The sequence below is a fragment of the Aminobacter sp. AP02 genome (assembly GCF_003148805.1).
Lineage (GTDB): Bacteria > Pseudomonadota > Alphaproteobacteria > Rhizobiales > Rhizobiaceae > Aminobacter.
Genome location: NZ_QGGX01000003.1, coordinates 57,672 through 280,559, shown reverse-complemented (window position 1 = coordinate 280,559; position 222,888 = coordinate 57,672). Strand labels below are relative to the sequence as shown.

Genomic DNA, 222,888 nt, shown 5'->3' with positions numbered 1-222,888 from the left:
TTGCGGCAGCCGTGCCGCCGGGGTTCCTGCAGACGGCGCCGTGTCGCCCGCCTTCGTCACCACGCCGCCGGGTTCCACGAATTCCGTATAGCCGCCGCCGCCCTTGGCCATCAGGTCGCGGGCGAGCACGACGAACTCGTCGATGTAGAACTGGTAGTTGGTGAACAGGACGAAGTTCTGGAAATGGTGCGGCGTCGTCGCCGTGTAGTGCGCCAGCCGGTGCAGCGAATAGTCGATGCGCTGGGCCGTAAACACAGCCAATGGTCGGGATTCGCCGGGCATGATCTCGAACGTGCCGTTGGCGATATGATCGTCGGTGCCGTCGAGGTCCGGCACGTCGAACAGGTCGCGGATCGGCCGCTGGATGCGGTCGGCGGCGGCACCGTCGACATGGGTGCCTTCGAGGAAGGCGAAATGCAGCGGGATCGGGGTCGTCGATTCCGACACCGTCACCGGTCCGCCATGGTTGCGCATGATCAGCTTGAGCTGTTCGGTCAGGTAGCTCTGGAACAGGTCGGGCCGGGTGATCGTCGTCGAGAAATGGCCCGGCGTCGGCATGTGGCCATAGGCCTGGCGGGAATCGACCTGCGAGTAGGACGTCGTGGTGACGCCAACCTCGGGATAAAACGCGCGAAACCGCACATTGGTATCGGCGCCGGCCGCTAGCGATGCAAAGGCATCGCGCAGGAATGCGGTATTGCGCTCATAGAGCTTCTGCAAAGCCGCGACTGCTTCTGCAGCATCGGTGAAGCTCTGCCGCGGAAACGGCAGCGGCGAAGAAATGGATTCGATGGGCTGAGGATAGATTCGCTTTTCCATGACCTATTATAGAGACCAATCATGACGGCTGCGAGAGGGCCGTGTCGTCGTGTTGTTAATTCCCGTTAACCGCGCTTCAGGCTGACCAGCAGGACGAAGCCGACGCCGCCATTGCGTGCAGCAGGCGCTTCGATGGTGGAGCCCGAGTCACCGCGCAACTGGGGTACGGCGAGCACCGGAGCGGCGAGAACCATCAGGATCAACATCGCCCGCGGCAGAAGCCGGAGGGTCTTGATGATCGGGGTTGCGGTGCGGGTCATGGCGTTGGCTTTGCTTTTTGGGGCTCTAATGGAGGGTTTGGTCAGTCCGTCTTCGAAGATGTCATTTCCCAGGAGCGGGCGGGTCTGCTGGTCTCGGCGACCAGGGCGGCGAACATGATGCCGAACAGCGCGCTGAGCAGACAGACGATGGTGAACCGGCGAGCGAGCATTGGTGTCTTCCCCTTCAATTGATCGGACTATGCCTGCCAGCGACTGAACGGGTTCTGAGACCTCCGTTCATCTTCGGTTCAAATTTATTGACAGCCTGTAGCCCGTCCGCAGGGTTGTGTTTCGTCGGGCCGCGCATATCTGCTCAGCATCGCGCATCAACGGAGACTGCGGAATGACCAGCCAGACATTGCCGATCGAACTCTATTATTGGCCCACGCCGAACGGCTGGAAGATTTCGATCATGTTGGAGGAACTCGGCGTTCCCTACACGGTCAAATACGTAAATATCGGCAAGGGCGAGCAGTTCGAGCCGTCATTCCTCAAGATCGCCCCCAACAACCGCATGCCGGCCATCGTCGATCCTGAAGGCCCTGCCTCGGACGGCAAATGGGGTGGTGCGCCGATCTCGGTCTTCGAATCCGGAGCGATCCTGCAGTATCTTGGTCGCAAGTTCGGCAAGCTCTATCCCAGCGACGAGCGTGGCCGCGCCGAGGTCGACCAGTGGCTGTTTTGGCAAGTCGGCGGCCTGGGGCCGATGGCCGGCCAGGCCCATCACTTCCGCCAATATGCGCCGGAAAAGATCGCCTATGGCATCGACCGCTACACCAATGAGGTCAATCGCCTCTACGGTGTGATGAACAAACGCCTGGCCGATCGCGAGTTCCTGGCCGGCGACTATTCGATCGCTGACATCGCCTCGCTCGGCTGGATCAAGCCCTACAAGAACCAGGGACAGGATCTCGACGACTTCCCCCACCTCAAGCGCTGGTTCGAAACGCTCACCGCCCGCCCGGCGGTCATCCGCGGCATGGCCGTCGGCGAAGACCACAGGCGCAACCTCGCCGACGACAAGGAAGCCCAGAAGGTGCTGTTCGGCCAGAAGGCCAGGGCCTAAAGAGCGAATAGGAAGTAGCGAATAGCGAGTAGAGGGCTCTTGACCACAGAGGTCGTTGTGAGCCGGCCATTCGCTATTCGCTATTCGCTATTCGCTATTCGCTATTCGCTATTCGCTATTCGCTATTCGCTATTCACTCAGATTTTCGACCAGTTCTGGGTCTTGCAGATCAGACCGCCAAGCACGCAGCCCTTCATCTTGAGGTTGGAGCCGGCCAGGCTGGCCTTGCCGGCGTAAGTCTTGTCGTTTGCCGGGTCGGTGATCTCGCCCGAATAGGCGCTGCCGCCGTCGGCGTTGAAGGTGCCGATCTTCTTGCCGGCGTGCTTGCCGTCCTTCAGCGTGATGCAGAAGCTGCCGCCGCACGAGGCGATCGCCGCGGTCGAGCCGGCTTCCGTCTTCCAGTTGCCTTCGATCGGATCGGCATAGGCGGCACCTGCCATCATCAAGGTGGCAGCTACGGCCACGGTCATCTTGCTAAGCATTGAAATCCTCCCGGATGCAAAGGCGCTCTCCCGCGCCTGACGTTTACGCAAACGTAAGCGTAATGGAGCTTCCACGAAAGCGAAAGCGGTGCCCCAAGGGAAGCTTCTGGCATTTTTTGATGCGCGAATGCGCCTTCGAAGTCGGGAAGTTCACCGACTTGCCCAAGGTGAATGCGTCGCGTGGTTATCAAAGACTTAGCCGCCTACTGGCGAATTTTCATCGCATTTTCTGCAAATCCCAGTCGGCCCAAGGACTCCTATCCTTAACGAATTCCAAGCTTTACCCTTTGTTTTAGTTTTGTTTTCTTCGAGTTAAGCAAGCCATTTAACGGCGGATTCAAAGCTCCACGGCATTCTCGAAAGCATCGAAAGAGCAGCTCCCGGGACACCGCCGAGGCTGCTCCCAGGAGACAGGCAGGGGACAAGAAAATGGCACGTTTCGAAATCTTTGAAGCTGGCTTCGGCGCGATGGGTTCCACCGCTCAGGCCGACATCCTTCTCGAGTTGGGCATGATGTATGCGACCGGCCGCGATTGCGAAGTCGACGTTGTTGCCGCCCACAAATGGTTCAACATCGCCGCGATCAAGGGTTCCGCCCGCGCCGCCGAACTGCGCTCGGAACTGTCGGGTTCGATGTCCAAGCTCGACCTCGTCAAGGCGCTGCGCGAAGCGCGCGAATGGATGACGATGCACTAAGTGCATGACCCCGAAAATCGACCTAGATTTTCGGAAAGGATCATGCGCCAACGTAAAGTTCTGCTTCCGGGGGGAAGATCGGGGCCGCCCGCACGGCGGCTTCCAACAACAAGAGCGCGACGGTCTGAAGGACGGGCGAGGCGCGCCAGAAATGAACAGGGCAGGCGAACTCTCGAGAAGGCCAAAGACGCCTCACGGAGTTTCCATGAAAAAGGCCGCGACCGATCGAAACAAGATCGGCGCGGCTTTTTCGTTTTTCTATCGGTCTGGCGGAAAACGCTGGTTGCATCAGCGATTGCAGGCACAATATCCTGTCGCCCATGCGCCAAGACAAGGCCAGGGCGCGCTGACAGCTTTCGTCGATTGCACGTTTGGCGCGAATCCGGCATGTCCAATGCGTCCAAGGGAGAGGAAACAATGCATCTGAAACGTTCTATCGGCGCGCTGCTCGCGCTTTCGCTCAGCGCCGGCGTGGCATTCGCCCAAGACATCGGAATTGCCGTCGTCGGCCCGATGACCGGCCAGCTCGCCAACATTGGTGACCAGTTCAAACACGGCGCGGAAGCGGCGGTCAAGGCGATCAACGAAAAGGGCGGCGTCATGGGCCGCCAGCTCAAGCTTTCGGTTGAAGACGACGTCTGCGATCCCAAGCAGGCCGTTTCGGTCGCCAACCGCATCGTTGCCAACGGCATCAAGTTCATCGACGGTCATGCCTGCTCGGGCTCGAGCATCCCGGCATCGGCCGTCTATGCCGAGAGCGGTGCGCTGATGATGTCGCCGGCCTCGTCCAACCCGATCATGACCGACGATGCTGCCGCCAAGGGCTGGTCGACGATCATGCGCCTCTACACCCGCGACGACGCCCAGGGTGCTTTCATCGGGCCGTGGATCGCCGAGAAGTACAAGGGCAAGAACGTCGTCGTGCTGCACGACAAGAGCGCCTACGGCCAGGGCGTGGCGGATGCCGTCAGAAAGACGATGAACACCGGCGGCCTGACTGAAATCCTCTACGAAGGCATCAATGCCGGCGAAAAGGACTATTCGGCGCTCGTCACCAAGCTCAAGGAACTGAAGGCCGATGTGGTCTATTTCGGCGGTTATCACCCCGAGGCTGGCCTGATCCTGCGCCAGTCGGCCGAGCAGGGCTTCAAGTTCCAGCTGATCATGCCCGACTCGATCGCGTCGCCTGAGTTCTGGCAGATCGCCGGTCCTGCCGGTGAGGGCACCATGTTCGTGTTCCCCTCCGATCCGCAGGCCAAGCCCGAAGCCAAGGAAGCCGTCGAGAAGATCAAGGCCGGCGGTTTCGTGCCGGAAGGCTTCACCCTGTTCTCCTACGCCACGATCCAGGCTTTCGCGCAGGGCATCGAGCGTGCGGGTACCGACGATCCGATCAAGGTCGCCGAGGCGCTGAAGAACGGCCAGCCGATCCAGACTGTCGTCGGCGATGTCATCTTCGACGAGAAGGGCGACCTCAAGAACGCCAGCTACGACATCAACCAGTGGCATGACGGCAAGTACGCGCCGATCAAGCCGTAAGCCTGGCTTCTGATGTTTGCTTGCAATGGCCGGGCCTGTCCCGGCCATTGTCGTTTTCGCTGGCTTGGAGCAAGATGGTTGCATTCGCACACCGACACTGAACTCGGGTCGTTCTGGCCGTCGGGAAGTGCGCGTCGAATTCAGGAGGAAACTGCCATGAGCCTTCGTATCAATGACACCGCCCCGGACTTCAAAGCCGACACCACGGAAGGCCCGATCAACTTCCATGACTGGATTGGCGACGGCTATGCGGTCCTGTTTTCCCATCCCAAGGATTTCACCCCCGTCTGCACCACCGAGCTCGGCTACATGGCCGGGCTGAAGGCCGATTTCGCCAAGCGCAACGCCAAGATGATCGGCATTTCGGTCGATCCGGTCGAAAATCACCACAAATGGAAGGCCGACATCGAAAAACTGTCTGGCAACAAGGTCGATTATCCGATGATCGGCGATCCCACGCTCGCCGTCGCCAAGCTATACGACATGCTGCCGGCGAGTGCCGGCGACAGTTCGGAGGGGCGCACGCCCGCCGACAACGCCACCGTGCGGTCGGTGTTCGTCATCGGTCCTGACAAGAAGGTCAAGCTGACCCTGACCTATCCGATGTCGACCGGACGCAACTTCGACGAAATCCTGCGCGCGCTGGATTCGATCCAGCTGACCGCCAAGTATCAGGTAGCAACGCCTGTACAGTGGAAGCAGGGCGACGACGTCATCGTCACCGCAGCCGTGTCGGACGAGGACGCCATCAAACGTTTTGGCTCGTTCGAGCGCGTTCTGCCCTATCTCAGGAAGACCAAGCAGCCGACTTCGCACTGAAGCATCGATTGTCGCATCCGGAGCCGCGCCGCCAGGCGCGGCTTTGTCAGCTCATGCCGACATAGCGGCCGGGGCGATGGTTGATGGCGATGATCAGGTTGAGCACGGCCGCACCCACGACCGACAGGGCGACCTTGTCGAGATCGATGTAAAACAGCGATACGATCAGGATCGTAAGATCGACCCCGAGCTGGAAATAGCCGGCGCGGATGCCGTAATTGTCCTGCAGGTAGAGCGCCAATATGTTGAAGCCGCCCAGCCCGGCGCGATGGCGAAACAGCACCAGAAGCCCCATGCCCATCAGTCCGCCACCGGCAATCGCCGCATAGAGCGGGTTCAGCTGCCCGATGCCGATCCAGTCGGGCGTCAACTTCGACAGCACCGAAATCAGCGCCACCGCAGCAAAGGTGCGCAGCGCGAACGGCCAGCCCATGCGTTTCACCGCCAGATAATAGAACGGCAGGTTGATGACGAAGAACACGGCGCCGAAGCCGTAGCCGGTGACATACTGGATGAGCAGCGCCAGGCCGGCCGAGCTGCCTGTGATCAGCCCGGCTTGGGTGTAGAGGACCAGTCCCAGCGCCACCAGCATCGTGCCGGTGAGCAGCGCCAGCACGTCTTCGTAGAGACGGTGCGGTACGGCATCGCTGTTGGTATCGGTCACGGGGCTCGCCTGTCGATGATTGCTGCAATGCAGCACTAAAACATCAGCCCGAAAATCGAAACCGATTTTCGGGCTGATCTCGTATGCACAAATCGCAATGGTGCAGGCTATTCCTCGAAGCGCACCAGCACAGTTCCATCCGTGACTTGCGCGCCTTCGGTGGCGATTTCGCTGATCACGCCGTCATGGGTGGCCGTGATGGTGTGCTCCATCTTCATAGCTTCGAGCACCAGAAGCGGCTGGCCCTTGCTGACCTTGTCGCCCTTGGCGGCACGCACCAGCTTGACCAGGCCCGGCATCGGCGCGCGCATGCTCGATGTGCCTTCGCCGATTTCGGCCGCTCGGGCGAACGGGTCGCTGATGGCGAAGTCGAAGGAGCGGCCGTTTTCGAACACCGTAACGTGGCCGGGCCACGCGGCAACGGTATCGCCGACGGCGTCATCTGCGCCGGGCGACAGCACGAAGGCGTCGGAGCCTTCTGGCTGCACCGCGAAACGCCCGTCGGCCCGCGCCATGATATGGGCGGTGATCACCGCACCGCCAAACGACAGGCTTGCACGCCGTGCCACCGGGTTGAAGTGACTGTAGCCGTTCAGGCTCGACCAAGGATCTTCCGTGGTCGTCGCTGCCGTTGCCCCCGTGGCCGCCAGTGCCGCAAGCGCGACCGCCCGGCTGCTCGGCGCGGCAGTTGTCGTCAACTCTTCCTGCTTTCGCCCGATCAGGCCGGTGTCGACATCGCCGCAGGCAAAGTCGACGTCGCGCGCCAGCGCTGCCAGGAACGCTGCATTGGTGGTCGATCCGGCCACTTCGGTATGGGTGACCGCTTCGGCCAACGCGTCGAGTGCGCTCGCGCGGTCGGGGCCATGCGTCACCACCTTGGCGATCATCGGATCGTAAAAGGGCGAAATGGCATCGCCCTGGCGTACGCCTGTTTCAACGCGGATCTCGGTGCCCGCGGCCGTCTCGGTCGGGAAACGCAGATGATGCAGTGTGCCGATCGCCGGCAGAAACCCCTTCGCCGGGTCTTCGGCATAGAGCCTTGCTTCGAAGGCGTGGCCATCGAGCCCGATGCCGTCCTGCCCCAAAGGCAGTTCTTCGCCAGCAGCCACGCGCAATTGCCATTCCACCAGATCGACGCCGGTCACCATCTCGGTCACCGGATGCTCGACCTGCAGGCGCGTGTTCATCTCCATGAACCAGAAGCGGTCGGGTTTGAGCCCCTCTGACGCGTCGACGATGAACTCGATCGTGCCAGCACCGGAATATCCGATCGCCTTGGCGGCTTTCACCGCGGCTTCCGTCATCGCCGCGCGTAATTCCGGCGTCATGCCGGGGGCCGGGGCTTCCTCGATCACCTTCTGGTGGCGGCGCTGCGCCGAGCAGTCGCGCTCGAACAGATGCACGGCGTTGCGGAAATTGTCGCCGAACACCTGCACCTCGATATGGCGCGGCTTGTCGACATATTTTTCGACCAGAACGCGGTCGTCGCCGAAGGCAGCCTTGGCCTCGCGCCGTGCCCCCGACAGCGCGTCGACAAAATCATCTGGATGGTCGACGCGGCGCATGCCCTTGCCGCCGCCGCCGGCGCGCGCCTTGATCAGCACGGGATAGCCGATCTCGCGTGCCTTGCTGGCGAGGATGACGATTTCCTGCGCTTCGCCGTGATAGCCCGGCACCACCGGAACGCCGGCCTTTTCCATCAGCCGCTTGGCGGCATCCTTGAGCCCCATGGCGCGGATCGAGTCCGCCGAGGGTCCGATGAACACAAGCCCGGCTTGCGTCACCTGGTCGACGAAATCGGGGTTTTCGGAGAGAAAGCCGTAGCCGGGATGGATGGCTTCGGCGCCAGTCGCCTTGGCCGCCGCGATGATGACGTCGCCGCGCAGATAACTCTCGGCTACGGGTGAGCCGCCGATATGCACGGCCTCGTCGGCCATCGACACATGCAGTGCGCGCGCATCCGCATCCGAATAGACGGCCACCGTCTTCACGCCCATCTTGCGGGCGGTGCGGATGACGCGGCAGGCGATTTCGCCGCGATTGGCGATGAGGATTTTCGAGAACATTCCTTGATCCCCCATCACATCCTGAACACGCCGAACTTGGTGTCGGCAATGGGCGCATTGAGCGCGGCAGACAGGCTCAGCGCCAGCACCTCGCGCGTCTTTGCCGGGTCGATGATTCCGTCGTCCCAAAGGCGCGCCGACGAATAGAGCGGGTGCCCCTCGCGTTCGTACTTCTCAAGGATCGGCGCGCGGAACTCGCCCTCCTCCTCCTTCGACCAGCTTCCGCCCTTGCGCTCGATTCCCTCGCGCTTGACCATGGCGAGTACCGTTGCCGCCTGCTCGCCGCCCATCACCGAGATGCGGGCGTTCGGCCACATCCACAGGAAGCGGGGCGAGTAGGCCCGGCCGCACATGCCGTAATTGCCGGCGCCGAACGAGCCGCCGATGATGACAGTCACCTTCGGCACCTGGGCGGTTGCCACCGCCGTCACCAGCTTGGCGCCGTCCTTGGCGATGCCGCCGGCCTCATATTTCGCGCCGACCATGAAGCCGGTGATGTTCTGCAGGAACACCAGCGGGATCTTGCGTTGGCAGCACAGTTCGATGAAATGCGCGCCCTTGAGCGCACTCTCCGAAAACAATACGCCATTGTTGGCGATGATGCCGACCGGCATGCCGTGGATATGGGCAAAGCCCGTCACCAGCGTGGTGCCATAGTTCTGCTTGAACTCGTCGAATTCCGAACCGTCGACGACGCGGGCGATCACTTCACGCACGTCATAGGGCTGGCGCAGGTCGGCGGGGATCACGCCATAGACCTCTTCTGGCGCATGAACAGGCGGAATCGATTTCTGCAGGACCAGTCCGATGTCCTTCTTCCGATTCAGGTTTTTGACGATGCGCCGGACGATCGCCAGCGCATGCTCGTCGTCCACGGCATAGTGGTCGGCGACGCCGGAGACACGCGTGTGCAGGTCGGCACCGCCTAGCTCCTCGGCACTCACATCTTCGCCAGTTGCGGCCTTCACCAGTGGCGGCCCGGCGAGGAAGATCGTCGCCTGGTTGCGCACCATGACGGTCTCGTCCGACATTGCCGGAACATAGGCGCCACCGGCGGTGCACGACCCCATGACGCAGGCGATCTGCGGAATGCCCGCCGCCGACATGTTGGCCTGGTTGAAGAAGATGCGGCCGAAGTGATCGCGGTCGGGGAAAACCTCGTCCTGGTTGGGCAGGTTGGCGCCGCCTGAATCGACCAGGTAGATGCAGGGCAGGTTGTTCTGCAGCGCGATCTCTTGCGCGCGCAGGTGCTTTTTCACTGTCAGCGGATAATAGGTCCCGCCCTTCACTGTGGCGTCGTTGACCACCACCATGACCTCGGTGCCCTCGACACGGCCGATGCCGGCGATCACGCCTGCCGAGGCTATGTCGCCGCCATAGAGGCCCCAGGCGGCGAATTGCCCAACCTCGAGGAAGGGCGAACCGGCGTCGAGCAGTTGCGCCAGTCTCTCCCTCGGCAGCAGCTTTCCGCGCGAGGCGTGCCGCTTGCGTGCCTCATCCGAACCGCCGCGCTCCACCGTTGCAGCCTTGTCGCGTATGTCCGCCACCAGCGTTCGCAGGCGCGCGGCGTTGGCCTTGAAGCTTTCGGAGGAGGGGGAGAGCTGGGAGTGAAGCGTCGGCATTTTTCCTCTTGGAGTGATACCCATGCGATGCCGCGCGAGAAGCGCGAAGCAGTCATGGTGGGTGGCGAATCTAACGCACTAGCCTCGGAATTCCGGCGAAGTCCAGCATCGTGTGGCTCTTAACGTATGACCTCTATCTTGCAGCCGACGTCGAGATCGGCCCAGTTCCGGTCGGCGGTAACAGCAGTTCGTTCGGTCAGTATCGCCAGCGCCAGGCAGGCACGGTCGCCGAGTGAAAGGCCCTTGTGGCGCGTCGATGAACGAAGGTGCCCGGCGACGAGCGCCAGGTGATGGTCGAACGACACCACCTCAAGATGCATGTTCTCATACTGCTGCCTCACTGCAACTTCGTCGTAGCCCTTGTCGATAAGCTTCGAGATGACCTCCGTGGTGTTGACCGCACAGATCACGCTCTTGTCGACCAGCGCATGCACTCGGCCGGCTCCAGGCTCTTGCAGCATGGCGGCCAGCACTGCCGAGGCGTCGAGCACGATCACTCTTCACCCCACATCGCGCGGCGCTCGGCGAGAAATTCGTCGACAACGCTCTCGCCCGGCTTCTTGTACTTCGCCATTTCGTCCTGAACCCTGGTGAGGGCCATCTGGTGCGAGATCAGTCTCAGTTCTCCGTTCTCGACATGCGCGACCAGATCGTCGCCGGGCCTGATGCCCATTTCCTCGCGCATCGCCGCGGGGATGACGACACGGCCGCCGTCGCCGACGCGCAGGCGCTCGAACTTTGGCGGCTTGCGCAGCAATTCGTCCCTGATCCTGGAGCTGTATGGCTTCTGCGGTTCCTCGGCGAAGCCCTTGGGTGTCTCTGGCTCAGTCATGGCATGAACCTCGATCTGTGGCAGAAGGCGAAATTATGCCATGAATGACCAGTTGCGGCAAATTGCTACCACACGGCACCCCAGCGGGGTGGTCATCGGCTTTGACGCCAGAAACTGTTTTCTGCGCGATCCCGATCCAGTTGTTCGCTGGGCTCCTCATCGCGGCACGATCTGCCCGTTTCGGCACTGGTAGACTTTGTCGGACAGAAGGTTGAAGCCATCCTGGTACGTGAACTCGATCAATTTGAGGGCAATGTCGTCAGCTTGCGGGTTCGAACTGTCGCGTAAGTACAATTGGTCGTAGCTTGCCACGACGATAAGTGGCTCGTGCGCCATAGCGCGATCGACACTGCTCCAGAAATCGTCCAGCAGCACCAGGCTTGGCGTCAAGAACTCATTTCCCTTGACGGAATAGCCCTCCACGCCAGGGATCTGGTTGAACGTGATGACATTGGTGAGCCACTTTGAGACGTTGCGCTTCGCTTCGGTTACATCCTTGTGGTTCATTTCGTCATCGTGCAGAGGAGACATGGCTTCGGGCAGATCGGCCATGAGAACCATGTGCAGATCGCCTGCTAACGGCTCATGTCTCATGTTGGCTCCCTTTTGGGCCAGCAGGTCGACATAGGCCCGGGAGCGCAGGACCACTACCAAGTTGTCTTCGGAGAGAGTTCTTTTGGCATCAGGAGCCAATTGAGCCAATAAACGTTCGATCGTTGTTTCGACGTTTTCGCCGGGATAAGCGTCCAAGCGCTGAAAGGTGTTGGTCAGGTCCAGCGTCCAGGTCTTGTCCTTGTATGTCATTCGAAGAATTGCCGGATCCTTGTCGTCCGGCTTGACTTCGCTGACATCTTGTCGTGCCAGAAGACGTTCCATCACATGCTTGCGAAAGAGATCGATTCTGGAAAAGTATTTTTCTCCTGCCGATACGGCGCCGTAGTAAAAGAAGAAAGGAAGCATGCTGCTAAGCAGTACGTCTCTTCTCTTGATCAGCGGATGCATCTTTCTCCCCCGTATAGATTTGGCAGATAACCATATCTATACTGCTATCACGCGTCTTCCGCCATGATCTCGCGGCCGATCAGCCAGCGCCTGATTTCGCTGGTGCCCGCGCCAATTTCGTAGAGTTTTGAATCGCGCAGCAGCCGGCCGGTGGGATAGTCGTTGATGTAGCCGTTGCCACCGAGCAATTGCAGCGCATCGAGGGCGCACTGCGTCGCCTTCTCCGCGGCAAACAAGACGCAGCCAGCGGCATCCTTGCGGGTCGTCTGGCCCCGGTCGCAAGCGGCGGCCACGGCATAGACATAGGCACGAGCGGCATTCATCGTCGAATACATGTCGGCGAGCTTGCCCTGAACGAGCTGGAATTCGCCGATCGGCTGGCCGAACTGCTTGCGGTCGTGGACATAAGGCACCGCCACGTCCAGGCATGCCGCCATGATGCCGATCGGCCCCCCGGCCAGCACCACGCGCTCATAGTCGAGCCCCGACATCAACACTTCGACGCCAAGCCCTTCTTCATGCAGTACGTTTTCGAACGGCACCTCGACATTGTCGAACACCAGCTCGCCGGTGTTCGAGCCGCGCATGCCGAGCTTGTCGAGCTTTTGCGCGACCGAGAATCCCTTCATCGTCCTTTCGATGATGAAGGCGGTGATGCCGCGCGACTTCCTGTCCGGATCGGTCTTGGCATAGACCACCAGCGTGTCGGCGTCGGGACCGTTGGTGATCCACATCTTCGAGCCGTTGAGCACAAAACGGTCGTTGCGCTTCTCGGCCTTAAGCCGGAGCGACACGACATCCGAGCCCGAGCCGCTCTCCGACATGGCGAGCGCGCCGACATTCTCGCCCGAACACAGCTTGGGCAGGTATTTCGCTTTCTGCTCGGCCGTGCCCCAGCGCTTGATCTGGTTCACGCACAGGTTCGAATGCGCACCGTAAGACAGCCCGACCGAGGCCGAAGCGCGGGAAATCTCCTCGACCGCCACCACATGGGCGAGATAGCCCATGCCCGAGCCGCCATGTTCCGGATCGGCAGTGATGCCGAGCAGGCCAAGCGCGCCCAGCTCCTGCCAGAGATGCGCGGGAAACTCGTTGTCGCGGTCGATGTCGGCGGCAATCGGGGCAACGCGGTCCTGTGCGAAGCGCCGCACCATCTCGCGTAGGCTGTCGATATCTTCACCAAGCCCGAAGTTCAGCGTCTTGTCGTACATGCCTGTCCTCCGTGTTCGGCCTGGCGCCGGTCAGGCGCATCGTCATGGCCAGATAAGTCGCGGTCACTTCATCGACCGACAGTCTTTCATCGGGACGAAACCAGACGATGACGCCGGTGATCATCTGGATGATCGCCATGGCGGTCAGCCCGGTGTCGTCGACCTCCAGCACGCCGCTGTCCGCGCCGTCGCGCAGGATGGTCCTGAGCTCCTTCTCGTAGGCGGTGCGGAGCTTGAGGATGCTGGTCAGATTATCGCGCGAAAGGCTGCGCAACTCCATGTTCGAGACATGGGTGGCGTGGCGGCGCTCGACGTGGAAGCGGATGTGGTTGGCGGCAAAGGCGGTCAATCGGGCGACGGGATCGTCATTGTCGGGGCGTGCGTTGTCCCATGTGGCGGCCAGTTCCACCATGTGCTCGCGCATCAGCGTGTGGAGCAGGTCTTCCTTGGTCGGAAAGTAGCGGTAGAGCGCAGCTGCCTGAACGCCGACTTCGGCGGCCAGCTGGCGCATGGTCACGGCCTCGAACCCATGGCGCGCGATCAGCTGCACCGCCGCGTCGCGGATTGCCGCTTCGGTTCTTTCGCCGTCCGAGCCTGCCGTTCGCGCCATTCCAGCCATTCCTCCCGAATGGCGATATTAATAAAACGAACGTTTAATTAATTCAAGTGTTGATCATTACGGCTATTGGTGGCGGCGCGGACAACGCCGCGCCGGCCATTGGTTCATGTCTTGTGTGCCGTTCAGCCGCGCGCGGCGGCGATCGCGCCGGGCAATTCCTCGGCGAAAATGTCGATCTCGTGGTCGAGCCCGACGCTCACCCTGATGCAGCGGTCGAGCACCGGCGCCATCGGCTTGCGGATGAAGACATCGCGCGCCAGAAGGTTGCGCATGATGGCAAGCGCGAATGCCGCGTCGCCGCCGCAGTCGATGGTGACGAAGTTCGTCGCCGAGGGCAGGGGCTTGAGCCCATTGTCGCGAGCGATTGTTGCGATGCGCTCACGCCCCGCCGCTACCTTGGCGACTACATCGGCCAGATAGGCCTGGTCGGCGAGCGCTTCTTCGCCCGCGATCTGCGCCATGCGGCTCACGCCATAATGGTTGCGCACCTTTTCGAAACTGGCGATCACCTCGGCATCGCCCAAGGCATAGCCGCAGCGGATGCCGGCAAGTCCATAGGCCTTGGAGAAGGTGCGCATGCGCACGACGTTAGGGCGCGAAACATCGACAGGGGGCAGAGCCGAAGCTGGAGCGGTCTCGCCATAGGCTTCGTCGAGAATCAGCGTCGTCGTCTCTGGCAGTGCTTCGATGAAGGAAAGGATGTCGTCCGTTTCCCACCAGCTGCCCATCGGATTGTCCGGATTGGACAGGTAGACGACCGGCGCGTTTTCGCGTTTCACCGCGTCGAGCAGGCCCTGAAGATCTTCCCTGTCGTTTTGGAACGGCACCGGCACCAGCCGTGCACCGACGCTAGCGACGTGGAAATTGAAGGTTGGATATGCGCCGAGAGAGGTGACGACCGGGGTGCCTTCGGCGGCGTACATCCGCACCACCAGGTTGAGCAGTCCGTCTATGCCTTCGCCGACAACGACATTGTCGGCACCAAGCCCGAGATGGCGTGCCAGCGCGAGTTTGAGGTCATGATTGTCCGGATCGCAGTACTTCCACATGTCGGCTGCAACCTCCTGCATGCGCGCCATGACGCGCGGCGAAGGACCAAAACCGCTTTCGTTGGCGCCCATGCGGGCCCTGAACGGCCTGCCGCGCTCACGCTCCTGCGCCTCGGGCCCGACGAAGGGTACGGTGACGGGCAAGGCGCGGATGACGGGGGTCAGAAGCGGGCGTGTGGTCATGGCAGCATACTCATTGGCTCAACCCGCCCCAAACAAGGCGCGGAAATCTTGGAAGACTACGCCTATACGACAAAAGGGGCAGGGCTTGCATGCGCTTTGTGGCGGTGGCCGAGGTTTAGGGAGCCGGCGCGACGCTATCCGGCGATTCTTGGCGCAGTGTCGCCAGCGCCCCCACGGTTGCTCCCGTTTCGATTGGCCTCACGCGCCGTCTACCGGCGCGCGTCGCGCTCGATTGGCTTGTCAGTGCCGCTCCAGAACCACCACGCAGCGGTCGAGGTCGTTGGTTGCCAGGTGGGCGTAACGCATCGTCATCGTCAGCGTCTGGTGGCCGAGCCACATCTGCACGCGGCGAATGTCGATGCCGCCTTGCACCAGCCGCGACGCGCAGGTGTGGCGCAAGATGTGCGGGACCACCTGGTCGTCCGCGGCCAGGCCCACTTCGGCTTTGGCTTCGTTCCATATCGCGCGGAACTGGGGCTGCGTCAGCATGGCGAAGGGGCCCTTCGGGCGCGGCCCGCGTTCCGGTGGCCACTTTGCCGTTTCCCTTGCGCGAACGGTCAGCGGAATGGTGCGGCTGCGGCCGGATTTGGTGATCCAGAAGCTGACACGGGTGTCTTGAATATCGTTCCAGATCAGGCCGATGGCCTCGCCAAGGCGGCACCCGGTATCGACCAGGAATACCGACAGACGGTAGGCATCTTCACTGCGGGACTTGATGGCGGCAAAGAGCCTGTCCTCTTCCTCGGGCTCGAGAAAGCGGATTCGTCCCGCCCGCTCCTTTTGGCGGCGGAACTCTGGCAGGCTGTGGACGTCTCCCATCTTGTAGGCCTTGCGCAGTAGTTTGCTCAATGCGGCCATCTTTCGATTGATGGTCGCGTTGCTGTTACCGCGTTGGCGCAGGGAGCCTATCAGGCCGTCGAGCGCCTCCTGGGAAAAAGCGCTGAAGCGCTCGCCTAGAAGAATCTCGTCGATCTCGCCGATGAAAGAGCTGACGTTGTATTTGTGCTTTCCATCGTCCCATAGAATATCTTTGTAGGACGCAAAAAGCTCTAAAACCCTAAACGACTTTACTTCTTTAATAGTATTGAAATTGTAAGTTACCTTGCAATTCGTCATTAGGGCGGCAGAATGATGGCCGCTCAAAATATGATCCTTTGAAGTTGCTTTCTTCATAAATTTTCCGGCAACCCATCGACGAAATGCAGCCAACGCTACTCTACGTCGTGGTGGCCGGCAAGATGGCGGCAAATATCATATGGCTCGTGGCAATGCGGCAGGGGCAATTCTTTCCCGGCTTCGGACTGCACTCGCCTACAACGTCCTTCCAGCTCCTCCATTTGGTTCGACATCCCGACGCTGCCGTCGGTAGAAAAACGGCCCAGGTCTCTCGCGAAACCCGGGCCGCCTTTTTGTTTACGACGTCTGCTTATTAGAACGCAGCGTCGAGACGCAGGAAGCCAGCGAAGCCGCCGCCATTGCCGAAGTCGTCGAAGGTGTCGCCATCGTAGTAGTTGAGGGCGAGCTTGGCATCGAGGTTTTCGACGATGTTGTAGTCGATGACTGCGCCGAGCGAGTAGTCGTTGGCGTCGCCTGCCGGGAGACCGTTCAGGTTGTTGTCGTGCGCATCAGCGAAGTACTGACCGCCGAAGCCGACTGCCAGCTTCTCGTTGACCTGGTACTTCAGGTAACCAGCGATCGTCCAGGTGTAGCCGTGGTAAGGACCAGCAGCTGCCAGCGTTTCGGTGCCGCCGATGGCGTTGATGGACCAGAAGGTCGGGCCCGACTCGTAGCCTGCCAGAACCTGCAGGGTGAGGGCGTCGGTTGCCTTGAAGTTGCCGATCGCCTTGAGAGCGAACTCTTCGTAGGCATTGTCATAGCCAGCGTACAGGTTGAGCGAACCCCAGCCCTGCGTGATGGCAACCTTGCCGACGACCAGCGGAACGTAGTCGAAGTTGTCCGACTCTTCTTCCAGGCCGAGCGACACTGCGATGCCGTTGCCAGCGTCGAAGGTGTAGCGGATCTGGTTGATTCGGTCGCCGCCGCCCGAATCGAACTCGCCGTCGAGGTCGCCGTCGAACAGGGTGTCGGTGTGACCGACGAGCAGGCCGCCGAGCTCGAAGTAGGCATGACGCAGAGCCGTATTGCCCTCGGACTTGACGCCGGTCCAGACGTCAAACTCTTCGCCGGTCTCCGGGTCAGTGTCATGCACCCAGCCGCCGCCGCCGATGCTCGCCTGGAACTCGATGTAGCGGCGGAACGTGCCGTACTCGGTTTCCGAACGTGCGTCGAACTTCAGACGGGCGAGCGCCTGCTTGTTCCAGCCGTCGTCGCCAATGTGTTCGGCGAAGTCGATCTGGTAACGAACGAGGCCGCCAACCTTGAGGCAGGTCTCGGTGCCGGGGATGTAGTAGAAGCCCGCGCCGTAGACGTCGCAGATGCGGACGTATTCCATGGGCTCCGGCTCAGCGACGACGACAGCGTCGGCCGCACGAGCGCCGGAGACTGCGAGCAGAGCCGCAGCGGAGCCGAGAAGAAGGCTCTTAATGTTCATTTTCTGACCTCCAGTCAAAAGTTTCAAAAGAGGGTCTGGGTATTTTTTGCTGAAGGACAGCGTTCCCTGCCCCATCCCCGTTTGAAAAAGATGCGCACCGCGCTCCCTCTTCGATCCCGACATTACCCATGAGCCGGCGCGGTTCAACAGCCATCGCAATCTACAGGGGGCTCTGGGCGCGCTATCGGTATGCGATGTTGCACAAATGACACGATTTGATACCTCCCATAAAGAAGTCGTTAAGAAATGGGGCATGCAGACGCCGTTTTCCCGCGGCCCGAGCCGTCTCTTGTGTCCCATCTGAGTTGCATTGTTCTCGAATCTTGAAGCGCTGGCGAGCTCGTCAGGAAGGAATGAGCATCGACGATTCGCGCAGTGAGGTAGCCTGGCGACGCTTTTTATGTCGATTGTCGCAAAGGCTTATTGATTGTGCCGCCCCTTTTCTTTATCCAGCGGCGCAACGGAGAGGTGGCCGAGTGGTCGAAGGCGCTCCCCTGCTAAGGGAGTAGAGGTCAAAAGCTTCTCGTGGGTTCGAATCCCATCCTCTCCGCCAGCCTCTGGCCGTCACCTCCAGAGAAATCCAAAAACCAAAGATAGTTCAACCACTTGCGGGCTTGCACCTGCGAGGCTTTGCGTCTTCAGCGCGTCCGCAGGCGTGCTTCTTTCGGCTTTCAGTCACGATTCTGACTGGAGGTCAGAAAATGAACATTAAGAGCCTTCTTCTCGGCTCCGCTGCGGCTCTGCTCGCAGTCTCCGGCGCTCGTGCGGCCGACGCTGTCGTCGTCGCTGAGCCGGAGCCCATGGAATACGTCCGCATCTGCGACGTCTACGGCGCGGGCTTCTACTACATCCCCGGCACCGAGACCTGCCTCAAGATCGGCGGCCTCGTTCGTTACCAGATCAGCAGCGCTCAGCACATCGGCGACGAAGGCTGGAACAAGCAGGCACTCGCCCGTCTGAAGTTCGACGCACGTTCGGAAACCGAATACGGCACGTTCCGCCGTTACATCGAGTTCCAGGCGAGCGTTCAGGGCGGCGGCTGGAGCAACGAGGCAGGTGCTGGCCGGGTTCAGGGCCAGCCAGGTGAATACTGGCGTGGTGTCAAGGGCGAAAGCGGCACGGCTCTGCGTCATGCCTACTTCGAGCTCGGCGGCCTGCTCGTCGGTCACACCGACACCCTGTTCGACGGCGATCTTTCCGGCGAGTTCGATGCCGGCGGCGGCGACCGCGTCAACCAGATCCGCTACACCTTCGACGCCGGCAACGGCATCGCAGTGTCGCTCGGTCTGGAAGAAGAGTCGGACAACTTCGACTACGTTCCGCTGGTCGTCGGCAAGGTTGCCATCAACCAGGGTTGGGGTTCGCTCAACCTGTACGCTGGCTATGACAACGCCTACGAAGAGTTCGCTCTCAAGGCGATTGCCAACTTCAAGGCAACCGACGCCCTTACCCTGCAGGTTCTGGCAGGCTACGAGTCGGGCCCGACCTTCTGGTCCATCAACCAACTCGGGGCAGTCGACAACTTCCAGGGCGGCGTTTACAAAGGCTACGCTTGGACGGTTGCTGGTTACCTGAAGTACCAGGTCAACGAAAAGCTGGCAGTCGGCTTCGGCGGTCAGTACTTCGGCGACGCGCACGACAACAACCTCGGCGGTCGTCCGGTCGGCGGCGACAACGACTACTCGCTCGGCGCGGTCGTCGACTACAACATCGTCGAGAACCTCGATGCCAAGCTCGCCCTCAACTACTTCAACGGCGACACCCTCGAGCGCACTGCAAATGGCGGCGGTTTCGCTGGCTTCCTGCGCCTCGACGCATCGTTCTAATCGGCTCTACAGCTGATCTGAGGAAAACCCGGCGGGCAACCGCCGGGTTTTTTTGTTCGGCAAAGCAAGGTCGTGGCGGTGCCGAACGCCGTCGCAAAGCACCCGCGTGGCGGCGCTGCGAACAATCGTGCAAGGCGTTCTGGCGATAAGCAGTTCTAGGAGATGCCCGTGCGAGCGCCTGAGAACGCCTAAGCGTCTACACTGCTTATGAAATCCGCAATTTTCTCGGGTAATGCGCCTGTCTCCAGGAACGGTGCGTGTCCCTGGCCTTTGACCGTGATCGTTTCAAGCCCCGGATGGCGCATGCGCATTTCTTCTATGGTTGCAACCGACAGCAGCCGTGAGTTTGCGCCGCGGATGGCGAGCATCGGTATGGCGCATAGTGTGGCGAACTGCGGCCACAAATCAGACAACGGCTGGCTAAGATCCATTGCCAGCACGGTGTTGATCAAGGCGGGATCGAAGTCGACGACCGGCCTTCCATCTTCGTTGCGATAGATCGCGTGGACGAATCGCTGCCAGTCGACCTCGGTCAGTGCCGGAAACGCTTCGCCGTGGACGGCTTTTTGAATCCTGATCGCATCGACGAAATCCGTCGGGCTCGGTGAATTCTCCAGATACGAGCGAATAAGGGCAAGTCCGGCCGGTTCGATAACGGGGCCGATGTCGTTGAGCACGACCGCCTTGATGAGGGCAGGGCGCATCGCGGCCAGGAGGTGGATGATCAACCCGCCGCGCGACGTTCCGATGAAGCCGCCCTGATCGATGCCGAGTGCGTCGAGGCCCGCAAGGATATCGGCTGCTTCCATCCCGACATTGTAGTTCTGCCAGTTCGGGTCGTATTCCGAGCGGCCGCGCCCGCGATAGTCGAAGCATATGATTCGACGTGGTTTTTCTGGATCTGTGGCGAGATGAAGCGCGAGTTCGTGAAAGTCCCGGGCGTTGCGGGTGAGTCCAGGCAGGCACACGACTGGCAAGCCGGGATTGCCGGCGCCGTAGAGTCGCGCGTGAAGCCTCAGGCCGTCCTGCGATGCATAAAAGAAGTCCGAATAGCCGTCATGGCCAGCCATTGCCGCCTCTCCCCCCCGTATTAAGCGCCTGTCGTAACAACCTGAATTAGCTACGGGCTCCTTGCGAGAGTCAAACGAGGGCAAGGAGGCGTGTCAGCGACCCTTCACTAGGTCACCATCGATGTCATAGCTGCCCGACAGGCGCATTTTGTAGACCTGGTAGTTCTCCATGACGCGCTGGACGTAGCTGCGGGTTTCGGAGAATGGAATGCGTTCGATCCAGTCGACGACGGTGTCGATGTCCTTTCCGCGCGGGTCGCCATATCTAGCAATCCATTGGTCCGCACGACGCGGCCCGGCGTTGTAGCCGGCGAAGGTCAGAATGTAGGATCCATCGAAACGACTGAGCTGCTGGCCAAGGAAGGTCGCGCCCAATGTGGCATTGTAGGCGGCATCCGTGGTCAGGCGGTCCTTCGAATAGACCATGCCGGCCTTCTTTGCCAGGTCCTTGGCCGTGCCTGGCATGAGCTGCAAGAGCCCGCGCGCGCCGGCGCCCGAGATGGCTGACACCTTGAACTCGCTTTCCTGCCGCGCGATGGCGTAGGCCAGCGCCTTGCCCGACCCCGAAATATTGGCCGAGGCGGGGATGACGCCGATCGGATGTGACAAAGCACCGATGTCGAGCCCGCGCTGGGCAGCGATCTTGCCGACGCGCAGGGCCAGATAGTGATTGTCCTGTTTTTCGGCCATGGCAGCGAGTAGCGCCAGTTCGCCCGGGCTGTTCAACTGTGCGGCGAGGTCGCGGTAAAGCATCTCGGCATAGCGTGCGTAGCCGGATCCTTCCAATCTCGTGATCGCGCTGACGGCCTCGCGTTGCGAGAATGTCTGGCGGTCGGCCGCGGTCGGCGCGGGATAGGCGACATTGAGCGCCTTGCGGCCGATCCGTTCGGCGGCGAGCTGGCCGTAGAACGTCGTGCCGTAGCTGGCGGCGCGCGCGAAATAATCCTTCGCATCGCCCGGCCCGCCCGATTCGGCGGCGCGGCCGAGCCAGTAATATGCGCGCGACGACGAGATAGGGCTGCCAGCGATCTTGGCGATGTTGGCGAAATGGACCGAGGCGGTCTTGGCGTCGTTGAGGCCGCGCAGGGCGTACCAGCCGGCGTGGAACTCCGCGTCGGCGGCGTTGGTCGGGCTTTCCGCCGAGTGGGCGGCGGCGATCCGGTAGGCGCTCTTGATGTCGCCTTCATCGAGCAGTTCGCGCGACAATACGCGGCGTTCCATCCACCAGGCGTCCGGATCGATCAGTGCCGCACGCTCCTTTGGCGCCTTGAGCATCGCTGCTGCCGCGTCGGCGAATTTTTCCTGCTTGCGCAAGTACCGCGCCTTGGCGAAGAAATAACCCGCCGAACGCTGGTTTGCCGGCACGGCGTCGAGCAGCGCTCCCGCCTTCTTGTCGCCCCTGATCACAGCCGCCCATGCATCGGCCAGTGCCTTGGCGCCGGCGAGGTCGGCGACCCGAACCGCGGAATTCACCCGGTCGGCATAGAGCATGCGTTCCATGCGGATGCGGTGGTCGGCGGCGGGGATCAGGCTGCCGAAGTCATTGAGGATGGCGATTTCGTACTTGGCGTCCAGCTTCTCGTTGCGCCAGTAGGGCAGCAGCACGGCGAGTGCTGCCTTGGCGTTGCCGAGTTCCTTCTGCGCGCGGGCGAGCAGCAACGCGCCTTCGACGGTTTGCGGCTCGCTGCCGGCGAAGGCCGAAACGACGATGTTGGGGCCGGGATTTTCACGCGCCATGGCGCGCTCGCTGTTGCGGCGAAGCGTGGCGAGGCCCGGCCAGTTGGGCAGGGCCTGGGCAGCAGCGGCGATGTCGGCGCTGGGTACCTGGTCGCCGCCATTGATGGCGATCGCCCACATCAGGATGTGGCGGTCGAGCGCGGTCGCGGGCAAACTGTCGCGGATGGCGCGCGCCTGCGCCAGATCGCCGCTGGAAAGCGCATCGAGTCCGTTCTTCAGCCGGTCCAGCGTGCCAAAGGCGGCGCGCGCGGCATCGGCCTTGCCGATGCTGGCGAAGGGGAGGGCCGACGTTGCCTGCGGGTCGAGGCTGGAACTGCCGGCGGGCACGGGCGCGAGGGCGATAAGAGCGCCCAAAAGCGCTATATGATGCGGCCTGGCAGCCCGAATGATCCTGGCCATTCCTTATCCTTGCAGGTGACAGTCGGAGGCGTTTATCACGAGCCTAGGTTGATCTGGTGAAGAGCGGGTAAATGAAAGGTTAGCGTGGTCGTTCGAATTGAAGCCATATAGGCACCGGCCACACTTGCCGCAAATTGGTGTCGAGACTATGGTGCGCGGCCCCGCTTTCGGCTAGAAAGCCGGCGACATCAAAAAGGCTGCGAAACCGTAGGGTTCCTGGAGTTGGACGACATGCTGAGAGGCTCACTTACCGCGCTCGTGACACCATTCGACAAGAATGGCCGTCTCGACGAGAAAGCCTTTCGCGAACTCGTCGAATGGCAGATCGCCGAGGGCACGACTGGTCTTGTGCCCGTCGGCACCACCGGCGAGTCGCCGACGCTGAGCCACGACGAGCATCGCCATGTCGTGAAGATGTGCGTCGAAGTCGCGCGGGGCCGCGTGCCGGTGATTGCCGGCGCCGGTTCGAACAACACCGAAGAGGCCGTCGGTCTGGTGAAGTATGCCGAAAGCGTCGGCGCGGACGCCGTGCTGGTGGTCACGCCCTATTACAACAAGCCGACGCAGCGCGGCCTTTACGCGCATTTCGCGGCCGTTTCGCAGGCAACGACCCTGCCGGTCATCATCTACAACATCCCGCCACGCTCGATCATCGACATGACGCCGGAGACAATGGGCCGGCTGGCCCACGACTTCAAGAACATCGCGGGCGTCAAGGACGCGACCGGCAAGGTCGAGCGCGTCTCCGAGCAGCGCATCACCTGCGGCAAGGATTTCATCCAGCTCTCGGGCGAGGACGCATCCGCGCTCGGCTTCAACGCCCATGGCGGTGTCGGCGCCATTTCCGTGACGTCGAATGTCGCGCCCCGGCTTTGCGCGGAGTTCCAGAAGGCGAGCCTCGCCAACGACAAGGACAGCGCGCTCGAGCTGCAGGACCGCCTCATGCCGCTGCACAAGGCGATCTTCATCGAGCCCGGCGCTTCCGGCGCAAAATACGCGCTGTCGCGCCTCGGCAGGATCGAGAACGTGCTGCGCTCGCCGCTGATGACCGTCGAGGCATCGACCGCCGAAAAGATCGATGCGGCGATGAAGCACGCCGGCCTCATCAACTGAGCTGCGCGAAGTCCTTTCGGAACATCCGCTTTCGCGGTCATCTGAAGGCGTCTTCGCGCTGCCGCGACGCAGCGCTGCGTCGCGGCTCTCGGAAACACCAACATATGACTCGCTCAAGCGAGTTGCAGAACGGGCCCCAAGATCATGAGCCAGGGCAAGAAGTCCGACCCCAACAACAAGATCGCCGCGGAAAACCGCAAGGCGCGCTACAACTATGAGGTTCTCGACACGCTCGAGGCCGGCCTGGTGCTGAGCGGCACCGAGGTCAAGGCGCTGCGGCTCGGCCAGGCCAATATCCAGGATTCCTACGCCTCCTTCGAGGGCGGCGAACTCTGGCTGATCAACTCCTATGTACCGGAATATCTGCAGGCCAACCGCTTCAACCATGAGACGCGCCGTCGCCGCAAGCTGCTGGTCAGCAAGCGCGAGATGGCCAAGCTCGCCCAGAACATCGAGCGCGAGGGCATGACGCTGATCCCGCTCAAGATCTATTTCAATGATCGCGGCATGGCCAAGATGCTTCTCGCGATTGCCCGCGGCAAGAAACTGCACGACAAGCGCGAAAGCGAAAAGCAGCGCGACTGGAACCGCGAAAAGGGACGACTGCTCAAGGAGCGGGGGTAGAACTCTTTAGCGTTGCGCCGAGTCCTCTGCCGAGACCGTCTTCCCATCCTTCGACAGGCTCAGGATGAGGCCTTCGACAGGCTCAGGATGAGGGAGAGCAGAAGCCAACCTTATTCATCGCCACGCTCGCTCTCGCGCCTGGCTATTGTCAAAGAACACTCCCTCGATGGGAGTTCGGGAAGCGGGCGCGAGGCCGTGCCTTCCGATAGTAAGTAATGGCGCGAACCTCGCGCTCCGCCGGCGATTTTTGTTCCCGTCCGTTCCGCTTCTGCAAGCATGGGCATTTTCGCCCTTGCCCCACTAGCGCATCGTCCAGCGCACCCGGGCCGTAATACCCGGAGGGGAACCCTTGGACGGAACCTCCCCGGACCACGAGCCACGTTAGCCCATGATCGGAGGCGCCGGTTCCTCCCCACAGATCACCGTCGCGACCGGCGTTCCCGTGGGAGAAACTCGAGGAATCATACGACAGGTTTTTTGGGCGTGGACAAACGCGCGCGCCTATCCACGCCCCAGCCGACGGCTGATGACAGCAATATGGTCGTGCACCGTCATGGCCATTCAACGTCGCTCCATGATTCCTTTTGTTGCGCCTGGGTGCCGAGCTGTGCCCCAGTGGGCAGCAGCGTTGGCGCGGCTGTTCCAAACGTGGCCGAACGAAGAGCAAGCGTGGATAGATTTCCCAGCAGGTGCCGGGCAGCAATTGAGCGCTGCATTGGAACTATTGCGGCACGGGGTTCACGAAGGCAGCAGGCGCTTCATACCGGGCAAGCGGCTGAGCTTGAGTCTCACCAAATCCGCTGCCTGAGGGAGCAGGTGGTTGTCTGCACGCGCTAGATCCGCGTGCCTTTCGCCCCGTGTCCCGGCCAACTGTTCAGCTGGCGCTATAGCCAGCCGTTCCGTTTGCCAAAGCTCCCTTGCCCCGGTTGTCGCCTCACGCACCACCGGGCTTTTTTGCGTGATCCGGGGGCAACATCAGGCCTCGCGCCGCAGCGAACGATCTCGACGGCGCCTGTGGTTCGGGCCTGGGCTCGTCGATCAGGCCTTTGATGAGAGAGAAGCTCGCGCCCAAAAGGACGATGGCGAAAGGAAACCCTGTCGAAACGGCCATCGCCTGAAGCGCGGCGAGGCCGCCGCCCAGAAGCAGCGCGATGGCGACAAGGCCCTCTAACGTCGCCCAGAAGACACGCTGCGGCACCGGCGCGTTGACTTTGCCGCCGGCCGAGATCGTGTCGATGACCAGCGAGCCAGAATCCGACGAGGTGACAAAGAACACGATGACCAGGATGATGCCGATGAATGAGGTTATGCTGGTCAGCGGCAGCTGTGACAGCATCTGGAACAGCTGCAGCTCAAGCGATGCGTCGCGTGCCGCGGTGAAGCCGTCGAGCAGCTGGCCGATCGCCGTGCCGCCAAGAGCCGTCATCCACAGCACCGAGACCAGCGACGGCACCAGAAGCACGGCTATGAGCAGCTCGCGGACGGTTCTGCCGCGGCTGACGCGCGCGATGAACATGCCGACGAAGGGCGACCAGCTGATCCACCAGGCCCAATAGAAGGCCGTCCAGCCATGGCGGAAGTTGTCGTCGCTGCGGCCGAAGGGGTTCGAAAGCGCAGGCAGGTACTCGGCATAGGCGCCCAGGTTGCGGAAGAACCCGGTGACGATCTGGGTCGTTGGGCCAACGGCGACGATGAAGCCAAGCAGGGTGATGGCAAGCAGCATGTTGATTTCCGACAGCCGCTTCACGCCCTTGTCCATGCCGGCAACGACGGATGCCGTGGCGATGGCCGTGATCACCAGAATCAGGATGACCATGGTGCCGCTGGTGGAGGTCCAGCCGAACAGGAATTCGAGGCCGGCGCTGGCCTGTTGCGCGCCGATGCCCAGCGACGTCGACAGGCCGAAAAGGGTGGCGAAGACCGCCAGGATGTCGATTACGTGGCCCGGCCAGCCCCAGACGCGCTCGCCGAAGATGGGGTAGAACACCGAACGCAAGGTGAGCGGCAGCCCTTTGTTGTAAGAAAACAGTGCCAGCGACAAAGCGACGATGGCATAGATCGCCCACGGGTGCAGGCCCCAGTGGAAGATGGTGGCGGCCATGGCAAGCCGACGCGCCTCCGCCGCGTCGCCGACGGCGCCGCCCAGCGGCGCCCAGTCGGTGCGGATGCCGTTTTCAACCACAGGCCCGTCGAGGGCGGCGGTGAAATGCGACATCGGCTCGGAGACGCCATAAAACATGAGGCCGATGCCCATGCCGGCGGCGAACAGCATCGCGAACCAGCCGACATAACCATACTCTGCCACAGCCTCGGGACCGCCGAGGCGGATTCGGCCGACGGGCAGTACGATCAGCGCCAGGCACAGCAGGACGAAGACGTTGCCGGCCGAGAGGAAGAACCAGTCGAGGTTGTCGGTCAGGAAGCTGCGCAGGTCGGCAAAGAAAGGAGCGAGCGAGGTCTGGAACATCAGCGTCAGCAAGGTGAAGGCGACGACGCTCAATGCCGCGACGGAAAAGACGATGTTGTGGATGTCGAGCTCGAAGACGAAGCGTCGGCGGTACTGGATATTGTCCTGACCGATTTCATAGTCGGTCTCAATGATCTGGGTTGCTCCTTCGGGAGCGGGAATGGCCATATCGGCCAAATCTGGCTGCAATGTCGTTGTCGTCATCAGGATTGTCCCTCGTGTTCTTCAAGGGCGCAGCAAAAACGAGCGGGATGCCACGCGACGGGTGGGCGCTGAAGCCGTTCGTTCGAGGCCGGAAATGGAAGGCGCAAAAGGTCGAAAGGCAGCTTAGCTGTGAGTGTTCAGGCCTGTCAGCACTTGCAAGGCGGCTTGCGCGTTGCGGGCTTCGGCGACTGAATCTGGTGTCCGATTGCAGCTCGCTGACAATCGATGGGCTTCGGTAGCCCGATGTGTTCGAATTGACTCACGGAGGTGCTAATATCGAGAAGATTGAATTTTGTCAATCTTGCGTCGATTTCCCGGCAGTTGGCAGGATGAATCAAGGCTGATTGAAGGTAAGCTGATAGTGTAATTCGATGGAAGAATATTATTCCTGATTAATACTTCATAAGGTTGTCAGCTTGTTTGAAGGGGTCTGCCAGACACGTCCACGAACGCACCGTAATTGGTGCTGGAGCGCAGGCACAGGCAGTTCGAAAACACCGCGATGCCGCTGACGTCGTGGCGGCCGCCGCCATCAGGCCCTTTGGGAGCTGGCTGGGGCTGAAATCAGGGCTGTATTCTGTAGACGATCGGCTAACCACGTCGCCGCAACCTACCCCGGGGCGGCTTCTTTCCCGGCAAGACCTTTATCGGTGAAACCGCCCGGCCCATCGCGGGCCGAATGCCGGCGGGCGCTGGCGCGCCGCGCCGGGGTTTGTGCGGGACCGGAAGCTCGGTTGCTCGGCTACTTCCGCAGGAATTCGGCTACGTCACGGAAAACGTTGACGAACATCTCTTCCGTCAGGACGCCGGTATTGGTGTTGTAGCGCGAGCAGTGATAGCTCGAAAACACCGCTATTCCACCGACGTCGCAACGCGCGCCATGCTTGAACGGCACCGCCGCCACACGTGCACCGAGCGCACGCACCGTCGACTGATGGCCGATCGAGCCCAGCGTCAGGATGGCCTTCAGATTGGGAAAACGCGCGATGGTCGGCACCAGGAAGGTGCGGCAGGTGTTGATCTCGGCACCCACCGGCTTGTTGTCCGGCGGCACGCAGCGCACGGCGTTGGTGATTGCCGTGCCGATCAGTTCAAGGCTGTCGTCGGGCCGCGCCTCGAACTCGCCGCGCGCCATGCCGAAGCGCTTGAGCGTGGAATAGAGAAGCTCGCCGGCATAGTCGCCGGTGAAGGGGCGTCCTGTTCGGTTTGCCCCACGCACGCCGGGTGCCAGCCCGACGATCAGGAAACGCACGGCCTCTTCCCCCTCCGGCGGCAGGAAGGAACGCACGGGAGCGTTGTACCAGCTTGGCTCGCGCTCGCGCCAACTGGCGATGAAATCATGCAGGCGCGGGCAGAGCGGGCAATTCCGGTCGGGATCGACCGGCAGGGCGGGCAGGGGACTGTGCATCAAATGTCGTCGGGCGCGGGTTCGGTCGGGTCGGGCTTGCGGGCCGGACGTTCGGAGGGTTCGCGGCCGATCTCAGCCTTCAGGGTCATCAGGTCGATGAAGTGATCGGCCTGACGGCGCAGATCGTCCGAGATCATCGGCGGCTGCGAAGCCATTGTGGAAATCACCGAGACCTTGCGGCCACGGCGCTGCAGCGCTTCGACCAGGGTGCGGAAGTCACCGTCGCCGGAAAAGATGACATAGTGATCGACGACATCGGCGAGCTCCAGGGCATCGACAGTCAGCTCGATGTCCATGTTGCCCTTGATCTTGCGCCGGCCGGTGGCGTCGGTGAACTCCTTGGCCGGCTTGGTGACGACCTTGAAGCCGTTATAGTCAAGCCAGTCGATCAGCGGGCGGATCGAGGAGTACTCCTGATCCTCGACCAATGCCGTGTAGTAATAGGCCCGCAGCAGGTAGCCTCGCTTCTGGAAGCTGGCCAGCAGTTTGCGATAGTCGATGTCGAACCCGAGAGAGCGCGACGTGGCGTAGAGGTTGGCTCCGTCGATAAAAAGAGCGATTTTCTCGCGAGGATCAAACATAGGAAAATATCCTTGTTGAAATAGGCTGTGGCCAAATACGCTGAATCGAGCGTCCGTTCTCCCCCAAATCAATGCCTTGCCCCTATTCGGGAAATATCGCCGGGCGCGAGTCATTCCAAGAGGGGGAAGGTTGTCGAGCACTAAAATAAATAGTGAGTGGATACCGGCCGGGAATTCTGTTGGTTTCGCCCCGACGAGGCTTCATGCTTGAATTGCGCGCCCTTTCAGGTTAAGGCACGCGCCAGCTTTCCGTCAAATCCATGCATGAAAGGGGCACTTCATGGCCCGCGTAACCGTTGAAGACTGCATTGACAAGGTCGACAACCGCTTTGAGCTGGTGCTCCTCGCCGGCCATCGCGCCCGCCAGATCTCGCAGGGCGCCCAGATCACGCTGCCGCGCGACAACGACAAGAACCCGGTCGTGGCACTGCGCGAAATCGCCGACGAAATGCTGTCGCCGGACGATCTCAAGGAAGACCTGATCCATTCGCTGCAGAAGCACGTCGAAGTCGACGAGCCGGAGCCCGAGGCGCCCGAGCCCGCGGACCAGACCACCGCTGCTGCGATCGACAGCGACGAAGCCGAAGAAAACATCAACTTTGACCGCATGTCGGAAGAAGACCTGCTCGCCGGCATCGAGAGCCTGGTCGCGCCCGAAAAGAGCGACGACTACTAAGAGTTTGACGCTAACTCTACCCTGCCGGGCATCTGCTTCGGTTTTCTGCGCTTCCGGTGCTCACGGACCCCCAAGTCCGTTCCGCTCCGGTTCTCGAAAACCAAACCATCTCCCTCGGCAGGGCGAGTTACCGAACAAACTCCGGGCGGCGGCTGCAAAGTAACCAAAAAGGTCCCGCGCGGCGTGAAACTCACGTCATCGCCACTTCCGCGCCGCAACATCAGTGGTTATCTATGACATGCGTCGCAAGCCCTTGCGGCGCATGATTCATTTCGAGTTCCAGGAAGCCGCCCATGATGCGTCAGTATGAGCTTGTCGAGCGCGTCCAGCGCTACAAGCCTGACGTCAACGAGGCGCTGCTCAACAAGGCCTATGTCTATGCCATGCAAAAGCATGGCCATCAGCGCCGCGCCTCGGGCGATCCGTATTTTTCGCACCCGCTCGAAGTAGCGGCGATCCTCACCGACATGCATCTGGACGAGGCGACCATTGCGGTCGCGCTGCTGCACGACACCATCGAAGACACCAGTGCGACCCGTGCCGAGATCGACGAGCTGTTCGGCCCTGACATCGGCAAGCTGGTCGAGGGCCTGACCAAGCTCAAGAAGCTCGACCTCGTTTCCAAGAAGGCCGAGCAGGCGGAGAACCTGCGCAAGCTTTTGCTGGCGATCTCCGAGGACGTGCGCGTGCTTCTGGTCAAGCTCGCCGACCGTCTGCACAACATGCGCACGCTGCACCACGTGCCCGAAGGCAAGCGGCTGCGCATCGCCGAGGAGACGATGGACATCTATGCGCCGCTGGCCGGCCGCATGGGTATGCAGGGCATGCGCGAGGAGCTGGAAGAACTCGCCTTCCGCTACATCAATCCCGAGGCCTATCGTACGGTCACCGAGCGCCTTGCCGAAATGTCGGCGCGCAGCCAAGGTGTGCTCGTCGACATTGAAAAGGCGCTGTCGGCGCAGTTCGAGAAATATGCGATCAAGGCGGACGTGACGAGCCGGCAGAAGAAGCCGTGGTCGGTATTCCGCAAGATGGAGACCAAGGCGCTGTCGTTCGAGCAGCTGTCGGACATCTTCGGCTTTCGCGTCGTCGTCGACTCAGTCGCCGATTGCTACCGCGCGCTGGGTGCCATCCACACCACCTGGTCGATGGTGCCGGGGCGCTTCAAGGACTACATCTCGACGCCAAAGCAGAACGACTACCGCTCGATCCACACCACCATCGTCGGCCCGTCGCGCCAGCGCATCGAGCTGCAGATCCGCACGCGCGAGATGAACAAGGTCGCCGAATACGGCGTGGCCGCGCACTCGATCTACAAGGACAACTTGGCAAAGATCAACGGCGCCGGCCACACCATCTCCAAGGAAACCAACGCCTATGCCTGGCTGAGGCGTACGATCGAGCAGCTCGCCGACGGCGACAATCCCGAGGATTTTCTCGAAAACACCAAGCTCGAGCTGTTCCAGGACCAGGTCTTCTGCTTCACCCCCAAGGGCATGCTGATCGCCCTGCCCAGGGGTGCGACGCCGATCGACTTCGCCTATGCGGTGCATACCGATGTCGGCGATACCTGCGTCGGCGCAAAGGTCAACGGCCGGGTGATGCCGCTGATGACCGAGCTCAAGAACGGCGACGAGGTCGAGATCATCCGCTCCAAGGCGCAGGTGCCGCCGGCAGCGTGGGAATCGATCGTTGTCACTGGAAAGGCGCGCTCGGCGATCCGGCGGGCAACCAAGAACGCCATCCGCAAGCAATATTCCGGGCTCGGCAGCCGTATTCTCGAACGCGCCTTCGAGCGCGCCGGCAAGAAGTTCTCCAAGGACAGCCTGAAGCCGGTACTGCACAGGCTCGCGCGCAAGGACATCGAGGATGTGCTTGCGTCTGTCGGCCGTGGCGAGCTGTCGTCCAACGACGTCGTACGCGCCGTCTTCCCCGACTACAAGGAAGAGCGCGTGACGCAGACGGCGAAGCCGCGCGAGGAAGGCTGGTCGAAGATCCGCAACGCCGCCGGCATGCTGTTCCAGATTCCCGGCCGTTCGGCCGCGCCGACACGCAAGGAAAGCAAGCGCTGGGGCCCCGCCGTGCCGATTCGCGGTGTCAGCGGCGACCTGCCGGTACGTTTCGCACCCGAAGGAGCGGTGCCGGGCGACCGTATCGTCGGCATCATGCAGCCTGGCTCGGGCATCACCATCTATCCGATCCAGTCGCCGTCGCTGATGGCCTTCGACGACCAGCCGGAGCGCTGGATCGACGTGCGCTGGGATCTCGACGAGGGCTCGAAGGAGCGATTTCCGGCGCGGCTTTCGGTGACCGCGATCAACGCGCCGGGCTCGCTTGCCGACATCGCCCAGGTGGTCGCGGCCAACGACGCCAACATCCACACGCTGTCGATGATACGCACCGCGCCCGATTTCACCGAAATGCTGCTCGATCTCGAAGTCTGGGATCTGAAGCACCTGAACCGGCTGATCTCCCAGCTCAAGGACAACTCCAGCGTCAGCGATGCCCGCCGCGTCAACGGCTAAGGGCAGGCAAGCTGGGCGAAAAAGAAAGACGACACGACATGCAAACGAGCGAAGTTCTGGACATCTTCCGTTCGGCTGGTGCGGTGCTGGAAGGGCATTTCATCCTGACCTCAGGCCTGCGCAGCCCAGTGTTCCTGCAAAAGGCACGCGTGTTCATGCATGCCGACAAGACCGAGACACTGTGCAAGGCGCTTGCCGAAAAGATCCGCGCGGAGGTCAAGGGCGACATCGACTATGTCGTTGGCCCGGCGATCGGCGGACTTATCCCTGCCTATGAGACGTCGCGGCATCTGAAGGTGCCGGCGATCTGGGTCGAGCGCGAGCAGGGCACTTTCCGGTTGCGCCGCTTCGAGATCGAAAAGGGCGCGCGCGTCGTCATCGTCGAGGACATCGTCACGACCGGCCTGTCGATCCGCGAGACCATCGAGTGCTTGCGCGACCTCGGCGCCGAGGTCGTGGCCGCCGCCTGCATCATCGACCGCTCGGCCGGCAAGAGCGATGTCGGCGTGCCGTTGATCGCGCTCGCCGAATATGAGGTGCCGGCCTATCCGGCCGACCAGCTGCCACCGGAACTGGCGGCGATCCCGGCGGTCAAGCCGGGCAGCCGCAACATCTGAGGCACCGATGATCATCGGCATCGGCTCCGACCTGATCGACATAAGGCGGATCGAAAAATCGATCGCCCGCCACGGCGAGCGCTTCATCCAGCGCGTCTTCACCGAGGTCGAGCAGGAGAGGGCCGAGGGCCGTCGCGGGCGCATAGCCTCCTATGCCAAGCGCTTCGCCGCCAAGGAAGCGTGCTCGAAGGCGCTGGGCTGCGGCATCGCCGAAGGCGTGTTCTGGCGCGACATGGGCGTGGTCAACATGCCGGGCGGGCGCCCGACCATGGAACTGACCGGCGGGGCTGCGCGGCGCATCGCCGAAATGGTGCCGGCAGGCCATCGCGCGGTGGTTCACCTGACAATCACCGACGATTTTCCCCTGGCACAAGCCTTTGTGATCATCGAGGCGGTGCCCGTCGAACAACCGCCACTATCTTAGGGTTTTGGCGGCGGCCAAGACATTGCCCCGGGGCCAGCGAGCCCTTATACCATCGCGACCTACAATCGAGGACGACATGAGCGTGGCTGAAAAACAGAAGAAGTCCGGCGGGCTCGGCGAGACCGTAAGCGTCATCGTTCAGGCGCTGTTGCTCGCCCTGGTGATCAGGACGCTGCTTTTCCAGCCGTTTTCGATCCCGTCGGGCTCGATGCGGCCTACGCTGCTCGAAGGCGACTACCTGTTCGTCACCAAATGGGCTTACGGCTATTCGCGCTATTCGCTGCCGCTGTCGCCCAACCTGTTTTCGGGCCGTATCTTCGGCTCCGATCCGGAGCGTGGCGACGTCGTCGTCTTCAAGTTCCCGCCCAATCCTTCTCTCGACTACATCAAGCGCGTTGTCGGCCTGCCCGGTGACCGCATCCAGATGAAGGATGGCCAGCTCTACATCAACGGCACCGCCGTTACGCGCGAGAAGGTCGGCCAGATCGACAACCCCGACATCACCGAGGTCAACCGGCCGGTCGATGTCTATCGCGAGACGCTGCCGAACGGCGTTTCCTATGACACGCTCGACCTGACGCCAGACTCGATCGGCGACAACACGCGTGAATTCGTCGTGCCCGAAGGCCACTTCTTCATGATGGGCGACAATCGCGACAATTCCACCGACAGCCGCTTCAACGTCGGCTTCGTGCCCGCCGAGAACCTTGTCGGCCGCGCCAACATCATCTTCTTCTCGATCGCCGACGGCGCAAGCCCGCTGGAAATCTGGAAGTGGCCGACCGAGATGCGCGGCTCGCGCCTCTTCAACTTCGTCCGATAGGCATGGCTGGCAAACGGCTCACCGCCACGGAACTTGCCGATGCGCTGCAACTTCGCACCGGCCATATCTTCCGCGACCATCAGCGCCTGCTACGGGCGCTGACGCATGGCAGCGCGCGCAGCGCAAACGCAGGCGTGGACTACGAGCGCTTCGAGTTCCTGGGCGACCGCGTGCTGGGCCTGGCCGTCGCCGACATGCTGCTGGCCGATTTCCCGGAAGCGCCTGAAGGCGAGCTTTCGGTACGGCTCAACGCGCTGGTCAATGCCGAGGCCCTGGCGCAGATCGCCGACGAGATCGGGCTGGCCGAGTTGATCCGCGCCGGCTCCGAAGTGCGCAATCTCGCCGAGCGCAAGCGCGTCAATCTGCGCGCCGACGCGCTGGAATCACTGATCGCCGTCATCTATCTCGACGGCGGGCTGGATGCGGCCAAGCGCTTCATTCACAAGTACTGGAAGCCGCGCGCCGAGGCCGCGGGCGCGGCCCGCCGCGACCCCAAGACCGAATTGCAGGAATGGGCGCACCAGGCGTCGACAGCAGTGCCTGCCTACCAGATCGAAAGCCGCACCGGCCCTGATCACGACCCCGTATTTTCGGTGAGCGTGCGGGTCGGCAAATTTTTGCCCGCCACCGGCACCGGTCGCTCCAAGCGCGAGGCCGAGCAGAACGCAGCCGCCGCCCTTTTGGTGCGCGAGGGCGTTTGGAAGAATGAGGAGACCGCATCGTGACCGATGCCCCTGAAACCACTACGCCTGAAACGGGTGCCACCCACTCGGGCTTTGTCGCGCTGATCGGCGCGCCGAACGCCGGAAAATCGACGCTGGTCAACCAGCTTGTCGGCGCGAAAGTGTCGATCGTCACCCACAAGGTGCAGACCACGCGCGCGATCGTGCGCGGCATCGCCACCCACGATAACGCCCAGATCGTGTTTATCGACACGCCCGGCATTTTCAAGCCGAGGCGCCGCCTCGACACGGCAATGGTGACGACCGCCTGGGGTGGGGCAAAGGATGCCGACCTGATCCTGGTGCTCATCGATGCCGAGCGCGGCATCAAGGGCGATGCCGCGGCCATCCTCGAACGCCTCAAGGACGTGCGCCAGCCCAAGGTACTGATCCTCAACAAGGTCGACCGGGTCGATCCCGAAAAGCTGCTGAAGCTGACTGCGACCGCGAACGAGGCTGTCGATTTCGAACGCACCTTCATGGTTTCGGCACTGACCGGATCGGGCTGCAAGGACCTGCTCGACTTCCTGGCCAAGCGCCTGCCCGAAGGCCCTTGGTACTATCCCGAGGACCAGATTTCCGACCTGCCGATGCGCCAGCTGGCGGCCGAGATCACGCGCGAGAAATTGTATCTCAGGCTGCACCAGGAGCTGCCTTACTCGTCGCATATCGAGACCGAGAAATGGGAAGAGCTGCCCGACGGGTCCGTGCGCATCCAGCAGGTGATCTTTGTCGAGCGCGACAGCCAAAAGAAGATCGTGCTCGGCCACAAGGGCGAGACCATCCGCGCCATCGGCCAGGCCTCGCGCATGGAGATCGCGGGCATCCTGGAACAGAAAGTGCACCTGTTCCTGTTCGTGAAAGTGCGCGAGAACTGGGGCGACGACCCCGAGCGCTACCGCGAAATGGGTCTGGATTTCCCGCACTAGGGAAGGGCGATGGCTGATATGGAAACCGTCCTTCCAGTTACGATGTGCTATCGTACTCGCAACGGTCGAAAGGTTGCTTGAAGTGAAATCTGTTTTCACAATTGGCTACGAAGGGACAGATATCGACCGTTTCTTGCGTACCTTGCAGATTGTAGGCATCGAGACAGTCGCGGATGTTCGAGCAATCCCGCTGTCGCGCAAGAAGGGGTTCTCAAAAAACACTCTTAAAGCCAGACTCGAAGAGGTAGGCATAAAGTACCTCCCACTATCAGCCCTAGGCGATCCTAAGCCGGGTCGCGAAGCTGCCAAGGCAGGGGATCTTGCTAAATTTCGCCACATCTACTCGGCTCACGTGGACCGGCCAGATTCGGCGTTGGTCATCGCCGAACTTGCCAAGACTGCAGAGCGGACGAAGGTTTGTCTGCTTTGCTTCGAACGTGACCCGAAGACCTGTCACCGTTTGATCGTCGGTGAACGAATGGCTCCTTACGGCTACACAATGAGCCATCTGTATGCCGATGACCCGCAGCGCTATGTTCGAAACGGGGCGCGCTTGGTAACTTCTCCTCCAGCATTGGCCTGACACGTTCAGAACAGTTCGCCTTGTTGCCTTTGGTCAGATGTTCGTCGTGGCGGATAGATCAGGCTGACGATGAGCCACTGATCTGGAAACCGGTGAATATTTCCCATTAGGAACGTTAGGTCCTGGCCCGGGAGGCGCGTCTCCATCTGGAAACGAAACGCCCTTTCCCAATCGTTACCATGGGATCTGACGCAATTCCAATAAAGTGCCCCTGCCTCCCAATCGACGATCTTGTGCCTGTAGGCGACAGGTCCCGTAGGCGTGTGGCATTCATAGGAATAGTAGAAATCGAACGGAATCTTGCGAAGGGTCTTGATGATCTTAGCTTCGCGTTCGTCAAACAGGCCTGCCTGTTTTTGATCTTGTTCAAGCTTTGCAAGCTCCTCAGGAGTCCAGCCTTGCTTCAGAGCGGGGGCAATATCTAGGGAGAGTATCCTGGCCGGCTTCAACAAACCGAGTGATCGATTATTAGATATCCGGGCGTCATTCAGGCTCTTGAAGTCCGAAAAGAGGGCGAGCTTGTCCATCAGCCTGCGCCGCTCCGCCCAGCCGTCCTTGGTTGAAACCTCGACACCTCTATGAATGGTGTCAACAAGAATGGTGTGGCTTTCCGGACGATGATCTTTGGAGGACTTGCGGACCTTCGTTGTGATCCACTGCCATTTTTTGAATTGTTGTTCTTCGGTGATCAGTCTGAATGGAACTGGGAACAGACGGATGAGATCACCAGTCTCGTCCATGCCTGCCACACATGAAGTTTCCGCATATTTGCCGCTTGGTGAAGGATAGGTCTTGCACAGAATAAGGATACGAAGGTTCCGAATCTGCATGAAGTTCCTCGAAATTATCCAATCATTTTTGAAATTGCATCTAGAAGAAAGCTGAGTGAGCAAGATAGTCAATAAGAACGAACAAAATCCCGAAAGGGGTACGGGGATCAAGTCCTATTAATTTACAGCATCGGCCCGAAAGTCGGATTCGATGCTCGGAAAGTACCACGCGTAAGATGGACCATGCGAAGGGGCGGCACCTTGCAGCGCCGCCCCTTCATGTTGAGTTTCTTCAGTTTCCGGTTGGCATGGGAAGCTTGAACCCGTCCTTGGCGAGCTGATCGCGTACCCATTGGAACTGCTGGTATCGCGAGATCTCGATCGGACCGGAGTAAGACGCGCTCTGCAGCTTGCGCGGCGGATACTTCAGATAGGTCTTCATCAGTTCCTCGATGGCGGCACTGATCGTGACCATCGTCCAGGTGCGCTCGGTATAGTTGTTCATGAAGATGTCGTAGCGCTCCTGGGGATCCTGCCAGAGATCGAACACTTGCGGCACGGTTGCCACATACTTATCCGCGCCCTTCCATCCGAGATTGGAATCGACGGCCAATCCGCCGGTTGCCTCGCCATCGTCGCCGCGCAGATTGAACACGGCCTTGTAGTTGCCGAGGCGGGCAGCGCCGGGAGACAGTTCGTTCTCGGTAAAATAGAACCACGAGAACTTGATAGATCGGGTTCATCGGTCATGTCGATCTCTTCATCAGCTGTGGGGCTGCTGCAAAAGCTGACATGGGAGCCGGCTGCGCTGCGAGCTGCCAGGATGCGCGAAGGGTGCCGGCTTCTTTCGATCCGGTGGGCATGCGGCGTGTCTGGGCAAAGGCTAACTGCGGCTTGTTCCGACTTGCAGGTGGCCGTGTGCCTCCGGCGGAGTGTAGTTTCGCTCGTCCTTGGCGGCGAGCTGATAGGCAGTACCGGAAGCGGCAAGGCCAGTTTCAGGAGGCGGAACGTCCGTCCACCTCCCGATCATTCCACCGCTACTCAACGACACTGTTGGAGCGGATGCGGGCCATTGCCTACTGAGCTTCCTGGCAGGCGCGCAGGCTCTTGAAGGCGGCATCGGTGCCGGTAAGGGGCAACACGATCGGCTGGCGTCCCGCCGGGGAGATTGTCAGGTTCTTCTTCTTGGCGAGATCATAGATGAACTCGGGATTGTTGACCCAGACGAAGGCCCCTTTCATCCCGTCGATCTGCTGGCCGGTTGCCGCGCCGCTGAATTTCTCCCCGTCGACATCGAAAATCACCTCGAGCGAGTCCCCGGCGCTGACGTTGGCGTCGGCCTTGGTGTAGAGCGCCATGTAACCACGTTTCTCGGCGGTCGCGTCGATGCCCATCTGGAACTGCGCTTCGCTGTTCAGTTTCTTCGAGATCACGCAGCCCGGGCCCATGTCCGGCTTGATGAAGATGTCCCAGCCGGCCTCGGTCCCGAACTTTTTCAAATCCTGGGCGGAGGCTGGGGCGGCCCAAGCTGCGAGGGCCACTATCATTCCCACTACTGTCTTCGTGTACATGCGCTTATCCTTCGTTTTGCTTCGTAGAAAAACCACTTGCTGCACGTGCGGTTGCGCTGAGTTCAGTATTCTGGAGGCGTTGAGCCGAACAATTTGGCTCAGAAACTGCGTTGATTGTCTGGCGTGAATTTCCCCTCTTGGACTTGTTCTTCGCAATGTCGAGCCTGTCGAAGAAGTCGCCCAGGAGAGGCAATACGAGACTTGAATTGTCGAATGCTGGAATGTCCCCCGGGAATTGGAAGCGGGTAACGGTAACAATGCTCCGGGCGCGAGGCAAGTGCCTGCAACCTGTCCGAGCGCGATCAAGATCAGGGTTGCTACGCAAGATCGTATCGCGGCACGTGGTTCGGGTAAGACTGGTCGTCGATCTGGAAACGGGTTTCGCCGACCTTCGCAAAACCATACTTCAGGCAGAATTGGGTGGCGCGGTCATATTCGGTGTCGAGCGCCGCCTCGACCGCGCGAACGCCAGCGCCTTGAGCCTGCATGCTTGGCTGCAACGCAGACCAATACATCAATAGGAATAGACCGGACCATGGTGGTGGACCGCCCGGCGTTCGGGGAGTAGGTTGCGGTAGTCTACGCCTGAACCTGCATGCCCAGGTTGCATAGGCGAGGTTGAGGGAACGGCGATGCAGGCCGCGACATGGCGGACCCCGCCTGACCCGAAGTCGCATTCTAAGGAAAGCCCCAACGCAGACAACCAAAGCGAGGTTCTCCCATGTTCGAACAGCATGACCTCCTCAATCGGGCTCGCCAAACCGTGAGCGCCGCTAGAAAAAGCCTGCCAGTCATTGCGACGGCATCCGCCACGGCTCTGGTCTTGACGTTGGGCCTCGGAGCGCCAGCAAGGGCCGATGAAGCCGGAGCGAAATCCATGCTCAAGGCGATGTCGGACTACCTGGCCGCGCAGAAAAACATATCGTTCGAATACGACACCAATCTCGAGGTCGTGACCAAGGATCATCAGAAGCTGCTGCTGGCGAGTTCGGGTGAAGTCGATCTCAGCCGGCCCGACAAGTTCCGGGCGACGCGCAAGGGCGGGTTCGCCAATGTCGAAATGGTGTTCGACGGCAAGGTTCTGACCTTGCTGGGCAAGGACGCCAATGCCTACGCGCAGGTCGATGCTCCCGGCACTGTGGATCAACTCGTCGATGCGTTGCGCGACAAGTACCACAAGCCGGTTCCGGGCGCCGATCTGTTGCTGTCGAACGTCTACGACGAACTGATGCATGACGTGAAGAACGTCAAGGATCTCGGCAGCGGCGTGATCGGCGGCACTGAATGCGACCACCTGGCGTTCCGGGCCAAGGACGTTGATTGGCAGATCTGGATTGCGCAAGGCGAGCATCCCTATCCGTGCCGGTATGTCATAACCTCAATAGGGATTGCCCAAGGGCCGCAATACAGCATCCAGATCAGCGACTGGGAAGCCGGCACTGACGCAAAGGCCGATGACTTTGCCTTCAAGGCGCCAGCCGGCGCCAAGAAGATCGACGTCAAGGAATTGCGCGATATCGACGAACTGCCCAGCCATTTTGCGCCAGGAGGCGGCAAATGAACACGTCAAGGAAGTTCAGGATCTATCTTGTCGCCGCAACCGCGGCATTCCTAGGGCTCGGAGCCCTGGAGCGGCCGACAATGGCTGGCCTTCATGGGTTCAGTCTTGTCTCGAGCGCCGAGGCGAGGGTCGGCCGCCCGTTGACGCCGGTGAGCGTTGCAGGAGTGGCCAGGCGCACCGCGCGCCGCTGCGCGGTTGGCGTGTATTACTGCTAGGCGACCGTTCAGCTCTTTTGCAGGGCGACGTGAACCCCAAGGCCGACAAGCACCGCGCCGCCGGCGCGTTGCATCAGGCGCTGGGCACGGCTTGAGCGCCGCAGCCTTGTGATCATCGCACCGGCCAGGACCACGCCAATGATGTCGGCGCTCGAAAACATCATGTTGACGATCATGCCCAGCAGGAAGAACTGCAGCCAGACCGGAAATGCCGCCGACGCATCGATGAATTGCGGCAGGAACGCCATGAAGAAGATCGCCGTCTTGGGGTTGAGCACCTCGACGGTGACGCTTTCGAAGAAGGCGCGCCGGGCGGATTTGGGTTCGATGACGGGGAGGTCGCCATCGCCCTGGACCTTGGCGCGGAACAGCGCGATGCCGAGCCAAATGAGATAGGCCGCGCCGACTAGTTTGACGGTCATGTAGGCCACAGGCACGGCGTGAAAAAGAACCGAAAGGCCGGCCGCGGCGGCAATGACATGGACATAACCGCCGAGATGGATGCCGAGCGCTGCCATCAATCCCGACCACCTCCCGCGCGCCAGCGTCTGGGCGGCGGCGTAAAGCATGGCAGGGCCAGGCATGAAGGCGAAGATCGCGGTGGTGGCGAAAAAGGCGATCAACAGCTCGGTCGACGGCATGCCTGTACTCCCGTGGTGGCCGCTTGGGTCATATGCCCAATCACGCGAAACTACATGATCCTTGGCTGTGCGATAGCCGCAGTTCGATCATTCTGGCGCGCTGGTGCTGCCCAGGGATAGCGCCAGTTTGCGCAAAAGCCTTGTGAGCTGCTCCTGCTCTGTTTCGCTCAGGCTTTCGAGCATCACTGCCTCCACCGCCATGTCGGCCTCGAACGCCTCGCGGGCGCGGCGGATGCCTTCGTCGGTCAATTCGACAGGCAGGCTGCGGCCGTCACCTTCCGGACTGACCTGCCTGACCAGACCGGCCTTGGCGAGGCGGTTGATCCGGTTGGTGATGCCGCCGGACGAAATCATCATCGAGCGGTAGAGTTCCGTCGGGCGAAGACGGTAAGGCGGCCCGGAACGCAGCAGCGTGAACAGAACGTCGGCCTCGCCGCTGTCGAGCCCGTAGGCGGCGAAGATCGCCTCGATCTTCGGCCGGGCCGCCAGCGTGATCCAGCGCGCGCGGCCCAAGATGGCCATCCCTCGCGTATCGAGATCGGGAATCTCCTTGGCCCATTGCGCGCGCCGCGCATCGATACCGTCGCGAAATTCACTCTGTTCGTCGTTGAGATGTCTTGACACTAAGATAATTCCGTATTTATCTTAACGGTAAGATATATTGGGGTGAGAGATGACGCAACAGGATGTTTTGCGGTTTCCCGTTTCTGCTGCCGCGCGCTCGCCGCTTCTGCTGCTTGCGCTGTGCGGGCTGGTGTTTGCGGCGCGTATCATGATCTCCAAGGCGGCGCTGAATGCCGGCATGCAGCCGTTCCAGCTGGCGTTGGTGGCCAATGTGGGCGCAGGCATGATCCTGCTGCCGTGGCTCGCCGTTTCGAGGCAGAGCATTCCCCATGAGCTTCGTCACGTCGCCCTCTATCTTGTGCTTGGCATCATCAGCTTCACGATACCGACGGTGCTGTCCTACTTCATCGTCGAACGCGTCGGGCCGGCATACACGTCGACCGTCTATTCGCTGTCGCCGCTGGTGACGATGACCTTTGCCGCCGGTTTCGGCATCGAGCGCATGTATTTGCGCAGGTTTGCCGGGATCGTCGTCGGCCTCGCCGGCATGGTGGCTCTCGTCCAGCAGCAGCTCGCGCAGATCGATTTCTCGCAGACCGAATGGGTGGTGCTGGGCCTGGCGATCCCGGCCTGCGCGGCGCTCGGAAACATCATTCGATCGGCCTTCTGGCCAAAGGGCACCTCGGCATTGGCGTTCTCATGCGGCATCCTGATCAGCTCGAGCCTGCTTGTCGGATTGCTTGCCCCAGTCTTCGAGGCGCCGCTGGGGTGGACGTTTTCCGAGCCTGCGGTGCTGTTCTGGATGGCCTGCATGATCGGCACATCAGCGCTGTCTTACCTGCTGAACTTCAAGTTGCAGGAGATCGGCGGCCCGGTGTTTTTCAGCCAGCTTGGCTATTGGGGCACGGGCTTTGGCGTGCTGATGGCCGCGTTTCTTTTCAATGACGTGCTGACGGCGCTGTCGGTTGCGGGACTGGCGGCGATCATCCTCGGCGGTGTCTTGGCCAACCGCAGAAGAGCGGACTGAAGATTTCAAAGGAGAAGTTGCAATGTCTTTTCAAGCCTATCTCGACACCATCAAGCGAAAGACCGGAAAGGAGCCGGAAGAGCTTCTGAAACTGTCCGACGACAAGGGCTTTTCCGAACATGGAAAACTCAAGCCCGGCGTGAAGGCCGGGCAGGTCATCGCATGGCTCAGTGACGATTTCGGTCTCGGCCATGGGCATTCGATGGCGGTCTTTGCGCTGTTGAGCGGCAAGAAGAAGATCGGCGACCTCTAGCCGGCAACAGCGTTTGCGCTCACCCAGAGAGCAAGCCTGCACTTGACCGTATACCCTCCGGGGGGATAGCAATTGCGCATGACAGATCATGTGCACACCCATGCGTCCCACCCAGAAACGCTCAAGCGGCTGAAGCGGGCCGAAGGCCATCTGCGCGGCATCATCGCCATGATCGAGGCCGGCAGGCCGTGCCTCGATGTGGCGCAGCAACTGCACGCAGTGGAAAAAGCAGTCGGCCAAGCCAAGCGGACGTTGATCCAGGACCACCTCGATCATTGCCTGGAAGAGGCAGTCGGACCCTTGCCGCGCGAGCAGCGGCAGTCGATCGACGAGTTCAAGGAAATTACCAAGTACCTCTGAGCGTGCCGCACCAGGATGCGCCGGCGACGGTGCACCTGACGCCGAGCAATGCCGCTGGCCACCTGACACCGCCGAGCCTGACCGATGCTTCAGATCCTGTCCAACCGCACATATCGCCATCTGTTTGCTGCCCAGCTGATCGCGCTGATCGGCACCGGTCTTGCCACTGTCGCGCTCGGGCTCCTGGCCTTTGAGCTGGCAGGCCCGGACGCCGGTGTGGTGCTTGGCACCGCCCTTGCAATCAAGATGATCGCCTTTGTCGTCGTGGCACCTGTGGCGGCCGCCCTTGCCGAGCGGCTGCCGCGCCGGCCGATGCTGGTTTGCCTGGACCTTGTCCGCGCTGCAGTCGTGCTGCTTTTGCCTTTCGTCACCGAGGTCTGGCAGGTCTATGTGCTGATTTTCTTGCTGCAATCGGCATCCGCCGGATTTACCCCGGCTTTCCAGGCGACGATTCCCGATGTCCTGCCTGAGGAGAAGGACTATACGCGCGCGCTTTCGCTGTCGCGTCTTGCCTACGACCTCGAAAGCCTAGTCAGCCCCATCCTGGCGGCAGCCCTTCTGACGGTTGTCAGCTTCCATAGCCTGTTTGCCGGCACCGTGGTCGGCTTCCTCGCCTCTGCCGCCCTGGTCGTGTCGGTGACGCTGCCGAACCCGCAGGCATCTGCGCATCGCAGTATCTATGAGCGAACCACGCGTGGCTTGCGGATCTATCTTGCGACGCCGCGACTGCAAGGTTTGCTTGCCGTCAGCATGGCGGTTGCAGCCTCGGGCGCGATGGTGATCGTCAACACCGTGGTCATCGTGCAGGGCGAATTCGGCCTGACGCAAGAATCGACGGCGATGGCGCTGGCGGCTTATGGCGGCGGGTCGATGGTGGCGGCACTCGTGCTGCCCGGAATTCTCGACCGCATTCAGGATCGCTCGATCATGCTGGCGGGCATAGCCTTGCTGGCGGTGGGGCTTGTTTCGGGCACGATGGTGCAGGGTCTCGATTCACTGCTGCCACTATGGTTCGTGCTTGGCCTTGGCTATTCGGTTGCGCAAACCCCGGCAGGCAGGCTGCTCAGGCGCTCGTCGCGCCCTGAGGACCGGCCGGCCTTGTTTGCTGCCCAGTTCGCGCTTTCCCATGCCTGCTGGCTGATCACCTATCCGCTGGCCGGCTGGCTCGGCGTGACGGTAGGCCTGTCCCAGACCTTCGTCATCATGGCCGGTATCGCCACCATCGCACTGGCCGCCGCGCTTTCCATGTGGCCGACGTCCGATCCCGACGTCGTTGGCCATGACCATCACGGCCTGGCCGAGGACGATCCGCATTGGGATGAGGGCGGCCACCGCCAGGGCCGCCGGCACGCCCATCGATTTGTGATCGACAATCTCCACCTGGAATGGCCGCGCGAGCGCTGACCGATTGCCAGAGCCTTTTGGGGCGGGCATTGCGCTCGTACCGTAGTGACTTCGCGGCGAAATGGTGCCATGGCGCCATCATGAAGAGCATACGGCTCATTTTGCGGGACAGGCTTTCGACCGGCGCCATCGCCGGCATGATCGCGTTCCTGCTTCTGCTGCAGGGCCTTTTGGCCGGTACCGCCCAAGGGGCGATGGCGGCAGCGGCTGCCGATCCGCTCGGCATCATCTGCACCATGGACGGGATGGGACCCGCCATGGGCGAGACCCAGCCTGCGCGTAGCCCCGCCGATTGCCCTTGCGGCACGCTCTGCCAGCTGGCGGCGACGTCGGCACCGGGCCTTCCAGGCGAACAGCTTGCCTTCATCATCGCACCGTTGCCGGTGCATCGAGCCGACATTGCCGAGGCGGGAGAGTCCGTTCGGCAAGGCCTGCGCGGCCTGATCGCCGAGGCGAGGGCGCCGCCAGCTACCTCCATCTGACGTCGAACGATCAAGGTCGGTGCACATCGCGTCGGCCTGACATTTCACGCCTATGGAGACAACAATGTCCGAACTGAGCATCGGACGGGAGGGCGCCGGCACGTCCGCTCGCTCACCGTCCAATCTTTATCGTGCCGTCTGGCGCTGGCATTTCTACGCTGGCCTGCTCGTCTTGCCTTTCATGATCAGCCTTGCCGTCACAGGCGCGCTGTACCTGTTCAAGGACGAGATCGACGGTTTCGTCTATTCCGACCTGAAACGTGTCGCCGTCGAGCAGGCGAGAGTGGCGCCCGAAGCCATGGTCGAGGCGGCTCTGGCCAGCTTTCCCGGGACGGCGGTGAAATACACCGACCCGGCAACGCCTGCGAGTTCGGCCGAGATTACGGTCGCCACGCCCGATGTCGGCAAGCTGGCCGTCTATGTGAACCCCTACACGGGACAGGTGCTGGGGACGCTTCCCGACCGGGGCACGGTCATGTGGATGGTGCGCTATCTGCACAGCCTCAAATATTTTGGCGAGACAAGCCGCATGCTGATCGAACTCGCTGGCGGCTGGTCGATCTTGCTGGTGGCGACGGGGTTCTACCTCTGGTGGCCGCGCAACAGGTCGGGCGGTGTCGTTACCGTGCGCGGTAAGCCGAAAAGCCGCATGTTCTGGCGCGACACCCATGCGGTAACCGGCATTTTCGTCGGCTTCTTCATTGTCTTCCTGGCGATAACGGGCATGCCCTGGTCGGGGGTGTGGGGCGAAAAGGTCAACGAATGGGCCAACGGCAACAATTTCGGCTATCCCGCCGGCGTGCGCGTGGCGGTGCCGATGTCCGACGAACATCTGAACCATGTCGCCAAGACGTCGTGGTCGCTCGAGCAGGCGCAGATGCCGCAATCGGAGGCAGCCGCCGGGAAGCCCATCGGCCTGGACCAAGCGGTGGAGACTTTCGACAGGCTCGGCCTGCACCGCGGCTATGCGGTCGCGATCCCGAGCAAGCCGGAAGGCGTGTATACCGGCTCCGTCTATCCCGACGATGCGAGCCTGCAGCGCGTCGTCCATCTCGACCAATATAGTGGCAAGCCACTGATCGACATGGGCTTTGGCGACTACGGCCCGTTGGGTAAATGGCTGGAGTGGGGGATCTCCGTGCATATGGGCCAGGAGTTCGGGCTCGCCAATCAGCTGGTGCTGCTGGCCGCTTGCCTCGGCATCGTCCTGCTTGCCGTGTCGGCGGCCGTCATGTGGTGGAAGCGGCGCCCGTCGGGCTCGCTCGGCGTACCGCCGCTGCCCACAGACAAGCGCGTCTTTCGCGGGCTGATCGCGATTCTGGCCGTGGGCGGGATCCTGTTTCCGCTCGTCGGCATCTCGCTTGTGGTCATGCTTGCGCTCGACTGGCTCGGCACCAGCATGATGAAACCGAAGTTCGCCTGACCCAACCCGGCCGCCGTGGCAGCGCGGCGGCCGCCTTGCGCGCGGGGACAGCTGGGCTAAGCTCGGACGCCCGCGCTTTGGGCCGAGTCAGCAAGCGAGGACAAACATGACGAGAGCACTTCTGGCCGCGTTGCTCATCTTCACCATCGCCACGCCCGTGATGGCAACCTCCGGGCCGGGCTGTCTGGTCGTGGTCAATGTTGCCAGGAACGATGCGCTCAACATGCGCTCGCGGCCCTCGGCCAACGCCCGCATCGTCGACGTTTTGCCGCCTCAGACCCATGGCATCATCCATCTCGATGCCGCCTGCCGGCCCTCGAGCGCTCCCTGGGCGAGCCGCTGGTGCCCGGTTACCCACTACAATGGCGACCGCACGACGAAGGGCTGGGTGAAGGCCCGTTTCGTCCGCGACAGCGACTGCCCATAACGGCGCGCTGCGACGGCGCAGCAAACTGGACCAGCCGGCCTTGCTTGACCCTTGGCCGGCGATGGGGCACTGACGCCCTCCCGAAAACCCTCGATCGACAGACTGGCAGGACAATGACCACCGGCAAGCATGGCGGCCATCCAGGCATCGCCTTCGCTCTCATCGTGACCAGCACCGTGCTTGGCATCGCCGGCACAGACCTCGTGCTTCCGGCGGTCCCCAGCCTGCCGGACATCCTGGGCGGTACGCATGCCCGGGCGCAGTTCATTCTGGCGGCATTCGTTGTCGGTTCGGCGCTTGGCCTGCTCGTCTTCGGTTCGCTCGGCGCGCGCTTTGATCAGCGCCGACTTGTTGTCGGCTCGCTCGTCGCTTACGGCCTCGTCTCGGCAATGGCCGGCTTCAGCACGTCGCTCGACATGCTCATTGGCTTGCGCTTCGTGCAAGGGGCGGCCGGATCGGCGGCGGCCGTGTTCGCGCCGGGCATGATCCGCGCGCTCTATGGCGACGACCATGCCGTCGGCAAACTTGGACTTTTGGGAAGCATCGAGTCGCTGACGCCGGCGCTGGCGCCAGTGGCGGGCGTCTGGCTGCTCTCCATCGCCGGCTGGAACGCCTCCTTCAACGTGATCGCGGTCGCGGCTTTTGCCCTGGCGCTGGCTGTCGCCATGCTGGGCCGGCACCTGCCGCCGGTGGTGACGGCGCCCCGCGCCGGCGGATATGCCCATCTGCTCCGCGATGCCGTGTTTCTGCGCTATGCGGTGAGCCACGCTTTCACGCTGGGAGCCTTGCTGGTCATCGTCTTTGCGGCGCCGACGGTTTTCGTCACGGCGCTCGGGGCCACGCTCCGTGACTTCATCATCATGCAGATCACCGGTATCACCACCTTCATCATCGCAGCCAATGCCGCCGGCGGACTGACGAGGCGCTTCGGTGCCGAGCGCATGATCTGGTTCGGAACCGGCCTTTCCGTCCTTGGCGGCCTGTCGATGCTGGCTTACGCGCTTGCCGGCGGCGCCAACACGCTGGTGATCACTGCACTGTTCGTACCGTTCAATTGCGGCCTTGGTTTCCGCGGCCCGCCCGGCTTCCATCGTGCCGTCGTTGCCTCGCGCGGCGACGATGCGCGTGGCGCAGCGCTCGTTGTCGTTGCGATCCTCGGCACGACGGCGGCGGGAACAGCGGCGGTGGCGCCCTTCATCACGCTTGGGTTGTTGCCGCTGGCGATCGCGGCTGCGGCATTGGGATTGGGCGCCCTACTGTTGCTCGCCTTCATTCCGCCGCTGCCAGGCAGGTGAGCCGGGGTACGTAGTTCTTGATTTCGTCTTCTAGCCGGCTGATGGTCCGGTCATGGAATGGCGCGACGAAGGAATCATCCTCGGCACCCGCAAGCATGGCGAAACCTCCGCCGTGCTGGAGGTGATGACACGTGCGCATGGCCGGCATCTGGGACTTGTACGCGGCGGGCGCTCGCGCAAGCAGCAGCCAGTGCTGCAGGCGGGAAATCGCGTCGAGCTGACTTGGCGCGCGCGCCTCGACGAGCATATGGGCACCTTTCAGGCCGAGCCGATCGAACTCAATGCGGCACGTCTGATCGACAGCGCCATTGCCGTTTATGCCTTGCAGACCCTGGCCGCGCATCTCAGGCTTCTGCCCGAGCGCGATCCGCACGCAGCTCTTTACGAAACGCTGGCCATCCTGATCGATCACCTGAACGAGGCCGAGGCCGTGGGCGAACTTGTCGTGCGCTTCGAGCTTCTGGTGCTGGAAGAGCTTGGTTTCGGCCTTGACCTTTCCGAATGCGCAGCGACCGGTACGGTCGAGGAACTGACCTATGTTTCGCCGAAATCGGGCCGCGCGGTGTCGCGGTCTGCCGGCGAGCCCTGGCGCGACAAGCTATTTGCGCTGCCGCCGTTCTTGCAGCGCGGGGCCAGGCAAGGCGCCGACCTCAAGGCGATCGAGGATGCCTTCAGGCTATCCAGCTTCTTTTTTGCCCGCCACGTCTATGAGCCGCGTGGCATTGACGTGCCCGACGCGCGCGGCGGGCTTTTGATGGCATTGCGCAAATTCTATGCTGCCCAAGCCATCTCCCATGGAGACACTGCCGCATGAGCCAAGTACCCATTGCAGCCCTGTCCGAGGCGATGCCGAAGGACAAGGACGGCATGCTGCTCGCTTGCGGCACTGAAACATGCTTTCCCGCAGCCAACCCGGCGGCGCGGTGAGCAGGCCAATCTGAGGGGGAACGGCCATGCTTGAGAGCCTTTTGGGCGTCATCGCCATTGTCGCGCTGATCATCATCGTGTCGAAGCAGCAAAGCAGACTTGGACTGCTCGAACGCGAACTGGGTGCGCTGCGCTCGCTCGTGCTGTCAGGGACGGTGCCCACGCCGAGTGTGAAGGCGGCGGAGACGCAGGCTGAGACAGTCAGCGCACCGATCGCGCCCGAGGCGCTGGCTGCGGCGATGGCCGAGCAGTCGATAGCAGCAGAGCCGGTGGCAAGGACGGACGCGGCAACAACCGACGCTGCGGCAGTGGAAGAATTGCCCTTGGCGGCGACTGCCGGGGCCGATGCCGCCGAGCCCGGATCGTGGACGTTGCGCGACACGACGGCGCAAGCGCTACCGCCAGAGGCTCCGGCCCGCGCAGGGCCTGACATCGAAACCGCGCTCGGCACGCGCTGGGCGGTGTGGGTCGGTGGCCTGGCGCTGGCTTTCGGCGGCGTCTTCCTGATCCGCTATTCGATCGAATCCGGCTTCTTTGGCCCAGGCGCCCGGCTGACCATGGCCGCGCTGTTCGGCCTCATCCTGGTCGGCGGCGGCGAATTCATCCGCCGCACTGGCTTCCGCGTGCCGATTCAAAATGGCGACAGCGCTTACATTCCGGCGATCCTGACGGCGGCGGGCGCTTTCACCTTGTTCGGTACCATCTATGCCGCCCACGGCATATACGGCTTCATCGGTGCCGGCCCTGCCTTCGTTCTTTTGGGCATCGTCGGTGTGGCGACGATTGCCGCGGCCCTTGCGCATGGACAGGCGCTGGCCGGCCTGGGACTGCTCGGCTCGCTGGTGACACCTGTGCTGGTTTCGTCGACGGCACCGAACTACTGGGCGCTCTTCGGCTACCTCGCCATCGTTCTGGTTGCGACAGCAGCCGTCGCCCGCACCCGCCGATGGTCGCTGCTGATCGGGGCTGCCTTCATCGGCACCGGCCTGTGGACGCTGCTCTACCTAGCCGATGCGCCGCTGGTCAGCTTCGCCATCATCCTGTTCATGAGCGCCGTGACGCTTGCCGCCCTGACATGGCTGTGGCTCGGACGCAGCGAAGAGGCAGAACTCGACTGGCCGTCGATGGTGCCGGCGTTCTTCGTTGCCGTCACCGCGCTGGTGCTGTTCATCCACCCGACCTATGCCGCCCTTGGAGGCCCGCTGCGCGGCACGCTTCTGCTGCTCGGCATGCTGGCGGTCGCGCTTTATCGCCCGGCGGCCCTGTCCATGCTTTTTGCGGCCGGCTTTGCCGTGGTGCTCATCTATCTGCGCAATGCCATCGGCGGCACGTTCGACCTGGAATTGCCGATCGGCGGTTTGACGGTCGAGGGGCTGCCGATCGAGCTTTTCGGTTCGACGCTGACACGCATCGGCTGGGGGCTGGGACTGGTCTTCGCCGCCACCGGCTTCTCGAGTGCCAGGCGGCAAGCGGTGACAGCACCCTCGCGTGCGGCAAGCTGGGCCGGATGGGGCGTTGTCATACCTTTGGTGGTGCTGTTTTCGCTCTGGGTCGCCTATGGCAACCTTGATCGCGATGTTCCGCGCGCGCTCATTGCCGCGGCGCTCGTCGCTGCTTTTGTCGCAGGCGGTGAGTGGATCGCACGCGGCGAACAGCCGCCTCTGATCGGCGGTCCGGCCGTCTCCTTCGCCTTCGTTGGGGCAGGGGTGGCGCTGTTGCTGGCCCTGCATATGGGGTTCGGCTCCGGCTTGACCACAGTGCTGCTTGGACTGGCCGCTATCGTGCCGGCACTGGCGACCCGCGTGCGGACTTATCCGGTGCTCGGCTGGCTCTGCGTCGCCGTGGCGATCGCCGTGCTCGCGCGGGTAACCTTCGATCCCACCATCGTCGGAGCGGATGTCCTGGGCAGGACGCCGGTGTTCAACTGGTTGTTGCCGGGCTACGGCATCCCCGCACTCGCCTTCGGTTTCGCCGCCTGGCAGCTGGCGCGTACCACCAACGGCCGGCCGCGGCTGGTCATGGAAGCGGTGGCGGCGCTGTTTTCGCTGCTGACGGTGGCGATGCTGGTTCGCCACGCGATGAATGGCGGGGTCATCACCTCCAATGCCCCGACCTTGGCCGAGCAGGCGATCTACACGCTGATCTCGCTCGGCGGCGCGGCCATCATGGTGGCGCTCGACATGCGCTCGCCAAGTGCCGTGCTGCGCTACGGCTCGCTCGGCATGGGCGTGCTTTCGGTGCTGTTCATCCTTGCCCAGCACTTTTTGGTGCTCAACCCGTTGGTCACCGACGAAGGCACGGGCCAGATTATCTTCTTCAACCTGCTGTTCCTTGCCTATCTGCTGCCGGCCGCCGCGGCGGCGGCACTGGCGTTTTACGCCAGGGGCAAGCGGCCGAAATGGTATTCGGCGATGCTGGCGCTGGCAGCGGCACTGCTCGCCTTCGCCTATGCCACGCTATCGGTCAGGCGGCTGTTCCAGGGTGAACATATCGGCCTGTGGGCCGGCCTCGGTCAGGTCGAGACCTACACCTATTCGGCACTGTGGCTGGCCATGGGCGTCGGGTTGCTGGTCGCCGGCGTTATGTTGAAGTCGCAGGTCCTGCGCATTGCCTCGGCGGTGTTGATCTCGATCGCGGTGGCCAAGGTCTTCCTGTTCGACATGTCCGAACTCGAAGGCGTTCTGCGGGCATTGTCCTTCATCGGACTTGGCGCGGTGCTGATTGGGATCGGGCTGTTTTACCAGCGGCTGCTGACCCGCTCGGCCCGGTAGGGAACCATGCGCGATGCAAGGATGGCTTAATGAAGATTACTGAAAGATTACCGATAAATAATTGATTTTATTATATTCGATGCAATGTTGCTGCAATGCAGAAGGCGCAGGTTCCGCTCGCAACCAAGGATATGGTGCACGGGACTTCGCAGGCGGGTTACTCCCCCCGTTGCCGCCGCGTCGATGCCCCGTCAACGGGCTGCGGAGCACTTGCTTCGCAGCCCAACTAAGATGTCGGAGCAAGAATTATCATGTCCAAGCGAAATCTGTTTTTCGTTGTATTCGCTGGCCTAGCGCCTTTTGCCATGCCCGCGATGGCCGCGGATGTGGCCCAGAACTACGCACCGCAGCAGTTTTCCGATGCGCCCTATGACTGGTCGGGCATGTATGCCGGTATTCATCTCGGCAGCGCATCTTCCGGTTTTCCCAATCCGTTCGCTGACAAGAGCAGCACCCAGTTCGGCGGCCAGGTCGGCACCAACTTCCAGTCCGGCGTCATGGTCTACGGCGCCGAGCTCGAAGGCAGCTATTCTGGCGGGTCGAAATACGATCTCGGTCGCGGTGCCGAACTCCGGCGCACCTGGAATGGTGCGGCCAAGGCCCGCGCGGGCGTCAGCCTCGACCGCACGCTGGTCTACGGCACGGCCGGCTACTCCATGGCCAAGTTCAAGGCCAAGGGCAATGTCATTTCCGAAGACAAGTGGGAAGGCGGCTACCTGATCGGCGGCGGTGTCGAGCAGGCCTTCGCCGGCGGTATCTCGGCCCGTGCGGAATACAACTACGTCAATTACGGCGACGTCAACGCCGTGCTCAAGGGCGGCACCCGCACCAGCGTCGACGCCGCCAGCCACAGCGTCAAGCTCGGCCTGAACTACCGCTTCTAGGCCTACCTGCCGAAGATCCGCAGCGATTTTCGAACACTGGTCCCCGGTGCTGACGCGTCCTTTGCCTCCAGGGAGGACACACGGCACCATCCAACGCATCGAAGACAGATCCAACTCCCAATCGGCCTGTCTTCGATGATAGGGCGGTTCTTGGAAAGAGAGAGCGATGATGTTTGCAAAACCGCTTGCCGGCCTGCTGGCCGCGAGCCTGCTTGCCAGTTTTCCGGCGCAAGCCGGCAGCTCAAACGCCGGCGCGTCGATACAACTGGTCGGCGGCCACTATTACGACGATGATGACGATGACATCGACTGTGCCTGGCCGCGCGACCGCTATGAACGGCGGCAGTGCGAGCGGTGGCGCGAGCGTCAGGGTCGCCACGAACGGCGCAAGCGCGACAAGGACCGCGACGTCGAAGCCGCGATCGGCCTTGGCATTTTGGGCCTTGCCGTCGGCGCTATCATTGCCGGATCCGCGGCCGAGCAGAATGCCAAGGAACGTCGGCGCGAAAAGTGGAACACGCCATGCCACCAGCGCTATGGTTATGACCGGCGCAGCAACACCTTCATTGGTGACGGCGGCCGCCGCTTTTTCTGCAGCTGACTATTCCGCCGGCGCCAGCACTGCCCGCCGTGCGACGGGGCGTTCCTTGATCGGCCAGTGGACGGCGGCGGCGAACAGGCCAAGGATTACGCCGAGCCACCAGACCGGATCATAGGATCCGAAATGGTCGTAGAGGTAGCCGCCAAGCCAGACGCCGAGGAACGAGCCGATCTGGTGCGAGAAGAACACGATGCCGCCGAGCATGCCGAGATGGCGGGTGCCGAACATGATGGCCACCAGGCCGTTGGTCGGCGGCACGGTCGACAACCACAGCAGGCCCATGATGATGGCGAAGACCACGACGCTCGTGGGCGTCTGCGGCAACAGCAGGAAGGCCGTCACCAGCACCGAGCGGGCGATGTAGATCCAGGCCAGGAAGTGCGGCTTTGAGTATTTCTGGCCGATGATGCCCGAAGCGAGCGAGCCAATGACGTTGAAGAAGCCAATCAACGCGAGCGCGATGACGGCATAACGTGCGTCGATGCCGATGTCCCTGATATAGGCGGGGAAATGGGCGGTGATGAAGGCGACCTGGAAGCCGCAGACGAAAAATCCGGAGACGAGCAGAAGGTAGCTCTTGTGGCCGAAGGCTTCGGATAGCGCCTGGCCGAGCGTCTGTTCGATCTCGACTTGCGATACCTTGCCCGAACGCGCGTTGCCGACCAGGGGGATCGCCAGCACCGGGATGACGAGCATGGCGATCGACATGTAGACGAGGGTGTCGGACCAGCCATAGGCGTCGATCAGGCCCTGGCTGATCGGGGCGAAGATGAACATGCCGGCCGAGCCGGCTGCGGTGCCGATGCCGAACACCATGGAGCGGTTCTGCGGGTTGGTGTTGCGCGCAAAAGCCGCCAGAACGATGCTGAACGAGCCGGCGGCAACGCCGAGGCCGACCAGGACGCCGCCGCTCAGATGAAGCATCGCGGCACTGTCGGCATGGGCCATCAGATAAAGGCCGAGCGCATACAGGACAGCACCAAGCGTCAGTACGCGCCAGCTGCCAAACTTGTCGGCGATAGCGCCGAAGATCGGCTGGCCAAGGCCCCAGCACAGGTTCTGGATCGCCATGGCGAGGCCGAAGGTGGTGCGGTCCCATCCCTTTTCGGCAAGCATCGGAAGCTGGAAGAAGCCCATCGCCGAGCGCGGGCCGAAGGTCAGCGCAGCGATCAGGCAGCCGCAGATGATGATGAGCCAGGGAACGCTGGCGTTCGACCTGCTGGTTGCCGCTGCTGCCGTCATCGTCGCTTCTCCGGTGGAGGCGCTTTTCTATCCGATCCGGCGCAATGTTCAAAATCAATTGAACTAGCCCAATGCTTCAAGAAATCTGATGTGTCGGGAATAAACCCGCCGCCCCGGGCGTTGGTTTTGTGCTTGGGTGACTGGGGTGGCAAGGCGCCAACAGTCAGAATGCTTGCGCCGCGCTCACAAGGCGCGTTCAATCGGCATCTTCAGAGGGCGACTTGCGAACCTCGGTCATGGAAGAAAAGAAGGCAGCGATACTTCAGGAGATTCCGCGTCTGCGCCGGTATGCGCGCGCGCTTCTGCGCGACCGCGATGCCGCCGATGATCTCGTCCAGGACTGCCTAGAGCGCGCGCTGCTGCGCATGGACAACTGGCGAACCGGAGAGAACCCCAGGAGGTGGCTGTTTACGATCATGCATCATCTGTTCATCGACCAAATGCGCAAGGTGAACCGGCGTGGCGAGGCGACAATGCTGCCGCTTGACGCCGGCGAAGCGCTTGCGACACCTGCCATGCAGTCGGAAAGTGTTGCATCGCGCGAGATCATCGATGCGCTCCAGGCGATCAGTCCCGACCGGCGCGCAGCGCTGGTGATGGTCGCCATCGAGGGATTTTCCTATGCCGAGGCCGCAATGATGCTGGGCGTGCCGGCCGGTACGCTGATGTCGCGCATAGCGCGCGGACGTGAGGAACTGCGGGGGCTGCTTGACGATCAGGCACGCCGCCGGACGATAAGGATCGTCGAGAAATGAGCGCGCGCGCCTTTACCGATCGCGATATCCACCTGGCACTCGACGGCGAGCTGCCAGAGGACGAACGCGCCGCCTATCAGGCCTGGTTGGAGGCCAATCCCGACATGAAGGCGCGAAGCCAGCGTTATGCCGCCGACAATTCGGCATTGCGCGACGTCTTTGCCGGGGTGCTCGACGAAAATATTCCTTCACGGCTCGAAGCGGCTATCAATGGCGAAGCGCCCAAGCGCAAGGAGGCACCCCAGCGCTGGCGCATGGCCGCCGCTGCGGCACTGCTGGTCGCCGGTGGTCTTGGTGGTTACTTTGCCGGTGCAAGCGTTCATGGCTCTGATCCCGACGACGACGACCGCATGGCCCAGCTGGCGATCGCCGCGCACCAGACCTTCGCCGCCGACAAGAACAGGCCCGTCGAGGTCGATGGCAGCGACCAGGCTTATCTGACCGGGTGGCTGTCCAAGCGCACCGGGCTGAAGCTGGTGGCGCCCGACCTCAGCAACAACGGCTTCAAGCTTCTGGGCGGACGCCTCGTTCCAGCGAATGGCAGCACGGCCGCGCTGATGCTTTATGCCGACGCCGAGGGCAACCGGATTTCGGTCTATGTCACCACAGAAGGCACCGAGCGCTCGAAGGGCACGGTCACGCTCGCCAGCGGTGGTCCCGAGGCTGTCTACTGGCAGGACAAGGGTTATGGCTGCGTCATCGTCGGCACGCTGCCCGCGGAGCAGATGGGGGTGGTGGCCAAGGATGCCTACAAGCAGTTGATCGCCGGCGCGGGGATGGCGCGGTCATAGGCTGCAGGTTACGCCCGACGCACCGATTGCAGGCAGGGGACACTTTCACGGACTGATACGTTTTCCCGCAGGCCGCCCATTCGCTGGTCATCGCCAGATGTCGCGGGGGAATTGCAGCGAGGCAGGTTCTCTTGGGGAACAAACCAGCGCATGCCGCCGTTTGTTCGAAAAGGAGACTTGCCGTGCAGGATCCTGTCGCTATGCCAATCCGCTCCGGAAGCTGTCTTTGCCGTGGTGTGACGTTCCGCGTGAGCGGCGAGCCGCTGCGGGTGGGTATCTGCCATTGCACTGACTGCAGGAAAAGCAGCGGCGCGCCGTTTGCGGCCTATGCGGTGTGGCCAATCGAAGCCTTCGAGCAGGAGACCGGCTACACCAGCACCTATGCCAACCGAACCTTTTGTACGACCTGCGGCGGCCGCGTTGCATGGCTGAGCGATGGCGAGGCAGAAGTGACGATCGGCAGCCTGGACGAAGTTCCGACCGACCTGGTTCCTGACTACGAGCTCTGGGTCAAGCGGCGCGAGCATTGGCTCGGGCCACTGCCTGGAGCGGCCCAGTTCGATCAAGACCGCCATGAGACCGAACCTGCCGCCTACGCCGTTGCGCTGAAATAGCAATGCGACGTTGCTTGCGGCGTTGCGGCCGAGAGCATTTCCCTATCAGATTCATATGCCCAGCCACCTGTCGGCCATGTCACAATAAGGCCCGAATCGAGGCGTGACTGCGCTGGCACGGCGAGCGCATGAGTGCTTCGCAGGGGTGTTTCCTTAGGGCTCTCTTCTGCCCAGACGAGGTTCTCGGATCCGCATGGCTGCCGACGTTCGTACGGCCCGCGCAGATGATGTCGATGCGCTCTGCGCCATCGAAAACGCCGTCTTTGAAGGCGACAGGATCTCGCGCCGGTCATTCCGCCAGCTGGTCGACCATGAAACCGCTCAAGCCCTTGTCGCCGAAAGCGATGGCCGCGTCGCCGGCTACGCCATGGTGCTGTTTCGCAAGGGCAGCGGCGTCGCGCGGCTCTATTCCTTTGCCATTGCGCCGGATTTCGGCGGCAAGGGCATCGGCCGCGGCCTGCTCGATGCGGCCGAACAAGTTGCCTATGAGCACGGACGCATGATGCTGCGGCTTGAGGTGCGCGAGGACAATGCCCGCGCCATCCGGCTTTACGAGCAGAACGGCTATCACAAGATCGGCCAGGAGCCCGGCTACTACGAAGACGGCATGACCGCGCTGCGCTACGAAAAGACGCTGCGCGGCGACGTTCCAGTGGCGACGAAGGTGCCGTTTTACGCCCAGACCTGCGATTTCACCTGCGGTCCGTGCTGCCTGATGATGGCGATGGCCAATTTCGACCGCGCCTTCGTGCCCGATCCGGTGATGGAGATCAGGCTGTGGCGCGAGGCAACGACGATTTTCATGATGTCGGGGCCGGGCGGTTGCGAGCCCTTCGGGCTGGCGGTGGCGGCGCATGAGGCCGGGCTGGGAACCGAAATCTTTGTTTCCGCCGAAGGCGCGCTGTTCTTGCAGTCGGTGCGTAGCGCCGAAAAACGCCGGGTGATGGAATTGGCGCAGGCCGACTTCCGCAACCGCGCCGACAAATACGCCATTCCAGTGACTTACCGCCCGTTTTCCCTGGATGACATCAGGGGCAAGCTGGCTGAAGGCAAGCTCGTGCTGGTGCTGATCTCGGGCTTCCTGATGTTCGGCAAGAAAGTGCCGCACTGGGTGCTGGCCATCGGCGATGATGGTGGCCACATCCTGATCCATGACCCTTGGATCGAAGACGAGCAGCGCGAGACCGCGTCGGACGCCGCCAACATTCCCGTTCCCTACGACATCTTCATGCGCATGGCGCAGTTCGGCCGCGATGGCCTGCGCGCCGCAATCATTCTCGGAAAGCCTAGAAAACGATGACCTGGGTCATTCTTACCGGCCGCCAAAGCGATCTCGACCAGACCGCGACCCCGCACAAGATCATCACCAACCGCGATTATCTCGCCCATCCGGCGCTGTTTCGTGGCCAACGCCCGAAGATCATCAACCTGTCGAACCGTTATGCCTACCAGAGCCGGGGCTACTACGCCTCGCTGCTCGCCGGCTCGCGCGGACACAAGGTGATCCCGACCGTCGAGACGATGATCGACCTGTCCGAGCGCAAGCTCTACGAAAACGCATTGCCGGAACTGGAATTGGCGCTCAACAAGTGCCGCAAGGATCTGGGCGGGACGTTTCCGGCAAAGGTGACGATCTTCTTCGGTGTCGGCCCGTCGAAAGCCTGGGACCGTTTCGCCCGGCTGCTGTTTGACTGGTTCCGCTCGCCAGCCCTGGAAGTCGCGATCAAGGACGGCGAATGGGCGTCGATCCACAAGATCGGCTTTGCCGCCCTTGGGCGGCTCGACGATGCCGACAAGAAGCGCTTCGTGGCAGCGCTGGAGACCTATACCAGCCGGGAATGGCGCGACACCAAGGCGCGCACGCCCTCGCGCTACACCTTCGCCACGCTGATCGACCCCAACGAGCAGATGCCGCCGTCGGAGATATCGTCGCTGCGCTACTGGGCGCGCATCGCCGAGAAGATGGGCGTCGAGGTCGAGCCGATCACCAGGAAGGACCTCGCCAAGCTTGCCAATTACGACGCGCTGTTCATCCGCGAGACGACGTCGATCTCCAACCACACCTATCGCTTTGCCCGCCGCGCACAGCAGGAGGGCATGCCTGTCATCGACGACCCGCTGTCGATGATCAGATGCACCAACAAGGTCTATCTCAACGAGTTGATGGCCTACAACAACGTGCCGGTGCCACCGACCGTGATGATCGCGGGACCGTCGGATCTGCAGCTTGCGGCCGACACGCTCGGCTTTCCGCTGGTGCTGAAGATACCCGACAGCTCATTCTCGCGAGGCGTCAAGAAGGCCTCGAGCTTCGAAGAGCTGAAGACGCTGGCGACCTCCTGGCTCGAGGATTCCGACCTGTTGATCGCCCAGAAATTCATGCCGACCGAGTATGACTGGAGGGTAGGGGTGCTGGGCGGCCAGCCGCTGTTTGCCATCCATTACCTGATGGCCAAGAAGCACTGGCAGATCGTCAATCACGACCGAGCCGGCAAGCCCGACGAGGGCGGCATCAAGACGTTCACGCTGAAGCATGCGCCGGCGCATGTGATCGACACCGCCGTGCGTGCGGCCCGCTGCATCGGCGACGGGCTCTACGGCGTCGACCTCAAGGAGACCAAGGACGGCGTTTTCGTCATCGAGGTCAACGACAATCCCAATCTCGACCATGGCGTCGAGGATTCGGGCGAGAAGGACGAGGTCTGGGTGCGCTTGACGCAATGGTTCCTCGACCGGTTGGAGCGCAACGGCAAGCAGCCCTAAAGAAACATTTTACCGAATGGTTGACTATTCGGATTTGCGGCTCTATCTTCAACCTTATGGTTGAACAAAATACTGAACTGCTCGACGCGATCTTTCACGCGCTTTCCGACCCGACCCGCCGGGCGATGCTCACCGGTCTGGCCAGGGGGCCGCGCAATGTCGGCGACCTCGCCGCGCCCTTCGACATGTCGCTGGCCGCGGCGTCGAAGCACATCAAGGTGCTGGAAAAGGCGGGGCTGGTGAAACGCAGCGTGCAAGGTCGCACCCATGTCTGCAGCCTCGATGCGCTGCCGATGCATGCCGGCGTCGAGTGGATGCGCCACTACGAGAAATTCTGGAACCAGCAACTCGACACACTTGAGGCCATCCTGGAGGCGGAGGACTTGGCCGCTGCCGAGGACAAACGGAAAGGAACCAAGCCATGACCATTCAGGCTCTGCAAGCTTCCTACGGCGTCGTCACCGAACCCGGCACGTTGCGCATCGAGCGCCTGCTGCCTGGGCCGATCGAGCGGGTGTGGGATTACCTGACACAATCGGACAAGCGCCGGACCTGGCTCGCTGCCGGGCCAATGGAGCTTCGGCCGGGCGGACAGGTCGAAAACATCTTCCGCAATGGCGAATTGAGCCGCAACGACGATCCGCCTCCGGCTCACATGGCAGCCTTTGCCGAGCATCGGGTGCCTGGCGAGATCATCGCCTGCGAACCGCCTCATCTGCTTGCCTACAGCTGGGGTGGTGCGCCAGAGGCGGGCGAAAGCTCGGAGGTACGTTTCGAACTCGCGCCCCGCAACGACAAGGTGCTTTTGACCGTGATACACCGCCGCCTGGGCGACCATGGCGCGATGCTGAATGTCGCGGCCGGCTGGCACACGCATCTCGGCATACTGGCCGACAGGCTCGAGGGACGCGAACCCGAGGGCTTCTGGAGGACGCACACGAAGATGGTGGGCGAATACGCCCAGCGGATCGGCAGTGCGCAGACCTCAACCCCCTTGAAGGCTGGAGAGTGACATGTTGCTCAAGAACAAGACGGCCGTGGTCTATGGCGGTGGCGGTGCGATAGGTGGAGCCGCGGCCAAGGCATTCGCCCGTGACGGCGCCCGCGTGTTTCTTGGCGGGCGCACCCGCTCCAGGATGGAGGCTGTCGCGGCCGAAATCCGTGCAGAAGGCGGGTTCGCCGAAATTGCCATACTCGACGCGCTCGACGAGCTGGCGGTCGAGCGCCATGCCGATGCAGTCGCCCAAAAGGCAGGCGGCATAGATATCGCGCTGAATGCGGTCGGCATTGCCCATGTGCAGGGCACGCCGTTGGCGGAGCTTTCGCTTGCCGATTTCGAAACACCAGTCGCGGCCTATACCCGGAGCAACTTCCTGACCGCCAAAGCGGTGGCGCGGCACATGCAGGGCAGGGGCGTGATCCTGACCTTGTCCACGCCGGGCGCCAGGATGTCGGGCGTGGGCTTTCTCGGCAACGGCGTGGCAAGTGCGGCGGTCGAAGCCATGTCGCGTATCCTTGCCGGCGAACTTGGCGCGCGCGGGATCAGGGTGATCTGCCTGCGCCCCGACGCCATTCCCGAATCTCTTGAAATTTCGCACGCGCGCGCGGCTTTCGAGGGTTTTGCCAAGCGCGCAGGCATGCCGGTCGACGACATGCTCGCCGCACGCGCCGCTTCGGGGCCATTGCTCAGGCGGTTTCCTACCTTGGCCCAGATCGGCGACTTCGCCGCTTTCGTAGCCTCCGACCGTGCCGGTGCGATGACCGGTGCGATCGCCAATCTGAGCTGCGGCACGCTGGTCGACTAAGGTCAGCGCTGCCCCTCACCCTTACCCTCTCCCCGTCCTTACGGGGAGAAGGTTCCGGCCCTTCGATAAACTCAGGGCCGGATGAGGGGCAACTTATCCGTTGATCGTGCTGCTGGAATCCCGCAGCGCCGCTCGGCAACCACCCTCCCGGCCTTGACCGCCAAGGGCTTGCCGTCGAAGTTGCGCCGAGCAGCAACGGGGGCGGGAATGGCGATCAACGGGGCAATTCACAACTACCAGCGCAAGCGCACTGCAGGCGAGGCCGCGCGGGTGGACTTCGTCGAGCTGTTCTTCGACCTGGTCTTCGTTTTCGCCATTACCCAGCTTTCGCACTTCCTGCTGCGCGATCTCAGCACGCAAGGCGCGCTCGAAAGCCTGTTGATGCTGATCGCCGTGTGGTGGGTGTGGAACTATACCGCCTGGGTGACAAACTGGCTCGACCCGACCAAGGCGCCAGTGCGCGGCATGCTGTTCGTGCTGATGCTGGCGGGGCTGATGCTGTCGACATCGATCCCCGAAGCCTTCGAGGGGCGCGGCCTGCAATTCGCATTGGCCTATGTCGCCATGCAGATCGGGCGCACGCTGTTCATGATGTGGGCGTTGAGCAACCACAACCCGGACAATTACCGCAACTTCGTTCGCATCGGCCTTTGGCTTGCGCTGTCGGGCGTCTACTGGATCGCTGGTGGCATTGCCGCGCCCGAGGACCGCTTTGCGCTTTGGGGCATTGCGCTTGCCATCGAGCTCGTCTCGCCGGCCCTCGGCTTCTGGACACCGTGGCATGGCGCGTCATCCACCGCCGACTGGGACGTCGACGGCGGCCACATGGCCGAGCGCAGCGCGCTGTTCATCATCATAGCGCTCGGTGAATCGATCCTGGTTTCGGGCGCGACCTTCGCTGAACTCGAATGGAACTGGATCAACGTCGCCGCATTCCTGACGACGTTCTTTGCCTCGGTCGCGATGTGGCTGATCTATTTCAACGTCGGTCAGGAGGTGGCGCACCACAAGATCGCCGAGGCGGCCGACAGGGGACGCATCGCGCGCGTTGCCTATACCTACATTCCCGTCATGCTCGTTGCCGGCATCATCGTGGTGGCGGTGTCGGACGAGCTCGTGCTCGCCCATCCGCTCGGCCATGCGGAAGCCGCGGTGATCTGGACATCGGTCGGCGGATCGGCGCTCTATCTGGTCGGCAATCTTTTGTTCAAGCGCTATGTCACCGGCAGGACGCCGCTGTCGCATCTGATCGGCCTGGTCATCCTCGCGGCAATGGTGCCGTTCGCCAGCCACATGTCGCCGCTGCTTCTGGGGGCCGCGACGACGGCGGTGATGGTGCTGGTGACGGTGCTTGAGCTGCGCGGCCAGCCGGGGCGCCATTCCACGACTTGACTGCTGGCTGCCGTGACCGTCCATTCAAACCATCAGATTTTGGAGAACATCGCATGATCCTCATCGGCCAGTATGACTCACCCTTCGTTCGCCGTGTCGGCGTGGCGCTCAGGCTTTACGGTCTGCCGTTCAAGCACGAGCCGTGGTCGGCTTTTGGCGATGCCGACAAGATCCGCGCCTATAATCCGCTGACACGTGTGCCGACGCTGGTGCTCGACAATGGCGAGGTGCTGATCGAAAGCCACATCATCCTCGACTATCTCGACAGCCTGGCACCCGCAGGCAAGGCGATGTTTCCCGCTGCCGAGCCGGCGCGGCATCAGGCGCTCAAGATCGCCTCGCTGGCGATGGGGGTGGGCGAAAAGGCCGTCAGCCTGTTTTACGAAAAGCGGCTGCATACCCACGTTTCGGATGTCTGGATCGAGCGCTGCCGGACACAGATAGCGTCAGTTTTGGAGGTGCTGGAAGTCGAGCGTGGCAAAAGAGGCGGCGACTATTGGTTCGGCGATCGCATCGGCCATGCCGATATTGCCGTTGCCGTGGTGCTGCGCTTCATCACCGATGCCCATCAGGGGCTGCTCGATATGAACCATTTCCCTGCGCTGGCAATAGACGCGGCACGGCTCGAGGCCACGCCGGTGTTCACAGAGATCAGTCAGGAATTCATTCCGCCGGCCTGAGCTCGCGGCTCACGCGTTGCTTTTCGATCGCCGCGAAACGTTTGAGAAACGCGTCCTGCACGCGCTTCGCCGGCTGCGGCGCAAGGTCGAGCCCTTCGGCCGTGATGCCGCGCGGGCGACCGAAGAATTCGGTCGCCTCTGAAACCGAAAAACCGGCAAGCGCTGTTGCCTCGAAATAAGCCGCGATCTGGTCGGCGCGCTTGATGTCCTTCTTCAGGCCCTGGTTGATCTCCGCGGGCAGGCCGACGCGCAGGTGGATGGCATGCTGCAGCCGCTCCTCGCAGGACTTGTAGCCGCCGCCGACAACCGATTTGAACGGCGAGATCATGTCGCCGATGACATATTCGGGCGCGTCGTGCAGCAGCGCGGCGAGCAGCGCATCCGGTGCCGCTGCTGGCACGATCCGGCGGAAAACCTGCTCGACAAGCAACGAGTGCTGTGCCACCGAGAATGCGTGGTCGCCGGAGGTCTGGCCGTTCCAGCGGGCAACGCGGGCCAGGCCATGCGCGATATCGGAAATCTCGACGTCGAGCGGCGAGGGATCGAGCAGATCGAGCCTTCGGCCTGACAGCATGCGCTGCCAGGCACGTGGCGGGGCGCCGGGGCGGTCTGCCATGGTTCAGGCGTCTTCCGCGCTGGCGGCTTCGGGATAGGTGAAGCTGGCCCAGCTGGGGATCTGAAGCTCAACAGCGACGTCGCCGACGGTGATCTCGCTGCCTGAGTCGAGTGCCGCCTTGACCCGGTCGATGCGGGCGATGGCGAGGCCATGCGTGCCGGCGGCGGAACCAAGCGTGCCGATCACCTTGCCGCCGGCCATGAGCTCGCTGCCGGCGGTAGGCAGGTCCGAGCCAGCCGAGACCAGCAGGACACGGCGGCGGGCGGTGCCGCGATGCTGCATGCGCGAGACGACCTCCTGGCCGATGAAACAGCCTTTCTTGAAACCCACCCCGCCCATCTGGTCGAGCAGCACGTCGTGGGGGAAGGCGTCGCTGAGTGCATAGTCCGGCCCGCTTTCGGCGATGCCGTTGGCGATGCGGAAGGCGTGCCAGTCGGCCTCGGTGGCATCGGTGGCCGCCACGTCGCCGTAGTGGCGGAACACTGGCGACTGGAAACGGGTGTCGCGGACAGTTGATTCAGATGGCGAAGCGGCTGAATCAGATTGCCAGGAGACTGCCACAACAGTCTGATCCTGCTTGGAAATGTCGGCCTTGGCGCGCAGCCGGTAGAGCATCAGGCGGCGAACGAGATCGTCCGCTATCTCGGCCCGGCATTCCAGGCGCAAGGCGTTTTGCCCGCTGCGCGAGACCAGGAAATCGAACATGATCTTGCCTTGCGGGGCCAGCAGCGCGCCGGGTTTCGCCTCGCGTGGGCCCAGCGCATCGAGGTCGAGCGTCAGGATGTTCTGCAGGAAATGCTCGGCATCGGGGCCGGAAACATCTGTTATGGCGCGGTCTGCGAGGATGGCTGTCGGCATGGACCTGATCTTGCATTTCGGAGAGCCATTACGTAAGCCGCAGGCAATTCCCAGACAAGGGCACACGCGACATGGCTACGACCTTCGATCTCATCCTCAAGGGCGGCACCGTCGTCAATCATGACGGCACAGGCGTCCGCGACGTCGGCGTCACCAACGGCCGCATCGCGGCGATTGGCGATCTGGGCGGCGCATCGGCCGGCGAGACCATCGACTGCAAGGGCCTGCATATCCTGCCCGGTGTGGTCGACAGCCAAGTGCATTTTCGCGAGCCGGGCCTCGAGCAAAAGGAAGACCTGGAGAGCGGTTCGCGCGCGGCCGTGCTCGGCGGTGTGACCGCCGTCTTCGAGATGCCCAACACAAACCCGCTGACGACAAGCGAGGCAGCGCTCGCCGACAAGATGAGCCGCGCAACTGCGCGCATGCATTGCGACTTTGCCTTCTGGGTCGGCGGAACGCGTGAGAATGCAAGGGACGTCGCCGAGCTCGAGCGCCTGCCGGGTGCCGCCGGCATCAAGGTGTTCATGGGCTCGTCCACCGGCGACCTGCTGGTCGAAGACGACGAGGGCGTGGCCTCGATCCTGCGCAATACGCGTCGCCGTGCTGCCTTCCACTCCGAAGACGAGTTCCGCCTGCGCGAGCGCCAGGGCCTGCGCGTCGACAACGATCCGTCCTCGCACCCGGTCTGGCGCGACGAGATCGCCGCCCTCCAGTGCACCGAGCGGCTGGTCCGTATCGCCCGGCAGGAACGTGCACGCATTCACGTGCTGCACATCTCGACTGCCGAGGAGATCACCTTCCTCGAACACCACAAGGACGTCGCGACCTGCGAGGCGACGCCGCATCACCTGACGATGAGCGCGGACGATTATGCCCGTCTCGGCACGCTGTTGCAGATGAACCCGCCGGTGCGCGGCCCTCGCCACCGCGACGGCGTCTGGTACGGCATTTCGCAAGGGGTCGTCGACGTGCTTGGCTCCGACCACGCGCCGCACACGCTCGAAGAAAAGGCAAAGCCCTATCCCGCATCGCCCTCGGGCATGACCGGCGTGCAGACGCTGGTACCGATCATGCTCGACCATGTGAACGCCGGAAGGCTTACGCTCGAACGCTTCGTCGACCTGTCGAGCCACGGTCCGAACCGCATCTTCGGCATGGCGCGCAAGGGCCGTATCGCGGCCGGCTATGACGCCGATTTCACCGTCGTCGACATGAAGCGCAAGGAAACCATCACCAACGCCCAGGCTGGCTCGAAGGCCGGTTGGACGCCTTATGACGGCAAAGAGGTTACCGGCTGGCCTGTCGGAACCATCGTGCGCGGCATTCGCGTGATGTGGCAGGGCGAGATCACGACGCCGTCTCAGGGTAGGGCGGTGGAGTTCTCGGAAGCGGTGGTGCGGTAAGCGACCGCTTGGCGGCGACAATTAAGTAGCCCTCATGGTGAGCCTGTCGAACCACGAGGGCGCTGGGCCCATGGTCAGCCCGTCATCGTGCTGCCTGCCTGGAGTTCATGACGTGCGCTGAGCCCGCCATAGCAGAGGCTTGGGCGGTGCATGCCAAGCGCCCTCGTGGTTCGACAAGCTCACCATGAGGGCTGCTGGAGTGTCTCCACTAATCGCCACTTCAACGGCTTGGCTTAGCGCAGCTGCTGCGAGATTGGCGGAAGCGCCCAACAATACGTCATCGCCGACCTCGTGAGCGAGGAACGAGCGGAGAGTGTCGGGAATCCATGCCGTGACATTGCCGGGGAGGGGCATTGAGACAGCCGGTCCCCAAGACCGGCTAGTCTAGTTGCACGCAAGAGCGCAGCCGCAGAGAGCACCTCAGGTCGCGCCGCCCCTCATCCGGCCCTTCGGGCCGCCTTCTCCCCGTGAACGGGGCGAAGGAAAAAGATCAGTCGCCGGCGACGAAGAAGGCCCAGCGGCCCTCGGGGGTGATGCCGAGGCGGTAGAAGACGTAAGCGCCGTACTGCTTCATGTCCTCGTAATCGCCGGCAGTCACGATCTTGAACAGTTCGACCTTCTGGCGCGGGTCGAGCTTGTCGAGCGGGATGCCGAAGAAATAGGGCCAGACATAGAGGTCTTCGTCGGTGCCTTCGCCGAGATGGACGTAGCCCGCGTTCAAGACCTCTTCCATGATGGCGAGGATTTCCTGGCCCTCGCCGTCACCGGAAAGCGCCTTGATGAAGGCGATCGGGTCGCCGTCGATCTCGCCGAACGAAAGCTGCGGCATGGCATCGCCCTTGCCGATCAGCGGGCGGAGTTTTTCGATGTCGCCGGTCTTGGCAGCTTCGACGAGGAGGGAGCGCATGCGCGCCACGGGCTCGGGCAGGCGGCTGAGGTCGTAGACGATCTCGGGCAACGGGCCTTCGGTGTCGAGATGCGGCGCGGCTGGGCCGGTGGCGTCAGGCGTGGCAGGCTCGTCCTGGGGCTCGGACTGCTCGTCCTCGGGCGCCTGGTCGGTGGCTGGCGAATTGGCGGCCGGGGGCGTCTGGATCGGATCGGGCATAGGCACCGACTTTTCCGGCGTGCCAGTTTGGTCGTCAGCAGGCTGGGATGGGGTGACGGGGGCCGGAATTTCCTCGCGCTTGATCTCGCTCAAGGCGAAGGCCGATGAGGCGTAGAGCGGCAAAACAAGCGAGGCAGCAAGGCCGAGAGCAGCAAGTCTCAATGCGCCGCGGGGCGCCGTATCAGTCTGTGACCGCATTAATTCCAGGCTCCGGTATTAGTGTGCCGCGCATCCCGTTGGAGGCACGAAGGCCATCCCAACGCTTCCAATCTGCCCGGGCATGATGCCGAAACCGTGTCGGCTAGTCAAAGAACGGGGGGTGGGCTCAATGCCGCAGGCGCAGTGGCTCGAACTCGCCTGCCTCGACTTTGGCGCGCATGCGGTCGAGCATCGCAAGCGCCGCGCGCTCGCCATTGGCTGCTACGATCTCGGCAAAAGCGGTGGCAAGGGCTGCTTCGGCGATGATCTCGGGCTCTATGCCGGCGGAAAGACCCTCGGCCCACGCCTCGTTATGGCTTTCGACGGCGGTCAGTCGCTTTTCTTCCCGGACCAGGGCGTCGATGTCGGTTACGCTTTGTTCCATTTCGGTCTTTCACCCTGCCAAGCGACCCGGTGATTCGGATCAACTTGAGCTATCCCTTTAATGTCCCGTTAAGACAGCTAACACAATCGGCCGTCCGTGTACGGTCGGCAATGCCGGGAAAGTAAATAGCCTGTTAATTACCGTAGCGCGAGGCGATGTCGCGGCTGAGCGCCTCGCCTTCCTTCATGTAGCGGGCAATCGCCTCGGTGGCGGAGGCCGTGCACGCCGTGTATGCGCCGTCGAAAGAGCGGTAGCCGCGGTTGAAACTGGCGATGAATCGGGCACGGCGCTCGGGCGAGGGGTTCTCGGCCTGGAGCAGCTTTTCCATCTCGCCGCGCCATTGGGTGCCCTTTTCGCCGCAGAGATTGCGCAAAAAGTGCAACGAGCCCAGAACTTCGGCCAGTCTGACCAGACCGGGCTCGAACGGCGCGTCGACTGCCCGCGCGGGGGCTGCGAGCACCGTGCTCGCGGCAAGCGTCATGGCAATCAACAAGGTCGAAGCGCGGCTCATAAGCTTTTGTGGCGAAACAATTTGTCGCCCGCAAGGCCGCGAACGTGGCTATCCCAAGCCTAAGCAGGCAGGATGACCCGCCCGTCCAGAAGTTCGAGCACGATCTCAAGCGTCGAATCGGTCAGCGGCAGTCGCTCGATCGCTTCAAGGTCATGGAACGCGGCCTCGTCGGCGTCGTCGCCGCTGGCCGGCTCGCCGCCCACATGGCGCGCGCCGAAGACGGTGAGGCGATAGAGCGAGGCACCTTCGGCGCGGCTATCGATAAGGATTTCGCGTAGCGGCACCAGCATTCCCACAGCGATGCCGGTCTCTTCCATGAGTTCGCGGCGGGCGGCATCCTCCAGCGTTTCATAGGCTTCGACGCGGCCACCGGGAAAGGCGTAGAGGCCCTTGGAAGGCGCGCGGCCACGGCGAACAAGCATGATTGTACGCTCGCGCAACACGGCGACGGAAACGGCGGGGACTATCGTTGCTTCGTTCATTTCGTTTCGCCCGGCGATCATGTTCCATTGTGGAACATGCGACGGTCACTGCTTTAACCGTTGCGGCGGGCGCGATCCATCGCCACTTTCAGCTGACTAGTGAGAGAAGGCGTGAAACCATGTGCGGACGAATAGCGGTTCTGGCGTCGCCCGACGAGACGGCGGCCTTCCTCGGGCTTGGCGATCTCGAAAGCTTTCCGCCGCGCTACAACGTGGCGCCGACGCAGCCGATTCTCGTGGCACTGGCCGGGCCGCAGCGTCCGCCAGGCTCGAACCTGCCCGACCGCATGGCGCTGCTCGCGCGCTGGGGGCTGATTCCGGCGTGGACGAAGAACCCGGCCGACATGCCGCTTCTGATCAACGCTCGTTCCGAATCGGCAATCGAAAAGGCTTCGTTCAAGACTGCGATGCGCCACAGGCGCGCACTGATTCCGGTTTCCGGTTTCTACGAGTGGAAAAAGCTGCCGGGCAACCGCCGCCAGCCCTATTGGCTGAGGCCGCGCAATGGCGGCCTGGTGGCGCTGGCCGGGCTCATGGAGACCTGGAGCGAACCGGGCGGTTCGGAGATCGACACTGCCGCGATCCTGACCACCAGCGCGAGCGCCGACATCCTGCACATCCACGACCGCATGCCGGTGGTGATCCAGCCCGACGATTTCGCCCGCTGGCTCGACTGCCGCACCCAGGAACCGCGCGACGTCGCCGATCTCATGCGCCCGGCCCAGCCCGATTTCTTCGAGCAGATCCCGGTGTCGGACCTCGTCAACAAGGTCGCCAATGTCGGCCCTGAAATCCAGGACCGGGTCGAGCCCTTGCCGGAAGCTGCGCCAGCGAAGCCAAAGGTGGAAAAACGCAAGCCCGGCGACGACGACCAGATGAAACTGTTTTGACGCCACCAGAGCCTTGAGCGTCCGAACGGACGCTCAAGGACGCTCTGGCATCATGAATCCATGCATCGTGCTTTGGAAAACCGATTTCGATTTTCGGGGCGATGCACTAGAAGGGCGGCGTGTCCACGCCAATCGTTTCCGCCGCCATCTCCGGTTTCCTGCTTGGTGCCTCGCTGATCATCGCGATCGGCGCGCAGAACGCGTTCATCCTGCGCCAGGGGCTCTTGCGCCAGCACGTCTTCATCCTGAGCCTCATTTGCGCGCTTTCGGATGCTTTGCTGATCGCTGCCGGCGTCGCCGGGCTCGGCACGCTGATTTCGCAGTCGCCGAGCCTGATCATGGTGGTGACTGTGGGTGGCGCCCTGTTTCTGTTCACCTATGCGGTGATCGCCTTCCGCCGCGCCCTGAAGCCAGAAGTGCTGCAGGCAGCCAAAGCGGGCGAGGCGCGGCTATGGCCGGCTGTTGCCGCCTGTCTCGCCTTCACGTTCCTCAACCCCCATGTCTATCTCGACACGGTGGTGTTGCTGGGTAGCCTTTCGGCGGCATATGAAGGTCAGGCGCGCCTTGCCTATGGGCTGGGCGCTGCGTCGGCATCATTCGTCTGGTTCTTTGGGCTCGGCTATGGCGCCCGGCTTCTCGAGCCGGTCTTTGCCCGGCCTGCCGCGTGGCGCGTGCTCGATCTTCTGATCGGCGTTGTGATGACCGCTATCGGTCTCAGCCTGGTCAGCCGGGCCTAGGCCGCCTTGTTTACCTTGGGCTGTGCCTTGTCTTTCTTCGGCGCGCAGATCAGAGCGGCAAGAATTGCTGCAGGGCCGATGGCCCGGTAGTGCTTGGCGAGCTCGGCGTACTGGCTACGCGCTCGGTCTTGTTCGGATTGTTTTCGTTTCATTGGTCTCTTCCCTAAAGTCAGCTCTGTTGAGAGCGGCTGCATTTGCTTACGGATTCGGTCGAATTCGTGGCATGCGGCGCCTTTTATCCGGGCGATGTTTCATTACGGTGCCGGGATGTTTAATAAATTGTTTCAGTACTGGTTCCGTTCCGGTTCGGGCGGTAAAGTTTCGTTTCGATGCGTCTTGACGGCAACAGGTTTGGGAGGCGATAAAGCCCCCGATGAAAACGTCTTTCGCCATTTCCGGCACTTGCATTATTGGCTAGCGTTCGCGCTGGTCAGGACGTTTTCGCCTCATCTTCACACAAGACAGGTCAAACGCCCGGGCCAGCAGGCCAGGGGAGTTCTATGTCTGAAGCATCGATTAAGTCCGAGGCATTCAAGGGCTTGCGCCTCACCAACACGCTGACGCGCACGAAGGAGGACTTCGTGCCGATCGATCCGCAAAACGTGCGGATGTATGTCTGCGGGCCGACCGTTTACGACTTCGCCCATATTGGCAACGCGCGACCGGCGATCGTCTTCGACGTGCTGTTTCGGCTTCTGCGCCATGCCTATGGCGCTAGTCACGTCACCTATGTGCGCAACCTCACCGACCTCGACGACAAGATCAACGCGCGCGCCTTGCGAGACTTCCCCGACCTGCCGCTCAACGAGGCGATCAGGCGTGTCACCGAAAAGACGGCGAACCAGTACCAGGCCGACGTCAAGGCGCTCGGCTGCCTCGAGCCGACGGTCGAGCCACGGGCAACCGAGTTCGTGCAGCCGCGTGCCGACGGCCGCGCCGACATGATCACCTTGATTCTAAGTCTCATCGAACGCGGCCATGCCTATGAAGCTGAAGGCGAAGTGCTGTTCGACACCGGCTCGATGGCCGACTACGGGCAATTGTCGAAGCGCAATCTCGACGAGCAGCAGGCTGGCGCCCGTGTCGAGGTCGAGGCCCACAAGAAGAATGCAGGCGATTTCGTCTTGTGGAAGGCGTCGTCGCCAGAGGAGCCCGGCTGGGAAAGCCCCTGGGGTCGCGGCCGGCCTGGCTGGCACATCGAGTGCTCGGCCATGGCGTCGGCCTATCTCGGCGAGGTCTTCGATATCCATGGCGGCGGGTTGGACCTGATCTTCCCGCATCATGAAAACGAAATCGCCCAGTCGCGCTGCGCCCACGGCACCGAAGTCATGGCCAATTACTGGATGCACAACGGCTTCCTGCAGGTCGAGGGCCAAAAGATGTCCAAGAGCCTGGGCAACTTCTACTCGATCCACGAACTGCTCGAGACCGAGACCTTCGGCGGCCGCAAATGGCCCGGCGAGGTGCTGCGCCTGGCGATGCTGATGACGCACTACCGCGAGCCGATCGACTTTTCGGTGCGCAAGCTGGAAGAGGCCGAGAATACGCTGCGCAAGTGGAAGCGCGCGGCCGACAGCGCTGGACGTGCGGAAGGCCAGGTGCCCGAGGCCTTGGTTGCGGCGCTGAGCGACGATCTGGCAACGGCGACGGCATTCCACGGGCTTTCGCAGCTGGCGGGCGATGCGGGCGGGAACGTCGAAGCGGCTGCCAGCCTGAAGGCGGCACTGCTGTTTCTGGGCTTCACGCTCGAAGCCGCGGAGGTGGACGAGACCGAGGTCGCTGCGACGATCGCGCGCCGCCTGGAGCTGATCAACGCCAAGAACTGGGCCGAGGCGGATCGCATCCGCGACGAGCTACTTGCCCAGGGCGTGCAGCTCAAGGACGGCAAGGATCCGGTGACGGGCGAGCGCGTCACGACGTGGGAGGTCAAGCGGTGATGATGGTTGTGCCAGAGGTGGGCAGGCTTGCAGGACAGCGCCCCCCTCTGTCCTGCCGGACATCTCCCCCACAAGGGGGGAGATCAGCCGTCATCGCGACTTTCGCAAATCGCCGGCGTTTCAGAAGGGATGTCGTGGCGGAAACTGCCAATCTCCCCCCTCGTGGGGGAGATGTCCGGCAGGACAGAGGGGGGCAACGTAGGGCGGCGACATATCCGAAGGGGAGCAGATAACCTTGCCCACACGCCGGTCGCTCCAGCCAACCGCAAGAACGCGAAGTCAATGCGTCGCAAGATGACGGACGCCGAGCTGAAGCTGTGGAATGAGCTGCGCGCGCATCGGCTGATGGGGCTCGGATTTCGTCGCCAGTTTCCCGTTGCAGGCTACATCGTCGATTTCGCCTTCCCGAAACACAAGTTGATCGTGGAACTGGACGGCGCGCAGCATGCCGAACCAGCCAATGCGGAGGCCGATGCCGTCCGAACCCAGCGCCTGGAACAGGACGGCTGGACCATCGTCCGCTTCTGGAACGACGACGTCATTCGCGCTATCGACAATGTCTGCCAGCATATCGTGAGCGTGGCCGGTCGTGGCGGAGCGGCCGGCGCCATCAGCATGAAGGAGGAGTTCGTGCAATGATCGACCATACTGGAATTTCGGTTGCCGATTTCGACAAGGCGAAGGCCTTTTACGACAAGGCATTCGCGCCGCTAGGTGCTTCCCTTTTGATGATGGTGCCGGGCGAATATACCGGTGGCGTCAAGGTTGGCGGCTATGGCCGCGAGCGCCCGGTGTTCTGGCTGCATGAGGCGGAGGCAGGACCGGGGCGGCACTATGCCTTCACCGCGCGCAGCCGCGCCGAGGTCGACGCATTTCATGCGGCGGCCATCGCAGCCGGCGGGCGTGACAATGGTGGGCCGGGGCCGCGCCCACATTACCACCCCGACTATTATGCAGCCTTCGTCTACGACCCGGACGGCAACAACATCGAGGCGGTGTGTCATGCGCCGGCGTGAGGGGTGGCAGTCATGAGCCTTGACAACAAGCCGCATTACTCCGGTGGCTGCCAGTGTGGCGCCGTGCGCTTCCATGTCGATGGCAAGCTCGGCGGCGCCTCGGTCTGCCACTGCCGCATGTGCCAGAAGGCGTTCGGCAATTTTTACGCCCCGCTCGTTTCCGTGCATCGGGAATCGAAGCTGATCTGGACGCGCGGCGAGCCGAAGCGGTTCCGCTCGTCCAATTTCGGCCTGCGCGGCTTTTGCGGCGACTGCGGCACGCCGCTGACGTTCGAGGCGCCCGACGGGGTGGCGCTGGCGATCGCCGCCTTCGACGAACCGGAGGAGATCGCCCCGACCGTCCAGTGGGGGCTCGAGGGCAAGCTGCCTTACGTCGATCATGTTCACGAGCTGCCGGGTTACACGACGGAGGACGACCCGGAGGCTGCGGACTTCGTCAACGACATCGTCTCTTACCAGCATCCCGATCACGACACCGATCAATGGCCACCGCAGGAGCGCAAATGAACGCGCCCATGACAGGTGGCTGCCAATGCGGCGCCGTGCGCTACCGCATCGCCCAGGCGCTGGAGAACGCGCATATCTGCCATTGCCGCATGTGCCAGAAGGCGTCGGGCAACTATTTCCAGCCGCTCGCTCGCGCGCCCAAAGCGAAGTTCGCGGTGACCCGCGGCGAGGTTGGCTGGTTCCAGTCGTCGGACCTGGTGCGGCGGGGCTTCTGTCGTAACTGCGGCACGCCGCTGCTGTTTGACGTGGTAACGCGCGATACGGTCAATGTGGTGCTCGGTTCACTCGATGATCCAGCCTCGGTCACGCCGACGTTCCAGTGCGGTTCCGCCGCCAAGATGCCGTGGTTCGGCGAGCTCGACACAGTTGAGCTGTCGGCGGACGAAACGGCCTGGTACGCGGCGGTCGCCCCTTCTAACCATCAGCATCCAGACCAAGACACTGAACAATGGCCACCGGAGAACAGGTCATGACCGAGACAGTTAGAACCGGCGGCTGCCAGTGCGGCGCTGTGCGTTTTCGCATTCGCGGGGCACTCGGGCGCACGTCCATTTGCCATTGCCGCATGTGCCAGAAGCAGTTCGGCTCATTTTTTGGTGCCTTCGTCGCCGTGCCTGTTGACGGCGTCGAATGGATCCGCGAGGAGCCGAGCTACTTCCAGTCTTCGATCAACATCGCGCGTGGTTTCTGCCAGCGTTGCGGCACTCCGATGAGCTACAGGAATGCGGAGGGACTGGAGCTGTCGATCGGCTCGTTCGACGACCGCTCGGACCTCGCGCCGACAATCCAGATCAACCACGGCTTCCGCCTGCCGTGGGTCGAGGCGATCTTTGACCAGCCGATCCACGACAACCCCGACTATTATCAGCGGCAGGAGCAGATCATCTCCTTCCAGCATCCTGACGAAGAGACGGCCAACTGGCCGGAACATGGACTTAAACTATGACGAATGAACTACGCGGCCTCTATCCAGAGATCGAACCTTTCGACAGCGGCATGCTCGACGTCGGCGACGGCCATCAGGTCTATTGGGAACGCTCGGGCACCAAGGGCGGTAAGCCTGCGGTGTTTTTGCATGGCGGCCCAGGCGGCGCGACCTCGCCGAAGCATCGCCGCCTGTTCGACCCGAAGCTCTACGACATCATGCTGTTCGACCAGCGCGGTTGCGGTAAATCAGTGCCCAATGCTTCGCTCGACGCCAACACGACCTGGCATCTGGTGGCTGACATCGAGCGGCTGCGCGAGATGGCAGGCCACGACAAGTGGCTGGTGTTCGGCGGCTCCTGGGGCTCGACGCTGGCGCTGGCCTATGCCGAAACGCACCCCGAGCGCGTTAGCGAACTGGTGGTGCGCGGCATCTACACGCTGACCCGGGCCGAGCTCGAATGGTATTACCAGTTCGGCGTCTCCGAGATGTTTCCCGACAAATGGGAGCGTTTTATCGCCCCGATCCCGGAAGCCGAACGCGGCGACATGATGGGTGCATACCGCAAGCGCCTCGTCGGCAACGACCGCAAGGCGCAGGTCGAGGCCGCCCTCGCATGGAGCCTGTGGGAAGGCGAGACGATCACGCTGTTGCCTGACCCCGATACCAGCGGCAAGTTCGGCCAGGACGACTTTGCCGTTGCCTTCGCCCGCATCGAAAACCACTATTTCGTCCATGCCGGCTGGATGGACGAAGGCCAGCTGATCCGCGACGCCCACAAGCTGCGCGACATTCCCGGTGTCATCGTCCATGGGCGTTATGACATGCCGTGCCCGGCGAAATATGCTTGGGCGCTGCACAAGGCGTGGCCGGAAGCCGAGTTCCATCTCATCGAGGGAGCCGGCCACGCTTATTCGGAACCGGGTATATTGAACCAGCTGGTCAGGGCAACCGACAGGTTCGCAGGGAAATGACAATGGCACGCGAACGCATCTATCTATTCGACACGACACTGCGCGACGGCCAGCAGACGCCGGGCATCGACTTTTCGGTCGAGGACAAGATCGCGATCGCGGCCATGCTCGACGAATTCGGCATCGATTATGTCGAAGGTGGCTACCCCGGCGCCAATCCGACCGACACGGCGTTCTTCCAGGAAAAGCGGACCAAGCGGGCGAAGTTCGTCGCCTTCGGCATGACCAAGCGGGCAGGGGTGTCGGCTTCCAACGACCCCGGTCTGGCAACGCTGCTGCAGGCCAAGTCGGACGGCATCTGCTATGTCGCCAAGAGCTGGGATTATCATGTCCGTGTCGCCCTCGGCGTGACCAACGAGGAAAACCTCGAATCGATCAAGGCTTCGGTCGAAGCCGCCCGCACCGCCGGCAAGGAGCCGATGGTCGATTGCGAGCATTTCTTCGACGGCTTCAAGGCCAATCCTGACTACGCGCTGGCTTGCGCACGCACGGCCTATGATGCCGGCGCGCGCTGGGTGGTGTTGTGCGACACCAATGGCGGCACGCAGCCGGCCGAGGTGCGCGATATCGTTGCCAAGGTGATCGCTTCGGGCATTCCGGGCGCCAATCTCGGCATCCATGCCCATGACGACACCGGCCAGGCGGTGGCCAATTCGCTCGCCGCCATCGAGGCCGGCGTGCGCCAGGTGCAGGGCACGATCAACGGCATCGGCGAACGCTGCGGCAATGCCAATCTGGTTACCATCATCCCGACATTGGCGTTGAAGCCGCATTTTTCCGAGCGCTTCGAAACCGGTGTTTCGGCCGATGCCCTTGCCGGTATCTCCAGGCTTTCGCGCGCGTTCGACGAATTGCTCAACCGTGCGCCCGAGGCGCAGTCGCCCTATGTCGGGGCATCGGCCTTCGCGACCAAGGCAGGCATCCACGCCTCGGCCATCGTCAAGGAGCCCAAAACCTATGAGCACGTGCCGCCGGAAGCCGTCGGCAACCGTCGCAAGGTCATGGTGTCGGACCAGGGCGGCAAGGCGAATTTCATCGCCGAGCTCAAGCGGCGCGGCATCGACGTGCCGAAGGACGATCGCCGGCTCGATTCGCTGATTTCAGTGGTCAAGGAGCGTGAGGCCGAGGGCTACGCCTATGAAGGGGCCGATGCCAGCTTCGAGCTTCTGGCGCGGAGCATGCTGCATGAGGTGCCGGAGTTCTTCCGCGTGACCTCGTTCCGCTGTCTTGTCGAGCGTCGTTTCGACGCGAACGGCAACCTTAAGACCGTGTCGGAAGCGGTGGTGAAGGTTATGGTTGATGGCGAAGAGAAGATGTCGGTGGCCGAAGGCGACGGGCCGATAAACGCGCTCGACATCGCGTTGCGCAAGGATCTCGGCAAGTTCCAGAACGAGATCGGCGACCTCGAACTCGTCGACTACAAGGTGCGTATCCTCAATGGCGGCACCGAGGCGATAACCCGCGTGCTGATCGAATCGCATGACAGCACCGGCGCGCGCTGGTGGACGGTGGGCGTGTCGACCAACATCATCGACGCTTCGTTCCAGGCACTTATGGATTCGATCATCTACAAGCTGATGAAGAACCGCGAGATGGCCGGGCTGGTGGCGGCGGAATAGCAGTGTTCGGGCCAGCGGCAACGGCTGGCCCCATCGATTGATCCATCAACGAAAAGCGGGTGGACCATCACTATTTTGAAATGGCTTGGCCAGCAAAGCGGGCGCATAGGATCGCGCCATGAGCACACAAGCGCCCGCCATTTCCCGTGAAGACGCGACCCGCGGCTTTCTCTATGCCCTGACAGTCTACCTGATGTGGGGCGTGCTGCCGTTCTACATGAAGGCGGTGGCACATATCCCCGCGCCGGAAGTGGTCGCGCACCGCATCGTCTGGTCGATCCCGGTGGCCGGCCTGCTGCTGTTATGGATGGGCCGCACGGCCGACATCAAGGCAGCGCTGCGCAACAAGCGCACGCTCGCCAACGGCGCGCTGACGGCAGCGCTGATCACCATGAACTGGGGCATCTATGTCTGGGCGATCGGCAATGACCGCGCGCTCGAAACCGCGCTGGGCTATTATATCAACCCGCTGTTCACGGTTTTCCTCGGTGCGGTCGTACTGGGCGAAAAGCTCTCCAGGGGGCAACTTGTGGCGATTGCCCTGGCGTTGATCGCGGTTGCCCTTTTGACCTGGGAGACCGGCGGCCTGCCCTGGGTGTCCATTGCGCTGGCGCTGACCTGGGGTTTCTACGCCCTGTTCAAGAAGACCTTGCCGATCGGCCCGGCCCAGGGCTTCCTGCTGGAAGTCCTGATCCTCGGCATCCCGGCTCTCGGTTACATCGCCTATCTGCAGGCGACCGGTGTTGGCCACTTCGGCACGACTGGCGCTGTCGACGTGTGGCTGCTGATGGGCTGCGGCCTCGTCACCGCTATCCCGCTGATCCTGTTTGCCAATGGGGCCAAGCTGCTCAGGATGTCGACCATCGGCATCATGCAGTACATCGCGCCGACGATCATCTTCTTCATCGCCATCTTCATCTTCAAGGAGCCGTTCTCGAGTGAACGCGCGGTGGCGTTCGGCCTGATCTGGGCAGCGCTTGCCGTCTACACCTGGTCGATGTTCCACGACCGATCCAAGAACAGCTAAGGAGCAGACGCATGTATCAGCTCTACATTGCCAACAAGAACTACTCCTCCTGGTCGCTGCGCCCCTGGGTGCTGATGCGCGCGCAGGGCATTGCCTTCACCGAGCACCAGGTGCCGTTCGGCAATCTGCCCGGACAGCCCGATTTCGGTTCCTTCTCGCCGACGGCCAGCGTGCCCGTGCTCGTCGATGGCGAGCTCACGGTGTGGGATTCGATGTCGATCGTCGAATATCTCGCCGAGCGCCACCAGGGTGTCTGGCCTGCCGATCCGGCGGCGCGGGCCTGGGCGCGTTCGGCCGCGGCAGAGATGCATTCGAGCTTCCGCAACCTGCGCAACATCTGTGGCATGAGCTGCGGCGTGCGCGTTGGCCTCAACGAGGTGCCGGCAGGGCTGAAGGCGGACATCGCCCGCGTTGGCGAGCTCTGGAACCAGGGGCTCGACCGCTTTGGCGGGCCGTTCCTGGCGGGGGAGACGTTCACTGCCGTCGACGCGTTCTTTGCACCCGTCATCTTTCGGGCACAGACCTACGCGCTGGACTTCGGTGGCCGTTCGGGCGACTACGTGGCACTGATGCTCGAGCAGCCGGCCATGCGCGAATGGTATGATGCGGCACTTGCCGAGACGTGGCGCGACCAGCCGCACGAAGACGAGGTGCTGGCCGTAGGCACGATCACACTCGACATGCGAGCCCGGGCCTGAACGGCTGCTCTCACATCTTGTCGATGAGCGACTGAACACCTTCGGTGGGGGTGGAGTCGGACCCGGCCGCGACCATAAGGGCCGAGACCACGGCCTCGGCCTCGTCGACCACCAGCGGCTGGACCAGATGCGAGGTGTGCACGAAGCCCTCGGTCTTCATGTGATCGAGCAGCGCCAGCATCGGATCCCAGAAGCCTTTGACATTGGCGAAGACGATCGGCTTGCGGTGATGGCCGAGCTGCGCCCAGGTCATGATCTCGACGATCTCCTCGACCGTGCCGATGCCGCCCGGCAGCGCCACGAAGGCATCCGACTTCTCGAACATCATGTGCTTACGCTCATGCATGTTGTCGGTGATGACCAGCTCATCGAGCCGGGTGAGGGCGCTTTCGGTTGCTTCCTTGTTCATGAGGAATCGCGGTATGATGCCGGTGACCTTGCCGCCGGCACGCTGCGCGCCATCGGCGACCGCGCCCATGATGCCCTTGGTGCCGCCGCCATAGATGAGCCTGAGGCCTGCCTTGGCGATCGAGTGACCGAGCAGATGGCCGGCCTTGATGTACACCTCATCGCGGCCCGGCGAGGAGCCGCAATAGACGCAGATGGATCGAATCGTGTTCATGGTGTGATTGGGTATTGCCTCCACAGGCCGGGTCAAGCCCGGATCGGGCTTTTTCTTGTCGCTGCCGGCAAAACAAGGTAGACCCATCCAGCGGCTAGGGGCAGGGAAATATGGCAATTAATCCGTTGAAAATCTTCCTTCTCGCAGCAGGTGGCTCGGCCGCTGCTGCGACCATTGCATATGTGTCCGGTGCACTCGATCCCTATCTGGCGCCGCCAGCCGTGGTGGCGAGCCAGCCGGCACCTTCGACAGCCGCGCCTAAGGCGGATAAAGCCCCCGACCCGGCCAAGCCGGCAGCGCAAGGGCAGGCACCTGCTACGCCACCCACGACGGCGGAAGCCTCCGTCGTGGTGGCGCCGTCCTTTGATGTGGTGCGCGTCGAAGACAATGGCGCGCTGGTGGTTGCCGGCAAGGCTGCCGGCAACGCCAAGGTCGAGATCGTTACCGGATCGAAGGTCATCGGGGCTGCCGTCGCGGGTGCTGACGGCGATTTCGCCGTCGTGCTCGACCAGCCGCTCAAGCCGGGCGACTACCAGATCGTGCTGCGCGCGACAGCACCGGGCAATGTCGTGGCGACGTCGACTGAAACAGCCGTGGTTTCCGTGCCTTCGGAGCCGGGCGGCCAGGTGCTGGCGCTGGTCGAGGAGCCAGGCAAGCCGTCCGAGCTGATCACCATGCCCAAGCCTGCCGAAACGCCGACGAAGCTACCCGAACCAGTCCAGCCGGCCAATGCGCCGGCAGCGACCACTGAAGGGCAGACGGCAGCGCAACCGGCACCGGCACCGGCCCCGGCAAAGTCGGGGGCCATCGCCTCGCAGCTCAAGGTCGCGGTTGAAGCGGTCGAGATCGAAGGCAAGAAGATTTTCATCGCAGGCGCTGCCGACGCGGGCCGCAAGGTCCGCGCTTACGCCAACGAGATACTGATCGGGGAAACCCAGACTTCGCCGGAAGGCCGCTTCCTGATCGAAGCGGAGCGCGAATTGCCCGTTGGCGACTACATCATCCGTGTCGACGCGCTGGAGCCGGACGGCGTCAAGGTCGTTGCGCGTGCCGCCGTGCCGTTCCATCGTGAGCCAGGCGAAGCTGTCGCTGCGGTTGCACCGGCCCCGGCCGACGTTGCGGCAAAGCCCGAAGCGCCTGCTGCCAACATGCCGGCCGCGCCGGCGGCTCAGGCCCAGGCGACGTCGCCGGAAAAGCCAGCCGAAGTCGCCTCGGCAGCGCCAAGCCCTGATGCGACCGCCCCCGAACTCGAGCCGGTCAATGGGGCGGTTATCATCCGACGGGGCGATTCGTTGTGGCGTATCTCGCGTCGTGTCTATGGCCACGGCGTGCGCTATTCGAACATCTATCTCGCCAATCAGGACCAGATCAGCGATCCCGACCGCATCTGGCCGGGGCAGGTGTTCCGCGTGCCGGAAAAGTCCCATGAGGGCGAAGCGGCCAATATGGACGCCATGGGCGAACAGGCGATGCCGGCGCCCAAGCCTTAGCCTTCAAGGCAAGGCATTTCAGCCAGCATGGGTTGCGTGGACAGGTTTCATCGTTTATCGACGATGAACGATGAAGTCATTCTCACCAGCCTCACCTGCGTGCCTCGCCGCATCCAGCGAGGATGTGGCGCAAAAGCTTGCCGCACTCTCGCATCCCGCGCGGCTTGAAATCCTGCGGCGTCTCGGCGGCAGATCGTGTTGCTGCAAGGAAGTGGTCGCGCATCTCGACCTCGCCCAGTCGACAGTGTCGCAACATCTGAAGATCCTCGTCGAGGCCGGACTGGTCCGCTACGAACCGGAGCGGCAGCGCTCGCGCTACCAGATCGACCAGGCGGCGTTGGCCGCCGTTTCCGCATCCGTTTCGGCGCTCGTCGAATCCTGCTGCGCCGTCGAAGGCGCGGACGTCTAATCAAGGCAAGAACTGTGGCTAACAAGACCGTCTCCGCCGAACGCGGCTCGACCCTCAGCACGATCAGGAACCTGTGGCCCTATATGTGGCCGGAAGGCAGGCCCGACCTCAGGGCGCGGGTGGTGTGGGCAACAGTGTTCCTGTTCGTCGCCAAGCTGACGCTGGTGGCAGGGCCTTATTTCTTCAAATGGGCGACCGATGCGTTGGCCGGCGACCAGCGCACGCCGCTGGCGTTGCCGGCATTGCTGGCAGCCCCTGTCATGCTGGTGGTCGCCTATAATTTCGTGCGCATCGTCCAGCTCGGCTTCAACCAGCTGCGCGACGCGTTGTTTGCCAGCGTTGGCCAATACGCGGTCCGGCAGCTTGCCCATCGCACCTTCGTGCACATGCACCAGCTGTCGCTGCGCTTTCATCTGGAGCGGCGCACTGGCGGGCTGTCGCGCATCATCGAGCGCGGCACCAAGGGCATCGAAACGATTGTCCGCTTCACCATCCTCAACACCGCTCCCACGATCCTCGAATTCGCGCTGACGGCGGGCATCTTTGCCTTCGCCTATGGCTGGCAATATGTGGCCGTGGTGGCTGTCACCGTGTGGCTCTATGTCTGGTTCACGGTCAAGGCGAGCGACTGGCGCATCGCCATCCGCCGCGAGATGAACGATTCCGACACCGACGCGAACACCAAGGCGATCGATTCGCTGCTCAATTTCGAGACGGTGAAGTACTTCAACAACGAGCGCATGGAAGCCGAGCGCTTCGACCGCTCCATGGCGCGCTACGAATCGGCGGCGACCAAGACCTGGACGTCGCTTGGCTGGCTCAACTTCGGCCAGGGCGTCATCTTCGGTCTTGGCATGACCGTTGTGATGTGGATGTCGGCGCGGGAAGTGATGGCCGGCACCCAGACCGTGGGCGACTTCGTCTTCGTCAACGCCATGCTGATGCAGCTTTCGGTGCCGCTCAACTTCATCGGCATGATCTACCGCGAAATCCGCCAAGGCCTGACCGACATCGAAAAGATGTTCGAGCTGCTCGACGTGCCGCAGGAGGTGAACGACAGGCCGGGCGCCCAGCCGCTCGTCGTCGGCAGCGGCCGCGTCGAGTTCCGCGACGTGCATTTCGCCTATGACCCGAACCGCCAGATCCTCAAGGGCGTGAGCTTCGAGGTGCCGGCCGGCAAGACCGTGGCGATCGTTGGCCCCTCGGGTGCCGGCAAGTCGACAATCTCGCGGCTGCTGTTCCGCTTCTACGACATTCAGCAAGGCTCGATCCTGATCGACGGACAGGATATCCGCGACGTCACCCAGGAGAGCCTGCGCGGCGAGATCGGCATGGTGCCGCAGGACACCGTGCTGTTCAACGACACGATTGCCTACAACATCCGCTATGGCCGCCTGAACGCGGATGAAGAGGATGTACGCAGGGCGGCTGACCTTGCCCAGATTTCGAGCTTCATCGAACGCATGCCCGAGGGCTACAAGTCGATGGTCGGCGAGCGGGGCCTGAAGCTGTCGGGCGGTGAGAAGCAGCGCGTGGCGATTGCCCGCACCATCCTCAAAGCACCGCCGATCCTGATGCTGGACGAGGCGACTTCGGCACTCGACACCCAGACCGAACAGGAAATCCAGAGCGCCCTCGACCTGGTCAGCAAGGGTCGCACCACGATCGTCATCGCGCACAGGCTGTCGACGGTCATTTCAGCCGACGAGATCATCGTCTTGGCCGATGGCGGCATTGCCGAGCGCGGCACACACGCCCAATTGCTGGGGCAGGGCGGGCTCTATGCCTCGATGTGGGATCGCCAGCGCGAGGCGACCGAAGCCGAGGAGCGCTTGCGCCAGGCGCGCGAGGCCGACGAGTACGGTGTCGTGGTGCGTCGCCGGACCCCGGAGGTCGAAGCAAGCGAGGTCGAGTAAGGGGTGGCATGGCGGCGGCTCCGGCCGCCCCGTTGCAAGCGATAGCGGTGGGCGTCGCCAATGCCGCGTTGCGGCTTGGCGTCGTTTCCGGTAAGCACTCCCAGACTTCAACAGCAACGGCATCCCCTTCATGAGCATAGCCGACACGATCCGCAACGCCTTCGTTCCGGTCCATCGCGAGGGGTATCCCTTCATTGCCGGATTTGCGGCGGTCACCGTCCTGCTGGGTTTCTTTTCTACTTCGCTGTTCTGGATCGGGGCGATTTTGACCGCCTGGTGCGCCTATTTCTACCGTGATCCCGAGCGCGTTACGCCTGTCGACGACAAGTTGGTCATAAGTCCCGCCGATGGCGTGGTGTCGGCAGTCGGTCCCGCCGTGCCGCCGCGCGAGCTTGGCCTCGGCACCGCCGAGATGACCCGCATCTCGGTGTTCATGAACGTCTTTTCCGTGCATGTGAACCGCGCGCCGGTGCGCGGCAAGATCGTGCGCATCGAGCATCGTCCGGGCAAGTTCCTCAACGCCGAACTCGACAAGGCGAGCCAGGAAAACGAGCGCAACGGCATTGTCATCGACAGCCCGCATGGCCAGGTGGCAGCCGTGCAGATCGCTGGTCTCATCGCACGGCGCATCCTGTGCTGGGCCGATGTCGGCGGCAACATCGCCGTTGGCGAGCGTTTTGGCCTGATCCGCTTTGGCTCGCGCGTCGATGTCTTCCTGCCTAGTTCGGCGGTTGCGCGCGTCGCTGTCGGCCAGACCGCGGTTGCGGGCGAGACAATCCTCGCCGACTTCGGCGGCACAAGCCACGCACCTTTGGTGCGGGTTTCCTGAGGGCGACGGCGGTGTCATCGTTCCACCCCTTTGAACCGCATGGCCGAGGCGGTCCGCGCATTCGCGAGATCCCGCTGCGCATGGTCCTGCCCAACCTGATCACCGTGCTGGCGATCTGTGCCGGGCTGTCCGGCATTCGCCTGGCCTTCGAAGGCCGCTTCGAATCGGCTGTCGTGATGGTGCTGCTGGCGGCGTTCCTTGACGGCATCGACGGCCGGCTGGCACGGATGCTGAAGGCGACGTCGAAATTCGGCGCGCAGATGGACTCGCTTGCAGACATCGTCAATTTCGGCGTTGTGCCAGCGCTTGTGCTGTATGCCTACCTGCTCGACAAGGCCGGTTCGCTGGGCTGGATCGCGACCCTGCTGTTTGCCATCGCCTGCGGCCTGCGCCTGGCGCGCTTCAACGTGCTGGACGAGGATCTCGATCGCCCGGCCTGGCAGGCGGAATATTTCGTCGGCATTCCGGCGCCCGCCGGCGCCCTTGTGGTGATGCTGCCGATGTATCTCGGTTTCCTCGGCTTCGAAGGTACCCGCACCGCGGCCTATGTCGCCACCGGCTTCACTATTCTCATCGCATTCCTGCTGGTCAGCCGACTGCCGATCTATTCCGGCAAGACGTTGAAGATCCGGCGCGAATACCTGCTGCCGGTGATGCTGGCGGCGGTGTTCTACGTGCTGCTTGTCGCCGTCTATCCCTGGCAGACGCTGTCGGCTTCGGTTGGCGCTTACATGCTGTTCTTGCCGCTGAGCGCCAGCGCCTATGCCCGCCGCGCCAAGATCGAAGGTGCCGCTGCCGCAGCGGCGGCCGAAGCGGCGGCGGCCGAAGCCACACCAGACGAAACCAGACCGGAAGCCTAGCGCGCCAGCGTCCATCTGGGCGCTGCGCTACGCCGCCAATCCAAGCTGATCGAGCGCCATGCGGCGGGCGGTGACATAGTCTGTCTTGCCCGAGCCGAGCACCGGAATCTCGCTGACCTTGATGATGTCGTGAGGGACCATCAGCTCAGTGGCGCCGGCTTGCTTGCCGTAAAGGCGCAAGGTCTCGGGATCGGCGTTGCCGGCGGTGGTCACCAATACGATGCGCTCGCCACGGCGCTTGTCGGGTACGGCAACCGCAGCATGGCGTTCCTCAGGCCACAAGGCCTGCACCAGCATTTCGACTGCGCCCAAAGACACCATCTCGCCAGCGATCTTGGCGAAGCGCTTGGCCCGGCCTCGGATGGTGATGAAACCCTCCCGGTCCACCGAAACGATATCGCCGGTGTCGTGCCAGCCTTCCAGCGGTTGGAGTTCGCCCGGCCTGTCGGCGGTCATGTAGCCCATCATCAGGTTGGGGCCCAATAGCCAGAGCTGGCCACCTTCGGCCACGCCGTCGATTTCCTCGAGACGCATGCGCATGCCCGGCAGCAGGCGCCCGACGGTGCCGTCGCGGCCATGGGTCGCCGTGTTGACGGCTACGACCGGTGCAGCTTCTGTCAGCCCGAAGCCTTCGATGATTTCGGCGCCGAAGCGTTCGCGCCAGATGCGCCGCGTCTCGGCTCGAACCGGCTCGGCACCGGCAACGACGAAGCGCAGGCTGGAGAAGTCGCCATCTTCGGCGGTGCGCGCATAGGCGGCGAGGAAGGTATCGGTGCCGAACATGATTGTCGGGCGAATCTTGCGCGCGACATCGGGAATGAGCTTGTAGTGCAGCGGCGAGGGATAGAGGAACAGCCTCACGCCGGTGAGCAGCGGCAGGATGGTGCCGCCGGTGAGGCCGAAGGAATGGAACACCGGCAGCACGTTGAACAGCTTGTCCGCCGGCGAGATGGTGATGCGCGCTTCGGCCTGCATGGCGTTGGCGACGAGGTTGCGGTGAGACAGGACCACCGCCTTGGGTGTGCCCTCCGACCCCGAGGTGAACAGGATGACGGCGGGTTTGGACGCGTCCTGCTGATACAGCGCTCGCCGCCACTGCAGCGCGGCGGCAAGCTTTTCGAAGGCCGAGACGCTGTCGCGCAGTTCCTCCAGCCAGATCATCCGGGCTCCGGCCTGTTCGGCGGCGGCGACGACATCGCCGAGGTCGGCTTTGGCCACGAAGGCGCGCGAGGAGACGATGGTCTTGATAGCAGCGGTCTTCACCGCCGAGGCGACGTTGGCGGCGCCAGCGGTGTAGTTGATCATCGCGGCGACGCGCGACGCCGAGATCAGCCCGAGCATCGTCAGCACCACGCCATTGGCATTGGGCAAAAGGACGCCGACAGCTTCGCCTGGGCTGGACATGGCCTCGAAGCGCCGGCCAAGCACGCGCGCCCCGGTCAGGAGCTTGCGATAACTCAAGGAACCACTGAAGACGTCCTCGATGATGGGTCGGGAGGCTCCGAAGCGGCTTGCAGCATCGCACATTGAATAGAACACCCCCCGGTCGAGGTCGGTGCCGGCAAGACGTGCTTCGGCGCAGCGGTCGAACAGGGCATTGGCGGTGGTGGTTTGCGAATAGCCGGCGCGCTGAATGAGGTCGGCCATGGTCATAGGGGCAAGGGCGGCAATGCTGAGGCGCGGGAACCAGCGGCGTGGCGCGCGTTCTGCCGGTGTCAACGAAAAAGGCAGGTGCCGGGCGCCACTGACGAAGATAGGGACGATCCGGGCATCGGCCTGCATGGCGATGCGGGCGACGGCGCGGAACAGCCTGAACGACTTGACGTCAGGCTCGACGGTATCGGGCAGATAGACGGCGAGGCGACCCTTGCCGCGCAGCACGCGCACCAGGCGCCGGCTGACGAACACGTGCTCGGCGTTGAAGGCGATGGTACGGCCGAGTTCACGCCAGGGCTCGAGCCAATGCGCGCGGGCGGATGCCTCGTCGAGGATGTGCAGCGTGTCCTCGGGCAGCAGACACAGCATCAGCGCCGGCTCGATGCGCGATTGATGCGAGACTACGTAGATCACCGGCGCGTCGGCGGCGCGTGCCTGGCGCAAGGCCCCGTCGTCGACCCGGTAGATCAGCTTGAGCGGCAGATAAAGCAGGGCCTGGCGGAAGCGTATGCCGAGACCATGCATCAAAACACCGGCGGCAATCATCCATGCCGCGACGACGCCGAGCACAACAGCACTGGCCAGGAACATGCCGCACCTCCCGATGCACGCGTCGCCCACCGCGGGCATCGAAACTAGACCATGACGACGCAAGGTCAATGCGCATCGTCATCCACCATCCCCTGGCCTCGCGATAGGAAAAAGCCGGTCTTGCGACCGGCTTAAGGAAAAGGGACGGGTGGAGGGGATGGGGGGATGGGGCAACCCGTCCTGAGCGTATGAACGCGGAGTCTGCGGTTTGGTTCCGGCGCATTCAAAGTTTTTTTGTGGTTCATGTTTCAACGGTGACCGGCGAGCGCCGTGTGGTGGCCCAGTCGTACCAGGCGTGGGAAAACACCGCTGCCAGCACGATGGCGCTGCCGGCGAGGCTTGCAGCCGGTGGCAACTCGGCGAGGAACAGCCATGCAAAGAAGATGCCGAAAGGCACCTCGGTTGTGCCGAGAAGACCCGCTTCGGCCGCCGGGATGCGCCGCGCGCCTTCCGTCCACAAAATGACCGCGAGGGCGAAGGTGAAGCCAAACACTGCGAGCGGTGCTAGGTCGGCTCCGGAAATGGTGAGCGGATCGGTGAAGAACCAGGCTGGAATGATGCCGATAAAAGCCGAGACCGCAGCGGCCCACACCACCGATGCCTCGCGGAAGCGACGCACGAGCGCTGCGTAAAGGGCGAAGGTGAAGGTCATCAGCATGGCGAGCGCGTCGCCAAAGGCATGGCCGCCGCCAAGGCCGGACCAGACCATGACAGCGACACCGAGCAGGCACGCCGCGGCGGCAATCGCGGTCTGGCGCCGGAAGGCTTCGCCTGCGATCAGCCATGCGAGCAGAGCCACGACGAATGGCACGGTGGCGTAGATGACCACGACATTGGCGACATAGGTATTCTTGAAGGCGGCGATGAAGGCGATGCTGGAAAACGTACCGAGTATGGCGAGCATCCAGCCCTGCCAGCCGAGCACAAGGCTTTCGCCGCCCCCGTCGCGCCGCCGCCACATGACGTAGGCCGAGATCAGCAACCCGCCGACGAGCCCGCGCCAGCACGTGATCGTCAGCGGATCGGCGTCGATCGATTTGGTGAGGATACCGGCGAGGCCGAATACCGCCGCCGAACTGGCGATGAGCACGACGCCGAGCCTGTGCTGCGAAGTGGCCTTGCTCTCGTTGTCCATGCCGAGCCTCCGATGTAGGAACCTAGACTATGGCGAGGCAACTGCCAGCCTCCTGTCAGGAGCCGCTTCAGTTTGGGGGCATGATAGGATCGCAAGACGAGAAAACCGGGAGGACACGATGGATGCCGCACAACTGAAGGCATTGCAGGCGCCGATGAAGGACGCCTACCGCCAGGATGCCGGACGCGCCTTGATAACCCTCAAGGCAAAAGGGGCCGTCGATGACCAGTCGATCGCCTGCAAGGTCGATACCGGCAGGGCGATCGTGACCGCCGGTCTGCATCCGGCGACGGGCGGCAGCGGCATGGAGCTATGCTCTGGCGACATGCTGCTCGAAGCGCTCGTCGCCTGCGCCGGCGTGACCTTGAAGGCGGTGGCGACAGCGCTTGAATTCCGCCTCGGCGAGGCTGTGGTCTCGGCCGAAGGCGATCTCGACTTTCGAGGCACGCTGGGTCTGGCCAAGGATGCGCCGGTCGGCTTTCGGGCAATAAGGCTCGCGTTCAAGCTCGACACCGACGAGCCGCAACAGCGTATAGACGCGCTGATCAAACTGACAGAACGATACTGCGTGGTGTTCCAGACACTGAACGTTCGGCCGGAACTGTCGGTATCGGCCGAACGCTGATGGTGGCGTTGCCTCTGCGGGGTCAGTTCGCGGCGAAGCAGTAGAACAGGCCGTCGCCCCCGGTGCCCTTCAGCGCTTCCTGGCTGCAGCCGCCGCGCGAGGCGTGCGAGGAGTTCCACGATTTGGCCGCTGCCGAGTCGTCGAGCCCCATGCGGTCGTGGTGACCCATCATTGCGGCACCCTCGGTGCCGTCGAGCGTCCAGTCGCCGCAGGTCTGCTCGGCGATCCTGGTGCCGTCGGGCTTCGAGCCGGTCAGGATATCATGACGGTTGGGTGTGTCGCCGCGACCGTTGACGACGTTGCCCTTTTCGTCGAGCGCGGTCTCTTTGTTGATGTTGTTGGCGTCGCTGTGCAGCGAGGCGACATCGTCGGCAATCTTTTGGCCCTTGGCGTTGAACCACGGTCCATTGCCGATGCGGTCCTTGGCGTCGGCGTCTTTGGTGGAGAGGTAGGCGTGCCAGGTCTTGCCGGCCGAGCCCGCCGCTTCCGCGAGGCTTTGGCACAGTGCGTCGGCGCCTGCGAGGCCACCGAGATTGGCGCCCTTGCCAGAACCGGCACTTGTAACGAAGAAGCTAATCGAATTGTCCTGGGCACTTGCCGTCGAAAGGCCCGCCCACAGCGCTGCAGTCAGGATGAGGATGCGTTTCATCTTGGTCCTCCCACATTATTATTTGAGGGTGCCAAACTAGGACTGGCTGAAATCAACGGCCAATCACGCTTGCGTGTCGCCTACATTGGCCAGACGAGCATCAGCATCGGCACGGCGACGACGATGACCAGAAGCGACAGCGGCAGGCCGAGGCGTGGATAATCGGAGAATTTGTAACCGCCTGGGCCCATCACCAGCGTGTTGCACTGGTGGCCGATGGGGGTGAGGAAATCGCAGCCGGCGCCGATCGCAACCGCCATCAGGAAGGCTTCCGGGCGGAAGCCAAGCGTGGTGGCGAACCCTGCCGCGATGGGCGCGACCACGAGCACGGTTGCGGCATTGTTGAGGAACGGGGTGACTGCCATCGCCACGACCAAGATCAGCGTCAGCGCGCCGGCGGGGGGCAGCGTCGAGGCGAATTCGGCGAGCCAGGCCGAGATGATGTCGGTGGCGCCAGTCCTGCGCAGCGAATCGCTGACCGGGATCAGGGCGGCCAACATCACCAGAATCGGACCGTCGATGGCGGCATAGACCTCGCGTAGCGGGATGACGCGGAACAGCACCATGGCGACCGCGGCGGTGAAGAAGGCGAGCGGCACCGGCAGCAGGCCGAGCGCGGTGGCGCCCATCGCAGCGACCAGGATGGCGAGCGGGACGATGCCGCGGCGTACGCTGCCGAGAAGGATCGGGCGCTCGGCCAAAGGCAGGCAGCCGAGTTCGCGCAGGATGTCGGGCATGGTCTGAGGGTTGCCCTGCAGCACGACGACGTCGCCGAGGCGCAGAATGACGGCACCCAACCGCTCCTGGATGCGTTCGCCCTTTCGGCTGACGGCCAGCAGGTTGACGTTGAAGCGGTCGTAGAGCGCCAGACGCTGCGCCGAACCGCCGATCAGGGTGGAGTTTTCGCCGATGATCGCCTCGACGGACGCTGCCGCATGCTTGCCGCCGGCGGAATCGCGGCTGCCTGTGACGCTGAGCTTGGCCTGGGTGACGATACGGTCGAGTGCTTCCGGCGCGCCTTCGATCAAGAGTATGTCGCCTTCGCGCAGCACGACATCGGGGAACGGTGTCACGTGCAGCGCGCGCGAACGCAGGATCGAGGTGACCACCGCGCGGCTGCCGCCGAGCTTCAGGAGATCGGCCAGCGTCTTGCCGACGACGGTGGATTCCGCGACCAGCCGCGCCTCGGTGACGTAGTTGTTGACGTCGAGCGCCTCGTGGATCGAGGCCGAGGCGCGGGTGCGGACAGGCAGCAGCCAGTAGAACAGCACCAGGAAGACCAGGCCGGAGACCGCAAGTGCTGCGCCGACAGGGGTGAAGTCGAACATCGAGAAGGCATCGCCGGTCATTTCCTGGCGCACGCGCGACACCACGATGTTGGGTGAGGTGCCGACGAGCGTCATCAGGCCGCCGAGCAGCGATGCGAAGGCCATCGGCATCAGGAACACCGAGGGCGAGGTGTTGGAGCGGCGGGCGAACTGATAGGCGATGGGGATCATGATCGCCAGGGCGCCGATGTTCTTCACGAAGGCGGACAGGATGGTGACGATGACGACCAACAGTGCAAGCTGGGCCCTGACGCTGGATACGTCAGGGGCGAAGCGCTGGATGGCATATTCCATGATGCCCGACCGGGCGACGCCGGCACTGACGAGCAGGGCTGAGCCGACGATGATGACGATGTCGTCGCTGAAGCCGCTGAAGGCTTCCGCTTGGGGCACGATGCCGACCGCTACGGCTGAAATGAGCGCGCCGCAGGCGACAAGATCGTAGCGGAACCGGCCCCAGACAAATGCCGCCATCATCAGTGCAATGACGGCGAAGGACATCAGCTGGTCGGTGGTCATGCGGCAGATGTCCCCCACAATGCGGCACGACGCGCCCGCACGGGCGCTTGAACGACTTCCATTCCACGCATCGCAGCGATGCGCTCAAGCTGTGGTCAACGCGACAAAAGGCAACATCGTTGCCTGCATCGCGGCGTTGCCGCCGTTATGCGTCGCGCAGAAAAGTGGCGTCAGGCGGGTTTCTGGTGCGAAACCCAGCGCTGTTCGCGGATCTGGTAAATCTGGCCGGTGCGGGTGAGGGCAGGGTCGACCATCTGCAGGATATGGCTTGCCGTCTCCGACGGATGGGTGACGGTTGCCGGGTCCTCGCCGGGAACGGCCAGCGCGCGCATCGCCGTGCGGCTGGTGCCCGGGTCGAAGATGTTGACGCGCAGGGCGGTATTCCTGGTCTCGTCGGCCCATGAACGGGCGAGTGCCTCGACGGCTGCCTTGGAGGCGGCATAGGGCGCCCAGAAGGCGCGGGCCGAATGGGCCGAGCCGGAGCTTACGATGACGGCGCGGCCGGCATCCGACTTGCGCAGCAGCGGATCGACCGAGCGGATCAGTCGCCAGGTGCCGGTGACGTTGACGGCCATCACCTTGTCGAAAACCTTGGCCTCGACATGGCCAATGGGCGAGATGACGCCGAGCACGGCGGCGTTTGCCACCAGGATGTCGAGCTTGCCCCAGCGGTCGTTGATCGAGCTGCCGAGGCGGTCGATGCCGGCCATGTCGGTGAGGTCGAGCGGCACCAGGGTCGCCTGGCCGCCGGCTGCCTTGATCTCGTCGTCGAGCTCTTCCAGGCCGCCGACCGTGCGCGCCACCGCAATGACATGGGCACCTGCCGCGGCAAGCTGCTTGGCTGTGTTGTAGCCGATACCGCGCGATGCGCCGGTAACGAGCGCGAGGCGGCCGGAGAGGTCGGGAGTGGTTGTCATCATGGCATCCAGTTCGATCTTGTCGGTCCGCTGCCTGATAGGACGATTTCATCAGGAACAAAACCCCGCAACGCCGATTGAACCTCGACTCGGTGCTGCACCTGACGATTTTTACCCCCGATGTCGGCATCGCCCGATGTCATGCGTCCTCGGTACACGATGTCATCTTCGAGGAGAGACTTATGGGCAGAACCGTTGCAATCCTCATCGCCAGACTGATCTTCGCCGGCGTCTTTGCCATGGCCGCGACATTCAAGTTCGCCGGCATGGATCAAACGGCCGGCTACATCGCGGCGGCCGGGTTTCCGTTCCCGCTGTTCTGGCCTGGCTCGCGGCCTTCTTCGAGACCGCGCTGGTGCTGGCCTTCCTGACCGGGGCGTTCTTTTCAGAAGCTGCGTTGCTCGCCGGTATCTACGTGATCTTCCTGGCTTTCGCCTTCCACGGCCCGTCGCATTGGCAGGACAGCCAGGCCGAGTTCGGATTCTTCGTAGATCACTTCACCTTCCTGGCCGGACTGCTCTACGCAGCCGTCCACGGACCGGGCAAACGGCTCGCGTTAACGCATGGCTTTGTCTGGAAAGATCAAACGGCTTCCGCGCAGAAAGCCGCTTGATGAAGCGGTGATTACAGCCCGCCGGTGGCGAGCAGCGACAGCGAACGCACGTTGTCGGTGCCTTCGAGGTCTGCCAGTCGGGTCGGGTACTGGCCGGAGAAGCAGGCGTCGCAATATTGCGGCTGCTCGTCGTTGCGGCTCGCCTCGCCGACCGCGCGGTAGAGGCCGTCCATCGACAGGAAACCGAGCGAATCGACGCGGATGAACTCGGCCATCTCCTCGATGGTCATGCGCGAGGCCAGGAGCTTCGATTTTTCCGGCGTGTCGACACCATAAAAACAGGAGGCGCGGGTCGGCGGCGAGGCGATGCGCATGTGCACCTCCTTGGCGCCGGCGTCGCGCACCATCTGCACGATCTTCTGGCTGGTGGTGCCGCGCACGATCGAATCGTCGACCAGCACGATGCGCTTGCCCTCGATCATGCGGCGGTTGGCATTGTGCTTCAGCTTGACGCCCATGTGGCGAATGGAATCGCCCGGCGAGATGAAGGTACGGCCGACATAGTGATTGCGGATGATGCCGAGTTCGAAGGGAAGGCCCGCCTGCTGCGAGAAGCCGATCGCGGCCGGAGTGCCGGAATCGGGAACCGGCACGACGATGTCGGCGTCGACTGGGCTTTCCAAGGCGAGTTCGGCGCCGATGCGCTTGCGCACGTCATAGACGTTGCGGCCCTCGACCGAGGAATCTGGTCGGGCGAAATAGACATACTCGAAGATGCAGAAGCGTGGCTTCTGCGGCTCGAACGGGAAGATGCTCTCGATACCCTTGGAGGTGACGATGACCATTTCGCCGGGCTTGAGGTCGCGAACGAAGCGCGCGCCGATGATGTCGAGCGCGCAGGTCTCGGAGGCGAGGATCCAGGCGCCGTCGAGATCGCCGAGCACCAGGGGGCGAATGCCGAGCGGATCGCGGCAGCCGATCATCTTCTTGGACGACAAGGCGACCAGGGAGAACGCGCCTTCGACCTGGCGCACCGCATCGATGAAGCGCGCATTGAGGTCGCGTTCCTTGGACGTGGCGACCAGATGCAGGATCGTCTCAGTGTCGGAGGTCGACGAGAAGATCGAGCCCTGCTTCTGCAACGCGCGCTGCACGGTCATGGCATTGGTCAGGTTGCCATTGTGAGCGACGGCGAAACCGCCATCGGCGAGCTCGGCGAAGAAAGGCTGGATGTTGCGCACGCCCGCGCCACCTGTCGTGGCGTAGCGGGTATGGCCGATGGCGCGGTTGCCCTTGAGGCTGTCGATGACGCGCTGCTTGGTGAAGGTGTCGCCGATAAGGCCGACATGGCGCTCGACGTGGAACTGGCTGCCGTCATAGCTGACGATGCCGGCTGCCTCCTGGCCGCGATGCTGGAGTGCATGAAGCCCCAGTGTGACGATTGCCGCAGCGTCCTGCCGGCCGAAGATGCCGAAGACACCGCATTCGTCGTGGAAATGGTCGTCTGCTTCCGCTGAAAGGGCGGTCGATGCGTCTGCCATGGGGCGAGGCCTCTCGTCGCAAAAACGCTATATAGTGCCAAGAGGCGGGAAGGGCAACGGAACTTCCCCGCCTCTCACATGATCGTCAGTTGTTGGTCGGCGCCGGTTCGGCCGGCGTGTCGGCCTCGCCTTCGGCCGGAGCGTCGGCGGGCGGCGTCGCCGTGCCTGCTTCCGGCTCTGCGCCTTGCGGCTTGAGCTTCTTGAGGATCGAGTTTTCGGGATCCTCTGGCAGCATGTTTTCGATCGTGGTGCCGATGCTTTCGAGCAGGGGCCGCGACTTGGCTTCGCTGACCCACGTCGGCGCATTGGTGCCGACCAGCCAGTTAAAGAACAGCAGGCCGACGGCGACGACCAGGATGCCGCGCGCTGCACCGTAGAGGAAGCCGAGCGTGCGATCGAGCGCGCCGATGCGGCTGTCGATGATGAAGTCGGCGATCTTCATGGTGATGATGGTAACGACGATCAGCGCGATGATGAAGACGATGCCGGCGGCAGCGGCCATCGCGACCTTTTCATTGTCGATATAGGGCTGAACGTAGGGAATGACCGGCTTGTAGAAGAGGAACGCCGCGGCAGCCGCTGCCGCCCAGGAGGCAATCGAAAGCACCTCGCGGGAAAAGCCTCGAACCATGGCGAGCATCGCCGAGACCAGGGTGAAGCCGACTAGAATTCCGTCAAGCAGTGTAATCGGCATCGTGTCCACTCACTCCATGGCGACGGCTTCAATCCGTCTCTTCCGCGCGGCTTCGCCTTGAGCCGGCTATTCGCGCCACCAGATCCGCGAGTGCGGTCGGCTGGAACGATCCGGCTCCGATTCCACCTGCGAGTTCCCCACTGCCGGAGGGCAGCACGGCCCTTCCGAAGCCCAACTTTTCGGCCTCTTTAAGGCGCTGCTGCGCATGCGCAACCGGCCTTACGGCGCCTGAAAGGCTGATTTCGCCGAAATAGACGCAATCAGCGGGGAGGGCAAGACCGGTGAGCGATGAAACCAGTGCGGAAGCTACCGCCAGGTCGGCAGCAGGCTCCGAGATGCGGTAGCCGCCGGCGACGTTGAGATAGACGTCGTGCTGGCCAAAACGCACCCCGCAATGGGCCTCGAGAACCGCGAGGATCATCGACAGGCGCGAGGAATCCCAGCCGACGACGGCACGTCGCGGCGTACCCAGCGTCGAAGCCGCGACGAGCGCCTGGATCTCGACCAGCACCGGTCGCGTGCCCTCGATCGCCGCAAAGACGGCAGCCCCCGGCGCCTTGGCGTGGCGTTCGCCCAGAAACAGTTCGGAGGGGTTTGCGACCTCGCGCAGGCCCTTGTCGGACATTTCGAAGACGCCGATCTCGTCGGTCGGGCCGAAACGGTTCTTGACCGTGCGCAGGATGCGGAAATGGTGGCCGCCTTCGCCCTCGAAATAGAGAACGCCGTCGACCATGTGCTCGACCACGCGGGGGCCGGCGATCTGGCCTTCCTTGGTGACGTGGCCGACAAGCACGACGGCGGCACCCGTCGACTTGGCGTAGCGGATCATCGCCTGCGACGACGCGCGTACCTGGGTGACGGTGCCAGGTGCCGAATCGGCGAGGTCGGTCCACAGCGTCTGGATCGAATCGATGATGACGAGGTCAGGCCGCTTGCCGTCGGCGATGGTGGCCAAGATGTCTTCGACATTGGTCTCGGCGGCGAGTTCGACGGGTGTCGAGGCGACGCCGAGGCGCTGGGCGCGCAGCCTGATCTGCGCAACGGCTTCTTCGCCCGAGACATAGACGACTCGGTGGCCGCGCGCCGCAAGTGCCGCTGCTGCCTGGGTAAGCAAGGTGGATTTGCCGATGCCCGGATCGCCACCGATCAGCAGTGCGGAGCCGCGCACGAAACCGCCGCCGGTAGCGCGGTCGAGTTCGCCGATACCAGAGACGATGCGCGGTGCATCCTCGATCTCGCCGTCGAGCGAGGTCAGCGTGACGGCACGGCCCTTGCGCGCGCTCTTGAGCGCGCCGGGCCCGGATCCGATGCCGCCGGAGGTGCCCTCCTCGACGAGCGTGTTCCACTCGCCGCAGGAATCGCACTTGCCGGCCCAGCGCTGATGCGCGGCGCCGCAGTTCTGGCAGATGAATTGGACGCGGGCTTTAGCCATGGGCGGGTTGCTGCAATGCTGGTTGGGAAAGGCCGCGGAATACGCTGTCTGCCAAAGGCCTACTCTTCGCCAAACCTGTCGGGCAAATGATGCTCGGGGGCGAGGTCGAAGAAGCGGGTGAACTCGCCCTGGAAGCCCAGGCTGACGGTGCCGGTGGGGCCGTGACGCTGCTTGGCGACGATGACTTCGGCCTTGCCGCGCACTTCGGCCATGTCGCCTTCCCACTTCAGATACTCGTCGGTGCCGGGCTTCGGCTCCTTGTTCTTGAGGTAGTATTCCTCGCGGTAGACGAAGATCACGACGTCGGCGTCCTGCTCGATCGAGCCCGATTCACGCAAGTCGGAGAGCTGCGGGCGCTTGTCGTCGCGGCTTTCGACCTGACGCGACAGCTGGGAAAGCGCGATGATGGGAACGTTGAGTTCCTTGGCCAGCGCCTTGAGGCCGGTCGTGATTTCGGTGATTTCCTGCACGCGGTTCTGCGACGACTTGGCCGACGAGCCCTGCATCAGCTGGATATAGTCGATGATGATCAAATCGAGGCCGCGCTGGCGCTTGAGGCGACGGGCACGGGCCGACAACTGGGCGATGGAGATACCGCCGGTCGAGTCGATGAACAACGGGATCTTCTGCAGCGTCTGGGTGCAGCTGACCAGCTTTTCGAAATCCGCTTCTGTGAGATCGCCGCGGCGGATCTTGGAGGAGGGCACCTCGGCCTGTTCGGAAATGATACGTGTGGCCAGCTGCTCGGACGACATTTCGAGCGAGAAAAAGCCGACGACGCCGCCGTTTTCGGCCTTGAACGAGCCGTCGGCCTGCTGCGCCGGCACATAGGCGTGGGCGACATTGAAGGCGATGTTGGTGACGAGCGAGGTCTTGCCCATGCCGGGGCGACCGGCGAGCACGATCAAGTCGGAGGACTGCAAGCCGCCCATACGGGCGTCGAGGTCCTGCAGGCCGGAGGCGACGCCAGACAGATGGCCGTCGCGCATGTAGGCGGCACTGGCCATGTCGATGGCGGTCTTGACCGCGTCGGAGAAGCTTTCGAAGCCACCGTCATAGCGGCCGGTTTCGGCAAGTTCGAACAGGCGGCGCTCGGCATCCTCGATCTGCTCGGCGGGAGACATGTCGACGGGCGCGTCATAGGCGATGTTGACCATGTCCTCGCCGACCGCGATCAGCGCGCGGCGGGTGGCGAGGTCGTAGACCGCACGGCCATAGTCGGAGGCGTTGATGACGGTGACGGCGTTGGCAGCAAGCGCCACGAGATACTGCATGACCGTCATGTCGCCGATCTTCTCGTCGGTTGGCAGGAAGGTCTTCAGGGTCACCGGGTTCGCCATCTTACCCATGCGAATGAGTTCGGACGCGACCTCGAAGATCTTGCGGTGCAACGGCTCGTAGAAATGGGTCGCCTTGAGGAAGTCCGAGACGCGGTAGAAGGCGTCGTTGTTGACCAGCATCGCGCCCAACAGTGCCTGCTCGGCCTCGATGTTGTTCGGGGCCTCCCGGTAGAGCGGGGTTTCCGCCACTTCGAATTTGCGCGCTGCCTCAGCCAATGTCGTCCCCAATCTATTACCGCGCATCTCCAGTATCAGAGCCGAGACACAATCCGCATCGCCAATTACACTGGCCACCACTATTCACACTCGTCCACAGGCATGGGTCCATGGAGGCAGAATCACGTTGACGCGAATCGATGCGATTCTAGCGGCGGTTCGATGAGAACAAAACAGGAAAATCTGGAAAGGCACTGAAATTGCCAAGGTCCAATCGCGCCGACCCCGTTTCGGTCGGGCGTGTCACGCGCTTCGCGGCGCGAGCAGGATGATCGAGGCGCCGACAACGCAGATGACGGCGCCGATCATGTCCCAGCGGTCAGGCCGGATGCCCTCGGCGAACCAGAGCCAGCCGAGCGAAGCAGCGATGTAGATGCCGCCATAGGCTGCGTAAGCGCGTCCGGCGGCATCAGTCTCGACCAACGCCAAAAGCCAGGCGAAGGCGATGAGCGAAAGCAGGCCCGGCACGAGCCAGAGCGGCGACTTCTCCAGCCGCCACCATGCCCAGAAGGCGAAACACCCGGCGATCTCGGCGAGGGCCGCAGCGGCGTAGATGGCGTAGGTCATCGGTAAGGTCCGTGTTGTCGGAGCGCCGCACAAAGAAAACGCTCTACCACTTCGCATTTGCCCTTACCGGAAATCAAATCCGATCCTCGGGCCGATGCGCCAGCATCAGGCCCATTTCTTATGTTCGATAAGGTCGATGCAAGGCTACCCCTTGTCCGCCACCTTCTTGCGGCGACTGTTCTTGGGTGACGGTTCGCTCTTGCGGTGGGCCATCTCATGCATGGCGAGCGCCTTCTCGCACTTGCCGATATAATCGCGGGTCAGCGGTAGCGTGTCGTTGCGGTGGGTAAGCTGGATCTGGAAGACCATCAGGTCTTGCCAGCGGAAGGCAGCCTCGGAGGCAGCGAGATAGAACTCCCACATGCGGCAGAAGCGCTCGTCGTAGATCGCTTTGGCCTTGTCGCGATTGGCTGCAAAACGCACGCTCCAATGCTTTAGCGTGTCGGCATAGTGTAGCCGCAGTATCTCCACATCGGTGACCATCAGCCCGGCCTTTTCGATGGCCGGCAGCACCTCGGACAAGGCCGGAATGTAGCCGCCGGGGAAAATGTGCTTGCGGATGAAGGCGCTGGTCGAAGCCGGTGGGCCGGCGCGGCCGATCGAATGCAGGACCATGACGCCATCGGGCTTGAGCCGCTTGGCGACATTGTCGAAGAAGGTGCGGTAGTGGTTGACGCCGACATGCTCGAACATGCCGACCGAAACGATGCGGTCGAAGCGCTCGACCAGGTCGCGATAGTCCTTGATCTCGAAATGGACGTGGTTATCCAGCCCTTCTTCATGCGCGCGCTCGGTCGCGACCGCGTGCTGTTCGCCAGATAGCGTGACGCCGAGCACCTGCACCTCGAAACTGCGGGCGAGATAGAGACCGAGACCGCCCCAGCCTGAGCCGATGTCGAGAACTGACTGGCCCGGCTTCAGTCGCATCTTGGCGGCGATATGAGCCTTCTTGGCGATCTGGGCTTCTTCCAGCGTCATGTCGGGGTCGGCGAAATAGGCGCAGGAATACTGCATGTCGCTGTCGAGGAAGAGCCTATAGAGATCGCCTGACAGGTCGTAGTGCCGCGCGACATTGCGCTTGGCGCGCGTGGCGGTGTTGACCTGCTGAAAACGCCGGAATGCGAGCCTCAGATTGTCGATCGCTTTCGTCCAGGCGGTGTCGATGCTGCCATTGCCGAGATTCTGGAAGACGACCCGCATCAGTCCGAGCACGTCGCCGCCGACGATGTCGACGTCGCCGTCCATGTAGGCTTCAGGCAGGGCCAGCATGGGGTCGAGCGTAATGGCGCTTTCGGCGCGCCTTGTCTTGATCAGCAAATGTACCGGTTCGCCGGTAGCGTCGCCGAAACGATGCGATCGCCCGTTTGGGCCGGTGACTGTCAGATTGCCGGTTCGCACAAGTTTACCGACGATGCGCTGCAACAACATGTTCATGGCGTGCTCGCGATAAAGGTCAGTCTTGTAGTCTGATCTTGGAAGATAGTGACGGGGCTGACAAGTTCCACTGCTGGCACAAAAAAAGCCCGGATGTTGCCATCCGGGCTTGGTCCAGAAAACTGGATTGGAAGGGCTTGGGCTAGGTCAGCCTTCGTCGCCTTCTTCTTCGTTCGGATCAAAGAAGCTGTCCGGACGGGCGTTTTCGTTGATGTCGTCGCCGTAGATGGCTTCAGCGGTGGTCAGCGTCTCGCCCTTCGACTGACGCTCGGCTTCGTCGGCCGTGCGCGCGATGTTCAGCGTGATGGTGACTTCGACTTCGGCGTGCAGGGCAATCGCGACGTTGGTCAGACCGATGGTCTTGATCGGCTGGTTGAGCTCGACCTGGTTGCGGGCAACCGTGAAGCCTTCGGCGATCAGCAGATCGGCGATGTCGCGGGTCGAGACCGAACCGTAGAGCTGGCCGGTTTCACCAGCCGAACGCACGATGATGAAGGACTTGCCGTCGAGCATGTCGGCGACCTGCTGTGCTTCGGCCTTGCGCTCAAGGTTGCGGGCTTCGAGCTGAGCGCGCTGGCCTTCGAACTTCTTCTTGTTGGCTTCGTTTGCACGGAGAGCCTTGCCCTTGGGCAGCAGGAAGTTACGGGCAAAGCCGTCCTTGACCTTGACGGTGTCGCCCATCTGGCCGAGGCGGGAAATGCGTTCGAGGAGAATGACGTCCATTTTCCTTGTCCTTTCGTTGGCTGCAAAGGCAGCGAATTGATTTCAACGGGCAAGGAAGCAAGAAGGGCGTTGCCGCCGGTTTCGCTGTCCTGCCTGTCGCGGCAGTTAGGATTTCCGCGGAAATCCAACCCGGGATTTGAGGTTCACCCGACCGCGCCCGTCGCAGAGGGAAGTATTCCGGCCCGAGGCAGATGCCGCCGGGCCGGAACGAATATCACTTCACCACGTAAGGCAGCAGGCCGAGGAAGCGGGCGCGCTTGATCGCCTGGGCGAGCTCACGCTGCTTCTTCTGGCTGACGGCGGTGATGCGCGAAGGAACGATCTTGCCGCGCTCGGAAATGTAGCGCTGCAGCAGACGCACGTCCTTGTAGTCGATCTTCGGAGCGTTGGCGCCGGAGAACGGGCAGGTCTTGCGGCGGCGATGGAAGGGACGACGGGTCGGGATCTGGTTGATGTCGACCATTATTCTGCACCCCCTTCAAAGCCTTCGCGCGGACGGCGCGGGCCACGGTCACCACGGTCGCCACGGTCACGGTCGCCGAAGCTGCGCTGCGGACGGTCGCCGAAGCCACCGCGTTCGCCACGCTCGGAGCGCTCTTCGCGCTTCTGCATCATGGCGGAGACGCCTTCTTCATGCGCCTCGACCTTGATGGTCATGAAGCGCAGGACGTCTTCGGACAGGCCCTGCTGGCGCTCGACTTCCTTAACGGCAGCCGACGGTGCAGTGATGTCCATGAGCGTGTAGTACGCCTTGCGGTTCTTGTTGATGCGGTAGGTGAGGGACTTCAGTCCCCAGTTCTCGACCCGGCCAACCGATCCGCCAGCTGCAGTGATGATGCCCTTGTAGTGTTCGACAAGTGCATCGACCTGCTGCTGCGAGAGGTCCTGGCGGGCAAGAAACACATGTTCATAAAGAGCCATAGTTTTTGCCTTTCTTCGTTTCCATCTTCCGGTCCCGGCGGCTAGAGCCTCTGCGACTTCCCTGATCCTTCGAGAGCCAATTGGCCACCTTAGGAGAAGAAAGGTGCACGACGAGACGGTCGAGAGCGGAGACACGGGAGGCGGAAGCGTTTTCGCTTCACACGGCGGCCTTCTAGAAAGCCTCCGGCCCTCCGTTCAGCCCCCAGCTGGGACCGGCAGATGGCGGGCGTCTACATGCTAAGTGCCGCCAAGGCAAGGGGCCGAGCCAAGAATCCGGCAGAAACTGGCCATTTGCCGGCGTTTTTCGCAGATCAGCCGAGCGCCTCGGGCTGCAGGAACAGCGGCGAGCGCGTGCGGTCGGCGACGACCTTGTCGACGGTCTCGGGGAAGAAGCCCTTGGCGCCACGGCGCTTGCCGAACATCATGTCGTATTGCAGCCAGCGGAAATCGCGGATCGCCGGGTCGAGCTCTTTCTGACGCGACCAGTCGAACACCGACTCGCCTTCGCGCGGCAGCAACACGTTGCGGTCGACGACGCGGAAGCGGTCATGCACATCCCCGAGGAAGCCGGTGTAGTAGGGGTGGCTGATGCCGGCGGTCTCGAGCACGTGCAGCGGCAGGAAGGCCGGGCTGATCGAGCCGATGTTGCGCGCAGCGCCGGTGCGGTTCGACCACACGACAAGCGGTGTTTCGTGCTGCACCAGCATCTCGCCGATCGCGGCCTTGCGCTTGGCGACGGGCTCTTTCATGAAACCGGTCTCGACATAGACGGGGCCAAGCGGCGGCAGGTGGTCGCCGAAGAAGGCGATCACGGTCGGACGCTCGCGCTTGCTGGCCCAGTCCATCAGGCGCTTGAGCCCGCGGTCGGCGTCGGATGCACCTTCGGCATAGGTCAGGATCGAATCGCGCGCCCATGGCGTCGTTGCCGCCTCGACCTTGTGGGTCGTGTCGCTGTAGCGGTTCGGCTCATAGGGGCCGTGGCTTTGGAGCGAGACCGCAAAGAAGAAGAACGGATGCTCGGTCGCGTCGGCCTCGCGGATGATCTCTTCCATCAGGGCGGCGTCGGATGCCAGCGGTCCGCGCTTTTCGAGCGGCGGCATGTTTTCTTCCGACATGAATTCGTCGAAGCCAAAGGCCTTGTAGACGGGGGCGCGGTTCCAGAACCAGCCGCCGAACGGATGGATGGCGCGGGTTTCGTAGCCTTCGCTCTTGAAGAAGGTTGCAAGCGAGGGCACCGGCGCGCGGACATATTGCTGATAGGGAATCGAGCCGGCCGGCAGGAAGGCGTTGGAGAAGCCGGTCAGGGCCTCGAACTCGACATTGGCCGTCATGCCGCCGAATTCGGGCGAAAAGACATGGCCGGACTGCGAGGCCCGCACGTTCTGGATCGGGTCCGGCGTGATCGATACGCCGGGCAGCCGGGTCGGATCCCAGAAGGATTCGCTCATCACGATGATGACGTCAGGCTTTTCCTCCGGCAGCGTTGCAACTGCCTTCTCGGGCCGCGCAATGGCGTCGATGGCCTTTTCGGAATAATCCTGCGGCGCCTTGACCTTGGCCATCGGCACATTGAGCGCAAAGGCGATGGCAAAGCCGTTGGAGGCGTAGTTTTCCTTCTGGTCCCACATCATCGGGATGATCTGGAGTCGGTCGCGTGTCCACGAGAAGGTCGCGTAGTCCATGATCGACACGAAGAAGGCCAGCGTCGGGATGGCGATGGCAAGGCGCGAAATGCGCGCCCAAAACGTCAGCGCCGGCATGCGGCGGCGCCAGTAGCGCCAGGCAAGGACAAGCAGCGATACGCCGGCGATCAGGCCGACGACGATGCCGACGCCGGCCATTGGCCGCTCGCGCACCAGCAGTGGCATCAGTTCTACGATCTGGCGGGCATAGAGGAAATCGGTCGGGTAGAGCGGGTCGCCGAGGTAGAGCGACTTCTGGTGGCCGACGAAGGCGAGTACAAGTGCGACGGGCGCGACGATCAATAGGCCGTTGTAGGGGCGGCCGAGCACGGCATCGAAGCCGATGATCAAAAGGGCAAACAGGGCGACCGTCGTCCAGCTTGGCTTGAATGGCTGCTGGAAGAAGTTGAGGGTGTCGATGAAGGAGCCGCGCGCGACCAGTTCGATGGCAAAGACCAGCACCGCCGAAACGGCGAGCGTAACCATGACCGAGCGCAGCACGCCCAGCGCATAGTCACGCCGGCCAAGCGCGTCTTCGGCCTCGTGTTCGTCATTTGTGACGACGGCTTTGCCGTCCGTCCTTAGCTTTGCCAACTCAACTTCCCCGGCATTCGGCAGCCGCGTCACGCAGCTGTCACAAAACGGTCATCGAAAACCTAGCGCATATGGCAAAATTGAGAAGGATGGGCCAAACAAAACGTGTTTCGTATTAATCATCTGTGATTATTTGCCCCACACCGGTCCAAAGTCGCACAACACTTGACTTGGCGGTGTTCATTGCGCCAGAGGCACCATGATATGGCGTTCTGCGCGTCCCCCGGACACGTAGTGCGCTTCAAGTGACAAGACCGCGTCATGGTTCAAGGTTGGACCGGTGCGCTGGTAGCCAGGAGAACAACATGGCCGTTGCATTTACTTTCCCCGGACAGGGCAGCCAGGCCGTCGGCATGGGCAAGGAACTCGCCGATGCTTTCCCCGAGGCGCGCCGCGTATTCGAAGAAGTAGATGATGCACTCGGTGAAAAGCTGTCGAAGCTGATCTGGGAAGGGCCAGAGGAGACGCTGACGCTAACAGCAAACGCCCAGCCGGCGCTCATGGCAGTTTCGATGGCGGCCTTCAGGGCACTGGAATCGCGCGGCCTGTCGCTGAAAGACAAGGTGTCCTATGTCGCGGGCCATTCGCTGGGCGAATATTCGGCGCTTGCCGCCGCAGGCTTTGTTTCGATCGCCGACGCGGCGCGCCTGCTGCGCATCCGCGGCGACGCCATGCAGGCTGCGGTGCCGGCCGGGCAGGGCGCCATGGCTGCCATCATCGGACTGGAGCAGCCCGACGTCGAAGCTGCCTGTGCCGAGGCCGCCCAGGGTTCGGTCTGCCAGATCGCCAACGACAATGGCGGCGGCCAGCTGGTGATCTCGGGCGAGAAGGCAGCGGTTGAGCGCGCGGCAAAGCTGTGCACGGAAAAGGGCGCCAAGCGGGCCTTGATGCTGCAGGTGTCCGCACCTTTCCATTCGGCGCTGATGGCGCCGGCGGCCGAACGGATGCGCGAAGCGCTTGCGGGCGTGAAGAAGCATGCGCCGATCGTTCCTGTCGTCGCCAACGTCTCGGTTCAGCCGATCACCGACCCCGAAGAGATCGCTGCGCGTCTCGTCGAGCAGGTCACCGGCCGCGTGCGCTGGCGCGAGACCGTCGAGTGGTTCGGCACCAATGGCGTGACCACGCTCTATGAAGTGGGTGCCGGCAAGGTGCTGTCGGGTCTCGCCCGCCGCATCAACAAGGACATCGCGACAGCCGCGGTCAATAACCCGGCCGACGTCGACGCGGCGATCGCCGCGCTCGTCTGAAATTCAAACGACCCCACCCGTGTGAAGGGTGTTCTCTCAGAGGGATTGAAAAAATGCTCGATCTGACCGGCCGCAAGGCACTCGTCACCGGCGCATCCGGGGGCATCGGCGAAGAAATCGCCCGTATCCTGCACAAGCAGGGCGCCATCGTTGGCCTGCACGGCACGCGGATTGAAAAGCTGGAGGCTCTGGCCAGCGAACTGGGCGACCGCGTGAAGCTGTTTCCGGCCAATCTCGCCGACCGCGACGAGGTCAAGGCGCTGGGCCAGAAGGCCGAGGCCGACCTCGAAGGCGTCGACATCCTGGTCAACAATGCCGGCATCACCAAGGACGGCCTGTTCGTTCGCATGTCGGATGCCGACTGGGACAGCGTCATCGAGATCAACCTGACGGCGATGTTCCGCCTGACGCGCGAACTGACGCACCCGATGATGCGCCGCCGCCATGGCCGTATCATCAACATCACCTCGGTCGTCGGCGTCACCGGCAATCCCGGCCAGACCAACTACTGCGCCTCCAAGGCAGGCATGATCGGCTTTTCCAAGTCGCTCGCCCAGGAGATCGCCACACGCAACATCACCGTCAACTGCGTGGCGCCCGGCTTCATCGAATCGGCAATGACCGAGAAGCTCAACGACAAGCAGAAAGAAGCGATCATGGCCGCGATCCCGGCCAAGCGCATGGGCACGGGCAAGGAAGTTGCTTCGGCGGTCGCCTATCTTGCTTCTGACGAAGCAGCCTATGTCACCGGCCAGACAATCCATGTAAATGGCGGCATGGCGATGATCTGATTGGGCCGATAGGCTGGGATAACCGGCCCTTTTGCCTTGGACGCGGTGAATTTTTCGTGTATTGCCGCGCTCCATCAGGTGGCCGGGCCGAGACCGGACCGCCATCCGAGCGCTTGGGAAAGCGTAGATTACAGCTTGATTAGCGGCATCCCGCCCGCTAACGAAGACCTAACAAACACCAGACTGAGGATGCCCACATGAGTGACACCGCAGAGCGCGTCAAGAAGATCGTCATCGAACATCTTGGCGTTGACGCCGACAAGGTGACTGAAGCTGCAAGCTTCATCGACGACCTGGGCGCGGACAGCCTCGACACGGTCGAGCTCGTCATGGCGTTCGAAGAAGAATTCGGCGTCGAGATTCCTGACGACGCGGCCGAGACCATCCTCACTGTTGGCGACGCCGTGAAGTACATCGATAAGGCTTCGGCCTGAGCGATCGCGAATTGTCAGGGATGCCTGCGATGAGGCGTGTGGTCGTCACGGGCCTTGGCCTGCTTTCACCGTTCGGCATGGGCTACGAGCACGGCTGGAAAGAACTTCTTTCCGGCCGTAGCGCCGCAAGGCGTATCTCGGAGTTCGAGGTCGAAGATCTCCCCTGCAAGATCGCCAACGTCATCCCCAGGGGTGACGGCAGCGACAATACCTTCAATCCCGAAGCGGTCCTTGAGCCCAAGGAACTGCGCAAGATAGGCGACTTCATCCTTTACGGGATCGCGGCCGCCGACGAGGCATTGAAGGATTCGGGCTGGCAACCCAAGACGCCGGAAGAGCAAAACGCGACCGGCGTCATGATCGGCTCGGGTATCGGCGGCATCGACGGCATTGCCGAAAACGCGCTGATCCTGAAAGAGCGCGGTCCCCGCCGCATCAGCCCCTTCTTCATTCCAGGCCAGATCATCAATCTGGTCTCGGGCCAGGTTTCGATCCGGCACGGCCTCAAGGGCCCCAATCACGCCGTGGTCACGGCCTGCTCGACCGGTGCGCACGCCATTGGCGACGCTGCCCGCCTGATCATGTTCGGCGATGCCGACGTGATGCTGGCCGGCGGTGCCGAAGCACCTGTCACGCGCCTTTCGCTTGCCGGCTTCGCTGCCTGCAAGGCGCTATCGACCGACCGCAACGACGATCCTGAAAAGGCCTCGCGCCCCTACGACCGCGACCGCGACGGTTTCGTCATGGGCGAGGGTGCCGGCGTTGTCGTTCTCGAAGAACTCGAGCACGCCAAGGCGCGCGGTGCGAAGATCTATGCAGAAGTGGTCGGCTATGGCCTGACCGGTGACGCCCATCACATCACCGCTCCCGCCGAAGACGGCGATGGCGCCTTCCGCTGCATGACGGCCGCACTCAAGCGGGCCAACCTGTCGCCGGCGGATATCGACTACATCAACGCCCATGGCACCTCGACCATGGCCGACACGATCGAACTCGGAGCCGTCGAGCGCCTCGTTGGCAACGCCGCCTCCAAGGTGTCGATGTCGTCGACCAAGTCGTCAATCGGCCACCTTCTTGGTGCGGCCGGTGCCGCCGAAGCGATCTTCTCCATCCTCGCCATTCGCGACAATATCGCACCGGCGACGATCAATCTCGACAATCCCGAGCGCGAAACCGCGATCGATCTGGTGCCCCACAAGCCGCGCGCCCGGCAGATCGATGTCGCCCTGTCGAACTCGTTCGGCTTCGGCGGAACCAACGCATCGCTGGTCTTTCAGCGCTACAACGGCTGATCGCCTGTGGGCAGGGGCCCCTTTAGGGGCCCTTTGCCGTGATTTTTGCCACATTCGGGCCTAGTCTCCCGGCGGGGATTCGACGCAAGAGGAAGTGGCGAGGCAAGATGAGCATCAATACGCCAGATCAGGGGCAAGGCGCGCCGCGCGCTACAAATCCAATCGTTCCTAAGACCGCGCAGGAAGCGCTGCGGCCCGAGATCGGCACGCCGCCGCCCAAACGTTCGCGCGCCTCGCGCAACCAGATTGTCGTGTTCATGAATTTCATGATGTCGACGGCGGTTCTGGTGATGCTGGCTGGCGGTGCCGCCCTCTATTTTGGCAAGCGGGAATTCAACGGCGAGGGCCCGTCGACGGCCCCCACCACCTTCCTCGTCAAGGAAAAATCCGGTGTTCAGGATATCGCCGACCAACTCGAGAGGCGCGGCCTGATCAGCGATGCCCGCATCTTCCGCATGGGGGTGCGCGCCTACGACAATGACGGTTCGCTCAAGGCCGGCGAATATGAAATCCAGGCCGGCGCTTCGATGCACGAGATCATGGAACTGTTGAAAAGCGGCAAGTCGGTGCAGTATTCGCTGACGATCCCTGAGGGGCTGACCGTTGAACAGGCCTGGAAGCGCATTGCCGAGCAGGAAGCTCTCAGCGGCGAAATGCCGGCTGAAATGCCGGCGGAAGGCACGCTTGCGGCCGACACCCAGCGCTTTACGCGCGGGCTGACGCGCCAGCAGATCATCAACAAAATGCTGGCCGACCAGAAGCAACTGGTGGAGAGCATCTGGGCGCGGCGTTCCCCGGATCTGCCGATCGCCGACGTCAATGAATTCGTCACCCTTGCATCCATCGTGGAGAAGGAAACCGCGCGTGGCGACGAGCGCTCGCGCGTGGCGGCCGTCTTCATAAACCGCCTCAACAAGGGCATGCGGCTGCAGTCGGACCCGACGATCATCTATGGTATCTTCGGCGGCAAGGGAAAGCCAAGCGACAGGCCGATCTATCGCTCCGACATCGACAAGCCGACACCCTACAATACCTATGTCATCAAGGGCTTGCCGCCGACGCCGATCGCCAATCCGGGTAAGGCCTCGCTGGAGGCTGTGGCCAATCCGTCCAAGACCAAGGACCTCTATTTCGTTGCCGACGGTACCGGCGGGCATGTCTTTGCCCAGACCCTTGATGAACACAACGACAACGTTGCGCGCTGGCGTGCTTTCCAGCGCAAGGTCGTCGAGGACGAGAAGGCGGCTGACGAGGCCGACCCGGCCAAGAAAGACGCTACGACCACCAACTCCGTAAAGAAGTAAGCGTCACTTGCGCGGCCATCCGGGCGCGCGACGCTGGAAGAACAGGAACTCGCTGCCAGATGAACCTGCAAAGCATGACAGGCTTCGCCCGCGTAGCGGCTGAGCATGAGGGGACGGCGGTCGCCTGGGAGGTGAAGTCGGTCAACGGCAAGAGCGTGGAAGTGCGCTTGCGCCTGCCGCAAGGGTTCGAGCGGCTTGAGCCATCGGTCAGGCAAATCATCCAGAAGCGCTTTTCGCGCGGCAATGTGCAAGCGACGCTGACCGTCAGCCGTACCGGCGGATCGATGGTGCAGCCTGTCATCAACGAGGTTTTCCTGCGCGACGTTGCCGAGCTCGCCAACCGTCTCGTCAAGCAATATGGCGCAGCCCCTGCCAGCGCCGATGGCCTGCTTTCCTTGCGCGGCGTGTTTGACGTGCCGGAAGCGGTCGAGACCGAGGAACAACGCACGGCGCTCGATGCGGTAATCATGAATTGCGTGGAGTCCGGGCTTGCCGGTCTCGTTGAGGCGCGCATGTCCGAAGGCGAGGCTCTGCGGAGCCTGCTGTCGGGCCATATCTCGACCATCGAGACCTTGACGCTGCGGGCCGAGGCCGATCCGTCGCGCGAGCCGGCGCAGATCCGCCAGCGCCTGGCCGAACAGGTTCGCCTGCTCCTTGAGGCATCGCCGGCTCTCGACGAGACGCGGCTCAACATGGAAGCAGCATTCTTGGCCACAAAGGCCGATATCCGCGAGGAGATCGACCGGCTGAAGACGCATGTTGCCTCTGGACGGGCGCTGATAGCGGGCGGCGGTGCGATTGGCCGCAAGCTCGATTTTCTGGCACAGGAATTCAATCGCGAATCGAATACCCTGTGCTCCAAGTCGAACGCCGCCACAGTGACCGCCATAGGGCTGGAACTGAAGGCCGTGGTCGACCAGTTTCGCGAACAAGTTCAGAATCTGGAGTAGCGCATGAGCGCCGAGACCCCATCCATCGTCATCAAGCGGCGCGGCTTGATGCTGGTATTGTCGTCGCCTTCGGGCGCAGGCAAGTCGACCATCTCGCGCAACCTGATCGAAACCGATCCCGAATTGCGGCTGTCGGTCAGCGTGACGACCCGGGCGCGCCGCGGCAGCGAGATCGACGGCGCGCATTATCACTTCACCACCAAGCGCGAATTCGAGATCCTGCGCGACAACGACGCGCTGCTCGAATGGGCCGAGGTCCACGGCAATTACTACGCGACGCCGCGCGAGCCCGTCGAGTTCGCCATGTCGCAGGGCCGCGACATGCTGTTCGACATCGACTGGCAGGGCGCCAAGCAGCTCAAGGAAAAGATGCGCGGCGACATCGTCTCGATCTTCATCCTGCCGCCTTCCATGGGCGAACTTAAGGCACGTCTCAAGCGCCGCGCCGAGGACCAGGACGCGGTCATCGAGACGCGGCTGAAGAATGCCCGCGACGAGATCGAGCATTGGGGCGAATACGACTATGTCGTGATCAACGAAGACCTCAACCGCGCCTTCGCCGAAGTGCGCGCGATCGTGGCCGCCGAACGCCTCCGCCGCGACCGCAGGCCGGGCCTGTTCGATTTCGTTTCGAAATTGCTCGACGAGAAGGTTTGAAAAAGGCGGCCCTTACCCATCAAGGCGGGTGAGGGCATGCCAGGTCTTCAGACAGCCTTCGCCAGCGCCACGAATTCCTCGACGCTGAGCGTTTCGGCACGGCGGGTAGGGTCGATACCGACGGTTTCCAGCAGCTTTTCGCCGCCCATGCTTTTCAAGCTCTGGCGCAGCATCTTGCGGCGTTGGCCGAAGGCCGCCTCGGTGACACGGCCAAGCACCTTCACGTCGGCCGTAAGCGGCTCCTTGCGCGGTTCCAGATGAACCACTGAAGACGTCACCTTGGGCGGCGGCGTAAAGGCCTGCGGCGGCACGTCGAAGGCGATGCGGGCGTCCGTGCGCCATCCCGCGAGAACGCCGAGACGGCCAAAGGCCGAACTCGCCGGCCGCGCCACGATGCGCTCGGCGACCTCGCGCTGGAACATCAACGTCAGGGACTGATAAAACGGCGGCCAGGCCTCGACGGTGAGCCAGCGCACGAGCAACTCCGTGCCGATATTGTAGGGCAGGTTGGCGACGATCTTTGTCGGTTCGCCGTTCGCAAGCGCTGCGAAATCGGTCTTCAGCGCATCGCCTGAGACAACTTCAAGCCGGCCCGGATAGTGGTCGGAAACCTCGGCGAGCGCTGCCAGGCAACGCTCGTCGCGCTCAATGGCGACAACACGCTTGGCGCCGTGCATGAGCAGTGCACGGGTCAGCCCGCCAGGGCCGGGCCCCACTTCGATGACGGTCACGCCGGTAAGATCGCCCGCTGCGCGCGCAACCTTGCCGGTAAGATTGAGGTCCAGCAGGAAGTTCTGGCCAAGTGCCTTCTTGGCCTGGAGGCCGTGGCGCTCGATGACGTCTCGCAGCGGTGGCAGGCCATCGAGGCTGGTGACAGCTGAACTCATGATGTCTTGGCTTCCACGTCGGCGAGCTGGCGCGCCAGCTTCAGCGCGGCGATCAGGCTGTCAGGCCGGGCGATGCCTTGGCCGGCAATGTCGAAAGCTGTGCCGTGATCGGGCGAGGTGCGGATGAAGGGCAGGCCGAGCGTAACGTTGACGGTCTCGTCGAAGGCCAACGCCTTGGCCGGGATCAGCGCCTGGTCGTGATACATGCAGATGGCGGCATCATAGCTGGCACGTGCGCGCGCATGGAACATGGTGTCGGCGGGCAGGGGACCAAAAGCAACGATGCCTTCAGACTTGAGCGCTTCCACCGCCGGTCGGATGATGCGTTCGTCTTCGTGACCCATGGCCCCGCCTTCGCCAGCATGCGGATTGAGCCCCGATACAGCGATGCGCGGGCTTGCGATGCCGAAGCGGGTGCGCAGGTCATGCGCGGTGATGCGAACGGTCTCGATGATGGCGTCAGCGGTCAGTGCCTTCGGCACTTCCGACAGTGAAATGTGAATGGTTACAGGTACGGCGCGCAAGTCTGGTCCAGCGAGCATCATGACCGGGGTTATTTCGGTGCCGGTCTTCACGGAGGCCAGATGCGCGAGGTACTCGGTGTGGCCCGGAAAGCGGAAGCCGGCGTCATAAAGCGGCTTCTTGGCGATAGGGCAGGTGACGACAGCTGCGGCGCGGCCTTCGAACGTGTCGGCGACGGCGCGGTCGATAGCCTCGATGATGCTGCTTGCATTGCCTTTGTCCGGCTGTCCGGGCGTATCGACCGTCGATGCCGCTAGCGGCACGACGGGCAGCGCATTGGCGAAGAGTTGCTTGGCGCCAGCAGGATCGGTCTCGACAATGGCGACTTCGAGCCCCATGGCGCGGGCCCGCGCGGCAACAAGGCTAGGGTCGGCGAGAAGATAAAAGGCCGGCACCTGAGCTTCGTTGCGCAGCCGCCAGGCGGCGACCGCGATTTCAGGACCAATGCCGGAGGGATCGCCCGATGTCAGCGCGAGCGGAGTGCCATGGGAAGCCACGGCCTAGCGCGTTACGATACGAGCGACTTTCCGCAGCTCGGCGACGTACTTCTTGTTGAGTTCGTCGGCCTGTTCGTTGCCGCCCTTGCCTGCGCCTTCCGCCTGGAAGACCATTTGTGCGACCTTGTCGTCGGAGACTTCGCGGGCACTGCAAATACCGATGAATTCGACGCCGCGCTCGGTCTCGCGAACCGGTGTCGCACCGCCTGCCTTGAGCTTCTTGATGTCTTCGGCCCACTCTGGCGGCAGTTGTGGCGCGAGCACGCGCCCAAGATCGCGCACGGTCACGTCAAGCAGGCCTTTGGCGAACTCGCGGGTCTTTTCGCAGCCGTTGAAGCGGCCGCGCATGGCGTCGGCTTCACGCTTGCGCTTGCCAATAGAGCCGCGCTCGGACGCCGGCACGACGAAAATCACCTGCTGCAGCATGTATTCGGTCGCACTGGGCTTGGCACCGCCTTGCTGGAGCATGCGACGCACGGCGTCCTGCTCGCTGGTGCCGCCGCCGCCGCCCTGCTCTGCACGGAACCGTGCGCTGAGCGCCTGGTTCCAGCCCATCTGCGCGCGTATGTAGTCCTTGAAGTGGTTGCTGGTCACGCCAGCCTGCGCCAGGATCTGGTCCATCTGGGCGGGCTTGAGCTTGTTGGAGCCGGCGAAACGCGCATAGGCATCCTCGACCTGCTTGTCGGAGATGCGGATGTTGAGACGCTTCATCTCCGTCAGGCGCAGCGTCTGCTCGATCATTTCCTCGCCGGCATCGCCCTTGCGCTTCTGCAGCTTGAGAAAGGCGGCCCGACGCTGGATGTCGTAGGTGGTGATCGGCACATCATTGACGACGTACTTGATTTCGCTGGCCTGAGCCTGCGGCGCATAGGCGGTCATTGAAACCGACGTCGCCGCCACGAGCAGTGCAAAGCCTGCCGAAAAGAGGTACTTCCGCATGGAAAAAGTCCCGTTCAAACCCCAATCCGGGCTGTGCCCGGACGTTATTGCCCCGTAATTGGCCGCTTTATGCGGCAAAACGATGTCGGGCCGCCCCCGGCACCGCTCCCATGCCTGCCACCCTAGAAGGCGCTTGTTTCCGTGCCGAAATCGCCGAGCGTGCGGAACGAGATGTTGAAGCCGACGGTGCGTGTTACGTCGTCGGGCTCGTTGTGATCGCGGCTTTCCGCATAGGTCATCATGTAGGTGAAGCACTCGTCGTCATAGGCAAAGCCAAGGCCGTTCTTGACGAGCAGATCGTTCTGGATGTCGTAGGTACCAGAGCCGAAGGCGCGCCAATTGTCGTTGAAACGGGCCGTGGCGCCGAGTGTGACTTCATGGCGGTCGGTGGCAAATCCGTAGAGCGGCTGCGCATCGATGAATGCGTATCGCGCCGAGACCGCAAGCGGACGGGCGTCCAGGCCAACCTTGAACTCCGCGCGCCGCACCTCGAGCGACTGCTCGTCGAAGCGACCGCTGACCGATGCGGAGAAGCCGTTCGGGCTGGCGATGCCGGCAAGGGCAACGTAGTCCGACGTATCGGTCTCTAGGCCTGAATAGGCGCCGGCGTTGACGAGGTCAGGGGCAGCAAACGAGTTTTCGCCAGCAAGCTGATAGGACTGGCCAGCGAGCGCGTTTGTGGTCCAGCCATTGTCGAAGCTGCCGGAGTAACGCAATCCGAGGTTGGCGCGCGTGCCGCCTTCCATGCGGTCGTAGCCTGAGAATTTGTCGCGCTCAAACAGCGATGCCGCATCGAAGACGAAGCTCTGCGCGTCTTCGTTTGGAATTCCCAGCCCGGCAATATCGCCTTCGTTCGGGCGAGCGAATAGCTGCGCCATCGGCTCAAGCACATGAGTCGAACTTGTCGACGAAAACAGCACTGGCCAGCGCAATTCGAGACCGAGTGTTGCCATGTAGCGGAACAGCGACGAACGGACATCGTCGGCGACGTTGATCTGCGGGCTTGTCGCCATCGTGTTGATGGCATTGAGCGAGTCCGCCGACGCATTGAGATAGCTGCCGTCGCCGCGGAAAGCGAGCAGCGGCGTGACCAGCAGGCCGCCATCCGTAGTGATCGTTCGCTTCCATTCCGCCTCGGCGGTCAGGCGACCGGACGAGCCGGCGAGACCGTGAATGGTCGGCCCGTTCGCGGCAGCCAGCGCTGCATCGAGCTCAGAGCGCTGGAGGACGCGTGCATTGACGTCGAACGAGAGCTCGCCGCCAGCCACCGGCATGTCCGGGATATAGGCGTAGTCGAGCGTCGGCAGCACCCAAGGCTGCTTGTCAGCTCGAGCCGTGGGGTCGCTGTCGAGCACCTCTTCCTGGACGTCGAAGTGCATGGCACGCAGGTCGAAATAGTTCCGGTCGTTCAGGCCGGTGAGATAGACTTCCGAACGATGCGTGCTGTCGGAGAAGCCATCGATGTTGTAGGTGCGCGAGAAATTCTTGTCGGACTGGGCAAGAATATCCCAACCGAACGCCCAACGCGGATTGAGGTCGAAACGGCCCTTGGAGCCGACCATGCCACGCAGCTTGTTTTCGTCACCAGGAGGGCCGCTGTCGACGGTGTTGGCGTCGAACTTGTCCGGATTCATCTGGTGAATACCGGCCATCTTGAGGGTGTATTCGCCGTTGTTGAAACGCTGGCGCCATTCCGCCTCACCGAGGAAACCCTGCTTGGTGAAACCGGTGCCCGTGACCGTGAGGTCATAGGTAGGGGAAAGGGCGAAGTAGTATGGAATCGAAAGGCCCGCGCCGAGATCGCTCTTGTAGAGAATGCTCGGCATCAGGAAGCCGCTCTTGCGCTTCACCGTCGGGTCAGCGATTTCGAAGGCAGGCAGGAAGGCAATCGGGAAGCCGAAGAACTCGAAATTCGAATTCTCGAAGCGCACGGTCTTCTTCTGGCCGTCCCAAATGATCTTCTGCGCCTTCACGCGCCAGATCGGGGCCTTGTCAGGCGTCTTTTCGCAAGGTGCGCAGGCGGTGTAGACGCCGTTGTTGAACGTCGTCAGCACTCCGCCTTCACGCTTGGCGCTCTCGGCGGCGAAATAGGTCTTGTCGACGGTCTCGACGCGCAGCGCGTTGACGAAGCCGTCAGCAAAGTCGTCGGTGATGTCGATCTCTTGCGAGAAGATCTTGGTACCGTCGGAATTGACGATCGCGACATTACCGCTGGCAATCAGCCGGGAGGTCTTGCGGTCATAGGTGACGCGCTGGGCAACCAGCCGGTTGCCGGCATAGTCGATCTGCACCCCGCCGACGGCAGTCACCGTCTGGACGTCGTTGTCATAGACGAGCGTGTCTGCCTCGAGCAGCATCTGCGAACCCTCGGGCACCGTAGGCGCGAGGTCTGCAACGGTTTGAGCGAACGCTGGAGCGGTCGGAAGCGCGCATGCAAACAGGCATGCGAGCGCGGTCGCACCGAAAAGGCGTGCCCTATGGGCCGTCCTGCGGCTGGCCATTACGCCCCTCAACTAACCGTCCTCCTTATAGAGCAGGAACGTCACCCCGAAGAACATTGCTACGACAACTGGAAGCCACGCCGCAATATAAGTCGGCACGAATCCCGCATTGCCAAATGCTTTGACCAGAACCGAAACGACATAAAGCAGAAAGCCCGCGAGTACGCCACCCAGAATCATCGTTGCTGACTGCCCCATCCGCGCAAATCGCATCGATACTGTTGCAGCAATGAGCGTCATCGCAACCAGAAGGAAGGGAAGGGCGACAAGTGAATGAAATTGCATGGCGAATGCGTTTGCCCTGAGGCCGAACGAACGCGCGATTTCAATCTTTGCGGGTAGCTCGAAGAAGGGAATCGTTTCAGGTCGAGCCAGCCTCTCCTGCACGAACTCCGGCTTCAGATTCGTTGGCACCTGGTCGGTCTGTTCGGCAGTGAAATTCTCACCGCCCTTCATGCTGCGAACGTTGACAAGTTCCCAGTGACCTTCGCGCAGATAGGCCCTGGTGGCATCCTTGCGCTCGACCATGTTGCCATTGGCGTCGAAGATGAAGAACACCGCATCCGCCAGTTCCAGGCCCTGGTTGAGTACGGCGCGGGCGCCGATGATGACTTCTACGCCTTCCGCTCGCTGGCGCAGCCAGGGTGCCGAAAATGCCGAGACCGAATTCGACTGCCGCGAGCGCAGCTCTGATTCGATGTTTTCGGCGCGCGAAAAGCCGTGCGCTGCGATGGGGTTGAGGATGCCGATGGTGATCAGGCCGAATATCAGGGCGCCGACACAGCAAGGCAGCAGGAATTGCCAGGCCGAAATGCCGGCAGCGCGCGCGATCACCAGTTCGTAGCGCCGGTTGAGCGACACGAGCGTCGCCATGGCGCTGAAGAGCGCGACGAATGGCACCGTCTGCTGCATGATCATCGGCACACGCAGTGCTGAAACGGTGAGGGCGAGGCTGAATTTGAAGCCCGGCAGGCTACCGACATTGCTGGAGAATTCGGTGACGTCGATGATGAAGATCAGCGCGAAAATGCCGATGAAGAACCATGTCGTGATGACGGCATAGCGAAACAGGAAGTAGCGCCCGAGTGTCCAGCCCATCATGCCGCTCCGTGGCCGGAAGCACCGCCGCCGAGCCGCATGCGCCATGCCGCAAGCCTTTCGCGGATTTGCGCGGTCATCGCCGCAAGACGGTCGGCCACCGAGACTGGCAGTTCCATGGGACGGTTGTTGCTGATGAACCAGATGGCGAGCAACGAGGCACCGACGGGAATGCTATAAATGACATAACTGACCCAAGGCACGGTCTCTGCCTTGCTGCCGGCGAAAAAGCCGAGCCAGCGGAAAAACAGCGCGATGGTGACGGTGGTGATGAGCGGATGGATGCGTGCTTCGCGATGCGACCGCGCATCACCCGCCACGGCAAGTGCTATGAACGCGAAGGCGATCGAATAGAGCCATTCGGTGAAGCGGCGGTCGAGTTCGACGGTGAACAGCCGCGGATTGCGCTGATAGAACTTGTCGCTGTGCGACGGGTTCATCAGATAGGCCGTCGATCGATCCTTCGGCGCCATGGTGACTTCCTGCGCCGCGGATGAGAATTCGCTGAGGTCGAAGGCGTAGGAATCGAAGCTGATCACCGACACTTCGCCGGCAGGCGCCTTGCGGTGGATCACGCCCTCATTCATCACCAGCATCTGCTTGTTATTGCGCTCGATAAAGGAGCCGTCCTTGGCGTAATAGACGAGGTCGACATTCGGTTCGCGCGAATCGGCAACGAAAATACGGCCGAGCCCGCCATTGGGCAGCCGTTCGCCAACCTGGACGAACAGGCCTTCGTCGACCTTGCGGAACGTTCCCTCCTGGATGATCAGCGACAACAGGTCGGCGCGCGAGGTGGCGATCAGTTCCCGGTTGCGCTGGCGCGCCATCGGCTCGGCGACGTTGTCGACGACGAAGGAAAACAGGCTGGCGCCGATCGCAAGGATGAGAATCGGCCGGATGACCGTCATTCGCGAGGCGCCGGCGGCATTGAGGATCACAAGCTCCGAGTCGCTGTTCATCGTGCTCAGCGTCAACGCCACGGCGATGACCACCGCAAAGGGCACTACGATGGGAATGACCGTCGGCAAGATGAGTGCTGCGACCTCGAAGAAGGTTAGCGCCGATTGGCCACTATCCGTGACCAGGTCGATTCGGCCGAGCACCTGGGTGGTCCAGACGATGGCCAATGTCCAAGTCAGCGCCGCGATGAAAACCGCGAACGCACGACGCAGGATGTAGCGCTCAACAACCTTCATCGATGACCAGGATTCCGTGTTTCCGACTTGGCCGGCCGACAGGATGTCGCTTGGCCGGTGGAGGCTAAGGTATAGTCCAAGGCAAGCCGGCACAACCGGCCCCTTCAAGCCGGCACTGTTCCAACACCGTCTCCCGCCGGGGGAGAGTCTCGGCACGATTGGCTAAGAAAAGCCGAACAAAGGTGGTTAACGCAAGTTTTCCGACGATATTTAGACTTTAGCGATACCTCCCCAAGATGACGGGAGGCTTGCCAAATCGCAGAAAACGACGAAATGTCGCGCACCATCAGAACCGGATCCGAAAGCAGGATATCATGACTTCTAAGCCGTCGATCAGCTTCGCCAAGCCAAGCGTGCCAAAAAAAGGCACGGTTTTCGTCTTCTCGGCCGAAGATGGGGGCCTGGGTGAAGCCGCGCGCGCCTGCGATCCCGCCAAGACGCTCGATCGCGCTTTCCCAGTCGCGGATTTCACCGGCAAGTCAGGTAGCGTCGTGGAAGTTCTTGCTCCCGAGGGTACGGCAGCTGATCGCCTTGTCGCAATCGGCATCGGCAAGACCACGGCGCTTGACGAATATTCCTGGCTGAAGCTCGGCGGCGTACTCGCCGGACAGTTGCGCAAGGCCACCGAGGTGGCGGTGGTTCTCGACATCCCGGGAGTGACAGTCGATGGCGCCGCAGCAGCTGGCGTCGCGGCCGGCATCCTGCTCAGGGCCTACACCTTCGACAAATACAAGACCAAGAAGGACAATGGCGACGGCAAGGCCGATGACAAGAAGCCGGCCAAGGTGACCATTCACTGCGCGGATCCGACCGCGGCCAAGAAGGCCTTCGCCGATGCCGAGGCGATCGTCGGTGGCGTGGTGCTTGCCCGCGATCTCGTCAACGAGCCGGCCAATGTGCTCGGCCCGGTGGAATTCGCCGCACAAGCCAAGGAACTCGAAAAGCTCGGCGTCAAGGTCGAGATCCTGACCGAGAAGGAAATGAAGAAGCTCGGCATGGGCGCGCTGCTCGGCGTCGCCCAAGGTTCGGTGCGGCCCCCGCGCCTTGCGGTAATGCAGTGGAACGGCGGCAAGGCCAAGGACAAGCCGGTTGCCTTCGTTGGCAAGGGCGTGGTCTTCGATTCGGGTGGCGTGTCGATCAAGCCGGCCGCCGGCATGGAAGACATGAAGGGCGACATGGGCGGTGCTGCCGCCGTCACCGGCCTGATGCACGCGCTTGCCGCCCGCAAGGCAAAGGCCAACGTGGTCGGCATTATCGGCCTGGTTGAAAACATGGTCGACGGCAATGCCCAGAGACCGGGCGACATCGTCACCTCGATGTCGGGCCAGACCATCGAAGTGCTGAACACCGACGCGGAAGGGCGCCTCGTGCTCGCGGATGCGCTTTGGTACTGCAACCAGCGCTTCGAGCCGAAGTTCATGATCAATCTGGCGACGCTCACCGGTGCGATCATGGTGGCGCTGGGGCAGCAGCATGCAGGCCTGTTCTCAAACAATGACGAACTGGCTACCCGCCTGACCGACTCGGGCACGGTGACGCAGGAGAAGCTGTGGCGCATGCCGCTCGGCTCCGACTATGACAAGCTGATCGATTCCAAGAATGCCGACATGAAAAACATCGGCGGCCGTTACGGCGGCTCGATCACTGCGGCGCAGTTCCTGCAGCGTTTCGTCAAGGAAACGCCATGGGCGCATCTCGACATCGCCGGTACCGCGATGGGCTCGCCGACCAACGAGATCAACCAGTCCTGGGGTTCGGGCTACGGCGTGCGGTTGCTCGACAGGCTGGTGCGCGACCACTACGAGGGGTAAGGCCAGTCAGATCCGCCGTGCTGGACTTATCCGGCACGGCGGAAGCCTGAGAGCTTCACCGCCGAATGGAATTGGGGCATAGCATTGCCCAATGGCCGAAGTCCTATTCTACCACCTGACCGAATCGACGCTCGAGGATGCGCTGCCGGGCTTGCTCGAACGCAGCCTGCAGCGCGGCTGGAAGGCTGTGGTGCAGACTGGCAGCGAAGAGCGACGCGATGCGCTCGACGCGCATTTGTGGACCTTTCGCGATGATTCGTTCTTGGCCCATGGCAGCGACCACGAGGCGCACGCTGCCGACCAGCCGGTGGTGCTGACCGTGGGCGAGGGCAATCCGAATGCGGCCGAAATCCGTTTCCTTGTCGACGGCGCCTCGCCGCCCGACATCGCGCCTTATCAGCGCGCCGTCTTCCTGTTTGACGGACATGATGCGGCGCAACTCGAAGGGGCGCGCGAGCACTGGAAGACGATGAAGGCGGCTGGCCACACTGTGACCTACTGGCAGCAGACAGCGGATCGACGCTGGGAGCGCAAGGCGTAAAGGCGCAGCTCTGCGAACCGCGCCTCAACGGCCCCTATTTGGTGGCACTCATTTCGCCGCCGAGTTCCTTCTTGAAGGTCTCGAAGTCGACCTGCAAGCCGTTGAAGATCGTACTCCAGTGGCGTGTTAGCGCCGCCATCGCTACCGCCTCTTGAATTTCATCTTGCGTGGCGCCGAGCTTCTTGGCGTCCTCGGTGTCCACCCAGATGCAATAGCTGCATGGAATCTGCGCTGCGACGGCGAGGGAGATCAGTGCCTTGGTCTTTGGCGGCAGCGCAGTCTTGTCGCTCAATTCGATGTTTTTCAGTTCCGCCCAGGCACCGGGAAGGCCTGCCTTGGGGAACTGCTTGACGAAGCTGGGAACTCCACCCATCGACTTTTGAATGTCGTTCAAGGTTGCATCGTAATCGTCGGCGTGAACGGGCAACGGCATGAATACGAGGGTGGCAGAACAGGCTGCGGCGCCGGCCAGGACCGTCATCGTGCGGCGGAACGAGGCGAGGGCGGACGTGTCGTATGCTGACATGACTTCCTCCTCTGGAACAATTTTACCTTACGGTGTAAGGTAGGGGAATTGTTGAGCCTTACAGTGTAAGTTGTCAAGCGAGGCCATGGACAAGCCAATCAACAAAAAGCGAGCGCGGCTTTCGCGCGACATGATCGAGGCAGCGGCATTCGAGGTCATCGAGCGCGAAGGGCTGGCAGGTTTTTCGATGCGCAAGCTGGCGCAGGTGCTCGGCTGCGAGGCGATGAGCATCTATCACCACTACCCTTCGGCGGCGCATATATTCGAAGCGTTGGTCGAAAGGCTGATCTGCCAACTTGAGATACCTTCGCACGACCTGCCGTGGCGCGACCGCGTGACGGCCGTCGTAAGCGGCTATCGAACCATGGCGCGCGCGCATCCGGCGTTCGCACCTTTCCTGGTCACCTATCGAATGAACTCGCCGAAATGCCTGAAATGGCTTGATGCCGTGATCGGCCTGTTCGAGGACGGCGGCTTCGGACGCGAACGCTCCGCACGCATGTTTCGCGCGATCGGCTACTATGTGATGGGGGCGATCCTCGATGAAACGGCTGGCTACGCGAAAGGGCCGTCGGCAGTGACGACTGTCGACGACGAGCAGTTACGTCGCGATTTTCCCAATGTCGCGGCGGCCGGTCCATTTTTCGCCGTGGCCGAATTCGACGCCACATTCGAGATGGGCCTCGAAATGATGCTGGACGAGATGGAGCGCGAAGTTGCGGGGAACGCCCACGCCGGACTTTCCGGCGCCGGTCAAAAGCCTTAGTAGGGGAGACCTTTTCCGTCCGCCGCCCGCTTTGCCTTGGGCGGCCACAGAGTTTCGAGCGCCATGCGGTTCCTGTTTCTTGTCATCCTGCTTGCAGGCACCGGCCTGGGCATCATCTACCCTTGGGCGACCACCAATTTCAGCGGTCATGAGATCGGTACCTATCGCGCCTATGATCGCGCCGGCGGCTTTCGTCCCGTAGAGGTGGCGCTGGCGACCGCAGACGCGCCGGTGCGCGTGCTCGTCGATCTGACGACGCTGGCGCCTCCCGTGGTCAAGCCCGCGCGAGCAATCCTTACGATCACCGCTTCGACAAGCGGTGAAACCGTGTTGGCCCAAGCGTTGAACTTCATCGACACCACGCCGCGGGAACGCAGCCCGCAGCTTCCCGATCCGATCTTCCGCGACGACGCCGGCCTGATCCGCGACGTGCAGCCCGGGACCTATCGCTTCGTCGTCGGGCAGGGCGATGCCGACAATGTCCAGATCCAGCGCGTCGACATCATCTTGCGTTCGGGCGGCGGCGAGGCCGACGCGCGCGCGCAGCCTGTTGGATTTTCACTAATGGCGATCGGTTTCATCGGCCTGGTGCTGTCGCTGCGGCGCGGCGGCGGCCGCCCGGAGAACCCGAATTCGCAGCCGCCGGCGCCACGCTGGGGCAGGGGCGCGGACAAGTCATGAACTATCGTCATGTCTATCACGCCGGAAATTTCGCCGACGTCATCAAGCACGCCGTGCTCGCCCGGCTGGTCGAATATCTCAAGCGCAAGGACAAGGCGTTTCGGGTCATCGACACCCATGCCGGCATCGGCCTTTACGATCTGTCGTCCGACGAAGCGCGCAAGACAGGCGAATGGCATGACGGCATTGGCCGGCTGATGGACGCGGTTTTGCCGAGCGACGCTGCTGAGCTGCTTGCGCCTTATCTTGATGCCGTTCGCTCGGTGAACGCGGGGGGCGGCGGCGTCGAAAAATACCCCGGCTCGCCGCTGATCGCCCGGCATCTGCTGCGCAAGCAGGATCGGCTGTCGGCAATCGAACTGCATCCCGAGGATGCCAAAACGCTGGCAGGGCTCTTCGAAGGCGATTTCCAGACCCGGGTCACCGAACTCGACGGCTGGCTTGCGCTGGGAGCGCATCTGCCGCCGAAGGAGAAGCGCGGGCTGGTGCTGGTTGACCCGCCTTTCGAGATCGGCGGAGAGTTCGATCGTCTGGTCGAGGGCCTCAAGAAGGCACATCGGCGTTGGCCGGGCGGCATCTTCGCGCTGTGGTACCCGGTCAAGGACCGCAAGGCGGTGGCTGCGTTCCGCCAAGCATTGGCTGACGCCGGCATCCTCAAGATTATGGACATCGAGTTCTATATCCGCCCGCCTTCGTCCGAGCCGTGTCTTGACGGCACCGGCATGGTGGTGGTGAACCCGCCTTACCAGTTGGAAAGCGAGCTGCGTACGATGCTGCCAGCGCTGAGCGGGATTCTTGCAGAAGACGCAGGCGCCCGCTGGTCGGTCGAGTGGCTCGCCGGTGAAACCGCGGCTTCTTGACCGAAACGCGGCGAAGCCGCAAACTGGGTTGCACCAGCCTTGGAGTGGGAACCATGAGTCGCATCGCCAGCACCATCTTTGCCGCAATCATCGGACTTGGTACGGCCGGACTCGGCACAGCCTCGGTGCAAGCGGCAGATCTTGCGGTCTATACCGATAATTCCGGCTATTCCGGAATGTGCGCCAACGCCTGGGTGCTGAATCGCATTACCAGCCGTTTCAATCATCAGGTTCGCAACGTTCCGCACCTGCCTCAGGTCGGCATCAGCAATTTCCAGCGCATCTATGCGACCCGCTATGAGCCAGCCAACGAAGATCACCCCATCGGCCGCACCTATTGCGGGGCCACGGTGACGCTGTCGGACGGACATGACCGCAGCATCTGGTACCTCATAGAGGAAGGCATGGGCTTTGCCTCGATAGGTGACAATGTCGAGTTTTGCGTCGCTGGCTTCGACCGCTGGTACGTCTACAATGGCGGCTTCAACGGTGATCAGGCTGGTTGCCGCGTACTGCGCTGAGACTGGCTGGACTTAGACATGAGACTGTTGGCTTGCGGGTGGGCAATCGCGTTTGCCGCGTTGCTCACACTTGCCGCTTGCAAGCCCGCCGAGGAAAGTTCCAGCGAAAGCAAGTCGGCCACGCCGGCTGAAGCGACCGTGCCCAGGGGGCAGGGCTTCGACTTCTACGTGCTGGCGCTGTCGTGGTCGCCAAGCTATTGCGAGGCGGAGGGCGAGCAGGCCAATGGCCAGCAATGCCGTGCCGGCAGGCCCTATGCCTTCGTGGTTCATGGCCTATGGCCGCAATATGAGCGCGGCTATCCGCTGGACTGCAAGACCAACAACAGTGATGTCTCAAGCGAGAAGCTGCGCGGCCTCTACGACCTGATGCCGTCTGCGGGCCTGATCCGCCATGAATGGCGGAAGCACGGCACGTGCTCGGGCCTCAGCCAGGACGACTATTTCAAGGTGTTGCGCGCGGCACGGCAAAAGGTCGAGATTCCCTCAGAGTTCAAGCGGCTCGACGCCTACCGCACTTTGGCGCCGGGGCAAGCCGAGCGCGCCTTCCTGCAATCGAACCCGCAGATGAAGGCGGATGGCATCGCGGTTGTCTGCGACAGGCGCTATCTGCAGGAGGTCCGCATCTGCATGACCAAGGATCTCGAGTTCCGCGGCTGCCCGGAGATCGAGCGCCGCGCCTGCCGCCTCGACAAGGTGGTGATGCCGCCTGTGCGTGGCCGCTGATTTCGCCTTGCGCCGCGTTGCCGACGAAAATCCCGCAGCATAAGGTCCTCGCCAAAAGGGACCCATATCATGCCGAAGCTTCTTTATTCCGCCACTTCGCCTTACAGCGCCAAGGTGCGTTTGGCCGCCACTTATGCCGGCATCGCCTTTGAGGCTGTGGTCGTCGATACGGCGGCCCAGCCGGCGCTGCTGACCGATGCCAATCCATTGGGCAAGATTCCGGTCTGGATCACAGACGAGGGCGAGGGCATCTACGACAGCCGGGTAATCACTCAGTATCTGAACCGGCTTTCGGGCAACAAGCTGTTTCCCCGCAACGCCGAAAAGCGGCTGGACGCAGAACGCCTGGAAGCTATCGCCGACGGCATCTGCGACTGCCTGCTGGCAATCGTCTACGAACGCCGCTCAAGGCCTGAGGAACTCGTGCATCAGCCTTGGCTCGACAAGCAGTGGACAAAGACTGCGCGCGCGCTCGACCTGCTCAATTCCAATCCGCCGAAACTGCCGAAGTCGATCAGCGTCGGCCAGATCGCGCTGCGCACTGCCATCGCCTACATGGAGCTTCGCTTCGCCGGCAAGTGGGACAAGGGCCGCCCGCGGCTGAAGCGCTGGGCTGCCCGTTTCGACGAGAAATTCCCGGAACTGAAAGAGATCATTCCCCAGGCTTGACTGGGTCAACCAACAAAAAAAGCCGGGCGTGAGCCCGGCTTTTTCGTTTGTACTGATCGCGAGGATCAGAACTTCATACCGACGCCGAACGTGACGCGGTGATCCTTGTACGACACGTCGTGGTTGGTGCCGCCGAGGTTGTAGCTGTCGGTGCCGAGGTCGGTGTAGCGGTACTCGACACGGCCGAAGACCGACTCGGTCAGCTTGATGTCGGTGCCGACGCCGGCCGTCCAGCCGAGGGCGGTGTTCGACTCGCTGTTGCCAACAGCGTCCGTGACCTTGACCTGCGAGCCAGCGCCACCGGCCGTACCGTAGACCAGGATGTCAGGCGTGACGACATAACCGAGACGGGCGCGCAGCGAGCCTTCGAGGCCACCCTTGACGCTCGTTCCAGCGTTGTCGCCTTCCACGCCGTTGTAGCCGAGGTCGGCTTCACCACCGATGACGAAGTTGTCCATCTGGTAGTTGTAGCCGCCGAACGCACCGCCAACGAAGCCGCTCGTGCCGATCTCGTTGTTGAAGGTCTTGTCCTTCGCTTCACCGCTGAAGCCGTAGCCGAGCGAGACACCGGCGTAGGGGCCGGACCACGTGTTGACCGGGGGCTGCTCCATCGGGGCGGCAGGTGCCGGCGGCTCTTCCATGACGACGTCGGCAGCGAATGCCGGCATTGCAGCCAAGGCGACCAGGCCGAACGCCGCCGCGAGCGGGCGGGCGTGCTTGAGAATGGCAGTCATTATATTACTCCTTAAAGCCAACTAAACACTGGCTCTTTTTCGAAATGGCACCCTTCAAAGCCCGTCCGGGGGGAGAAACGGTAGGGGCGCCGAACGGTTGCGAATGTCGTGCCGAAATGCGGCTGAACCGAACCTGAAGTGAGGTGATTGGCTGGCGCAAATGAGGCTGAAGCGTGGCGTTGCGCTATTGCAACAACCTCTGTCAGGAGCCTTGCCGGCCATTTGCCGCAACCCGCTTGGTGCAAGGGGTTGGGCGTTCTATATCTCGGTTGCCGGCGTGCTTCGCGGGTGGTGTTTCGGGCGGCGAAGGAGGCTTTCGCCACATTGCCGCCAGATCCGTGAACGGCTTTTTACACAGGTTACCAAAATGGTGGCCGTACCTGCCTCTACGTAAGCTGGCGAACAGCATGAAGGGACGACTGCATGGCGAAAATGACGGGCAATGTGCTGGTGACGGGCGGGGCCAAGCGTATCGGCCGCGCGATCGTGGAAGACCTTGCCGCGCATGGCTTTGGCGTCGCCATCCACTGCAATCGTGCCCGCACGGCGGCCGACGATCTGGCAACGACGATCAAAGCAAGCGGTGGACGAGCCGTGGTCGTGCAGGCTGACCTTGGCGACATGGTTGCGGTCGACACGCTGCTGGCCCACGCCGCGTCCGAGTTGGGCCCGATCTCGCTGATGGTCAACAATGCGTCCGTCTTCGAAAGCGATTCGGTGACCGATTTCGGCTGGGAAACCTGGGATCGGCATTTCGCCTTGCATGTGAAGGCGCCAGCGCTGCTGGCGAAGAATTTCGCCGCCGCACTCCCCGAGGGATCCGAGGGGCTGATCGTCAACATCATCGACCAGCGCGTGCTCAAGCCGACGCCGCTGTATTTCTCCTACTCGCTGTCAAAGGCCGCGCTTTGGGCCGCGACCAGGACCATGGCGCAAGCACTGGCGCCGCGTATCCGCGTCAATGCCATCGGCCCTGGTCCGACGCTGCCGAGCTCGCGCCAGGATGACGCGGCGTTTGGCGCGCAACTCGATGGGCTGATCCTGAAGCGGGGGCCAGAACTCGGTGAGTTCGGCGCGACGATCCGCTATCTCTGGCAGGCGCGTTCGGTCACCGGCCAGATGATTGCCCTCGATGGTGGCCAGCATCTTGCCTGGCAGACGCCCGATGTGACAGGCATGGTGGAATGAGTCCTCACCAATCCGACACCAAGCCGAGCCCCGGAAAAGGCGGCAAGGCTGCCGAAGACATGCCCGACACCGAACTCGATGACGACGAGGCGGTGGACGAGATCATTGCGCCCAGCGGCCCGGACCTGCCTTTCACCGCCATAGACTGGACCGCCCATGCCGGCGACGCGGACGGCATGGTGGGCGCGGAGGTGATCCAGACGCTGGTCAAGCGCCTGCCCAACGCGCCGGGCGTCTATCGCATGATGAATGCCGCCGGCGACGTGCTCTATGTCGGCAAGGCGCGCAGCCTCAAGAAGCGCGTCACCAACTACGCCCAGGGGCGCTTCCACACCAATCGCATCGGCAAGATGGTGCGCGAGACGGCGACGATGGAGTTCGTCGTCACACGCACCGAGATCGAGGCGCTGCTGCTCGAGGCAAACCTCATCAAGCGTCTGCGCCCGCGCTTCAACGTGCTGATGCGCGACGACAAGTCGTTCCCCTATATCATGCTGACCAGCGATCATGCCGCGCCCGGCATCTACAAACATCGCGGCGCGCGTTCGCGCAAGGGCGGCGACTATTTCGGGCCGTTCGCATCGGCGCAGGCGGTCGGACGCACCATCAATTCGCTGCAGCGCGCTTTCCTTTTGCGCAGTTGCACGGATTCGTTCTTCGAAAATCGCACGCGCCCGTGCCTGTTGTTCCAGATCAAGCGCTGTGCGGCACCTTGCACCGGCGAGATTTCGCCCGAGGGCTATGCCGAACTGGTAAGCGAGGCGAAGGACTTCCTGTCGGGCCGCAGCCAGAAAGTGAAGACCGAGATTTCCGGGCAGATGCAGCAGGCGGCAGAAGAGCTCGATTTCGAGCGCGCGGCCGTCTATCGCGACAGGCTCGCAGCACTTTCGCATGTGCAGAGCCACCAGGGCATCAACCCGCAGACCATCGACGAGGCTGATGTCTTCGCCATCCATCAGGAAGGCGGGCAGACCGGCATCCAGGTGTTCTTCTTCCGCACCGGCCAGAACTGGGGCAACCGCGCCTACTTCCCCAAGGCTGATTCCTCGCTCGAGGCGGCCGAAGTGCTGGGCTCGTTCCTGGCGCAGTTCTACGACGACAAACCGTCTCCGCGCGCGATCCTGCTGTCGCATTCGGTCGAGGAACAGGAATTGCTGGCCGAAGCGCTTTCCACCCGCGCGGGCCACAAGGTGACGATCTCGGTTCCGCAGCGCGGCGAAAAGAAAGACATTGTCGACCACGCAGTGCAGAACGCCCGCGAGGCGCTGGGACGCAGGCTGGCCGAGACGTCGACGCAGTCGCGGCTGCTGGAAGGTTTCGCCCAGACCTTCGGGCTGGAGAAACCGCCGGTGCGCATCGAGATCTACGACAACTCCCATATCATGGGCACCAACGCCGTGGGCGGCATGGTGGTCGCGGGACCCGAAGGTTTCGTCAAGAACCAGTACCGCAAGTTCAACATCCGCTCGACCGACATCACTCCGGGTGACGATTTCGGCATGATGCGCGAAGTGATGACGCGCCGGTTTTCACGCCTGCTCAAGGAGCATGGCGACGAACAGCCCGATACGGAAGAAGCCGAGGACGCCGGCGCGTTCCCGGCCTGGCCCGACGTCATCCTGATCGACGGCGGACAAGGTCAGATGACCGCGGTGCGCGCCATGCTGGCAGAGTTGGGCATAGAGGACCGCGTCGTAGCCATCGGTGTCGCCAAGGGACAGGATAGAGAGGCCGGGCGCGAACGCTTCTTCGTCAAGGGCAAGGAATCGTTTTCACTGCCGGTGCGAGACCCCGTACTCTATTTCGTCCAGCGCATGCGCGACGAAGCACACCGCTTTGCCATCGGTTCGCACCGGGCGCGGCGCAAGAAGGAGATGGTCAAGAACCCGCTCGACGAGATCGGCGGCATCGGGCCGAGCCGCAAGCGCGCGCTGCTGCTGGCTTTCGGAACGGCCAAGGCGGTAAGCCGGGCGGCGGTAGACGATCTGATGGCCGTCGAGGGCATCTCGGAATCCATTGCACGCCTTGTTTACAACCATTTTCACGATAATGGGTGATCAACGATAATTGTCGTCCGGCTTCCGCCTGGGCTATCGATAGACAGTTGACCCCCCGTACCCCCTTCTGATTTCACTACGGCAGACGAAAGAGCATAAGAGACCATGGCCCAGCGCGCATTCAACCTGCCCAACATGCTTACCTACGCGCGTATCCTGGCTGTGCCGCTTGTGGTGTTGTGCTTCTTCCTCGAAGGCACCTTGAAGTCGAGCGACTTTGCGCGCTGGAGCGCGCTTGCGATCTTTGTGTTGGCAAGTCTCACCGACTATCTCGATGGCTATCTGGCGCGTGCCTGGAAGCAGACCTCGAACATCGGCAGGATGCTCGATCCGATTGCCGACAAGCTCCTGGTGGCCACCTGCTTGCTCTTGCTCGCAGCCGACACTGACCATCGAGGCGGCATCGCCGGCTGGTCGCTGTGGGCGGCGATCATCATCCTGTGCCGTGAGATCCTAGTCTCGGGCCTGCGCGAGTATCTCGCGGCGCTGAAGGTGAGTGTGCCGGTCACCCAGCTTGCCAAGTGGAAGACCACCATCCAGATGGTGGCGATCGCCTTCCTGCTGGCCGGTCCGGCGGGCGACAAGATCTTCCCGTTCACCACTGACGTTGGCCTCGTGCTGCTGTGGATCGCAGCCCTTGTGACGCTGTATACTGGCTATGACTATTTCCGTGCCGGCCTGAAGCACATCATGGACGAGTGAGGGCATGACCAAGCTTATCTATTTTGCCTGGGTGCGCGAGCGGATCGGAAAGTCCGAAGAAGACGTCGACCTGCCCAGCGACGTGAAGACGGTGCACGACCTGTTGGTTTGGCTGAAATCGCGCGGCGAAGAATTCGAAAGCGCATTGCAGCACCCTGAAGTGATCCGTGTCGCGATCAACCAGGAGCATGTGGATCACCGCGAGCTCATCGGAACAGCGCGTGAGATTGCACTGTTTCCGCCAATGACGGGCGGCTGAGACGATGACGGTTGCCGTCGTGCCGACGGTGCGCATCCAGGCGGCCGACTTCGATGTTGCCGCCGAGATTTCACTGTTGACGCGAGGCAGGCCGGATATCGGCGCGGTAGTGACCTTCACCGGCTTGTGCCGCGACGAGGCCGGAAGTCTTGCGGCGCTTGAACTCGAGCATTATCCCGGAATGGCCGAGGCCGAGATCATGCGCATCGCCGGCGAGGCGATCGAGCGTTGGCCACTGGCTGGCATCACCGCCATCCATCGCTTCGGCAAGGTCAGGCCTGGAGAAAACATCGTCCTGGTGGTCGCCGCTTCAAAACACCGGCAGGCGGCTTTCGAAGCGGCCAATTTCCTGATGGACTATCTCAAGTCGCGCGCGCCTTTCTGGAAGAAGGAGCACCGTGTCGACGGCAGCGAAGGCGGCTGGGTCGACGCAAAGGAAAGCGATAGCGCCGCTGCCCAGCGCTGGGCGAAATCCTGACCGACGGCCACGGAACCACCGCATTCATTCGTACTTCTGTCTTTTGACGGAAGGCGAAGTGTCACGCGACGTCCTGGCAACCACTGAAAGAGGGAGGCTATTTTGCTCGGCAAACTCGCGGAATTTCTACTTTTCGGCTTTGCGCCGCTGGTCATCGGGATGCTGGCCGTGCCCGCGCTGGCTACGGCAGACGAGACACTGGTCACCGGCGAAGTACTATACCGCGAGCGCATCGCCTTGCCGGCGAATGCTGTGCTTTCGGTGCAGCTTGCCGACGTTTCTCTGGCCGATGCACCCGCCAGGATACTCGGGGAACAGAAAGTGGACCCGGCGGGGCAGGTGCCGATCAAGTTTGCGATTCCATTCGATCCCACCGCGATCAACACCAAGATGACTTATGCCTTGCAGGCCCGCATCAATGTTGATGGCAAGCTCTGGTTCATCAATGACGAGCGCCATGCGCTCGATCCGCTGACGGCCGGCCCGCAAATAATCCTCGTCAAGATGGTGCGCCAGTCGAGCGCGCCCGAAGAGGTCGCCCTGTTCGATCGTGACTGGGTGGCATCCGACATTGAAGGTCGCGGAGTCATCGAAAAGGCGAAGCCAACCTTGCTCATCGGTACCGACGGCAAGGTGTCCGGTCGGGGTGGCTGCAACAATTTCTTCGGCAGTGCCAAGATCGACGGCGACAAGATCGAGTTTGGCCAAGTGGGCTCGACCCAGATGGCTTGCGAGCAGGCGGCGATGAACCAGGAACACGAGTTTCACCAGGCGCTGAGCCGCGCTGCTTCGTTCCATGTCGACGGAGACAAGCTTGTTTTGGCCGACAAGAACGGCAAGGACATTCTTCGCTTCATCGCCCGGAGTTGATCCAAACGTGCAAGCCACTTGGCCGCGAGCTTAGGACAAAAGAAAAAGCCGAGGCGCGAGCCCCGGCTTTTTCGATTCTGGATCAGTGGCTTGAAGGCCGCTGCTCGCTGGCTGGATTAGCCGACGACTTCAGTGTCGGAGAACCAGTAGCGGATCTCCTGGGCAGCAGTCTCGGGGGCGTCCGAGCCGTGCACCGAGTTTTCGCCGATCGACAGCGCGTGGACCTTGCGGATGGTGCCTTCCTCGGCGTTGGCCGGGTTGGTGGCGCCCATCACTTCGCGGTTCTTGGCAATGGCGTTCTCGCCTTCGAGAACCTGGACGATCGTCGGAGCCGACGACATGAACTCGACCAGTTCGCCGAAGAAGGGGCGATCCTTGTGGACGGCGTAGAAGCCCTCTGCCTCGCGGCGGCTCATCCACACGCGGCGGGACGCCACGACGCGCAGGCCGGCATCCTCGAGCATCTTGGTGATGGCGCCGGTCAGGTTGCGCCTGGTAGCGTCCGGCTTGATCATCGAAAATGTGCGTTCGATCGCCATGATAGGTCCTTGTGATCTGGGGATTTGCAGTGTGGCGGGCTCTATACAGGCCGCCCGCCGCATTGCCAAGGGGGCAAGGGCGAAGCCTATGCCGCTGCCGACACACGTTGCCCCAGGCTGGCATGCAGGTCGAGGCAACGTGCGAGCCATTCGGCGATCGGGTCCGCGTCGTCCAGCAGCCTGTAGGGCGTGGCGATGCGGGCCCACTGGAAGGCACCGAACACGATGTAGTCGGCGAATAGTGGCCCGCTGCCGCCGATCCACGGCTGGTAGGCCAGCATGCTGCGCAAAGGCTCGAGCGAGGCCCTGAAGGCTGCGAGCCCGACGTCGCGCCCCGCACCCACCTCTTCCAGCGTCTTGCCGTACCGCACCTCGCGGCTCTGGCGGAAATAGGCCGCGTTGGCTTCATCCTGCATGCCGTGGAGGGCGGTGAGGGCAGTCATCCCGAGATAGGGATGCACCGTCAATTGTGACCAGCGTTCGATGAAGCGGGCATGCGTCTCGCCACCCGAGCCGCCAAACAGCGTCGGCCGGTCCGGATAGGCTTCTTCGAGATAAAGCGCGATGGCAAAGGAATCCGCGATCACCTTTTCGCCGTCACGGATGACGGGGATCGTCGTCGACGCGCCATCTTCGATGCCGGGCACGTCGAGGAAGCGTGTCGGCACCGCCTTGTAGTCGAGCCCCTTGTGGGCAAGCGCCATCGCAATTTTCCAGCAATGCGGGCTGAAAGGACGCGCTGCATCTCGTCCAACAAGGTCGTAGAAAAGAATGGTCATTGGCGGCGGTTCCCGATGGGCTGTAGTAAGTGGCTAGTGATTTGCGAAGCACCGAAGGATAGCAGATGAAGCAGCATTTCATGATGTTGGCCGCCTACAATCAATGGGCCAACGAACGGATTTACGAGGCTGCCGCCGATCTGGACTTGGCGGAGTATGAAGCTGACACCGGTGCGTTCTTCAAGTCGATGAAAGGCACGCTCAACCATCTTCTGGTCGCTGATCGGGTCTGGCTGAAACGGTTTACCGGCGAGGGCGATGCGCCGTCATCGCTGGACACCATCATCCACGCTGATTTCGCCAAACTGCGCGCAGCGCGGCAGGCCGAGGACAAGCGCATCGTGCAGTGGGTGGGCTCGCTCAGCGACAAGGCATTTGCCGGCCGTTTCACCTACATGACCGTGACCGACATGCGCACGATCTCGCAACGGCTCGCGCCAGCGCTCATCCATCTCTTCAATCACCAGACGCATCATCGTGGGCAGGCTCACATGATCCTGACCGTGCTTGGCCGAGAATCCGTCGGGCTCGACCTGATTTACTTCCAGCGGACGGAAGATGGCAGGGCATTTGCCTGAAGACGAGCTTGGTTCTTTTGTAAGTACCAAGAGCGCGTTCTGTCATGAGCTGTCTGGATCATAAGATCAGCGGCTGGTTTGCCTTGCCTTTGGCTGGTATCTCGGCAAGACGGCATGGCGAACGCCACGGCCGTAGCGCTGGAGTGCGAGGCACTCTCGAAATGCGGAGAACTCATGCGCGCCTATGGCGAAAAGACCGGCCAGGCCATCGTGCTGCTGCTGATTGCAGGCTCCGGCATGATAGCTATCGCCCGAGGCATGAGCCTGACCTTTCTGGCAATCCGGTTGCAGCAGGATTTCGGGCTGAGCCCGGCGCTAATCGGTGTGTTGATTGGTGGGGGGCCGCTGCTGGGGGCGGCCGTAAGTCCGTTCGCCGGAACGATATCCGACCGCATTGGCCGCCGCGTGGTGCTGGTTACGGCGCTGCTGTTTGCCGGACTTGGCCTTGTCGGCCTGGGTCTGGCGCAGTCTGTCGCAGCCTTTGCCTTGGCTCATATCGTCTCGTCGGTAGCCGCTGCCGTATATGAGCCGGTGTCGCGTGCGCTGATGAGCGACGCGGCCCCTGAAAAGCTTCGGCTGAAGATGTTCTCCTGGCGCTATCTGGTGATCAACGCCGGCTGGGCTGTCGGCCCGATGATCGGCCTTGCCATCGGCGCCAATTCTCCGTTGCCCTTCGTCATTGCGGGCATTGTCCATTTCGCCTTTGCCGCGGCCATCTTCATCGTCGTGCCTGCGGTGCTGGCCTATAGCACCGGGCGCACCGCATTTGCCAAGGCTCCAGGAATTCGCAGACTGGGCACGGCACTGCGCGACCGCAGGCTGCTGTTCTATGTAGGCGGCGGTGTATTGCTGATGGCGGTCTACGGCCAGTGGTCGGTGACGCTCTCCCAATACCTGACCACCAATCTAGCCGACGGCATGAAGATATTCGCCTGGCTGGTAACCACCAATGCGGCGGTGGTGGTGCTTGCCAGCGCGCCCGCCCGCATGGTCATCGAAAAGATCGGACCGATGAAGGCGATGGTCTTGGGCTGCCTGCTGTTTCTCGGCGGCGAAGTCGGTTTTGCCTTCGCCACCAACGCGACGATGCTGATCGGCTTCATGGTACTGTTCACCATTGGCGAGGTGTTGGTCGTGCCGGCGGAGTATGTGCTGGTCGACAAGATCGCCAACGACGACAACCGTGGCGCCTATTTCGGCGCGCACTCGCTCAGTTCTGTCGGCAATTTTCTCGGGCCCTTGCTCGGCGGGCTGGCGCTCGGAGCATTGGGCGGGCAGGGCATGTTCATGCTGTTTGCCATCTTTGCAGCGGGCAGTGCCGCGCTGTTTGCGCTCGGTCATGCGTCGCCGCCACCGGCGTCGCTCGACGGTCCTGCTGTTGATGGTGCAGGCGAAATGGCAGGCGAGGCGCTGCACCGCACGATCAGGCCAGCCTTCGCCTGATCGGGGCCACTGATCCGGGCATGGGCGCCCATTCGACTATGCGTTGTAGCTAATGGGTAGCGCGCACCCTTGCCATTGTCGCAACTCTCCTCCAAAACCGCCACGTCATGCTCATTATCAACGATCTCTCCCTCCGCATCGCCGGACGTCTTCTCCTTGACCATGCGTCGCTGACGCTGCCTGCCGGCACCAAGGCAGGACTGGTCGGGCGCAATGGCACCGGCAAGACCACGCTGTTCAAGGCGATCACCGGCGACTTCAGTTCTGAAAGCGGCAGCGTCAGCCTGCCCAAGAACACGCGCATCGGCCAGGTGGCGCAGGAAGCGCCGGGCACCGAGGAGCCGCTGATCGAGATCGTGCTCAAGGCCGATGTCGAGCGCGCAGCACTTCTCGCCGAAGAGCTGACGACGACCGATCCGCACCGTATCGCCGAGATTCATGTTCGCCTTGCCGACATCGACGCGCATTCGGCCGAGTCCCGAGCCGCCACCATCCTCGCCGGCCTCGGTTTCGACGATGAAGCGCAGCGGCGGCCCGCTTCGTCCTTCTCGGGCGGCTGGCGCATGCGCGTCGCGTTGGCGGCGGTGCTGTTCGCCGAACCGGACCTTCTGCTGCTCGACGAGCCGACCAACTATCTCGACCTCGAAGGCACGCTGTGGCTCGAGAATTACGTCTCGAAATATCCGCACACCGTCTTGCTGATTAGCCACGATCGCGACCTGCTCAACCGGGCCGTCAATTCGATCGTCCATCTCGACCAGAAGAAACTGACCTTCTGGCGCGGCGGCTACGACCAGTTCGAGCGCCAGATCAGCGAGCAGCGCGAGTTGCAGGAAAAGGGCCGTGTCAAGCAGGAGGCGGCGCGCAAGCACCTGCAGTCCTTCGTCGATCGCTTCCGCGCCAAGGCGTCCAAGGCTCGCCAGGCTCAGTCGCGCATCAAGGCGCTGGAAAAGATGAAGCCGATCTCCGCCCTCGTCGAAGACAATGTGCGGCCGTTCAGCTTTCCAGAGCCGGTGAAGACGGTTGCTTCGCCGATCGTCGCCCTCAACGCCGTCAATGTCGGCTACCAGCCGGGCAGCCCGATCCTCAAGAAGATGACGCTGCGCATCGATGCCGACGACCGCATCGCGCTGCTCGGCGCCAACGGCAATGGCAAGTCGACCTTCGCCAAGCTTCTGGCCGGGCGGCTGAAGGCCGAGAGCGGGTCGGTGACCATCGCTCCAGGTCTAAAGGTTGCGATTTTCGCCCAACACCAGCTCGACGATCTGAGGCCCGAGGAAAACGCCTACGAGCATGTGCGGCGGCTCATGCCGGACGCGCCGGAATCGAAGGTGCGCGCCCGGGTCGCCCAGTTCGGTCTTGCCACCGACAAGATGAACACTGCGGCCAAGGACCTGTCCGGTGGGGAAAAGGCGCGTCTGCTGATGGGCCTTGCCGCCTTCGACGGGCCGAACCTGTTCATCCTCGACGAACCTACCAACCATCTCGACATCGACAGTCGCGAGGCGCTTATCCTTGCACTCAACGAGTTTCCGGGCGCGGTGATCCTGGTCTCGCACGACCGTCACCTTCTGGAGGCGACGGCCGACCGGCTGTGGCTGGTCAAGGACGGCTCGGTCAATCCGTATGACGGCGACCTTGAGGACTACAAGACGCTGGTGACCGGTGTGTCTGGCGACCGGCGCGAAAGGCGTGAGGCCGACAAGGCCTCCAAGGCGGACAAGCGCCGCGAGGCTGCCGCCCGCCGTGCCGCAATGGAGCCGCTCGCCAAGGAAATCCGGGCTACCGAGGCGCTGATGGATCGCATCCGCAAGCGCATTGACAGCATCGAGGACCAGCTTGCCGACCCGAAGCTGTACGAGAAGGATCCGACGACGGCGACGCAACTTGCCAAGGAGCGTTCGCAGCTTGGAGCCCAGCTCAATGGCCATGAGGAAAAGTGGCTCACAATGTCGGCGGAATATGAGGAAGGCGTCGCGGAGTAGGGCTGCTCCGCGAGCTTGTGTCAGCAGCGATGCGGCAAGCAAGGTTCGCAGGCTCGTTGCGACGGGGCATGCGCGCCACGATCAATCGTCGAAGATCACCTGCTCCCGGATCTCGCGCGCGTTGCGGGCAAGTCCGGCGACCATGGCTTCTCCCGGACTTTCCGGGGAGTCCAGAACCGTCTCCCGAAACTTGTCCCACGGAAAATGGGCACCAGGATCCGTGCGCCGGGTCGGGTCCAGCTTGGCGTGGGAAACGATGTACTTCAGGTTTGGGTACTTCTCCCAGCAGTACCTGACGATCTGTGCCGTGGCGGCGACCTGCCAATCAGAGTAGCGGTCGCTCGAAGCGACCATGTTCACGATCTCTATCCCGAGCGAGTAGTCGTTGACCCCTTGCTCGCCGAAATAGACGTCCGGATGCGAAGCTGTGTTGCGGACGTGCCAGGCGCGACGTGCCTCATGGCAGGTGGCCCAGACGTTCTTGGCGTGTGCGGCTTCGTTTTCGTCTGGGACCAGCCAATGGAAGCTTGCGCTTCTCGACTTTATGACCGAGACGGCGCCTTCGGATGAAGCGCCGGCGGTCGCGTGAATGACGATCGCCCTGATGCCGGTAATGGCATCGACAGTGCGCCTGGTCGAGGCCGAAATTGCGTAAGGAATGATGCCTGGGTACCACTCCTCGTCAAGTTTGACGTTGGTCGGTGCCGAATTGCTGGGAAGATTGAATTGATATGTCCTTGGATCGGGCATGCTAACCTCCCTAACGAGCGCTTGAGCATCTTCACCTTTCCATTATGTCGGAGACTGTCCGCAATAATAGATTTATCGCTGGCCATGTCTACAACCGTGAATTGCTTCACGGAAAGCGCGCAATGACTGGACATTTGGCGGGCGAACATTCTTATGTCGGCTCCAGTCAAATCCCGATACGATCGACCCATGAACACCCATACGAAAATCCGCATCGGCCATTCGGCCTGTCCGCATGATTGCCCCTCGACCTGCGCGCTCGATGTCGAACTGCTCGATGACAAGCGTATCGGGCGCGTGCATGGCGCCAAGGACAACAGCTATACGGCGGGTGTCGTCTGCGCCAAGGTTGCCCGCTATGCCGACCGCGTCCACCATCCCGACCGTCTGCTGAAGCCACTGATCCGTGCCGGCGCCAAGGGCGACGGCAATTGGAAGGAAGCGAGCTGGGAAGCGGCTCTCGATCTGATCGCCGAAAAATTCATCGCCGCCGAGGAAAAGCTGGGTTCCGAAACCGTGTGGCCCTATTTCTACGCCGGCACGATGGGGCTGGTGCAGCGCGACGGCATCGAGCGGCTGCGTCACGCCAAGAAGTATTCGGGTTTCTTCGGGTCGATCTGCACCAACCTCGCCTGGACCGGCTATGTGATGGGCACGGGTTCGCTGCGCGGGTCCGATCCGCGCGAGATGGCCAAGTCCGACTGTGTCGTCATCTGGGGCACCAATGCAGTAGTCACCCAGGTCAATGTGATGACCCACGCGATCAAGGCGCGCAAGGAACGTGGCGCCAAGATCGTCGTCATCGACATCTACGAAACCGCAACCATGAAACAGGCCGATTTGGGCCTGGTGCTGAAGCCCGGCACGGACGCGGCGCTTGCCTGCGCTGCCATGCACGTGCTGTTCAGGGAAGGTTTGGCCGACCGTGCCTATCTCGAAAGATACACCGACGACCCAATAGGGCTGGAAGCGCATCTCAGAGACAAGACGCCGGAATGGGCGGCTGCGATCACTGGTCTGGCAGTCGAGGAGATCGAGGCTTTCGCCCGGCTGATTGGAACCACGAAAAAGACCTTCTTCCGCCTCGGCTACGGTTTTTCGCGCCAGCGCAACGGCTCGGTCAACATGCACGCTGCATTGTCGATACCGGCGGTGACAGGCGCCTGGCAATATGAGGGCGGCGGTGCCTTCCATTCAAATTCGGGCGTACTGAAGTTCAACGGCGAACTGTTGGAGGGCACCAAGTTGCGTGACCCCAGCATCCGCTACCTCGATCATTCGCGCATTGGCCCGGTGCTGATGAACCATGAAGACGCCCTTTACGGCGGCCCGCCGGTGACAGCCCTGCTGATCCAGAACACCAACCCGGCGAATGTCGCGCCCGAACAGCGGCTGGTGGTGAAGGGCTTCCTGCGCGACGACCTGTTCACCTGCGTGCACGAACAGTTCATGACCGACACGGCCAAGCTCGCCGACGTCGTTTTGCCCGCGACCATGTTTCTGGAGCATGACGACATCTACAAGGGTGGCGGCAACCAGCACGTCACGCTCGGCCCGAAGTTGATCGATCCGCCGGAGGGGCCGCGTACCAACCACTACGTCATCGAGCAACTGGGCAAGCGGCTGGGCGTGTCGCACTTGCCCGGCTTCGGCATGACCGAACGCCAGCACATCAACATCATGCTGGAGAAAAAGGGCTTGGGCGATTTCGATTCGTTCAAGGACCAGCGCTGGGCCGACCTGCAGCCGGCGTTCGAGGACGCGCACTTCCTCAAGGGGTTTGGCCATCCCGACGGCAAGTTCCGCTTCAAGCCGCAGTGGAACGGCGGAACAGCGCCCAACAAGCCGCCGAAAAGCATGGGCATTTTCGGCCCCGTCGCGCAGCTCCCGGAATTCCCCGACCATGTCGACCTGATCGAAGTGGCCGATGCCGAGCATCCGTTTCGGCTGGCGACCTCTCCGGCGCGCAACTTCCTCAACTCGACATTCGCCGAAACGCCGGTGTCGCGCGACAAGGAAGGGCGCCCCGAACTTCTGATCCACTCGCAGGACGCAGCCGAACTCGGCCTGTCGTCGGGCGACCGTGTCGAGATCGGCAACAAGCGCGGCGAGGTCGTGCTGCATGTCAGGCTGTTCGACAAGATCAAGCGCGGCGTCGTCATCGCCGAGGGCATCTGGCCGAACTCGGACCACGAGCGCGGCGAGGGGATCAATGTCCTGACCGGTGCGGATGCGCCTGCGCCTTATGGTGGTGCTGCCGTGCACGACAACAAGGTATGGATCAGGCCAGCCGCCTGAGGGGCATCATGAGCGGCGACCATGCGCACGGCGACATCGAAAATACCCCGGCGTCGCGGCTATGGATGGCGTTCGGCCTGACCTGCGCTTTTACTGTGGCGGAGGCCATAGGCGGTTTCGTCACCGGTAGCCTGGCGCTGATTTCCGATGCCACGCACATGCTGACGGATTCCATGGCGTTGGCGATCGCGCTTGTGGCGATCAATGTCGGCCGACGCCCGGCCGATCTGCTGCGCACCTACGGTTATGCCCGTTTCGAGATCCTGGCTGCGGCGTTCAACGCGCTGCTGCTGCTCGCCGTCGCCTTCTACATTCTCTATGAAGCCTACATCAGGCTCTCGGTGCCGCAGGACATCCAGTCTATCGGCATGCTCGGCATCGCCGTCGTCGGCCTGCTGGTCAATCTGACTTCGATGCGCCTGCTGTCCGGCCACAAGGACGGCAGCCTCAATGTAAAAGGTGCCTATCTCGAAGTCTGGGCCGACATGCTCGGTTCGATCGGTGTGATTGCGGGTGCGGCGGTCATCTGGCTCACCGGTTGGCAATGGGTCGACTCGCTGCTTGCCGTCGGCATCGGCTTCATGGTCTTCCCGCGCACCTGGGTCCTGCTCAAGGAGTGCATCAATATCTTGCTCGAAGGCGTTCCGCCGGGCATGGACCTCGCCGAGGTCGAAAACGCCATCGCGACCGTTCCCGGGGTGGCGTCCGTCCACGATCTGCATCTGTGGGCGATCACCCAGAGCAAGGCGTCGCTGACAGCGCACGCGGTTCTCGACGAAGGTGCGGATGCCGAGGCGGTGCGACGGGCGATCGAACAACGGCTGCAGGACAAGTTCGACCTGCATCACACCACGCTTCAGTTGGAGCGCGAGAACTGCGCGCCTTCGGAACGGATTCATTGACGCAAGCCTGCGTCACGCTGTCCTTTCAGCAGATTGCCCTATTATCTCTAACATTCAGAGTTCCTATCTCTGCCCGGCCGATGATTCGTCGGCGCTGACGAATTCGGAGACGGTCGATGGGCGACTTCAACAACAACTATAAGGGACGCGGAAAAGGCCATGGTGGCCAGCTCGGCGAGGTCCTTGAGGCCCTCAACGCTCGGCTGGGTAAGGCGGCGAGCGGTCGCCGTGGTGACGCAGAGAAACGGAGTTCCGGCGAACAGGCAAGCCAGGCGTTCGGGCGCGACGGTCCGGCGAAAGTCGAGCGTCGTTCGCGCATGCCGAGGTTCGGTACGGCGGTGGCGCTCACGTTGCTTGTATTGTGGTCGCTGTTTGCCTGGGTCGGCTATGGCCTCGTCGATAGTATCCTTGCCTGGGCTTCCGCCAATGTCGGCGCGATTGTCGAGACCGGCAAGGACGCCGCAGCCGCGACCGGCATCGGCACGGAGGTCGTCGGCGCCTTCGACAGTTCGCAAACCACCGGCTTTCTCGGCGGATTGGTCGGTCTGGTTGGCGTCGTCCTACGTCCGCTGATCGTCGTCGTATGGCTGGGTGGCGCCGTACTCATTCTCGCAGCGCCCTGGCTGGTATCGCTGCTGCGCCGCAAGTTCCGAACCTAGGGCCTCAGGCCCGGCACGCCGAGCGGTCAGGAATGATGGTAGCGGAACTCCTGAGTCTTGCCGCCATAACCATAGGCCGCAGCCTTGACGTCGTGCACGTGGATGTAGCTTTCCTCGTGAATGGCGCCGAGGATATTCGCAAAGCCGTCGAAGACCGCCTGGATGTAGCGCTTCTTCTCATCCTTGGTGTTGGTTTCGTCCGTGACCTTAATCTCCAGCGCAAAACTCGACTTGCCGTGCTGTTGAAGGGTCCTTCCGGCAACGATCCAGTCGCGCGGGTCGACATAGGTGATGGCGATTGCCGTCACCTCAGGCTTCTTGCCGAGGATGTTGCTGGTGTGCTCGGCCAGCATCGCGGCGACGTCTCCCGTGAGGGTGTCGCTGCGCTGGGCGGCGATCTTGACGCTGAGGATAGGCATGGTTTCTCTCCATTAGTTAGATATGCAACTATTCGGTCGGATCATTCCAGTTTTGAAGCGATGTCTCTCGCCTGCTCGACAAAGCCGGCGAAAACGGTTTCACCGAAAAGTGTGGCCAGCTTCTCCGTGGTCGCTCCGCTTGCGGCGTTCAGCGCATCCATGATGGCCAGCGCCTCAGCTGTTGGAGTGATCGCGGATTCGCGTTTGTCACGCGTGGACTTGTTGCGGACGATAAGGGCCTTGGCCTCCAGCCCGTCGAGGCCACGCGTGGCCGTCGCCCGCGCGATCTTCAATTCGTCGGCGAGCTCGCTTTGCAGCAGGCCTGGGCGCGCCAGAATCGCCCGCAACATGAAGCCTTGTGGCGGGGTCAGGTCAAAAGGGGCGAAGGCTTTCGACCAGATCCGGTCGAGCTGGCGCGCCAGTGCGGTGGTGTTGAAGTAGATACAGCGATCGAACATGACGTGACGATAGCGGCAATTGATTGCATATGCAATTATTATTTTGCAGCGCCAGGTCACCGGAACGCGGAGGAAGGAAAAGATGGCTCGGTACGCTGAAATCGCTGAGATCCGCTGATGCCTAACAGAGCGGCATTGCCGGCACCACTGCCTCGCCGCCGGTGGTGACGCTGCTCAGCCAAGGTCCCTCGGCCTCAGGCAATGAGTCAGGCGCGCGAAGCCGGGGCGCAGTTCATCCCAGCCACCTTCGAACTCGAAACGGGCGAGTGCCCCACTCGGGAACTTCTCCTGAAGGGACTGGACAGCATTGCCGTTCGAGCCGGGGCCGGAAAGTTGTGCAGCGAATGTCTCGAGCCCCGGATTGTGGCCGATGATCAGCAATGTGCCGACGTCCTTGGGCGTCGTCTTCGCGGCATTGAAGACGTCATTGGCTGAAGCGCCGTAGAGGCTTTCTGGGAAAACAGCCTCGGGCAGAGGTCTGGGCCAGTTCGTGGAGGCCAGCTTCCAGGTTTCACGCGTGCGCGCCGCCGGCGAAACCAAGGCCAGGTCAGGCAGCCAGGCTCGTTTTGCGATCTCTGTGCCCATGCGCGGCGCGGCCCTGTGACCGCGCGGGGCGAGTGGCCGATCGAAATCGGCGAGTGTCGGATCGTCCCAGCTCGATTTGGCGTGGCGCAGAAGCAGCAATTGCCTTGTCTTCGCCATACGCGCCTCCCGGTCAGGGTGTGATGCGTGCCAATTGTTCGAGATCGATCTCGTCGCGCACCGGGTTGGGCGCGGCAATCTCATCGTGGCCGATCGCGTCGCCAAAGCCTGAATAGGTCGTCCGACCGCCTTCCATCAGTACCTTGCCTTCGGCAAACAGCTTGAGGGCGAGGGGATAGAGCCGGTGTTCGGCCTTGAGCACGCGCGCCGACAGCGTCGGCTCGTCGTCGTCGATCAGGACGGGCACGGCGGCCTGGGCGATGATCGGGCCGTCGTCCATCTCAGGTGTGACGAAATGCACGGTGCAGCCATGGACGCGGATGCCCGCTTCGAGCGCGCGGCTATGGGTGTCGAGACCCTTGAAGGATGGCAGCAAAGCGGGATGGATGTTGATCATCCGGCCTTGCCACTTCTCGACGAAGCCGTTGGTCAACAGCCGCATGTAGCCGGCAAGTGCGACGATCTCGGCGCCAAAGGCGGTCAGGGCCGCGTCGATAGCAGCGTCATGGGCGTCCTTGCTGGCGTGATCGCCGCGCGCCACCACCTTGGTGGCAATGCCGCGGCTGGCGGCGATGCCAAGGCCCGGTGCGTTGGGCTTGTCGGAGATGACGCCGACGATTTCGGCGGGGAAGGCCGGATCTGCGGCAACATCGATCAGCGCGGCCATGTTGGAGCCGCGGCCCGAGATCAGGATGACGGTACGCTTGCGCGGCGTGCTCATAGCGACAGCGAACCGCGGTAGATGACGCCGGTGTCGCGGCGCGGCACGATGCGCCCGATGGGGGTGACCGTCTCGCCGGCTTCCTGCAGCACGGCGGCAACCTGTGCTGCCTGGCCGGCGCCGACAACCGCGATCATGCCGATGCCGCAGTTGAAGGTGCGCATCATTTCCTCTGGTGCGACCCCGCCGGTCGCAGAGAGCCAGGAGAAGACGCGAGGCACTTCGATGGCGGACAGATCGAGCTCGGCCGAGAACTCCTTGGGCAGCACCCTTGGGATGTTTTCGGGGAATCCGCCGCCGGTGATATGGGCCAGTGCCTTGATGCCGTGGGTCTCACGGATCGCCCTGAGTAGCGACTTGACGTAGATGCGGGTAGGTTCGAGCAGCGCTTCCGCCAGCGTCGGCCCATCGGCGAAGGGCGCGCGGTCGCTCCATTTGAGGCCGGATTTCTCGACGACGCGGCGCACCAGCGAATAGCCGTTGGAATGCACACCCGAGGAGGCGAGGCCAAGCAGTACGTCGCCTTCGACAACATCATCGGTGGGCAGAAGCTGGCCGCGCTCGGCGGCACCGACGGCGAAGCCGGCGAGGTCGTAGTCGTTGCCGTGATACATGCCCGGCATTTCGGCGGTCTCGCCGCCGATCAGCGCACAGCCGGCCTGGCGGCAGCCCTCGGCGATACCGGACACGATGTCTGCGCCCTGGTTGGGGTCGAGCTTGCCGGTGGCGAAATAGTCGAGAAACAGAAGCGGCTCCGCGCCCTGCACGACAATGTCGTTGACGCACATGGCAACGAGATCGATGCCGATGGTGTCGTGCTTGCCTGCGTCGATGGCGATCTTGAGCTTGGTGCCGACGCCGTCATTGGCCGCGACCAGGATCGGATCGGTAAAGCCGGCGGCCTTGAGGTCGAACAATCCGCCGAAGCCGCCGATCTCGCCATCCGCGCCTGGCCGGCGCGTCGAGCGCACCAGCGGCTTGATCTTCTCGACCATCAGGTTTCCGGCGTCGATATCGACACCTGCCTGCGCGTAGGTGAGACCCTTGCTGCTTTCGCTCATCGTCAAATCCTGATGCCGTGCGCTTTTGGGGCGCTATTCGCATGAACGGCCCGTTCCCGCAAGCGAGACAGGCCGGATGCGGCACAATCAACTCGCCAAAGCGGTGGACAGGCCCCACATTGCGGCCTGTCACTTGCGGTGGCGTGAAGTCTCGCCCATGTATCGGGAAAAGACAAAGAGTATCGGCGAAAGACAAAGGCGGGACGCAGGTTGTGACTATTCCCAACATGATCACGATCATGCGCCTGGTGCTCGTACCATGCGTGATCTACGCCATGTTGTCGGGGCAGTGGGACTGGGCGTTCGCCGGTTTCGTCATTGCTGGTGTTTCGGACGGCGTCGACGGCTTCATCGCGCGCCATTTCAACCAGCGATCCGAGCTCGGCGCTTACCTTGATCCGATGGCCGACAAGCTGCTGCTGGTCAGCGTCTTCGTCGTGCTCGGCATCATGGGCCACTTGCCGCTGTGGCTGGTGATCCTTGCCGTGTCGCGTGATGCGCTGATCGTCTGCGCGGTGCTGCTGTCGACCATCATGGGGCACCCGGTGGTGGTGAAGCCGCTTATGGTCTCCAAGGTCAATACCGCCATGCAGATCATCCTGGCGGCGATCGTTCTGGCCGAACTGGCTTTCACGCTCGACCTGGGGCCGGTTCGCCCGGCGTTGATAATGCTGTCCGGCCTCTTGACCGTCGCTTCCGCGGCAGCCTATCTCGTCGCCTGGCTGAGGCACATGAGCGGTTATGGCGAAGGCGAAACTCCCAACCGATAACGAGGCGGCCGAAGAAGCCGCCGCTGCGGCGTTCCGCAAACAGATCCGCTTCTGGCTGATCACGGCGATGCTGTTCGTCGCGTTCCTTTATCTGTTCAGCAATATCTTGCTGCCCTTCGTGGCTGGCATGGCACTGGCCTACTTCCTCGACCCGGTGGCGGATCGACTGCAGCGGCTGGGCCTGTCTCGGGTCATGGCGACGGTGGTAATCCTCATCTGCTTCATCGTGCTTTTGACATTGGCGCTGGTGGTGCTGATCCCGGTGCTGGCGTCTCAGATGGCCGACTTCGCGGCCAAGGTGCCCGGCTATGTCGAAAAGCTGCAGCAACTGGTCACCAATTACAATCCGCAATGGCTGGAGCAACGCTTTGGCGTCGATGCGGCAGGCTTGCGCGAAGGGCTCAATTCACTGCTCAGCGCCGGCTTCGGCTTCCTGACCACCGTGTTCCAGTCGATCTGGAGCTCGGGCGTGGCACTGTTTTCCATCGCCAGCCTCTTCGTCATCACGCCTGTGGTCGCCTTCTACATGCTGCTCGACTGGGATCGCATGGTCGCGGTCGTCGACAGCTGGGTGCCGCGCGACCATGTCGAGACCGTGCGCCAGCTTGCCACCGACATCAACGCGGCGACCGCTGGCTTCGTCCGTGGCCAGGGCACGCTCTGTCTGGTGCTGGGCGTGATGTATGCGATTGGCCTGACGCTGACAGGGCTCAATTTCGGCGTGCTCATCGGCCTCTTCGCCGGGCTGATCAGCTTCATCCCCTATGTCGGCTCGATGGTCGGGCTGGTGCTGTCGGTCGGCGTCGCTTTCGTGCAGTTCTGGCCTGACTGGACAATGGTGGTGGCGGTGGCTGGCGTGTTCTTCGTCGGCCAGTTCATCGAGGGCAACATCCTGCAGCCACGCCTTGTCGGCAAGAGCGTCGGCCTGCATCCGGTATGGCTGATGTTCGCGCTCTTTGCCTTCGGCGCGCTGTTCGGTTTTGTCGGCCTGCTGGTGGCTGTGCCAGCAGCAGCAGCCGTCGCGGTGCTGGTACGCTTTGCGATCGCGCGTTATCTCGATTCGCCGCTCTATCACGGCCATGCGGTGCCGCCGCCTGCCGTAAATCGCGAGACCGGCGGCGCAAGTTCGGAAAAATGACGGTGACGCGCGAGCCCTCCAAACCGCGCCAGTTGCCTCTGGACCTCGGCCATTCGCCGGGGTTGACGCGCGACGACCTGGTTGTGTCGCAGGCCAATGCGCAGGCTGCCGCACTCATCGACCGCTGGCCGGAATGGCCAGCACCCGTGGTGCTGCTCGCAGGCCCCGCAGGATCGGGTAAGTCGCACCTTGCCGCGATCTGGCGCGAGCATGCCGGTGCGATCGAGCTCAGCCCGTCCGATATTTCCGCGCATCTGGGCGAAGTCGGCGCTGTCCCCGTGCTGATTGACGATGCCGATCAGGGCAGGCTCGATCAGGAAGGTTTGTTCCATCTGATCAACACTGTTCGTGGGGCGGGCTCGCATCTGTTGCTCACCACGCGCAGCTTTCCCGCGTCCTGGGGCGTGTCGCTGCCGGATCTCGCCTCACGCCTGAAGGCTGCGGCGACTGTGGAGATCGAGGAACCCGACGACATGCTGCTGGCGGGGGTCATCACCAAGCTCTTCGCCGACCGTCAGGTCGAGGTCGAACCGCATGTCGTGCAGTTTCTGGTTCGGCGCATCGAGCGCTCGCTGTCGACCGCCATACGCGTGGTCGACCGGCTCGACCGTGCTGCACTCGAGCAAAAGACCCGAATTACCCGCGCGCTCGCCGCCGAAACGATCGGCGCGCTCGACGCAGGGCAGGGCGAGCTGGAGCTCTGAGCTTCAGGCGAGGCGCGAATACAGCGCCTTTGCCGCAAGCAGAACCGCGAGGATGGTGGCGTTGGAGGCAAGGCCGACGACCACCGCCGTGGTCGTGGACTGCCCATCCGCCGACCCGAGGCTGAACGGGATAAGCACCGCGACGAAGATGATGCCCAGCACAATCGGAATCCAGCGGTTGAGCGCTTGCGCGGTGTTGGCTGCCGTCAGTATCAGCGCAACAAGCAGGCCGATGCGGAACGGGTCGATAAGCTGAGCGAGATAGATGTCGAGATAGGGCACTGATATTCCTCCACAAACCAGATGCGCAGGTCACATACGAACTGTCGATTAGCCGATGGTCTAGTGGCCATTCAGCAGACCGCGCGGAAGCGTGACCCCGAGAAGAAGCCGCACAAGCGACGATTGCTTGGAGACACCCGATTTGGCGAATATCGACCTCAGATGCGAGCGCACGGTTTCCCTGGCGATGCCGAAATCGGCGCTGATGGCGTCGATCGTGCTGCCGTCGGCCAGTGCCGAGGCAATCCGCGCTTCGCTCGGTGTCAAATCGAACAGCGCCTGAAGCACTTTGGCCGGCGGCGCACCCGGACCGGGCAGGGGCATGACGACGAGGATGCTGTGCATGCGGCTGAAGAGGTCATGTGCTGAACCGCGCACCGGCAGGAGATGCGCCACACTGGTCGGCTTGCCGTCCTCTCCGGTGATCGGAAACGACTGTACGACGCCGCGCCTGGTGCCGCCGGCAAGCGCCGTCAGCGCGTTCTCGAGCAGGGCATCGGCCTTCTTGTCTACGATCTGCGCGCGACTGGAACCGTCCTTTACGACTGCCGGTATCAGCGTGTCCATCAGCCCGTTGCAGGCCAGCAATTGGCCACGCGCACCCAGCACCGCCGCTGGCATGCCGAGTGCATCCAGCGCGTCGGCGCCAGCACGGGCCTTTTCGAGACCGATTCGGGCGCTCACCATTGCGGCGCGGGCGAGATGCGGACGCATGCGGTCGAGCGCGTCGACATAACCCCGCTCGAAGGGACCGCGAGCTGTCGTCCGTTCGAGATTGAACGACAGCACGTCTCCGGTGGGGATCGGGATATGCGTGCCGGCAGCCCAGCCGATTCCTCGGGGATGAAGGAAATCGCGGTAGATCGGCTCCGTTTCGAGCTCTCGCTCGGTAAAGGCATCGAGATCGGTGATGAAGCCCGGATATGCCAGGGCCTCTGCTCGAGCGGCGCGTGCATTGACTGTCATCCAGCCCTCGCGCATGAACGCCTCCACATGCGGTGCGACTGCGTCCGAAGCGAGATAGGCCGAAGCGCCCCGGCTGATGGTGAAGAGATAGCCGCCCATGCCCTCGACGGCCTGCGCGAGCCCGCCAAGTAATATGGGCCACTTCTCTGGTATGAAGGAGGCCTCGTAGATCTGATCGATGAATTGTTCGGATAGCTCCGCCAATCGTTTGCCTCCCCCACCCAGGCCCGCGACCCGTTTACCAAAGTCATTCGCCCTTAGCGAACGGCCTGTGAACGGATTCACTAGGCTCAAGCCAGATCGAATGCAAAGGCGGATTCGGATATTGCTGATTCAGCTTCAATAGAACGATAGCACTAGACTTTGTTTCATCAAGCGCCGGGCGCGGCGGAGTATACGTACCTCAGCGGCAATTGCGGTGGCAGCGAAGTGCGCATGCCATGCCAGCGCGTACACAGTATCACCGCGCTTGGCTTGAGCGCATGAAAGGTGGCTTAGTGACGGCACCTGTCGATTCGAGCCACATGGCTTTTCGGGAACCGCGATGTCTGAATTGAAAGCTGCTCTGGACCAAATCGTTGCCGAGATGGCGAACGCGCCCGAGCGCGGCGAGGTCGCGTCCTACATCCCGGAGCTTGGAAAGGTCGATCCGGCGAAATTCGGGATCGCCGTCATCATGAATGATGGTGGGGTCGCTACTGCCGGCGATGCCGACGAGCCCTTTTCAATCCAAAGCATATCCAAGGTGTTCACGCTGGCATTGGCCTTGGGGCGTGTCGGCGACACCTTGTGGAAACGTGTGGGCCGCGAGCCTTCGGGCACGCCTTTCAATTCCATCGTCCAACTGGAGCGGGAAGAGGGGATACCTCGAAACCCGTTCATCAATGCCGGCGCGATCGTGGTCTCGGACGTACTTCTGGCCGGCCATCAACCGCGCGAGGCGATTGGCGAGATCCTGAGTTTCGTCCGTTCCGTTGCCGATGACGAAACAATCGTGATCGACCGCGACGTCGCCAGTTCCGAACGCGCCACCGGTTACCGCAACTTCGCGCTCGCAAATTACCTCAAGGGCTTCGGCAACCTGAACCATGCGCCGGAACTGACGCTTGGCGTCTATTTCCACCACTGCGCCATTGCGATGAGCTGTAAACAACTGGCGAATGCCGGGCGCTTCTTGGCGAATTCCGGCCGAATTCCTTCGTTGAATCACACGGTCATCTCGGGAGAGCGTGCCCGGCGTATCAATGCCTTGATGCTCACTTGTGGCCACTATGACGGTTCGGGTGAGTTCGCCTTCCGCGTCGGCATACCCGGCAAGAGCGGCGTCGGCGGTGGAATATTGGCGATCGTGCCGGGGGTCGCATCTATTGCGGTCTGGTCGCCCGGGCTCAACGATCGCGGCAATTCGATGCTCGGCTCGATCGCGCTTGAGCAACTGGCCAAAAGAATGAACTGGTCAATCTTTTCGTCCTGAACGCCAATTCGCACCATTCCGAACTGGGGCCCGTCAGACGGTTGCCGATCCCGATCCCCACTGGCGCAGCCAGGACGAGAACTGCTGGCTGAGAGCCGTTGAGGCGTCTATCGTCGCTTCATACGCGCCAACGATCGCCGATATCCCGGAGCACAACGGCACCAGCATGCCGCTCCTGAGCTCGTTTTCGATGAAAGCGGGATTGGCTTGTCCGACCCCGAGGCCGGAAATGCAGGCGTCGATCGCCGCCTCGTCGGTATCGAAGGTTATGGCGCCGGCTTTGGGCGCAAACTCCACCCCGGCAGAGGCCGACCATTGCAGCCATGACCACGCATCCGCCGTGTCGAGCAGGACCGGCAGGTCGAATAGAGCTTCAGGTGAAAGCGGCTCCGCGAGCCCCCGCAACAATTGGGGCGTACAGACGCTGACTGTCCTGTCCAGAAGGAACGCGTTCGACAATGCGGTCGGCTCCGTGCCTCTGACATAGTCGATCGTAAGATCCGCCGCATCGTTGCCTGGTCTTTGCGAACGAAACGACAGATCGGCCCCCGGGCAACTGCTCCTGAACGATCCGATGCGCGGGATCAGCCAGCGCTGTGTCAGCGTGATGGGAGCCTGCACGGTAAGCCGCGCCCGGTTGGGCGAAATTTCCCGTGCGCCGGTTTCGACAAGAGCAAGAGCACCCTTGGCGTGGGCGAGGAAGCGCCGCCCGGATTCCGTCAGCACGACAGCGTTGTGGCTGCGCTGGAAAAGAGCGGTGTCAAGACTCTCCTCAAGCGTCTTGATTTGCCTGCTGATTGCGCCCGGCGTCAGGCGCAGTTCCTCGGCCGCCAGCGTCAGGCTACCGGTACGCGCCACCGCAACGAATGCGGGCAGCGTGTTCAGAGACGGGAACCGGGGCGGTCCTGCTTGAGAGATTTGCATGCCGGATTGAGAAGTTTTCGATTGCACATTGGGTGGTGGTGGGCAATTTGCCATAAAACTTGAGAACTGTCCTCATCAATAAGCATGGCCCGCAATGCGAACGATGTTCCTTCACCAGAAGACCGGCGCGGCGCCATGACGTTGCTGATCGGTAGCACATCTTCTGACGGTGAGGCCGCCAAACCGGGCCGCAAAGGCTGTTTTGGCATTCTCGGCTTGATGGCCCTAGGCCTGGTTGTGCTCGCCGGCATTGGCTTCGCCGGGCTGTTCGTCGGCGGAGTAACCACGCCATTTCAGGTTGTCATCGATGCGCTGCTGGGGCGAAGCGCGGGACCTGAAGCGGCGATCCTTTGGAAGCTGCGCATTCCACGCGAACTTCTGGCCATCCTGGCTGGAGCAGCACTCGCCTGTTCGGGCGTGGTCATGCAGGGCGTGGCACGCAATGCGCTTGCGTCCCCCGACCTGACCGGTGTTCTGACCGGCGCAAGCTTTGCCATCGTTGTTTTCTACGTTTTCGTGCCCTCGGTCCCGGCCGTCATTCATCCTATCATCGGTCTTGCCGGCGGGCTGCTCGCCGGAGGTACAAGCCTGCTGATCGCCTCGGCCGGTGGATTGTCGCCGGTAAGGCTGGCTCTGGCAGGCTCCGCGGTCGCCTCCTTCTGCGCCGCCGGCATTACCACGGCGCTGGTCCACGCCGGGCCGACGGTTGCCTCCGCGTTCTTCTGGCTCACCGGCGGGCTTGCCGGTCGGGGCTGGCAACATCTTGGCGTCATGCTGCCCTGGGCTGTCGCGGGCCTGGGTGCCTGCGTCGTCCTGGCGCGTCCTCTTGACCTGCTTGCGCTGGGTGACGAGGCAGCTGAAACGCTGGGGCTCAATATACGTTTCTGGCGCGTGGCCGGCGCGCTGACGGCGATCGTCCTGTCGGTCGGCGTCGTGGCCGTCGCCGGCCCCATCGGTTTCCTCGGCCTGTGCATTCCCTATATCGCCCGCAGCATCGTCGGTGTCAGGCACCAGGTGCTGCTGCCTGTATCGGCGATGCTCGGGGCCATCGCACTGCTGAGTGCCGACACGCTTGCCCGCACCATGGCCGCCCCGCGTGAACTGCCGATCGGGGTGCTGACGGCAATCGTCGGCGGCCCCTTCCTCGTCCACCTGGTCTGGAGGAAGACGGCGTGAGCAGGCTCCCGTTCTGGCCGACGGCGGCTTGCAGCTTGTGCGCACTCGTGGCCCTTGCACTTCTTGCCGCGCTCAACGGCGCTGCCGATCTCGGCCTGCATCGCGGGCTTGAGGCCCTGTTCTTTCGCACGGGAGACGACGCCGGCATCTTGTGGGACATCAGGCTGCCCCGTGTCGTGATCGGTATCATCGTTGGCATTCATCTCGCCGTCTCGGGCCACCTGCTGCAGGCGGCGACACGCAATCCGCTGACCGACCCCAACGTGCTCGGCATTTCAGGCGGCGCGATGCTTGCCGTGATGGTCTTCCTGCTCGTCACCGTCTACTGGGGCCAGACCGACGGCAGCAAGCTGACCTCATATCCGGTCGCACCCTTGCCCTTCGTCGCGCTGATCGGCGGCTTGGTTGCCGCGACATTGACCTATCTCGTCGCCTGGCGCGCCGGGGCCACCCCGCTGCGGCTGGTGCTGGCGGGTATTTCCATTGGCATCACATTCCAGGCGCTGGGCCTCGGGATTTTCGCCGCCTGGGGTTCGACGCGCATGGAGACCGTATTGCTATGGCTGTCGGGCAGCCTTTATGCCCGTGGCTGGGAGCACGCGCTGCATCTGCTGCCCTGGACCGTTGCCGGGCTGCTGGCGCTGCCGGTGATGGTGGCCAAGCTCGATCTGCTTTCGATCGGTGACGATGCGGCGGCAACACTTGGCGTCAATGTCGGCGCGATCAGGTTCGCTGCCATCGCCCTTGCCACCGTGCTGGCGTCGAGCGCGGTCGCGATCGTCGGGCCATTGGGCTTTGTCGGCCTCATAACGCCTCATGCCGCGCGCCGGCTGGTCGGCACGTCGCTGGCCAGGTCGCTACCGATTTCGGCACTTCTGGGCGCTCTGCTGGTGACGCTCGGCGACCTCGTCGGCCGCGTCATCACCCCGCCGGCCGAAATCCCTGTTGGCGCCGTCACAGCGCTGATCGGCGTGCCGATTTTCCTCGTGCTTCTGGGACGACGCGTATGAACGGCCTGACCTGCCAGGATATCTCACTCGGTTATGGCGCGCGTCAGGTGCTGCGCGGCGTTAGTGTCGCGGTTCCCGCAGGCAAAATCACCGCGCTCATCGGCGCCAATGGCTGCGGCAAGAGCACCTTGCTGCGCGCCATGGCCGGCCTGTTGCGCCCGATGTCTGGCGAGGTCGCACTCGACGGCCAAAAGCTCTCGGCATGGCCGCGCAAGCAACTGGCGCGTCGGCTTTCTTTCCTCCCCCAGGAAATGGTCGATCCGCCGGAAATCACCGTCGCCGATCTCATCGCCTATGGCCGCCATCCGCATCGCGGCCTGTTGGGGCGCACCTCGCCCGGTGACGCCGAAGCAGTGGCGCGCGCCATTGCCGCCACCGACATGACCGGCCTTGCCGGCCGCATGGTCTCGACGCTTTCCGGTGGCGAGCGTCGCCGCGCCTGGATCGCCATGGCGCTAGCTGTCGAAGCCGAGATCCTCTTGCTCGACGAACCCACAACCTTCCTCGATATCGGCCATCAGTTCGAGGTGCTCGAATTGTTGCAGCACATCAACCGCACCCAGGGCATCACGGTGGTGCTTTCGTTGCACGATCTCAATCAGGCAGTCCGTTTCGCCGACCATCTCGTTGCGGTCGATCGCGGCACCATCATCGATCAGGGCGCACCCGCCGACGTCATGACCGAGCGTCTGTTGACGGAGACTTTCCGCGTCAGCGCAACCGTCACCCACAATCAGGATCACCCGCCGGTGTTCATTCCCACCGGCTCGATCAAGGCTCCCTCACGTCTTATTCATTGAAAGGACTATGTCATGAATCGCAGAGATTTCCTGATCCGTTCCACCGCAGTCGGCATGGTGGCGATGTTCGCGACCGCAGCCAAGGCAGCACCGCACACCATCACCGACGACCGCGGCGTGGCCATCAAGCTGCCCGACGATGCCAAGCGAGTGGCGGCCATCTCCTATTTCGGTGCCGATGTCGCCTTGGCGCTCGGCATCACGCCTGTTGCCTCCACCTACATGGTCGAAGGCCGCAACCCCGACCACTTGCTCGACAGGCTTGTCGACGTGCCCAAGATCGGGCAGCGGGCCAATCCTAACCTCGAACTCCTGGCGCAGGCAAAGCCCGACCTGATCGTTGCCATAAAGCGCTACACCGAAGCCAATGCCGGCAAGCTTGAAGAGATCGCGCCCTATCTCGCGGTTCGCCTTGAAACGCCCGAGGATTCCGAACGCGACCTGCTGCTGGTCGCCGAGGCGCTCGGCAAGAAGGCGGAAGGCGAAAAGCTCGTCTCAGATTTCCATGCCGAGTTCGATGCCCTCAAGGCCAAGGCGCCGAAGGACCGGGGCATCAAGTATCTTTATTTCTACGGTTCGGGCGAAGCGCCATGGACCTTCTACGAGGACGATGTCACGGCCTCCATTCTGACCGCTCTCGGCGGGGTCAATGTCGCAGGCAAGAACCCGACGCCCGAAGTACCCGACAACACCGCCTTCGAAATGAATCTCGAGGCCATGCTGGTTGCCGATCCCGACGTCATCATCGTCTATGACTACGGCCCGGACCGTCCGTTCGAAACCAATCCGATCTGGTCGTCGCTGCGTGCGGTGCAGGAAGGCAAGGTCCATTTCGTTGGCGACCACTGGATCGAATCGCACGGCCCCATCGCCCGGCGCGTGGTCATCAACGAGGCCGCCGCGATCCTCTATCCCGACGTCTTCAAGGCCGATTCTCCACGTACCATCGCGGCCCGAATTCTCGCCTGACATTATAGGGACTTTCTGAAGCGCGACATGGCGAATTCACACAACTTGTCGCGCTTCATCGACGACGCGCGCCACATACTGGAGCTGGCGGTGCCCCTGGCATTGACCCAGCTTGCCCAGGTAGCGATCTCGACCACCTCGATCATCGTGCTTGGCCTGCTCGGATCAGTGGAACTGGCTGCCGGAGGGCTGGCGATCGGGCTGTTCAACCTGCTGCGCACGATGGGCGTCGGCCTTGCAGTCGGGACGGCCAACCTCGTTGCCGAAGAGGCGAGAAGCGCTGGCGATGCCGGAAAGATCGCGCGCTACGCTGCCGCGAGCCTGCAGATATCTACATTGGCCGGCCTCGCTGCCATGGCGTTCATGACCCAGGTTGAACCACTGCTGCTGATCCTGGGCCAGGATGCCGAGGTGGCGCGGCTTGCAGGCATCTACCTGATGGCAACGTCCTGGGGCATTCTGCCATGCCTGTGGTTCAACGCGCTGCGCAGCTTCACCGTCGGCCTGAGAAAGCCGGGACCGGTCTTGGCGATCACCTTGGCGTCCATCGCCATCAACGCAGCACTTGCCTCCGGCCTTGCCACCGGCCGTTTCGGCTTGCCGCAGATCGGCGCGTCAGGGGTGGCCATTGCCGCCGCCTTGGTTCACCTGGCAAGCTTTGCCGCGCTTTCGGCCCATGTCCTGCGATCCCCTCGCTATCGAGCGTACAGGCTCGCGCCAGCCTTTCTGCAGTTGGATGCGGGAGCCTGGAAACGCACGCTGGCTCTCGGCGTACCGACCTCGGCAACTTACGGTTCGGAAGCCGCTTTTACTGTCGCCATTGCGCTTTTGATGGGGACGTTTGGCCAAGCTGCCCTGGCCGCCCACAACATCGTCAACCAGATCATCTACATTGCCTTCATGCTGGCAGTCGGCCTGTCGCATGGCACGTCAGTTGCCATCAGCGAGGCGCAGGGCCAGGGGCAGGGCGCGATGAAACGCCGGTACGGCGCGACCGGTATCGGCATCGGCATTGCCGTCATGTCAGCCGTCGGTGCGGGCTATGTCCTGCTGCCCGGTGTGGTGCTCGCCCCCTTCGCTTCCGGATCGGGATCGAACGCCGCGGACGTGATGCAGCTCGTCGCCCATTTGCTTGCCATTGCAGCCGTCCTCCAACTCTTCGACTGCTCGCAGAACATCGGCGTGGGCCTGATGCGCGGCATCGGCCGTGCCAGGCTGACGCTTGGCCTCACCCTCGTCGGCTATTGGCTGATCGGCCTTCCCGTGGCTGTGGCCCTGTCTTATGCGATCGGCCCGACGGGGGTGTGGTGGGGGCTTTGCGCCGGGTTGGCAGCGACCGCGATGCTGATCTTATCAAGCTTCGAGCGTCTGACGCGGCTGCGTTGATTCGAACCGGCCGATTTCGCCAAGAGGGCAGCCAAGCCTGTCTTTCGGGAGTGCGATTCGTCACAAGCCCGGTCGCCGTGTCCAGCATGTGCACACAAAGACAGGCCTGCCCGACAAGCCGGTCAATCGATGCTCGGGAGCCAGGCATTTGAAGGTGGGAAGTAAAATGGTCGGAGTGGAGAGATTCGAACTCCCGACCCTCTGGTCCCAAACCAGATGCGCTACCAGACTGCGCTACACTCCGAAACATTTCGAAGCCGTGCCTAGTGGCTTCTGCACGACAAGGCAAGGGCAAAAACACCGAAACCGGCTTTCGTCTTGCAGCAATGGCGATTGCACAGTAATGACGGGCTCATCTGGATGTCCGCGCGGTTGTGCGGACTCACGAGTGAGGTAAGTATGTCCGCGCGAATTTTCAGCCCCGCCAAGACCGCCATGCAGTCGGGCAAAGCCAAAACCGGGCACTGGGTGCTCGAATTCGACGCCGAGAAGCCGAAAAAGATCGACCCGCTGATGGGCTACACCAGCTCGGGCGACATGAAGAGCCAGATCCGTCTCACCTTCGAGACCCGCGAAGAAGCGGTCGCTTATGCCGAAAAGGAAGGTATCGCCTTCCGCGTGCAGGAGCCGAAGGAAGCCAAGCGCCGGCAGATTTCGTACTCCGACAATTTCCGTTATGACCGCAGGACGCCCTGGACGCACTGACGTTCCAAGGCAAGATCATCCGCCCCGAAAGGGCGGCCAGCGGTCCCGTAGCTCAGCTGGATAGAGCACCGGCCTTCTAAGCCGATGGTCACAGGTTCGAATCCTGTCGGGATCGCCATCTTTTCGTCGCGAAGCGATCGCTGCCAATTCAGCCTTTCAGGCTTCACTTGGCTCCAGCTTGCCTCCGAAGTCGCAAGCCGCTTAAATCTGTTCTGCGGGCAGGTCCCGATCCATAGCCTCATCGCCTATGAGCGGAACCAGATGACGCATTCATTGCCCGACTTCCTGTCGATTGCGCCCAGGCTTGTCATTGCAGTCTTTCTGGGCGTGCTGATCGGCGTGGAACGCCAGTGGCGACAGCGCCATTCGGGATTGACCACGCATGCGCTGGTGGCGCTCGGCGCGGCCGCCTACAGCGCGTTGCCGACGTTGGTCGGTGTGACCAGCGAAGTGCGCATGGGCAGTCAGGTCGTGACGGGCATTGGCTTCCTGGGGGCGGGACTGATCATGCGGGATGGCCTCAGTGTGCGAGGCCTGAGCACGGCGGCGACCGTATGGGCCACGGGTGCGGTTGGCGTTCTGGCGGGCTACGGCAATCCCGTCGAGGCAGCCGAACTGGCGGTTCTGATCGTCTTGATCAACCTGATACTTCCGCGCCTCAGCTGGCTGATCGATGAAATGGCCCCCGAAAGCAAGGAGGTCCCGCGCTTTTACGTCATCGAGCTGAAATGCAAGGCACGCGACGAGGCGATGGTGCGAACCATGCTTCTCCAGGCGCTCAGCGTCAGAAAGCTAAGGCTTCAATCGCTGGAAAGCCATGCGCTGCCAGATACGAACTCGGTTGAAGTGGAGGCCCTGGTATTCTCCGCGCGCGAGGAAGACAGCCTGGTGGAGCACCTGGTAGGCGAACTGAGCGTCACGCCGCAGATCGTCGCAACGAGTTGGACATCAACCACGCCGCCCGAATAGGACGCAGGAATAGTTGAAAAATGCCGGCGCTAGCCGCGCCCTTGTTCCTGCTTCGCGCGAAGCCTGTCGGGCAGTCCGTCATGTTCGCCCAGCACGCGTTCCGGCGCGTCCTCCCACCAGTCGTCGCGCATCGGTTTTCTCTCGGGATTGCGCGGATAGACGATTCGGTTTTCGGCCTTGTCGGTTTCGCCGATGACCAGCAGGCGTACTTCGGTTTCGGTGTTGTTGAGAAAGCTGTGGGCCAATCCCGTGCCTGCGGGAAAGCCGACGGAATCGCCTGGCTTCAACCGGTGCAGATTGCCGTCCAGCCAGACGTCGGGCTCGCCGTCCAGCACATAGACGAATTCCTCTTCGGCACTTTCGGCATGCGGAAACGACGTCCGCCGACCGGGCGGCAGTCGGACATGGTGGATGCCGATTCGCTCGAGGCCGAAATGCGCGGCGAGGGGCGCGCCAATGCCCCTCAATTCGCTGGTGCCAACAAATGTCTCGCCATCAGGCCGCTCTATCTCGGTCCAGTGGGCGATTTCTGAAGGACGGTCGGACGCGGCCATTTCGATCCTCGCCAAAGTTGCCAAGGCACCACTGTTGCGCTCGCCGACTACGCCGTCAATGTGGGCAGTGTGACCCCAAAGGTTCGAATCGGTCCGAACGGCTCGACCTCACTCCGCGCTGTTTGCCGCAGCCAGGCCGGCAGCAATGTCTTCCTTGAGGTCGGCTACGTCTTCCAGCCCGATCTGCAGGCGGATGATCGGTCCCTCGTAGGGCTCGTTGGCGATCTTGCGGTCGCCGAGGAACACCGGCACGGCAAGGCTCTCGTAACCGCCCCAGGAATAGCCGAGGCCGAAGATCTCAAGCGCGTCGAGGAAGGCATGCGCTTTCTTGGTGCTGCCGCCGGCGAGAACGATCGAAAAGATACCGCTGGAGCCGGAGAAGTCGCGCTTCCACATGGCGTGGTCGGGATGGCTTTCAAGTGCCGGGTGCAGCACCCGTGCGACCCCTGGCTGGCCTTCGAGCCAGCGCGCTATTTCCAGCGCGCTCTTTTCGTGATGCGCGAGCCGAACGCCCATCGTGCGCAAGCCGCGCAGCACCTGGTAGACGTCGTCGGGGCCAGCACAGCAGCCGAGCGTGTCGAAAGCTTCCCTGAGGCGCGGCCAGCAGGCGGCATTGGCCGAAACCGTGCCGCTCAGGATGTCCGAGTGGCCGGCCGGATATTTGGTGGCGGCATGAATTGTGACGTCGATGCCAAAGTCGAGCGCTTTGAACAGCAGCGGCGTCGCCCAGGTGTTGTCCATCATGACGATCGCACCCGCGGCGTGCGCGGCTTTAACGATCGCGGGGATGTCCTGCACCTCGTAGGTGTTGGATGCCGGCGATTCAGTGAACACGACCTTGGTGTTGGGCTTGATCAATGCGGCGATGCCCGCGCCCACATGCGGATGGTAATAGTCGACCTCGACCCCGAGGCGCTTCAGCATGGTGTCGGCGAAATGGCGGGTCGGATGATAGACGGAATCAGTGATCAGCACGTGATCGCCGGCCGACAGGAACCCGAGCAGCGGCACGGTGACGGCGGCCAGGCCCGAGGGAACCGCGATTGTTCCGGCCGAACCCTCGAGTTCGTCGATCGCATCGCACAAGGCGTCGGTCGTTGGCGTTCCACGAGTGCCATATGTGTATTTTTGAGCACGTCCAGCCATCGTTGCGGCGTTGGGATAGAGAACCGTCGAGGCGCGCACGACCGGCGGATTGACAAAGCCATGAAAGCCGTGTGGATCGTGCCCGGAATGCGCGAGCCGCGTGTTGACGCCTTTGATCCTACCGTTGTCTCGAGTCATGAAACCGCACCCTTTCAGCGAAGACGCCAGCCATAATGCGACGGCTCAACCCGCGCAACCGCCGCGCACGCGCGTTCGGCTGGGCCAGGCATGGCCGGCGGGCTTGACAAAGCGACTGGTCGAGACAGTCGGCTTTACCTGGCGCCGCATGTGGCGCGCTCCTATCGGCAGCCCTTCGCCGGTGTGGACGCGCCAGCTGACACTTTTGGTGCTTGGCGGCGCATGTGCCGTCGGATTGCTGTTTTTCATTGATTCGGCGGCGATGGATTTCGTGCTCTCCAACCGCAACAGGCTGACGAACTGGCTTGCGTGGCTGAGCGATGTCGGCAAGTCGGAGTGGTATCTCTTTCCCGCCTTTCTGGTCTATGTTGCAACTGCGACCGCCGATTGGCGTGGCGTCGGCTATGGCTTCAAGGCGCGTCTGGTGACGCTGTTTGGCCAGGCGGCTTTTGTTTTCGGCTGCGTTGCGGTGACTGGCATTGCGGTCAATATCGTCAAGATATTCGTCGGCCGCGCCCGACCTGCATTTTACGGCGAATACGGCGCATACTACTTCGATCCGTTCGTCGTGACGCGTTATTCGTCGAGTTTTCCCTCCGGCCACGCGACCACGCTTGGCACGGTAGCGGCAATCCTGATGATCTGGTTCCCGCGTCATTGGCTGCTCATCGCCATTGTCGGATTGATGCTGTCGGCACTGCGCATTCCAGCCGCCGCGCATTATCCATCCGACGTGAACGCAGGTTATCTGTTCGGCCTGATCGTAACGATTGTAATCGCGCGGTTCTTTGCTGCGCGCCGTGTCGGCTTCCGCCCTGTGCCGGGCAAGCTCCTGCCTGCGGCGACCGGCTTGGGCAGGTGGAAGTGGCAGTCGGCTAAGCCGCGAGAACCACGTTAGTCACGTTCAGCACAGATAGTGCCCGTACGTTTCTAATACTAAAGACCGAGGCGTGGATCGCGGGTCTTTATTGCTTGACCTAACAAGAATTATCGCCTTCGATGGCATTTGTGGACCGGACTGCAGCAAAGCGCGCCGGCAAGGTGCGCGATCCGGATATGGGCCGGATAGGGGACGCTGAGTTCACACTTTAAAAAGACGGGCAACGCAGCCTGGAAAAAACAGAAAAGGGTTCGTGGGTCATGAAATACATCATTTCGGGCATTCTCGGGGCTGCTACGCTCGGCCTCATGGCGACCGCCGCTTCGGCCGGCACGCTCGAGGACGTCAAGGCAAAGGGCTTCCTGCAATGCGGCGTCAGCACAGGCTTGGCTGGCTTTTCGGCGCCGAACGACAAGGGTGACTGGCAGGGGCTCGATGCCGATTTCTGCCGCGCGGTCGCAGCTGCCATCTTTGGTGATGGCACCAAGGTCAAGTTCACGCCGCTGTCCGCCAAGGAACGCTTTACCGCACTTCAGTCGGGCGAAATCGACCTTCTGTCGCGTAACACCACCTGGACCATCAACCGCGATACGGCACTTGGCCTGAACTTCGTCGGCGTCACCTATTTCGACGGCCAGGGCTTCATGATCAATGCCAAGAAGCTGCCTGGCGTGAATTCCGCGCTCCAGCTTTCTGGGGCCGCGGTCTGCGTGCAGACCGGCACCACGACCGAGCTCAATCTCGCCGACTACTTCAAGGCGAACAAGATGGAGTATAACCCGGTCGTCTTCGAGAAGCTCGAAGAGGTCAATGCCGCTTATGACGCCGGCCGTTGTGACGTCTACACGACCGACCAGTCGGGTCTCTACGGCATCCGCCTGACGCTTAGCTCGCCGGACGATCACGTCGTTCTACCTGAGATCATCTCCAAGGAACCGCTCGGACCTGCCGTGCGCCAGGGTGACGACAAGTGGTACCACATCGTCAAGTGGACCTATTTCGCGCTGCTGACTGCCGAGGAACTCGGCATTACCCAGGCCAATGTCGAGGAAATGAAGGGCTCGGGTAATCCCGAGGTCAAGCGCGTGCTTGGCACCGAGGCTGAGACCAAGATCGGTACCGACCTTGGCCTCGGCAATGACTGGGTCGTCAATATCGTCAAGGCCGTGGGCAACTACGGCGAAGTCTTTGAACGCAATGTCGGCCAGGGCAGCCCGCTGAAGATCGCCCGCGGCATCAATGCGCTCTGGACCAAGGGTGGACTGCAGTACGCGCCGCCCATCCGCTGATCCGAAGTCTCGTCCGGGGGGCGGCGATGCCGCCTCCCGGTAACTCTTTCAGAGGGACTTCCGATGGCTACGCAGGACATACCCCGTGACGTAGGGGGCGGCCGCGCGTCGCTGCTTTACGATCCGAAGGTGCGCGGCATCTTCTTCCAGATCCTCGTGGTCGTGGCGCTAACGGCGTTCGTCTACTGGATCATTGGCAATACGATCGAAAACCTGAAGCGCGCCAACATCGCCTCGGGTTTTGCCTTTCTCAATGGGCGGGCCGGCTTCGACGTCAGCGACACGCTGATCGCTTTCGATTCTGATTCGACCTACAAGCGCGCACTGCTGGTCGGCCTCATCAATACGGTGGTGGTGGCAGCGGCCGGCATTGTCACCGCTTCAATTCTCGGCTTTCTGATCGGCATTGGCCGACTGTCGCAGAACTGGCTGATCCGCAAGATCTGTACAGTCTATGTCGAGGTCTTCCGCAACATCCCGCCGTTGCTCGTCATATTCTTTTGGTATTTCGGCGTGCTCTCGGTGCTGCCGCTGCCCAAGGAGAGCATAGAGCTGCCTTTCGGTTCTTTCCTCAACAGCCGGGGTTTCTATTTCCCCAAGGTGGTCTGGGGCGAAGGCTCGATGCTGGTCCCAGTGGCATTCCTGCTCGGCATAGCCATGTCGTGGTTCGTTGCACGGCGGGCAAAGCAACGGCAGATGGCCACCGGCGCGACATTTCCCGTGTTCTGGACCTCGCTTGCCCTGATCGTCGGCCTGCCGCTCCTGGCGCTCGCCGCGACGGGGTTTCCCCTGAGCTTCGATTTTCCGAAGAAATCAACCTTCAACCTGACCGGAGGTTTGCAGATCAAGCCGGAGTTCCTGTCGCTGTATCTGGCCTTGTCATTCTATACGGCCGCATTCATCGCAGAGATCGTGCGCGCCGGCATCAAGGGCGTCAGCAGCGGGCAGAGCGAGGCTTCCGCCGCGCTTGGCCTGCGTTCGGGGCAGGCGCTACGGCTGGTGGTGGTGCCGCAGGCGCTGCGCATCGTCATCCCGCCTCTGACCAGCCAGTATCTGAACCTGACAAAGAACTCGTCGCTGGCGATTGCAATTGGCTATCCGGATCTGGTCGCCGTCGGCGGTACGGTGCTCAACCAGACCGGACAGGCGATCGAAATCGTGGTCATCTGGATTGTCGTCTATCTTGGCCTAAGCCTGATCACGTCAGCCTTCATGAACTGGTTCAACGCCAAGATGGCGCTGGTGGAGAGGTAGGAGGCGGACATGTCGCAAAGCGATCTTCACTACGTCCGCACCGAAATGGCGCTGCCGCAACCAGCGCCACTTCGCGAGCGCGGCCCCGTTGCCTGGATGCGCAAGAACCTGTTTGCCAATCCATTTGACTCGGTGCTGACGATCATCGGTCTTTTGATCGTGGCGATAGTCGTGCCGCCGCTGTTCAACTGGGCATTCGTCAATGCCCAGTGGACCGGCACCGACCGCACGTTCTGCGCCACCGTGGCTCAGGGTGGCATCCAGCCTGACGGCTGGTCCGGCGCCTGCTGGGCATTCGTCAACGCCAAGTTCGGCCAGTTCATGTTCGGCCGCTATCCTATCGAGGAGCGTTGGCGGGTCATGCTTGTGGCGATCATGTTCGTGGCATTGCTGGTGCCACTGCTGATCCCGCGTGTACCGCGCAAGGGGCTGAACGCCTTGCTGTTCTTTGTTGTGTTCCCCATCGTCGCCTTTGTCTTGCTGGTAGGCGGCATGTTTGGCCTGTCGCATGTCGAAACCCCGCTTTGGGGCGGACTATTGGTGACGCTCACGCTGTCCTTCGTCGGTATCGTCGTGTCGTTGCCGCTCGGCATCATCCTGGCACTTGGCCGGCGTTCCAAGATGCCGGTGGTGAAGATGCTCTCGGTCATCTTCATCGAGACGATACGCGGTGTGCCTTTGATCACCGTGCTGTTCATGGCCAGCGTGATGCTGCCGCTGTTTTTGCCGGCTGGCGTCAGCTTCGACAAGTTCCTGCGCGCGCTGATCGGCGTGTCGCTGTTCGCCTCGGCCTATATGGCCGAAGTGGTGCGCGGCGGCCTGCAGGCCATTCCCAAGGGACAGTACGAGGGGGCTGATTCGCTCGGCCTGAGCTACTGGCAGAAGACCGGTCTGATCATCCTTCCACAGGCGCTGAAGCTGGTCATTCCCGGCATCGTCAACACCTTCATCGGCATGTTCAAGGACACCAGTCTCGTCTACATCATCTCGATGTTCGACCTGCTTGGCGTGGTGCGCCAGAATTTTTCGGATCCCGCCTGGGCCTCGCCCCAGACGCCGGCCTCGGGGCTCGTTTTTGCGGCGCTCGTGTTTTGGATGTTCTGTTTTGGCATGTCGCGCTACTCTATCTATATGGAACACCGGCTCGACACCGGTCATAAACGATAACGAACAACAAAAGGGAACGGCCCATGGCCATCGAAAACGCAGTCAGCGCCGACGAGATCAAGGTTGATCGGGCCAAGATGCACATCTCCGACACTGATGTGGCGATCGACATTGTCGGCATGCACAAGTGGTATGGCGAGTTCAATGTGCTCAAGGACATCAACCTCAGGGTCATGCGCGGCGAGCGCATCGTCATCTGCGGCCCGTCTGGCTCGGGCAAGTCGACGATGATCCGCTGCATCAACCGGCTGGAAGAGCACCAGAAGGGCAAGATCATTGTCGACGGCAAGGAACTGACCAACGATCTCAAGAAGATCGACGAGGTCCGCCGCGAAGTCGGCATGGTGTTCCAGCACTTCAACCTGTTCCCGCATCTGACGATTTTGGAGAACTGCACGCTGGCGCCGATCTGGGTGCGCAAGACTCCGAAGAAGCAGGCTGAGGAGCAGGCCATGCACTTCCTGCGCCGGGTCAAGATCCCCGAGCAGGCCAACAAGTACCCCGGCCAGCTCTCGGGCGGCCAGCAGCAGCGCGTCGCGATCGCGCGCTCGCTATGCATGAACCCGCGCATCATGCTGTTCGATGAGCCGACCTCGGCGCTCGATCCCGAAATGATCAAGGAAGTGCTCGAGACCATGGTAGGCCTCGCCGAAGAGGGCATGACCATGCTGTGCGTGACCCACGAGATGGGCTTTGCCCGCAAGGTCGCCAACCGCGTCATCTTCATGGATCAGGGCCAGATCGTCGAGGAGAACACGCCAGCCGAGTTCTTCGACCATCCCCGCCACGAACGTACCAAGCTGTTCCTCAGCCAGATCCTGCACTAGGATCCGCGCTCAACGATCTGAAAGCCCGGTCGCATTTCGGCCGGGCTTTTTTGTTGGACGTCGAATCGCGTCGACATGGGGATAGCCTGCCGGTGAGAAGGACTTTCCGTATTCTGGGCTTTCTTGTCCTGTTTGTCTTTGTTGCTATTGCTCTCGGCACACTCGTGCCCAGGCCGCTTTTTGGCGGTCCGCCGGCTGAAGCAATGCCACGTCACATCCTTGTGTTCACCAACCCGATCCATACCGACATTGCCGTCCCGCTTGATGCGTCGGTGCTGGAAAAGTTCGGCTTCTTGCTCGATGCCGGCATAGAGGCAGACCTGCCGGCGGCGCGCTATCTGGTGTTTGGCTGGGGCAGCAAGGCATTTTACATCGGAACGCCGACATGGGCCGAGCTCAAGCCAGGCCCGGTGCTTGCGGCGCTCACGCTCGACAATTCGGTGATGCATGTCGATCTGGCCGGCGACGTTGCGCTGCCGCACGCGACTGTCAACCGCTTCGATATCGGGGAGGCGGGGTTTGCCGCCCTGCTCGATTTCATCGAGCGCAGCTTTCAGAAGGGGCCGGATGGCGTGCAGCGCATCGCGGGCGTGAATTACGGCGCGTATGATGGGTTCTTCGAGGCCAATGGGAAGTTCAACGCCTTGGCTGGCTGCAACACTTGGACGGCGGCCGCCCTGCGTGAGGCCGGCTTGACGACCGGCTGGTGGAACCCGCTCCCGGCGACGCTGAATTGGTCGCTCGGCCTCTACAACCGGCCCTGATCTGACCAGCCGGGCGGGGTCCAGCCATAGAGCCAGTCCATGTCGGCGGCGAGGCTTTGCGGCGATTTGAGTTTGAGGAACAGGTTGCGCGCGATGGCCACCGGTCCGCTGGCATGCCAGGCGAAGTGGTTGAGCGCGCCGCGCCGCGCCACCTTGTGCACGCGTGACTTGCGCTCCGTTTCCCACCGGAGCAGTGCTTCATCGGTCTGCGGGCCTGCCACGACCGCATCTGCCAGCGTATAGGCATCCTCGATCGCCATTGCCGCTCCCTGGGCGGCGAAGGGCGTCATGGCGTGCGCTGCGTCACCAATCAACGCGATGCCGCCTGGAGTTGTCCATGGGCGCGTTTGGTCGACTGTGTGCAGCGGCCAGACCGTCCACGGTCCAGCCTCGTCGACGAGCTTGGACAGAGCAGGGGCGGTGCCGCGCATAGCGCGTTTCAACGCGTCGGTGTCGGTATCGCCCGACCACTGTTCGGCGATCGAATTGCCCGGGGTGAAGGCTGCAAGATTGATCGCAGTGCCGGCACGGATTGGGTAGGCAACGAGATGAAAGCCCGCATGAAGAAAGGTCGTCACCATCGTCGACGAGCCCAACGCGGCAAAGTGCCGGCCGACGTCGCCATCGGCTGAGATCGTCGTGCGCCAGGCCAGTTCGCCGGAAAAGCGGCTTTTTTCGTTCGGGCCGACCAGCCGCCGACAGGACGACCAGACGCCGTCTGCTGCGACAAACAGACCAGATTCGAGATGGGACGTGATGCCGCCTTGCGCGAGTGACACCCTGATCCCGTCCGCCTGCGTCTCGACGTCGGTGACCTCGGAGCCGGTGGCAAGGTCGATCAGCGGGCTTTCGGCCACACGCGCGAGCAACGCACTTTGAAGGTCGGCGCGATGGGCGACGAGGTAAGGGGCCTTCCAGCGCCGCTCAGCTACCGCACCCAGCGGCACACGTGCGCGCTCGGCCAAGGTTACCGCATCACGCAGCACCACCGCTTCGGGCCGCACTGTCGAGGCGCTGACCAGATCGAGTACACCAAGACGGTCGAGGATGCGGGTGGCGTTGGGGGAGAGCTGGAGCCCGGCACCGACTTCGTCCAGCACCGGCGCGCGTTCGTGGATGCGAACACCAAAGCCATGTCTTGCAAAGGCGAGTGCTGCAGTGAGGCCGGCGACACCGGCTCCTGCAATCACGACCTGCCGCGATTTCATGATCGCGGCTTTGTCGTCAGGCCGCGCGGTCAACGACGTAGAGGCAGCCCGCCGGCTGCGTCTCAGTCGCCTTCAGCTTCGAGGAATAACGGTAGAGCGTCGAGCAATAGGGGCACACCTTCTCGGCGTCCGCGCCCATGTCGAGGAACACATGCGGGTGGTCGAAGGGCGGATTGGCGCCCACGCACATGAATTCCTTGACGCCGATCTCGATCACGGCATGTCCAGCATCGTTCTGGAAGTGGGGAATGGAGCCGCCGGCCATGGTGTTTTTCCCTTCTGAGGAACTTCGCGCATGAATGCCACGGCGCGTTTGCGTGTCCAATGGAACGCGCGACGCCGTTATCGGAAGCGTTTGTATCATAAGCGGCAGGTTTGCAAGATGGTGAAATGAAACTGTCGCAATTGCCTGTCAGAGGATAAGTTGAGCCGGATAAGCGGCGGAACGCGGCGAGGGGAAGGATTGCATATGAATCAGTTGAGGCCGGTACTTACCGATTTCGTCAACGACAAGTCGCCGACCGACGCGGCAGACGGCAATCCCGATCGTTTCGTCAATCGTGAGTTCTCCTGGCTGCAGTTCAACAGGCGTGTGCTCGAGCAGTCGCAGAACCCGAGCCACCCCTTGCTCGAACGCGTGCGCTTCCTGTCGATTTCGGCTGGCAATCTCGACGAGTTCTTCATGGTCCGCGTTGCTGGCCTTGCCGGGCAGGTGCGCGAGGGAATCACCATTCGCAGCCCCGATGGCCGCACACCGCAGCAGCAGCTCGAACAGCTTTTGCTCGAGGTCGAGCGGCTCCAGGAAGATCAGCAGAAAAGCCTCGCCAGCCTGTTGGAACTGCTGAAGCTGGAAGGTATCGAGACAATTGCGGCGACCGACCTGACCAAGGATGAGAAGAAGTGGCTCGAGGACCACTTCATGGAACAGATATTCCCGGTCCTGACGCCGCTCTCGATCGATCCGGCGCATCCTTTCCCGTTCATCCCCAATCTCGGGTTTTCGATCGCGCTGCAGCTGCGCCATCGCAAGAACGGCGAGGAAATGACGGCCTTGCTGCGCCTGCCGGTGGCCCTGCGCCGCTATATCAGGCTGCCCGACCGCAAGCGCTCGGTGCGTTTTATCCCGATCGAAGAGACGGTCAGCCTGTTTATCGGCAAGCTCTTCCCCGGCTACGAAGTCAAGGGGTCAGGCACGTTCCAGATCATCCGCGACAGCGACATCGAGGTCGAAGAAGAATCCGAGGACCTGGTGCGTCTGTTCGAGACCGCGCTCAAGCGCCGCCGGCGCGGGTCGGTGATCCGCATCGAGTTCGACAGCCAGATGCCGGCGGAACTGCGCGACTTCGTTGCTGGCGAGCTCGGTGTGTCGGCGAATCGCGTCAGCGTGCTGAGCGGCCCGCTGGCCATCAACCAGATCTCCGAGATCGTGGCCGTGCCGCGCGACGACCTGAAATTCCCGCCCTTCAATCCGCGTTTCCCCGAGCGGATCCGCGACCATCGCGGCGATTGCTTCGCGGCAATCCGCGAGAAGGATTTCGTTGTCCACCACCCCTATGAATCCTTCGACGTCGTCGTGCAGTTCCTGCGCCAGGCGGCGATGGATCCCGAAGTGGTTGCGATCAAGCAGACGCTCTACCGCACGTCCAACGACAGCCCGATCGTGCGCGCGCTGGTTGACGCTGCCGAAGCCGGCAAGTCGGTGACGGCACTCGTCGAACTCAAGGCGCGCTTCGACGAGGAGGCCAATATCCGTTGGGCGCGCGATCTCGAGCGTGCGGGCGTGCAGGTGGTGTTCGGCTTCCTCGAACTCAAGACGCACGCCAAGATGTCGCTCGTGGTTCGCCGCGAGGATGGGCGTCTGCGCAATTACGTCCATCTTGGCACCGGCAACTACCACCCGATTACCGCGCGCATCTATACCGACCTGTCTTTCTTCACCACCGATTCGGCGATTGCCCGCGACGTGGCGCAGATCTTCAACTTCATCACCGGCTACGCCGAGCCGGCTGAGGAGATGTGCATAGCGCTGTCGCCCTACACGCTGCGCAGCCGCATCCTCAAGCATATCGCCGACGAGGTCGAACATGCACGTGCCGGCAAACCGGCGCAGATTTGGATGAAGATGAATTCGCTCGTCGACCCCATCATCATCGACGCGCTCTACGACGCGAGCCGAAGCGGGGTCGAGATCGATCTGGTGGTGCGCGGTATCTGCTGCCTGAGGCCGCAGGTTCCGGGTTTGTCGGAGAACATCCGGGTCAAGTCGATCGTCGGCCGTTTCCTCGAGCACAGCCGTATCTACTGCTTCGGCAACGGCCACGGCCTGCCGTCGGACGAGGCCGTCGTCTACATCAGTTCGGCTGATTTGATGCCGCGTAATCTCGACCGCCGTGTCGAATGCATGGTGCCGATTGCCATGCACTCGACTGTGCACGAGCAGGTGCTTGGCCAGGTCATGCTGGGAAACATCATGGACAACCAGCAAAGTTTCGAAGTATTGGCGGATGGAACCTCGCGGCGGATCACGCTGGACGAGGGCGAAGAGCCGTTCAATGCGCAGGAATATTTCATGACCAATCCGAGTCTGTCCGGACGGGGTGACGCGCTGAAGTCTCACGCGCCCAAACGCATCGCCCAGTTCAAACGGCGCAAGAAAGCAGAGGCGGCGGCCACCTGATGGCGCAGCTTTCGCAGGGCCGGCTCAAGGACCGCCGACCGCTGTCGATCATCGATATCGGCTCGAACTCCATACGTCTCGTGGTGTACGAAGGGTTGGCGCGATCGCCGACCCTCCTGTTCAACGAAAAGATGCTGGCGGGCCTTGGCCGCGGCATCGTTTCGACGGGAAAGCTCGACCCTGAGGGCGTGACGCGCTCGATGGAAGAGTTCAGGCGGTTTCGCGGACTGTCCGAACAGGCAGGCGCGGACAAGATGTACGTGCTGGCGACCGCGGCCGCACGAGAGGCCGTCAACGGTCCCGATTTCATCCAGCGCGCCGAAGATGTGCTCGGCACCAAGATTAAGGTGCTGACTGGCCGCGAAGAGGCTCATTATTCGGCTCTTGGGGTGATCTCCGGCTTTCATCCCGCCGACGGTATCGCGGGCGATCTGGGCGGTGGCAGCCTCGAACTCGTCGACGTCAGGGGCGAAAACATCGGCGACGGCATCACCTTGCCGCTCGGCGGTCTCAGGCTCCAGGACATGGCGAAAGGCTCGCCCGTGGCGGCGGCCAAGATCGCTCGCACCGAACTGATGCGCGCCAAGCTGCTCAAGGCCGGGCAGGGCAGGACCTTCTATGCGGTCGGTGGCACGTGGCGAAACCTCGCCCGCCTGCATATGGGCATCACCAACTATCCGCTCGAGGTGATGCACCACTATGAGCTTGATCCGACAAGCCTGATCCCCTTCCTCAAGCAGGTCGCGCGTGGCGACGTCGAGAAGGTCAAGGGCATCGAAGGCGTGTCGAAGAACCGCCGCACGCTCTTGCCGTATGGCGCGGTGGTGCTGCAGGAAATCATCGCGGCGATGGAGCCGTCGAAGATCGTTGTTTCTGCGCTAGGCGTGCGTGAGGGCTTTTTGTTTTCGCTGCTCGACGAGCAGGAGCAGCGTTCCGATCCGCTCATCTCTGCCGCCGAGGAACTGGCCTTGCTGCGCGCGCGTTCGGTGCTGCATGCTCATGAATTGACGGAGTGGACGAAGCAGTCATTTGCCGCCTTTGGCATTGACGAGACCGAGGAGGAGGCGCGCTATCGCCATGCCGCCTGCCTGCTGGCCGATATCGGTTGGCGCGCCCATCCCGAATATCGCGGCCGCCAATCGCTCAACATCATCGCGCACGCATCCTTCATCGGCGTCGACCATCCCGGCCGCGCATTCCTGGCACTGGCCAATCTGTTTCGCCATGACGGCGTCTTCAACGACAGCTTCGCCCCGGAACTGAAGGAACTGGCGACCCCGCGCTACCTCGAACGCGCGCGCATCCTGGGTGCCATGATGCGTGTTGTCTACCTGCTCACGGCCTCGATGCCTGGCGTGATGCCAAAACTGCGCTGGGTAGACCGGGGCAACGGCGTGCTGGCGCTGGTCATTCCGAGCGAATTCGGGCAGCTCTACGGTGAGCGACCGGCGGGACGTCTCGCCCAGCTTGCCAAGGTCACCGGCCGCAAGCTGGTTCTGGCCGTCGATGACGGCCCGAGCATCTCGGTCAAATAGCTCGGCGAAACAGCATCCGGTCGAGCGAGATCGCACCTGCGCCGGCCACAGATAGCGCGATCAGGCCTCCTGATGTGGCAATGTCTTTCATCAGGGCCTGCTGGTGCATGAAGGCCATCGCCGGATCGCCGCCGCCCTGGCCGTAGTGGCCAATGAAGCCCGCCGCCAGCGCAAAGGCGGCGAGCAACAGCGACGCCGCGCGGGTCTGGAAGCCAAGCAGCACCAGCGCCCCACCGCCAAGTTCGAGCAATCCGACGCCGAGTGCCACAAATGTCGGCAAGGGGAAGCCGAGCCCGGCGAAGTAGCTGGCGGAGCCTGAGATATTCGAAAGGGTACTGATGCCAGCGGGCACAAACAGTGCTGCGATCAGGATTCGGGCGACAAGCAGCAACAGATTGTTGAGCATCGGCGTGTCCTCACAGCCGCAGGATGCACCCGCTCCCGCTAGATGTCATCACCATGTCGAACTGTCAGGCGCACAAAAAAGCCCGGGTCGAGCCCGGGCCAATTTGGGGGAGGAGTTCTTTGTCGTTTAGCGGCGGCGAGCGTCGATTGACAGCGCGCCGGCTCCAAAGGCTGCGAGCACGAACAGGCCACCGGCGATTGCCAGGTTCTTCTGCAGGAACATCACCTGTGTCGGATCGGCGAAGTTGAGGTGGGCAATTGCGGTCGCAGCGAGGGTGAAGAGGCCGAGCACGATCGCGGCGACGCGGGTCTGGAAGCCAACCAGGATTGCGATGCCGCCGACTAGTTCTACCAGTCCGACGACGACGGTCGTCACGGTGGGAAGCGGCAGTCCGATGCTGGCGAACCAGCCGGCGGTGCCGGAAATGGCGGTCAGCTTGGCGAAGCCGGCGAGGATGAAGATGATCGACAGCAGGACGCGGCCGGCGAGAATGAGGGCCGAAGCGTTACCGCTGATGGCCTTTTCGGAAGCGATGGAAGCGTTGGACATTGGGTGAGGCTCCGTTGAAATTCGATGCCCCACACCTAGTGGATTCCGACTGTTCACTAAAGATGCGAATGTGTCGACAGATCGTTCACAGTTGGAATGGTTTTGCATTCTGGCGCCGCGGCATCCATTCGGATCCGCGGCGCCCTCCAGGTTCAGACAAAGGGCAATCAACCCGGATGGGTCATGTCTTCCGGGCGCACGATCCGGTCGTAGTCTTCGGCCGAGACCAGTCCGGTCGCCAAGGCTTCCTCGCGCAGTGTCGTGCCATTCTTGTGCGCGGTCTTGGCGATCTTGGCCGCGTTATCATAGCCGATGGTCGGCGCAAGCGCGGTGACCAGCATCAGCGAGCGGTCGAGGGCTGCCTTGATGTTGTCTTCGCGCGCCTCGATGCCGACGACGCAATTGTCGGTGAACGAGACAACCGCATCGGCCATCAACTGCACCGACTGCAGGAAGTTGTAGGCCATGACAGGGTTATAGACGTTGAGTTCGAAGTGGCCCTGGCTGCCGGCGAAGGTGAGTGCCGCGTTGTTGCCGAACACTTGTACGCAGACCTGGGTCAGCGCTTCGCACTGGGTCGGATTGACCTTGCCCGGCATGATCGACGAACCCGGCTCGTTTTCCGGCAGCGACAGCTCGCCAAGACCCGAGCGCGGGCCCGAACCAAGGAAACGGATGTCGTTGGCAATCTTGAACAGTGCTGCGGCCGTAGCGTTGATGGCGCCATGACTGAACACCATTGAATCGTGAGCGGCGAGCGCTTCGAACTTGTTGGGCGCGGTGACGAAGGCAAGACCGGTGATGGCGGCGATCTGTTCGGCCACCTTCTCGGCGAAGCCGATAGGCGCGTTGAGCCCGGTGCCGACGGCCGTGCCGCCCTGGGCGAGTTCCTGGAGGCCGGGCAGGGTCAGTTCGATGCGCTTGATCGAAGATGCGACCTGGGCGGCGTATCCGCCGAACTCCTGGCCCAGCGTCAGCGGCGTCGCATCCTGGGTGTGGGTGCGGCCGATCTTGATGATGTGGTCGAATTCTCGCGCCTTCTTGTCGAGTGCCGCATGCAGGTGCCTCAGCGCCGGCAGCAGGTCATGGACGATACGCTCGGCGCAGGCGATATGCATGGCCGTCGGATAAGTGTCGTTCGACGACTGGCTCATGTTGACGTGGTCGTTGGGATGAACTGGCTTCTTGGAGCCCATCTCGCCGCCCAGCATCTCGATGGCGCGGTTGGAGATCACTTCGTTGGCGTTCATGTTCGACTGCGTACCTGAACCGGTCTGCCAGACGACCAGCGGGAAGTGGTCGTTGAGCTTGCCGTCGATGACTTCCTGCGCGGCAGCCACAACCGTATTGCCGATCTTGGGGTCGAGGCGGCCGAGCGCCATGTTGGCTTCGGCACAGGCGCGCTTGACGATGCCGAGTGCGCGGACGACCGACAAAGGCTGCTTTTCCCAGCCGATCTTGAAGTTGCCGAGCGAGCGTTGCGCCTGCGCGCCCCAATAGCGGTCGGAAGCGACCTCGATTGGTCCGAAGGTGTCGGTCTCGGTTCTGGTCTTCTGGGCTGTCACGATCAGGTCTCCGGAAAATCTCGTTGCGGGCATCGGCCTATCGCGTTGCACACAAGGCTTCAAGGGGAGATTGGGAAGCGCGGGAAACCTAATCGGTTCAAGGAGGATATCGACGCCAAGGACACGGAAAAAGGCGGCCGGAGCCGCCTTTGTTTGCGCTGTGCGCGAAGTCAAAGTGCCTTCTTGATCTTCTCTTTGGTGTCGCCGTAAGCTTTCTGAACCTTGCCGGCGATCCTTTCTGCGGTGCCTTTTGCCTGGGTCTGTCTGTCGCCGGTGGCCTTGCCGGCTGCCTCCTTGACCGAGCCGGAAACCTGCTTGGCAACACCCTTGACCTGGTCCCTGTTCACCATTTCGCATCTCCTGTGACGTATGGCAGAACAACGTGCGGGATGCCGAGGGGTTCCGCTGTTTCGAAGTTCAGATCCGGCCAGGCAGGCTGATCGAACCAGAAGTCGGGGGAATGGATGCGGTGGGCAGTTTGTGCGGCGTTGTCTGCGGCTCTTTCATTGGCCGGCTGCGTGGCCGGTGATGTCGGTCCGATCAACACCCTTACAACCCAGGTCGGCGAATCCTCACCGGAATTCATCCCGGAGCCAGGCGACGACGGCTCGACGGTGGTGGGACTAGCCTTTTCTGGCGGTGGCATGCGCGCGGCGGCCTTCGCTTATGGCGTGTTGCGCGAACTCGACGCCACCATCATCGACGAGCAACCGGTTACGCGCAGCCTCGTTGACAACATTCGCATGATTTCGGGCGCGTCTGGCGGGGCGGTTACCGCCTCGTACTTTGGCTACCGGGGGAGGGACGACTACCACGACTTTCGCGAGCGGTTTCTCATCCGCGACGCCGAGGCCTATCTCAGGAAATCGACCATATCGCCGCTCAATCTGGCGCGTGCGTTCAATGGCGGCGTCAATGACCGCAACAGCTTCGCCAGATGGCTCGAGGACAACCTGTTCAATGGCGCGACCTATGCCAATTTTCGACGCCCTGATGCCCCCATCGTTTGGATAAACGCTTCCGATATCTACAATCGCACGCCCTTCCTGTTCACCTATGACACGTTCGCCGCCTTGTGCAGCGATCTCGACAAGGTTCGGCTGGCGGATGCCGTTGCCGCGTCGGCCGCGGTTCCCGTCATCTTTGCGCCCGTCGTCATCTCGGCCACCAGCCCGAACTGCGGCTACCGCAAGCCTGAGTGGCTGAGCCGTGCGCTTGCCGACACTGACGCGTCGACCAGGCTCAAGGCCTATGCTGGCGCCTTGAAGGCTTACCAGGAGACCGATCGCCTCGAATATGTGAAGCTGCTCGACGGCGGCCTGACCGACAATCTGGGCATCACGGGCTTTACCATCGAGCGCTCGTCGGCCGGCACGCCTTACGGTCCGCTATCGCCGGCGGCAGCGGTCAAGCTGCGGACGCTGCTGTTCATCGTTGCCGATGCGGGCCGCGACGACGAGGTGGATTGGGGTGAGCGGATAAACGGCCCCAAGCTGCCCAACCTTTTGGAAGCCGTGACCAACACCTCCTTTTCAGCCTCGGTTCGCGATCAGTTGGACGCGCTGAAATTTGCCGTCGGCGAGTGGCGCGGCGAACTCATCCGCTATCGCTGCAGCCTCTCGGCCGAGGCGGTCAGGCGCCTGCGGGGTTCACTTTCTGGATGGGACTGCCGCGACGTGCGCCTTGTCGTCGAGCACCTGTCATTTGCCGATCTCGATACGTCGGCGCAGGCAAAGCTCAACCGCGTTCCAACCAGACTGAAGCTGCCGATCGAGCAGGTTGACCTCACCATCGCGGCTGGACGCGAGGCAATTCGGGTCAATGATACGCTCAAGGAGGCTGTCGCCGACATACGCCACCATGCCGGTGTCCTTGATGCGCTGCAGATTGCGTCAGGCAACGCGAATTGACCGGGCACGGAAAGGCTGGACGGCATGAATCAGAACGCCTCCGGCACCCGTTTATGGTGCTGGAGGCGTCCTATTTGTCCTTTGGAATTCCTTTTGGATTGCTCCATCCAGACGTACCTCGGACCTGCTCAAAACGAACGTCGCCGGAAAAGGTTCCACCTTGCTGCGATTTTTTTTGAGAATTTTTCAGACAAGGTGAAGGCCTGTCCTCACGCCACCTCTGGCACTTCGTGCTCCGCAGAAACGGCGGTTCTTGCGACAAGCGACAAGCTAGCGCCGTATCACCATACCAGATTGGCGGGCCCGGCGACATTACGACGCTGATTGTCGAGGGCAGCGTCGCTGACGAGCGCATCGCCGCCCTTGCCGGCAGTGGCGTTTCGATCATGCGTGGGCCAGGAACCGACATCACTCAGGCTGAGAAGTGGCGCGGGTGACTAACGAAAAAGGGCGCCCGAAGGCGCCCTTTCCGTAGTTGAGCCGGTTGGCTGGATTAGAAGTCCATGCCGCCCATGCCTCCCATGCCACCGCCAGGCATACCGCCCGGCATGCCGCCGGCGGAGTCCTTCTTCGGAGCTTCGGCGATCATGGCTTCGGTGGTGACCAGCAGGCCAGCAACCGAGGCAGCGTCCTGGAGAGCCGTGCGAACGACCTTGACCGGATCGACGATACCAAAAGCGATCATGTCGCCGTATTCGCCGGTCTGGGCGTTGTAGCCGAAGGTCGCGGTCTTGTTCTCGAGGATCTTGCCGGCAACGATCGAAGCTTCAGCACCTGCGTTCGCAGCGATCTGGCGGGCCGGAGCCTGCAGAGCGCGACGGACGATGTTGATGCCGGCGACCTGGTCGGAGTTCTCGCCGACCGCCTTGATCGCGAGCGACGAACGCAGCAGAGCGACGCCACCGCCGGGAACGATGCCTTCTTCAACGGCAGCGCGGGTCGCGTTCAGAGCGTCATCGACGCGGTCCTTGCGCTCCTTGACCTCGATCTCGGTCGCACCGCCGACGCGGATGACGGCAACGCCGCCTGCCAGCTTGGCGAGACGTTCCTGCAGCTTCTCCTTGTCGTAGTCCGACGTGGTCTCTTCGATCTGCTGCTTGATCTGGGCAACGCGGCCCTGGATCTCGGCCTTCTTGCCGGCGCCGTCGACGATGGTGGTGTTCTCCTTGGAGATCGACACCTTCTTGGCGCGGCCGAGCATGTTCAGTCCGACGTTCTCGAGCTTGATGCCGAGGTCTTCGGAGATGACCTGGCCACCGGTCAGGATGGCGATGTCTTCCAGCATGGCCTTGCGGCGATCGCCGAAGCCCGGAGCCTTGACGGCAGCAATCTTCAGGCCGCCACGCAGCTTGTTGACGACGAGCGTGGCCAGTGCCTCGCCTTCGACGTCTTCAGAGATGATGAGGAGCGGCTTGGAGGTCTGCACGACGGCTTCGAGAACCGGCAGCATGGCCTGGAGGTTCGACAGCTTCTTCTCGTGGAGAAGGATGTAGGCGTCTTCCAGCTCGGCAACCATCTTGTCCGGGTTGGTGACGAAGTAAGGCGAGAGGTAGCCGCGGTCGAACTGCATGCCTTCGACGACTTCCAGTTCGGTCTCGGCGGTCTTGGCTTCTTCAACCGTGATGACGCCTTCGTTGCCGACCTTCTGCATCGCTTCCGCGATCATCGAGCCGATTTCCTTCTCGCCGTTCGCCGAGATGGTGCCGACCTGAGCGACTTCTTCCGAGGTCTTGATCTTCTTCGACGACTTTACGAGGTGGGTGACGACTTCGCTGACAGCGAGGTCGATGCCGCGCTTCAGGTCCATCGGGTTCATGCCGGCGGCAACGGCCTTGTGGCCTTCCTGGACGATGGCCTGGGCCAGAACGGTAGCGGTCGTGGTGCCGTCGCCGGCGATGTCGTTAGTCTTCGAAGCAACTTCGCGGACCATCTGGGCGCCCATGTTCTCGAACTTGTCTTCAAGCTCGATTTCCTTGGCGACGGTGACGCCGTCCTTGGTGATGCGCGGGGCGCCGAACGACTTGTCGATGACGACGTTGCGGCCCTTCGGGCCAAGCGTAACCTTCACCGCGTCGGCGAGGATGTTGACGCCGCGCAGCATGCGCTCGCGGGCGTCACGGGAGAACTTTACGTCTTTAGCAGCCATTTTAAGCTCCTCGATGGGCCTTGGGTTATCGCGGCCCGAATTTCAGATTGGATGGTGCGGATGGGTGGCGATTAGCCGATGATGCCCATGATGTCGGATTCCTTCATGATCAGAAGGTCTTCGCCATTGAGCTTAACTTCGGTGCCCGACCACTTGCCGAACAGCACGCGGTCACCAGCCTTGACGTCCAGCGGGACGAGCTTGCCGGCTTCATCGCGAGCGCCAGAGCCGACGGCGACGATTTCGCCTTCCTGCGGCTTTTCCTTGGCCGTATCGGGGATGATGATCCCGCCGGCGGTCTTGGATTCGGATTCGACCCGGCGAACGACCACGCGGTCATGAAGCGGGCGGAACTTCGACTTTGCCATTTGAACTTCCTCGGTGAACTGTTGAGAACCCTCGGTCCGGGCTGGCCGGACTTGGTTAGCACTCACTTCGAGCGAGTGCTAACGTGCCGCTGAGATAGTCCGTCGCCCTTTTACTGTCAAGGGAACGACAGCTTCGTGACAGCGAGATTCCTTGGTTTACGAGCGTGCCAGTGCGATGGCTTCGCGGAAGTCGTCAGCCGACATGCCACGCTTATACAGGGACTTGCCAATCAGAAAGCCGGGCGTGCCCCTGAGCTGGAAAGCCGTGGCCTGGGCATGGCTGCGCGCAAGCAGGTTTACGAAGGTGTCGCGGCGTGTGTCGATTTCGCTGCGAGCTTGCGGGACGCTGACGCCGATATCGCTCAGAAGGTCGGCCGTGCTGCTGAACGTCAGGCGTTCGCGAGTGGTCATCAGGGTGCGGACCGCGTCGGCGTAGCGCCCCTGGCTGTTTGAGGCCAGGGTCAGCAGCGCGGCGTTGCGTGACACCTCGCCAAAGATTGGCCAATCGCGCAGGAGCACGCGAATGTTGCCGTCCTCGGCCATGACCTTCGAGAGCTCTATGAAACTCAGCTTGCAGTAAGGGCACTGGTAGTCGGTGAATTCGACCACAGTCACGTCGCCCTTTGGATTGCCAAGAACCGGAATATCCGGATCGAAGGCAACATCTTCGACTGAAGGCATTGGGGCGGCCCAAAGCGGCAGGGGCGCCATGACGCCCAGGCCGGCAATGGCCTTGAGAATATGACGCCGGTTCGGCGGCCTGTCCTGCATGCAATTGATCCCGTTGTGTCTGGCGCTTTCCTAAGCGATGCGTGGCCATGAATGATAGCGGCGCATTCGCCATGTGAGCGCACAAGAGTGTGAACACAATACGATGGTGCCATGCAAAATAGCCGCTTGAATGATAAGCATGCTTATAATATATGCCGCTCATGAAAAACGAAGGCATCGAAAGGCTCGGCTTCCTCATCCACGACGCGGCGCGGCTCATGCGTCGCAATTTTGAGCAGCGCGGAAGCGAATTTGGGCTGTCGGCTGCGCAGTGGCGACTACTTGTCAGGCTGGTCAAGGAAGAGGGTGTGGCGCAGGCGCGTCTTGCCGAACTTCTCGAAATCGAGCCGATCAGCGTCTCACGGCTGCTGGACAGGATGGAGGAGGGCGGCTGGATCGAGCGCCGTCAAGGCAATGCCGATAGGCGGGTGCGCATGATCTTCCCGACCGACAAGGCCCGTGAGGCCTTTACCAAGGTCAAGGCTGTTGCCGGCGAGGTCTATGAGCGGGCGCTTTCCGGGCTTTCACCTGAAGAGCGGCTCGCCACGGTCCACGGCCTGCGCGCCATAGTCGACAACCTTTCTGCGGGCGAACCCGCTGATGCGAATTGTTTGAGAGAGACGACAAAATGAACGCGGTCGCGAAAGTGAACGAAAACAGCGCCAAGGTCGAACTCGCAGCCCCGGTGGTCACTCAGCTTGAGCAGCCGGTCGCTGCACCTGCGCCGGCACCGAAGAAGCGTGGGCGCTTTGTATTGATGGCGGCTCTGCCGCTGGCCCTGGTGGTCGGTGGCGGTTATTTCTGGGTAACCGGCGGCCGCTACCAGGAAACCGAAAACGCCAATCTGCGCCAGGCCAGGATGATCATCGCCTCGGAGGAAGCAGGGCGGATCATCAAGGTCGATGTCGCCGACAACACCATGGTCAAGGCCGGTGACGTCCTGTTCGAGGTCGATCCGGAGCCCTACAGGATCGCTTTGGCGCAGGCCGACGCCGCGCTCGCCGGCGCACGCCTCAATGTCGAGCAGCTTCGCGCCGCCTACAGTCAGGCGGTCGCGCAGGAGCGCGTCGCGGCCAGTGGGCTCGACTATGCCCAGGCCCAGTTCGACCGCAGCAACGATCTGGTCACCAAGGGTGTGAACACCAAATCGTCCCTGGATGAAGCGCGCATGGAACTCGACAAGTCCCAGCAGCAGCACAGCGCTGCCGCGCAGGGCATCGTAAGCGCCAAGGCAGCACTCGGTGGCAATCCCGATATCGAGACTGACAAGCATCCCACCGTGCTGGCGGCACAGGCCGCGCGTGACAACGCAGCCTTCAATCTGGCGCAGACGACAGTTCGCGCACCTGCCGATGGTGTGGTCTCGCAGGCAGCTTCGTTCAAGGTCGGGCAGTTCGTAGGTGCGGGCACCGCGCTGTTCAGCTTGGTCGAGACCGGCGACACGTGGGTCGAGGCAAACTTCAAGGAAACGCAGCTCACCCACATCAAGCCGGGCCAGGAAGCCGAGATCGTGCTCGACACCTATCCCGACCGAACCTTCCGCGGCACGGTTGAGGCAATCGGCGCTGGCACCGGTGCGGAGTTCTCGCTGCTGCCCGCCCAGAACGCCACCGGCAACTGGGTCAAGGTCACGCAGCGCATCCCCGTGCGGGTCAAGGTCGATACCGCCGATGGCGGGCTGGCCTTGCGCACCGGCATGAGTGCCACGGTGTCGATCGACACCGGCGTATCCCGCGGCTTCGGCAGCATCTTCGGCCACGCCGTGGCCGCGGAATAAGCAGCGCCGCAGCGCGCACAAAAGTTCCGGGTTGAACCGGCCGCCAATGGCGGCCGGCCCTCCGGTTTTCGGGCCGCCGCTTGACGGCCGCAAGGTCCCAGGGTTGGTCGAATGAGCCAGTCAGCCACAAAGTCCCTCACCGAGGTGCCGCATCGCGGCCTGATCACCATCGCCATCATGCTGGCGACGGTGATGCAGGTGCTCGATACCACCATCGCCAACGTTGCGTTGCCGTCGATGGTCGGCGACCTTGGCGCTTCCCAGGACACGATCAACTGGGTGCTGACGTCCTACATCGTCGCGGCTGCCATCATGACGCCGCTGACCGGCTGGCTGTCGGACCGCTTCGGCCGCAAGGAACTGTTTCTGGTTTCCGTTGTCGGCTTCACCATCATGTCGATGCTCTGCGGTGTTGCCTGGAGCCTGGAGTCGATGGTGCTGTTCCGCCTGCTGCAGGGCGTGTTCGGCGCGGCGATCGTGCCGCTGAGCCAGACCTTCCTGCTCGACATCAATCCCAAGGAGCGCCACGGCCAGGCCATGGCCATGTGGGGTGCCGGCATCATGGTCGGCCCGATCATCGGCCCGACGCTCGGCGGCTGGCTGACCGAGAGCTTCAACTGGCGCTGGGTGTTCTTCATCAACCTGCCGGTGGGCATCGTCGCTTTCCTGGGCTCGGCCGCCTACCTGCCGACCATCGTCAAGCGTCTGCGCGGGTTCGACTTTTTCGGTTTTGCGATGCTGTCGCTGGGCGTCGGCGCGCTCCAGCTCATGCTCGACCGCGGCGGCGAGGTCGATTGGTTCTCCGCGGCCGAGATATGGATCGAGCTCGGGCTTGCCGTCACCGGGTTCTGGGTCTTCGCCGTGCACATGGCGACGTCCAAGAATACGTTCCTCGATCCGAAGATATTCACCGACCGCAATTTCGTGACCGGGCTGGTGTTCATCTTCGTCATCGGCGTCATCCTGCTGGCGAGCCTTGCGCTTCTGCCGCCGATGCTGACGCGCATCTACGGCTATCCGACCATCACCACCGGTCTGGTCATGGCGCCGCGTGGCGTCGGCACCATGGTCTCGATGCTGCTTGTCGGGCGATTGGTGCGCCTGGTCGACAACCGTTATCTGGTTGTCGCCGGCCTGCTGCTGACGGCGCTCTCGCTCTATTACATGACAGGCTTCACGCCGCAGATGGATGCTTTCCTGATCATCTCGACAGGAGTGATCCAGGGACTCGGGCTCGGTCTGGTGTTCGTGCCGCTATCGACGGTGGCGTTCGCGACGCTTGCGCCGCGTCACCGCACCGATGCGGCGAGCCTGTTCAGTCTCGTCCGCAACATCGGATCGTCGATCGGCATTTCGATCGTCTCGGTGCTGTTGACCCGCAACATCCAGATCAACCATGCGGAGCTGTCGACGAACATCACGGCGTTCAACCCCAACCTGATGGCCATATCGCCCGGTGCTGCGGCCGGCGACCCGTTGGCGCTGACGCAGATAGATGGAATGGTCAACATCCAGTCGCTGATGATCTCCTACATCGACGACTTCAAGCTGATGATGATCGTGTCGCTCTGCGCGATCCCGCTGGCGCTGCTGTTGCGCAAGCCAACCAGCCAGCCCGTTGGCGGCGCACCTGCGGCACATATGGACTGAAATGGTAGTAACCGACACGAAAAGGCGCCCGTCCGCGAGGAGGGCGCCTTTTCGCTGGATCGGTGGCGCTGCGGTCAGCTGACGATGCGCAGGTTGGAAAGCTCGTCGGCGATTTCCTGGAAGACCTGCATCAGATTGGCGCCGGTGGCGTTCCAAAACAGCTTCTTGCCGGCAGTGGTGCGCGAGTAGGATGCGCAGTTGGTCATTGCGTCGATCGCCTTTTTCTCGCTCGATTTGGACGCGCTGAGATCCAACGAAACGGTCATCACAATGACGTTGTCGGAACCAGATCCGTCAGCCTTGCGTGCGTTCGTGCCCTTTGCGTTGGCGCAGACCTTCTGTAGGTTTTCATCCATCGCGGCCTGGAAATTGTTCTGAGTATACGTGGTCTTGCTGACTGCGCTTGACGTATCCTTGAATATGCGGGTGACTCCGCTCGATGCATAGGTTCGACCAGCATAGCCGTAAGCGGCATAGGTCGACTTGTTGCTGGCTCCGTCGTTGCCGCTAGCAGGGCTGTAAGTGTTGGCGCCGTCTGTCAGCACGATGATGACCTTGTCGTTGCCGCGCTGGCCGTCCGGCCGCCCTTCGGTGAAGGGGGCTCCGCTTGATACTACGCGCCAGCCCCAGGCTGTGCCCTCGGGAACGTTGGTGTTGCCACCGGGCTGCATCGCATTGATGGCGTTCTCGACGAGTTCTCTTCCAGCAGCAGTAGTGACGTCCGTCAGTGGCGTGACAGGGGTCGTTGTGCAGGAGAAATTCGGTCCATAGCCGTCACCTGCCGCGCTCGCTTTGAAAGGCTTGGTACGGAAGTATTTCCGCATGTCCGCCTGGCGGGTAGCTACGGTCTTGTCGTCGTTCCAGTCCGCCCACCATGAGTTCTTATAACCATAGTTGGTCGTGTCCTTAAGTTCGTTGATATTGTCGTCGTTGAGATCGCGCCAAAGGTGCCCAGCCTCATCGGGCGCGAACATAGGAACGAACAAGGTGGCGGGAATTGTTTTTGTAGCAGGCGTGTCGTCGTTATTGTAGGGAGTGGGGCGGGCCTCCACGCACCCTTGCCAGCTTGTGTATTGTTCCACCGTGTACTGATACTCCTTGTCGGTGGTGTATGAATTGCAAGTTCCGGATGTCGGATTCTTGCAAACGCGTCGCGAGCTATTGGGGATCGCTTCGCGGTCCGTTTGTGCGAGGATGTCCTGATAAAGGCTGAACCGGGTCAGATAGCCGCCCTCAGTCGGGCCCCAGCCAGTCCCGTCCTTGACCCAAGCGCCACCCGAATATCTCGCGAAACGTTCACCGATCTGAGCAATGTCCGCGGTCGTCATGTTTGCACGCGTCATTTTTGACCAATCGAAATTCTCATGATGGATCGGAGACAGCCCATCAGTGTCCAGCCACGGCTTCGAGTCTGTGTCGGGTGCGATGTTGACCGACGCGGCAAACGGCACCACACCGAAGCGGACAGGTTCGTTTATCTGCCGCATCGCACTGGCCTGTTCAGCCATCCTGGCGACGAGCTGTGTTGAGGCGGCCCTCAGGAGATCAATACGCCTTTGACCCGTGCCGGATCCCAAATTTTCCATCGATTTTGAGTTATCAAGTACAAGTGCCACTTCTATTGTGTTCTGGAGCCGGATTCCTGACTTGACGACAAAACTGAGGTTGACGTTGTCGCTGGTTTTGCCCAGCAGCGCGGCAGCGACTGGCAGGAAGTATGGCTTGTATGTGAGCGTGGCTTCCATCTCCAACATGCCGCCACCAAAGTTGTTGTTAGGCAGCGTCACTTTCAGGGGCGCGTTGGCAGGCTTGACGGAACCGAGATTGTTGTTGAAGAAATCGGCGGCGTAGCTCTTCAGTTGGGCGTCGGTCAGCGGTTCGCCGTTCGACCCGTCGAGAATGCGTCGTGCGACAGCCATGCCCGCAGCATCGAGTGAATTTCGCACCACTTCGCGTTGACGCGAGATCTCGGCGTAATCGATGGCGAGCGCCAACGCGCCCATGATCGGTACCATCGCGGCGGCGGTCAAGATCGCGTAGTTGCCGCGTTCGTCCTTCAGGAATTTGCGGATCATGGAATTGGCCCCCAAGCTCAATCAGGGGACGATCTCACAAAATCCTTAAATTAGCGGTTTTCGGATCATCGAGAAAATGCAGTTCCGAATTTGCCTGTCGTTTACCATGCGGATGCCTTTGGCGGCGACAGTTTTAGTTGCCGCAATGGATGTCCGAGGTGAAAGCTGGTGACAGGACGGGCCGGTTCAGATAATTCCGGGCTGCTTGGCCGACCGGCCAAATTCTCCCGATGGGACCGATCGAAGGACAGACAATGGCCGGCTTGCCTCAATCAATCGCGTCGCTTGAAACGCTGACTGGCCGCTACTCGGCCCTGCTGTGCGACGTCTGGGGCGTAATTCACAACGGCGTGGAAGCTTTTGCCGAAGCGGCAGCGGCCCTGCACGCGGCACGCGAGAAGGGGGTGGCGGTGGTCCTGATCACCAATGCGCCGCGTCCGCGCGAAGGCGTCATCGCCCAGCTGGCCAATCTGGGTGTGCCCACGTCCGCCTGGGACCGGGTCGTCACGTCCGGCGATGTCACGCGTGACCTGATCCGCTCAGGGCCTCGCCGCGTCTTCCATATCGGCCCCGATCGCGACTACCCGCTCTATAATGGCCTCGACATCGAACTGGTCGAAGAATTTGAGGCCGCTACAGTGGTCTGCACCGGGCTTTTTGACGACGAGACCGAAACGCCCGACGATTATTCCGAGATGCTTCGCCGGCTGCGTGCGCGCAATCTTCCCTTCATCTGCGCCAACCCCGATATCGTCGTCGAGCGCGGCCACGAATTGATCTGGTGCGCCGGCGCCCTTGCCCGCGACTACGGGCAACTTGGTGGACGCACGCTGGTTTCCGGCAAGCCGCACCGCCCTATCTATGAGGCAGCACTCGCCGCTGCCGGCGAAGTGCTCGGCCGCGAGGTTGACAGATCCGAGGCGCTCGCCGTCGGCGACGGCATGTTCACCGACGTCAAGGGTGCTGCGGATAATGGCATTGATGTGCTCTATGTCTCAGGCGGCATCCACGCCCGCGACTATGGGGAGCATGCTCACATGCCGGATACGGCCAAGCTTGCCGCCTTTCTCGACAAGCACGGTTATGCACCGGTCGCCACCATTCCGAAGCTTCGGTAGGCAAGGCGATGGAACAGGGCTTTATCCGCGTTTCAGGCGAGGAAGCCGTGCCGGCGCGGCTGCGCGGCGGTGTCGTTGCCATCGGCAATTTCGATGGCATCCATCGGGGCCACCTGGCGGTATTGGAACGCGCTCTGGAAGAGGCGCGTCGGCACAATGTGCCGGCACTCGTGCTGACCTTTGAGCCGCACCCGCGCAAAGTGTTCCGTCCCGACATTCCGCTGTTTGTGCTGACGCCGCCCCATGTCAAGGCGCGGCTTCTTGAGGCGCTCGGCTTCGCAGCCGTGATAGAGCGGCCCTTCACCGGCGAATTCTCCAGTCTCTCGGCCGAGGACTTCGTCACCGCCATTTTGGAGCAGCAGCTCGGCATCAGCCATGTGGTGACCGGTTTCGATTTCCATTTCGGCAAGAACCGGCAAGGCGGCCCAGCCTTCCTGATGGCTGCGGGCGAACGTCACGGATTTGGCGTGACCCTGGTCGACGCGTTTCGCGACGAGGGTGCCGAGATCATCTCGTCGAGCCGCATCCGCGAGCTGCTTGCTGCCGGAGAAGCGGCCGAAGCAGCGGGCCTACTTGGCTATCGCTACACGGTCGAGGCCGAGGTGGTGGGCGGTGCGAAGCTTGGCCGTACGCTGGGGTTTCCGACAGCCAACATGCGGCTCTCACCCGAAACAGGGCTGAAGGAGGGCATCTATGCCGTCCGCTTTCGCCGTGCCGACGGCACTTTGTTTGACGGCGTGGCAAGTTTCGGCCGGCGCCCGACCGTGAACGACAATGGCGCGCCGTTGCTCGAAACTTTCGTCTTCGATTTTTCCGGCGATCTCTATGGCGAGGTCGCGTCGGTTTCGCTGTTCGGCTATCTCAGGGGCGAAGTGAAGTTCGACGGCCTTGACCCGCTGGTTGCCCAGATGAAGCAAGACGAAGCCGAGGCGAGGGCGCTGCTCTCTGGCGTGCGCCCTCTCTCGGAACTTGACCAGGCTATCGCCTTTTAAGCAACCTTCCTGAGGCCCAGGCCAAAGGCGATGTAGGTGATGCCCTGGACGATAAGGTCAACGGCGAGAAAGATGCCGAGGATAAACAGGCTGTTTACCGGCCAGCCGGCCGCAATGACCAGGCCGGCGAGCACGGTGATGACCCCGGAGAACACGACCCAGCCCCAGCCTTCGAGCCCCTTGCTCGTGAAGCCGATCCAGATGCGCATGACACCCGACGCAATCAGGCTGATTGCCAGAAACAGTGTCAGGATTGCTGTCGTCAGCAGCGGGTTGGTGAAGGCCAGGTAGCCGGCGACGACATAGAGGATGCCGCTCAGCAGCCACCAGAAGAACGTGCCCCAGCTTTTCACACCGAAGGCATGCACGATCTCGATCACGCCGGCCACGATCATCAGCGTCCCGACGAAAAGCACCGATGCGGCGGTCGCGACCATAAGATTGCCCGCAGCGATGATACCCAAGGCAAGTACAAGTACACCAAGCGCTACGAACCAACCCCATTTCGAACGCACTTGCGGCAGTTGTTCTGAAATAGCCATCGAACCCGTCTCCTTGAAATGATCGGTCCTCAATTAAGGGTGGCACTATGCCCGTCTCGGAGGCTAGCCTCGCCAACCGAGTCGGTCCAGTGGCGGCCTGTCTGAGGAGAGAAATAAACCTTTGTGTCGGCAGCAAAATTTAATTCAAATTTTACGCTGTTGGCATCAAAGCCAGTTCTTCCTGGCGATTGGGTTTGTGGTGTACGCGGGGTTGTGATGGCGTCTATCGGTTGTATTTCGGCAGCGGTTTCGGTTCTGGTTCTGGCAAGCGGTGCGGCAACGGCGGACGAGGGCGCTTTCGGCTGGTTCTCGGGCGACTGGTATCTGACACTTGGCGCGACCGGCATGGTTCGTCCAAGCTTCGAAGGCTCGAAGTCTTACATGCTGAGCGCTCTGCCGATCGTGTCGCTCGGCAAGGCTGGCCCCGAACTCCGCTATTCCTCACGAAACGACAACATATCGCTTGCGCTGATCGACGACGGCGTCGTTCGCGCCGGCGTTGCCGGAAAGATCAATTTTGGTCGCGATGCCGACGATGAGTTGCAGGGATTGGCCGACATCCCCTGGGGCGGCGAGCTCGGCGGCTTCTTCGAGTTCTATCCGACGGACTGGATGCGCGCGCGCGCCGAGCTGCGCCATGGCATCAGGTCGCATAACGGCTTCGTTGCCGACATAGCGGTGGATGCGTTCCACGATGTCGCGCCGAACGTTCGCGTTTCGGGCGGGCCACGCGTCTCGTTTGCGTCGGCCGACTATTTTGAAACCTATTACGGCGTGAACGCACAGCAATCGGCCGCTTCCGGACTTGGCCAGTACGACCCTGGCAGTGGCATCAATTCGGTTGGCGTCGGTGGCGCGATCGGCTGGAAGGCTACCGATAATGTCGTCGCGAGCCTGTTCACCGAGTACTCCAGGCTGATGGGACCGGCAGGGGATTCCACCATCGTCAAGGAACGTGGCTCGCGCAATCAGGTGACGGTCGGGGTCTCGACAAGCTACCGGTTCGACTTCAACCTTTGATCTCAAGCGAATTAGACGCTTTATTCCGCGCTGGACCTCCGCTAAAAGCGCGGCCATGAGATTTTTTGCGCCCGTCTTCGCGACCGCGATACGAATTACAGGCCCGGCCTTCCGGGTGGCCTGAGGCTGTCCGCAAGTCCGGGACTTTTTGCCTGCGCGCCGCACGGCGCCTTTTTCACATCATGACAGTTGAACGCCCGTGGCAGCTTTGCCGGGCAAGATGGCAAGACAAATGACCGATACGTCCGTAAAGATCGACTATTCCAAGACCCTTTACCTGCCGCAGACGGAGTTTCCGATGCGCGCCGGCCTGCCTGAGAAGGAGCCCGTGACGGTTGCCCGCTGGCAGAAGATGGATCTCTACAAGCGCCTGCGCGAGAGTGCCGCCGGCCGCGAGAAGTATGTGCTGCATGACGGCCCGCCCTACGCCAATGGCAACATCCACATCGGCCATGCGCTGAACAAGATCCTAAAGGACGTCATCACCCGCTCGTTCCAGATGCGCGGCTACGACTCCAATTACGTGCCGGGCTGGGACTGCCACGGCCTGCCGATCGAGTGGAAGATCGAGGAAAAGTACCGCGCCGCCGGCAAGAACAAGGACGAGGTCGAGATCAACGAGTTCCGTAGGGAATGTCGTGAGTTCGCCGCCGGCTGGATCGGTATCCAGGCCGAGGAATTCCAGCGTCTCGGCGTCGTCGGCGATTTCAAGAATCCCTACACAACCATGAACTTCCACGCCGAAGCGCGTATCGCTGGCGAGCTGTTGAAGTTCGCCATGTCGGGCCAGCTCTACCGTGGCTCCAAGCCGGTGATGTGGTCGGTTGTCGAGCGTACCGCCCTTGCCGAAGCTGAGGTTGAGTACCAGGACTACGAGAGCGACACGATCTGGGTGAAATTCCCCGTGGCGACCGGGTCTGACACACTGGCCGGCGCGCATGTCGTCATCTGGACGACGACGCCCTGGACCATCCCCGGCAACCGCGCGGTCAACTATTCGCCGCGCGTAGGCTACAGCCTTTACGAAGTCACGGCAGCCGAAAATGACTTCGGTCCACAACCGGGCGAAAAGCTGATCTTTGCCGATGCCTTGGCCGAAGAGTCCGAAGCGAAAGCCAAGATCAAGTTGAATCGTCTTCGCAGCGTATCGGCCGATGAGCTTGGAAACCTTACGCTTTCCCACCCGTTCGAAGGGCTCGCGGGTGGCTATGCGTTTCCCGTCCCAATGCTCGCAGGCGACCATGTCACCGACGACGCCGGTACCGGTTTCGTCCACACGTCGCCAAGCCACGGCCGCGAGGACTTCGACGCCTGGATGGATGCTGTCGCCGAACTGGAAAAGCGCGGCATCGATACGCGCCTGCCTTTCCCCGTCGATGATGCCGGCTACTACACCAAGGACGCGCCGGGCTTCGGTCCGGATCGCGATGGCGGAGCGGCACGCGTCATCGACGATCACGGCAAGAAGGGCGATGCCAACAAGGCCGTCATCGACGAGTTGATCAAGCGCGGCGCGCTGTTTGCGCGCGGACGCCTCAAGCACAGCTACCCCCACAGCTGGCGCTCGAAGAAGCCGGTCATCTTCCGCAATACGCCGCAGTGGTTTATCTACATGGACAAGCAACTCGGCGACGGCACGACGCTGCGCAGCCGTGCGCTGCAGGCCATCGACGACACTCGCTTCGTGCCGGCGGCCGGCCAGACGCGCCTGCGATCGATGATCGCGGAAAAGCCCGACTGGGTACTGTCACGTCAGCGCGCCTGGGGCGTACCGATCGCCATCTTCGCCGATGCCGACGGCAATGTGCTGAAGGACGAGGCGGTCAACGCCCGTATCGTCGAAGCTTTCGAAAAGGAAGGCGCCGATGCCTGGTTCGCCCAGGGTGCTCGCGAGCGCTTCCTGGGTTCGCGCGCCAATGAGCCGTGGAAGCAGGTAATGGACATCCTGGATGTCTGGTTCGACTCGGGCTCGACGCATGCGTTTACTCTGGAGGACCGGCCGGATCTCAAGTGGCCGGCTGACGTCTATCTCGAAGGCTCCGACCAGCATCGCGGCTGGTTTCATTCTTCCTTGATCGAAGCATGCGGCACGCGTGGCCGTGCGCCCTACAAGGCCGTCGTCACCCATGGTTTCACCATGGACGAAGAAGGCCGCAAGATGTCGAAATCGCTCGGCAACACGGTCGTCCCCCAGGACGTCATGAAGCAGTCTGGTGCCGATATCCTGCGCCTGTGGGTGATGACGACCGACTACTGGGAAGACCAGCGCCTCGGCAAGAACGTGCTGCAGACCAACATCGACGCCTACCGCAAGCTGCGCAACACCATCCGCTGGATGCTCGGCACGCTTGCACATGACGAAGGCGAACAGGTGGCACTTGCCGAGATGCCCGAGCTTGAAAGGCTGATGCTGCACCGGCTCGCCGAACTCGATGCGCTTGTGCGCAAGGGCTATGACGAGTTCGAGTTCAAGCGCATCACCCGTGCGCTGATCGACTTCATGGTCGTCGAGCTGTCGGCCTTCTACTTCGACATCCGCAAGGACGTGCTCTATTGCGACGCGCCGTCGAGCATCCGCCGCAAGGCCGCCGTGCAGGTCGTGCGCGAGCTGTTCAACTGCCTGGTGAAGTGGCTGGCGCCGATGCTGCCCTTTACCACCGAAGAAGCATGGCTGGAGCGCAACCCGCAGGCCGAGTCGGTTCATCTCGAACAGTTCCCCGAAGTGCCGACCGAATGGCGCGACGATGCGCTGGCCGAGAAGTGGCGCAAGATCCGCCAGGTTCGCGGCGTCGTCACCGGCGCCCTGGAGCTGGAGCGCGCCAAAAAGACCATCGGCTCGTCGCTCGAGGCGGTTCCCGTGGTCTACATGACCGACGCGGTGCTCGAAGAGGCGCTTGACGGCATCGACCTGGCCGAAATCTGCATCACCAGCGATCTGGTCATCTCGCATGAGGATGCCTCGGCTGATTCTTTTGTCTTGCGCGAAGTTCCGGGCGTGGCGGTTGTCGTGGAGAAGGCCGAGGGCCGGGGGCTGACCAAGTGCGCGCGCTCCTGGCGCTACACAAGCGACGTCGGCTCGGACGCGGTGTTTGCCGATGTCTCGGCCCGCGATGCCGCGGCATTGCGTGAACTGCAGGCGCTGGGTCGGCTGTAGGATTATCGAATTGCAACGACCGGCATGACGCTGTCAGCCGGTCGTTGCCCTTGACGGCTCGTTAAGGTAAAAGCGCGAAACTTCGGCAGACAAATTGTCGCCGGAATTCCGTCGGATGAGCATACGGACCGGGACACGGCTCAAGGCCGGCATCTAGCGAGAGGCGTTCGAGTGAAAATTACTGGCATGACGGACCGCATCAGCGCGCGCGGAGCTTTGCTTGCGTCGCTCGCCGTTTCCGGCCTGGCGCTTACGGGCTGCATGAGCGCGCCCACCTACGGTACCGACAAGTCGGCGACCACGCAGCTTGCCAGCGACTTGACGAACATCGTGTCGTTGAAGCCGAAGACCAACAGCATCGACTATAAGCCTCGTCCGGAACTGGTGAAGCCGAAGACCGGGGCACAGGCCGCTTTGCCGACCCCGCAGGACAACATCGTCCAGACCGCGAGCGCTGATTGGCCCGAATCGCCCGAGGCGCGCCGTGCGCGAATCCGCGATGACGCGACCAAGAATCGCGACAATCCGAACTTCGAGCCCCAGGTCATCAACGACATGTCGGCGTTGAACGGGCCCGACATGAGCACGTGGACGCCTGAACAGCGCAAGCTCGAGATCGAGCGCCGCCTGCGCGAGAGCAAGCAGGGCAGCGCAACTACACGCAAGTATCTGAGCGAGCCGCCTCTGGCTTACCGCCAGGCCGCTGCCACGGCTGCCCAGGATGAACTCGGCGAAGACGAGGTCAAGAAGGAGCGCCGCAAGAAGCAGCTTGCCAAGAAGAGCAGCAGCTGGTGGCCGTTCTGATCCAGCGTTGACGACGTCGCGACTTTTTAGAGGTCGCGACGGTCCTTGAAGAAGCCTTTGAGTATTTCGGCCGCGCGCGTTTCGCCTATCCCGGGATAGACGTCGGGCGCGTGGTGGCAGGTCGGCGAAGCGAAGAAGCGCACGCCACTGACAACAGCACCGCCCTTGTCGTCCGATGCGCCGAAATAAAGCCGTCTCAGTCGAGCGAATGAAATGGCTGCGGCGCACATCGTGCAGGGTTCCAGCGTGACATAAAGATCGTGGCCAGTGAGCCGCTCGGAGCCAAATTTCTCCGACGCCTCGCGGATGGCCAGCACTTCGGCATGGGCCGTGACGTCGTTGAGTTCGCGGGTGCGGTTACCGGCGCGCGCGACGATTTCGCTGCCACGGACGATGACCGCTCCTATCGGCACTTCGCCGCGTTCGGCCGCAGCTTCCGCCTCCGCGAAGGCCAAGGCCATGTAATCGGGCCGTTTCACGCCACAACCATCCTGTTACCCCTCGCTAACCCCCGAGCTTCCTGTTATCTAGCCGCCGAAAAGGGCAAAGGCCACCATGGACGACGATCGAAAAAAATTCCCGCGCAAGGGCGGTTCCAAACCAGCTGGCGCAGGTGCCCGTGACGGTGCTCCGAAGAAATTCGGCAAGCCGCGCGCTGAAGGGGGCGCCAAGCCGTTTGCGAAGAAGCCGTTTGTGAAGCGCTCCGAAGGCGCCGAAGGTGGCGAACGCCCAAAGCGTGATTACGCTCCGCGCGACGGTGCTGCCCGTCCAGAACGCTCGGCAGCCCCGTTCCGCAAGGGACCGCGCCCCGAGGGCAAACCCTACGAGAAGCGCGAAGGCGACCGCTCCTTTGGCGACAAGCCCTTCGCCAAGAAGCCATACGTGAAGCGCGCTGAAGGCGGCGAACGCCCTAAGCGCGATTACGCTCCGCGCGACGGTTCAGCGCGTCCCGAACGCTCGGCAGCGCCGTTCCGAAAGGGGCCACGCCCCGAGGGCAAGTCCTACGAAGGCCGCGAAGGCGGTCGCTCTTTTGGCGACAAGCCCTATCGTCCGCGTCACGCCGAAGGTGCCGAGGGCAGCGAGCGTCCGCGCCGCGAATACCATGGCGATCGTCCGCGTGACGGCGAAGCACGGCCCGAGCGCTCCGAGCGTCCGTTTCACAAGGGGCCTCGCCCGGAAGGCAGGCCTTTCGAAAAGCGCGAGGGGTATCAGGGCAAGTCTTACGAAAAGCGTGAAGGCGGTGCTGCGCGCCCCGGCCGGTTCGACCGTGATCAGCCGCGCGGCGAAGGCGAGGCAAGGACGTTCCGCCCGAGGCCTGACGGCGACCGCCGCCCGAAGACCGAGGGCTTCAAGCCGCGTTCGCGCGCTCCCGAGGACGCGCCTGAGCCGGGCGAGCGCATCGCCAAGCGCCTGGCGCGTGCGGGCCTTGCCTCGCGTCGCGATGCCGAGGAGCTGATCGCCGCCGGCCGGGTCAAGGTCAATAACAAGGTGCTGGAGTCGCCGGCGGTCAATGTCATGCCGGACGACATCATCCATCTCGATGGCATGGAAATCCCGCCGATCGAGCGCACGCGGCTGTTCCTGTTCCACAAGCCGGCAGGTGTTGTCACAACTAACCGCGATCCCGAAGGCCGCAAGACGGTCTTTGACGTGCTGCCGCAGGAACTGCCGCGCCTGATGACCATCGGCCGGCTCGACATCAACACCGAAGGCCTTTTGCTGCTCACCAATGACGGCGGGCTGTCGCGCGTGCTCGAGCTGCCGGCGACGGGCTGGCTGCGCCGCTACCGCGTGCGCGTCCATGGCAAGGTCGAGCAGAAGACCCTGGACGGGCTCAAGGACGGCATCGCCGTGGATGGCGTGTTCTACGGCTCGATCGAAGCGACGCTTGATCGCGAGCAGGGCAGCAATGCCTGGATCACCATCGGCCTGCGCGAAGGCAAGAACCGCGAGGTCAAGAACATCCTCGGCGCGCTCGGCCTGGAAGTGAATCGCCTGATCCGCATCTCCTACGGTCCGTTCCAGCTCGGCGAACTGCCTGAGGGCCATGTTCAGGAGATCAAGGGCAAGATGCTGCGCGACCAGCTCGGCGAGCGGCTGATCGAGGAGTCGGGTGCCAATTTCGACGCCGACATCGTCAAGCCGTTCTCCAACAAGCCGACGTTCCGCCGCGAGGCGCCACGCGTTGAAGAGCCGGAGCGTCCCAAGTTCCAGCGCGACGGCGAGCGCGGTCGCATCGGCGAGGGCGGTCTGATCAAGAACCGCAAGCGTTCCAACGAGCGTCACCGCGAGGACGTGCTTGGCCGACTGTCGACCGAGCGCCCCAGCTTTGGCGACAGGCCCAAATTTGGCGACAAACCCAAGTTCGGTGACAAGCCAAAATTCGGTGACAAGCCGAAGTTCGGCGACAGGCCCAAGTTTGGCGGCAAGAAGGGCGACGAACGCGAAAAGAAGCCGTTCGAAACCCCTGGCGCACGCAAGGCCAATGTCTGGATGGCACCGGGCGCCCGTCCGCAGAGCGAAAAGGCCAAGGCCGACGCTGCAGCGAGGCCGCCGCGCGGCAAGCCTGACTTCGACAAGCCTCGTTCCGACAAGCCTCGCTTTGACAAGCCACGTTCCGACAAGCCAAGGGGCGATGGCCCGCGTGGCGGACGGCCCGGCGGTCCACGCCGGGATCGCGGCTGATGCGGGTTGTTGGTGGCGAACTGCGCGGCAGGCCGTTGGCCACGCCGCGTGACAACGCCATTCGCCCCACCACCGACCGCACCCGCGAGGCGGTGTTCAACATGCTTGCCCACCGCTTCGGTGACAGTCTCGAAAGCGCGCGCGTGCTCGATCTTTTCGCGGGCACCGGCGCGCTCGGCATCGAGGCGCTGTCGCGTGGCGCGTCCTACTGCGTGTTCATAGAGGAATCGGCGGAGGGCCGCGGGCTCATCCGCACCAATGTCGAAAGTTTCGGCTTGACCGGCCGAACCAAGATCTTCCGCCGCGATGCCACCGGTCTTGGCGACGCGGGAACACTCGGGCCCTTTGGCCTGGTCTTCGCCGATCCGCCCTATGGCAAGGGGCTCGGCGAAAAGGCGTTGCGCTCGGCGCGTGCCGGCGGCTGGCTTGCTCCCGGTGCGCTCTGCGTGGTCGAGGAGGTGGCGACTGCTCCTTTCGAGCCCGGCCCCGGCTTTGCCATCGTGGACGAGCGCTCCTACGGCGAGACGGTGATCCGCTTCATTCAGGCCGAATAGCTGGCGGCGCCTGACTTCGGCCTCTTTCCGGTCCGAAGATTACGAACAATTCACTTCCCGCCGCTTCATGCCAAAGCCTATAAGGCAGGCACGTCTACAACCAGAGGCAGTCGATGATATTGGGTTTTTTGCGAGCCAAAGGTTCGCTGCCGGCCGCACTCGCCTTGGGCCTGGCCTGGGCAGCGCCGGCTCTGGCCGAAGTACCGCCGAGCGACTGGACGGTCACCAGTTTCACGCTCGACAATGGCATGCAGGTCGTGGTCATCCCAGACCACCGCGCGCCGATCGTCACCCACATGGTCTGGTACAAGGTCGGCAGCGCCGACGAAATGCCAGGCAAGTCGGGTATCGCGCACTTCTTCGAGCATCTGATGTTCAAAGGCACCGCCAACCATAAGGCGGGCGAGTTCGGACAGAAGGTCGCTGAAATCGGCGGCAGCGAGAACGCCTTCACCACTTATGACTATACCGCCTATCACCAGACGGTCACGCCGGCTGCACTTGAAACGATGATGAGTTTCGAGGCCGACCGGATGCGCAATCTGGTGCTGACCGACGCGGTGATCGGGCCTGAGCGCGACGTTATCCTCGAAGAGCGCCGTGCGCGAGTCGAGACCAATCCCGGGGCGCTGCTCAACGAGGAAGTGGACGCGACGCTTTTCCAGAACGAGCCTTACCGGATACCGGTGATCGGCTGGATGCATGAGATTGAAAAGCTCAACCGGGTCGACGCAACCGCCTTCTACAACCAGTACTACGCGCCCAACAACGCTATCCTGATCGTAGCCGGCGATGTCGAGCCCGATACCGTCAAGGCGCTGGCCGAAAAGACCTATGGCAAGGTCGCGCGTGGGCCGGACCTTCCGCCGCGCATTCGCCCGAAGGAGCCTGAGCACAACACCAAGCGCACAGTCGAGCTGACCGACGAGCGCGTCAGCATTCCGAGTTTCTCCAAGGCCTGGGTCGTGCCTTCCTATCAGACCGCCAAGGCTGGCGAGGCCGAGGCGCTTGACCTGCTTTCGGAGATACTTGGTGGCGGAAACCGGAGCCGGCTTTATCAAGGGTTGGTCGTCAAGGACGGGATCGCCTCGTCCGCAGGCGCCATGTTCGAAGGCACGATGGTCGATGACACCAGCTTCACCGTCTATGGCGCGCCGCGCGGCGAAGCCGGACTGGAGCAGGTTGAAGCGGCGGTCGATGTCGAGATCCGCCGCATCATCAACGATGGCGTGACCGCCGACGAACTTGACAAGGCCAAGGACCGTTTCGTGCGCGCCATGATCTTTGCACGTGACAACCAGTCGAGCATGGCCAACATCTACGGCAGCACGCTGGCAACCGGCGGAACGGTCGAAGACATCGAGAAGTGGCCCGAGAGGGTTCAGGCGGTGACTGTTGACCAGATCAAGGCGGTTGCCGCCAAGTACCTCAATCCTGACCACTCGGTCGCCGGTTACCTGCTGCCGTCGAAAACTGTCGAGAAATGATCTGATGACCACGCTCACGGCAATGCGTTTCAGGGTGCTTGTATCGGCGATGACGCTGACGCTGGCGCTGATGTTTCTGGTGCTGCCGGCTGTTGTCGCCGCGCGCGCCGAGGTGAGGATCCAGGAGGTCAAGTCCGACAAGGGCATCACGGCCTGGCTGGTCGAGGACTATTCGGTGCCGATCATCGCAATCAAATTCCGGTTTGATGGCGGTAGCACCCAGGACCCGCTCGGCAAGGAAGGACTTGGCAATCTGATGACCGGGCTTTTCGACGAAGGTGCCGGTGATCTCGACAGCGAAGCTTTCCAGACCAAGCTCGACGAAGCCGGCGCCGAAATGGGTTTCAGCGAAAGCAAGGACGCCGTCGGCGGCGGCATGCGCATGCTGGCCGACAGACAAGATGAGGCCTTCGATCTTTTGGAGCTTGCGGTCGAAAAGCCGCGCTTCGACCAGGCGCCGATCGACCGGATGCGTTCGCAGATCATTTCCGGCATCGTCGCCAATGCGCGCGACCCCGAAACCCAGGCCTCGCGCAAATGGGCGGAGGCGATCTACAGCTCGCATCCCTACGCGCGCCCGGACACCGGCACGGAGGCATCGCTGGCAACCGTCACCGCGGAAGATCTGCGCGCCTTCCACAAGGCCAATTTCACGCGTGAAAACCTGCATGTTGCGGTCGTTGGCGCAATTGACGCTGAAACGCTGAAGAAGCGGCTCGACGAGGTCTTCGGCGACCTGCCGGAGAAGGCGCAGCTGCGCCCGGTCGAACGCGCTGAACCGAAGCTTGGCCAGACAATGCATATCGAGTACCCGCTGCCGCAGACTTCGTTGCAACTGGTCTATCCTGGCGTGTCGCGCGAGGCGCCCGATTTCCTCGCCGCTGCTCTCATGGATCATATTCTTGGCGGTGGGACGTTCTCGTCGCGCCTGTTCGACGAAGTGCGTGAAAAGCGCGGCCTGGCCTATAGCGTCAGCTCGGCGCTCATCGATCAGGCGCATTCGGCATCGCTGGTCATTGGCACGGCAACCCGTTCGGACCGGTCGGCCGAAACACTTGGCGTCATTCGCGACGTCGTGCGCAAGATGGCGGAAGAGGGGCCAACCGAGGCCGAACTCGATGCGGCCAAGAAGTACATGATCGGTGCCTACGCAATTAACAACCTGGATTCTTCGGGCGCGATTGCAGGCACTCTGGTCGATCTGCAGACCGACAAGCTCGGCATCGATTACATCCAGCGGCGCGTCGATCTCATCAACGCCGTCAAGCTCGATGACGTGAAGGCGGCAGCACGCAAGCTGCTGTCGGTCGAACCGGCAATCATGATCCTCGGCCCCAAGCTGGCCGAGGCAACAAAGGGATGAGCGCGACCTTCGCGCTGGCACTGGGTGGCGGCGGCGCACGCGGCCTCGCCCATATCCATGTCATCGAAGCGCTGGACGAACTGGGGATCAAGCCGGTGGCCATCGCCGGTTCGTCCATCGGTGCCGTCATGGGAGCTGGCATGGCCGCAGGCCTGACAGGCCGCGAGATACATGAGCATGCGCGTGCGGTACTTGGCCGGCCAGCTGAAGTAGCCAGCCGCATGTGGCGTGCCAGGCCCGGCACACTTTCGGAAATGGTCGAAGCCGGCATCAGGGTTACTCAGTTCAATGTCGAGCGGATACTCAAGGCATTCCTGCCCGAGGGTGTTCCGGCAACCTTTGAAGAGCTCAAGCTGCCGCTGAAGGTGACGGCGACCGATTATTATGGCCATTGCCAGTCGGTGTTCGAGCAAGGCGAGCTGTTTTCTGCTCTGGCGGCCTCGGCCGCCATTCCGGCGGTGTTCAAGCCGGTCACGCGCGGCAACACGCTCTACATCGACGGCGGCATCTACAATCCGGTGCCGTTCGACCTGCTTGAGGGCCTTGCCGATTTTACCATTGCCATCGACGTCGTTGGCGCGCCGTTCGAAAATGGACGCAAGCAGCCCAATTCCATTGATCTGATGTTCGGGGCCAGTCAGCTGATGATGCAGTCGATCATCGCCAACAAGATCGGTCAGAATCCGCCCGACATCTTTCTCAGGCCGCCGGTGTCCCGGTTCCGTGCCCTTGACTTTCTCAAGATCGACCAGGTGATGGCCGAAACTGCTGCCATCAAGGACGAGCTAAAGCGCGCCGTGGACGAAATCCTTCAGTAGCCGGCGTTGCACTACTGCAGTGTCGATGCCTTGCCGGTCGAAAACGGCGACTGTGCCGCCGGTGGCAACGGTGGAACCGGCTCCTCCGTATGCTGGGGCTCGCTTGCGATGGCGTTGACGACGCGGAAGCAGACAAGCATCGACACCACGCCGAACACGACAGCGCCAAGGCCCCAACCGGCTATGACGCCGATCGCGCCCCAGTAATGTGCGCCGACCCAGACGAATGGGATTACGCCCAGCGTCGAGCGGCCCCAGTTGAACACCGTTGAATATGTCGGATAGCCGAGATTGTTGAACGCTGCGCTTGAGACGAAGATCGCGCCGTTGAACAGGAAGCTGCCGGCGGCGAAGTGGCAGAAGAAGACGATCAGTTCGCGGGCTACGCCTTCGGCGCCGAAAGCGCTGGCGATGGGATTGGCGAAGATCGCCAGCAGCGCCCAGACCACAAGCACATAGGCGATTGTGAACAGCAGGCTGTCACGCATCGTCGTGGTCAGGCGGTCGAATTTATGGGCGCCGTAGTTCTGGCCGAGGATCGGCCCGACTGCACCTGAAAGCGCGAAGATGACGCCAAAGGCGACAGGCACCAGGCGTCCGATGATCGCCCAGCCGGCCACGGCCTGGTCGCCGAAAGAGGCCATCTCGATCGTGACATAGGCGTTGCCGACAGGCGTCGCCACCTGGGTCAGCATGGCGGGGACGCCGATGGCGAAGAACGGTCGGACCGCTGCCCGCAGGCCACCCAGATCGGGAAGCTTGATCAGCTTGTGCACCACATGTGCACCGTGCAGCCCGATAGCCAGCATCACGAAGCGCGTCAGCACGGTAGAGATCGCAGCACCGTCGAGGCCAAGATGAAAGCCGAAGATGAGGATCGGATCGAGAATCGCGGCAGCGATGCCACTGCCGAGCGTCACGTACATTGCCCGCCGTGCGTCGCCGACGCCGCGCAGGATGCCGGTGGTGCACATGCCGAGCGCCATGATCGGGAACGATGGCAACACGATTTGGAGGAAGCGTGTCGAAAGATCGAGCGTGGGCCCGGTTGCGCCCAGCATCGACAGCATCGGACGCAGGAACGGCATCGCGGCGATGGTCAACAGCAAGGTCGCCAGCCCCATGAAAACCATCGATGCGCCACCCATGCGGGCGGCTTCCTCGCGCTGGCCACGGCCGAGGCAGCGGGCAACGAGCGCGCCGCATGCGATGGTGAAGCCGATCGAGATCGACAAGGTGAAGAACAAAAGCGTGGACGCAAACCCTATGGCGGCCGCCAGTTCTTCGACGCCGAGCCGCGAAATGTAGAAAAGATTGAGCGCATCGACGATGAAAATGGAAATCAGGCCAATCGAGCCGGTGCCAGTCATGACCACGACATGGCGCATCGTCGAGCCGGTGGTGAATTTTGCCGGAGCTGCCGCCGGGGCCTGTCTGGACATGCGATTTCCCAAGGATTTCGGCACCGAAGCGCCGCCGTCAGGTCGTTTGACCATGCACCCGCCCATTGCACAAGCGGGTTCGGGACAATAGATGGGTGATACGGGCCGCGACCAACGGGCGGCGATCAATCGGAACACGCCAATGAACGATACCAACGACGCCGCGAAACTGGCCGACCGGGTGGCGAGCCTCGTCGAGGCGGCAAAAAGAGCCGGCGCCGACGCCGCCGATGCGGTTGCCGTGCGTGGCCGCTCGACCAGCGTTTCGGTCCGTCTTGGCAAGGTCGAGGGCACGGAAGCCTCGGAGAGCGAGGATATGTCGCTCAGGGTTTTCGTCGGACAGCGCGTGGCCAGCGTGTCGGCGACCGCCGCGTCTGATCCCAAGACCCTTGCGGAACGCGCCGTCGCGATGGCGAAAGTTTCGCCCGAAGACCCGTATCAAGGCCTCGCAGATGCGTCCTTGCTGACCCACGCACCGCGCGATCTCGACCTCTTCGACAACACTGTGGTTTCGGCCGAGCGCCTGAAGGAAGACGCGCTCGCGGCCGAAGAGGCTGCTCTTGCCGTCAAGGGCGTGACCAATTCAGCCGGCGCCGGTGCCGCCGCAGGCCTGGGCGGTCTGGTACTTGCGACCTCTCACGGTTTCGTCGGCCACTATGTTGGCTCGCGCTTTTCGCGTTCCGCCAGCGTCATTGCCGGCGAGGGCACGTCGATGGAGCGCGACTATGAGTATTCCTCGCGCCTGCATTTCGCTGACCTGGACGCTGCCGACGAGATCGGCCGCAAGGCTGGCGAACGCGCGGTCAAGCGGCTCAATGCGCGCAAGGCGGCCACCGGCCCGGTCGACGTCGTCTTCGATCCGCGCGTCGCGCGCGGAATTGCCGGACATCTGGCAGGGGCGATCAACGGTGCTTCGGTCGCTCGCAAGACGAGCTTTCTGCGCGACATGATGGGCAAGCAGGTGGCCTCGGCGGCCATCACCGCGATCGACGAGCCGCTCAAGCGGCGTGGCCAGGCATCGCGGCCATTCGACGGCGAAGGCATCGAGGGTGCAACGCTCAAGATGGTCGAAAATGGCGTGCTCAACCATTGGTTCTTGTCGACCTCGGCCGCTCGCGAGCTTGGCCTGGTGACCAATGGGCGCGGCGCGCGCGGCGGGTCTTCGGTGTCACCGTCCTCGACCAATTTTGCCATCGAGCCCGGAGAAAAGTCGCCCGAAGACATCATTCGCTCGTTGAAGCGTGGTTTCTACGTCACCGAAGTGTTCGGCCAGGGTGTCGACATGGTAACGGGCGAATACAGCCGCGGCGCGTCGGGCTTCTGGATCGAGAATGGCGAGCTTGCCTGGGCGGTGTCAGAGGTTACGATCGCCTCCAACCTCAAGGACATGTTCCTGCGCATGGTGCCGGCAAGCGATCTCGACCGCAATTTTGGCACCGCGGCACCCACACTTTTGATCGAAGGCATGACCCTTGCCGGAGACTGAGATTATCGACAAAGCCGAGCTTCAGGCCGAACTTGAACTGCTGCGAGCGGCAGCTGCCGAGGCCGGGCGCATCGCCATGAGCTATTTTCGGCAGAGCCCTGAAGTCTGGTTCAAGGGCGGCAACTCGCCTGTCAGCGAAGCCGACTACGCTGCCGATCACTATCTGCGTGAAACCTTGATGGCGGCGCGGCCCGACTATGGCTGGCTGTCGGAAGAAACGTCCGACAATCTCGATAGGCTCGGCGCGCGCCGGACCTTCGTCGTCGATCCCATCGACGGCACGCGTGGTTTCGTCGAGGGTCGGACGGCCTGGTGCGTGAGTGTTGCCGTGGTCGAAAACGGTCGTTCGCTGGCCGGTGTGCTTGAGTGCCCCGCACGCGATGAGACTTATTGGGCTGTTGCCGGCGGAGGTGCGTTCCTCAACGGAGCTCCGCTCAAGGTTCGCGAAGCGGGCGAACGTGCGCGCATCGCTGGCCCAAAGCCGATGATCGACAAGATGCCGCAAGAATGGCAAGAGCGGCTCGACCGTGAAGCCTACATACCCTCGCTTGCGTATCGCGTGGCCATGATCGCTAGCGGTGTCCTCGATGCAACCTTCGTCAAGCCAAACGCGCATGACTGGGATATCGCAGCTGCCGAGCTTATATTGACCGAAGCGGGCGGCAAGCTGCTTGATAAAGCGGGCCGTCAGCCGGCCTTTGCCGGCCGCGACATCGTTCACGGCGCATTGATTGCGGGCAGTGGGACATTGCTCGATGTCATGGCTAGTGTGATTGCCAGTCACGACGGCTGAAGAATCTACGAAGTGTTCCAAAACGGCTCGCTTTGGTCTAGATCAGGCGGGCACTGAGAAGATGAATCAAGGAAGCAGATGTCCGAAGAAGACGGAAAAAAGCAGCTGTTGCATCTGGTGTTCGGCGGCGAGCTGACGAAGTTGGGTGGTACCGAGTTCCGCGATCTCGATGCGCTCGATATCGTTGGCATCTACCCCGACTACAAGTCGGCTGAACTGGCCTGGAAGGCGAAGGCGCAGGCGAGCGTCGACAATGCCCACATGCGCTACTTCGTGGTCCACTTGCATCGGTTGCTTGAGCCGGACGCGAAGGTCGCCGGTCAGAACTGATGGAGCAACCCCGCATGGCGTCGCCGGCTGCCAGGCCAGCGGCGAAGAAGAAGCGCGTCAAGCAGCCGGCGTCGAAGACGCTCTGGCGGCGCATTCGCGAGCCGCTTGCCAAGTCGCGCTTCGCCAAGGGGGCGGTTGCGAGCCTGTTGGCTGGTGCGATGCGCTTCGTCAAACTGACCAATCCGATGGCGAAAGGCTCGTTCAAGCTCGCGGGCGGCAGCTACTCTGACCGTGAACCGCTGATCATTGGCCTCTGGCACGGCCAGCATTTGCTTGCACCAGCGCTTTATCCGAGCGAGCGCGGCCTGGTGGCGATGGTGTCGCGCAGTGCCGATGCCGAGCTCAATGCGCTGGTCATCAACAAGTTTGGCATCGAGGCAGTACGCGGATCGGGTGGCCGCGAAACCAAGAGCAGGGTCGAAAAGGGCGGGGCGACAGCGCTCATTGCCCTGAAAAAGGCCATTGATGCGGGCAAGAACGTTTCCATGATCGCCGACATTCCGCATGGCACACCCCGCGACGCGGGCATGGGCATCATTCTTCTCGCGCGCATTTCAGGCAGGCCGATCGCCCCGACCGCCATCGCGACAAGCCGCCGCAAGGTGCTGGAAGCGACCTGGGACAAGACGACGATCAATCTGCCCTTTGGTCGCTGCGCGATCTTTGTCGCACCTCCGATCGAGGTGGCCGCAGACGCCGATGACGCCGAAATGGAGCGCAAGCGGCAGGAATTGACCGCTGCCATCGATTACGCCACCGAGCAGGCCTATCGCCTGGTGGACGGCACCCAATGAGCGAACGATGGGCCCGCGCTTTCCTGAAAGCCTACCGTTATGCCGGCGCCGCGGCCTATCCGATGGTCGGTGGCTATGTTGCCTGGCGCGCTTCCAAGGGCAAGGAAGACCACAATCGCCGCCGCGAACGCTATGGCGTGCCGAGCCGCGAACGGCCTGACGGGCCGCTGATCTGGTTTCATGCGGCAAGCGTCGGCGAAACAATCGCCGTGGTCCCGCTGATCGAGGCTATTCTCGGCTATGGTATCAATGTCGTTCTGACGACGGGAACCGTTACCTCCGCCCAGGTTGCCGAAGAGCGGCTGGGCAACCGCATCATCCATCAATATGTGCCGCTTGATCTCAAGCCCGCCGTCAGCCGCTTCCTCGATCATTGGCACCCAGATCTCGCCATCATCGCCGAGTCGGAAATCTGGCCGATGACCATCCTCGAACTCGGCGCGCGGCGTGTACCGCAGATCCTGGTCAATGGGCGGCTGTCGGACCGCTCGTTCAAGTCGTGGAAGAAGCGCAACTACATCGCGGAGGCGCTGTTCGAGAACATGGCCCATGTGGTGGCGCAGTCGGAGGTCGACGGCGAACGCTTCCGCGCACTCGGCGCTCGTCCCGTCACGGTGTCAGGCAATCTCAAGGTCGATACCTCGCCGCCACCGGTCGATGAACGCGCGCTATATCAGGTTCAACGCCAGATCGGCCGGCGTCCGACCTGGGCTGCAGTCTCGACCCATGATGGCGAGGAGGTCATGGCGGCAGAAGTGCACGCCATGCTGCGCAACCGTCATCGCAATCTGTTGACCATCATCGTGCCACGCCATCCCGATCGCGCGGAAGCGTTGATGACGGAGCTGACCGGGATGGGCCTGAATGTTGCCCGTCGAAGCACCGGCGACCAGATCATGGCCGACACCGATATCCTGCTTGGCGATACGATCGGCGAGATGGGCCTTTACTTGCGTCTCACCGAGATTGCCTTCGTCGGGCGTTCGATGACCTCCCAAGGCGGCCAGAACCCGCTCGAACCGGCAATGCTGGAAACCGCCGTCCTCGCAGGACGCAACGTCCAGAACTTCCGCGATACGTATCAGCGGCTGATCGATCGCGGCGGTGCCAAGATTGTCCGCGACCGCGACATGCTGGCCGGTGCGGTCAATTTCCTGCTCGGCAACGAGATTGCCCGCCACGACATGATGGCGGCAGGTGCTTCGACGGTCGAGGAAATGCGTGGCGCGCTTGCGCTGACGCTTAAAGCGCTTGAACCCTACATCCACCCATTGATCGTTCAGTCGCGCCTCAAGAGCGCGGGCGGGAGGTAGAGCTGGCCAGCGAAGCGCCTCCTTTCTGGTGGGAAAAGCCGGACTGGCGCGCTTTTGCGCTTTCCCCGGTCTCCTCGCTTTACGCCTTTGTCGCTGGCCGGCGGATGAAAGCCGCCCGGCGCGAGAAAGTGAACGCACCGGTGTTGTGCGTCGGCAACTTTACCGTGGGCGGCACCGGCAAGACGCCTGTCGCGATCGCACTTGCCAAGCAGGCGAAGCGGATGCACCTCGTGCCCGGTATCCTGTCGCGCGGCCATGGCGGCAACTTCGCCGAGCCCCATGTCGTCGATACTCATCATGACAGTGCCAAGCATGTTGGCGACGAGCCGCTGCTGCTGGCTGAACACGCGCTTGTCGCCGTCTCCGCCAACCGTGCTGCCGGCGCGCGGCTGCTCATCGAGCGCGGCTGCAATTTCCTCATCATGGACGACGGCTTCCAGAGCGCGCGCATCCACATCGACTATGCTTTGGTCGTGGTCGATGCGCGCTTCGGACTTGGAAATGGCCATGTCATCCCTGGAGGTCCGCTGCGCGCGCGGCTGATTGACCAACTGAGATTTGCCGATGCCATCCTCAAGATGGGAGAGGGTGACAAGGCCGATGCGGTGGTGCGTCAGGCGGCGCGTGCCGGCAAGCCCATCTTTGCAGCGACCGCCCGGCCTCGCAACACCAAGGCATATGCCGGCCGGCGCTTCCTGGCATTCGCCGGCATCGGTCATCCCGAGAAGTTCTTCGCCACGCTGAACAAGGCCGGAGGGACGGTGGTGCTCGAGCGCGCCTTCGCCGACCACCACTTCTATCTGCCCGACGATCTGGATGATCTGGTCGCCGCAGCCCAGGCTGGCGAGTTGGAATTGGTGACGACATCGAAGGACGCCGCACGGCTGCGCCACGGTGCTGCTTCGCCGGAGTTCCTTGAGCGCCTGAACGTGATGGAAATCGATGCCGTCTTTGACATCGAGCATACGGCCGAGCGCATCGTCGGCGAAACGCTTGAAGCCTGGCGGCGGCGAAAAGTCGCCGGCTGACTAGCCGCGCTTGCGCAGATCCGGGTTCATTTCGATCTCGCGCGCCAGAGAAATCTCGGCGTCGCGATAGGGCTCCTGGCGGGCGACGCTCCAGTATTTGAGCTCGTCGAGCGGGATCGACTCCGCAGTCACCGCACAGCGCACGAATGAACCAGGGCTCGTAACCTGGAAATCGCCGTCGAGATAGCGAATGCGGGCTTCGCGTGCGCCGGGGCCTTCGAAACGGTTCATCATCGCTTTTTGCTCAACATCCTGGTGCAGGCGCCCCAAAATCGGGATCGGTCAACGGCAAGTATCGTGCACAGGTTCAAATCTCGTCCGCAGTCTCTCCAGACGGAGTGACTGCAATTGGGCTTTTACGGCCACCAAATGCCTGAGGTCAAGTTACCTGTCCTCGCCGAGAAACCGTTCTATCCGTTCGGGCGAAAGACCTGCTTGTGCACCGATGCGGTGCGCGAGTTCCGCTGCAGCAGGCCGGGGACGTCCGACAGGGCGGTCGAGCCAATAAGACACCGGGTTGAGTGCACTCCGCTCATCCACAACAGCGACGCGGCCGGATTGCATCTGCTGTTCGGTCAATGGCGGTCGAGCCAAGGCTATGCCGAGGCCATGAGCGGCGGCGTCCAGTACCAGATTGTAGTCCTCGAAACGGCGATCTTGCGGCCGGGGACGGTAGTCCAGCCCATGGGCGCTGAACCAGGAGCGCCAACTGGAAGCATCCGAGTCGTGGATGAGCGGGTAGTTCAACAATCGTTCGGCCTTGCCTGACCCGATCTGGGTGGCTAGCGCTGGCGCGGCGATCGGGAAGCAGTACTCTTCGAAAAGCTGCATCGACACCCTGCCGGGAATCTTGCCGCGTCCGCAACGCACCGACAGATCAATGCCTTCGTCGGCAAGGTCGGCCTGGCGGATGTCGATGTCGAGCACGATCCGCAGCGGGGTGGCGCCTGCTTCAAGTGCTGAAAGGCGCGGCATCAACCACAGCCCGGCTACCGACGGGATGGAAGTCAGCCGCACCACCGCGGCCCCACGCTGCTCGACCCAGCGGTCGGTCGTGTTGGCGATCAGCGAAAAAGCCTCGCTGGTCCTGCGATGAAGGCGCTGGCCTTCGAGCGTCAGCGAAACGCCGCGTGCCTTGCGCTCGAACAGTTTCAGGCCGAGCCAACTTTCCAGCTTGGCGACCTGCCGGCTGACGGCACCATGCGTCATGTTGAGCTTTTCGGCAGCCGCCGAGAAGCTGCCTGTGCGCGCCGCTGCCTGGAAGGCGCGCAGGGTTTCAAGCGGCAGCATCGGTTCCAAGCTGTGATCCATGTTCACAGCTGATCGTTGATTTATTCGTTTGTCAATCAGCTCGGCCGCGCGCATCTACGTCGCAAGTGAAATACGCGGGGGGCCATTGCCATGACGATCGAGACCAGCACGTTGAATTCGACACAGGCTGCATCAGCCGTGACCGTCCTCGCGGTGGTGATCACCATAGTCGGATGGGCCTCGTCCTTTCCGGCTATTCGCGCCGGGCTGAGCGCCATCGACCCGATCGAACTCGGCGCGTTGCGCTTTGCCATCGCAGCGGTCCCGTCGGCGATCTACCTGATGGTCATGCGTCCGGCCTTGCCGGCGCTGAACGAACTCTGGCGCTTTGCCTTTGGCGGCGCGGTCTTTGTCGCGCTTTACACGGTCCTGCTGAACTATGGCGAGATGACCGTCTCGGCAGGCGCCGCGAGCTTCATCATCAACGTCAATCCGATCATCACGGCGGTATTGGCAATGATCCTTCTGGGCGAGCGCTTTCCGGTTCTCGCCTGGATGGGAACCTTCTTGTCGTTCACCGGCATCGGCATCATCGCACTTGGCGAAGGCCAGGGCCTCACCTTCAACACCGGTGCCTCGCTGATCCTCGGATCGGCGCTGTGCACTTCCATCAACAGCATCGTCCAGAAGCGCCTGTACAGCCGCCACCGGCCACTGACCGTTTCGGCGTGGAACATGATCCTGGGCGCGATCTGCCTGGCCCCCGCGCTGCCCAACGGCGTTGCGCAGATGGCTGCCGCCGGCGCCGAGCCATTCTGGTCGGTCATCTATCTCGGCATCGTGCCGAGCTTGATCGCCTATGCCAGTTGGTCGGTCGCCCTGTCGCGCCTGCCGGCGTCGCGCGCTTCCAACTTCATGTACTGTGTGCCGCCGGTGGCTGTGCTGATCGGCTTCGCTTGGCTCGGCGAGACGCCTGGCCTGTCCGGCATCCTCGGCGGCGCGCTGGCGCTGGCAGGCGTGGTGCTGGTCAATCTGAAGCGCTGAATGGCTACCTGCGGCCGAACAGCTTTTCGATGTCGGCAAGCTTGAGTTCGATATAGGTCGGGCGCCCGTGATTGCAGGTACCCGACCCCGGCGTCGCCTCCATCTGGCGCAGCAACGCGTTCATCTCTTCGGGCCTGAGACGGCGGCCAGAGCGCACCGAGCCGTGGCAGGCCATGGTCGCGGCGATGGCGTCGAGACGTTCCTTCAGCGTATCTGAGGTGTCGCTGTCGGCGATCTCGTCGGCGAGGTCGCGGACCAGCTGGGTAACGTCGGTCTCGCCAAGCATCGCGGGCGTTTCGCGCACGGCGACAGCTCCCGGGCCGAAGCGCTCGATGCCGAGGCCGAAGCGGGCAAGCGTCTCGGAATGCAGCGCCAGCCGCTCGGCATCTTCTTCCGGCAGGTCGACGATCTCCGGCATCAGAAGCATTTGCGCTGGCACAGGGCGCGCATGCAGCGCGTTCTTGAGCGCCTCATAGACCAGGCGCTCATGGGCGGCGTGCTGGTCGACGATAATGAGCGAATCCCTGGTCTGGGCGACGATGTAGTTCTCGTGGACTTGCGCGCGCGCGGCTCCCAATTCGCTCTGCAGCAAGGTCTCGGCGACCTCGCTCAACCCAGCGCGCGCGTCGGCGCTATGCAGTGGCCCGGTGTCGAAGCTCGCCTGCCTCTGTTCGGCAAAACCGGTGTCGAGTGGCCGGTGCGGCGAGCGCAGTGGGTCGAAGCCCGCCGAGGTGGAGGCGCGAAAATCGGGGTTGTAGGCGCGATGGCCACTGGCCGGGCCAGGATGTCCGTAGCTAGCCGCACCGGGGCGGAACGCACCCATCATGGCTTGCGTGCCCGTGGTGGCCGGGCGGATGCCCGCACCTGCCAACGCCTGGCGCACCGCTCCGACGATCAGTCCACGCACAAGGCCGGGGTCGCGGAAACGAACATCTGCCTTGGCCGGATGAACGTTGACGTCGACAAAGGCGGGGTCGAGCGTGAGGAAAAGCACCGTCACCGCATGCCGGTCGCGCGGCAGTACGTCGGCGTAGGCGCCGCGTATGGCCGAGGCGATCAGCTTGTCGCGCACCGGACGGCCGTTGACATAGGCATATTGCTGCAGCGCGTTGCCCCGGGTGTAGGACGGGATCGAGACATGGCCCTCAAGGCGCACGCTTTCGCGCGCGGCCTCTATCGCGATCGAATTGTCGGGGAAATCCTTGCCCATCACCTGGGCGATGCGGGTTAGCCTGCCTTCAATATCGTCCGACGTGGCGGAGAGTTCCAGCGTTGAGCGGTCGGTTCCCGAAAGCGTGAAGCGCACGGCGGGGAAGGAAATCGCGATACGCTTGACCACGTCGGCGATGGCGGTGGCCTCGGCGCGCTCGGTCTTCATGAATTTGAGCCGGGCAGGGGTGGCATAAAACAGGTCGCGCACTTCCACGGAGGTGCCGCGGTTGGTCGGTGCCGGGCGCACCGCCGAGACGCGGCCGCCTTCGACGGTGATTTCGGCACCACTGTCGGCAGCCTTGGTTCGCGAGCGGATGGCGAGTTTTGATACAGAGCCGATCGACGGCAACGCCTCGCCACGGAAGCCGAGCGAGCGGATGTCGAGGATGTCGTCGCCGAGCTTGGAGGTGCAGTGGCGCGAGATCGCCAGCGAAAGCTCTGCTTCGGGCATGCCCGAACCGTCGTCGACGACGCGGATCAGGTTGAGCCCTCCGCCGGCGGTGGCCACCTCGATGCGCGACGCGCCGGCATCCAGCGCGTTCTCGACCAGTTCCTTGACCACGCTGGCAGGTCGTTCAACGACCTCGCCGGCAGCGATCTGGTTGATCATCGTTTCGGAAAGCTGGCGAATGGACATCCAGGCACTATAGCGGGATTCGCCTCGGCGCGGACAGGCTATTGCCTACGACAGCTGCCGGAATTTCCCCGGGAAAGCGGCTACTTACGGGTAAAATCATCCTCCCAGGTTTGATCTCGATCCGGGCTTGAGGGGCACCGCGTCCCACCGTGCGCGTTGTTTTACCTGCGTGCGGCAACGATAAGTTGCGTTATGATGCCGGGGCAAATGCGATCTTATCCAAGGCTGTCCGAAGCGACCTGCCTTGGACCTGTGGAGGTGCCGATGGAAAACGTCTGGGCTCTGGACAGGATCAACCGTCAGAAGGACGCCAAGCTGCTGCTGGCATTTCTTCTCGAAAAGAATCGTAAGGCGGTCCTCAAGGGTGAGCGCGGTGTATCGGTGAACATCAGCGCTCCTTGGGGGGCGGGAAAGACGTTCTTTCTGTCTCGTTTTGCAAAGCAGCTCAGGCAGGAGAACTACTGCGTCGCGCAGCTCGACGCGTGGCGAGACGATCACACCGACGATCCCGTCGTGGCGGTCATGCATGCCGTGCTGCAAGGCATCGGCAAGAAGCAGAAAACGGCATTGAAAGTCGTCTCTGCCTTCAAAAAGAACTTTGGCAGGATTGGCTGGCGGCTGGTCAAGGGCGGCTTCAAGCGTGCCGCAACCGTGCTTGTCGACAAGGACGAGGTCGAGGGCATACGAGACGACATGGCCAACACGATCGCGAGTGTCGGCGACGAGACCATATCCGCATTCGCTGATGCAGCCCTGGCAAACTATGATGCCGCAAAACAGGCAGTGGAGGATTTTCGCAAGTCACTGGTCGAAATCGTGACCAAGATCGACAAGAAGCCGCTTTTCATTGTCGTCGATGAGCTCGACCGTTGCCGTCCAACCTACGCCATCCTGCTATTGGAGCGGCTCAAGCACCTGTTCGACGTTCCCAACGTGGTGTTCCTGGTCGCGACCAATCTGCCTCAACTCGCCCACACAATCCGCGCTGTCTACGGGCAAGGCTTCGATGCGGAACGTTATCTGTTTCGCTTTTTCGACCGAACCTACGCCTTGTCACCACCGCCACTCGCTGAATTTGTCGCGGTGCAATGGGAGCACTACGAACTAAGTTCCGATCGGTTCATTTCGTTTCATGGCATCGAACATCAGCAGGTCGTCGCCTCGATTGCCGAGGTTTTGGGTATGTCGATGCGCGACGTTATCCAGGCCATGGATTTGCTTACCCATGTCAGCGAGCAGTTCTATCCGACCGTAAAGCTGCCGCTGCCTTACGTGTTCTGCCTGTGTTGCGTGTTTCAGCAGGCAAATCTCGAATTGTTCGACTATCTCACAGTCAACGAACGCTATCCTGAAAAGGAACACCTCAAGGATTTTTTGTCGATGCTGCCCGCGGACAAGATCTTCGGCCGTCCGGCACCAGGCCAAGTCATGTGGGCCGCAGGCTCGGAAATGGTTTCGTTGCGCGACATAGCCAAGGCATTCCGCAGTTTCGTCGCCGGCGGTCTGGCCGACGGGGAGAAGGATCCCAATCTCCTGGGCCTCTACGTCGAAAAGTATAGGGTTGAAGAACTGGGTAAGCTCAACGGCGATGGCGGCGCACTCGGTTCTGGCGGTCGTTCCATCCTGCGCGAGCTGCCCGGCATAATTGCGAGTGTGGGCGGAACATTGGCCGCGCCAAAGGAAGCGTAGGGGTCAAGCCTGCGTTGCCAGCCAGTCGCGCACCTTTTCCGCGCTTTCGCTGAGCGGACGGTTCTTAGGCCAGGCGACATGGAAGCCCTTGCCGGTGGTCATGACGTGATCGGTCAGGCGCACAAGCAGCCCGGCGGCGATCAGCCGGTCGGTGAGATGGCGCCAGCCGAGTGCGATGCCCTGGCCCTCCATCACGGCCTGGATGACGAGGACGTAGTCGTTGATGACAAGTCCGCGCTTGGCCACGGCTCCGTTGAGACCCGCAGACTGGAACCATTCGTTCCAGGTTGCGGCCGGGCGGAAAGGCTCTTCGAGATGGATCAGGTGGTGCAGCGTCATCTCTGCCGGGGTCTGTGGTGTGCCCGCGCGCGCGACATAGGCCGGGCCGGCCACGGGGTAAATCTCCTCGCCCGATATAGGCAGCAACTCGTAGTCGGGCCAATCCTCGGCGTCGCCGCCGCGAATGCCCAAGGGAATACCTTCGGCGACCAGATCGAGATCGCGGTCGGCGGTCTGGATGCGGAGGTCGATGCCGGGCAGGTCATCGCGGAATTTCTGGAGCCTGGGCATCATCCAGAATGAGGCAAAGGCGGTGGATGCCGACAGCGTGACATGCATCCCGCCCGTGCGCGCCCTCAATTCCTCTGCGGATTTTCGGATGTGGGAGAGCCCCAGCGTGACGTCGGCATGAAAGCGCTCTCCGGCCTCGGTAAGCAAAACCTGGCGGTGGCGGCGCTGGAACAGCTGTGCGCCAAGCTGCTCTTCAAGCCTCCGGATCGCGTAGGAAACGGCGGCCTGGGTCATGCCGAGTTCGCGACCTGCGGCGGTGAAGCTCGTCAGGCGGCCGGCGGCTTCGAAGACAATCAGGTTGCCGGCGGAAGGCAGGAGATGGCGCAGGCTCTGCATAAATGTAGCTTATGCAAATGATGAGGATTTTCAAGCGTCACAGCAACCGATCCAAAGGCTAGCTTCATGCTGGAATGTTGTGGAGCCTTGCATGAACGTCGCCGCCCCTGATATCAAGACCGAGCCTGCAAAACGCCGCGAGCGCGGCGGCCGCAATGCCCGCCGCGAGCAGCGCTCGCATGGGCCCGAGGCGCATGGCCGGCCATACATTGTGCGCAACATCCCGACCTACGACATATTGTCGGAGGAAAACCTCGTCCGCATAGAAGAGACGGCCGATCGCATTCTTGCCGAAATCGGCATCGAGTTTCGCGACGATCCGGCATCGCTCGACCACTGGAGGCGGGCGGGGGCCAAGGTCCACGGCGTACTGGTCAAATTCGAGCCGGGGCTTCTGCGCGAATTGCTGAAGACCGCGCCTGCCCAGTTCACCCAGCACGCGCGCAATCCCGAACGTTCGGTCGAGATCGGCGGCAAGAGCGTGGTGTTTTCGCCGGCCTATGGCTCGCCTTTCGTCATGGATCTCGACAAGGGCCGGCGCTACGGCACCATTGAGGACTTCCGCAATTTCGTGAAGCTGGCGCAGTCATCGCCATGGCTTCATCATTCGGGCGGCACGATCTGCGAGCCGGTCGACGTGCCGGTCAACAAGCGCCATCTCGACATGGTCTACAGCCATATCCGCTATTCCGACCGCGGCTTCATGGGCTCGGTGACCTCGGAGGGCCGGGCGGAAGACTCAATAGATATGGCCCGCCTTGTCTTTGGAGACAGCTTCGTCGACCGGAATTGCGTCATCTTGGGTAACGTCAACGTCAACTCGCCGCTGGTCTGGGACGCCACCATGACCACGGCATTGCGGGCCTATGCCCGTGCCAATCAAGCGGCGGTGATCGTGCCCTTCATCCTCGGCGGCGCCATGGGTCCGGTGACCAATGCCGGTGCCATCGCCCAGTCGCTGGCAGAGACCATGGCAGGCTGCGCGCTGACGCAGCTCGAACGCCCCGGCGCGCCCGTCATCTTCGGCAACTTCCTGTCGTCGATGTCGCTGCGCTCGGGCTCGCCGACCTTTGGTACGCCTGAACCGGCCATCGGTTCGATGGTCATCGGTCAACTTGCAAGAAGGCTGAACCTGCCGCTGCGCTGCTCCGGCAACTTCACCACCTCGAAGCTGCCCGACGCGCACGCCATGAACGAAGGCACGATGTCGATGCTGGCGGCCGTGCATTGCGGCGCCAACTTCATCCTGCACTCTGCAGGCTTCCTCGACGGGCTGTTGTCGATGTCGTACGAGAAGTTCGTCATGGACGCCGATTTCTGCGGCTCGTTGCACACCTATCTCGACGGCGTGAAGATCGACGACAACCAACTGGCGCTTGACGCTTTCAAGGAAGTCGGGCCTGGCAACCACTTCTTCGGCTGCGCCCACACCATGGCCAATTACGAAACGGCGTTTTGGGATTCAGCCATCGCCGACAACGAACCCTATGAGAAGTGGGAAGCGGCGGGTTCCGTCGACGCTGCCACGCGCGCCAACAAACGCTGGAAGACGATGCTCGCCGAATACGAAGCGCCGCCGCTGGACGTTGCTATCGACGAGGCGCTCAACGACTTCATGGCGCGCAAGAAGGCGTCGATGGACGATGCGTGGTATTGACGAGGACCGGTCAGAGCGGAATATCTTTGTCTGCACATAGGCGAGGCTGAGACATGACCAAGTTGCTCGAACAGGCATTGGAGGCCGCCCGAAAGCTCTCCCGGGATGACCAGGACGAGATTGCTCGCGCGATCTTCGAATTGGTAGGTGCTGGGTCGGCTGGACCTGTTCCGCTGACCGCCGACGAGCGCTTGGCCATCGAACAATCCCGCGCTGCCGCTGTGCGTGGCGAGTTTGCATCCGATGAGCAAATCCGGGCGGTCTGGGCGAAGCACGGCGGATGAGGTTGCGCTACACCCTTCCGGCTCTCGCCGACCTTGAAGGGATACTCGACCATATCGCCAATCAATCGCCGTCTGGCGGCCGGAAAGTCGCCAAGCGCATAAAGATGATCACCGAATTGCTGTGCCGCCACCCCGAGGTGGGCCGGCTGACTGAAGTGGAGGGTATCCGGCGGATCAATACGAGGCCCTATCCCTATCTGATCTTCTACGAGCTTGCGGACAACGAGATTATTGTTCACGCGGTGCGGCATGGCGCGCGCGATCCGGCCGACATGCCGGGATCGGACGGTTCGTAATGTGGTATGGAACGCCAGCTGTTGTATTTGCGTGCTTGCCGCTTTGGGTCACCCCCGCCTTGGCCGGAACGCCGCTGGAGGCGGTCAGGCCGTTCTACGATCATGTCGGGCTGGAACTCGATCCTGCCGAGCGCGGCCGCTTCGTTGATCCGGCGAAGGCCGTGCTCGATGCCCGCCACCAACTCGTAAAGTCTGGCCAGGGCGATTGTCTTGATACGAACATGCCGCTCGACAGTGCCGCCTACGACAAGGCCGAGCTCGACAAGAGCCTGAAGCTGAACGAAGCGGAGAGTGGTGAAAGCGCGATCGTGGTTGCAACGTTCATGGCATTAGGCGAGCCCCACCGCATGCAGTGGAAGCTGAAGAAGGTCGACGGCGAATGGAAGATCGCCGACTTCTTGTCGGTGACCAACGAATGGGCGTTCAGCCTGTACCAATGCGAATAAACGCACCTGACATGCCTCGCCGCAGCTCAGCCGCGCCCGCGATAGGGCGCGACCCCGGTGTCGGGCAGCCACGATCCCTCCGGCGGAGCGCCGGTCTGCCAGAACACGTCGATGGGGATGCCGCCGCGCGGATACCAGTAACCGGCGATGCGCAGCCACAACGGCTTGGTTGCTTCGACGATACGGCGGCCGATCATGACGGTGCAGTCCTCGTGGAAGGCGCCGTGGTTGCGAAACGAGACCATGAACAGCTTCAGCGACTTGGATTCAACCAGAAGTCTGTCCGGCGCATAGTCGATGACGATGTGGGCGAAATCGGGCTGACCTGTCACCGGGCACAGCGAGGTGAACTCGGGGCAGGCGAAACGCACGATTGCCGGCGGGCCGCCGACGCGTTCGTAGGGCACGGTCTCGAGCACGGCGGTTTCCGGCGAGGTCGGCGTTTCGACCCGGGTGCCGAGTTGGGTGAGGGTGTCGGTGACAGTCATTGGGTGGCTCTTCAGAATTGCCATGGCCCATTGCTCGCGCTTGGGCGGACGCCAAACTGCACGGGCCAGATTTTCAAGTGGCGTGTATTAGCGCCGGATAATGCAGGAATGCAATGACCAGCAACGACCCGCTTCTCCAGCCTTACCAGCTCAAGCACCTGACGTTGAAAAACCGCGTCATGTCGACCAGCCACGAGCCTGCCTATTCCGAAGACGGCATGCCCAAGGAGCGCTACCGGCTCTATCATGCCGAAAAGGCAAAGGGTGGGATGGCGCTGACGATGACGGCGGGTTCGGCAATCATCTCCCGCGATAGCCCGGCCGCATTCGGCAATCTGCACGCCTTTGACGACGCCATCGTGCCGTGGCTCAGCGAACTCGCAGACGACTGTCACGAGCACGACTGCAAGGTGATGATCCAGATCACCCATCTCGGCCGTCGCACCAACTGGAACAAGGCCGACTGGTTGCCGGTGCTCAGCGCTTCGCCTGTGCGCGAGGCTGCTCATCGTACCTTCCCGAAGACCATCGAGGACTGGGACATCGAGCGTATCGTCGCTGACTATGCCTCCGCCGCCCAGCGCATGCAGGCGGCAGGGCTCGATGGCATCGAGTTCGAGGCCTATGGCCATCTGATGGATGGCTTTTGGTCGCCTGCCACCAATCATCGCGACGATGATTATGGCGGCTCGCTCGACAACCGCCTGCGTTTCACCTGGCGGGTGATCGATGCGGTTCGTGCCGCGGTCGGCAAGGAATTTGTCGTCGGCATTCGCATGGTCGCCGACGAGGATTTCGACAAGGGCCTGTCGAAGGAAGACGGCATCGAGATCGCCCGGCGGCTGGCTTCGGCGGGAAAATTCGACTTTCTCAACATCATTCGCGGCCATATCGACACCGACGCAGCACTTACCGGCCTCATTCCACTGCACGGCATGGCCTCGTCGCCGCATCTCGACTTTGCCGGCGAAGTCAGGGCGGCAACCAAGTTTCCGGTCTTCCATGCCGCGCGCATTTCCGATGTCGCCACTGCCCGCCACGCGGTAGCCACCGGCAAGCTCGACATGGTCGGCATGACGCGTGCCCATATCGCCGAGCCGCATATCGTCAAGAAGGTGATGGAGGGCCGCGAGCACCAGATCCGTCCGTGCGTCGGCGCCACTTATTGCCTCGACCGCATCTATGAAGGCGGCGGCGCATTGTGCATCCACAACGCCGCCACGGGACGCGAAGCAACAATCCCGCATCTGATTTCACGCACCGAGGGCCCGCTGCGCAGGGTCGTCGTTGTCGGCGCAGGTGCCGCCGGTCTTGAGGCCGCAAGGGTGTTGGCCGAACGCGGTCACAAGGTGACAGTGCTGGAAGCGTCGAGCCAGGCTGGCGGGCAGGTGCGGCTTGCAGCCCAGAACCCGCGACGGCGTGAACTGATCGGCATCGTCGATTGGCGCCTGGCCGAGATGGAACGTCTCGGGGTCGATATCCGCTACGATATCTGGGCCGGCAGCGGCGACGTTTTGGCGCTCGATCCCGATGCTGTGGTGATCGCCACTGGCGGCCTGCCGCAGAACCCGCCGCTCGACGCCGGCGACGAGCTTGTGACGTCGAGTTGGGACATCATCGCCGGCAGCGTCAAGCCGGCGCAAGACGTGCTGCTTTATGACGACAATGGCGGCCATCAGGGCATGACGGCTGCCGAGTTGATCGGCAAGGCCGGCTCGAAGCTGGAGTTGGTCACACCCGAGCGGTTGTTTGCACCTGAAATGGGTGGCATGAACCATGTGCCTTACATGGAGGCATTTCATCGTGCCAGCGTGAAGATCACCATCAATACGCGGCTGAAATCGGTCAGGCGCGAGGGCAACCAACTGGTCGCCACCCTGTCCTCCGACTACGCCAAAGGCTGGAGCGAGGAGCGTAGCGTCGACCAGGTGGTGGTCGAGCATGGCACCTTGCCGCTGGATGACCTCTATCTGGAGCTCAAGCCGCTGGCGAAGAATGGTGGTGCCATCGACTATGAACGCCTGATCCACGGCGGAGAGATTTTCCCGGACAAGAACCCGGACGGCCGCTTCCTGCTCCTGCGCATTGGTGACGCCGTGCAGGCGCGCAACATCCATGCCGCCATCTATGACGGCATCCGCTTCGGCCTCAGGATCTGACGACCTCCGCCGTCAGCCAGCGGACGAATTCGCGCAGCCCCGGCCGATCTTCGCTGCCGGGGCGGAAGGCGAGCCGGTAGGGCACTTCGCCAGCGATGCGGTTGGGCGAAGCCATGACCAGCTTGCCGGCGGCGAGTTCGCGCTCGGCCAGCACCTCCGGCACGAGCGCGACGCCGAGGCCGGCGATGGCCGCCTCGACGACCATCGAGAACTGCTCGAAGCGGTGGCCGCGCAGGGTGGTGCGCGGGTCGATGCCTGCGGCCTGGAACCATTGCAACCACAGGGTCGGGCGCGTCGACTGCTGCAGCAGTGGCAGCGCGGCAAGTTCAGCGTCGTCGAGCGCGGCGCGACCGTCGAGCAAGGCCGGCGAGGCGACCACCACCAATTCCTCGTCGAACAGTCTGAAAATGCCTGGCTGTCCGGGCTCGGCCGGGCCGCGCTGGATCGCGGCGTCGAAGGTCTCCGTCTCGAAGTCGACGGTCTCCAGCCGCACGGCTAGGTCGATGGCAACATGCGGGTGGGCGGCGTGGAAGCCGGCGAGCCTGGGGATGAGCCAGCGGTCGGCGAGCGTCGGCAACACCGCGATGCTCAGCACGTCCGACTGGCCGCCAAAGGCCATGGTGCGCACCGCGGCCTCATGCAGGCTGTCGAGGATAGCCTCGGCGTCGCGGGCAAAGCGTCGGCCGGCATCCGACAGCGCAAGCCTCTGCCTGACTCGATGGAACAGCGCCACGCCCAGCCGGTCCTCGAGCTGGCCGATGGAGCGGCTGACCGAGCTCTGCGTCAGGCCGAGCTGATCGGCGGCGCGAATTGTCGTGCCGAGGCTGGCGCAGGCGCGGAACGCCTCAAGCTCTGCAATCGTCGGGACATAGGTGCGGCGCATCGCCTGGCCTCAGGTCGAGTTGATCGAATTTACGCATAAACTTCGCGAGATTACTTGTTAGCGAAAAGTGCCGAAGCGGTCTAGGATGGCAACAAATCACCTGTTTTCCGGAGGAACCATGAGCGCATCCACACCGGCCGGCGGCGGCAGCTTTGTCTGGGCCGATCCGTTCCTGCTTGAAGACCAGCTGACCGAGGACGAGCGCATGGTGCGCGATGGCGCCGCCGCCTTCGCCGCCGACAAGCTCGCCCCTCGCATCGAGGAAGCCTATCTCGACGAGAAGACCGATCCGGCGATCTTCCGCGAAATGGGCGAGGCCGGCCTGCTTGGCATCACCGTTCCCGAAGAATATGGCGGCCTTGGCGCCAGCTACGTGACTTACGGCCTGGTGGCGCGCGAGGTCGAGCGCATCGATTCGGGCTATCGCTCTATGATGAGCGTGCAGTCGTCGCTGGTCATGTATCCGATCTATGCCTACGGCTCCGAGGAACAGCGCAAGAAGTACCTGCCCAAGCTCGCTTCTGGCGAATGGATCGGCTGCTTCGGCCTGACCGAGCCGGATGCGGGTTCCGACCCGGGCGGCATGAAGACCCGAGCCGAAAAGACCGCCAGCGGCTACAAGATCTCCGGCTCGAAGATGTGGATCTCCAATGCGCCGATCGCCGACGTCTTCGTCGTCTGGGCGAAGTCGGCAGCGCATGACAACCAGATCCGTGGTTTCGTGCTCGAAAAAGGCATGAAGGGCCTTTCTGCGCCGAAGATTGGCGGCAAGCTCTCGCTGCGCGCCTCGATTACAGGCGAGATCGTCATGGAAGGCGTCGAGGTCGGCGAAGACGCCCTGCTGCCCAACGTCTCAGGCCTGAAGGGTCCGTTCGGCTGCCTCAACCGCGCCCGTTACGGCATTTCCTGGGGCGTCATGGGTGCTGCCGAGGATTGCTGGCACCGTGCCCGCCAGTATGGCCTCGACCGCAAGCAGTTCAACAAGCCTCTGGCCGGAACTCAACTTTACCAGAAGAAGCTCGCCGACATGCAGACCGAGATCGCGCTCGGCCTGCAGGGTTCGTTGCGTGTCGGCCGTCTCATGGACGAACACAAGTTCGCCCCCGAGATGATTTCGCTGGTCAAGCGCAACAATTGTGGCAAGGCGCTCGACATCGCCCGCCAGGCCCGCGACATGCACGGCGGCAACGGCATCCAGATCGGCTATCACGTCATGCGCCACGCGCAGAACCTGGAAACGGTCAATACCTATGAGGGCACGCATGACGTGCACGCGCTGATCCTTGGCCGGGCACAAACCGGTCTGCAGGCGTTCTTCTAGACCTGCCATATCGAGATACTGCATTGGCGGCCGTGGGAGCGATCCTGCGGCCGCTCTTCCTTTCAGGCATAATTGTTGAATGGAGTTGCGCGTAGCTTTCGTATTATAGTGCTCTTGGCGCGAACATGCTTCGGCTATGGCGCGGGTTGTTTCATCGATTTGAAACAATGGTGACAGCTGCCAACCTCAAACGGTTACATCACCTCGATAATCCCCGACTTGCCCGGCAGTTTTCGCCGGTTGCAGGAGAGGGGATTTTGCAAGTGACCGCCCAGGCCAAGGTTGAGATTGCCAGCCAGATTTTGTGGTTTGGCGACAATCTCATGACGATCCGTGTTCCCGCGAGTGCGGGAAATGACCAGATCAGCATCATCGAATGCCGCATGCCGCAAGGTGAAACGACGCCGCTGCACGTCAATCTCTGTGAAGACGAGATCATCCATATTCTGGAAGGGACGATGTGCTTTCGCGTTGATGGCAGGATCTTCCTTGCTCATGCCGGCCAGACCGTGATGGCGCCCAAAGGCATTCCGCATACGTTCCGCGTCGACTCGGCCGATGGCGCCACGTGCCTGATCGTCACCCAGGGAGGCGATTTCGAGCAAATGATCCGTCAGATGAGCGTGCCGGCGCCGTCGGCAACCTTGCCGCCCAAGGCCGAGCGGACACCGGAAACTGCCAAGCGGTTCTTCGAAATCTGCGCGAAAAACAACATCCAGGTCATCGGCGCGCCGCTACCATAGCGCCGATGCCGGGCTGGACGGGTGCGGGGGCGTGTCCGTCCAGCCATCTATTGTGATTTGCTGGCGAATATTGGGTCGCCGAATAGGGATGGGTCAGCATCGAGACCCAACCCTCTCCCGGCGGGCAGGCTCATCATGCCGTCCGCGATGAAGAATTCGCCGCGCGCGTTCGACACCGTCACCCAGTTGTGGAAGTCGACGGTATGCTGCCTGAGCCCTTCCGGCGTCGACAAAAGCAGGTTGGAATAGGCGGCCGTGCCGATCTGCGCGCCGCCCGTATCCTCGATGGTCACCTTGAGGTTCTTGGCAATCGCGATGTCGCGGAGAAGCTTGGCCTTGGTCAGGCCGCCGACACGCGCGAGCTTGATGGTGATGCCATCGACCAGGCCGTCCGATATGGCGCGCAACAGCACGTCCGCTCCGTCGATGGTTTCATCGAGAACCAGCGGCCGGTCAGTGGCGCGGCGGATGGCCAGGTTTTCCTCGTAACTCGCGCAGGGCTGCTCGAGCGTATAGTCGAGCAACCGCGTAGCCATCAGGAAGCGGCGGGTTTCGGCTGTGCCCCAACTCGCATTGGCGTCGCAGAAGAGCACGGTGTCTGCGGGAACGGCTGTCCGGACGGCTTCCAGCCGGGCGATATCCTCGTTGACGTCGAGCCCGACTTTGAC

At 62.4% G+C, this 222,888-nt stretch carries 224 protein-coding genes, 3 tRNA genes and 2 pseudogenes (2 of these 229 running past the window's edge); 137 read left to right on the top strand and 92 right to left on the bottom strand.

Going from position 1 to position 222,888, the window contains the following annotated elements:
- The 3 genes from C8K44_RS05260 to C8K44_RS28155 all read right to left on the bottom strand — a co-directional run.
- Positions 1-819, bottom strand: partial view of an AMP nucleosidase gene (locus C8K44_RS05260; protein WP_109574701.1) — the 5' portion only. 684 nt of this gene lie to the left of the window's left edge; only the first 819 of its 1,503 coding nucleotides appear in the window; the start codon lies at positions 817-819; its stop codon lies off the left edge, out of view.
- A gap of 65 nt (positions 820-884) precedes the next feature.
- Complete coding sequence (locus C8K44_RS05255; protein WP_109574700.1) at positions 885-1,079, bottom strand: hypothetical protein; 195 nt, start codon at positions 1,077-1,079, stop codon at positions 885-887.
- Positions 1,080-1,120: 41 nt separating this feature from the next.
- Positions 1,121-1,249 carry a hypothetical protein gene (locus C8K44_RS28155; protein ID WP_281062980.1) on the bottom strand — a complete coding sequence of 43 codons (129 nt, stop codon included), beginning with the start codon at positions 1,247-1,249 and terminating at the stop codon, positions 1,121-1,123.
- Positions 1,250-1,422: 173 nt separating this feature from the next.
- Between C8K44_RS28155 and C8K44_RS05250 the strand changes: the two genes are divergently transcribed.
- Positions 1,423-2,145, top strand: a complete 723-nt coding sequence (locus tag C8K44_RS05250; RefSeq protein WP_109574699.1) for a glutathione S-transferase family protein — start codon at positions 1,423-1,425, stop codon at positions 2,143-2,145.
- Between the two features lie 137 nt (positions 2,146-2,282).
- Here C8K44_RS05250 and C8K44_RS05245 read toward each other — a convergent pair whose 3' ends face one another.
- Positions 2,283-2,627 (bottom strand): DUF2147 domain-containing protein, encoded by a 345-nt coding sequence (locus tag C8K44_RS05245; RefSeq protein WP_109574698.1) that lies wholly within the window; start codon positions 2,625-2,627, stop codon positions 2,283-2,285.
- Between the two features lie 429 nt (positions 2,628-3,056).
- Here C8K44_RS05245 and C8K44_RS05240 point away from each other — a divergent pair, with 429 nt between their 5' ends.
- From C8K44_RS05240 to C8K44_RS05230, 4 genes are all read left to right on the top strand, one after another.
- A complete protein-coding gene (locus tag C8K44_RS05240; RefSeq protein ID WP_109574697.1) occupies positions 3,057-3,323 on the top strand; it encodes a sel1 repeat family protein in 267 nt (88 codons plus the stop codon).
- A 205-nt stretch (positions 3,324-3,528) separates the two neighbouring features.
- Entirely contained in the window at positions 3,529-3,750 is a 222-nt protein-coding gene (locus tag C8K44_RS27255) for a hypothetical protein (protein WP_146203907.1), read from the top strand.
- The gene (locus tag C8K44_RS05235) at positions 3,741-4,859 is read left to right on the top strand and encodes an ABC transporter substrate-binding protein (protein ID WP_109574815.1); all 1,119 of its coding nucleotides are present in this window, start codon (positions 3,741-3,743) and stop codon (positions 4,857-4,859) included. The genes C8K44_RS27255 and C8K44_RS05235 overlap by 10 nt, the downstream gene beginning before the upstream one ends.
- Positions 4,860-5,015: 156 nt before the next feature.
- On the top strand, positions 5,016-5,678 hold the full coding sequence (locus C8K44_RS05230; RefSeq protein WP_109574696.1) for a peroxiredoxin: 663 nt from the start codon (positions 5,016-5,018) through the stop codon (positions 5,676-5,678).
- A gap of 46 nt (positions 5,679-5,724) precedes the next feature.
- Here C8K44_RS05230 and C8K44_RS05225 read toward each other — a convergent pair whose 3' ends face one another.
- The 11 genes from C8K44_RS05225 to C8K44_RS05170 all read right to left on the bottom strand — a co-directional run bounded on the left by C8K44_RS05225 (position 5,725) and on the right by C8K44_RS05170 (position 17,477).
- Positions 5,725-6,342: a YitT family protein gene (locus tag C8K44_RS05225; protein WP_109574695.1), complete on the bottom strand. Its 618-nt coding sequence runs from the start codon at positions 6,340-6,342 to the stop codon at positions 5,725-5,727.
- A 107-nt stretch (positions 6,343-6,449) separates the two neighbouring features.
- Positions 6,450-8,408: an acetyl/propionyl/methylcrotonyl-CoA carboxylase subunit alpha gene (locus C8K44_RS05220; protein ID WP_109574694.1), complete on the bottom strand. Its 1,959-nt coding sequence runs from the start codon at positions 8,406-8,408 to the stop codon at positions 6,450-6,452.
- A gap of 14 nt (positions 8,409-8,422) precedes the next feature.
- Positions 8,423-10,030, bottom strand: a complete 1,608-nt coding sequence (locus C8K44_RS05215) for a carboxyl transferase domain-containing protein (RefSeq protein WP_109574693.1) — start codon at positions 10,028-10,030, stop codon at positions 8,423-8,425.
- A gap of 119 nt (positions 10,031-10,149) precedes the next feature.
- Positions 10,150-10,527, bottom strand: a complete 378-nt coding sequence (locus tag C8K44_RS05210) for a type II toxin-antitoxin system VapC family toxin (RefSeq protein WP_245417366.1) — start codon at positions 10,525-10,527, stop codon at positions 10,150-10,152.
- Complete coding sequence (locus C8K44_RS05205; protein WP_109574692.1) at positions 10,524-10,862, bottom strand: AbrB/MazE/SpoVT family DNA-binding domain-containing protein; 339 nt, start codon at positions 10,860-10,862, stop codon at positions 10,524-10,526. Before C8K44_RS05205 ends, C8K44_RS05210 begins: the two co-directional genes overlap by 4 nt.
- 156 nt (positions 10,863-11,018) lie before the next feature.
- The gene (locus C8K44_RS05200; RefSeq protein ID WP_109574691.1) at positions 11,019-11,864 is read right to left on the bottom strand and encodes a hypothetical protein; all 846 of its coding nucleotides are present in this window, start codon (positions 11,862-11,864) and stop codon (positions 11,019-11,021) included.
- Positions 11,865-11,911: 47 nt separating this feature from the next.
- Positions 11,912-13,075 carry an isovaleryl-CoA dehydrogenase gene (locus C8K44_RS05195; RefSeq protein ID WP_109574690.1) on the bottom strand — a complete coding sequence of 388 codons (1,164 nt, stop codon included), beginning with the start codon at positions 13,073-13,075 and terminating at the stop codon, positions 11,912-11,914.
- A complete protein-coding gene (locus C8K44_RS05190) occupies positions 13,041-13,685 on the bottom strand; it encodes a TetR/AcrR family transcriptional regulator (RefSeq protein ID WP_109574689.1) in 645 nt (214 codons plus the stop codon). Before C8K44_RS05190 ends, C8K44_RS05195 begins: the two co-directional genes overlap by 35 nt.
- Before the next feature lie 131 nt (positions 13,686-13,816).
- On the bottom strand, positions 13,817-14,926 hold the full coding sequence (locus C8K44_RS05185) for a pyridoxal phosphate-dependent aminotransferase (protein ID WP_109574688.1): 1,110 nt from the start codon (positions 14,924-14,926) through the stop codon (positions 13,817-13,819).
- A gap of 240 nt (positions 14,927-15,166) precedes the next feature.
- Complete coding sequence (locus C8K44_RS05180; RefSeq protein ID WP_245417375.1) at positions 15,167-16,042, bottom strand: site-specific integrase; 876 nt, start codon at positions 16,040-16,042, stop codon at positions 15,167-15,169.
- 313 nt (positions 16,043-16,355) lie between these two features.
- Positions 16,356-17,477, bottom strand: coding sequence for a porin (locus tag C8K44_RS05170; RefSeq protein WP_109574686.1), 1,122 nt, complete (start codon positions 17,475-17,477; stop codon positions 16,356-16,358).
- Positions 17,478-17,939: 462 nt separating this feature from the next.
- On the opposite strand from C8K44_RS05170, the gene C8K44_RS05165 reads away from it, so the two are divergent.
- Positions 17,940-18,030 (top strand) — tRNA-Ser (locus C8K44_RS05165).
- A 148-nt stretch (positions 18,031-18,178) separates the two neighbouring features.
- Entirely contained in the window at positions 18,179-19,303 is a 1,125-nt protein-coding gene (locus C8K44_RS05160; RefSeq protein ID WP_109574685.1) for a porin, read from the top strand.
- Positions 19,304-19,491: 188 nt separating this feature from the next.
- Here C8K44_RS05160 and C8K44_RS05155 read toward each other — a convergent pair whose 3' ends face one another.
- Positions 19,492-20,373 carry an alpha/beta hydrolase gene (locus C8K44_RS05155; RefSeq protein ID WP_109574684.1) on the bottom strand — a complete coding sequence of 294 codons (882 nt, stop codon included), beginning with the start codon at positions 20,371-20,373 and terminating at the stop codon, positions 19,492-19,494.
- 93 nt (positions 20,374-20,466) lie between these two features.
- Positions 20,467-22,509, bottom strand: a complete 2,043-nt coding sequence (locus tag C8K44_RS05150; protein ID WP_109574683.1) for a lytic transglycosylase domain-containing protein — start codon at positions 22,507-22,509, stop codon at positions 20,467-20,469.
- A 231-nt stretch (positions 22,510-22,740) separates the two neighbouring features.
- Here C8K44_RS05150 and dapA point away from each other — a divergent pair, with 231 nt between their 5' ends.
- Positions 22,741-23,622 (top strand): 4-hydroxy-tetrahydrodipicolinate synthase, encoded by an 882-nt coding sequence (dapA, locus tag C8K44_RS05145; RefSeq protein ID WP_109574812.1) that lies wholly within the window; start codon positions 22,741-22,743, stop codon positions 23,620-23,622.
- A gap of 144 nt (positions 23,623-23,766) precedes the next feature.
- Positions 23,767-24,246, top strand: coding sequence for an SsrA-binding protein SmpB (gene smpB / locus C8K44_RS05140; RefSeq protein ID WP_109574682.1), 480 nt, complete (start codon positions 23,767-23,769; stop codon positions 24,244-24,246).
- Positions 24,247-25,180: 934 nt separating this feature from the next.
- Here smpB and C8K44_RS05135 read toward each other — a convergent pair.
- The 3 genes from C8K44_RS05135 to C8K44_RS05125 all read right to left on the bottom strand — a co-directional run bounded on the left by C8K44_RS05135 (position 25,181) and on the right by C8K44_RS05125 (position 28,906).
- On the bottom strand, positions 25,181-26,917 hold the full coding sequence (locus C8K44_RS05135; protein ID WP_109574681.1) for a BCCT family transporter: 1,737 nt from the start codon (positions 26,915-26,917) through the stop codon (positions 25,181-25,183).
- A 742-nt stretch (positions 26,918-27,659) separates the two neighbouring features.
- Entirely contained in the window at positions 27,660-28,325 is a 666-nt protein-coding gene (locus tag C8K44_RS05130) for a uracil-DNA glycosylase (RefSeq protein ID WP_109574680.1), read from the bottom strand.
- Positions 28,325-28,906, bottom strand: coding sequence for an NYN domain-containing protein (locus tag C8K44_RS05125; RefSeq protein WP_109574679.1), 582 nt, complete (start codon positions 28,904-28,906; stop codon positions 28,325-28,327). Before C8K44_RS05125 ends, C8K44_RS05130 begins: the two co-directional genes overlap by 1 nt.
- A gap of 280 nt (positions 28,907-29,186) precedes the next feature.
- Between C8K44_RS05125 and rpoZ the strand changes: the two genes are divergently transcribed.
- From rpoZ to C8K44_RS05080, 8 genes are all read left to right on the top strand, one after another.
- Positions 29,187-29,582, top strand: coding sequence for a DNA-directed RNA polymerase subunit omega (rpoZ, locus tag C8K44_RS05120; RefSeq protein WP_109574678.1), 396 nt, complete (start codon positions 29,187-29,189; stop codon positions 29,580-29,582).
- A 293-nt stretch (positions 29,583-29,875) separates the two neighbouring features.
- Positions 29,876-32,107, top strand: coding sequence for a bifunctional (p)ppGpp synthetase/guanosine-3',5'-bis(diphosphate) 3'-pyrophosphohydrolase (locus tag C8K44_RS05110; RefSeq protein ID WP_109574676.1), 2,232 nt, complete (start codon positions 29,876-29,878; stop codon positions 32,105-32,107).
- A 38-nt stretch (positions 32,108-32,145) separates the two neighbouring features.
- Positions 32,146-32,724 (top strand): orotate phosphoribosyltransferase, encoded by a 579-nt coding sequence (gene pyrE, locus C8K44_RS05105; protein ID WP_109574675.1) that lies wholly within the window; start codon positions 32,146-32,148, stop codon positions 32,722-32,724.
- A gap of 7 nt (positions 32,725-32,731) precedes the next feature.
- Positions 32,732-33,148 carry a holo-ACP synthase gene (gene acpS / locus C8K44_RS05100; RefSeq protein ID WP_109574674.1) on the top strand — a complete coding sequence of 139 codons (417 nt, stop codon included), beginning with the start codon at positions 32,732-32,734 and terminating at the stop codon, positions 33,146-33,148.
- A gap of 76 nt (positions 33,149-33,224) precedes the next feature.
- The gene (gene lepB, locus C8K44_RS05095) at positions 33,225-33,971 is read left to right on the top strand and encodes a signal peptidase I (protein WP_109574673.1); all 747 of its coding nucleotides are present in this window, start codon (positions 33,225-33,227) and stop codon (positions 33,969-33,971) included.
- A gap of 2 nt (positions 33,972-33,973) precedes the next feature.
- Positions 33,974-34,696, top strand: coding sequence for a ribonuclease III (gene rnc / locus C8K44_RS05090; RefSeq protein ID WP_109574672.1), 723 nt, complete (start codon positions 33,974-33,976; stop codon positions 34,694-34,696).
- Entirely contained in the window at positions 34,693-35,622 is a 930-nt protein-coding gene (era, locus tag C8K44_RS05085) for a GTPase Era (RefSeq protein WP_109574671.1), read from the top strand. The genes rnc and era overlap by 4 nt, the downstream gene beginning before the upstream one ends.
- 82 nt (positions 35,623-35,704) lie before the next feature.
- On the top strand, positions 35,705-36,205 hold the full coding sequence (locus tag C8K44_RS05080; protein WP_109574811.1) for a DUF488 domain-containing protein: 501 nt from the start codon (positions 35,705-35,707) through the stop codon (positions 36,203-36,205).
- 5 nt (positions 36,206-36,210) lie between these two features.
- Here the strand turns inward: C8K44_RS05080 and C8K44_RS05075 are convergent, their stop codons facing one another.
- The 4 genes and pseudogenes from C8K44_RS05075 to C8K44_RS27450 all read right to left on the bottom strand — a co-directional run bounded on the left by C8K44_RS05075 (position 36,211) and on the right by C8K44_RS27450 (position 39,034).
- Positions 36,211-37,035 carry a hypothetical protein gene (locus tag C8K44_RS05075; protein ID WP_109574670.1) on the bottom strand — a complete coding sequence of 275 codons (825 nt, stop codon included), beginning with the start codon at positions 37,033-37,035 and terminating at the stop codon, positions 36,211-36,213.
- A gap of 232 nt (positions 37,036-37,267) precedes the next feature.
- Positions 37,268-37,711, bottom strand: a pseudogene (locus tag C8K44_RS05070) (arylsulfatase); the annotation flags it as partial.
- 340 nt (positions 37,712-38,051) lie between these two features.
- Positions 38,052-38,522, bottom strand: coding sequence for a hypothetical protein (locus C8K44_RS05065; protein ID WP_348626317.1), 471 nt, complete (start codon positions 38,520-38,522; stop codon positions 38,052-38,054).
- Positions 38,523-38,863: 341 nt separating this feature from the next.
- The gene (locus C8K44_RS27450) at positions 38,864-39,034 is read right to left on the bottom strand and encodes a hypothetical protein (protein WP_158282709.1); all 171 of its coding nucleotides are present in this window, start codon (positions 39,032-39,034) and stop codon (positions 38,864-38,866) included.
- Between the two features lie 389 nt (positions 39,035-39,423).
- On the opposite strand from C8K44_RS27450, the gene C8K44_RS05055 reads away from it, so the two are divergent.
- Both C8K44_RS05055 and C8K44_RS27870 read left to right on the top strand, forming a co-directional pair.
- Positions 39,424-40,107, top strand: coding sequence for a DUF2092 domain-containing protein (locus C8K44_RS05055; RefSeq protein WP_245417364.1), 684 nt, complete (start codon positions 39,424-39,426; stop codon positions 40,105-40,107).
- The gene (locus tag C8K44_RS27870; RefSeq protein WP_109574666.1) at positions 40,104-40,322 is read left to right on the top strand and encodes a hypothetical protein; all 219 of its coding nucleotides are present in this window, start codon (positions 40,104-40,106) and stop codon (positions 40,320-40,322) included. The genes C8K44_RS05055 and C8K44_RS27870 overlap by 4 nt, the downstream gene beginning before the upstream one ends.
- Before the next feature lie 8 nt (positions 40,323-40,330).
- Here C8K44_RS27870 and C8K44_RS05045 read toward each other — a convergent pair whose 3' ends face one another.
- Positions 40,331-40,963 carry a LysE family translocator gene (locus C8K44_RS05045; RefSeq protein WP_109574665.1) on the bottom strand — a complete coding sequence of 211 codons (633 nt, stop codon included), beginning with the start codon at positions 40,961-40,963 and terminating at the stop codon, positions 40,331-40,333.
- 87 nt (positions 40,964-41,050) lie between these two features.
- Positions 41,051-41,587, bottom strand: a complete 537-nt coding sequence (locus C8K44_RS05040) for a MarR family transcriptional regulator (RefSeq protein WP_109574664.1) — start codon at positions 41,585-41,587, stop codon at positions 41,051-41,053.
- Between the two features lie 49 nt (positions 41,588-41,636).
- On the opposite strand from C8K44_RS05040, the gene C8K44_RS05035 reads away from it, so the two are divergent.
- The 12 genes from C8K44_RS05035 (at position 41,637) to C8K44_RS04980 (ending at position 53,381) form a co-directional block, all read left to right on the top strand.
- A complete protein-coding gene (locus C8K44_RS05035; RefSeq protein WP_109574663.1) occupies positions 41,637-42,554 on the top strand; it encodes a DMT family transporter in 918 nt (305 codons plus the stop codon).
- 22 nt (positions 42,555-42,576) lie between these two features.
- Positions 42,577-42,807 (top strand): DUF4287 domain-containing protein, encoded by a 231-nt coding sequence (locus C8K44_RS05030; RefSeq protein ID WP_109574662.1) that lies wholly within the window; start codon positions 42,577-42,579, stop codon positions 42,805-42,807.
- Positions 42,808-42,885: 78 nt separating this feature from the next.
- Positions 42,886-43,167 (top strand): metal-sensing transcriptional repressor, encoded by a 282-nt coding sequence (locus C8K44_RS05025; RefSeq protein ID WP_109574661.1) that lies wholly within the window; start codon positions 42,886-42,888, stop codon positions 43,165-43,167.
- 84 nt (positions 43,168-43,251) lie between these two features.
- Positions 43,252-44,571, top strand: a complete 1,320-nt coding sequence (locus tag C8K44_RS05020; RefSeq protein WP_109574660.1) for an MFS transporter — start codon at positions 43,252-43,254, stop codon at positions 44,569-44,571.
- A gap of 80 nt (positions 44,572-44,651) precedes the next feature.
- Positions 44,652-45,053 (top strand): DUF2946 family protein, encoded by a 402-nt coding sequence (locus tag C8K44_RS05015; RefSeq protein WP_109574659.1) that lies wholly within the window; start codon positions 44,652-44,654, stop codon positions 45,051-45,053.
- 64 nt (positions 45,054-45,117) lie between these two features.
- Entirely contained in the window at positions 45,118-46,476 is a 1,359-nt protein-coding gene (locus tag C8K44_RS05010) for a PepSY domain-containing protein (RefSeq protein WP_109574658.1), read from the top strand.
- Between the two features lie 106 nt (positions 46,477-46,582).
- On the top strand, positions 46,583-46,903 hold the full coding sequence (locus C8K44_RS05005) for an SH3 domain-containing protein (RefSeq protein ID WP_109574657.1): 321 nt from the start codon (positions 46,583-46,585) through the stop codon (positions 46,901-46,903).
- Between the two features lie 113 nt (positions 46,904-47,016).
- Entirely contained in the window at positions 47,017-48,198 is a 1,182-nt protein-coding gene (locus C8K44_RS05000; protein ID WP_109574656.1) for an MFS transporter, read from the top strand.
- Between the two features lie 52 nt (positions 48,199-48,250).
- Positions 48,251-49,012 (top strand): DNA repair protein RecO, encoded by a 762-nt coding sequence (gene recO / locus C8K44_RS04995; protein ID WP_109574655.1) that lies wholly within the window; start codon positions 48,251-48,253, stop codon positions 49,010-49,012.
- A 139-nt stretch (positions 49,013-49,151) separates the two neighbouring features.
- Positions 49,152-51,896 carry a DUF2339 domain-containing protein gene (locus C8K44_RS04990; protein ID WP_109574654.1) on the top strand — a complete coding sequence of 915 codons (2,745 nt, stop codon included), beginning with the start codon at positions 49,152-49,154 and terminating at the stop codon, positions 51,894-51,896.
- Positions 51,897-52,147: 251 nt separating this feature from the next.
- Positions 52,148-52,780 (top strand): outer membrane protein, encoded by a 633-nt coding sequence (locus C8K44_RS04985; protein ID WP_109574653.1) that lies wholly within the window; start codon positions 52,148-52,150, stop codon positions 52,778-52,780.
- A gap of 166 nt (positions 52,781-52,946) precedes the next feature.
- Complete coding sequence (locus C8K44_RS04980; protein ID WP_109574652.1) at positions 52,947-53,381, top strand: hypothetical protein; 435 nt, start codon at positions 52,947-52,949, stop codon at positions 53,379-53,381.
- On the opposite strand, the gene C8K44_RS04975 is transcribed toward C8K44_RS04980, so the two are convergent.
- The gene (locus C8K44_RS04975) at positions 53,382-54,623 is read right to left on the bottom strand and encodes an MFS transporter (protein WP_109574651.1); all 1,242 of its coding nucleotides are present in this window, start codon (positions 54,621-54,623) and stop codon (positions 53,382-53,384) included.
- Positions 54,624-54,859: 236 nt separating this feature from the next.
- Here C8K44_RS04975 and C8K44_RS04970 point away from each other — a divergent pair, with 236 nt between their 5' ends.
- The 10 genes from C8K44_RS04970 (at position 54,860) to C8K44_RS04925 (ending at position 63,423) form a co-directional block, all read left to right on the top strand.
- A complete protein-coding gene (locus tag C8K44_RS04970; protein WP_109574650.1) occupies positions 54,860-55,378 on the top strand; it encodes a sigma-70 family RNA polymerase sigma factor in 519 nt (172 codons plus the stop codon).
- On the top strand, positions 55,375-56,169 hold the full coding sequence (locus C8K44_RS04965) for an anti-sigma factor (RefSeq protein WP_109574649.1): 795 nt from the start codon (positions 55,375-55,377) through the stop codon (positions 56,167-56,169). The genes C8K44_RS04970 and C8K44_RS04965 overlap by 4 nt, the downstream gene beginning before the upstream one ends.
- A gap of 182 nt (positions 56,170-56,351) precedes the next feature.
- The gene (locus C8K44_RS04960; RefSeq protein ID WP_348626315.1) at positions 56,352-56,783 is read left to right on the top strand and encodes a GFA family protein; all 432 of its coding nucleotides are present in this window, start codon (positions 56,352-56,354) and stop codon (positions 56,781-56,783) included.
- 193 nt (positions 56,784-56,976) lie between these two features.
- Positions 56,977-58,083 (top strand): peptidase C39 family protein, encoded by a 1,107-nt coding sequence (locus C8K44_RS04955; protein WP_109574647.1) that lies wholly within the window; start codon positions 56,977-56,979, stop codon positions 58,081-58,083.
- A complete protein-coding gene (locus C8K44_RS04950) occupies positions 58,080-59,546 on the top strand; it encodes a RimK family protein (protein WP_109574646.1) in 1,467 nt (488 codons plus the stop codon). Before C8K44_RS04955 ends, C8K44_RS04950 begins: the two co-directional genes overlap by 4 nt.
- Positions 59,547-59,602: 56 nt before the next feature.
- Positions 59,603-59,971 carry a metalloregulator ArsR/SmtB family transcription factor gene (locus C8K44_RS04945; RefSeq protein WP_199227013.1) on the top strand — a complete coding sequence of 123 codons (369 nt, stop codon included), beginning with the start codon at positions 59,603-59,605 and terminating at the stop codon, positions 59,969-59,971.
- A complete protein-coding gene (locus C8K44_RS04940; RefSeq protein WP_109574645.1) occupies positions 59,968-60,558 on the top strand; it encodes an SRPBCC family protein in 591 nt (196 codons plus the stop codon). Before C8K44_RS04945 ends, C8K44_RS04940 begins: the two co-directional genes overlap by 4 nt.
- Position 60,559: 1 nt before the next feature.
- A complete protein-coding gene (locus C8K44_RS04935) occupies positions 60,560-61,351 on the top strand; it encodes an SDR family oxidoreductase (RefSeq protein ID WP_109574644.1) in 792 nt (263 codons plus the stop codon).
- 207 nt (positions 61,352-61,558) lie between these two features.
- Positions 61,559-62,743 (top strand): low temperature requirement protein A, encoded by a 1,185-nt coding sequence (locus C8K44_RS04930; protein WP_109574643.1) that lies wholly within the window; start codon positions 61,559-61,561, stop codon positions 62,741-62,743.
- A gap of 53 nt (positions 62,744-62,796) precedes the next feature.
- Positions 62,797-63,423 (top strand): glutathione S-transferase family protein, encoded by a 627-nt coding sequence (locus tag C8K44_RS04925; RefSeq protein WP_109574642.1) that lies wholly within the window; start codon positions 62,797-62,799, stop codon positions 63,421-63,423.
- Here the strand turns inward: C8K44_RS04925 and C8K44_RS04920 are convergent.
- Positions 63,407-64,039: an HD family hydrolase gene (locus C8K44_RS04920; protein ID WP_109574641.1), complete on the bottom strand. Its 633-nt coding sequence runs from the start codon at positions 64,037-64,039 to the stop codon at positions 63,407-63,409. The genes C8K44_RS04925 and C8K44_RS04920 overlap by 17 nt on opposite strands.
- Before the next feature lie 3 nt (positions 64,040-64,042).
- Entirely contained in the window at positions 64,043-64,897 is an 855-nt protein-coding gene (locus tag C8K44_RS04915; protein WP_109574640.1) for a folate-binding protein YgfZ, read from the bottom strand.
- 71 nt (positions 64,898-64,968) lie between these two features.
- Between C8K44_RS04915 and C8K44_RS04910 the strand changes: the two genes are divergently transcribed.
- Positions 64,969-66,300, top strand: coding sequence for a dihydroorotase (locus C8K44_RS04910; RefSeq protein WP_109574639.1), 1,332 nt, complete (start codon positions 64,969-64,971; stop codon positions 66,298-66,300).
- Positions 66,301-66,790: 490 nt separating this feature from the next.
- On the opposite strand, the gene C8K44_RS04905 is transcribed toward C8K44_RS04910, so the two are convergent.
- The 4 genes from C8K44_RS04905 to C8K44_RS04890 form a co-directional block, all read right to left on the bottom strand.
- Positions 66,791-67,603: a hypothetical protein gene (locus tag C8K44_RS04905; RefSeq protein WP_109574638.1), complete on the bottom strand. Its 813-nt coding sequence runs from the start codon at positions 67,601-67,603 to the stop codon at positions 66,791-66,793.
- Positions 67,604-67,730: 127 nt separating this feature from the next.
- Positions 67,731-67,988, bottom strand: coding sequence for a hypothetical protein (locus tag C8K44_RS04900; RefSeq protein ID WP_109574637.1), 258 nt, complete (start codon positions 67,986-67,988; stop codon positions 67,731-67,733).
- Between the two features lie 133 nt (positions 67,989-68,121).
- Complete coding sequence (locus tag C8K44_RS04895; RefSeq protein WP_109574636.1) at positions 68,122-68,499, bottom strand: TIGR02301 family protein; 378 nt, start codon at positions 68,497-68,499, stop codon at positions 68,122-68,124.
- Between the two features lie 59 nt (positions 68,500-68,558).
- The gene (locus C8K44_RS04890; protein ID WP_109574809.1) at positions 68,559-68,981 is read right to left on the bottom strand and encodes an NUDIX domain-containing protein; all 423 of its coding nucleotides are present in this window, start codon (positions 68,979-68,981) and stop codon (positions 68,559-68,561) included.
- A 119-nt stretch (positions 68,982-69,100) separates the two neighbouring features.
- Between C8K44_RS04890 and C8K44_RS04885 the strand changes: the two genes are divergently transcribed.
- Positions 69,101-69,871, top strand: coding sequence for an SOS response-associated peptidase (locus C8K44_RS04885; RefSeq protein ID WP_109574635.1), 771 nt, complete (start codon positions 69,101-69,103; stop codon positions 69,869-69,871).
- Between the two features lie 131 nt (positions 69,872-70,002).
- Positions 70,003-70,608 carry a LysE/ArgO family amino acid transporter gene (locus tag C8K44_RS04880; RefSeq protein WP_109574807.1) on the top strand — a complete coding sequence of 202 codons (606 nt, stop codon included), beginning with the start codon at positions 70,003-70,005 and terminating at the stop codon, positions 70,606-70,608.
- Here C8K44_RS04880 and C8K44_RS04875 read toward each other — a convergent pair.
- Complete coding sequence (locus C8K44_RS04875) at positions 70,605-70,760, bottom strand: transcriptional regulator (protein ID WP_109574808.1); 156 nt, start codon at positions 70,758-70,760, stop codon at positions 70,605-70,607. The genes C8K44_RS04880 and C8K44_RS04875 overlap by 4 nt on opposite strands.
- 348 nt (positions 70,761-71,108) lie before the next feature.
- On the opposite strand from C8K44_RS04875, the gene cysS reads away from it, so the two are divergent.
- From cysS to C8K44_RS04815, 10 genes are all read left to right on the top strand, one after another.
- Positions 71,109-72,545: a cysteine--tRNA ligase gene (gene cysS / locus C8K44_RS04865; protein ID WP_109574633.1), complete on the top strand. Its 1,437-nt coding sequence runs from the start codon at positions 71,109-71,111 to the stop codon at positions 72,543-72,545.
- A 213-nt stretch (positions 72,546-72,758) separates the two neighbouring features.
- Positions 72,759-73,184 (top strand): endonuclease domain-containing protein, encoded by a 426-nt coding sequence (locus tag C8K44_RS04855; protein ID WP_281062981.1) that lies wholly within the window; start codon positions 72,759-72,761, stop codon positions 73,182-73,184.
- Complete coding sequence (locus C8K44_RS04850) at positions 73,181-73,561, top strand: VOC family protein (RefSeq protein ID WP_109574631.1); 381 nt, start codon at positions 73,181-73,183, stop codon at positions 73,559-73,561. The genes C8K44_RS04855 and C8K44_RS04850 overlap by 4 nt, the downstream gene beginning before the upstream one ends.
- 12 nt (positions 73,562-73,573) lie before the next feature.
- On the top strand, positions 73,574-74,068 hold the full coding sequence (locus C8K44_RS04845) for a GFA family protein (RefSeq protein ID WP_109574806.1): 495 nt from the start codon (positions 73,574-73,576) through the stop codon (positions 74,066-74,068).
- Positions 74,065-74,541 (top strand): GFA family protein, encoded by a 477-nt coding sequence (locus tag C8K44_RS04840; RefSeq protein ID WP_109574630.1) that lies wholly within the window; start codon positions 74,065-74,067, stop codon positions 74,539-74,541. Before C8K44_RS04845 ends, C8K44_RS04840 begins: the two co-directional genes overlap by 4 nt.
- Positions 74,538-75,014, top strand: coding sequence for a GFA family protein (locus tag C8K44_RS04835; RefSeq protein ID WP_109574629.1), 477 nt, complete (start codon positions 74,538-74,540; stop codon positions 75,012-75,014). The genes C8K44_RS04840 and C8K44_RS04835 overlap by 4 nt, the downstream gene beginning before the upstream one ends.
- Positions 75,011-75,967, top strand: a complete 957-nt coding sequence (gene pip / locus C8K44_RS04830; RefSeq protein WP_109574628.1) for a prolyl aminopeptidase — start codon at positions 75,011-75,013, stop codon at positions 75,965-75,967. The genes C8K44_RS04835 and pip overlap by 4 nt, the downstream gene beginning before the upstream one ends.
- A gap of 2 nt (positions 75,968-75,969) precedes the next feature.
- On the top strand, positions 75,970-77,586 hold the full coding sequence (gene cimA / locus C8K44_RS04825; RefSeq protein ID WP_109574627.1) for a citramalate synthase: 1,617 nt from the start codon (positions 75,970-75,972) through the stop codon (positions 77,584-77,586).
- 118 nt (positions 77,587-77,704) lie between these two features.
- Positions 77,705-78,613 carry an EamA family transporter RarD gene (gene rarD, locus C8K44_RS04820; protein WP_109574626.1) on the top strand — a complete coding sequence of 303 codons (909 nt, stop codon included), beginning with the start codon at positions 77,705-77,707 and terminating at the stop codon, positions 78,611-78,613.
- An 11-nt stretch (positions 78,614-78,624) separates the two neighbouring features.
- Complete coding sequence (locus tag C8K44_RS04815; RefSeq protein ID WP_109574625.1) at positions 78,625-79,311, top strand: glutathione S-transferase family protein; 687 nt, start codon at positions 78,625-78,627, stop codon at positions 79,309-79,311.
- Positions 79,312-79,321: 10 nt separating this feature from the next.
- Here the strand turns inward: C8K44_RS04815 and C8K44_RS04810 are convergent, their stop codons facing one another.
- Positions 79,322-79,933 (bottom strand): TIGR00730 family Rossman fold protein, encoded by a 612-nt coding sequence (locus tag C8K44_RS04810; RefSeq protein ID WP_109574624.1) that lies wholly within the window; start codon positions 79,931-79,933, stop codon positions 79,322-79,324.
- 110 nt (positions 79,934-80,043) lie between these two features.
- Here C8K44_RS04810 and C8K44_RS04805 point away from each other — a divergent pair, with 110 nt between their 5' ends.
- The 5 genes from C8K44_RS04805 (at position 80,044) to pssA (ending at position 85,437) form a co-directional block, all read left to right on the top strand.
- Positions 80,044-81,423 (top strand): LysM peptidoglycan-binding domain-containing protein, encoded by a 1,380-nt coding sequence (locus C8K44_RS04805; RefSeq protein ID WP_109574623.1) that lies wholly within the window; start codon positions 80,044-80,046, stop codon positions 81,421-81,423.
- A gap of 70 nt (positions 81,424-81,493) precedes the next feature.
- Positions 81,494-81,832, top strand: coding sequence for a metalloregulator ArsR/SmtB family transcription factor (locus C8K44_RS04800; RefSeq protein WP_109574622.1), 339 nt, complete (start codon positions 81,494-81,496; stop codon positions 81,830-81,832).
- A 14-nt stretch (positions 81,833-81,846) separates the two neighbouring features.
- Complete coding sequence (locus C8K44_RS04795) at positions 81,847-83,748, top strand: ABC transporter ATP-binding protein/permease (protein ID WP_109574621.1); 1,902 nt, start codon at positions 81,847-81,849, stop codon at positions 83,746-83,748.
- Between the two features lie 130 nt (positions 83,749-83,878).
- Positions 83,879-84,577 (top strand): phosphatidylserine decarboxylase, encoded by a 699-nt coding sequence (locus C8K44_RS04790; protein WP_109574620.1) that lies wholly within the window; start codon positions 83,879-83,881, stop codon positions 84,575-84,577.
- A gap of 80 nt (positions 84,578-84,657) precedes the next feature.
- Complete coding sequence (pssA, locus tag C8K44_RS04785; RefSeq protein ID WP_109574619.1) at positions 84,658-85,437, top strand: CDP-diacylglycerol--serine O-phosphatidyltransferase; 780 nt, start codon at positions 84,658-84,660, stop codon at positions 85,435-85,437.
- Between the two features lie 27 nt (positions 85,438-85,464).
- On the opposite strand, the gene C8K44_RS04780 is transcribed toward pssA, so the two are convergent.
- Both C8K44_RS04780 and C8K44_RS04775 read right to left on the bottom strand, forming a co-directional pair.
- Entirely contained in the window at positions 85,465-87,684 is a 2,220-nt protein-coding gene (locus tag C8K44_RS04780; RefSeq protein WP_109574805.1) for an AMP-binding protein, read from the bottom strand.
- Between the two features lie 241 nt (positions 87,685-87,925).
- The gene (locus C8K44_RS04775; protein ID WP_109574618.1) at positions 87,926-88,819 is read right to left on the bottom strand and encodes a DMT family transporter; all 894 of its coding nucleotides are present in this window, start codon (positions 88,817-88,819) and stop codon (positions 87,926-87,928) included.
- A gap of 118 nt (positions 88,820-88,937) precedes the next feature.
- On the opposite strand from C8K44_RS04775, the gene C8K44_RS04770 reads away from it, so the two are divergent.
- Positions 88,938-89,444, top strand: coding sequence for an OsmC family protein (locus C8K44_RS04770; RefSeq protein ID WP_109574617.1), 507 nt, complete (start codon positions 88,938-88,940; stop codon positions 89,442-89,444).
- 22 nt (positions 89,445-89,466) lie between these two features.
- On the opposite strand, the gene C8K44_RS04765 is transcribed toward C8K44_RS04770, so the two are convergent.
- The 3 genes from C8K44_RS04765 to C8K44_RS04755 form a co-directional block, all read right to left on the bottom strand.
- Positions 89,467-90,093 (bottom strand): hypothetical protein, encoded by a 627-nt coding sequence (locus C8K44_RS04765; protein ID WP_109574616.1) that lies wholly within the window; start codon positions 90,091-90,093, stop codon positions 89,467-89,469.
- 80 nt (positions 90,094-90,173) lie between these two features.
- A complete protein-coding gene (locus C8K44_RS04760) occupies positions 90,174-91,940 on the bottom strand; it encodes an SLC13 family permease (RefSeq protein ID WP_109574615.1) in 1,767 nt (588 codons plus the stop codon).
- Positions 91,941-92,110: 170 nt separating this feature from the next.
- Positions 92,111-92,857: an SDR family NAD(P)-dependent oxidoreductase gene (locus tag C8K44_RS04755; RefSeq protein ID WP_109574804.1), complete on the bottom strand. Its 747-nt coding sequence runs from the start codon at positions 92,855-92,857 to the stop codon at positions 92,111-92,113.
- 182 nt (positions 92,858-93,039) lie between these two features.
- Here C8K44_RS04755 and C8K44_RS04750 point away from each other — a divergent pair.
- A pseudogene (locus tag C8K44_RS04750) lies at positions 93,040-93,470 on the top strand (DoxX family protein).
- An 11-nt stretch (positions 93,471-93,481) separates the two neighbouring features.
- Here C8K44_RS04750 and purF read toward each other — a convergent pair.
- From purF to C8K44_RS04700, 10 genes are all read right to left on the bottom strand, one after another.
- Complete coding sequence (purF, locus tag C8K44_RS04745) at positions 93,482-94,951, bottom strand: amidophosphoribosyltransferase (protein WP_109574614.1); 1,470 nt, start codon at positions 94,949-94,951, stop codon at positions 93,482-93,484.
- 85 nt (positions 94,952-95,036) lie between these two features.
- Positions 95,037-95,645 carry a CvpA family protein gene (locus C8K44_RS04740; RefSeq protein WP_109574613.1) on the bottom strand — a complete coding sequence of 203 codons (609 nt, stop codon included), beginning with the start codon at positions 95,643-95,645 and terminating at the stop codon, positions 95,037-95,039.
- Between the two features lie 28 nt (positions 95,646-95,673).
- On the bottom strand, positions 95,674-97,077 hold the full coding sequence (radA, locus tag C8K44_RS04735; protein ID WP_109574612.1) for a DNA repair protein RadA: 1,404 nt from the start codon (positions 97,075-97,077) through the stop codon (positions 95,674-95,676).
- 59 nt (positions 97,078-97,136) lie between these two features.
- Positions 97,137-98,633 (bottom strand): replicative DNA helicase, encoded by a 1,497-nt coding sequence (locus tag C8K44_RS04730; RefSeq protein WP_109574611.1) that lies wholly within the window; start codon positions 98,631-98,633, stop codon positions 97,137-97,139.
- 243 nt (positions 98,634-98,876) lie between these two features.
- Positions 98,877-99,200, bottom strand: coding sequence for a YnfA family protein (locus tag C8K44_RS04725; protein WP_109574610.1), 324 nt, complete (start codon positions 99,198-99,200; stop codon positions 98,877-98,879).
- Positions 99,201-99,344: 144 nt separating this feature from the next.
- Positions 99,345-100,634 (bottom strand): cyclopropane-fatty-acyl-phospholipid synthase family protein, encoded by a 1,290-nt coding sequence (locus tag C8K44_RS04720; protein ID WP_109574609.1) that lies wholly within the window; start codon positions 100,632-100,634, stop codon positions 99,345-99,347.
- A gap of 147 nt (positions 100,635-100,781) precedes the next feature.
- Positions 100,782-101,357, bottom strand: a complete 576-nt coding sequence (gene rplI / locus C8K44_RS04715) for a 50S ribosomal protein L9 (protein WP_109574608.1) — start codon at positions 101,355-101,357, stop codon at positions 100,782-100,784.
- Between the two features lie 214 nt (positions 101,358-101,571).
- Positions 101,572-101,820, bottom strand: coding sequence for a 30S ribosomal protein S18 (gene rpsR, locus C8K44_RS04710; RefSeq protein WP_018427106.1), 249 nt, complete (start codon positions 101,818-101,820; stop codon positions 101,572-101,574).
- A complete protein-coding gene (rpsF, locus tag C8K44_RS04705) occupies positions 101,820-102,278 on the bottom strand; it encodes a 30S ribosomal protein S6 (RefSeq protein ID WP_109574607.1) in 459 nt (152 codons plus the stop codon). Before rpsF ends, rpsR begins: the two co-directional genes overlap by 1 nt.
- 311 nt (positions 102,279-102,589) lie before the next feature.
- The gene (locus C8K44_RS04700) at positions 102,590-104,446 is read right to left on the bottom strand and encodes an LTA synthase family protein (RefSeq protein WP_109574803.1); all 1,857 of its coding nucleotides are present in this window, start codon (positions 104,444-104,446) and stop codon (positions 102,590-102,592) included.
- A gap of 413 nt (positions 104,447-104,859) precedes the next feature.
- Here C8K44_RS04700 and fabD point away from each other — a divergent pair, with 413 nt between their 5' ends.
- From fabD to gmk, 7 genes are all read left to right on the top strand, one after another.
- On the top strand, positions 104,860-105,801 hold the full coding sequence (gene fabD / locus C8K44_RS04695; RefSeq protein ID WP_109574606.1) for an ACP S-malonyltransferase: 942 nt from the start codon (positions 104,860-104,862) through the stop codon (positions 105,799-105,801).
- Positions 105,802-105,854: 53 nt separating this feature from the next.
- Positions 105,855-106,592, top strand: a complete 738-nt coding sequence (gene fabG / locus C8K44_RS04690) for a 3-oxoacyl-[acyl-carrier-protein] reductase (protein ID WP_109574605.1) — start codon at positions 105,855-105,857, stop codon at positions 106,590-106,592.
- A gap of 197 nt (positions 106,593-106,789) precedes the next feature.
- On the top strand, positions 106,790-107,026 hold the full coding sequence (locus C8K44_RS04685) for an acyl carrier protein (RefSeq protein WP_055978681.1): 237 nt from the start codon (positions 106,790-106,792) through the stop codon (positions 107,024-107,026).
- Between the two features lie 29 nt (positions 107,027-107,055).
- Positions 107,056-108,318, top strand: coding sequence for a beta-ketoacyl-ACP synthase II (gene fabF / locus C8K44_RS04680; RefSeq protein ID WP_109574802.1), 1,263 nt, complete (start codon positions 107,056-107,058; stop codon positions 108,316-108,318).
- Positions 108,319-108,425: 107 nt separating this feature from the next.
- On the top strand, positions 108,426-109,622 hold the full coding sequence (gene mltG / locus C8K44_RS04675) for an endolytic transglycosylase MltG (RefSeq protein ID WP_109574604.1): 1,197 nt from the start codon (positions 108,426-108,428) through the stop codon (positions 109,620-109,622).
- 59 nt (positions 109,623-109,681) lie between these two features.
- Positions 109,682-110,572 carry a YicC/YloC family endoribonuclease gene (locus C8K44_RS04670; protein WP_109574603.1) on the top strand — a complete coding sequence of 297 codons (891 nt, stop codon included), beginning with the start codon at positions 109,682-109,684 and terminating at the stop codon, positions 110,570-110,572.
- Positions 110,573-110,575: 3 nt separating this feature from the next.
- A complete protein-coding gene (gene gmk, locus C8K44_RS04665) occupies positions 110,576-111,229 on the top strand; it encodes a guanylate kinase (RefSeq protein ID WP_109574602.1) in 654 nt (217 codons plus the stop codon).
- Between the two features lie 47 nt (positions 111,230-111,276).
- Here gmk and rsmA read toward each other — a convergent pair whose 3' ends face one another.
- From rsmA to lptF, 6 genes are all read right to left on the bottom strand, one after another.
- Positions 111,277-112,116: a 16S rRNA (adenine(1518)-N(6)/adenine(1519)-N(6))-dimethyltransferase RsmA gene (gene rsmA, locus C8K44_RS04660; protein WP_109574601.1), complete on the bottom strand. Its 840-nt coding sequence runs from the start codon at positions 112,114-112,116 to the stop codon at positions 111,277-111,279.
- On the bottom strand, positions 112,113-113,135 hold the full coding sequence (gene pdxA, locus C8K44_RS04655; RefSeq protein ID WP_109574600.1) for a 4-hydroxythreonine-4-phosphate dehydrogenase PdxA: 1,023 nt from the start codon (positions 113,133-113,135) through the stop codon (positions 112,113-112,115). Before pdxA ends, rsmA begins: the two co-directional genes overlap by 4 nt.
- A gap of 3 nt (positions 113,136-113,138) precedes the next feature.
- Positions 113,139-114,074, bottom strand: a complete 936-nt coding sequence (locus C8K44_RS04650) for a peptidylprolyl isomerase (protein ID WP_109574599.1) — start codon at positions 114,072-114,074, stop codon at positions 113,139-113,141.
- Positions 114,075-114,196: 122 nt separating this feature from the next.
- Positions 114,197-116,575, bottom strand: coding sequence for an LPS-assembly protein LptD (locus C8K44_RS04645; protein ID WP_109574598.1), 2,379 nt, complete (start codon positions 116,573-116,575; stop codon positions 114,197-114,199).
- A gap of 12 nt (positions 116,576-116,587) precedes the next feature.
- Positions 116,588-117,676: an LPS export ABC transporter permease LptG gene (gene lptG / locus C8K44_RS04640; protein WP_199227011.1), complete on the bottom strand. Its 1,089-nt coding sequence runs from the start codon at positions 117,674-117,676 to the stop codon at positions 116,588-116,590.
- Entirely contained in the window at positions 117,673-118,872 is a 1,200-nt protein-coding gene (gene lptF, locus C8K44_RS04635; RefSeq protein ID WP_109574596.1) for an LPS export ABC transporter permease LptF, read from the bottom strand. Before lptF ends, lptG begins: the two co-directional genes overlap by 4 nt.
- Positions 118,873-119,186: 314 nt before the next feature.
- Here lptF and C8K44_RS04630 point away from each other — a divergent pair, with 314 nt between their 5' ends.
- Complete coding sequence (locus tag C8K44_RS04630; protein WP_109574595.1) at positions 119,187-120,683, top strand: leucyl aminopeptidase; 1,497 nt, start codon at positions 119,187-119,189, stop codon at positions 120,681-120,683.
- Between the two features lie 91 nt (positions 120,684-120,774).
- Positions 120,775-121,224 carry a DNA polymerase III subunit chi gene (locus C8K44_RS04625; RefSeq protein ID WP_109574594.1) on the top strand — a complete coding sequence of 150 codons (450 nt, stop codon included), beginning with the start codon at positions 120,775-120,777 and terminating at the stop codon, positions 121,222-121,224.
- A gap of 34 nt (positions 121,225-121,258) precedes the next feature.
- Here the strand turns inward: C8K44_RS04625 and C8K44_RS04620 are convergent, their stop codons facing one another.
- Positions 121,259-121,750, bottom strand: a complete 492-nt coding sequence (locus tag C8K44_RS04620) for a carboxymuconolactone decarboxylase family protein (RefSeq protein ID WP_109574593.1) — start codon at positions 121,748-121,750, stop codon at positions 121,259-121,261.
- Positions 121,751-121,835: 85 nt separating this feature from the next.
- Between C8K44_RS04620 and C8K44_RS04615 the strand changes: the two genes are divergently transcribed.
- The 6 genes from C8K44_RS04615 to C8K44_RS04590 all read left to right on the top strand — a co-directional run bounded on the left by C8K44_RS04615 (position 121,836) and on the right by C8K44_RS04590 (position 125,970).
- A complete protein-coding gene (locus tag C8K44_RS04615; protein WP_109574592.1) occupies positions 121,836-122,516 on the top strand; it encodes a TetR/AcrR family transcriptional regulator in 681 nt (226 codons plus the stop codon).
- Positions 122,517-122,579: 63 nt separating this feature from the next.
- Positions 122,580-123,197 carry a hypothetical protein gene (locus C8K44_RS04610; protein WP_109574591.1) on the top strand — a complete coding sequence of 206 codons (618 nt, stop codon included), beginning with the start codon at positions 122,580-122,582 and terminating at the stop codon, positions 123,195-123,197.
- Positions 123,194-124,057, top strand: a complete 864-nt coding sequence (locus tag C8K44_RS04605; protein WP_109574590.1) for a 23S rRNA (adenine(2030)-N(6))-methyltransferase RlmJ — start codon at positions 123,194-123,196, stop codon at positions 124,055-124,057. The genes C8K44_RS04610 and C8K44_RS04605 overlap by 4 nt, the downstream gene beginning before the upstream one ends.
- A 53-nt stretch (positions 124,058-124,110) precedes the next feature.
- Positions 124,111-124,578, top strand: a complete 468-nt coding sequence (locus C8K44_RS04600; protein WP_109574589.1) for a hypothetical protein — start codon at positions 124,111-124,113, stop codon at positions 124,576-124,578.
- 18 nt (positions 124,579-124,596) lie between these two features.
- Complete coding sequence (locus tag C8K44_RS04595) at positions 124,597-125,301, top strand: ribonuclease T2 (protein WP_109574588.1); 705 nt, start codon at positions 124,597-124,599, stop codon at positions 125,299-125,301.
- A 69-nt stretch (positions 125,302-125,370) separates the two neighbouring features.
- Complete coding sequence (locus C8K44_RS04590; protein ID WP_109574587.1) at positions 125,371-125,970, top strand: glutathione S-transferase family protein; 600 nt, start codon at positions 125,371-125,373, stop codon at positions 125,968-125,970.
- 65 nt (positions 125,971-126,035) lie between these two features.
- Here the strand turns inward: C8K44_RS04590 and C8K44_RS04585 are convergent, their stop codons facing one another.
- Complete coding sequence (locus tag C8K44_RS04585; RefSeq protein WP_109574586.1) at positions 126,036-126,704, bottom strand: outer membrane protein; 669 nt, start codon at positions 126,702-126,704, stop codon at positions 126,036-126,038.
- A gap of 423 nt (positions 126,705-127,127) precedes the next feature.
- On the opposite strand from C8K44_RS04585, the gene C8K44_RS04580 reads away from it, so the two are divergent.
- The 6 genes from C8K44_RS04580 (at position 127,128) to C8K44_RS04555 (ending at position 132,258) form a co-directional block, all read left to right on the top strand.
- Positions 127,128-127,892: an SDR family oxidoreductase gene (locus tag C8K44_RS04580; RefSeq protein WP_109574585.1), complete on the top strand. Its 765-nt coding sequence runs from the start codon at positions 127,128-127,130 to the stop codon at positions 127,890-127,892.
- Entirely contained in the window at positions 127,889-129,949 is a 2,061-nt protein-coding gene (gene uvrC, locus C8K44_RS04575) for an excinuclease ABC subunit UvrC (RefSeq protein ID WP_109574584.1), read from the top strand. The genes C8K44_RS04580 and uvrC overlap by 4 nt, the downstream gene beginning before the upstream one ends.
- A 105-nt stretch (positions 129,950-130,054) precedes the next feature.
- Positions 130,055-130,651 carry a CDP-diacylglycerol--glycerol-3-phosphate 3-phosphatidyltransferase gene (pgsA, locus tag C8K44_RS04570; protein WP_109574583.1) on the top strand — a complete coding sequence of 199 codons (597 nt, stop codon included), beginning with the start codon at positions 130,055-130,057 and terminating at the stop codon, positions 130,649-130,651.
- A 4-nt stretch (positions 130,652-130,655) separates the two neighbouring features.
- Positions 130,656-130,910, top strand: coding sequence for a molybdopterin converting factor subunit 1 (gene moaD / locus C8K44_RS04565; RefSeq protein WP_109574582.1), 255 nt, complete (start codon positions 130,656-130,658; stop codon positions 130,908-130,910).
- A gap of 4 nt (positions 130,911-130,914) precedes the next feature.
- Complete coding sequence (locus tag C8K44_RS04560) at positions 130,915-131,388, top strand: molybdenum cofactor biosynthesis protein MoaE (RefSeq protein ID WP_109574581.1); 474 nt, start codon at positions 130,915-130,917, stop codon at positions 131,386-131,388.
- 102 nt (positions 131,389-131,490) lie between these two features.
- A complete protein-coding gene (locus tag C8K44_RS04555; protein ID WP_109574580.1) occupies positions 131,491-132,258 on the top strand; it encodes an META domain-containing protein in 768 nt (255 codons plus the stop codon).
- 116 nt (positions 132,259-132,374) lie between these two features.
- On the opposite strand, the gene ndk is transcribed toward C8K44_RS04555, so the two are convergent.
- Both ndk and C8K44_RS04545 read right to left on the bottom strand, forming a co-directional pair.
- On the bottom strand, positions 132,375-132,797 hold the full coding sequence (gene ndk / locus C8K44_RS04550) for a nucleoside-diphosphate kinase (RefSeq protein ID WP_109574579.1): 423 nt from the start codon (positions 132,795-132,797) through the stop codon (positions 132,375-132,377).
- An 86-nt stretch (positions 132,798-132,883) separates the two neighbouring features.
- A complete protein-coding gene (locus C8K44_RS04545; RefSeq protein WP_109574578.1) occupies positions 132,884-133,576 on the bottom strand; it encodes a glutathione S-transferase family protein in 693 nt (230 codons plus the stop codon).
- Positions 133,577-133,641: 65 nt separating this feature from the next.
- Here C8K44_RS04545 and C8K44_RS04540 point away from each other — a divergent pair, with 65 nt between their 5' ends.
- The 3 genes from C8K44_RS04540 (at position 133,642) to C8K44_RS04530 (ending at position 137,582) form a co-directional block, all read left to right on the top strand.
- Positions 133,642-134,154, top strand: coding sequence for a DinB family protein (locus C8K44_RS04540; protein WP_109574577.1), 513 nt, complete (start codon positions 133,642-133,644; stop codon positions 134,152-134,154).
- A gap of 114 nt (positions 134,155-134,268) precedes the next feature.
- The gene (locus C8K44_RS04535) at positions 134,269-135,597 is read left to right on the top strand and encodes an MFS transporter (RefSeq protein ID WP_245417363.1); all 1,329 of its coding nucleotides are present in this window, start codon (positions 134,269-134,271) and stop codon (positions 135,595-135,597) included.
- A gap of 107 nt (positions 135,598-135,704) precedes the next feature.
- Entirely contained in the window at positions 135,705-137,582 is a 1,878-nt protein-coding gene (locus C8K44_RS04530) for an ABC-F family ATP-binding cassette domain-containing protein (protein WP_109574575.1), read from the top strand.
- A gap of 81 nt (positions 137,583-137,663) precedes the next feature.
- Here C8K44_RS04530 and C8K44_RS04525 read toward each other — a convergent pair whose 3' ends face one another.
- Positions 137,664-138,332 (bottom strand): N-acetylmuramoyl-L-alanine amidase, encoded by a 669-nt coding sequence (locus tag C8K44_RS04525; RefSeq protein ID WP_109574574.1) that lies wholly within the window; start codon positions 138,330-138,332, stop codon positions 137,664-137,666.
- 189 nt (positions 138,333-138,521) lie between these two features.
- On the opposite strand from C8K44_RS04525, the gene C8K44_RS04520 reads away from it, so the two are divergent.
- From C8K44_RS04520 to C8K44_RS04510, 3 genes are all read left to right on the top strand, one after another.
- On the top strand, positions 138,522-140,630 hold the full coding sequence (locus C8K44_RS04520) for a molybdopterin oxidoreductase family protein (protein WP_109574573.1): 2,109 nt from the start codon (positions 138,522-138,524) through the stop codon (positions 140,628-140,630).
- A gap of 8 nt (positions 140,631-140,638) precedes the next feature.
- Positions 140,639-141,532 (top strand): cation diffusion facilitator family transporter, encoded by an 894-nt coding sequence (locus C8K44_RS04515; RefSeq protein WP_109574801.1) that lies wholly within the window; start codon positions 140,639-140,641, stop codon positions 141,530-141,532.
- Between the two features lie 116 nt (positions 141,533-141,648).
- Complete coding sequence (locus tag C8K44_RS04510) at positions 141,649-142,191, top strand: hypothetical protein (RefSeq protein ID WP_109574572.1); 543 nt, start codon at positions 141,649-141,651, stop codon at positions 142,189-142,191.
- A 26-nt stretch (positions 142,192-142,217) separates the two neighbouring features.
- Here the strand turns inward: C8K44_RS04510 and C8K44_RS04505 are convergent, their stop codons facing one another.
- From C8K44_RS04505 to purM, 5 genes are all read right to left on the bottom strand, one after another.
- On the bottom strand, positions 142,218-142,610 hold the full coding sequence (locus tag C8K44_RS04505; protein ID WP_109574571.1) for a tautomerase family protein: 393 nt from the start codon (positions 142,608-142,610) through the stop codon (positions 142,218-142,220).
- A 41-nt stretch (positions 142,611-142,651) separates the two neighbouring features.
- Positions 142,652-143,128: a MarR family transcriptional regulator gene (locus tag C8K44_RS04500; protein ID WP_245417362.1), complete on the bottom strand. Its 477-nt coding sequence runs from the start codon at positions 143,126-143,128 to the stop codon at positions 142,652-142,654.
- A 114-nt stretch (positions 143,129-143,242) separates the two neighbouring features.
- Entirely contained in the window at positions 143,243-143,770 is a 528-nt protein-coding gene (locus C8K44_RS04495) for a histidine phosphatase family protein (protein WP_109574569.1), read from the bottom strand.
- A 13-nt stretch (positions 143,771-143,783) separates the two neighbouring features.
- Positions 143,784-144,491, bottom strand: coding sequence for a phosphoribosylglycinamide formyltransferase (gene purN / locus C8K44_RS04490; RefSeq protein ID WP_109574568.1), 708 nt, complete (start codon positions 144,489-144,491; stop codon positions 143,784-143,786).
- The gene (purM, locus tag C8K44_RS04485) at positions 144,488-145,552 is read right to left on the bottom strand and encodes a phosphoribosylformylglycinamidine cyclo-ligase (protein ID WP_109574567.1); all 1,065 of its coding nucleotides are present in this window, start codon (positions 145,550-145,552) and stop codon (positions 144,488-144,490) included. The genes purN and purM overlap by 4 nt, the downstream gene beginning before the upstream one ends.
- A gap of 212 nt (positions 145,553-145,764) precedes the next feature.
- On the opposite strand from purM, the gene C8K44_RS04480 reads away from it, so the two are divergent.
- Genes C8K44_RS04480 through hdaA form a run of 3 tightly spaced genes read left to right on the top strand, consistent with a single transcriptional unit; the run spans position 145,765 to position 148,164 of the window.
- Complete coding sequence (locus C8K44_RS04480; protein WP_109574566.1) at positions 145,765-146,322, top strand: CDP-alcohol phosphatidyltransferase family protein; 558 nt, start codon at positions 145,765-145,767, stop codon at positions 146,320-146,322.
- Positions 146,294-147,460 (top strand): AI-2E family transporter, encoded by a 1,167-nt coding sequence (locus C8K44_RS04475; RefSeq protein WP_109574565.1) that lies wholly within the window; start codon positions 146,294-146,296, stop codon positions 147,458-147,460. The genes C8K44_RS04480 and C8K44_RS04475 overlap by 29 nt, the downstream gene beginning before the upstream one ends.
- Positions 147,461-147,462: 2 nt before the next feature.
- Positions 147,463-148,164, top strand: a complete 702-nt coding sequence (gene hdaA, locus C8K44_RS04470) for a DnaA regulatory inactivator HdaA (RefSeq protein WP_245417361.1) — start codon at positions 147,463-147,465, stop codon at positions 148,162-148,164.
- 3 nt (positions 148,165-148,167) lie between these two features.
- Here the strand turns inward: hdaA and C8K44_RS04465 are convergent, their stop codons facing one another.
- Together C8K44_RS04465 and C8K44_RS04460 are read right to left on the bottom strand one after the other, a co-directional pair.
- Positions 148,168-148,446 carry a hypothetical protein gene (locus tag C8K44_RS04465; protein ID WP_109574563.1) on the bottom strand — a complete coding sequence of 93 codons (279 nt, stop codon included), beginning with the start codon at positions 148,444-148,446 and terminating at the stop codon, positions 148,168-148,170.
- Positions 148,447-148,506: 60 nt separating this feature from the next.
- Positions 148,507-149,616, bottom strand: a complete 1,110-nt coding sequence (locus tag C8K44_RS04460) for a helix-turn-helix transcriptional regulator (protein WP_109574562.1) — start codon at positions 149,614-149,616, stop codon at positions 148,507-148,509.
- Positions 149,617-149,956: 340 nt separating this feature from the next.
- Here C8K44_RS04460 and C8K44_RS04455 point away from each other — a divergent pair, with 340 nt between their 5' ends.
- Positions 149,957-150,886 (top strand): glutaminase, encoded by a 930-nt coding sequence (locus C8K44_RS04455; protein WP_109574561.1) that lies wholly within the window; start codon positions 149,957-149,959, stop codon positions 150,884-150,886.
- A gap of 33 nt (positions 150,887-150,919) precedes the next feature.
- Here the strand turns inward: C8K44_RS04455 and C8K44_RS04450 are convergent, their stop codons facing one another.
- Positions 150,920-151,810: a LysR family transcriptional regulator gene (locus C8K44_RS04450; RefSeq protein ID WP_199227010.1), complete on the bottom strand. Its 891-nt coding sequence runs from the start codon at positions 151,808-151,810 to the stop codon at positions 150,920-150,922.
- A 135-nt stretch (positions 151,811-151,945) separates the two neighbouring features.
- Here C8K44_RS04450 and C8K44_RS04445 point away from each other — a divergent pair, with 135 nt between their 5' ends.
- Genes C8K44_RS04445 through C8K44_RS04425 form a run of 5 tightly spaced genes read left to right on the top strand, consistent with a single transcriptional unit; the run spans position 151,946 to position 157,151 of the window.
- Positions 151,946-152,986 carry an iron ABC transporter permease gene (locus C8K44_RS04445; protein WP_158282708.1) on the top strand — a complete coding sequence of 347 codons (1,041 nt, stop codon included), beginning with the start codon at positions 151,946-151,948 and terminating at the stop codon, positions 152,984-152,986.
- Positions 152,983-153,996, top strand: a complete 1,014-nt coding sequence (locus tag C8K44_RS04440) for an iron ABC transporter permease (RefSeq protein ID WP_199227009.1) — start codon at positions 152,983-152,985, stop codon at positions 153,994-153,996. Before C8K44_RS04445 ends, C8K44_RS04440 begins: the two co-directional genes overlap by 4 nt.
- Positions 153,993-154,796, top strand: coding sequence for an ABC transporter ATP-binding protein (locus C8K44_RS04435; RefSeq protein WP_109574558.1), 804 nt, complete (start codon positions 153,993-153,995; stop codon positions 154,794-154,796). The genes C8K44_RS04440 and C8K44_RS04435 overlap by 4 nt, the downstream gene beginning before the upstream one ends.
- A 12-nt stretch (positions 154,797-154,808) precedes the next feature.
- Positions 154,809-155,765, top strand: a complete 957-nt coding sequence (locus tag C8K44_RS04430) for an ABC transporter substrate-binding protein (protein WP_109574557.1) — start codon at positions 154,809-154,811, stop codon at positions 155,763-155,765.
- A gap of 27 nt (positions 155,766-155,792) precedes the next feature.
- Positions 155,793-157,151, top strand: a complete 1,359-nt coding sequence (locus tag C8K44_RS04425) for an MATE family efflux transporter (protein WP_109574556.1) — start codon at positions 155,793-155,795, stop codon at positions 157,149-157,151.
- A 167-nt stretch (positions 157,152-157,318) separates the two neighbouring features.
- Here C8K44_RS04425 and C8K44_RS04420 read toward each other — a convergent pair.
- Positions 157,319-157,395, bottom strand: a tRNA-Pro gene (locus tag C8K44_RS04420).
- Between the two features lie 155 nt (positions 157,396-157,550).
- On the opposite strand from C8K44_RS04420, the gene C8K44_RS04415 reads away from it, so the two are divergent.
- From C8K44_RS04415 to C8K44_RS04405, 3 genes are all read left to right on the top strand, one after another.
- Complete coding sequence (locus C8K44_RS04415) at positions 157,551-157,856, top strand: ETC complex I subunit (protein ID WP_109574555.1); 306 nt, start codon at positions 157,551-157,553, stop codon at positions 157,854-157,856.
- A 41-nt stretch (positions 157,857-157,897) separates the two neighbouring features.
- Positions 157,898-157,974, top strand: a tRNA-Arg gene (locus tag C8K44_RS04410).
- Between the two features lie 155 nt (positions 157,975-158,129).
- Positions 158,130-158,825 (top strand): MgtC/SapB family protein, encoded by a 696-nt coding sequence (locus C8K44_RS04405; protein ID WP_245417359.1) that lies wholly within the window; start codon positions 158,130-158,132, stop codon positions 158,823-158,825.
- Positions 158,826-158,854: 29 nt separating this feature from the next.
- On the opposite strand, the gene C8K44_RS04400 is transcribed toward C8K44_RS04405, so the two are convergent.
- Positions 158,855-159,379 (bottom strand): cupin domain-containing protein, encoded by a 525-nt coding sequence (locus C8K44_RS04400; RefSeq protein ID WP_109574554.1) that lies wholly within the window; start codon positions 159,377-159,379, stop codon positions 158,855-158,857.
- Between the two features lie 108 nt (positions 159,380-159,487).
- Positions 159,488-160,663 (bottom strand): cystathionine beta-lyase, encoded by a 1,176-nt coding sequence (locus tag C8K44_RS04395; RefSeq protein WP_109574553.1) that lies wholly within the window; start codon positions 160,661-160,663, stop codon positions 159,488-159,490.
- Positions 160,664-160,766: 103 nt separating this feature from the next.
- On the opposite strand from C8K44_RS04395, the gene C8K44_RS04390 reads away from it, so the two are divergent.
- From C8K44_RS04390 to C8K44_RS04365, 6 genes are all read left to right on the top strand, one after another.
- Positions 160,767-161,561: a phosphatase PAP2 family protein gene (locus C8K44_RS04390; RefSeq protein WP_158282707.1), complete on the top strand. Its 795-nt coding sequence runs from the start codon at positions 160,767-160,769 to the stop codon at positions 161,559-161,561.
- Positions 161,562-161,803: 242 nt separating this feature from the next.
- Entirely contained in the window at positions 161,804-162,832 is a 1,029-nt protein-coding gene (locus tag C8K44_RS04385; protein ID WP_109574551.1) for an amino acid ABC transporter substrate-binding protein, read from the top strand.
- A gap of 63 nt (positions 162,833-162,895) precedes the next feature.
- A complete protein-coding gene (locus tag C8K44_RS04380) occupies positions 162,896-164,086 on the top strand; it encodes an amino acid ABC transporter permease (RefSeq protein WP_109574550.1) in 1,191 nt (396 codons plus the stop codon).
- Positions 164,087-164,095: 9 nt separating this feature from the next.
- Positions 164,096-165,253 (top strand): amino acid ABC transporter permease, encoded by a 1,158-nt coding sequence (locus tag C8K44_RS04375; protein WP_109574549.1) that lies wholly within the window; start codon positions 164,096-164,098, stop codon positions 165,251-165,253.
- Positions 165,254-165,276: 23 nt separating this feature from the next.
- Positions 165,277-166,080, top strand: coding sequence for an amino acid ABC transporter ATP-binding protein (locus C8K44_RS04370; protein ID WP_109574548.1), 804 nt, complete (start codon positions 165,277-165,279; stop codon positions 166,078-166,080).
- 92 nt (positions 166,081-166,172) lie between these two features.
- Positions 166,173-166,844 (top strand): TIGR02117 family protein, encoded by a 672-nt coding sequence (locus C8K44_RS04365; RefSeq protein WP_109574547.1) that lies wholly within the window; start codon positions 166,173-166,175, stop codon positions 166,842-166,844.
- Here C8K44_RS04365 and C8K44_RS04360 read toward each other — a convergent pair.
- Complete coding sequence (locus C8K44_RS04360) at positions 166,829-168,052, bottom strand: FAD-dependent monooxygenase (RefSeq protein ID WP_109574798.1); 1,224 nt, start codon at positions 168,050-168,052, stop codon at positions 166,829-166,831. The two genes, C8K44_RS04365 and C8K44_RS04360, sit on opposite strands and share 16 nt — an antisense overlap.
- 16 nt (positions 168,053-168,068) lie before the next feature.
- Positions 168,069-168,317, bottom strand: a complete 249-nt coding sequence (locus C8K44_RS04355; protein ID WP_109574546.1) for a zinc-finger domain-containing protein — start codon at positions 168,315-168,317, stop codon at positions 168,069-168,071.
- A 204-nt stretch (positions 168,318-168,521) separates the two neighbouring features.
- Between C8K44_RS04355 and C8K44_RS04350 the strand changes: the two genes are divergently transcribed.
- Complete coding sequence (locus tag C8K44_RS04350) at positions 168,522-170,729, top strand: RNA degradosome polyphosphate kinase (protein ID WP_109574545.1); 2,208 nt, start codon at positions 168,522-168,524, stop codon at positions 170,727-170,729.
- On the top strand, positions 170,729-172,264 hold the full coding sequence (gene ppx, locus C8K44_RS04345; protein WP_109574544.1) for an exopolyphosphatase: 1,536 nt from the start codon (positions 170,729-170,731) through the stop codon (positions 172,262-172,264). The genes C8K44_RS04350 and ppx overlap by 1 nt, the downstream gene beginning before the upstream one ends.
- Here ppx and C8K44_RS04340 read toward each other — a convergent pair.
- The 4 genes from C8K44_RS04340 to C8K44_RS04325 all read right to left on the bottom strand — a co-directional run bounded on the left by C8K44_RS04340 (position 172,257) and on the right by C8K44_RS04325 (position 175,134).
- Entirely contained in the window at positions 172,257-172,670 is a 414-nt protein-coding gene (locus tag C8K44_RS04340) for a DoxX family protein (RefSeq protein ID WP_109574543.1), read from the bottom strand. The genes ppx and C8K44_RS04340 overlap by 8 nt on opposite strands.
- A 126-nt stretch (positions 172,671-172,796) precedes the next feature.
- Positions 172,797-173,219 carry a DoxX family protein gene (locus C8K44_RS04335; protein ID WP_109574542.1) on the bottom strand — a complete coding sequence of 141 codons (423 nt, stop codon included), beginning with the start codon at positions 173,217-173,219 and terminating at the stop codon, positions 172,797-172,799.
- A 167-nt stretch (positions 173,220-173,386) separates the two neighbouring features.
- Positions 173,387-174,784: a class II fumarate hydratase gene (gene fumC, locus C8K44_RS04330; RefSeq protein ID WP_109574797.1), complete on the bottom strand. Its 1,398-nt coding sequence runs from the start codon at positions 174,782-174,784 to the stop codon at positions 173,387-173,389.
- A 170-nt stretch (positions 174,785-174,954) separates the two neighbouring features.
- A complete protein-coding gene (locus tag C8K44_RS04325) occupies positions 174,955-175,134 on the bottom strand; it encodes a CsbD family protein (RefSeq protein ID WP_109574541.1) in 180 nt (59 codons plus the stop codon).
- 114 nt (positions 175,135-175,248) lie between these two features.
- Between C8K44_RS04325 and C8K44_RS04320 the strand changes: the two genes are divergently transcribed.
- The gene (locus C8K44_RS04320) at positions 175,249-176,694 is read left to right on the top strand and encodes a patatin-like phospholipase family protein (RefSeq protein ID WP_109574540.1); all 1,446 of its coding nucleotides are present in this window, start codon (positions 175,249-175,251) and stop codon (positions 176,692-176,694) included.
- Between the two features lie 493 nt (positions 176,695-177,187).
- Here the strand turns inward: C8K44_RS04320 and groL are convergent, their stop codons facing one another.
- From groL to C8K44_RS04305, 3 genes are all read right to left on the bottom strand, one after another.
- The gene (gene groL / locus C8K44_RS04315) at positions 177,188-178,840 is read right to left on the bottom strand and encodes a chaperonin GroEL (protein ID WP_109574539.1); all 1,653 of its coding nucleotides are present in this window, start codon (positions 178,838-178,840) and stop codon (positions 177,188-177,190) included.
- A gap of 71 nt (positions 178,841-178,911) precedes the next feature.
- Entirely contained in the window at positions 178,912-179,208 is a 297-nt protein-coding gene (groES, locus tag C8K44_RS04310) for a co-chaperone GroES (protein ID WP_018427182.1), read from the bottom strand.
- A 156-nt stretch (positions 179,209-179,364) separates the two neighbouring features.
- Complete coding sequence (locus C8K44_RS04305; RefSeq protein ID WP_109574538.1) at positions 179,365-179,979, bottom strand: DsbA family protein; 615 nt, start codon at positions 179,977-179,979, stop codon at positions 179,365-179,367.
- 161 nt (positions 179,980-180,140) lie between these two features.
- On the opposite strand from C8K44_RS04305, the gene C8K44_RS04300 reads away from it, so the two are divergent.
- The 3 genes from C8K44_RS04300 (at position 180,141) to C8K44_RS04290 (ending at position 183,406) form a co-directional block, all read left to right on the top strand.
- Positions 180,141-180,611: a MarR family transcriptional regulator gene (locus C8K44_RS04300; RefSeq protein ID WP_199227017.1), complete on the top strand. Its 471-nt coding sequence runs from the start codon at positions 180,141-180,143 to the stop codon at positions 180,609-180,611.
- Positions 180,608-181,756, top strand: a complete 1,149-nt coding sequence (locus C8K44_RS04295; protein ID WP_109574536.1) for an HlyD family secretion protein — start codon at positions 180,608-180,610, stop codon at positions 181,754-181,756. The genes C8K44_RS04300 and C8K44_RS04295 overlap by 4 nt, the downstream gene beginning before the upstream one ends.
- Positions 181,757-181,867: 111 nt before the next feature.
- Complete coding sequence (locus tag C8K44_RS04290; protein WP_109574535.1) at positions 181,868-183,406, top strand: DHA2 family efflux MFS transporter permease subunit; 1,539 nt, start codon at positions 181,868-181,870, stop codon at positions 183,404-183,406.
- A 74-nt stretch (positions 183,407-183,480) separates the two neighbouring features.
- Here the strand turns inward: C8K44_RS04290 and C8K44_RS04285 are convergent, their stop codons facing one another.
- Positions 183,481-185,481, bottom strand: a complete 2,001-nt coding sequence (locus C8K44_RS04285) for a TadE/TadG family type IV pilus assembly protein (RefSeq protein ID WP_109574534.1) — start codon at positions 185,479-185,481, stop codon at positions 183,481-183,483.
- 254 nt (positions 185,482-185,735) lie between these two features.
- Here C8K44_RS04285 and C8K44_RS04280 point away from each other — a divergent pair, with 254 nt between their 5' ends.
- A complete protein-coding gene (locus C8K44_RS04280) occupies positions 185,736-186,599 on the top strand; it encodes a TIGR01459 family HAD-type hydrolase (RefSeq protein ID WP_109574796.1) in 864 nt (287 codons plus the stop codon).
- A gap of 8 nt (positions 186,600-186,607) precedes the next feature.
- On the top strand, positions 186,608-187,591 hold the full coding sequence (locus C8K44_RS04275; RefSeq protein ID WP_109574533.1) for a bifunctional riboflavin kinase/FAD synthetase: 984 nt from the start codon (positions 186,608-186,610) through the stop codon (positions 187,589-187,591).
- On the opposite strand, the gene C8K44_RS04270 is transcribed toward C8K44_RS04275, so the two are convergent.
- On the bottom strand, positions 187,588-188,133 hold the full coding sequence (locus tag C8K44_RS04270) for an HdeD family acid-resistance protein (RefSeq protein WP_109574532.1): 546 nt from the start codon (positions 188,131-188,133) through the stop codon (positions 187,588-187,590). The genes C8K44_RS04275 and C8K44_RS04270 overlap by 4 nt on opposite strands.
- Positions 188,134-188,349: 216 nt before the next feature.
- Here C8K44_RS04270 and C8K44_RS04265 point away from each other — a divergent pair, with 216 nt between their 5' ends.
- The 3 genes from C8K44_RS04265 (at position 188,350) to C8K44_RS04255 (ending at position 193,111) form a co-directional block, all read left to right on the top strand.
- On the top strand, positions 188,350-189,153 hold the full coding sequence (locus tag C8K44_RS04265) for a MipA/OmpV family protein (protein ID WP_109574531.1): 804 nt from the start codon (positions 188,350-188,352) through the stop codon (positions 189,151-189,153).
- Positions 189,154-189,385: 232 nt separating this feature from the next.
- A complete protein-coding gene (gene ileS / locus C8K44_RS04260) occupies positions 189,386-192,307 on the top strand; it encodes an isoleucine--tRNA ligase (RefSeq protein ID WP_109574530.1) in 2,922 nt (973 codons plus the stop codon).
- Between the two features lie 186 nt (positions 192,308-192,493).
- Positions 192,494-193,111, top strand: coding sequence for a hypothetical protein (locus C8K44_RS04255; protein ID WP_199227008.1), 618 nt, complete (start codon positions 192,494-192,496; stop codon positions 193,109-193,111).
- Positions 193,112-193,137: 26 nt separating this feature from the next.
- On the opposite strand, the gene C8K44_RS04250 is transcribed toward C8K44_RS04255, so the two are convergent.
- Positions 193,138-193,590, bottom strand: a complete 453-nt coding sequence (locus C8K44_RS04250; RefSeq protein WP_109574528.1) for a nucleoside deaminase — start codon at positions 193,588-193,590, stop codon at positions 193,138-193,140.
- Positions 193,591-193,666: 76 nt separating this feature from the next.
- Here C8K44_RS04250 and C8K44_RS04245 point away from each other — a divergent pair, with 76 nt between their 5' ends.
- The 5 genes from C8K44_RS04245 to C8K44_RS04225 all read left to right on the top strand — a co-directional run bounded on the left by C8K44_RS04245 (position 193,667) and on the right by C8K44_RS04225 (position 200,018).
- Positions 193,667-195,796 carry a pseudouridine synthase gene (locus C8K44_RS04245; RefSeq protein WP_109574527.1) on the top strand — a complete coding sequence of 710 codons (2,130 nt, stop codon included), beginning with the start codon at positions 193,667-193,669 and terminating at the stop codon, positions 195,794-195,796.
- Positions 195,796-196,350, top strand: a complete 555-nt coding sequence (rsmD, locus tag C8K44_RS04240; protein WP_109574526.1) for a 16S rRNA (guanine(966)-N(2))-methyltransferase RsmD — start codon at positions 195,796-195,798, stop codon at positions 196,348-196,350. Before C8K44_RS04245 ends, rsmD begins: the two co-directional genes overlap by 1 nt.
- Positions 196,351-196,463: 113 nt before the next feature.
- Positions 196,464-197,837: a pitrilysin family protein gene (locus C8K44_RS04235; protein ID WP_109574525.1), complete on the top strand. Its 1,374-nt coding sequence runs from the start codon at positions 196,464-196,466 to the stop codon at positions 197,835-197,837.
- 4 nt (positions 197,838-197,841) lie between these two features.
- Positions 197,842-199,200, top strand: a complete 1,359-nt coding sequence (locus C8K44_RS04230; protein WP_109574524.1) for a pitrilysin family protein — start codon at positions 197,842-197,844, stop codon at positions 199,198-199,200.
- A complete protein-coding gene (locus C8K44_RS04225; protein ID WP_109574523.1) occupies positions 199,197-200,018 on the top strand; it encodes a patatin-like phospholipase family protein in 822 nt (273 codons plus the stop codon). The genes C8K44_RS04230 and C8K44_RS04225 overlap by 4 nt, the downstream gene beginning before the upstream one ends.
- An 11-nt stretch (positions 200,019-200,029) precedes the next feature.
- Here C8K44_RS04225 and C8K44_RS04220 read toward each other — a convergent pair whose 3' ends face one another.
- Positions 200,030-201,460, bottom strand: a complete 1,431-nt coding sequence (locus tag C8K44_RS04220; RefSeq protein ID WP_109574522.1) for an MATE family efflux transporter — start codon at positions 201,458-201,460, stop codon at positions 200,030-200,032.
- 142 nt (positions 201,461-201,602) lie between these two features.
- On the opposite strand from C8K44_RS04220, the gene C8K44_RS04215 reads away from it, so the two are divergent.
- The 6 genes from C8K44_RS04215 to lpxK all read left to right on the top strand — a co-directional run bounded on the left by C8K44_RS04215 (position 201,603) and on the right by lpxK (position 207,204).
- Complete coding sequence (locus tag C8K44_RS04215) at positions 201,603-202,946, top strand: TldD/PmbA family protein (RefSeq protein WP_109574795.1); 1,344 nt, start codon at positions 201,603-201,605, stop codon at positions 202,944-202,946.
- On the top strand, positions 202,933-203,739 hold the full coding sequence (locus C8K44_RS04210; RefSeq protein ID WP_109574521.1) for a 3'(2'),5'-bisphosphate nucleotidase CysQ: 807 nt from the start codon (positions 202,933-202,935) through the stop codon (positions 203,737-203,739). Before C8K44_RS04215 ends, C8K44_RS04210 begins: the two co-directional genes overlap by 14 nt.
- 78 nt (positions 203,740-203,817) lie before the next feature.
- Positions 203,818-204,069, top strand: coding sequence for a DUF4170 domain-containing protein (locus C8K44_RS04205; RefSeq protein ID WP_109574520.1), 252 nt, complete (start codon positions 203,818-203,820; stop codon positions 204,067-204,069).
- A gap of 14 nt (positions 204,070-204,083) precedes the next feature.
- Entirely contained in the window at positions 204,084-204,863 is a 780-nt protein-coding gene (locus C8K44_RS04200; RefSeq protein ID WP_245417358.1) for a lysophospholipid acyltransferase family protein, read from the top strand.
- Positions 204,860-206,176, top strand: a complete 1,317-nt coding sequence (waaA, locus tag C8K44_RS04195; RefSeq protein WP_109574518.1) for a lipid IV(A) 3-deoxy-D-manno-octulosonic acid transferase — start codon at positions 204,860-204,862, stop codon at positions 206,174-206,176. The genes C8K44_RS04200 and waaA overlap by 4 nt, the downstream gene beginning before the upstream one ends.
- A 2-nt stretch (positions 206,177-206,178) precedes the next feature.
- The gene (gene lpxK, locus C8K44_RS04190; RefSeq protein WP_109574517.1) at positions 206,179-207,204 is read left to right on the top strand and encodes a tetraacyldisaccharide 4'-kinase; all 1,026 of its coding nucleotides are present in this window, start codon (positions 206,179-206,181) and stop codon (positions 207,202-207,204) included.
- Here the strand turns inward: lpxK and C8K44_RS04185 are convergent, their stop codons facing one another.
- Together C8K44_RS04185 and C8K44_RS04180 are read right to left on the bottom strand one after the other, a co-directional pair.
- Positions 207,205-207,438, bottom strand: a complete 234-nt coding sequence (locus tag C8K44_RS04185; RefSeq protein ID WP_109574516.1) for a DUF2093 domain-containing protein — start codon at positions 207,436-207,438, stop codon at positions 207,205-207,207.
- Between the two features lie 150 nt (positions 207,439-207,588).
- On the bottom strand, positions 207,589-208,515 hold the full coding sequence (locus C8K44_RS04180) for a LysR family transcriptional regulator (protein WP_109574515.1): 927 nt from the start codon (positions 208,513-208,515) through the stop codon (positions 207,589-207,591).
- A gap of 90 nt (positions 208,516-208,605) precedes the next feature.
- Between C8K44_RS04180 and C8K44_RS04175 the strand changes: the two genes are divergently transcribed.
- The gene (locus C8K44_RS04175; RefSeq protein ID WP_109574514.1) at positions 208,606-209,499 is read left to right on the top strand and encodes a DMT family transporter; all 894 of its coding nucleotides are present in this window, start codon (positions 208,606-208,608) and stop codon (positions 209,497-209,499) included.
- A 4-nt stretch (positions 209,500-209,503) separates the two neighbouring features.
- Here the strand turns inward: C8K44_RS04175 and mutL are convergent, their stop codons facing one another.
- On the bottom strand, positions 209,504-211,348 hold the full coding sequence (gene mutL / locus C8K44_RS04170; RefSeq protein ID WP_109574513.1) for a DNA mismatch repair endonuclease MutL: 1,845 nt from the start codon (positions 211,346-211,348) through the stop codon (positions 209,504-209,506).
- A 264-nt stretch (positions 211,349-211,612) separates the two neighbouring features.
- On the opposite strand from mutL, the gene C8K44_RS04165 reads away from it, so the two are divergent.
- On the top strand, positions 211,613-213,037 hold the full coding sequence (locus C8K44_RS04165; RefSeq protein WP_158282706.1) for a P-loop NTPase fold protein: 1,425 nt from the start codon (positions 211,613-211,615) through the stop codon (positions 213,035-213,037).
- Positions 213,038-213,040: 3 nt separating this feature from the next.
- Here C8K44_RS04165 and C8K44_RS04160 read toward each other — a convergent pair whose 3' ends face one another.
- Positions 213,041-213,943 carry a LysR substrate-binding domain-containing protein gene (locus C8K44_RS04160; RefSeq protein ID WP_109574511.1) on the bottom strand — a complete coding sequence of 301 codons (903 nt, stop codon included), beginning with the start codon at positions 213,941-213,943 and terminating at the stop codon, positions 213,041-213,043.
- Positions 213,944-214,034: 91 nt separating this feature from the next.
- Between C8K44_RS04160 and C8K44_RS04155 the strand changes: the two genes are divergently transcribed.
- Genes C8K44_RS04155 through C8K44_RS04140 form a run of 4 tightly spaced genes read left to right on the top strand, consistent with a single transcriptional unit; the run spans position 214,035 to position 216,626 of the window.
- Positions 214,035-215,600: a trimethylamine methyltransferase family protein gene (locus tag C8K44_RS04155; protein WP_109574510.1), complete on the top strand. Its 1,566-nt coding sequence runs from the start codon at positions 214,035-214,037 to the stop codon at positions 215,598-215,600.
- A gap of 53 nt (positions 215,601-215,653) precedes the next feature.
- Positions 215,654-215,884, top strand: coding sequence for a hypothetical protein (locus C8K44_RS04150; protein ID WP_109574509.1), 231 nt, complete (start codon positions 215,654-215,656; stop codon positions 215,882-215,884).
- Positions 215,881-216,180: a type II toxin-antitoxin system RelE/ParE family toxin gene (locus C8K44_RS04145; RefSeq protein WP_109574508.1), complete on the top strand. Its 300-nt coding sequence runs from the start codon at positions 215,881-215,883 to the stop codon at positions 216,178-216,180. The genes C8K44_RS04150 and C8K44_RS04145 overlap by 4 nt, the downstream gene beginning before the upstream one ends.
- 59 nt (positions 216,181-216,239) lie before the next feature.
- Positions 216,240-216,626, top strand: coding sequence for a hypothetical protein (locus C8K44_RS04140; protein ID WP_146203906.1), 387 nt, complete (start codon positions 216,240-216,242; stop codon positions 216,624-216,626).
- 26 nt (positions 216,627-216,652) lie between these two features.
- On the opposite strand, the gene queF is transcribed toward C8K44_RS04140, so the two are convergent.
- Entirely contained in the window at positions 216,653-217,114 is a 462-nt protein-coding gene (gene queF, locus C8K44_RS04135; protein WP_109574506.1) for a preQ(1) synthase, read from the bottom strand.
- Between the two features lie 113 nt (positions 217,115-217,227).
- Between queF and C8K44_RS04130 the strand changes: the two genes are divergently transcribed.
- On the top strand, positions 217,228-219,273 hold the full coding sequence (locus tag C8K44_RS04130; protein WP_109574505.1) for an NADH:flavin oxidoreductase: 2,046 nt from the start codon (positions 217,228-217,230) through the stop codon (positions 219,271-219,273).
- Here the strand turns inward: C8K44_RS04130 and C8K44_RS04125 are convergent.
- Positions 219,263-220,156, bottom strand: a complete 894-nt coding sequence (locus C8K44_RS04125) for a LysR family transcriptional regulator (RefSeq protein WP_109574504.1) — start codon at positions 220,154-220,156, stop codon at positions 219,263-219,265. The two genes, C8K44_RS04130 and C8K44_RS04125, sit on opposite strands and share 11 nt — an antisense overlap.
- A 118-nt stretch (positions 220,157-220,274) precedes the next feature.
- On the opposite strand from C8K44_RS04125, the gene C8K44_RS04120 reads away from it, so the two are divergent.
- Both C8K44_RS04120 and C8K44_RS04115 read left to right on the top strand, forming a co-directional pair.
- On the top strand, positions 220,275-221,477 hold the full coding sequence (locus C8K44_RS04120; RefSeq protein ID WP_109574503.1) for an acyl-CoA dehydrogenase: 1,203 nt from the start codon (positions 220,275-220,277) through the stop codon (positions 221,475-221,477).
- Between the two features lie 167 nt (positions 221,478-221,644).
- Positions 221,645-222,220, top strand: a complete 576-nt coding sequence (locus tag C8K44_RS04115; protein WP_109574502.1) for a cupin domain-containing protein — start codon at positions 221,645-221,647, stop codon at positions 222,218-222,220.
- Positions 222,221-222,267: 47 nt separating this feature from the next.
- On the opposite strand, the gene C8K44_RS04110 is transcribed toward C8K44_RS04115, so the two are convergent.
- A protein-coding gene (locus C8K44_RS04110) for a mandelate racemase/muconate lactonizing enzyme family protein (RefSeq protein ID WP_158282705.1) crosses the window boundary here: on the bottom strand, positions 222,268-222,888 show its 3' portion. Its footprint extends 498 nt past the window's final position; the window shows 621 of its 1,119 coding nt (coding positions 499-1,119); the start codon falls outside the window, past its right edge; its stop codon occupies positions 222,268-222,270.

Bases quoted from the DNA above. Each gene is read 5' to 3' on its own strand.
- C8K44_RS04955 (WP_109574647.1), top strand. From the start codon at position 56,977: ATGGCTGCCGACGTTCGTACGGCCCGCGCAGATGATGTCGATGCGCTC.
- rplI (WP_109574608.1), bottom strand. From the start codon at position 101,357: ATGGACGTCATTCTCCTCGAACGCATTTCCCGCCTCGGCCAGATGGGC.
- C8K44_RS05025 (WP_109574661.1), top strand. From the start codon at position 42,886: ATGACAGATCATGTGCACACCCATGCGTCCCACCCAGAAACGCTCAAG.
- C8K44_RS04670 (WP_109574603.1), top strand. From the start codon at position 109,682: ATGAACCTGCAAAGCATGACAGGCTTCGCCCGCGTAGCGGCTGAGCAT.
- C8K44_RS04270 (WP_109574532.1), bottom strand. From the start codon at position 188,133: ATGGCTATTTCAGAACAACTGCCGCAAGTGCGTTCGAAATGGGGTTGG.
- C8K44_RS04990 (WP_109574654.1), top strand. From the start codon at position 49,152: ATGCTTGAGAGCCTTTTGGGCGTCATCGCCATTGTCGCGCTGATCATC.
- purF (WP_109574614.1), bottom strand. From the start codon at position 94,951: ATGGCAGACGCATCGACCGCCCTTTCAGCGGAAGCAGACGACCATTTC.
- C8K44_RS04425 (WP_109574556.1), top strand. From the start codon at position 155,793: ATGGCGAATTCACACAACTTGTCGCGCTTCATCGACGACGCGCGCCAC.
- dapA (WP_109574812.1), top strand. From the start codon at position 22,741: ATGCTGAGAGGCTCACTTACCGCGCTCGTGACACCATTCGACAAGAAT.
- C8K44_RS04945 (WP_199227013.1), top strand. From the start codon at position 59,603: ATGGTTGAACAAAATACTGAACTGCTCGACGCGATCTTTCACGCGCTT.
- C8K44_RS04925 (WP_109574642.1), top strand. From the start codon at position 62,797: ATGATCCTCATCGGCCAGTATGACTCACCCTTCGTTCGCCGTGTCGGC.
- C8K44_RS05110 (WP_109574676.1), top strand. From the start codon at position 29,876: ATGATGCGTCAGTATGAGCTTGTCGAGCGCGTCCAGCGCTACAAGCCT.
- C8K44_RS04930 (WP_109574643.1), top strand. From the start codon at position 61,559: ATGGCGATCAACGGGGCAATTCACAACTACCAGCGCAAGCGCACTGCA.
- pyrE (WP_109574675.1), top strand. From the start codon at position 32,146: ATGCAAACGAGCGAAGTTCTGGACATCTTCCGTTCGGCTGGTGCGGTG.
- C8K44_RS04145 (WP_109574508.1), top strand. From the start codon at position 215,881: ATGAGGTTGCGCTACACCCTTCCGGCTCTCGCCGACCTTGAAGGGATA.
- C8K44_RS04780 (WP_109574805.1), bottom strand. From the start codon at position 87,684: ATGTTCCTGGCCAGTGCTGTTGTGCTCGGCGTCGTCGCGGCATGGATG.
- C8K44_RS04300 (WP_199227017.1), top strand. From the start codon at position 180,141: ATGAAAAACGAAGGCATCGAAAGGCTCGGCTTCCTCATCCACGACGCG.
- C8K44_RS04965 (WP_109574649.1), top strand. From the start codon at position 55,375: ATGAGCGCGCGCGCCTTTACCGATCGCGATATCCACCTGGCACTCGAC.
- C8K44_RS04725 (WP_109574610.1), bottom strand. From the start codon at position 99,200: ATGACCTACGCCATCTACGCCGCTGCGGCCCTCGCCGAGATCGCCGGG.
- C8K44_RS04800 (WP_109574622.1), top strand. From the start codon at position 81,494: ATGAAGTCATTCTCACCAGCCTCACCTGCGTGCCTCGCCGCATCCAGC.
- C8K44_RS04530 (WP_109574575.1), top strand. From the start codon at position 135,705: ATGCTCATTATCAACGATCTCTCCCTCCGCATCGCCGGACGTCTTCTC.
- ndk (WP_109574579.1), bottom strand. From the start codon at position 132,797: ATGGCGATCGAACGCACATTTTCGATGATCAAGCCGGACGCTACCAGG.
- C8K44_RS05230 (WP_109574696.1), top strand. From the start codon at position 5,016: ATGAGCCTTCGTATCAATGACACCGCCCCGGACTTCAAAGCCGACACC.
- queF (WP_109574506.1), bottom strand. From the start codon at position 217,114: ATGACTGTCACCGACACCCTCACCCAACTCGGCACCCGGGTCGAAACG.
- C8K44_RS04495 (WP_109574569.1), bottom strand. From the start codon at position 143,770: ATGGCGAAGACAAGGCAATTGCTGCTTCTGCGCCACGCCAAATCGAGC.
- C8K44_RS04435 (WP_109574558.1), top strand. From the start codon at position 153,993: ATGAACGGCCTGACCTGCCAGGATATCTCACTCGGTTATGGCGCGCGT.
- purM (WP_109574567.1), bottom strand. From the start codon at position 145,552: ATGAGCGAAAGCAGCAAGGGTCTCACCTACGCGCAGGCAGGTGTCGAT.
- C8K44_RS04450 (WP_199227010.1), bottom strand. From the start codon at position 151,810: ATGCAAATCTCTCAAGCAGGACCGCCCCGGTTCCCGTCTCTGAACACG.
- lptF (WP_109574596.1), bottom strand. From the start codon at position 118,872: ATGAAGGTTGTTGAGCGCTACATCCTGCGTCGTGCGTTCGCGGTTTTC.
- C8K44_RS05170 (WP_109574686.1), bottom strand. From the start codon at position 17,477: ATGAACATTAAGAGCCTTCTTCTCGGCTCCGCTGCGGCTCTGCTCGCA.
- rnc (WP_109574672.1), top strand. From the start codon at position 33,974: ATGGCTGGCAAACGGCTCACCGCCACGGAACTTGCCGATGCGCTGCAA.
- C8K44_RS04875 (WP_109574808.1), bottom strand. From the start codon at position 70,760: ATGAAACGAAAACAATCCGAACAAGACCGAGCGCGTAGCCAGTACGCC.
- cimA (WP_109574627.1), top strand. From the start codon at position 75,970: ATGGCACGCGAACGCATCTATCTATTCGACACGACACTGCGCGACGGC.
- C8K44_RS04815 (WP_109574625.1), top strand. From the start codon at position 78,625: ATGTATCAGCTCTACATTGCCAACAAGAACTACTCCTCCTGGTCGCTG.
- C8K44_RS04320 (WP_109574540.1), top strand. From the start codon at position 175,249: ATGCGGTGGGCAGTTTGTGCGGCGTTGTCTGCGGCTCTTTCATTGGCC.
- C8K44_RS04840 (WP_109574630.1), top strand. From the start codon at position 74,065: ATGAACGCGCCCATGACAGGTGGCTGCCAATGCGGCGCCGTGCGCTAC.
- C8K44_RS04895 (WP_109574636.1), bottom strand. From the start codon at position 68,499: ATGAGCCGCGCTTCGACCTTGTTGATTGCCATGACGCTTGCCGCGAGC.
- C8K44_RS04585 (WP_109574586.1), bottom strand. From the start codon at position 126,704: ATGACTGCCATTCTCAAGCACGCCCGCCCGCTCGCGGCGGCGTTCGGC.
- C8K44_RS04255 (WP_199227008.1), top strand. From the start codon at position 192,494: ATGACGGACCGCATCAGCGCGCGCGGAGCTTTGCTTGCGTCGCTCGCC.
- C8K44_RS04650 (WP_109574599.1), bottom strand. From the start codon at position 114,074: ATGCGGAAGTACCTCTTTTCGGCAGGCTTTGCACTGCTCGTGGCGGCG.
- recO (WP_109574655.1), top strand. From the start codon at position 48,251: ATGGAATGGCGCGACGAAGGAATCATCCTCGGCACCCGCAAGCATGGC.
- C8K44_RS04915 (WP_109574640.1), bottom strand. From the start codon at position 64,897: ATGCCGACAGCCATCCTCGCAGACCGCGCCATAACAGATGTTTCCGGC.
- rsmA (WP_109574601.1), bottom strand. From the start codon at position 112,116: ATGAGTTCAGCTGTCACCAGCCTCGATGGCCTGCCACCGCTGCGAGAC.
- C8K44_RS04225 (WP_109574523.1), top strand. From the start codon at position 199,197: ATGAGCGCGACCTTCGCGCTGGCACTGGGTGGCGGCGGCGCACGCGGC.
- C8K44_RS04590 (WP_109574587.1), top strand. From the start codon at position 125,371: ATGCCGAAGCTTCTTTATTCCGCCACTTCGCCTTACAGCGCCAAGGTG.
- uvrC (WP_109574584.1), top strand. From the start codon at position 127,889: ATGAGTCCTCACCAATCCGACACCAAGCCGAGCCCCGGAAAAGGCGGC.
- C8K44_RS05235 (WP_109574815.1), top strand. From the start codon at position 3,741: ATGCATCTGAAACGTTCTATCGGCGCGCTGCTCGCGCTTTCGCTCAGC.
- C8K44_RS04740 (WP_109574613.1), bottom strand. From the start codon at position 95,645: ATGCCGATTACACTGCTTGACGGAATTCTAGTCGGCTTCACCCTGGTC.
- C8K44_RS04245 (WP_109574527.1), top strand. From the start codon at position 193,667: ATGGACGACGATCGAAAAAAATTCCCGCGCAAGGGCGGTTCCAAACCA.
- C8K44_RS04360 (WP_109574798.1), bottom strand. From the start codon at position 168,052: ATGAAATCGCGGCAGGTCGTGATTGCAGGAGCCGGTGTCGCCGGCCTC.
- C8K44_RS27870 (WP_109574666.1), top strand. From the start codon at position 40,104: ATGAACACGTCAAGGAAGTTCAGGATCTATCTTGTCGCCGCAACCGCG.
- C8K44_RS04805 (WP_109574623.1), top strand. From the start codon at position 80,044: ATGGCAATTAATCCGTTGAAAATCTTCCTTCTCGCAGCAGGTGGCTCG.
- pssA (WP_109574619.1), top strand. From the start codon at position 84,658: ATGGTCCTGCCCAACCTGATCACCGTGCTGGCGATCTGTGCCGGGCTG.
- C8K44_RS05250 (WP_109574699.1), top strand. From the start codon at position 1,423: ATGACCAGCCAGACATTGCCGATCGAACTCTATTATTGGCCCACGCCG.
- C8K44_RS04505 (WP_109574571.1), bottom strand. From the start codon at position 142,610: ATGCCTATCCTCAGCGTCAAGATCGCCGCCCAGCGCAGCGACACCCTC.
- C8K44_RS04475 (WP_109574565.1), top strand. From the start codon at position 146,294: ATGGCGAAGGCGAAACTCCCAACCGATAACGAGGCGGCCGAAGAAGCC.
- C8K44_RS04790 (WP_109574620.1), top strand. From the start codon at position 83,879: ATGAGCATAGCCGACACGATCCGCAACGCCTTCGTTCCGGTCCATCGC.
- cysS (WP_109574633.1), top strand. From the start codon at position 71,109: ATGTCTGAAGCATCGATTAAGTCCGAGGCATTCAAGGGCTTGCGCCTC.
- C8K44_RS04765 (WP_109574616.1), bottom strand. From the start codon at position 90,093: ATGAAACGCATCCTCATCCTGACTGCAGCGCTGTGGGCGGGCCTTTCG.
- C8K44_RS04845 (WP_109574806.1), top strand. From the start codon at position 73,574: ATGAGCCTTGACAACAAGCCGCATTACTCCGGTGGCTGCCAGTGTGGC.
- C8K44_RS04220 (WP_109574522.1), bottom strand. From the start codon at position 201,460: ATGTCCAGACAGGCCCCGGCGGCAGCTCCGGCAAAATTCACCACCGGC.
- C8K44_RS04155 (WP_109574510.1), top strand. From the start codon at position 214,035: ATGAACGTCGCCGCCCCTGATATCAAGACCGAGCCTGCAAAACGCCGC.
- purN (WP_109574568.1), bottom strand. From the start codon at position 144,491: ATGAGCACGCCGCGCAAGCGTACCGTCATCCTGATCTCGGGCCGCGGC.
- moaD (WP_109574582.1), top strand. From the start codon at position 130,656: ATGACCAAGCTTATCTATTTTGCCTGGGTGCGCGAGCGGATCGGAAAG.
- C8K44_RS04150 (WP_109574509.1), top strand. From the start codon at position 215,654: ATGACCAAGTTGCTCGAACAGGCATTGGAGGCCGCCCGAAAGCTCTCC.
- C8K44_RS04905 (WP_109574638.1), bottom strand. From the start codon at position 67,603: ATGCGGTCACAGACTGATACGGCGCCCCGCGGCGCATTGAGACTTGCT.
- radA (WP_109574612.1), bottom strand. From the start codon at position 97,077: ATGGCTAAAGCCCGCGTCCAATTCATCTGCCAGAACTGCGGCGCCGCG.
- pgsA (WP_109574583.1), top strand. From the start codon at position 130,055: ATGGCCCAGCGCGCATTCAACCTGCCCAACATGCTTACCTACGCGCGT.
- fabD (WP_109574606.1), top strand. From the start codon at position 104,860: ATGGCCGTTGCATTTACTTTCCCCGGACAGGGCAGCCAGGCCGTCGGC.
- C8K44_RS28155 (WP_281062980.1), bottom strand. From the start codon at position 1,249: ATGCTCGCTCGCCGGTTCACCATCGTCTGTCTGCTCAGCGCGCTGTTC.
- C8K44_RS04275 (WP_109574533.1), top strand. From the start codon at position 186,608: ATGGAACAGGGCTTTATCCGCGTTTCAGGCGAGGAAGCCGTGCCGGCG.
- C8K44_RS04605 (WP_109574590.1), top strand. From the start codon at position 123,194: ATGAACTATCGTCATGTCTATCACGCCGGAAATTTCGCCGACGTCATC.
- C8K44_RS05005 (WP_109574657.1), top strand. From the start codon at position 46,583: ATGACGAGAGCACTTCTGGCCGCGTTGCTCATCTTCACCATCGCCACG.
- C8K44_RS04180 (WP_109574515.1), bottom strand. From the start codon at position 208,515: ATGGATCACAGCTTGGAACCGATGCTGCCGCTTGAAACCCTGCGCGCC.
- C8K44_RS05185 (WP_109574688.1), bottom strand. From the start codon at position 14,926: ATGACCACACGCCCGCTTCTGACCCCCGTCATCCGCGCCTTGCCCGTC.
- C8K44_RS05075 (WP_109574670.1), bottom strand. From the start codon at position 37,035: ATGCAGATTCGGAACCTTCGTATCCTTATTCTGTGCAAGACCTATCCT.
- C8K44_RS05130 (WP_109574680.1), bottom strand. From the start codon at position 28,325: ATGCACAGTCCCCTGCCCGCCCTGCCGGTCGATCCCGACCGGAATTGC.
- groES (WP_018427182.1), bottom strand. From the start codon at position 179,208: ATGGCAAAGTCGAAGTTCCGCCCGCTTCATGACCGCGTGGTCGTTCGC.
- C8K44_RS04620 (WP_109574593.1), bottom strand. From the start codon at position 121,750: ATGTCAGCATACGACACGTCCGCCCTCGCCTCGTTCCGCCGCACGATG.
- C8K44_RS04380 (WP_109574550.1), top strand. From the start codon at position 162,896: ATGGCTACGCAGGACATACCCCGTGACGTAGGGGGCGGCCGCGCGTCG.
- rsmD (WP_109574526.1), top strand. From the start codon at position 195,796: ATGCGGGTTGTTGGTGGCGAACTGCGCGGCAGGCCGTTGGCCACGCCG.
- pip (WP_109574628.1), top strand. From the start codon at position 75,011: ATGACGAATGAACTACGCGGCCTCTATCCAGAGATCGAACCTTTCGAC.
- C8K44_RS04510 (WP_109574572.1), top strand. From the start codon at position 141,649: ATGGGCGACTTCAACAACAACTATAAGGGACGCGGAAAAGGCCATGGT.
- C8K44_RS04520 (WP_109574573.1), top strand. From the start codon at position 138,522: ATGAACACCCATACGAAAATCCGCATCGGCCATTCGGCCTGTCCGCAT.
- C8K44_RS04940 (WP_109574645.1), top strand. From the start codon at position 59,968: ATGACCATTCAGGCTCTGCAAGCTTCCTACGGCGTCGTCACCGAACCC.
- C8K44_RS04560 (WP_109574581.1), top strand. From the start codon at position 130,915: ATGACGGTTGCCGTCGTGCCGACGGTGCGCATCCAGGCGGCCGACTTC.
- C8K44_RS04535 (WP_245417363.1), top strand. From the start codon at position 134,269: ATGGCGAACGCCACGGCCGTAGCGCTGGAGTGCGAGGCACTCTCGAAA.
- C8K44_RS04295 (WP_109574536.1), top strand. From the start codon at position 180,608: ATGAACGCGGTCGCGAAAGTGAACGAAAACAGCGCCAAGGTCGAACTC.
- C8K44_RS04125 (WP_109574504.1), bottom strand. From the start codon at position 220,156: ATGCGCCGCACCTATGTCCCGACGATTGCAGAGCTTGAGGCGTTCCGC.
- C8K44_RS04215 (WP_109574795.1), top strand. From the start codon at position 201,603: ATGAACGATACCAACGACGCCGCGAAACTGGCCGACCGGGTGGCGAGC.
- gmk (WP_109574602.1), top strand. From the start codon at position 110,576: ATGAGCGCCGAGACCCCATCCATCGTCATCAAGCGGCGCGGCTTGATG.
- C8K44_RS04900 (WP_109574637.1), bottom strand. From the start codon at position 67,988: ATGGAACAAAGCGTAACCGACATCGACGCCCTGGTCCGGGAAGAAAAG.
- C8K44_RS04850 (WP_109574631.1), top strand. From the start codon at position 73,181: ATGATCGACCATACTGGAATTTCGGTTGCCGATTTCGACAAGGCGAAG.
- C8K44_RS05195 (WP_109574690.1), bottom strand. From the start codon at position 13,075: ATGTACGACAAGACGCTGAACTTCGGGCTTGGTGAAGATATCGACAGC.
- C8K44_RS04625 (WP_109574594.1), top strand. From the start codon at position 120,775: ATGGCCGAAGTCCTATTCTACCACCTGACCGAATCGACGCTCGAGGAT.
- C8K44_RS04985 (WP_109574653.1), top strand. From the start codon at position 52,148: ATGTCCAAGCGAAATCTGTTTTTCGTTGTATTCGCTGGCCTAGCGCCT.
- C8K44_RS05015 (WP_109574659.1), top strand. From the start codon at position 44,652: ATGAAGAGCATACGGCTCATTTTGCGGGACAGGCTTTCGACCGGCGCC.
- C8K44_RS04970 (WP_109574650.1), top strand. From the start codon at position 54,860: ATGGAAGAAAAGAAGGCAGCGATACTTCAGGAGATTCCGCGTCTGCGC.
- C8K44_RS04890 (WP_109574809.1), bottom strand. From the start codon at position 68,981: ATGAACGAAGCAACGATAGTCCCCGCCGTTTCCGTCGCCGTGTTGCGC.
- C8K44_RS04265 (WP_109574531.1), top strand. From the start codon at position 188,350: ATGGCGTCTATCGGTTGTATTTCGGCAGCGGTTTCGGTTCTGGTTCTG.
- C8K44_RS04115 (WP_109574502.1), top strand. From the start codon at position 221,645: ATGGTGACAGCTGCCAACCTCAAACGGTTACATCACCTCGATAATCCC.
- C8K44_RS04700 (WP_109574803.1), bottom strand. From the start codon at position 104,446: ATGGTTACGCTCGCCGTTTCGGCGGTGCTGGTCTTTGCCATCGAACTG.
- C8K44_RS05155 (WP_109574684.1), bottom strand. From the start codon at position 20,373: ATGGCTGGCCATGACGGCTATTCGGACTTCTTTTATGCATCGCAGGAC.
- C8K44_RS04385 (WP_109574551.1), top strand. From the start codon at position 161,804: ATGAAATACATCATTTCGGGCATTCTCGGGGCTGCTACGCTCGGCCTC.
- C8K44_RS04775 (WP_109574618.1), bottom strand. From the start codon at position 88,819: ATGGACAACGAGAGCAAGGCCACTTCGCAGCACAGGCTCGGCGTCGTG.
- C8K44_RS04395 (WP_109574553.1), bottom strand. From the start codon at position 160,663: ATGACTCGAGACAACGGTAGGATCAAAGGCGTCAACACGCGGCTCGCG.
- C8K44_RS04200 (WP_245417358.1), top strand. From the start codon at position 204,084: ATGGCGTCGCCGGCTGCCAGGCCAGCGGCGAAGAAGAAGCGCGTCAAG.
- C8K44_RS05160 (WP_109574685.1), top strand. From the start codon at position 18,179: ATGAACATTAAGAGCCTTCTTCTCGGCTCCGCTGCGGCTCTGCTCGCA.
- groL (WP_109574539.1), bottom strand. From the start codon at position 178,840: ATGGCTGCTAAAGACGTAAAGTTCTCCCGTGACGCCCGCGAGCGCATG.
- C8K44_RS04975 (WP_109574651.1), bottom strand. From the start codon at position 54,623: ATGACGGCAGCAGCGGCAACCAGCAGGTCGAACGCCAGCGTTCCCTGG.
- C8K44_RS04595 (WP_109574588.1), top strand. From the start codon at position 124,597: ATGAGACTGTTGGCTTGCGGGTGGGCAATCGCGTTTGCCGCGTTGCTC.
- C8K44_RS05245 (WP_109574698.1), bottom strand. From the start codon at position 2,627: ATGCTTAGCAAGATGACCGTGGCCGTAGCTGCCACCTTGATGATGGCA.
- C8K44_RS04335 (WP_109574542.1), bottom strand. From the start codon at position 173,219: ATGTCCAACGCTTCCATCGCTTCCGAAAAGGCCATCAGCGGTAACGCT.
- C8K44_RS04685 (WP_055978681.1), top strand. From the start codon at position 106,790: ATGAGTGACACCGCAGAGCGCGTCAAGAAGATCGTCATCGAACATCTT.
- C8K44_RS05220 (WP_109574694.1), bottom strand. From the start codon at position 8,408: ATGTTCTCGAAAATCCTCATCGCCAATCGCGGCGAAATCGCCTGCCGC.
- C8K44_RS04235 (WP_109574525.1), top strand. From the start codon at position 196,464: ATGATATTGGGTTTTTTGCGAGCCAAAGGTTCGCTGCCGGCCGCACTC.
- fabG (WP_109574605.1), top strand. From the start codon at position 105,855: ATGCTCGATCTGACCGGCCGCAAGGCACTCGTCACCGGCGCATCCGGG.
- ppx (WP_109574544.1), top strand. From the start codon at position 170,729: ATGGCGCAGCTTTCGCAGGGCCGGCTCAAGGACCGCCGACCGCTGTCG.
- C8K44_RS04645 (WP_109574598.1), bottom strand. From the start codon at position 116,575: ATGGCCAGCCGCAGGACGGCCCATAGGGCACGCCTTTTCGGTGCGACC.
- C8K44_RS04445 (WP_158282708.1), top strand. From the start codon at position 151,946: ATGACGTTGCTGATCGGTAGCACATCTTCTGACGGTGAGGCCGCCAAA.
- C8K44_RS04835 (WP_109574629.1), top strand. From the start codon at position 74,538: ATGACCGAGACAGTTAGAACCGGCGGCTGCCAGTGCGGCGCTGTGCGT.
- C8K44_RS04355 (WP_109574546.1), bottom strand. From the start codon at position 168,317: ATGGCCGGCGGCTCCATTCCCCACTTCCAGAACGATGCTGGACATGCC.
- rpsR (WP_018427106.1), bottom strand. From the start codon at position 101,820: ATGGTCGACATCAACCAGATCCCGACCCGTCGTCCCTTCCATCGCCGC.
- C8K44_RS04615 (WP_109574592.1), top strand. From the start codon at position 121,836: ATGGACAAGCCAATCAACAAAAAGCGAGCGCGGCTTTCGCGCGACATG.
- C8K44_RS04910 (WP_109574639.1), top strand. From the start codon at position 64,969: ATGGCTACGACCTTCGATCTCATCCTCAAGGGCGGCACCGTCGTCAAT.
- C8K44_RS04400 (WP_109574554.1), bottom strand. From the start codon at position 159,379: ATGGCCGCGTCCGACCGTCCTTCAGAAATCGCCCACTGGACCGAGATA.
- C8K44_RS04455 (WP_109574561.1), top strand. From the start codon at position 149,957: ATGTCTGAATTGAAAGCTGCTCTGGACCAAATCGTTGCCGAGATGGCG.
- C8K44_RS05135 (WP_109574681.1), bottom strand. From the start codon at position 26,917: ATGACGACAACGACATTGCAGCCAGATTTGGCCGATATGGCCATTCCC.
- mutL (WP_109574513.1), bottom strand. From the start codon at position 211,348: ATGTCCATTCGCCAGCTTTCCGAAACGATGATCAACCAGATCGCTGCC.
- C8K44_RS04770 (WP_109574617.1), top strand. From the start codon at position 88,938: ATGGATGCCGCACAACTGAAGGCATTGCAGGCGCCGATGAAGGACGCC.
- C8K44_RS04810 (WP_109574624.1), bottom strand. From the start codon at position 79,933: ATGAACACGATTCGATCCATCTGCGTCTATTGCGGCTCCTCGCCGGGC.
- C8K44_RS04350 (WP_109574545.1), top strand. From the start codon at position 168,522: ATGAATCAGTTGAGGCCGGTACTTACCGATTTCGTCAACGACAAGTCG.
- C8K44_RS04415 (WP_109574555.1), top strand. From the start codon at position 157,551: ATGTCCGCGCGAATTTTCAGCCCCGCCAAGACCGCCATGCAGTCGGGC.
- C8K44_RS04290 (WP_109574535.1), top strand. From the start codon at position 181,868: ATGAGCCAGTCAGCCACAAAGTCCCTCACCGAGGTGCCGCATCGCGGC.
- C8K44_RS04515 (WP_109574801.1), top strand. From the start codon at position 140,639: ATGAGCGGCGACCATGCGCACGGCGACATCGAAAATACCCCGGCGTCG.
- C8K44_RS05030 (WP_109574662.1), top strand. From the start codon at position 42,577: ATGTCTTTTCAAGCCTATCTCGACACCATCAAGCGAAAGACCGGAAAG.
- C8K44_RS05190 (WP_109574689.1), bottom strand. From the start codon at position 13,685: ATGGCGCGAACGGCAGGCTCGGACGGCGAAAGAACCGAAGCGGCAATC.
- C8K44_RS04430 (WP_109574557.1), top strand. From the start codon at position 154,809: ATGAATCGCAGAGATTTCCTGATCCGTTCCACCGCAGTCGGCATGGTG.
- C8K44_RS04205 (WP_109574520.1), top strand. From the start codon at position 203,818: ATGTCCGAAGAAGACGGAAAAAAGCAGCTGTTGCATCTGGTGTTCGGC.
- C8K44_RS04720 (WP_109574609.1), bottom strand. From the start codon at position 100,634: ATGAACATGTTGTTGCAGCGCATCGTCGGTAAACTTGTGCGAACCGGC.
- C8K44_RS04755 (WP_109574804.1), bottom strand. From the start codon at position 92,857: ATGACAACCACTCCCGACCTCTCCGGCCGCCTCGCGCTCGTTACCGGC.
- lptG (WP_199227011.1), bottom strand. From the start codon at position 117,676: ATGATGGGCTGGACACTCGGGCGCTACTTCCTGTTTCGCTATGCCGTC.
- C8K44_RS05000 (WP_109574656.1), top strand. From the start codon at position 47,017: ATGACCACCGGCAAGCATGGCGGCCATCCAGGCATCGCCTTCGCTCTC.
- C8K44_RS27450 (WP_158282709.1), bottom strand. From the start codon at position 39,034: ATGCAGGCTCAAGGCGCTGGCGTTCGCGCGGTCGAGGCGGCGCTCGAC.
- C8K44_RS04230 (WP_109574524.1), top strand. From the start codon at position 197,842: ATGACCACGCTCACGGCAATGCGTTTCAGGGTGCTTGTATCGGCGATG.
- C8K44_RS04280 (WP_109574796.1), top strand. From the start codon at position 185,736: ATGGCCGGCTTGCCTCAATCAATCGCGTCGCTTGAAACGCTGACTGGC.
- C8K44_RS04370 (WP_109574548.1), top strand. From the start codon at position 165,277: ATGGCCATCGAAAACGCAGTCAGCGCCGACGAGATCAAGGTTGATCGG.
- C8K44_RS04340 (WP_109574543.1), bottom strand. From the start codon at position 172,670: ATGCTCAACAATCTGTTGCTGCTTGTCGCCCGAATCCTGATCGCAGCA.
- C8K44_RS04305 (WP_109574538.1), bottom strand. From the start codon at position 179,979: ATGCAGGACAGGCCGCCGAACCGGCGTCATATTCTCAAGGCCATTGCC.
- C8K44_RS27255 (WP_146203907.1), top strand. From the start codon at position 3,529: ATGAAAAAGGCCGCGACCGATCGAAACAAGATCGGCGCGGCTTTTTCG.
- C8K44_RS04120 (WP_109574503.1), top strand. From the start codon at position 220,275: ATGAGCGCATCCACACCGGCCGGCGGCGGCAGCTTTGTCTGGGCCGAT.
- C8K44_RS04580 (WP_109574585.1), top strand. From the start codon at position 127,128: ATGGCGAAAATGACGGGCAATGTGCTGGTGACGGGCGGGGCCAAGCGT.
- C8K44_RS04525 (WP_109574574.1), bottom strand. From the start codon at position 138,332: ATGCCCGATCCAAGGACATATCAATTCAATCTTCCCAGCAATTCGGCA.
- C8K44_RS04630 (WP_109574595.1), top strand. From the start codon at position 119,187: ATGACTTCTAAGCCGTCGATCAGCTTCGCCAAGCCAAGCGTGCCAAAA.
- fabF (WP_109574802.1), top strand. From the start codon at position 107,056: ATGAGGCGTGTGGTCGTCACGGGCCTTGGCCTGCTTTCACCGTTCGGC.
- acpS (WP_109574674.1), top strand. From the start codon at position 32,732: ATGATCATCGGCATCGGCTCCGACCTGATCGACATAAGGCGGATCGAA.
- C8K44_RS04165 (WP_158282706.1), top strand. From the start codon at position 211,613: ATGGAAAACGTCTGGGCTCTGGACAGGATCAACCGTCAGAAGGACGCC.
- C8K44_RS05205 (WP_109574692.1), bottom strand. From the start codon at position 10,862: ATGACTGAGCCAGAGACACCCAAGGGCTTCGCCGAGGAACCGCAGAAG.
- C8K44_RS05065 (WP_348626317.1), bottom strand. From the start codon at position 38,522: ATGATAGTGGCCCTCGCAGCTTGGGCCGCCCCAGCCTCCGCCCAGGAT.
- C8K44_RS04950 (WP_109574646.1), top strand. From the start codon at position 58,080: ATGACCTGGGTCATTCTTACCGGCCGCCAAAGCGATCTCGACCAGACC.
- C8K44_RS04920 (WP_109574641.1), bottom strand. From the start codon at position 64,039: ATGGCAGACCGCCCCGGCGCCCCGCCACGTGCCTGGCAGCGCATGCTG.
- waaA (WP_109574518.1), top strand. From the start codon at position 204,860: ATGAGCGAACGATGGGCCCGCGCTTTCCTGAAAGCCTACCGTTATGCC.
- C8K44_RS04160 (WP_109574511.1), bottom strand. From the start codon at position 213,943: ATGCAGAGCCTGCGCCATCTCCTGCCTTCCGCCGGCAACCTGATTGTC.
- C8K44_RS05045 (WP_109574665.1), bottom strand. From the start codon at position 40,963: ATGCCGTCGACCGAGCTGTTGATCGCCTTTTTCGCCACCACCGCGATC.
- C8K44_RS04285 (WP_109574534.1), bottom strand. From the start codon at position 185,481: ATGATCCGCAAATTCCTGAAGGACGAACGCGGCAACTACGCGATCTTG.
- C8K44_RS04540 (WP_109574577.1), top strand. From the start codon at position 133,642: ATGAAGCAGCATTTCATGATGTTGGCCGCCTACAATCAATGGGCCAAC.
- ileS (WP_109574530.1), top strand. From the start codon at position 189,386: ATGACCGATACGTCCGTAAAGATCGACTATTCCAAGACCCTTTACCTG.
- C8K44_RS05020 (WP_109574660.1), top strand. From the start codon at position 43,252: ATGCTTCAGATCCTGTCCAACCGCACATATCGCCATCTGTTTGCTGCC.
- C8K44_RS04545 (WP_109574578.1), bottom strand. From the start codon at position 133,576: ATGACCATTCTTTTCTACGACCTTGTTGGACGAGATGCAGCGCGTCCT.
- C8K44_RS04130 (WP_109574505.1), top strand. From the start codon at position 217,228: ATGACCAGCAACGACCCGCTTCTCCAGCCTTACCAGCTCAAGCACCTG.
- C8K44_RS04935 (WP_109574644.1), top strand. From the start codon at position 60,560: ATGTTGCTCAAGAACAAGACGGCCGTGGTCTATGGCGGTGGCGGTGCG.
- C8K44_RS05180 (WP_245417375.1), bottom strand. From the start codon at position 16,042: ATGACGAATTGCAAGGTAACTTACAATTTCAATACTATTAAAGAAGTA.
- mltG (WP_109574604.1), top strand. From the start codon at position 108,426: ATGAGCATCAATACGCCAGATCAGGGGCAAGGCGCGCCGCGCGCTACA.
- C8K44_RS04325 (WP_109574541.1), bottom strand. From the start codon at position 175,134: ATGGTGAACAGGGACCAGGTCAAGGGTGTTGCCAAGCAGGTTTCCGGC.
- rarD (WP_109574626.1), top strand. From the start codon at position 77,705: ATGAGCACACAAGCGCCCGCCATTTCCCGTGAAGACGCGACCCGCGGC.
- C8K44_RS04610 (WP_109574591.1), top strand. From the start codon at position 122,580: ATGCGGTTCCTGTTTCTTGTCATCCTGCTTGCAGGCACCGGCCTGGGC.
- C8K44_RS04760 (WP_109574615.1), bottom strand. From the start codon at position 91,940: ATGACCACCGACCAGCTGATGTCCTTCGCCGTCATTGCACTGATGATG.
- C8K44_RS04185 (WP_109574516.1), bottom strand. From the start codon at position 207,438: ATGATGAACCGTTTCGAAGGCCCCGGCGCACGCGAAGCCCGCATTCGC.
- C8K44_RS04885 (WP_109574635.1), top strand. From the start codon at position 69,101: ATGTGCGGACGAATAGCGGTTCTGGCGTCGCCCGACGAGACGGCGGCC.
- rpsF (WP_109574607.1), bottom strand. From the start codon at position 102,278: ATGGCTCTTTATGAACATGTGTTTCTTGCCCGCCAGGACCTCTCGCAG.
- C8K44_RS05240 (WP_109574697.1), top strand. From the start codon at position 3,057: ATGGCACGTTTCGAAATCTTTGAAGCTGGCTTCGGCGCGATGGGTTCC.
- C8K44_RS04375 (WP_109574549.1), top strand. From the start codon at position 164,096: ATGTCGCAAAGCGATCTTCACTACGTCCGCACCGAAATGGCGCTGCCG.
- C8K44_RS05010 (WP_109574658.1), top strand. From the start codon at position 45,118: ATGTCCGAACTGAGCATCGGACGGGAGGGCGCCGGCACGTCCGCTCGC.
- C8K44_RS05125 (WP_109574679.1), bottom strand. From the start codon at position 28,906: ATGTTTGATCCTCGCGAGAAAATCGCTCTTTTTATCGACGGAGCCAAC.
- C8K44_RS05255 (WP_109574700.1), bottom strand. From the start codon at position 1,079: ATGACCCGCACCGCAACCCCGATCATCAAGACCCTCCGGCTTCTGCCG.
- C8K44_RS05215 (WP_109574693.1), bottom strand. From the start codon at position 10,030: ATGCCGACGCTTCACTCCCAGCTCTCCCCCTCCTCCGAAAGCTTCAAG.
- smpB (WP_109574682.1), top strand. From the start codon at position 23,767: ATGAGCCAGGGCAAGAAGTCCGACCCCAACAACAAGATCGCCGCGGAA.
- C8K44_RS05200 (WP_109574691.1), bottom strand. From the start codon at position 11,864: ATGCATCCGCTGATCAAGAGAAGAGACGTACTGCTTAGCAGCATGCTT.
- C8K44_RS04600 (WP_109574589.1), top strand. From the start codon at position 124,111: ATGAGTCGCATCGCCAGCACCATCTTTGCCGCAATCATCGGACTTGGT.
- C8K44_RS04175 (WP_109574514.1), top strand. From the start codon at position 208,606: ATGACGATCGAGACCAGCACGTTGAATTCGACACAGGCTGCATCAGCC.
- C8K44_RS04980 (WP_109574652.1), top strand. From the start codon at position 52,947: ATGATGTTTGCAAAACCGCTTGCCGGCCTGCTGGCCGCGAGCCTGCTT.
- C8K44_RS05055 (WP_245417364.1), top strand. From the start codon at position 39,424: ATGCTCAAGGCGATGTCGGACTACCTGGCCGCGCAGAAAAACATATCG.
- lepB (WP_109574673.1), top strand. From the start codon at position 33,225: ATGAGCGTGGCTGAAAAACAGAAGAAGTCCGGCGGGCTCGGCGAGACC.
- C8K44_RS05150 (WP_109574683.1), bottom strand. From the start codon at position 22,509: ATGGCCAGGATCATTCGGGCTGCCAGGCCGCATCATATAGCGCTTTTG.
- rpoZ (WP_109574678.1), top strand. From the start codon at position 29,187: ATGGCCCGCGTAACCGTTGAAGACTGCATTGACAAGGTCGACAACCGC.
- C8K44_RS05035 (WP_109574663.1), top strand. From the start codon at position 41,637: ATGACGCAACAGGATGTTTTGCGGTTTCCCGTTTCTGCTGCCGCGCGC.